Below are 224429 nucleotides of genomic sequence, written 5' to 3'. Positions count from 1 at the left end.
CTCGAGCACCCGGGTGAGAGCTTCCAGTTTCTGGGATCCGTTCACCACCAGATGGCGCTGGCGGATGGAACTGGATTCAGCGCCTTTCTGCCGAATCGTCACTTCCGCCGGGCTGCGGAGATAGTTCTTCGAAAGCCGCCGGATTTCGGACGGCATGGTGGCGGAGAACAGGATCACCTGCCGCTCGCTCGGCAACTGCCCCAGCACCCACTCCACGTCGTCGATGAAGCCCATGCGCAGCATTTCATCGGCTTCGTCGAGCACGAGGCTGCGCAGGCCGGAAAGATCAAGGGTGCCCTGGCGCATGTGATCCATCACCCGGCCAGGTGTGCCCACCACCACCTGCACGCCACGGCGCAGACGCACGATCTGATCGCGGAAATCGGCTCCGCCGTAGATGGGAAGCACCCGCACCTGCGGGAGCTTGGTGGCATAGCTGTTGAAGGATTCCGCCACCTGCAGCGCCAGCTCGCGGGTGGGCGTGAGCACCAGCACCTGGGGGGTGCGTTGGGCCGGATCAAGGCGGGCCAGCAGGGGCAGGGCGAAGGCGGCTGTCTTGCCGGTGCCGGTCTGCGCCTGTCCGACCAGATCACGGCCGAGCAGCAGCTCAGGAATGGCGGCTTTCTGGATCGGGGAAGGCTCGGTGTAGCCGCAGCCTTCGACGGCCTCCAGCAGCTCGGCGGAGAAACCAAAGCTGGCGAAGCCGTTCTTCGCTTCGGCAGGTGCTGCGGTGGTGGTGAGCGGACCGATCAGGGTGCTGGCCTCGGTTGTGGCGTCCGTCACGGCGGGGCTGGTGGCTTCCAGGGCGGTGAGATCGACGCTCGTCAGCGGCAGGGCTGGGGTTGCGGCGGAATCCGTGGCGATCGGGTCGGCGGAGAGAGAAAGGGTGGTGATGGGATGGCTCGTCGAGGTGGAATTGGAGGCGGGGAGGGACGCGTCGGTGTCAACAGAGCACGCGAAGCTCTCGCAAGCAGAAGGCTGGGTCACGAATCTGGGTGGGTGGCTGGGGCCTGAGGAGTTCCTTCAACACAGGCCGGCAGCAACCCGAAGCTCATGGCCTTGATGGCCTGTAGCACGCCTGCCTTGCCCTTCATCAAAGGGTGAGCGCACAATGTAACACCTGAACGGCCGGAATCCCCGTCATGTGCTGCTGACGGCCCGGCCGTAATCGTCCTGCCAACGCTCGATATCACTTTCTTCGAGACGGTCGCCCCGCTGCACCTCAATCAGGACCAGATCGCTGGAGCCGGCGGTGAGCCGATGCATCGCGCCCACAGGGATGAACAAGGTGACACCCGGCCGGGCCGGGATGGATTCCCCCTCCAGTTCAAGCCGACCGTTGCCGGCCACCACGACCCAGTGCTCACAGCGGTGGCGATGACGTTGGAGGCTGATGCGCTGGTGGGCCAGGACCAGCAGCCGTTTCACCCGGTAGGACTCACCATCGGCAAGGGTCTCGAACCATCCCCAGGGGCGTTGGCATCGCCCTGATCCGGCGTCAACCTGGGCCTCGGGGCCGGGCGGTAACTCGCGGCCGGGTTCAGGCAAAGGCTGAGGGTTGCCAGGCCTGAGCGCGCTCCAGGCTGATTTCGGCGATCTTGTCGTGGGCGTGCAGCCGGCGCTGAATCTGATTCGTGCAGTTCTGCCAGCCCGGGGGTGTGGTGGTGGCGTCGAAGCAGGCTTCGGAGCGGTCGTCGAGCATGCGCCCGAGCGTGGCCTCGGCTCCGGCCTTCGGATCCGGCAGCAGGAGGTAGTAGCGAACCATCGACGCTGCAGCGGAATGCAGGTTCAGTCTGTCGCATGACGTGGTCAGTGAAGGGCGCCGCGGGCCTGACACAGCGCGCGCGGCTCTTGCCGCTCGTTGCTGGTTCGATGCTGCGCAGGATCCGACTGGGAATGCCCGAGGCTTGAGCGATTCGCAACCGGGGAAGGGCCCACCAATTGATCTGTAGCAACGGCGTCATCTGGTGGCAAGGCTGAGGGGTTGGATGCTGGGCGGATCTTTTCTGCCCCCCATGCCCAGTTCGCAGCGTCTCGCGGCCATCCAGTGCATCCAGGAACGGCCATCCCCGGAGTTTCCTCCCATTGCGCCCCTCTCGGAGTTGTGGGCGTCTGACGTTTTCGATCTGGCCAAGATGAAGTCGTCCTTGCCGAAGGACATCTTCAAATCGGTTCAGAAAACCATCAAGGAAGGCGGCAAACTTGATGTTTCCGTGGCCAATGTTGTAGCCCAGGCGATGAAAGACTGGGCGGTGGGCCGTGGCGCCCTCTACTACGCCCACGTGTTCTATCCGCTCACCAACTCCACGGCGGAGAAGCACGACGGCTTCATCTCCACCCAGAGCGATGGTTCGGCCATCTGTGAATTCACCGGCAAGGTGCTGGTGCAGGGCGAGCCTGATGGTTCCTCCTTCCCCAATGGCGGCATCCGCTCCACCTTCGAAGCCCGCGGTTACACGGCCTGGGACATCACCAGCCCGGCTTTCCTGATGGAGACGCCCAACGGCATCACCCTCTGCATCCCCACGGTGTTTGTGTCGTGGACGGGTGAAGCCCTCGACAAGAAGACACCGCTGCTGCGCTCCAACGCAGCGATGAACAAACAGGCCCAGCGGCTGCTCAAGTTGCTCGGCAACACCGAGATCGCCCCGGTCAATTCCAGCTGCGGTGCTGAACAGGAATACTTCCTGGTCGACAGCGCCTTCGTGACCCTCCGCCCCGACCTGCTGCTGGCGGGCCGCACCCTGTTCGGCCATCCTTCCGCCAAGGGCCAGCAGTTCGACGACCACTACTTCGGTGCGATCCCCCAGCGGGTGCAGGTGTTCATGCAGGATGTGGAACGCCAGATGTACAAGCTGGGCATTCCCGCCAAAACCCGCCACAACGAAGTGGCACCGGGCCAGTTCGAGATCGCTCCGTTCTTTGAGGCGGCCAACGTAGCCACCGACCACCAGCAGCTCACCATGACGCTGCTGAAGAACACGGCCCGCCGGCACGGCATGAACTGCCTGCTGCACGAGAAGCCCTTCGCTGGCATCAACGGCTCCGGCAAGCACGTGAACTGGTCGGTGGGCAACGGCACCCAAGGCAACCTGCTGGATCCCGGCAGCAGCCCCGAGGAGAACATGCAGTTCCTGTTGTTCTGCGGTGCTGTGATTCGTGGCGTGCATCTCTACGGCCCGCTGCTGCGTGCTGTGGTGGCCACGGCTGGTAATGATCACCGCCTCGGTGCCAACGAAGCGCCGCCGGCGATCATCTCGATGTACCTCGGCAGCCAGCTGGAAGAGGTGTTCACGATGATCAAGAACGGCAACCTTGGCAGTACCGACCACGGTGGATTGATGCAGCTCGGTGTCGACACCCTGCCCGAGTTCCCCAAGGATCCGGGCGATCGCAACCGCACCTCCCCGTTCGCCTTCACCGGCAACCGCTTCGAGTTCCGCGCCGTGGGCTCGAATCAATCCGTGGCCGGCCCGCTGGTGGCCATGAACACGATCCTGGCCGACTCGCTCAAGTACGTGGCCGACGAACTGGAGGCCAAGATGGGTGCCGGTGCGTCGCTGGAGTCGGCAGCCGCTGGAGTGCTGCAGGCGATCATGCAGCAGCACGGCAATGTGGTGTTCGGCGGTGACGGCTACTCCAGTGAGTGGCATGAAAAGGCCGTGACCGAACGGGGCCTGGAGAACCTCCCCACCACCGCCGATGCGCTGCTCGTGCTGGAGCGGGACGACATCAAGGCCCTGTTCGAGCGCACCGGTGTGCTCACCCCGGTGGAGCTGCACAGCCGCTTCGAGGTGTATGCCGAGCAGTACGTGCTGGCGGTGGAAGTGGAGGCCAAGTTGGTGCTGCAGATGGCCCGCACCCAGGTGTACCCCGCCGTGATGACCTATCTCGGTCAGCTGGCCAACTCCCTCCACTACCAGGAAACCCTGGGTCTGCCGCCCGATCGGGCCATGGCCGGCCGGATCGCCACGCTCAACCAGGAGCTGCTGGCCAACTGCGTGGCCCTGGAGTCCGCTCTGGCCAGCCCGCCCCACGGCGAGGTTGCCCACATGCGCCACTGCGCCGACACCCTGCTGCCGCTGATGTACAAGATCCGCGAAGCCGTCGACGGGCTCGAAACCCTGGTGGACGACAACGCCTGGCCGCTGCCCACCTACCAGGAGATGCTGTTCATCAAGTAGTCAGGTAGTCAGAACGTTGGGGGGCGGGTGCCGTCCTGCCCCCTTTTCTGTTCTGTGTGCAGCTCCGACGGTTGCTCTGAAACCTTGCTCAGAGGCTTGATCTGAATGCTCCACCACCGGGGTCCTGGCCGCTTCACCGCGTGCCGAGGCCCCGCTTTTTTGCCGAGAGCTGTTGCGCTGAATGGTTAGCGCTCCAGTGCCGGGTCGAGCCGTAACCAGCCGGTGAGCAGTGCGCCGATCACCGAACTGACCGCCAGGCCAGCCAACACCGCACCCGTTCCCCAGCGGTGCAGCAACCCCGGCAGTGTGAGCGCGGCGAGCACCGCGCCGGCTTTGCCGGCAGCGGCCGCGAGGCCCGCCCCCTGGCCGCGCTGGGCGATCGGGAACACCTCTCCTGCAAGGAGATAGGTGGTGGCATTGGGGCCGGCGTTGGTCATGAACAGAAACAGGCCCACCCCGGCGATCACCAGGCCGGGCTCCTGAACAGCCCCGCTGCAGCCCCACGCCGCCAGCGCCAGCCCGGCGGCGCAGCCCCCGAAGCCGGCCACCTGCAGCCCGATCCGGCCCAGCCGATCGACCAGCACGATCGCCAGGCCGATTCCGGCCACGAACAGCCCATCGGCCGCTGTGGCCCAGCCCAGGCTGTGCTGTTGCACGCCGCCCTGCACCAGCAGTTGCGGCAGGAAGATTCCCACCCCGTAGGTGCTGAGGTCCTGCACAAACCACGGCAGCCCGGCCAGCAGCAGTGGGCGCAGTGAAGGAGGCGCCAGCGGGCTGGGTGCGCGAGGTGGCAACGGGTTGGGCAGAGGATGCGCCGTCTCGGTCTGGCCAGTGGCTGGCGCCGACCCCCCTTCTCCAGCGGCCTGGGGCTGGGCAACACCCGGCGGCCGCCAGCCAGGGCTTTCCGGCACCCCCAGCCGCGCCCCGGTGAGCAGCAGCACCGGCAGCACCGGCAGGAGATAGAGGCTGCGCCAGCCCAGTGGCCCCAGGCTGCCATGAGCAGCCAGCAGCCAGCCCAGCAGGCTGCCGCTCAGTGCCCCCACGGCCTGGCAGCCGAAGGCGCCCAGCACCAGCGGGCCGCGCCAGGCCGCCGGCAACTGTTCGGAGATCACCAGATGGCCGGTGGGGTAGTCGGCGCCGAGCGCCAGGCCGATCAGCAGCAGTGCGGCCACCAGGCAGGTGACGTTCGGACTGGCGGCGGCCCCCAGCAGCCCCGCCAGCAGCAGCACCAGCTCGGCTAAGAACACCGGCCGGCGGCCCCAGCGGTCGGCCAGCGTGCCCAGCAGCGGCGCGCCCACGAGGATGCCGATCAGCGGCGCGGCCGCCAGCAGACCCACGGCTGCCCTGGCCGGCGCCAGCTCCGCCTGCACCAGCGGCAGGGCGATGCCCCCCATGAACACCACCAGCCCCTCCAGGTATTTGCCTGCGGCGGTGAGGCCCCAGATCCGCCAGTCTGACGCTGTGAGGGTGGGCCTGCCGGCAGGGATCACGGGCCCGGCGCCGGCGCCCAGGGCGGCAGCGGTGGGGTGACCAGCCAGGCCTCCCGGCGCGCACGGGTGAGAGCGGTATAGAGCAGCCGCCCCTCCCAGCGCTCACTCCTGGGCAGCAGCACCACCACCTCCTGGTACTGGCTGCCCTGCGACTTGTGGATCGTGAGAGCAAGCGCCGGTTCCGCCCCTGGCAGGCGGGCGGGATGGAGCAACCGGGGCCCGGCTGTGTCGTCACTGAACAGCAGCAGCGTCTCGCGCCCCGGCCGCACCACCACGCCCACATCGCCATTGGCCAGGTTCTGTTCCGCCAGGTTGCGGCTGCACAGCACCGGCGTGCCCAGCGGCCAGGCTGCCGCGCCGCGTTCGGCGGCCTCCCCCAACAGGCGGCGGTGCAGGGCCTCCACCCCCCAGCTGCCACTGCGCACGGGCGTGAGCAGCACGCAGGCTTCCAGTTCGTTCAGCAGCGCCTGGGCCGCGGAAAGCTGGCTGGGATCAAAGGCCATCGCCAGTTCCCGCAGCCGTTCCTGATGGGCGCGCAGCCGCTCCAGCGGTGCTTCAGGCAGCCGCGGCGGCTCGCAGCGCAGCCAGTGAAGGTTGTCGCGCGGTTGGAGTGCGGCAAGGCTTCGCTCCAGCCGGGCGCCGCCGCCGTTGCGCACCTGGGCGGCCACGGCGGCGATCGCCCCTTCGTAGCGGTAAGGCGTGGCGAGTTGCACCATCGCTTCCCCCAGCGAGGCGCGGCGGTGGTCGTCTTCGATGGCGATCAGCACGGCGCCGGGGCTCACCGGCGGCAACTGGGCCGGATCGCCCACCAGCAGCAGCTGGGCCTGCTGCGGCAGGGCGTCGAGAACGGCTGCCATCAACGCCAGATCCAGCATCGACACCTCATCGATCACCAGCAGATCGAGGGCGAGCGGGTGGCGGCGGTCGCGGGCGAAACCATCGCCGCGGCTTTCCAGCAGGCGGTGCAGGGTGGTGCAGGGCAGGGCCATGCAGCGTTCGGCCAGGTCGTCGGGCAGGCGGTCCCCGCGTTCCCGGATCGCCTGCCGCAGGCGCGTGGCGGCCTTGCCGGTGGGGGCCGCCAGGTGCACCCGCAGGTCGGGGCGGGCCTCCAGCGCCGCGGCCAGCATCTGCACCACCGTGGTGGTCTTGCCGGTGCCCGGACCACCGCCGAGCAGCACCAGCCGCTGAGACAGCAGGGCGTCCACCGCCCGCACCTGCTGAGAATCGAGGGCGCCGCGGCGGCAGGCCGTATCGCGCAGGCGCCGGCGATGCTCCGGCGGCAGCGCTGGCTCCAGCGGGCTCAGGGCCCGCTGCCGCAACTGGGCCAGTACGTCGTCGAGCTGGTCGCGCCAACGCCGCCAGGCCAGGCCACCCGCTGCCGTGCGCACCAGCGGGGCCGGGCCGGCCGGCGACGCTTCCCGGCCAGCGTCCAGCAGGGGGGAGCGCTCCAGCGCTGCCCGGTGGCCCTCCGGCCAGAGGCCGGCGGCCACGCTTTCCGCCCCGATCCCTTCCGGCGCCGTTCCAGCCAGCGGCAGCTCCAGCTCGCCGCGTTGCACCGCCAGCGCCAGCGCCAGGATCAGCTCCTCCACCAGCGGATCGCGCTTCACCCCGTAGAGGCGCGGCAGGGCTTCGGCCAGGGCCATCCCCAGCGTCCAGCCAGGCGCTGCGACCGCGCCTGTGGCCGCTGCGGTGAGAGCCCCGAACGGCGCGGGTGCCTGTGCTTCTTGCGAGGCTTCCGTCATGGCTGCCCCTCCCGCAGGGCGGCATCGAGGGCCAGCAGCCGATCGGGATCGACCGCTTCCACGAACATTCCCGGTACGGCCGCTCCGGGCCCGGCCGCCTGTGCCCGCTCCCCCGGCACGCCGCGCAGAAACACGTAGACGTAGCCGCCCAGATCGCGCTCGGGGGTGTAGCCCGGCAGGCGCCAGCGCAGGTAGCGATGCAGCGCCACCAGATAGAGGTGAGCCTGCAGTGGGTAGTGATTCGCCGCCATCAGCGCCGCCATCGCCGGCGGGCCGTAATGCAGGGGTCCGCAGGCCAGCGGTTGGCCGTTCTCGCCGCGCTCACCCAGCCAGTTGCTCTTCCAGTCGGCCACCCACCAGCGCAGCTCGCCAGCGGCGGCGGGAGCGGTGAACACCAGATCGATCGAGCCGGTGAGAAAGCCGCGGCTGGCCACCGGCAGCTGCTCCAGCTGGCTGGCGTAGGTGGCGCCGAAGGCCCCGCTGGGATGGTCGCGGAACGGGGCTGCCAGCCCGGCGGCGCGCACCAGCGGCGAGCTCTGTCGGGATGCTGCGGGCTCAGAGGCCAGGGGCAGGTCGAAGTTCATTTCGTTCAGCCGCTGCGTCAGCGGCAGCTCGGCGAGGCGGAAGCTGCCCAGCGGGCCGCCCATCGGGGTGAGGCGCAGCTGCTCGAGGCCGGCCAGCACGGCATCCCGCTGCTCCAGGTCGATGCCGGCCCGCCCCAGCTCCACCTCCACCAGGGCGGCGGTGGCGGGATCGGCAACGGCACGGCGTTGATGGTCGACCTGCTCGAGGATGCGGTGCAGGCAATCGCCGGCAGAGGCGCCCCGGGGGAAATCCTGCAGGGGGCCGTGGGCGTCTGGGTCTGAGTTGGCTGAGCCAGAAGTGGCTGCGCTGGAGCCGGCTTGACCAGAGGGGCCCGGCTGGGAGGTGGCTGGCCCCGAGGTGGCGCTGGCTGCCGCTTCGATCATCGGCTCGATCTGCGGGGCGGCGGTGTTCGCATCGGTTTCCCGGCCGTCTTCGAGCGCCGCCGGAGGCAGGGCACCGCCACTGCTGCTGTGCGTCCAGCTGGAGTAACTGCTGCGGCCCCAGTTCCCATCGAGCAGCCGCTGCGGCACCGGGCCTGTGTGCAGCGCCCCGCAGCGGGGCGGCGGCTGCCAGCGCCCCTGGCCGGCAGCTTCCGCCGGCAACTGAATCCAGCTCAGTCCACTCAGCGCGTCGCTCGGGCCCAACACCTGGGTGCTGGAGTCGTCGTCGCCGGGCTCGCTCAGGGGCTGGCCGGGGAACAGCCAGGGCCGCAGCGGATTGGCCTCCTGGTCTTGAGAGGGCCCGTAGACGAGCACGAGCAGCTGCATGGCGCGGGTCAGCGCCACATAGGCCAGCCGCTCCGCTTCCTGCGCCTCCGCCTGATGTTTCTGTTGCCGTGCTTCGCGGCCCACGCCCCAGCGCTGGTTCACGGAGATGTCGAGGCTGGGGCCCGCGGCACCGGGAGGCGTCCAACGCACGCCCGGGTTGCCGGCGGATGTGGCTGCGGGGGGCGCCTGCCAGAGATAGGGACAGATCACCACCGGAAACTCCAGCCCTTTGCTGCGGTGCACCGTCACCACCCGCACCGCTGATTCCACCGCATCACTGTGGGGCTGGTGGCGTTCCGGCGGGTCGTTGGGCGGATGGCGGCGGCGGCGACGCAACCAGTCGGCGGCGGCCACCGCTCCGAGCTGTTCGTTGTGCATCTGCTCCTGCACCAGCTCGGCGCATTGCTGCAGGTCGGCGAGCAGCCTGCCGCTCTGCGACAGGCGCCCCAGCCCCTCGCCCTCCAGCAGTTCGGCCAGCACCCCCAGCAGGCCCCGCAGCCCCAGCCCTTCGGCCAGCCGCGCCAGACGATCGGCCAGGGCATCCCAGTCGGCCGGGCTGGCGGCGGTGAGGCGCCGGGGACTCCAGCCCAGCAGGGGGGAGGCGGCCAGCAGCCGCTGTCGCGGACCGCTGCCGGGTTCCGCCAGGGCATCGAGCAGGCGTTGCAAGGCGCTGGCCCCTTCGCTTTCGAACACATCGCCCTTGCTCACCAGCCGGCTGGCGATGCCCCGTTCCTCCAGGGCGCGGCGCAGGGCGTCGGCCTGGGAGTGGCGGCTCACCAGCAGACAGATGTCGCCCGGTTCAAGCGCCCGCTGCTCGCCGTGCGCATGCACCTCGATGCCGCGCTGCAGCAGGTCCAGCGTCAGCGCACCGATCTGCCGCGGCAGGGTCTGCTCCAGCGCGGTTTTGCTGGGCAGCTTCGCCCCGGCGGCGGCGGAACCAGGCGCCGGCCCCAGCCACAGCAGCTGCAACGGCGCCTGGCCCGGTGGCAGCTGCAGGTGAAGCGCTTGCCGCTGCGGCTGGGCCACCACGGCGGGCACGGGCAGGTCGGTGCGCACCAGCCCGGGGGCCATCAAGTGGTTAAGCGCGGCCACCAGGGGCTCTGAGGCGCGGAAGTTGTGGCGCATGCTGCGGATGGAGGGTTCGCCTGCCGCCGCCGGGGTGCGGGCCGCCAGTTGCCGCGCCGCCAGGTAGGTGTCGAGATCGCCGCCACGGAAGCGGTAGATCGCCTGTTTGGGGTCTCCCACGATCACCAGCAGATGCTGGCCGGCGCCAGCGGCGGGGGCAAAGGCCTGCCGCAGCGTGCGCCACTGGATCGGGTCGGTGTCCTGGAATTCATCGATCAGGGCCGCCCGGTAGCGGCGGCGCAGTGCCTCGATCAGCGCGGGACGCTCTGTGCCGGTCGGGCCGGGATCGAGGCCTCGCAACAGCTCCCCATAGCTGATCCGCCCAGCCCGCTGCCGCCGGCTGCGCAGTTCCCTCACGCCCCAGTGGCAGAAGTGGGCCAGCACCGCTTCAGCGGGGCCGTCCACCAGCGCGGCCACCGCCTCCAGCAGCGTCCGCTCCGGCAACGACACCGGCGGGGTTTCGAACGTCTCGGCGACCTTCGTGAAGACGGCGGGATGGAAGTAGTCGGGTAGCCAGCTGCGTTTGTCGATGCGCAGCTCGGCGTAGGAGCCGGGATCGGGCTGGGTGGCGAGCCAGGCATTGAGCTCCTCGACCCGATTCGTTCTGGGTTTGCCGGCATAGGGCGTTGTGGCGCTGGACCCTGCCGCCTTCCATTGCCTGGCACTGGCACAGAACGTCTGCTCCAGCGCTTCCCCCCGCGCCGCCCATAACGGCTTGAACCGCTCCCACACCTGGCCCCAGAAGGCGGTGAGCTGCTCCTGCAAAGGCGCCTCAGTCCGCCAGCCGGCCGGTAGGGGCGGGGGCGCCAGCGCCGCATCGCCTTCCAGCAGCTGGAGCAGGCCGGTGAGGGTGGCCGGGGTCACCTTGGCCCGTTTCAGCCCTTGCAGCAGGTGGAGCGGCAGGGGCAGCACCTGGCTGTGCCAGTAGTCGTGGACGACCTGCTCGGCGAGCTCGGCCCCTTCCGTTTCCACCTCAAGCTGCGGGCCCAGGCCCGCCTCCAGGGCCTGGCGCCGCAGGTTGCGGTGGCAGAAGCCATGGATCGTGGTGATGTCGGCGGCATCCAGCTCTTCGAGGGCCAGCAGCAGCCGGGCGCGCAGCTGGGGCAGGTTGGTGCCGGTGGGCAGCTGTTCCAGCCAGCCGGCCAGCACCGCGTCCATGGCGGGCCGGGCCGCGACGGGCGGCTGCAGCGTGTTCGGTGCCTCGAGAGCCTGCAGCGCCTCCAACGCCTCGAGGGCCTGCTGAAACCGCCGGCCGATCCGGTCGCGCAGTTCGGCCGCCGCCGCTTCGGTGAAGGTCACCACCAGCAGTTCCCGCAAGGCCAGGGGGCGCTCCATCAGATGGGGCTCTGTCACCAGGCGCAGCACCAGATGGGCCAGGGCGAAAGTTTTGCCGGTGCCTGCACTGGCTTCGAGCAGCCGCAGGCCAGCGCTGAGCGGCAGGGCGTTGGCATCGAACTCCAGCAGCGGCCTATCGGCCGCATTGGCGCGGGGGTCTGGCTGGCTGCTGGCGTGGCTCATGGCTGGCTCACGGCTGCACCTGCGCGTCCAGCAGCGGGGTCCACAGTGCCAGCGCCAGGCCGCAGAGATCGCCGAAGCGTCCGGCCAGCAGGTCGGTGGCGGGCGTGCCCCCACCGAAAGCCAGCGCCAGCGGTGCCTCCTCCCGTTCCGCCATGGCGAACAGCCCCCCTTCCCAGGCGTTGCTGGCGGCGCTGGAACCACTGCCGGGTTTTTTCCGTTCCGCCAGCGCGTAGGCGTAGCCCATGGCCGGTGGCACCGGCCAACAGCGCAGGCGGTGCTCCTGGCGCCAGCGGAGCAGGGCGTTGAGCTGCTCCGCCGCTTCCTCCTGCGTGGGAGCCGCCCAGACGCCCACCACCTTGAAGGCCTCCTTGTCGCGGGCGATCAGGCGGGCTTCCCTGGGGGCGGCACCGGCCGCGGTGGCCAGCAGCAGCTCCAGCCACAGGCCGAGGCGGTCGCAGGGGCGGGGATTTCCGAGCCGCACCTGCACCAGCGTGCTGCCGTGGGCCACCAGCTCGGCGGCCAGGGCTTGCGTAGCCGCGCCCTCCTCGCCTTGCTGCCAGCGCAGCGCCAGGGGTTGTGGCTCGCCCAGGCCTGCCAGCAACTGCTGCAGCGTGACCCAGCGGCCCGTCAGGGTCTGCACTTCCAGGGCTCCGGCACTGAGCGGCGGCAGCACGCCACGCCCCTGCGCCAGGTGGCGCCAGTCGGGGGCGGGCAGGGGGGTGCTCTGCGCGGCCAACAGCCCCGCTTCTGGTGCCGCCGGCCGCGCGGCGGCCTGCCGCTCGTGCTCCTGACGCAGCAGCCAGGCCCGCTGCCGTTCGTCGAGTTCGAGTGCTTCGAGGTCATCGAGCGGCTCCACCCACTCCCTGGGCCGCAGCCCCAGCTCCTTCAGCCACTGGGCCTGGGGCGCCAGCAGCCAGTCGCGCAGGTCGCTCCAGGGATCCAGCTCGGCCTCGCTCACGCCAGCAACGCCGCCGGCCCGCGCCTCCGCCCCAACGCCGAACGCTTGTTCGGCCGGCTCCTGCAGGGCCAACGGCCAGGCCGGCGCCACCGCCGCAGCGCCATCAAGCTGCTGGCGTGCCAGCAGCTGCCGCCGGTCGCAGCTGGCCGGTGGCCGCTCGCCCGTGGCGAGGAAGTTGACCCGCTCCAGCGGGTTGGCGGCATGGCTGACCACCAGCTGCTGCGCCACCGGCTCCCCCAGCTCCGCCTTCAGCAGCTCCAGCCACTGGCGCACGGCGGTGGCCGGTGGCATCTCTTCCCCTTTGCGCTCCTCGCGGCTGGTCCAGGCGATCAGCAGGTGGTCGCGGGCCGACAGCAACGCCTCCATCAACACGTAGCGGTCCTGGTCGGCGGGACTGGGGTCACCAAGCCGCCGTTCCCGTTCCATCAGGTCGAAGCCGGGTCGCTGCCGTTGCCGTGGAAACACATCGGCATCGAGGCCCATCAGCACGATCACCCGGTGGGGAATGGCCCGCATCGGTTCCAGGGCGCTGATTGTGAGGGCGCCGCTGCGATGGCCGAAGCGACCGCTGTCGCTGGAGAGGCGCTCCTCCAGCACGGCGGCCACCACGGGAGCGCTGATCGGCAGCGGGCAGCGGGCGGCGCTGCCTTGCCACTCGGCGATGGCGGCACGAATCGCCTGCAGCTCCCAGGCCCGCTCCCCTCCCTCGCCGAACAGCTCCGGCAGCAGGGCGGCCAGGTGGCTGCCCCAGGCGACGGCGCTGCGCGGCCGGCCCAGCCCTTCGAGCACGCGCTGCAGCTGGGTGAGCAGCCGGATCCAGCGCGCCTGGCGCTCCACGCTGCCCCCCAGCGCCTGCGGGGCGGTCAGCCCCACGGCCACGCCCGGTTGATCGGCCAGCACCTGGCCCAGCAGCAACCGGTCGATGGCCCAGCGCAGGCTGTGGGTGGGATCACCGCCGCGGGCGGTGCCATCGAGGCCCCAGCGGAAGCCTGCGGCCTGCAGCGCGGCATTCAGGGCGGCCGGTTCATCGGCTTCCAGATCGAAGTGGGCCTGCAGGGCGCCGTTCTCCAGCAGCGCCTCCAGCGCTGAGGCGGTGAGCCGCTCTCCCCCCAGGCGCAGCAGCTGCAGCAGGGCCCCGCCGATGCTGGCGTCCCCCTGCTGGCTGCGGTCGGTGAGCCGCCAGGGGAGGGTCACACCGGTGGCGCCGCTGTCGCCGAACACCGAGCCCAGCAACGGCGCCAGCTGCTCCACCTGGGGGGTCATCACCAGGATGTGGCGTGGTTCGAGGCTGGGATCCTCGGCCAGCAGCTGCAGCAACCGGTCGCGCACGATCTGCACCTGGCGCAGCCGCCCCGGACAGGGGTGGAACTCCAGCGAGTGGTCCCCGGGCGCCAGCGTCAGGGTGGGCCAGGCCTCCGCCTCCACCAGCTGCTGCTGCAGCTGCTCCAGCAAGCTGGGCGGCCGCCGCCCCTGGTGCTCGGCCCCACTGGCCGGCAGAACGAAGAGATCGCGGGTTTCCTCGGCGGCCAGCTGGGTGTCGCCGGTGCCCTCCAGCAGTTGCTGGAATTCGCCGCCGAGTCGCCCGAAGCGGGCTTCGAGTCCGGGTGTGCGCGCCAGCCAGTCGAGGTCGTGGGGATCGGCCAGCTCGATCGCCACATCGAGGCTGCGGCGCCGGTCGCTGCAGCGCTGCCAGAGATCGCGGCAGGGGGTGAGCAGGTAGAGATCCACCGGCACCACGGAGGCGAGCGCCTGCAGCAGGTGCACCTGCACCGGAGCGGCACTGCTCAGGCCGAACAGCCGCAGCGGACCCTGGAGCCCATCGAGGCAGGCGGTGCCGTGGCGCAGCCGCTCGATCGCCGTGAGCACCTTGAGGCCGAAGGGCGGCCGGCTCAGCCGCTCATGCAGCTGGCGGAACAGGCGCGGTTGCCAGAGCTGATCGGCCGGCAGCGGTTGGCCGCGGTCGTTGTGGTCATGGCCGCGGCACCAGGCGGCCACCATCGCCGGCCGGTAGAGGCTGAGGTCGTCGAAGCTGTCGGCGATCGCCCGGCCCAGTTGCCACAGGGGCAGATCGAGGGCCGGCCGCTGGCCATGGCCGCGCTGCTCCAGCCAGTGGGCCAGCAGGGAGGCGTCGGGGCCGGCGGCGAGCGCGGGGAGCAGCTCCAGCAGCGGCCAGACCAGCTCGGTGGCCCGCCACGGATCACTGTCTGCGGCGCCTTCGCCCAGCAGACCGTCCACGGTCTGGCGCAGCTCGCTGGTGAGAAAGGGAAAGCGCAGGTTGGCGGCGATACCACCGAGTTCCAGGGCCAGCTGCTCGCCCAGCCAGCGGCTGGTGGGCCAGGTGTTCACCACCACCCGCACGGTTTCGAAAGGACCGGGGGGGTCGTGCAGCAGCTGGAGCGCCAGCAGGGCGGCCAGCTGTTCAGCGCGGTTGCTGCGGAAAACGCTCAGCACGGCGCCGCCGCTGGGCTGGTCAGAAGGAGCCGAGCGCGGCCTGGCCTGCACGAGCCCGCTGCGGATAGCCCGTGCCAGGCACGGAGATGCTGGCGCCGTTCTCGGGGCAATAGGCGGTGAGGGTGCCGCCGTAGCAGGCGCCGGTGTCGATCATCACGATGCGGTTGAGGCGACGCACCGTTGGGGCCGGCGTGTGACCGATCACCACATCGCCGAAGCGGCCGTCGTAGGCCTGCCAGAAGGGCAGGCGGATGCTCAGATCCGGCGCCCAGGTGTGGGGGTTGAAGCCAGCGTGGGCGGCAACCCAGCCCTTGCCTGCATAGGTGAGCGGCAGCACGTCGAGGCGTTCCTGCCACAGGCGGCAGCGGGAATCCCCCAGCTGGCGGTAGGTTTCACAGCCGGCCAGGGCGGGGTTGCGCAGCCAACTGCCCCGGCGCAGCGAATCGAGCAGCCGCTGCTCGTGGTTGCCGCGCAGCCATACGGCGCGGCCTTCCTGCACGAGACTCCAGGCCAGCTGCATGGCCCGCTCGATGTGGGGGCCGCGGTTGATCACATCGCCGCACAGCACGAGGCGATCGCCGGTGGGCAGCCGTTCCAGCAGCGACTGCAGGGCATCGGCGCAGCCATGCACGTCACCGATCACCCAGTGACGGGAAGGCTGCGAAGGGGGAAGCATGCAAAGAATGCGTTAACGACAGTCTCGCCCGGCGCGCGTGAATCTGTCAGCCCCCTCGGCAGCAACCGCCTGCTGGCGCTGATACGGTCCGGCAGGCGTCGTTGCGGGCCCATGAATCCAGCCTCCCTCCCCCCGTCTCAGAAGGTGAAGGCGCTGGTGAAGGCGCTGAATGGCGCCAAACGCACCAACGAGGCCCTGGCGCGCTGCCAGGACGGGGACGAAATGATCGAGGTGTTGCTGGGAGCCTCCGCCAAGCTCGGCCTCGGCCTCACCCGCGAGGAGCTGCTCTCCACCCCGCCGATCCGGGACTGGATCTGGTGGAAGAACAAGGAGGCTTTGCTCACGATCGGCGACAACCGCCCGCGGTACCAGCAGGATGTGCGGCCCACCCCGCAGGCGCCGTCGCCAAAGCCGCCCACCCCGGAGGGCGCCGAGGGCGAGAAGCGCAAGCGCTTCTTCGGCCTGTTCTGAGGGTGGTGCCGGCGCGGCCATGGGCCTCCTTTGCCGCACCGGCACCTCCGCCGCGAACACCTCCACTGCGGACACATTTGCTACACATTTCGCGCCAATGGGGTCCGCCGCGCGCACGATCCGCGCTGAAGTTCCGCACCAAGCGATCAACGCTCCACAGGATCTACCGATTCTTTACAGGAGATCGGCTTCATTTTTCGGCCGTTGCCACCACTTCAGCTGACAAAGTGGGCAGCCAAGCCATGACAGCGATCCAACACTTGACTCCCACCAACCTCCACTGGCAGGAGAACGGAGAACTCCATCCCGACGATCTGGAGTGCCTCCGGGATCGTTGGCTTGCCGACGCTGCCCTGGATTCCCGCCAGCACCACCACCTTGCCGGTTGGGTTCAGCACAAGACCAAAGCCCCACTGCGCCGCAGCTGAGCAGGAAGGTCCCGCGCTGTCGGGGCTGAGCCCCTGCTGCCCCGCACCAGCGGGGCTCAACACAAACACACCACAACAATCACTGCACGTCGCCCAGGCTGATCCGCCCGGGCTGTGGCAAGTGCCTGCGCCCTGCTCAGGTGGTGGCCAACGGGTCGGAGATGGTGGCCGAAGGAGCCAGGAAGCTGCCCTTCGCCACGAATTCCAGCCTCAATTTGAGGAATTCGATGAATTTCGGGTCGGTGGACACCACCGCGGCCGCCGGTCTGGGCACGCTGCTGGCCACGGTCTGCAGTTCAGCGGCCTCCAGAAAGACAGGCCGCAGCACGAGCCAGAAGTCGATCGGCTGGTTGCGCTCGGCGTAGTGGCGACGGCGCTCGCGCAGCACTTCCTCCAGCGGCTCCTCCACGGTCAGAAACGCTTCGCTGGCGGCAACGAAGTGATAGGTGAGGGGCGCAGGCAGGGTCATGGATCGATCGAGCCGAACAGGGGATCGCGGCGTGGATTCTGAACCAGCGCCTTCATCTGGCGGACCGCTTCCTGCAGGCCCACCGCCAGGGCGCGGGCCACGATCGTGTGGCCGATGTTCAGCTCCTCCATCCCTTCGATGGCCGCTACCGGCTCCACGTTCTGATAAGTGAGCCCGTGCCCGGCATTCACCCGCAGCCCCAGGCTGCGGGCCACGTGGCTGCCTTCGGTGAGGCGTGCCAGCTCCAGGGGCTGTTCGCTCCAGCTGGCCTCGGCGTAGGCGCCGGTGTGAAGTTCCACCCAACGGGCGCCACTGGCGGCACTGGCCTCCAGCTGGCCGTTGTCGGGGTCGACGAACAGGCTCACGGGAATCCCCGCCGCCTGCAACCGGCCCACCAGAGGCCCCAGGCTGGCGGCCTGGGCCCGCACATCGAGTCCGCCCTCGGTGGTCACTTCCTCCCGTTTTTCGGGTACCAGCGTCACCATGTCCGGACGGATGCGCAGGGCGATCGCCTCCATCTCCGCCGTGGCGGCCATCTCCAGGTTGAGGCGTGAGCGCACGGTGGCGCGCAGCAGTTCCAGATCCCGCGGCTGGATGTGCCGCTGGTCTTCCCGCAGGTGCACGGTGATGCCGTCGGCGCCACCCAGCTCCGCCAGCAGGGCCATGGTCACGGGATCGGGTTCCAGCGCACGGCGGGCCTGGCGCACATTGGCGATGTGATCGATGTTGACGCCAAGGCTGGCCATGGCAAAACCGGGAGGTTCCTGGATCCTATGGATCGCCCCCAGGCCACTGTTCTCTGGCCGCAGCGGCAACTGCCCGTGCCCTTCGGCGCTGCGCAGCTGTGACTCTTAGCTTGCAGGCACCTTCAGCGGTGGGCGGTGACAGCGCAGTCGCAGCAGCAGATCGAGCCGGAGAGCGCGGCCTGCCCGCCAGCCCCTGCAGCGCCCACGCCTGATGGCGCCACACCTGTGGCTGTGACTCCAGCGTTGATCCGCCGCGAGCGGCGACTCTGCAACGGCATCAGCCCCTGGCTGGCGCCCCTGGCCATGGCTGTCACCCAGGATCTGGCCTTGCCCTTCCAGTTTCGCCGCATTCACGTGCTGGGCCGCCAGCACCTGCCCGGAGAGGGCGCCGTGCTGCTGGCTCCCACGCACCGGGCCCGCTGGGATGCCCTGGTGCTGCCCCATGCGGCCGGCCGGCGCGTCACCGGCCGCGACTGCCGTTTCATGGTGACCCGCACGGAAATGCAGGGCTTGCAGGGTTGGTTCCTGCACCGCCTCGGTTGTTTCCCGGTGGACCAGAGCCGTCCTGGCACCACGCCGCTGCGGTACGCGGTGGATCTGCTGGCGGCCGGCCAGCAACTGGTGGTGTTTCCCGAGGGGCACATCCGCCGTGAGGACGGCCCGATCCGTCTTCATCAGGGACTGGCCCGGCTGGCGGGGCTGGCGGCAGGGCAAGGGGTGGCCGTGAACGTCGTGCCGGTGGGAATCGCCTACGGGCATGGCCGGGGGCTGCGTCGGGATGAGGCAGCGGTGTGTTTCGAGGCCCCGCTCACGGTGCAGAACCAGAGCCGTGCTTCCGTCAAGGGCCTCAATGCCCAGCTGGCGGTGGCGATGCAATCAGCTGAGGAAGCGGCCCGCGTTGCAGTGGGTCGGCCGATGCCAGGCGCCTAGAGTTCGGCCGCCTTTTGTGAAGCAGCCGTGCGTCGGCCCCACGTCGCCCTTGGGCTTGCCCTGGCACTTGCTCTTCTGCCCCTCGGTGCCACCCAGCCCGTTCAGGCCCAGACGCAGGAAGAACCCCCGAAAGTGCTGGAAGGATCCGGATCCGGCTTCAATCTCGCGGCAGTGAAGGGATTTCTCACCCGTGGCGATGCCGCCGTGGCCCGTGGGGATCTCACCAGCGCCCGCAAGGACTATGACCTTGCCCGTGATGCCAGCCGCCGCCTGCTTGGTTTCTACCGCGATCTGAGCGGCTCCTTCCGCGGCCTTGATGCCCGTATCCCGCGCGAGATGGATCAGAAGGCCCGGGAGGCCCTTGAGATCTACGCCCAGTCCAACCTGCGGCTGGCGGCGCTGTTGCGCCGTCAGGGCCAGCCGGAAGTGGCCGTGCCCCTGCTGGTGGAAGTGGTGAAGGTGATGACCCCGGCGCGCGAAGAGGGCCGCAAGGCCTATCAGAGCCTGCTTGAGCTCGGTTTCGCCGTCACTCCGTATGCGGCGGGCGCTGAAGCCCCTGCAGCTCCGCGCTGAAGTCGGCGGATCCGCTGCTCCCACTTCTAGATTTCCGCCACAGGCCACGACCGACTCTTCATGGTGTTACCGGATCAGGTCAGAGCAGCGATCCAGGGATCCCTCCCGGACGCTGATGTGGAAGTGGAAGATCTCACCGGCGGTGGCGACCACCTGCAGGTGAAGGTGGTTTCTGCAGCCTTCGAGGGGCTCAGCCGCATCCGCCAGCACCAGCTGGTGTACGGAGCCCTGCGCAGCGAGCTGGCCAGTGAAGCCATTCACGCCCTGGCTCTGCAGACCTCCGCGCCGGCCTGACCGCACCTGGCCGGGCGCCGCTGCTCTCAGCCGCCCTGGGCCTGCCTGATCGGCGTTGGCCCCGACATCCACAGAGCGTTACGCCAGATCCCCGCTCCACTGTCTCCTTTCTTTTCAACCCCCAGCACTTCCATGGAAACCGCCACGCAGCAACGCCTTGAAGCCCTCGTCAGCAGCGCACCCGTGGTGGTGTTCATGAAGGGCAACAAGCTCATGCCCCAATGCGGCTTCTCCAACAACGTGGTCCAGATCCTCAATGCACTCGGGATTTCGTTTGAAACCTTCGATGTGCTCTCTGATCCCGAGGTGCGCCAAGGCATCAAGGAATTCTCTGATTGGCCCACCATTCCTCAGGTGTACGTGAACGGGGAATTCATCGGCGGCTCCGACATCCTCATCGAGATGTACAACTCCGGCGAACTGCGCGAAAAACTCGCCGTGGCGCTGGCGTCCTGAGCCTGAGCCTGCAAGCGGGCCCATCGAAGCCATGAGCCGAGGTGTTGGCTTCGCGCAGGCTGCGTGAGTTGCACGTTCTGGCTGGAGCGCCGACTGGATCCCACGCGGGTGACAGCGGGCCTGGCCAGTGCCAGCATTGAGGGTGCGCCCCGCTCCCTGTCAAGAGACTTGCTGCCGCAGCGGCTTATTTGCAGGCCCAGAGAAGCGCTCAGTTGCGGCTGTTTTTGAACAGCGTGCTCATGTCACCGTTGGGCCCCACGAAAGCGGAGGGGTCCATGATCCAGCGGTCAGTGAGCTCCTCCAGGCGCCGCTGCGAGAGCGGATCGAGGATGGCGGTGCGCCGCAGGGCGTGCAGGTAGCCGTCGGCGTAAAGCCGCAGCTCACTCTGGCTATGGAAACGGCTGGCCAGGTCTTGGCAGGCGTCGCAGAGTGACTGAAAGTGACGGATGGCTTCGGGGTTCTGGAGCGCGGTCATGGGGAGAGCGGAGGCGGGAGCCGGTCGCCAGCACAGCCAGTGTCACCAGTGACCTTCTCCCTCTCCAGTTAGCCTAGGCGCGCATACGCGGTCGCGAGTGGAACTCACGCCCAATCAGAATCCAAACCCAGCAAAGGCTGAGGGATCGGTTGGCGTTGATCGCCGCGGACCCGCAACCAGTGCTCTGAAACGCATCCTGGTGGTGGACCCCCACCCCACCCTGCGCACGGTGCTGGCCCAGCGCCTTCGCCAGGACGGCCACCTGGCCGCCGCGGTGGCCACGGCCAGCGAGGCGCTGCAGCTCTGCGAAGACCAGATGCCCGATCTGCTGGTGAGCGCCGAACTGCTGGAGGAAAGCTCGGCCCTGCGCCTGGCGGCCCACCTGCGCTGTCCGGTGATGGTGCTCACAGCCCGCACCGGCGCCGATCCGGTGGTGTCCCTGCTGGATGCCGGCGCCGACGACGTCCTGCGCAAGCCCTTCGGCCTCGAGGAGCTGGCGGCCCGCAGCCGCAGCCTGCTCAGGCGCAGTGGCAACGGCCTGCAGGAGCGGGTGTGCGTGGGACCGCTGGAGGTGCATCTGCTGCTTCGTCAGGTCACCCTTCACGACCAACCGGTGGAGCTGAGCCCGCGCGAGTTCGCCCTGCTCTGCGCCCTTCTGATGCCACCCGGCATGGTGCGCAGCCGCCAGGAGCTGCTGCGGATGGCCTGGCCCCCGTTCAGCGGTGGCCCCCGCTCGGTGGACACCCAGGTGCTCACCCTGCGCCGCAAGCTGGAGCTGGCCGGCCTTGGCGAAGGCGGTGGCATTGAAACTGTGCGTCAGCAGGGCTATCGCTTCAGCCTGGAAACCCTGCCGGAAGCCAACGACATGCCGCAGGCTCCCACCACACCACTGCGCCAACCCACCAGCGCCAACTGAGCGCTCAGGGCACGGGCGTTCAGGCTGGAGCTCCAGCTTGGCGTGCTCAGATCCTGATGCTGAGCGCGAAGGCTGCGGCTTCACCGAGCAGCATGGCCACGCTCAGCCCCGCCAGGGTCCAGTAGGTCCAGGGAGGGGTGATCCTGCCCACGCCGGCCAGCTTGAGGCCGGTGGCCTGCTGCACCTGCTCGAGGAACTCCGGGAACCGGGCCACCCGCTGGGGCAGGAGGTAGCGGCTGGTGCCGGGCCCCTTGAGGTAGTACACAGTGCCGCCCTGGCTGGTGCCGATCGGCATCAGGCCGTGGATCTGCTCCCAGCGCAGACTCCAGCCACGACGCAGCCACCAGCGGCACCAGGCGGGATAGGTGACGCGCACCCCCTCGCCATCGAGCTGCACCTGTTCGCTCAGCAGTGCACTCACCAGCAGAAAGCCCAGCGGCACGGCCACCAGGCAGAAGGGGCGCAGGCCTGGCGGTGCCATCACCGGCAGGGGCAACACCAGGGCGAGGTAAAGCGCCAGCAGGGTGAAACGGATCAGCGGCGCCAGCGGATAGCAGTGCAGCGTGCTGCCGGCAGGCGCGGCGGGGGGTTGCATCGAAGGGCGATGTGGGGAGCGGTTCAACAGCTGTCGTCCTGAGGGCGATCAGGCCGCCTGGCCGCCGCCGGCGCCGAACACCTGCCGCTCCTGGCCCTTCCAGAAGGCGCCGATCCGCATCAGATCGGTGTGGGCGTCCTGCACCCGTTGGATGTACTCGTCGGTGGTCATGGAGTCTTTTTCCTCCCTGAGCTTGCTGAGCCGCAGCTGCATGAGCAGCCACGGTTTGGTGAGCATGCCCTGCTGCTCCAGGTAGCGCGCCAGCTCCTCGGAGCTGGGGTTGGGCCTGGCTGACATCAAGAGTTGTTGTGAATTGAAACAATCTTAGGCAGCGGGGCGCGGGCCTGTGGCGTCAGTCCGGCAGTGCCCAGGGGTTGAGGCCCAGATCGGCGCCGACCCGGTGCGCGCAGGCGAAGCCGCTGAAGGCCACGGCGTTGAGCCCCTGGCCGGGGAAGCAGGAATCCCCCACGCAATAGAGCCCCGGAATACCGGTGCGGTTGAACGGCATCGGCAGCAGACCTGGCAGCCGCAGCGCCGGAATCGGGCCATAGCTGCCCTGATGCCGGCCCAGGAAGCGGCGGTGGCTGCGGGGTGTGCCCACCTCTCGGTGGGTGATGGCTGCGCCAAGGCCTGGCAGGAAGGTTTCCAGGCGGCGGATGAGGCGATCGGCGGCGGCCTGCTTGGCCTGCGCGTAGGCCGTGGGCCCCAGCTCTTTCCAGGTGTCAATCGCCGATGGGGTGAAGGCGTGGACGATGTGGTAGCCAGGCGGCGCCAGGGCCGGATCCAGCAGGGTGGGAATCGAGACGAACACCGTGCCCTGCTCCGCCTCCATCTCCTCCCAGCGCTCCAGCAGCAGGTGGTGGCAATGGCTGCCCGCCGGAATCACCTCCGCCTTCACGCCCAGGTGAAGCGAGAGGAACGACGCCGAGGGTTTGTAGCGCCGCCGCCAGACCGTTTCCGCAGCCGGTGTGTGGGCGGCGTCGACCAGGCTGCCGAAGGTGTCCCAGCGGGTGGCATTGGAGATCACCCGCCGGGCGCGGATCGTTTCACCGCCGGCCAGCTCCACCCCCACCGCCTCGCCGTCCTCCAGCACCACCCTGGTGACCCTGCTGCGGTAGCGGATGGCGCCGCCGTGACGCTCCAGCCCGCGCACCAGGTGCTCGGCGATCGTGCCGACACCACCGCGGGGGTAGTTGATGCCGCCGGCATGGCGATCGGAGAACACCATGCCGGCATTGATCATCGGCGTGCGATCGGCCGGCATCACCGACCAGCAGAAGCACTCCATGTCGATGAACTTGAGCAGGGCCGGATCGCTGATGTGCCGGCGCGCCACATCGCCCACGTTCACCGGCAGCCAGCGGGCCAGGCCCAGGCAGGCCAGGGGCGCTCTGAAGAACACCTTGGCCAGATAGGCCGGATCCTCCAGGGAGAGGAGCGGCATGGCATCGAGGCAGCGGAACACCTGCCAGCAGGTGTCGTAGAAGGCGCGGATGCCGGTGGCTTCGTGCGGAAACAGGGCCGTGAGCCGGGCGATGAAGCTGTCGTAGTCGCGATCGACGGCCACGTTGAGACCGCCGGGCAGGTGGTACTCGAGCTGGGCAGGATCGGGGATGGTGTCCTGTCGTTCGCCCACATCCGCCAGAGCGCGGGTCAGCAGGTTGGTGTGCCCCTTCTCGCCGAAGCCGAAGATCATCGAGGCGCCCACATCGAAGGTGTAGCCCTCGCGCCGAAAGCTGCCGCCGGAGCCCCCCGGGATCAGGTAGCGCTCCAGCACCAGCACCTTCGCCCCCTTGGCCGCCAGCTGGCTGGCCGTCACCAGCCCGCCGATGCCGGAGCCGATCACCACCGCATCCAAGGCCTCGCCGCCCGCCACCGGGGAGGTGTTGACGCTCGTCTGCTGCACGGGGATGTTGCCGGTGCGCCGAGGCTAGGCAAGCGCCAGGTCGGCCCCGGGAGTGACGGCCGGATCTGCCATGCACGCCGCTGAGGATGGTGCCGTGAAGGGGGCGAGATCCGCCAGAGCGCGGTCGCGGTAAGCGCCGTAGCGGCGGCGTTTGTCGCGGATGCGCTCCGGCAGCTCCGGCATCAGACCGAAATTGGGCGGCATCGGCTGGAAGCGCTCGCTGGGCGCGGTGGCGATGAAGTGGGTGAGGGCGCCGGCCATGGTGGTGGCGGGAAGGCAGATCGGTGCCTGGCCCAAGGCCAGCCGAGCGGCGTTGGTGCCGGCGAGCCAGCCGCCGGCCACCGCCGCCGCATAGCCTTCGGTGCCGGTGATCTGCCCGGCCGCCAGCAGGCTGGGACGCTGGCGGAACTGCAGGGTGGCATCAAGCAGCTGGGGCGCTTCCAGGAAGGTGTTGCGGTGCATCACGCCGAAGCGCACGAAGCTGGCGTTTTCCAGGCCCGGGATCATGCGCAGCACCCGCTTCTGCTCGCCCCACTTGAGATTGGTCTGAAAGCCCACCAGGTTCCAGAGCTGGCCGTCCCGGTCTTCCTGGCGCAGCTGCACCACGGCGTAGGCCCGCCTGGCTCGACGCACATCGGCGTCGTAGAGGTCGCCCCAGCGGGGATCCCACAGGCCGATCGGCTTGAGCGGCCCGTAGCGCATGGTGTCTTCGCCGCGGCGGGCCAGCTCCTCGATCGGCAGGCAGCCTTCAAAGAAGTGGGCGCTTTCCTGCTCGAAATCCTTCAGTTCGGCCTGCTCGGCGCTCAGCAGTGCCTCACGGAAAGCGAGGTACTGCTCCTTGTTCATCGGGCAGTTGATGTAGTCAGCGTCGCCTTTGTCGTAGCGGCTGGCGCGGAAGGCCACGGCCATGTCAATGCCCTCGCCCTCCACGATCGGGCTGGCGGCATCGAAGAAGTGACAGGAGGCGCGGCCGGTGAAGCGCAGCAGATCCTCTGCCAGCGGTTCACTGGTGAGCGGACCGGTGGCCAGCACGGCGATCTCCCCGGGCGGCGGCAACACCAGCTGCTCGCTGCGCTCCAGGGTGATCAGGGGATGGGCTTCCAGCGCTGCGGTGAGTGCGCCGCTGAAGCGGCCGCGGTCGACCGCCAGGGCCCCACCGGCGGGCACGGCATGGCTGTCGGCGGTGCCGATCACCAAGGAACCGAGCTGGCGCAACTCCTGCTGCAGCAGGCCCGCAGCCCGGTCGGCTGAGAGGGCGCCGAAGCTGTTGCTGCACACCAGCTCACCGCACTCGGCGCTGTGGTGGGCCGGCGAGCGGCGCACCGGCCGCATTTCAATGACCCGCACGGGAACCCCCGCACGGGCGATCTGCCAGGCCGCTTCAGTACCGGCCAGGCCGGCACCGATCACCCAGACCATCAGGCGCGGGAACGCTTGAGCATGAGTTGCAGCTGGCCGACTGCCGCACGGCCGATGTTGAACACGGCCCAGCCCACGGCCAGCAGGATCGGGGTAGCAACCAGCAGGAGCCGAGCGTCCATCGGGAAGGGGCGAAGTGTGGGTGAATCTTACGGAGCTCAGGCGCCGGCTTCGTTCGGATCGGGGTGGTTGAGCCATTTCTCAGCAATCGGCCCGCGCCCGGCATGGGCCTCGGCGAGGCTGCGGTAACGGCGGGCGTGCTGACGCTGTTCGGCAGCTTCGGCGTCGCTCAGCGTGCGGCGCGCCTGGGCCGGCACCCCTGCCATCAGGGTGCGCGGCGGCACATCTTTGGTGACCACCGCCCCGGCGGCCACCAGGGCTCCCTCCCCCACCGTGACCCCGTTCAGCACCACGGCGCCGATGCCTACCAGGCAGCCGTCTTTGAGCGTGGCGCCATGCACCACCGCCCGGTGGCCCACAGTCACCTCCTCGCCGATCCAGACCCCCTGGCCCGGATCGCCGTGCAGGACGGCACCGTCCTGCACGTTGCTGTTCTCTCCCACCCGGATCGGGGCAAGATCTGCTCGCAGCACGGCCATCGGCCACACGCTCGCGCCGGCCGCCAGTTGCACATCCCCGATCACCACCGCCTCCGGCGCCACCCAGGCTTCGGGGTGCACGGAGGGCTCAGGCCAGGGGGCTTGGGGCACGGAACGGGGCGCCAACAGCGCTCATTCTCCCTGTGATACGTTCCCTTGGTGCCCAGTTGGGCGGGTCGCTAGCTCAGCGGTAGAGCACTCGGCTTTTAACCGATTGGTCCTGAGTTCGAATCTCAGGCGACCCATACCCTTTCAAGACGGGCCCCAGGCTTCTTCAAGGCCGGCCTCAGGCTTCCTGTCATGGAGGTGCTTCCTCCGTCAGGGTCTGGAACATCACCAGGGCGTCCACATCGCCCAGCCGCTTGTGGCGAAAGGCCCCGGGCAGGGTGCCGACGACATGGAAGCCGTTGGTCTGCCAACAGCTGATCCCAGCGAGGTTCGTGCTCACCACCAGGTTGAACTGCATGGCCCGGTAGCCCAGGCGCCGGGCCGTCTGCAGCGAGTGCTGGCAGAGGTGCGTGCCCACGCCCTGGCGGCGGCAGCGCTGCGCCACCACATAGCCGGCATTGGCCACATGGGCGCCGAGGCAGAGGGCGTTGGGCTTCAGGTAGTAGGTGCCCACCAACGACCCAGCCGCCTCTGCGGCCACCATCACGGACTGGGTCTGATCCAGCCAGGACGCGCGGGCCTGTGCCTCTGTGATGGCCGGGTCATGGGGGAAGGTGTCACCGGCGCGGAACACCGGCTCCAGCAGCTCCCAAACCGCTGGCCAGTCGGGTGCTTCAAACGGGCGGATCTGCAGCGGGAACGCCACCGGGAGCAGCTGCACGGAAGAGGCAATGCATCCTGGCGCTGGCCGCTTGGCGCTGCTCGCCACCGCCCATGGGATCGGACATCAGCGACACCAATCGCGTGGGGATCAGCAATACCCATCGCCCGATGGTCAGCCAGCTGGCAGGACGTCCCAGCGTGCCTGTCCAGAGGCAGGGTCTGATCACGCACCACAATCCGGGTCGTCACCGACGGGCAAGCTACCCGTGGATTGGTGCAAAGCAGAGCTTGCGCACAGCGTGGCGGCGGTTACACCGCTTCGCGGCCTTCACCACAGCGTGCAGGTGTTGCTGCAGGATCACGTTGCTCGATTCAGCATTGAGCCGATCCTCGGAAGAAGCTATAGAGACGCACAGGAATGAGCCAGGGCATGCGCTGCGTTTCCTTTTGGATCAGCAGCCCTATGGGATCGGGGCGTTGTCTCTGCATGCGCCAGGCCGGCGAATCGTTGCCCTCCTTTGCTGACAGGGAACGACCCGCCCTGGCACCCATGGGGCTGACAGTGTGGAGATCCGGCGCTGTTACCTCGCTGGTATCGATCGCCCATCGCTTGAGCTCGCTTCGTGGCGGTCTTGACCTGCCACCGCTTCGTCCTTTCTTCCTCAGTTGCGCTACCTTCGCACCGTTCCCGTCGTGGAAGCAGCCTGTTGGAGTGGATGGTCCCGCGGGACAGGACTGTTGTCAGTTGCCACGGCTCAGCACCCCGCAACCCCTGGCGATTCCGATCGCTCCAGGTCACCGAAGTGGCCCTTTTGCCGTCATGGGCCTGACACACCCATGGAACGTCTGGTCGCCTTCCCTCTGAGTCAAAGCTGCGGCATGCCTGTTGTCTCCATCCCCACCGATGCATCGTTCTGAAAGTGACCTGCCCCTGGCCGAGTCGAGCCAGCAGCGCCTGCTTGATCTGGGCCTTTCCGGTGACAAGAAGACAGAAGATCTGCAGCAGAATCTCTCCGCTCTGGCCTCCTGCAATGGGATCCTCTGGCTGGGCGGAGATGAAGGCCGCAGCCTTTACCGGCTGAAGCGCCTGGATGAGCACCGCTACGGCGAGCTTTGCGAGGTGAAGCTCAAGGATTTTGGCCTGGCTGGTGGTAAAGACAGCGGCGAATCGGACATCGAGGGACTGTCGCTCGATGCGGATCGGCTCTGGCTGGTGGGTTCCCACAGCCTGCGGCGCCGGAAGCACGACGACGACAAGGGTGAACCGCTGGGCCTGCATGACAAGCAGAGCCGCAACGCCCATGTGCTCGGCTGCCTGCGGCTGGATAGCGAGGGCCGGCCTGTGACAGGTCAGCGTTTGGCGTTCGATCCGGCCGCTCCGCGCGATGCCCTCACGTCGGCTCTGGCGACTGATCCGCGGCTCGCCCCGTTTCTGATGATTCCCAGCAAGGACAACGGCCTCGACATCGAAGGCATCGCCGCCCGCGGCGATCGGGTGTTGGTCGGGTTGCGCGGTCCGGTGTTGCGGGGCATCGCCCTGGTGGTTGACCTGCGGCTGGGTGGGCTCGATGGCGACGGCCCCACCCTCAGCCTTGAGCGCTGGCGCTGCCGCCATCTTCAGCTCAGCGGCCTGGCGGTGCGGGATCTGGCCGTGGTGCCCGGCAGTGACGACGTGCTGGTGCTGGCCGGCCCGACCATGACCCTGGCGGGCCCTTGTTACATCTACCGCTGGCGCAACGCCCTCCGCCCCAACGACTCCGCCCCGACCCCTGGCCTGACGGTGGAGCAGCCGGAGCCGCTGCTGTGGATCCGTGATGGCCGCCCAGGTCGGCCGGATCAGGGCAGCGACAAGCCGGAAGGCCTCGACGTGCAACGCCGCGACGGCCATCTGCTCGCCTGGGTGGCCTACGACGACCCCACGGTGGCGCGCGGCGAAGGTCCAGGCCTGTGCACCCGGCTTGAGGGGTTTGTGGTGCCGGAGTGAGGCGAACTGGATGCTGCGTTCGGGCGTCGCTTGAATCTCTTCTCCTTCCTTTTGGATTCTTCCTTACTCACCCAGCGCAGCAGCCACCGCTCGCTGGAATACCTCCTCTTCCGGGGGCAGGCCGGTCCAGCGCTCGAAGATCTGCATAGCGAGCTGCACCAGCATCTCCACGCCATCCACCACCGGGCAGCCCCGCCCACGCGCTGTGGCCAGGAACGGTGTGATGCGGGGGTTGGTGATCACATCCACCACCACGCAGCCGGGATCGACCGTGTCCCATTGCACAGGAACCGGCTCCAGCTCGGGCGCACAACCCAGGTGGGTGGCATTCATCAACAGGGTGGTGCCCGCCGGCACGGCCACCTCTCCCTGCCAGGGCTGCCATACCGCCGGCACCCCGGAGGCGCGGGTGACGGTGTGGGCCACCTCTTCACCCTGCTCCTGCCGCCGCGTGACCAGGGTGAGATGGGAGGCGCCAGCCCAGGCCAGTTCCACCGCCATCGCCCGACCGGCACCACCGGCTCCCAGCATCACCACCCGTTGCCCCGCCAGGGGCGCCACCTTTTCGATCGCCTTCACTACTCCCTTACCGTCGTTGTTGTGGCCGATCAGGCGGCCCTCTTCGATCGTGAGGTAGTTGGCGGCGCCGATGGCCTGCACATCGGCATCGACAGCATCAAGCAACGGCATCACCGCCACCTTGTAGGGCACGGTGATGCCCACGCCGCGGTAACCGAGGGGCACCAGCGCCTTCACCGCCAGGGCCAGATCCAATTCGTTGGCGATGTCGTTCTTCCAGAACTGCCAGTTCAAGCCGTAGTGGGCATACACCGCGTCAAACATCAGATCAATCGGGTTCTCCGCCACCGGGTGGCCGAGCATGCCGGTCATCTGCTTCTGGGGAGGGATCATGGCGGTGGTGCTGCAATCTCCAGCCTCGCAGCGTTGGCCAGAACGGATCCATGCTGGCAACAAGGTGACATCGGCCTGGGAAAACAATCCATTGCTATGACCATGGCAATGGACTGTGGAGGTTGCCCATCGAAGCCCGCGCCACGCTGGATTGGAACTAACCATTTGCCCATCCGTTGCAATCAGGTCGCCCGTTACGTGCTGATCGTTTCCAGTCGTGCATTCGCCGCTGTCGGCGATTGCTGCCGCTTAGGGGGCGGGCGGGGGTGGAGCGTCTTGCTGGTCAATCACTTCAAAGGAGTTCTTTGCATTACCCCTTGCAGTAATGATCCAGCAATTTGATGGCCCATGGCGGATTGGTGCCCACCGTGAAGGCCTCAAGCTCAATGACCTTTGTGGGCACATGGCCTCGGTATAGAGGTGAATTCAGTTGGTCTTTAAACCTCTCTGCTGGAAACACCTGGATTCCCATGGGTTCACTATTTCTGCCAAGACCACCAGCTCTGCAGGACTGCGCAACATGGGCGGATTCGTGGGCAAGGATCTCAACCAGACTGTTGCTTCCCAGTGCAACTGCTGAAGGCTTGATTCTGACTTCTGCCACTCCTGGGTCCCAGACTCCGGCAGCACCATCCGTCACATTGCCGCTGATCAGCACGCGAACTCCTTTGGCTTGAAGGCGAGCAATCAGCTCGCGGATATTGGCGTGAACAGTCGGAGCAACCATCTCCTGATCGCCGGCTTGTGCTTTGCCGATCAGCACCTCCACATCTGCTGGTGTCTGAAGCCACCAGGAATTCCTCGTGGATGGGCTGTAGGGAGCGAGCCATTGGTGAAGTGCTCGTGGGTTTGAAGCCAGATAGGCATAGGATCCAAGCAATGCAGCCACGCCTAACCAGGCCATGAGAGTTTGCGGCGAAGCGTTCCACCTCCATTTCACAGACAAGGCCTGGATGGACTGGGACCGTTGCCGGTTTTGCCTTTGTTGCTCTTGACGCATCGGCACACCACAGACAGCGCAAACAGAGCGCCCGGCAAGGCTTCTGTCCAATCGAACGGATCGACTTCGGCAATTCGGACACTGAAGGGCCATGGAATGGGGGTCAAATGTAGAAATAATATGGCGCGCCTGCAAGAACATTGGCGATGGTATGAGCCAAGCCTTTTCCATCAAAGACATCCACAAGTCAGTACCTCAAGCAGGCTCCAGCTCAGCACGAACGGATAGGTGAGATCCACATGGCATGCACGAATACGGGATCGTTCGTGCAACACGGGATGAGGCACGTGGCAAGCAAGGTGAACTCTGGAACGATCGATCTTGCTGGCGAGCCCCTGCCAGACGTTACCGGCTTGCCAGGGGGTTGGAGCCAGGCCCCAATCGAGGCCTTGGAGTGTCAGCCACTGGAGAGTGCGTCGAAGCTGATTGACGGCTTTGCCTTCAGCTGGCAGGTCTTGATCACTTACAAGCGGCAGTCCCCTGTTGTGCCTAACCAGTTGATTTGTCTACAAGGCAAGGGCACAGTTCGCATCCGCGACACATAGCCCGCCGGCGCCAGATTATCGCCCCTGCGTTGAGCCAGGCTCAGTGGCTTGCTGGCGCATGTTGCTCACCAGCCCGCTGCGTTTCAATTCGCTGATGGATTGATCGATGCGCTCTGCCGTGGCCTCCGGCAGGCCTGGCGCAAAGGCGAAGGCCTGAGATTCCGGGCGGATCCCCTGCAGGGCCAAGCTCGGCACAATGCCTTTCGCCTTCGAATGAACCAGCAAGTAGCTCAGCTGCAGATTGTCGCCAAGCAGGGCATCAATGCGCCGGGTCACGAGTAGATCCAGGCCGGCTCGAATGTTGGTCAGTGGCACGATTGAAATCATGGCTGCGGTGCCGCCTGTATTCAGCTCTTTCAATAGGCTTTCGCTGACAGTGCCCTGCCGCACTCCCACCCGCAGCCCACGCAGATCTTCTTCCGAGCGGATGCTCCCACCGGCGCTTCCCTGTACCTCCTGTGCCACATTCACCGTGAGATAACCCACCAGCAACGACGCCGACACAATGCGCACCATGTAGGCCATCAGCACGACACCATGGCCCCTGGTCGTGCTCACCAGGGTGTTACTCCCCGGCCCGGTGGCAAGAATCTGGAACACCTTGCTGAAGCTGCGCAGGTGTCCGTCGCTGAGCGTCTGAGCTTGCTGGCCGTAGTGCTCAACGCGCCAGGTCAGGAGTGACAGCACACCGATCGCGAGCAGATAACCGCCCAGCAATTGCAGCAGTGTGGGTGTCAGCAAGGCCGTCAGGAAGGAGCGCCCAAGATCCAGCCGGCTCTGCACCACCATCACTGCCAGACCATCTTCCTGGAACGGCAGACTGAAGCGATACCTTTCCAGGCGATCCGGCGACACGTTGATGCAGCCCACCGCCACATCCAGGCTTCCCCGACGGGTGGCTTCCAACATCTCCCGCACGGACGGCCACTCCGACACCACGTAGGGCAATTGTTCACGGGTGGCGATTCGGTTCCACAGATCGATGGCCAGACCCCGCCAGGCGCCTGCATCGCGGTAGCTGCACGGTGGTGCGCCATCCACGACCCCGACCCGCAGCACCGGCTCCACGGCACCTGCCGGCAAGACTGACCCGACCGCCAGCAGGAGGGCTGTTCCCAGCCCCGCCACCGAACCCCTGATGGTTGAGTTTCTGCTGAAGATGTGCTGCCTTGCCATCAGCGCATTATGCCAAGGCTCCTACGCCACACCAGCTCAGGGTGTGGAAGATGCCGCCTCGGCTGGTGTTGAAGGCGTCCTTGATGGGCCGCTCTATTGAGGACGAGTGCAGTGCATCTCTGCAGCTATGTCCATGCCCATCGCAAGCGGGCATTTCCCATCACTTCATGATCACCACATCAACGCCTGGTGTGCGGCTGCGCACCAGCACCCCCACATCATGCTCGCTGCGGTGGAACTGCAGATTGATCTCTTCTTCCCCGAGCCGCAATCCGTTGATGTCCAGTAGATTCAGCCCCTTCGGCAGGCAGGGGTTGCGCAAGCGCACCTGCACCCTGTTGCTGCCGTCTTCACGCTCGATCGACATGCCGGTGACCGCCTCCAGCAGGCCGAACACACTGGCGCTGGCCCAGGCCTGGGGGCTGCACGCCACTGGGTAGAGGGTGGGCCCTTCCTCTTCACGGCGCTGAAATCCGCAGAACAGTTCCGGCAGGCGGAACATCGGCACGGCACTGGCGGTTTCAAACAGGCCGGTGAGGATGCGCAGTGCTTCGGAGCGGTGCCCATAGTGCGCCAGACCCATGCCGATCAGGGCGTTGTCATGGGGCCATACGGACCCGTTGTGATAACTCATCGGGTTGTAGCGCCTCTCCCGTTCATCCAAGGTGCGCACTCCCCAGCCGTTGAAGCTGGTGGGGGCCATCAAGTGCCTCGCCACCGCCGCGGCTGCTTCCGGAGTGGCGATGCCCGTCCATAGGCAGTGGCCGGCATTGGAGGCACGCACCATGCAAGGCCTGCTCTCGCCGTCGAGAGCGAGGGCGTAGGAATCAATCGCTGGCGTCCAGAAAGCGGTATGAAAGCGTTGGCGCAAGGCAGCGGCTTCATCCCTCAGCACTTCCGCTTCACCGCCGCGGCCCAGGCATTGATAGATCCTGGCCAATGCGCGGCGAGCCCCATAGGCATAGGCCTGCACCTCGCAGAGAGCAATGGACCCCTCCGCCAGGTGGCCATCGGCGTGGTGAATGGAATCGTTTGAATCTTTCCAGCCCTGATTGCTCAACCCGCCGGCGGCGGCGCGCAGGTAGCGCAGGAAGCCGTCGCTGCTGCTGGCTTCGGCCCTGTGGATCCAGGCCATGGCCGCTTCCAGTTCAGGTAACAGGCCAGCGATGAAATCGCGATCACCACTGCGGCAGAGGTAATCCCCCGCTAACATCAGAAACAACGGTGTGGAATCCACGGCACCGTAATAACTGGAGAATGGCACTTCACCCAGCGCCGCCATTTCACCCAGCCGCGATTCGTGCAGGATCTTGCCGGGTTCCTCGTCGTGGGCGGGATCCACCACCAGGGCCTGCCGCCGTGCCAGAAAGCCCAGCACACCCCGCGCCAGACGCGGCTCCACCATCAGCATCTGGCGCGCTGTGATCAGGCCATCTCGACCGAACGGACAGCTGAACCAGGGCACGCCGGCATAGGGGTAGAGGCCGTCTTCCACCTGGCTGGCCAACAGGTGCACATCTGAGAACGAGCGCAGTAACCAACTGTTGAAGGCCGGATTGTCGCTGACTACAGAGGCGGCGCTGCGGCGGGCCTCGCGGAAACGCTGAATCGTGGCGGACATCGCGGCGTTGTAATGATCTTCTGCACCCATTGCTTCAGCAGTGGGATGGAAGTCCAGCACCAGGAACAGCCGGAAGCTCTGCCTGGGCTCCAGTGTCAGCACCAGTCCGATGTCTTCGGCATTGACGTTCTCAATCGGCTCGCTCATGCGCAGCACCGTGACCCGATCCTCCCCATCAAGGCCCCTGTAGACGAGCTCCAGAGCACCGTGGCTGCCGCGGCGCACTGTGCGGCCGCGCTGCGGCCGGTGATAGCCCCGCACCTCAAAGATGTCGCGGAAGTCTGCATCCAGCCGCAGGGTGAGCGGCATCTTCACCGGCCGGCCTTCATAGCTGGTGAAGCTGAATTGTTGCAGGCAGGCCGTGGCTGTGAGCACGGTGCTGCGTTCCAGGTGGATGCTCATCGCAGCTGAACCGGTGCTGCCGCCATCGTTGTTGGCGAGATGGCTCACCATCACGCCCATGGCGCCAAGCTCCGTGGAGCTCAGCACCATCGGTGATTGGTTCCACAGCAAGACCTGCAGCCGGCTGATGTGGCGGGTGCCGCGGTGGAAGATGCCGGCATCATGCTGAAGTTCGGGGCAGATCTCGCCGCGTGAATCCAGAACGGCGAAGGTTTCCTCGTTCTTTAGAACGAAGGGAGGGAGCGGTTCAGGCATGCACCGACAGGCGGTGAGCGGGACTCTGGCAGCGCCGGGCTTGGATCAGGTGCCGGTAGAGCTGTTCATAGTCTTCCGCCTGGCGGCTCACCGAGAAGCACACCTCGAAGTGGCTGCGTACCCTCGAGCGATCCAGCTGCTCCACCTGATGCACCGCAGCAATGGCCTCCTCGATAGAATCCACGAGGAAGCCATTCACCCCTTCCCGGATCACTTCAGGTGTTGATCCATTGCGCCAGGCTATCACCGGAGTGCCGCAGGCATTGGCCTCAATCATCACAAGGCCGAAGGGCTCAGGCCAATCGATGGGAAACAGCAAGGCGAAGGCATTTCCCAGCAGATCCTGTTTGCCCGCATCATCCACCTCTCCAACCAGCTCCACCAGGGAATTGTTCCGCAGCAGCGGTTCAATCTGAGCTTGAAAATAGGGTTCATCCACCGGATCGATCTTCGCTGCCACCTTCAGCGGCATGCCCACGGCCGTGGCGATGGCGATGGCACGGTCCAGTCGTTTTTCGGGTGAAATACGGCCCACAAACACCAGATAGGGCTCCGGTGTGGCTTCGTAGCGGTAGAGGTCGTTGGGGAGACCGTGGTACACGGTTCCGAGCCAGTTGGCAGCAGGCACGGGCAGGCGCTGGGTTTCTGAAATCGATACCAACGGCACCTGATTGAAGTGGTTGTAGAGCATCTTCTGCTCCGGTGCATGCAGTGGCCCGTGAATGGTGCTCAAGTGGGGAACACCCAGCAGATCACCGATGGGGAAGTGAAAGTGTCCATTGTGAAAATGAAGCACATCAAAGCTGTCGAGCTGTTCAATCACATGATCGAGCTGGATCATGTTGTGCACGCTGGGATCCCCCATTGGGCCGCCAAGGCGCAAGGCCTTCGGCACACAGGGGCAGAGTTGAGCGCTGGTCAGGGAGTCACCACTGGCAAACAGCACCACCTCATGGCCACGCCTCACCAGCTCTTCGGTGAGATAGTGCACCACCCGTTCGGTGCCCCCGTAACCAATGGGTGGAACTCTTTCGTGGAGGGTTGAAATCTGGGCAATTCGCATATCTGTGCCTGCATCCTTCATTGGTCCGCTCATCCAGACCATACCCACGCCACTCGCACCGCACTGGCTTACCGCATATCTGCTGCAGCCCTGCAGGGGCTCCTACACAATCCCGGTGACGATGAGCAAAGCGACAACAGGATCAGTGCGTCCGGTGTGCTGATTTCATGTTCTTTCCCATCCGTGGAGTTGTGTCATCGGCTACTCCGTCGTTGTGGAAACAAGAGCTGAAAAGCACCGTCATCGATTGTGCTTTCCATCCATCCATCGTTGGTGCTGTTGATCTGAATGCCCGCTGGAGTCCGGGGTGCTCACGCTCCGCAGTGAGCTTCCTGTGTTGGGCAGTGGCTGACATCCGTTGAGCAACCTGATCGAATGTGGAGAGTGCCGCTGCTCGCCACCCTTGCCTGCGAGCCAGCTTCAGGCAACACTTTCCAAGGCCGCAGCTTCCGCCCATGGCAACACGATCACTGTCTGCTGGTGAGGTGCTGCTGATCCGCCACGGCGAAACGGAGTGGAGCCTGTCGGGCCGCCACACCGGCAACACCGACATCCCCCTGACGGCCAATGGCGAGCGGGCAGCTCGTGCTTTGGCGCCGCTGCTGGCTGTTCTGGGTGTGGAGCTGGTGCTGGTGAGTCCGCTGCAGCGGGCCCGGCGCACCTGTGAGTTGGCGGGCCTGGCGGAGCACGCCACAGTTGATCCTGATCTGCGCGAATGGAATTACGGCGACTATGAGGGGATCACCTCCGCTGAGATTCAGTGCATGGCCCCCGGCTGGATGGTGTTCCGGGATGGTTGTCCCGAGGGCGAGAGTCCGGCGCAGATCGGCGCGCGCGCTGATCGGGTGATTGAGCGGGTGCGTGCGCATGGCGGCAAGGTGGCTGTGTTCGCCCATGGCCATCTGTTGCGGGTGCTGGCGGCGCGCTGGATCGGGCTGCCACCGAGCCATGGCAGCCATTTTCTGCTCGACACTGCCACGCTTTCGATCCTCTCCCGGTATGCCGGTGAGCCGGCACTGGGCTGTTGGAACGCCGCAGCGCTGTCACTCACCACGTGAACTCCCCAGGTGCTTCAGGCGCTGCGTTGACAATCAACAGCATCCACGCTCAGGCGTGCACCGCCCTTTCATGATTGAGCCACTGCGCCTGTCTCGGCGTGGCCTCCATTGGTGTCTGACCATGACGCCAGTTCCCCTGCAGCACCTGGCCGTTGCTTCGCTCGGCCTGATGATCACCGGCCTGCTGGGCAGTGTGGTGGTTCCGGCCAGCGCTCAGGTGGGCAGCCGGCCGATCAAGGTGGCGGCGGTGGATTTCATCCCCGCCTGGGGGGATCGCGACGGCAACATCCGCCGACTGGTTCAGGCACTGAGCGGGTGGCTGCTGAAGGTGTGAACTACGCCGTGTTTCCCGAAACGGCGATCAGTGGCTACGACTTCACTGGCCCCGCCCAGTTGGCTCCCTTTGTGGACACCATTCCCGGGCAGGCCACCGCGGCGTTGCTGCCGGTGCTCAATCGCACGGGCCTCTATGTGAGTGTGGGCATTGCCGAGAAAGACAGCACTACCGGGCTCTTCTACAACACCGCTGTGTTGATGGGGCCGGAGGGCATCATCGGCAAGTACCGCAAGAATGGCCTGAACGGCCAGGACGTGCAGTTGTTCGGCCCCGGGGATACCGATGTGGGTGTTTTTGACACGCCGATCGGCCGCATCGCCCTGATCATCTGCTACGACGACACCTACTGGCAGTACGACAGGCTGGCGGCGTTGCGGGGCGCGCAGATCATCGGCTGGCATTCCGTTTCCGATCGGGTGATGCCCGGCACACCGGCCGCCCAGGCGCGCTCGAACCATTCCACGGTGGCCAGCGTGCAGCACATGAGTGCACTGAATGGCGTGTGGGTGGTGGGGGCCACGCGCAGCGGCATCGAGCGCAATCCGATCACCGGCAGCCAGCTCTATTACAACGGCGGCTCCAGCATCTGGTCACCCAGCGGACGCAAGCTGGTGCAAGCGCCGGTGGTGCCGCCCAAGGTGTTGCCGCCTGGCCTGAACGGCATTTTTTCGGCCACGATCACCCCGGCAGACGCCGATGCCGTGCGCGATCAGCGCCTGGCCGCACGCCACCCCTCGCTCTACAACCCCCTGCTGGCGCTGCGCCGGGCGCCGGTCGATGTCACCGCCACCGCCAGCCGCCGTCCGGTGCAACTGGCCGCCGCCCAGTGGAGCAGCGGCCCTTCACTGCTGAGCAGCAGCCAGCCCCAGCCCAACGAGCTGCTGGTGCTGCCGGAGCTCTCGGCCCTGCCCAGCGGCCTGGATGCCACCGAGCTGCGGCGCCGGGCCGAGCGCCGTGGCGGCGCCTTCGAGCAATTGTTGGTGCAGCGGGCTCAGGCCGGCAGCGGTTATCTGGTGGACAGCTACCCCGGGCGTGAGGGCGGCCAGGTGTTTCACACCGTGGCCCTGGCTGGCCCGGCCGGCACGATCCTGGGCCGCTACCGCGCTACCCACCTCACGGCTTCCGAGCGGGCCTGGGCCAGCGCCGGTGACGCTCCGGTGGTGGTGGCCACGCCGCTGGGCCGGGTGGGCCTGGCCACGGTGGGCGATCTGGCGGTCACGGAGGTGACCGGGCTCTACCAGAGCCTGCGCGCCGACCTGCTGGCCGCCCCGGCCGGTGCCCCTGCCGCCCTCAAGGTGGAGATCGACCCCCTGCTGTACGCGGTCAGTGATCCCCCCACCGGTCGCGCCGATCTGCATCCCTACCTGGCCGCCAAGCTGGGCCAGCTGTGGGTGGTCAGCGGTGGCCGCCGCGTCGGCACCTCCACGGCCGCCGGCATCTTTGGGCCGGAGCCGGTGGTGTCTACGCCCACCCTCACGGCCGCAGCCGGCGCCGATGCCGTGCGACACCGCACGGTGGTGCCCTACCCCGGCACCTGGATCAACCAGCAGCAACTGATCGACGGGCAGCGCAACGATCTGTTCCGCCCGCTGGTGCTCGAGGCCGAGAACAGCTGCTTCAAGAGCTGGCGCCAGGCTGGCCACGGGATGGTGCGCTGTCCGTAGGGGCCGGCGTTCGGCTGGGCGTGGTGCGCGCGATTGTTTGTGCGTATGGTGCGCGATTGGGGCCTCGCACAATGGCTGCCAGAGCCCGTCGATGATGCCCTGTTGGTTACCCATCGGCTGTCTGATCACTGCCGAAGAGTTGGCTCTGGGCCGTCTGTTGTGGCCAGTGGCCTGCTGAATCTTCAGGTTTTCTCAGTCTTCGGCTTGTCTTTCTGAGGCATAAGTCGGGTATGGTGAAACAGTCATTGCAGATGTGATTGCTATGCAGGTGAAAGCGCTTCATGGCTTTGCTGCATCCCTGCTGAGTGTTGCTGCTCTAGCGGTCACGTCGCCAGCACTGGCAGATACTGTTGATTCCCGCTGCGACGTTTTCCCTGCAGGAGAAGATAAGGCCACCTCTTCTGGGCTGTGCACATTCTCCCAACGGCAAGGCTTCGTTTCTATTCGGCTCAAGGGCGGCCAAACCATTGAGCTCAAGCCCAATGAGAGCATGCCCAATGCGTACTTTGATGAGCGTGGCGAACCTGCCAAGCGTGAGATCCTCGATGGCAAGCGCGGCCAGGTGTACCGGTTGGAGAAGCAATCCATCTTTGTCTTCTGGGATACGGCCCCCTACACGAAAGGTGCGGCAGGCGGTGCTTCCAGTTCCGGTGGCGGGTCATCCACGGGCAATCCCCCTGAGATCGTTCCCCTGTTGCTTGGCATTCATCAGGTGAAGTTTGAGGGTGGTTGCCGCGTCAACTTCAACAAGGCCGGCAAGCGTTTCAGCAAGACCTCAACCTGCGATGCCGCGCAGGTTGAAGTAGCGGAGGATGCGATCCGCCGCTTTTACCGTGAACAGGGTCTCTGATTGGCTTCGGCGCTGGCGCATGGATAGGCGCTCCAACTGCGAGGCATGAATCCTTCGTCTATTGACGGCGAATCGGGCCGGTGGTGCGAGCGTCGGAATTGAACCAGCTGCTCTCATGCTGGAGGCGGGGATCACCTTGAATCGTGTAGGTGATCATGCCTGACGTGAAGACCAAGGCGCCATCGCTGAGCTTGCTCTTCACAGCGATGCCGTTCACCATGACCTTGTTCTTGCCGTCGATACGGATCTTGGAAACGGTACGACCGTCAATGTTTCTCGCGACCCACTGGCCCGCATAGGGAGACACCACGCTGCTGGCGGCACCAAAGCCAGCTTTTGTATTCTTTTCCCTGCTCTTGTTGATGTCGCAGCCTTTCAGCTCCGTGGCCTGGGTGCACCCGGATTTCTCCAGTTGCTTGGCGTAGGCCGGATCAATGGCATGGGAGGCGAGCGGCAGGGCCATGCCAAAAGAGGCCGCTGCGGCCGCTGCGGTGACGATCTGCTTGAGGGTATTCATGCTGAAGGGTGCTTCAAAATGCAGCAATTCACAACAATTCGTTTCAGAGAGTTGCGTTCTGCTCGGCGAATCGCTTGTGGCTAGCACACGTTAATTTTAGCACGTGATCTTTGGTTTGTATCTCTGCGGCGGCTTCCGGCTGTTGCTTGGCCATTGCTTCATTGGAGGCATCGCTGAATCTTGTTGTGCCCTTGGCCATCATTGTTGCCTTGGTGATGCGTCTGAATCCACATGAATCAAGAGATCGTCTGTTTTCAGCGCCATCCGGATGCACCTTGTGAAGGCTTGCGACCACTCTTTTTCTTGCGGCGATCCTTTTCCGTGAGGCCTCCCCGCCCCCTGCAATGTGAACACCCCAGCACCGTTGGCTCGCCGGGTCCCAGGCGGCTCGCAGCTGTGTCTCCCAGCCGATGCACCCATGGGATTCTCCGTGTGAAGTCCCTGGTGGTGTCCCCTGGTGCTGTTTGCCCCATCCACAGCATCACCCTCGGCTGCAGCCTCTCCAGCAGCCTCTCCTGCCACAGTTGCCACGCCCCCTGCTGAATCCTGTGTCGCCGCATCTGTTCCGGCTACTGCTGACACCGGCTGTCTGGGCCTGGGGACGGTGGCGATTCCCGCGGGGGCTGTTGCTGCTGATGGCGGTCCTCGGCACGTCTGCTGCGCTGGCGATTCCGCCACCGCCGGATTCCTTTGATGGCGAGACGATTCGCTGCCAGGTGGCGGGCAGCGCCGCCACGGTGCTGATCTGCCGGGATGCAGAACTCACGGCCCTCGACCGGCAGCTTCGTCAGGCGTTCCGTGCTGCGCTTGCGGATCCTGCGCTTCAGGCAAGCGGGCGTGCGGCTCTGCTGCGCGAGCAGGAGCAATGGGTGGTCGCCATGGACCAGTGCTGGCGCGCAGGGGAGCAGCTGCGGGCCTGTGTGAAGGCCAGCCAGAGCCAACGGCTGCGCCAGTTGCAGGCTCGGCCCGCGACGCGGCAGCCAGCGCCCGTTCAACCTTGAACGGCATCAACACCACGCCACCGCCGCGCGCCACCCTTCTGGTCTGCGCCTGCGCTGGTGCTGCCACCGTGGTTCTCCACGCTGCACGCAGCGGCGGCGTGTGGAGCATGGATCTGCCGGTTCTGGCCCTGCTGGTTGCTCCGTATCTGCTGTTGGCGGTGTTGGCGGCCTGTGTGCGGCGACGCAACGGTGAGGCATGGATGCTGCTGATCGCCAGCGTGGTGCTTGGCGTTGGCGGTGTCGCTCTGCTGGCCTTGAGCGCGCCCCACTCCATTTCGACGCCTGAACCTGGACTGGCGCAGGCTGTGGTCACGATCGGCGTGCCCCTGCTCCAGCTGGTTGCCGCACTCGCCCTCAGCCTGGCTCTGCTTGTGCGCCGCCTTCGAGCCGCTGCACCAGGCGTGAGAGCAGGGCGCGGCGGGCCTCCCCCTGCCGGCCCGCTTCGGTGATCAGCAGGGCGGTGACCTGCAGGCCATCGGCGGTCATGGCATCGACGCCCAGCAGCTGGGGGGGCTTCAGCAGCGTGGCGCTCCAGGCGGGATCGGCCGCGAAGGCGGCCAGCTCGGCGCTGATGGCGGGCAGGGCCACGGCCAGATCGGTGCCATGGGGCAGCAGCAGCGACAGCTCGGCGCCTGAGCGCAGCTTGGTGTGGTTCACGCTCTGCTCACAGCCGCTGTTCGGCACCACCACCACCCGCTGGTCGCGGCAGCGCAGCTCGGTGCTCAGCACCCCCACATCGATCACCTCGCCCAGGCGCCCGCCGATCTCCACGGTGTCGCCGATGGCGTAGCGGTCGTCGAAGAGCAGCACCAGACCAGCCACGAAATCGCGCAGCAAGCCCTGGAACACCAGGGCGAGGGCACCGAGCACGGCGCCACTGGCCAGCAGGGCATTGCTGGAGAGATCGCGCAGCACGGGAATGCCCATCACCGTCCAGGCGCTGAACACCAGCACGCAGGCCAGATCCACCAGGCGCCTGAGCACGCGCAACAGGCTGCGGTAGCGCTGCTCACGGCGCGCCTGGAAGGCCGCCGGCACGAACACGTTGCTGGCCCACTGGCTCAGCAGCAACCCCACCAGCGCCCGCAGCAGGGCAGCCGCCAGCAGCATCGCCAGGGCTTTGAACAGCACCACCAGCGGCTGAAACAGCACATCGATCGCTGGCGCCACCTGGCCGGGGGAGGCCAGCAGCAGCACGGCGCCGATCGCTACGCCCAGCACCAGCACCGCCGCCAGCAGCAGCCGGCTGAGGCTCTGGGCCAGATGGAAGCGGGCAGCGGCGAGCCGGCTGGCGTGCTCGACGCGATGGCGCTGCAGCCGCGGCAACTGGCGTTGCAGGCGCCGCCACAGCCACACGGCCAGCACCAGCACCACCGTGAGGCCGGCGACCACCCACGCCGCCATGCTCATCCGCTCGGAGATCTGCTGCTTCCCGTAGATCTGGCGGGCACGGCGCAGCCGCCGCTCCAGCCGGCTGCGCCAGCGCTCCGCCAGCACCGCCTCGCTGGTGCCGTTGAGCTGGGCGTCGGCAGCGGTGACGGTGAGCAGCGGGAACGGCGTGGCGCGGCCTGGCACCACGGCGGCCAGCTGGTTCAGCCCCCCGGCCTGCCGTTGCACCACCACGCGCAAGGCCTGCGGGGCGCCCTGCAGCCCCAGGTGATCCGGGTCGCACACGGCTTCGAGGGCGTTCACACCGCCGCGCTCCAGCAGCAGCTCGCCGATCCGCTCCCCCGGCGTGCAGGGCTGGGCAGGCCGATAGAGCAGGTCGAGGTTGCCTTCGACCACCTTCGCCCGCTCGGCGGCGTCGGGGCCGGCCTGATCAGGGCCTGCCACCCGCAACGACGCCACGTTGATCACCGGCACGCCGAGGATGCGCACCTGGGAGAGACGAAAGCTGCCCGCCACCGGCTGGCTGTCCGCCGGCGCGGCGGGGCTGGGCGTGTCCACCGCCAGGCCCGGCTGGGCCAGGGCCAGCAGCAGCACCAGCATGGCCAGGGCTTTGCCAAGGGCAGCAGCGAAGGCAGCAGAGAAGGCAGCGGTGCGGCTAGTTGTGGAGTGCCCCACGCTGACTGGCCCAGGAACGGCCAGTCTGGGCATCAGGGCGCACGGCAGCTCGCCGCCACCCTCACGTTCTGACGAAATACACCACCGCCACCGCCACTCCGACCACCACGACGATGGCCCGCAGGGTGGCCGGCGGGACGCGGCCCGCCACCTTGCCGCCCAGGGCACCGCCGACGATGGCACCCACCGCCATCACCGCCGCCAGGCCCCAGGCCACCTGACCGGAGAACAGGAAGAAGGCGGCGGCGGTGAGGTTGGCGGCGAACGACACGGCCTGCTTGAGGCCGTTGAGGCGGGTGAGGGTGTCATCGAGGCTGAGGGCCAGCACCGCCAGCACGATCACGCTCAGCCCGCCGCCGAAGAAGCCGCCGTAGACGGCCGCCAGGAACACCGGCCCCACCGCCCATCGCTCCGAGGGCTTGCGGCCGTGTCGCTCGGAGCGGCGCTGCAGCCAGCGGCGCACGGGCTCCTGCACCGCCAGCAACGCCGAGGCGAACAGGATCAGGAACGGCACCAGCTGGGTGAACAAGCGCTCGCCGGTTTTCAGCAGCAGCCAGCCGCCCAGCAGGCCACCGAGGGCGGCGGCCGGCAGCAGCAAGAGCAGGCGCTGGCGCTGGCCCTTGAGTTCGCGGCGCTGGGCCCTGGTCGCCCCCAGGTAGCCCGGCACCAGGGCCACGGTGTTGGTCACGTTGGCCATCACCGCCGGCAGGCCGATGGCGGTGAGGGCGGGAAAGCTCAGCAGTGAGCCGCCGCCGGCCAGGGCATTGATCGCCCCGGCGGCGACGGCTGCCAGGCCCGCCCAGAAGGCCTGAATCTCGAAGGGCAGAGGTGCGTTCACCATCCCAGCGTCAGGGCGGGGTCAGCCCGTAGGGCTCACCGTCCGCTGGCAGGGTGACCCCCAGCCGCTCCCGCCAGGCCGCCACCGGCAGCTCCCAGCCCTCCTCCCAGCGGGCGGTGGCGAAGGCAGAGGCGGTGAAGCCGATGGTGACGCCGTGGCTGATGGCTCGGCTCAGGTTGGCGTAGTCGTCGAGCCCGAAGCGGAAGCCGGCGATCTGGGCAGCATGGGTGAGGCTCACGTAGGCGGGGAAGCCGATCTGGGTGGCGGTGATCGCCAGCACCCCGTTCTCGCCCGCCGGTGAGGTGCCGAAGCCACTCACCACATGGTGCAGGTCGTGGGTGGTGGCGATCCGCTGGGTGAGCCAGCGGCCTTCGGTGTCGATCGGGCGTGGGCGGAAGAAGGAGGGGTCGTAATTGAGGCGCTGGATCAGGGCGGCGTAGGCGTGGCCGAGGCTCCCCGGCGGTAGGGCCGAGAGCCGATCCAGGTCGGGTTGGAGGGGGGGATAGCGGCTGTCCATCAGCTCTGCCCCACCCGGCAGGGCCCGGAAGCGGGCGATGCAGGCGTCCATCTGGGGCGTGTCCAGGAAGCTGTCCACCAGGTCGGCGATCCTGGCGAGATCCCCCTGACTGCGCCCCACCGCGATCAGCTGACGGGCCTGCCCCAGGGCCTGCAGGGACTGCTGGAAGCGGGTCATGGCCGTCGTGGAGGCGGTGAAGGGAACTTAGGTCCGACGAGTTCAGCCACTGGTGCAGGTGGCGTTCCAGCGCTCCTGCAGGGTCTTGGTCTGGCTTTCATCCCCGTTCCGTTCGGCTGAGCGCAGGCCCGTCTGGATCTGGGTGCAGGTGGTCTGGCGCGCCAGCCGCTCCCGTTGCACTTTGAGGTCCTGGATCTGGGCCTCCAGCCGCTGGCGTTCCTGTGCCCGTTGCTCCGACGCGGCCTGGCTGGCCTGATCGGCTGCCGCCGAGGCGGCGTTCCTGGCCTGCTCCGCATCCAGCGCCTTGAGTTGCAAGGCAAAGTTCGTTTCCTGCTGACGCAGGCGGGCGGCCTCGTCGCTGCGTTCCTTCAGCTCAGCAGCCAGCTGACTCTGCTGGTCAAGGCTCTCGCGTTGGTCGGAGATCTGGGCGCGTTGGTTGATCACCACGACGGAGGCCACCGCGATCGCCACCACGATGCTTCCTGCAAGCCAGAGCTGGGTATCACGGCGCATGGCAGGCAATCTTCGGTACACCTTCAACGTATGAATCGGTAGCGGCTGTGGCAAAGCCTGGGGCTGATCCGCGGCGTTGCTGCGGCTGGTTCAGCCGCCGATGCAGCAGATCACCCCACCTGGCTCCTTTCGCTCACCCCACCAGCAACTTCAACCCCACCAACGCGATCAAGGCGGCCATCCAGCGCTCCAGCACGCGCAGCGAAAGCAGGCGGCTGCCGAGCCGGGAACCCAGCCAGCCGGCGACCGCCACGGTGAGCAGCAGGCGCGTGATCCCCGCGGGCAAGTGCCGCTGGCTCACCAGCACACCGCCGAGGGCGGCCAGTGAGTTGCAGAGGATGAAGGTGATGGAGGTGGCGGCCACCTCCGGTGCCGAGGCCCAGCCCTTGATCAGCATCAGCGGTGAAAGGATCACACCACCGCCGGTGCCACTCAGGCCACCAACCAGGCCGATCACGGCACCACTGCCGAGCGCGCTGCCGAAAGAGGGTGGTGTGGGGATACGGCCTGGGCTGCTGCCGCTCGCCTTGAAGATCAACCGCAGCGAAGAGGCCAGCAGGATCGCTCCCACCAGAAGTTCGAAGGGCCTGGCGCTCAGTTGCAGAAAGCCGCCGAAGGCCGCCAGCGGCAGCGATCCGGCCGCAAACGGCCACACGCGCCGCCAACGCAGATGCCCGGCCTGGGCAAATTGCAGCGTGCCGATCGTGGCGACGGCCACGTTGAGCAGCAGCGCCGTGGCCTTGAGATCCTGCGCCGGCAGCCCCGCCACCACCAGCGCCGCCACATAGCCGCTGGCTCCTGCTTGGCCGACGGCGGAATAGAGAAAGGCAATCACCCCCACGAGCGCGGTGAGCCCAACAGCGCCGGGTTCCATGGCGCCCGTTCCGGCGTTGAAGGCCATTGTGGAGGAAGGCGATGGTGGAGCAGGCCAAGGGAATGTCCGTCTCGCTGTTGCCTGGCCTGAAGCGTCTACGTGCCTACCAACCGTCGTGGCTGCGGGGGGACGTGCTGGCGGGTGTGACCGTGGCCGCCTACCTGGTGCCGCAGTGCATGGCCTACGGGGAGCTGGCCGGCGTGGCGCCGATCGCCGGGCTCTGGGCGATTCTTCCGCCGATGCTGCTGTATGCGCTGATCGGCTCCTCGCCGCAGCTGTCGGTGGGGCCCGAATCCACCACGGCGGTGATGACGGCAGCCGCCATCGCCCCGATCGCCGCCGGCGATCCGCTGGCTTATGCCAGCTTCGCCAGCCTGCTGGCCCTGTTGGTGGGCGTGGTGTGCGTGCTGGGGGGCTGGGCGCGGCTGGGCTTTCTGGCTGATCTGCTCTCGAAGCCAATCCTGGTGGGCTACATGGCTGGGGTGGCGGTGATCATGATCAGCGGCCAGATCGGCAAGATCAGCGGCCTGGAGCTCAAGGCCAAGTCGCTGGCGGGTGAGCTGCTCGAGCTGGCTGGACGCAGCAGCGAGATCCATCCGCCCACGTTGCTGCTGGCGATTGGGGTGCTGGTTTTCCTGCTGCTGATCCAGCGGCGGTTCCCCTCGGCGCCCGGGCCCTTGCTGGCGGTGCTGCTGGCGGTGGCGGCGGTGTCGCTGTTCCACCTGGATCAGGCGGGAGTGGCCGTGATCGGCGCGATCCCGGCCGGCCTGCCCAGCTTTGCGTTGCCCTTCACGGAGCTGAGCCACCTGGCGCCGCCCGGTGGCCTGGCGCTCGACAAGATCCGGTATCTGCTCACGGCGGCCGTGGGCATCGCCCTGGTGGGCTACTCCGACAACGTGCTCACCGCCCGCGCCTTCGCCGCCCGGGGCAGCTACCGCATCGATGCGAACCAGGAGCTGCTGGCGCTGGGGGCCGTGAATCTGGGCAATGGGTTGATGCAGGGCTTTCCGGTGAGCAGCAGCGGCAGCCGCACGGCGATCAGCGAATCGCTGGGCAGCCGTTCGCAGCTGTTCTCACTGGTGGCGTTCGTTGTGGTGCTGGTGGTGCTGCTGTTCCTGCGGCCGCTGCTGGCATTGTTCCCGCAGGCAGCGTTGGGGTCGATCGTGATCTATGCCGCCCTGCGCCTGATCGACATCGGCGAGCTCAAGCGGATGCGCCATTTCAAGCGCAGCGAATTCCAGCTGGCGCTGATCACCTGCGTGGGTGTGCTGTTCACCGACATCCTGATGGGCGTGGGTCTGGCGGTGGCGCTGTCGGTGATCGATCTGTTCGCCCGGTTGGTGCGCCCTCACGACGCGGTGCTGGGCCAGGTGCCCCAGCTGGGCGGCCTGCACGACGTGGACGACTGGGAGGGCGCCAGCACCATCCCCGGCCTGGTGCTGTACCGCTACGACGCCCCCCTCTGCTTCGCCAATGCGGAAGACTTCCGCCGCCGCGCCCTGGCCGCTGTGGCGGCCGAGGCCACGCCGGTGCGCTGGTTCGTACTCAACGCCGAGGCGATCGTGGAGATCGACATCACCGCCGCCGATGTGCTCCAGGACTTCCAGCGCGAACTCACGGCCAACGGCGTCGTCTTCGCCATGGCCCGCACCAAGCAGGACCTCTACCAACAGCTCAGCAGAACCGGTTTCGTGGACCGGGTTGGCCCTGAGCACTTCTACCCCACCTTGCCTGAGGCGATTGCGGCGTTTCGGGGGGAGGTGGGGGCGTGTGTTGGGTGATGGGGATCAGTGGCAAAGAGCGCTTAGTTGTTTACCTCTTTATGCGGCCTGAGATTTATTGCGGCTCTTGTGGGTGTGGGGATGGGCAAACGCCTCTTCGTTGAGTCTCTCTCCGTGGCTGAGAGCATTTCAGGCCGGACAGTGGTTTGCGGATCTGCAAACAGTGGGATGAGCACCCGCTCGGGCTGCAGCCTCGCTGCAGCAGCTAGGGTTTCTCAGGATTGGGTGAGATGCCGGGCGTGTTTGACAGAAAAGTCACGATGGCAGAATGTGGTTTGCAGAACTTTCGAAGAACAAGTTAGGCGAAACCCAAGGTGGGATGCATAGAGCCAGGATGAGCCGCTATTGTGTGGACAAATCATCAGCTTTATTCAATGAGCACAGAATTGAGGCACATAGATGCGTGTGTTGATTTTGGAAGTAATCGGTGCGGCAGATTACTTAACTGGCAGAACCATGGAGATCCATTTTGGCACTATGGCATTGGAATTTCTGATTCACACGTCTTCGATACTGGCCAAGGATTGCGAGTTTTTGAGCGGACCAGCTGTCGGAATGTGATTGGAGTAGATGGTATTCATTATTCGCCTACAATCACAATTGGCCGATTGAAGCACGCCATAGTTGTATTCGAAGATTGGAAGTACTCGCTTCTTGGTTGGAACTGTGAGCATCTCGCTCGCCTTGTTGCAACCAATCGACCGAGATGCTACCAGAGCAAGTTGGCCTGGTGGATGGCAGGGTTAGATCCAAATGGCGATCACAAGATTGCCAAAAGAGTCTTGGAGGATTATCTTCGCCTAAATGCGCCTGAGTTGCTATGAGGGTTCATGCTGTGCATGCTTATGCCCGCAAGAACCCGTGAGCTCCATCGCTACTAACTCATCATCTCTCTACCATAAAGCGGATTATTACGTGCTTGTGGTATTGACGATGCACGCAATAGGCTTAGTGCTTAGCCATGCCCGCTTGAAAGAAGTCTTAGCATATCCCGTTTCTCGTTCATGTATTGGCCGATATTGATTGCCTTGCCTGGGCAACCCTGGTCTTGATGTCTCGCCCGGCTCGAGCATCCCTTTCCCTATGAACTTGCCGCCCTACGCCTTTGTCATCTAGATTAGGATGACAAATATAGTTCGACCTATGCGCTTCTCGGAACAGCTTGTTGTAGGCGATCGAGTCATGCTTACGAAGGAAGGGGCCAAGGCTCATAGGAATCATCAACAAACAGTTGCCGTTGGAGGTGGCGCAGCCGCAGTTGCTGTTGCGCTTCCGGCAGCCCTGCCAGGCGGAATCGCTGCTGGGATTGGGATTGTGTCAGCTGGTACCGGAATTGGAGTAGGAGTAGGCGTTCAGGCAGCGGCAGGGGCCGGCGTAGGAAAAGCAGTCGAAAGCTTCTTTCATTACCCAGAAGCCAGCGAAATTGGAAAGATTGTAGAGAAGAAAGAGCGCTGGTGGGGGGCAGTCTGGGGTTTACTATCTTGTTGAGTGGGATGACAACGGGAAACGCTCTTGTCATCTGTCTAAGCACCTACGAAAGATGCTCCCTGAGCAACACTTGTAGTCGTCATGCTGCCGATTCGCCTAACAAGGCAATTCACCTGACCCGAACCAACCTGTCCATTTAGCATGTGGGGATGCTTGAGGCAATATCTCTCGCGGGCAGGTGATTGCCAGCGTTCGAAGGATCGCGACTTCGTTTCGAGGATGGCGTTCCGGGCCCTTGCAGGGCCGTAGCCACGGGGCTACAATGTCGAAGTGCTTGAAGTCCGCCGTACAGAGGAGTCCGCTCGATGGCTTAGGGGTCTTCGTGATCTGAGGGCCAAGGCGAAGGTTCAGGCCAGGGTTGAGCGCCTCATTGGCGGCAATCCTGGTGATGTCCGGCCTGTAGGGGCAGGCGTGTCGGAGTTGCGGATCGACCATGGCCCTGGTTACAGAATCTACTACCAGCAGAAAGGATCGTTTTTGCTCATTCTTCTTGCCGGTGGTGACAAAAGTACCCAAGCAATGGATATCGAATCAGCTATTGCCCTCGCTCACACCTTCAAAGAGGATGAATGATGCAGACCACAACAGCCCCATATGATGTTGCAGAGTTCCTCGAAACCCCTGAGGAGATGGCTGCCTATCTTGAGGCTTGCATTGAGGAGTCGGAGGGTGATGCTGCCTTCATCGCCAAGGCACTTGGGGATATTGCTCGTGCCAAAGGAATGACACAGATTGCGCGAGAGACTGGTCTCTCCCGTGAAAGTCTGTACAAGGCACTTTCTGGAGATCGAAGCCCTAGTTTTGATACTATCCTCAAGGTGGTTGCTGCTTTAGGCCTCAAGTTCAGCGCGAGTGTTAAGCAGGAAGCAGAGGTTGTATGAATGCTGCTTGAGAAGCGGAAGTCCGCAGAGGTGGGCAGTTGAGAGGCGACTCTTCGAACACACCCCTCGAGTGGACAGGCCACCACAAACTCTCTGCTCACGCCTCCATACACTTCCTGCCTGCCACTCATGGGCAGCGTTCGATTCAGGGCTACTGCCTCCGATTATAAAGGAAAGCAGACTTTCAGCTACCCGTCTTCCTTTAGCTCTTTCAGGATCAACCCACGCGTGTATATGTGGAGCGTGTTACGCAAATCACGCCCTCGCTGTTTGGACTGAACGCCTAGGTACGTGCTTGAAGTGGACATTTCGCTCTACTGCCCCCCGCAACCCGTGAGCCCCCCCGCCCAGCAGAATCTGACCCCATGAGGCCACTCCTGCTCCCCGTGCTGCTCTCCTCTTTCGCCCTTGCGGGCTGCATGGCGCCTGAGACAGACGAGCAGGTGATTCGCCGCCAGTACGGCATTCCAGCGGCGGCCAGAGTGTTGATGGCTCAGGTGTCGCCGGCGGAGGCGGGCTGGTTTGGGCGCGAAGGGCTCAAGATCACGATGGTATTTGGGCTCAGCGAGGGCGACTTCGACGCGTTGACGCGCCGGCTGAAGGCCACCAGCCAGTGGCAACCTCTGCCGATTCCTGAGACGACCTTGGCGCACCTCGCCGGTATTCGTAGGGCCCGAGCGGCGGGGGGCGTGGGCAACTCCACTGATCAGCAGCTGCTGGGGCAGTTCCGTCAGACGATGCCTCCCCATCCGCCCATCGGTTGGTACCAGATCAGAACCGCAGGCACCAACATCCTGCACGCGCCCAAGACCGTGCGAGACACGCTCGACACGGACGTGAACGACTTCATGCTCGCCGTGCTTGATCCTCAGCAGCACACAGTGATGGTGAGAGTGAGCACCAACTACTGATTCACAACGGTTCTTTGCTTGAATTCAGCAGAACGTTGGCCCCGATGCAGCTTCCTCCTTCCCGCCCTCCAGCACGCACCGTTCGCCTGGCGCAGCGGGCATTGTCTCGTGTCGGCCCCTTCACGCTCTTTGCCGTGGCGTGTGTGGCCGCCGGCAATGGTGGGGTGAGCCATGCCGCTGCCGATCGAGCCCGGTTTGGCGCGGCATGGGCCCGTGTCGACTGCACAACCTTTGACGTGCCTCCCGCGATCGCCTCCCAGTCGGATTGTGGCTACGTCACCGTCCCTGAACTGCACGCGCAACCCCATGGGCGCACGATCCAGCTCGGTGTGGTGCGCACCCGCAGCAGCGGCCGTGCCCCTGCTGCTGATCCCTTGGTGGTGGAACAGGGCGGCCCGGGGGATTCCACCATCGGTGACATCGTCAATGGTGGCCTGCCGAAGTTTCCGGAACTCCCGGCGTTGTTGAAGGGCCGTGATCTGATCTTTGTGGAGGAGCGCGGCACGCGCTTTGCCAAACCCTTCCTCTTCTGCCCTGAGCACCATGCGCACAACATTGCGGTGGCGAAGGGGCAGATCCCCTATACCGATGCCAGCTGGATCCAGGCCTGCAATCAGCGCCTCAAGGCCCAGGGCATCAACCCCAGTGCCTTCAACACCCGTGAAAATGCCGCCGATATCTATACGGTGGTGGAGACGCTGCGCTACCCGCAGTTCAACTACTACGGCGTTTCCTATGGCACCTTGCTGGGGCAATATGTGATCGCCCAGGCGGATCAGCACAAGGCCAAGCTCCGCAGCGTGATCCTTGATGGCGTGGTGCGGCCTGATGTGGATTTCAATCTGGCCTCCAGCCACACGTTCAGCTACGCCCTGCGGAACGTGTTCCAGGCCTGCGCCCAGAATCCCGCCTGCAACGCCGCCTATCCCAGGCTTGAGCAGACGTTTCTCGCCATCGTTGATGAGCTCAACCGCAAGCCGCTGCCCCTCACGCTGACCATCCCCTCCAGCAAGCAGCCATTCGTCACCAAGCTCGATGGCAATGCCTTCGTGACGGCCATGGTTCCCTATCTGGCGCGGCCCTATTCCGGTGAGTCCACCCGCGGCAGTTCTTTGCCCCGATTCATCAAAGCGGCCAGCCAGGGCAACTTCGCCTGGGTGGCTGAGGCGCTCTCCGATCTGGAGCCTCCTGGCGCGAAGGAGATGTATCACACCGTTCTCTGCGCGCGGGCGCGCTCGATTCGGGTGGATCCGGCCCAGGTGCTGCCGCCCGCCTATCCGCAGCTGGTTCCCCTCGGCCTGCGCGAAGCCGAAACTGTCAACCGGGCTTGTGAGGTGCTGCAGGTGGAGCAGAAGCCGCCCTTCGTCTACAGAAACCGCCAGATCCCCACACTGGTGCTCAATGGCAGCTACGACCCCGTCACGCCTGCTCCTTACGGCGAAGCTGTGGCGAAGAATCTCACCACCGCCACTGTGGTCACCTTCCCGGGTGTGGGCCATGGGGCACTGTTCGCGCCGGGGGGCACGCCGGCCGCAGCCTGCGTCACCCAGATCGCCGCAGATTTTCTGGCACGTCCCACCACCACTCCCGACAGCCGCTGTGTCGATCAGGTGAAGCCTGCGTTTGTTGTGGAGTAGGGGCTCCCATCAGACCTGCGCCCGGAGCTGGAGATCCAGGGGCGACGGGGTCTTGAAGGCTGTCATCAGCTCCCAGTAGCGGCGCGCTTCAGCGTGGCGGTCGGCGCCGGCGAGGGCGGTGAGGTACGCGAGGCGGAACAGATCGTCCTGGGCGTCGCTTCCGCCGATGGCGGTCACGGCCGGCACCACGGGATCAAGCAGCGCCGCGCTGGTGGCGTAGTCACCGGCGCCGTGGGCGATGCAGGCCTCGACCACCGCCTGTCCGACCGGTTGCCAGACCCGCGTCGACTCGCCGTCACCGCGGTCGGTGCGGGCCTGCACAGACTCCCGCAGCCTCGCCAGAGCATCGCCGCACCCGGCGCGGGCCAGCGCGTAGCCGTGATGGGCGCTCAGGAACGGGAACACGCACTCGTGAACCCTGGCCTCCACGTGGTCGGCCACGTCGGCCCAGGTCGCGTCGGGCACGGTCGCGCCGGCCATCTCGGCGCGCCACAGGTAGGAGATGGCGTCGATCTGCTCGCCGGGGCTGTCAGGGGTGAGGCCCCAGATGTGGTCGCGGAACACGGCGTCGGCGCCGTCACGGTCGAGCTGGTCGAGATGCGCGACCGCCAGATGCCAGGCGTTGTGGCAGTAGATGAGCCTGCTGCTGGTTTGCCAGACGGGGAGGAAGCCGGCCAGGCGGTCGATGGCGCCGGGCGGGTCGCCGTGGGTGATGAACACGTGGGCGAGTGTGTGTTGAGCCCATGGGGTGTGAGCGTCAAGGGCGAGGGCCTGCTCAGCCAGCTGAGCTGCGGCCTCGGCGTTGCCGGCGAGTTCGGTGGCGAAGGACCACACGGCCAGGAAGTCCGGGTCGTCGCGATTGGGTTCGGCGATGCGCTCGATCTGGTCGAGGAACCGTGGCCCCATGTGCTGCTGGCCGAGCAAGTAGTAAAGGAACTCGAGGGCCTTGACCGCCAGTAGATCGGTGGGCCAGCGTGTAACCAGCGCCTCAAGCCGCTCGACCGCGAGCAGGAAATCGCCGCTGTCCCACCGCCGCAGCGCCGCAAGCGTGGCGGCCTCCCGTTCGTTCAGCGCGGATTCGAGCGTTGTCAGCCGAGCGAGGTGGCCGGCGGCCAGCGCGGAGGCCTCAGTGGTCTGGCCGTAGAGCCCGACCATCGCTGCGCCGAGCTGCAGGCTGGCCACGTCGGCGAACGTGGCGGCGGCGTCGAGCACGCTCTCGGCACCGAGGTCAAGACCGCAGAGGCGGTCGGTGAAGGTGTCGATGGCGGCGATGGCGCCTACGTCGTCGGTGCTGACGTCGAGCCCGCGTTGTGTCGTGCCCATGCGTCCAATCGTCCCGAACTGGTCGATCGCTAGCCAGGCCGATCCTAGGCGGCTGCTGAACAACAAACCGAGCCGCTGGAGATGTGTCCAACGGCACTCAGCGGCAGCGCGGCCAGCAGGAACGGACCGGCCCTCTGCTCGCTTCCGTCTCTACCGAGGACCCAATCCCCAAGGGCGGCAGGCCATCCATACCCTCTCAGCAGCGACACGCTCAGCTGCAAGCAGGAACAACCTGGTGGGTAAGCACACCGAAGACCATCACAATCGCCTAGGTATTCACCTTCCTGGGTGTCGGCCATGGGCGCTGTTCGTGCCTGGTTGATGCCTGCCGCAGCCGACAGCCGCTGTATCGATCAGGTGAAGCCTGCGTTTGTTGTGGAGTAGGGGCAGCGTTCGTCCTGATCGCCGTTGGCTGAGGATGGACGGGGCCAGGCCATTGTCAGCGGAGGCGGTGGGTGCAGGTTGATCGATCCAATGGCTGGGAAGCCGTAGCGGCCCGTTTTGTGGCCGAGCGCTCCTCGATTGGTGCCGCCACCGTGCGCAGCTGGTGCCGGGCCTTGCCGGCAGGTGCTTCGGTTCTTGATCTGGGCTGCGGTTGTGGCGTGCCGATTTCTGCTGCCCTGATGGCCGAAGGCTGCAATGTGTCAGCCGTGGATGCCTCTCCCTCCATGGTGGCTGCGTTTCGGCAGCGCTTTCCCCTGGGGAGGGTGGCGTGCGAGCCCGTGGAAGATTCCAGTTTCTTCAACAACGCATTCCACGGAGTTGTGGCCGTTGGCCTGTTGTTTCTGCTGCCAGCTGATGGGCAGCGCTCACTGATCCGTCGCGTCTCTGCTGCTCTGCGGCCTGGTGGCCGCTTTCTGTTCACCGCTCCTGTGCAGGCGGTGGCCTGGACAGACACGATGATGGGCGGTCACTGCGTCTCCCTCGGGGATGAGGCGTACCGTCGCGCCCTTGCCGCCGCTGGCCTGCAGGTTGTTGGTGAGTTTGTGGATGAAGGAGAGAACCACTACTACGACGTCTGCCGCATGGGCTGATCGGCAGGGTTGCTCCTGCGCCGCCAGTTGTACCGCTGAAGACTCTCCTTCTCCTTCACCCTGGCGCGGTTTATGGGGAGCACGTCAGGCGGCTACCCACCAGCAGTTCCCTGCTGTCGCCTCTGTGCTTATGGTCCAACAGTCTTCAATGACCGCCTTGATTGGGCTTCCCTTTCCCCTGGCGGCCGCCGCCGGCGGTGCGCCGCTGCTGCTGCGGCAGCTCTTTGATGCCGAGACGGGCACCTTCACCTACCTGCTGGCGGAGGTGGCCTCCCGGCAGGGGGTGCTGATCGATTCGGTGTATGAGCAGCACCCCCGCGATCTTTCGTTGATCCGCGAACTGGGGATCGATCTGGTCGCCAGCCTCGACACCCACGTGCACGCCGACCACGTCACCGGCAGCTGGCGGCTGCAGCGGGCCACCGGCTGCGCCATCGCTCTGGCCGCCGTCGCCGGGGCTGAGAACGTGACCCGTCCCCTGCGCCACGGTGATTTGGTGAGCTTCGGCGGCCGCCACCTGGAGGTGCGCGCCACCCCCGGCCACACCGATGGCTGCCTCAGCTTCGTGCTCGATGACCACAGCCTGGCCTTCACCGGCGATGCCCTGCTGGTGCGCGGCTGCGGCCGCTGCGACTTTCAGCAGGGAGATGCCTCCACCCTCTACCACTCGATCACCGGGCAGCTCCTCTCCCTGCCCGATCACTGCCTGCTCTACCCGGCCCACGATTACAGCGGCAGGGCGGTGAGTTCGGTGGCCGAGGAGAAGGCCTACAACGCCCGGCTCGGTGGTGAGGCCGACGAGCGTGACTTCGTGGGCTACATGGAGAACCTGCACCTTCCCCACCCCAACCGAATCGCCGTGGCCCTGCCGGCCAACCTCCGCTGCGGCAGGCCCGCGGACGGTGGCCTGGAGGAAGCGGAGGACTGGGCACCGATTGAGCGCAGCTATGCCGGCCTGCCGGAGCTCACGGCCGGCTGGGTGGCCGAACACCGCCAGACCTTGACGCTGGTGGATGTGCGTTCCGAAGCGGAGGTGCAGGGCCCGGACGGTCGCATCCCAGGCAGCCTGCTGATTCCCCTGCCCGACTTGCAGACGCGAGCTGACGAGATTCCCGCGGATCGCCCCACGGTGCTGCTCTGCCACTCCGGCAGCCGCTCCGCCCTGGCCACTCAACAGCTGCTGAAGAAAGGGCTCACACGCGTGGCCAACCTGCACGGCGGCCTGCGGGCCTGGAAGGCGCAGGGGTTGCCGTTGGAGCATCCTGCATGAGTCAAGCCATTCCGCTCTGCTGTAGCAGTGGTCACAAGTGGTTCACGGACCCGTTAACCACGGCTGGGGTGGGTGTTCTTGATTAGAGTGTCCTTGCGTGCCACGGTTTAAGAGACTGTCCGCTGTGAACTCAGTTGACTTATCTGGAATGGACCTACCGGCTGGGGGTGGTTCGCGGAACCGTCTAATTAAGAGTTAGACAGGCGGCCAACCAACAACCAGATATCTTCTGCAGATGGTAATCGCACTAAACTCACATTTCCATACTATGGTTTCTGCCAAATCATCATCACACTGACGACTCGCTGGATGGATCCTGCAATCATTATTGCCTTATTCGCCCTTGGTGGAACGGGTATCCAGGCACTTACATCACATCGCTCAAGCAGGGAGTCTAACTGGCATAATCGTGCCATCGAACTTACGAAGGACGACATTAATAAGTTTGACAAGGCATTTTTTAGTGGACTCCAGTATTACTCAAAGCTTCAAGACCTGGCCTCCAGCCTTGGCGCGTTGGCTAAGCAGATGAGAGCCGATGGCATTAACTTTAGTCAGCTTGCTGAGGGAGACAAGGCAATATTTGGGGTTAAGCTGTTAAAAGACCACTCTAATGATCCAGAAGCAATTCGTGACCTCAAGAATACCGCTTTTTCAGTCTTTACGCTTCTTGGGTCTGATCGTGTGAACGCGGTGCTTTCAGACGAGCCAGACCATGCTTACCAACACATGCAGGAACAGTTCTTCGCTCAGAGAAAACTGCCAAGCCTTGAAGAGATCGAGGCGTTTAACGATCTTCTCGATAAAAAGCTAGCTTGCTATTCGGCGGCAGCTAAGTTGGACAGAGAGTCCCTACGGAATGCCTTTTGGAGAGAGCGGAGCAGATCCTTTGATCTAATAGATTTCACAAGAATCTTCAGGGGACCTATGAATACCTTGAAGAGCCGTGGAAGGAAGTGAATTCATATCAAATACGCTGTCTAACAAGCCCCTCGAGTGGACAGGCCCCCACCGATTCCCAGTCAGAGCTGTCGGGTTCTTGCCTGCCACTCAGGGGCAACGTTAGAAGTACCAAGAAAACATCATGACTCAGTTCATTTATGCCAAGATTGACACAGCCAATCGAAGTGCTGCTCGCTACCTGACAGGTAACGGCGAGATTGGGTCACCATGTATTCCCATTTACTTTGATGGCTCTGCGGACAATGAAGAGGAGTTCTTGTCAGGGGGTGGAGCTAGGAAACAAGGCCAGTTGTTTTTTGAATGCGGCAGGAATCCAGCAAACAAGTTTATCGTAGTTATATACGGCGGAGAAGTAGTTGTGTTGGAACCTGCTGGGCCGATCCGGTTTGTTAAGTCAGAAGTTCAACCTGGATACGATGGCTTCGTTAAGCTTCTGCCAGTTCGAGAGGTAATTCGTGAGCCCGTCAAAGACGTTCCTGCAATTCTTGCAGGTATCAACGCAAATAGATACTATTCATCTGGCACTTTCCGCGAGATCTCAGATAATGGCAATAAAACTGCATTGCAATGCATTCTCGACAAGTCGAAGGTTCAGTTGCCGCTCCAATGTACAGTCATCCATGCATTAGAATGCTTGAGCAGTGTTGAACTCGAAACCCTAGTTGCCAAACTATTCGAAGAACTAGGATGCTTCGTCCCGGCTTACAGAGGAGGGATGATTAAAGATGTCGATATCTTTGTCCACAATAACAGTAGCGTCGATTTATCGTTGTGCGGGATTACGCTACTCCCCAAGAGTAGATGTGCGCTTCAGGTAAAGCTAAAGCTACGAGCAAACAGAAAGAAGGCTCCCAGTGGCGTTGATTATCTGATAACAGGGAGTGAAGTGAGTGATCCTTCAATCCTGGGGGCCTCATGGTTGTCCGCGGCCATCAAGTGTTCGCCCGTAACACGCGATTGGCTTTTTACGTCTTTGTCGTGGCTGCCTGATGCGTACTTATATTCACTACAGGCGGCCTTCTAACATTGCCATTCACCTGAGCCGCCTCCCAAGGCTACCCTCCATAGCATTGTCTCGTTGCGGCCAGGTGATGGCAAGCGTTCAACGCACTTTCTGAGTCTATGAACGACTACTGGATTATCTTCAAGTTCGGGAACCCCGGACTATTTGGCCTGCCCGACGGCGATACGACAGTAATGAAGTCAACAAATAGCGCTGAAAGCCATAGTGATGCGATTGACATGCGAAGTGGTCATATAATCGCTTACGGAGCATTCTCAAGATATCGCGAGCCAATCGATGCGCTTACGGTGACGTGTGAGCTGGGAACTGGAGTTCTGTCTGTGAACGACAACTTCTTTCGTGTTTCAATTCCGGCAAGCGATAAGAAAAGCGCTCTTCGGCAGGCGGTAACATTGATAGATGAGATATCAAGATTTCTCTGCGTAGAGTATGGATGTCTTTTCCCGTACCAAATCTTACAAGTTGATTGTCCAGACGGAGAAGTCGATTCACAGTTGACCCCAAGTAGCCTGCCACTTCTTCGAGTAACTTTCTATGATCTCGATAAGCTAAAGACATCAATTCTGCAAGCCGCAAATCGCTCAGGATTGGACGACGAAAAGCTTTCAAAGGCTTTGCTTTATCATGAGCACGCAGTGCTGCTTTACTCTTTGCAGTCTCAGCTCCCGTACGGGTCCCCTCACCAGTCCTACGTGATTACCTCTGCATATATGCACATATGGAAATCTATTACTGTACTTCTTGGCGATCCAGCAAACGCCAACGACCGCAGAGACTATCAAAGCCGCTCTAAGAAGTATGGCCTAAAAGGGGGGTATTGGGAGGAAAAGGTAAAGCCAATTCTAAATATTAGAAACTCAGACGATGTGGCTCACTATACACTTAATGACGAAGCACATGAAAGAGTTAAGAGTTCTATAGGATCTGCGATAGAAGTAAGCAAGGAAGTTATACATGCTTACTCGGCCTTTCTTAGGAGGTCTATGGATGACTAGCTTAGTCAGGGGTCGTATAACATCCAGATACAGAAGACGGGAGCAAAAGCTTCCTTGTCATACTGGTGCAACCCAGCCCGCTTCTGATCTGGAGCGTTAGCCCCGGTGATACCGCACCTTCTGCCCCTCCCGCTCACTCTCAAACCGCTGCAGCCGGTGGGTCAGTGCCCGTAGCCGTTTCATGTCGCGCGAGTTCACCGGATCGAACAGATCCCCCCGCGCGGCTTCGAAGAACACCAGCACGTCTTTAGGGCTGCAGGCGCCGCTCTTCCAGCCATGGAATTCCCGGTGCAGGTCGGGCACCAGCACCAGGATGTTCTCCGGCACCCCGGCCAGCGTCAGCGTCTTGCTTCGGGCGGCCACAGGCCAGTGCTGGAAAGGGGTTTCATGCTGGCCAGTGGCTTCCGGGCTTGCCTGGTGGCTTAGGAAACTGTCTTGTTTCGTTGGCCCGGCACCCGGGGGTGGTGTCATTAGGCGGTGCGGCGCAGGTCGTCGATCACCGGGATCAAGGCCAGCGCTACCACCACCAGAGCCAGAGGAACCGTGGCGGCGAAGCCGATGGCACGAAAGCCGGCCGCGCCCACCACGCCCCCGCTGAAGAAGCCGGAGAAGAGCAGCAGCAGCAGCTGCAGGCGTTCACGGTCTACCACCACAGGCGGCTGAACTGCGTGTGTGGGCCGATTCACCAGCAGCAGCTTGCCCACTTCGATGCCGATATCCGTCACCAGCCCGGTGACATGGGTGGTGCGGATCTCAGCATGCGAAATCTTGGTGATCACCGCATTCTGCAGGCCCATGATGAAGCAGAGCAACACCACAGTGAGTGGCACGAACAGCTCATGCATCTCATTGAGGCGAGCGCCAATCGTGCCGAACAGCAGCAGCAACAGCGCCTCCAGCAGCAGCGGCAGTGCATAGGCGCTGCTCAGATTGTGCTGCCGCGCCGCATTCACCAGGATGGCCGTTGTTGCGGCACCGATGAGGAACGCAGCCAGGGCGACGCCGCCTGTGCTCAACACAAACCAGTCGCCACCAATGGCCGCCTCCGCCATCGACGACACGATCCCTGTCATGTGGGACGTGTATTGCTGCACGGCAAGAAACCCACCGGCATTGGTGGCGCCGGCCACGAACGCCAGGCCGATGCCGAGGTGGGTATTGCTGCGCCTTGTGCGAACCGTGGCCGTGAGCCCGCGCACATAGTTAACTGGCATGCCTCACATCTGCGTGTGGCCTCGGCTCCCTGGCCGAACGGAATGGCCTGGGTCAGTTGACCGCTTTGTTCACCATCTTGTTGTCGTTGGCAACGAGTTCCTTGGTGTTGCGGTCCACGGTCTTACCGGCGGCCTTGGCTTTCGCCTCGCTTTGCTTCCCCTTCTGGCCCCCTTCTCCAGTGATGGAGCCGATCGTGTCCTGGGCCTTGTCGTCGCCCTGCTGAGAGACGGTCTCCACCTGGCTCGTTGCTGCGCCACGCTCACCTGAGTCCGGTGAGGATGACGACGCCAGGGCCATAGCGGGTGACTGGAACAGCAGGGTTGTCATCAGAATCACAGCCGAAATCAATGAGGCGATAAATCTTTTCATGTCTGTTCTCGCATGTGTTTTGTGCGTTGGCACCACCCACCTCTAGCCACGATCACAGCGGCGCACCACCTGCAACGTTGCGCCTGGGTTTATTCGTTGCAGCCGTAATCAGCAGAGCGCAGCAGAATGAACCCATCCGTGCCACACCCACAACGCCATGCCCTCGATGCCTTCGGATTCAGCCGGCCCGCAGGGCCTGCGCCGCCGTGATCTGCTGCTGGGCACTCTGGCGGCTGGCTTCGCGGCAGCGGTGCGGCCGATCGCGGCGTCCACGATCACCACGGCTGCAGAGGGCCTTACCGCCGGCTTCGTGTCGATTCCGGTGCAGGGCCGCTCCATCCCGGCCTACCGGGCCCGGCCGGCCGCAGGCACGAATCTGCCGGTGGTGCTGGTGGTGCAGGAGATCTTCGGGGTGCATGCCTATCTCCAGGACGTGTGCCGCCGCCTGGCGCGTCTGGGCTATCTGGCCATTGCCCCCAGCCTGTTCGAGCGCCAGGGGGATGTCACCAAGCTGCCCGATATCGCCGCGATCCTGCCGGTGGTGGCCACCGTGCCGGATGCCCAGGTGATGGCCGACCTCGATGCCAGCGTGGCCTGGGCAGCCAGCAGCGGCGGCGGCAACATCAGCAAGCTCGGCATCACCGGCTTCTGCTGGGGGGGGCGCATCACCTGGCTCTACGCCGCCCACAACCCGAAGCTCGCCGCCGGCGTGGCCTGGTATGGCCGCCTGGAGGGAACCCGCACTCCGGAGCAGCCCTTCTATCCCCTGGATGTGGCGGCCAAGCTCAAGGCGCCGGTGCTGGGTCTGTACGGCGGCAAGGATGACGGCATCCCGCTGGAATCTGTGGAGCGCATGCAAGCCGCCCTCAAGGCTGCCGGCAGCCGCAGCGAAATCATCGTGTTTCCCGACGCTCCCCATGGCTTCCATGCCGATTTCCGCCCCACTTACCGAGCGGCAGACGCAGCGGATGGCTGGAAGCGGCTGCTGAGCTGGTTCAAGGCCAACGGCGTGGCCTGATGGACGGCGGAGAGGGTGCTGCTGGGTTGGTTCGTCAGTGGAAGAGGAAGGCACTGGGATCGATGCCGCTCATCTGAGCTACCACCCAAGCCTGACCCCAATGACTGCTCCAGCTCTCCTGAACACTCACAAGGTTGGACAGGCAGCTCTTTAGCTTGCGCCAATGCTAAATGCCCTGCCCTGGCGTTTCCGTGGCAGGGACACGGCTCCTCATACGCTTGTCATTGCAGGTGAGTTGATTGCTCAGTTGGTGCGGCACTGCCCTGCGCTGCTCATCAAGCTGGATGTTGATTGTGATTACGGCGTATGGAGAGATCCCGACTTTCCAGGTAGACGGATGAAGGGAGGCCAATGTGTCGCGCAATACACAACTGCTTTTTCCTGGCATCGCCGACACATCAACATCACGATGAGTGACGGAGTATTGACCCAAAGCGAAGATCGTCATTAACTAAATTTTGATATATACTTCAAGATTTCAAAATGACTGTTCTATCAACTTTTGAGATTCTTCTTAAGCCTCAATTGCCAAAGGACTTGACAGAAAAAATTCCAGCGTTGGGGAAAGTCACCCGAGTCATTCTTCAGGGATATTTTCTTACAGTATCCAACTTGAGCGACAAAGGAGTCGGACTCTCGGTTACATTTGTGACGATCACGCCAGGGCTTGATCCAAGCAAGATTCTGGCTAGATTTGATGTTATCGGTCAAAACGGTCCTGCATCGTTGACACAAGATCCCCCACCTGCGAATCAGCCCAGCCCTAAAAAAGGGGATGTAGTAAGAACAAAGTTTAGCATTTTCCTAAACCCACATGACACGGGGCTGCTGATTGTTCAGCCAGATGCTTCCAAGCCTAATGTTCTAAAGGCTGTTGATTTTGAGCTCAGAGGCTATGTGGAGCTCTCGCTGAGCGCCTCAAACATGCAGCAGGCGTCTGATGTCCTGGTGACTGCTGAGCACCGAGGAACTTTCTTTGATGGCTCTAACCTAGACAACACAGCAGCTCTCGGCGAATTATCCTATGCACTTCCTTTGGCAAATGGTGGCTCACTGATAAGCCTCACGCGTAGCTAATCGATCAATAGTGATGCCAAAATGCATAGCCATTACCCATGAAGTTTCACCCTCTCCATTTTGGCTGGGCCGCTCTTCCGGCTCACCCCCATGCGATCGTGATTTTCTTGGGCGGGGCATTCTTCGGCTCCTTCCCTACTGTGTTTTACCGCGCCTATCTTCGGGATATCTACGAAGCTGGCTACGGAATTGTTGCTCTTCCATTCCGGTTTTCCCTTCGCCATTGGGATATTTCCCTGTCCCTCGCCAGTTACCAGTCTGAGCTTAGAGCGGAAGTGGCAGCTCTACTTATGGCAGATGGCCTGCAGAATGAACCAGTCTGTTCGGTTGACTACCTCTGGATTGCCCATAGTCTTGGCTGTAAGTATGTGGCACTGCTTGAGCTTCTTAGTGACAGCGAAGAGATCTCCAAGTCGGACAATATCATTTCGGCATTGAAGCTGGAAGTTCCAGAGCAGGCTGACGAACTCTTGAATAAGCTAAGCCAGCTCGATGCCCATATTATTTCTCTACGCGATCAGCAGCAGATCCTGGTTGATCCTGTTATTGCTGATCTAGAGGCAGCAATCCCTTTGCCTTTCCTGAGGAGTATCTTCGATTCTGTATTGAAGGTCCATCCATCTCAAGCAATGACTATAGAGCTTATCAAATCATCGGCTTTGTTTTCCATTACGTCCGTTCTTTCTTTGGCCAGTCGCACTGCAGAGTTAACCTTGAATCAACTTGCCAAGATTAGCAAGATCCAGAGTGATAGAATGAGGCCTCCAATCCAATTAATTCCGATAAAGCTCAGTAGATCTGCGCCATTGTTCGGTCGTCATTTATCTATCTTGGGATACAAGAGAACAGATCAGGGAATTCGAGATGAAACTCTCTCTATTCTTGAAAAGTCTCGAGTAGCTTCAGCTTCCCGCGCATGTTCTGAATCAAGAGACTGTGGAGCTCTCACGGGAGGTTGAGGGGGCGGATAGTGCCATGGCCACAGCAGATCTCATGAAATGATCTCCAGCTGTTGCTGGTCGCGGTCATTGAGCAAGGCATCGCTCGCATTCCACAGAAATCGTCCATGCCCAAAACCGGGCTCGCCTCCACCGTGCGTTCCTCGACAAGCATCTAGGTTAAAGAGCCGGGCGTACCTGTGGCAAGGCAGCGAAATCTGTTCTTGACCATGATTCTGCCTTGTCTAGAGCCATTTGTAAGTGCCAGTCGTGCCGAGGCGTTTGTAAAGGCAGGATCAAGAGTTCACTTGCGAACGTTCGCTGCCGATGCCTGAACGTCTCACTCTCCGAACTTCCTGTCGAGCCATTGCGTTGCAACAAACACGCCGATGAACATTGGCAGGTAGGCGATCCACATATTGGGCAGATCCAGCTCCGCGTTGTTGATCACAACAAGCCCGGCATAGCTGATGAGGCCATAGATCAAAGCCCTGCGTACAGGCCCGACAAGCTCTTTCACGTGTGCTGCAACAGCTGACCCATCCTATGGCAGCTGTGGTTGCCACGCTGGCAGCGCCAACCAGGTGCGGCAACGCTCACCAGCCTCGGTAAGTTGATGCTGGCGGCGAACCTCGATCCATGCTCCGCGATCTGTTGCTGGCGATCGGCATCCCAACGGCTCTGCTGCTTCTGTTCACCGTGCTTCTGCAACGCGGCACGCCGCTGCCCACCTGGCTGCAACGGCTAACCGACCGCTCTGATTGGATCTGGACTGTGGGCGTGGGTCTGTTGATCACGCTCTCGTTCCTGCGCTGGCTGCTGCAACGCTGAGGGACGCGGAGTTTTCACTCGTTCATGCACCGCTAGCGCATCACCCACCAGCAGCGCAGCTCACACCCGGTCACACATACGCCCGCTGGGGTCATCCCACAGTGATCGGGGTGAACGATGGTTGAGGAGAACCCGCCAGGATCCCCGCGACACCCCTCGGACTGCTGCAGACCGTCATTCGCCGCAGCGACGCACGGCACCCGCCCGCCCCTGCTGAGCCTGAGCCTTCCCGGCCCCAGGCTTCGCACGTACCGCCGCGGCGGACCCTGATCGTCGTGGGAACGGGAATCGCCCTCTGTGTGGCCGCGGTCGGTTGGCTGCTGATGCAGCAGCGTCAGACGCAGGCCAGGCAAGTCGCACTGGCACAGCAGACAGCGCCCGTGGAGCGCAGTGATCTGGTGTTGAAGGTCACGGCCGCTGGCTCGATCCGACCCACCACACCGGTGAACATCAGCCCGAAGCAGCCGGGTCGGGTCACCTTCCTGGCCGTGGATCAGGGCGATCGGGTGAGCGCTGGTCAGATCCTGGCGCGTATGGACAACAGCAACCTTCGCGGCACCTGGCTGCGGGCGAAGGGAGTGGTGGCGGCTGCAGAGGCGAACCTGAACAGGCTGCAAGCCGGCAACAGACCTCAGGAGATTGAGGCGGCCAGACGCAATCTGCAGGCGGCGCTGGCCGATCAGATCGCGATCAGCTCCAGCTATCGCAGCAACCAGCAGCTGTATGGCTCCGGCGCGATTGCGACCGTGACCTTCGACGCCAGCCGCTCAGCGTTTCTTGCCGGTGAGGCACGGGTGGGGGCATTGCGGGCGCAGCTGAACCTGGTGCAGGCCGGCGCCCGCCGTGAAGACATCGCAGCCGCCCAAGCACAGCTGCTGCAGGCACAGGGAGATCTTGTTTCGGTGCAGGCGCAGTTGGAGGACACCGTGATCCGTGCGCCCTTCACCGGGGTGATCACCCAGAAGTACGCAGATGTGGGGGCGTTTGTGACGCCCACCACCTCTGCCAGTGCCACCAGCTCGGCCACCTCTTCATCGATCCTGGCGCTGGCCAGTGAGCTGGAGGCGGTGGCCAATGTGGCGGAGATGGATGTGGGGGAGATCCAGCCAGGCCAGCAGGTGGAGCTGCAGGTGGATGCGTTTCCCGGTGAGCTGTTTCGCGGCACGGTCAGGTTGGTGGCGCCAGAAGCGGTTGTGGAGGCCAACGTCACCAGCTTTCAGGTGCGGATTGCCCTGAGCCCGGAAGCCGCCAGCAAGCTGCGCTCAGGAATGAACCTCACCGCCAATGTGCTGGTGGGCAATCGAGCCAACGCCCTGTTGATCCCTACCCCGTCGATCGTGAGCGAGAGCGGTGGCTCTGGGGTGATGGTGTTGGGGGGCGACAAGCAGCCTGTGTTCCGTCCGGTGACGGTGGGAGCCACGTTGGGCGCCAGAACGGAGGTGCTCAAGGGCCTCAAGGAAGGCGATCGGGTATATGTGTCGGCCCCGGGCCAACGCCAGCCCAACAGCCGCCCGGTGTCGAGCGTGTCGCCACTGCAGCAGCCGCGTGGCCCGGGAAGGTTGCCGCGCTGATGGCATCCACTGGTCGGCAACGGCGGCCCAGCCGGCAGCGCGGCGATCTGGGCGAGAGCCTCGCCATGGCCTGGTCTTCGCTGCTGGCCAATCGGATGCGCTCCGCCCTCACGATGCTGGGAGTGATCATCGGCATCGGTGCCGTGATCAGCATGGTGACGATCGGCCGTGGCGCCCAGCAGCAAACAGAAGCCCAGTTGAAATCACTGGGCTCGAACCTGATCTTTGTACAGAGCGGTGTGGCCACGGGCCGAGGGCCGGTTTCCCCTGGGGCAGGCTCCGCCACCACGTTGATCTGGGACGATGCCAGGGCGATCGCTGAATCGTGCGGGGCTGTTGTCGCTGTTGCCCCCAACCTTTCCCAACGCAGCCAGGTGGTGCTGGCTGAGCGCAACACAAACACCACCATCCTGGGCAGTACGCCTGATTATGTCGTCGTCCGTGATTTTCTGCCACTCACCGGTCGCTTCTTCAACACGGCTGAACTTGATCAATCGGCCAGGGTGGCTGTGCTTGGCCAGACTGTGGTGGACAGCCTTGGCCTGACGGCCGCCTCTGCCCCCAACAGCATGATCCGCATCCGTGGGGAAACATTCACGGTGATCGGAACGCTGGAATTCAAGGGCAGCACCGGTTTCCGCGATCAGGATGATCAGGTGCTGATCCCTCTCACCACGATGGCCTCGCGCATCGTGGGGGTCAATACCACGGCTGGAGTGTCCGTTGACAGCATTGCCGTATCGGCGCGATCGGCGGAAAGCATGGCTGATGCTGAGTATCAGATCACCAACCTGCTGCGTCTTCGGCACCGGATCGTGCCGCCTCTGGTGGACGACTTCTCCATCCGTAACCAGGCAGACCTGGTGAATGCCTCGAACGCCGTGGCCAATGTGTTCACCGGATTGCTGGGTGGATCAGCAGCCATCTCCCTGCTGGTGGGTGGCATCGGCATCATGAACATCATGCTGGTGTCCGTCACCGAACGCACCAGGGAGATCGGCATTCGTCGCGCCATCGGGGCGCGCTGCAGCGACATCCTGCGTCAATTCCTGATCGAGTCGACCGTGTTGTCGTTGGTGGGCGGAGTGCTGGGTGTTCTGCTGGGTGTGGTGGCCTCACTAGCCATCAATGCGGCGTTTGGCTGGAGCAGCGGCATTGCCCTGGATGCGGTGGGATGGTCGCTGGCCTTCTGCCTGGTGATTGGTGTGTTCTTCGGGGCCTATCCCGCCAACAAGGCGGCCCAGCTGGATCCGATCACAGCCCTGCGGAGCGATTGAGCCATGCTGCAACTTCGCAGTATTTCCAAGGCCTATCAACTGGGTGAGCAGGAGCTGACGATCCTTCATGACATCAACCTCACAGTGCTCCGCGGTGAATACACAGCGATTGTGGGCACCTCCGGTTCAGGCAAATCGACACTGATGAACATCCTCGGTTGCCTGGAGCAACCGAGCACGGGGGAGTACTACTTCGACGCCCGTGCGATCAGCAAGCTCAGCGACAACGACCGCACAGATCTACGTAACCTGCAGATCGGCTTCGTGTTCCAGCAATTCAATCTTCTTCCTCGCCTCAGCGCCCTGCAGAATGTGATGCTGCCGATGGTCTATGCAGGGTATTCACCCCTGGAGCGACGTGAGCGTGCGGAAACACTGCTGGAGCGCGTGGGGCTGGCTGATCGCCTGGCCAACCGGCCCAATCAACTCTCCGGCGGCCAGCAGCAGCGAGTGGCGATCGCCCGCGCGCTTGTGAACCAGCCGCAGGTGCTTCTGGCCGATGAACCAACCGGCGCACTCGATTCACGCACGGGCGGGGAGGTGATCGAATTGATCTCAGGGCTGCATGCCGGCGGCCTCACGATCGTGCTGGTGACGCACGACGCCTCCGTGGCCCAGAACAGTGAACGCATCATCCAGATTCAGGATGGCCGCATCACTGCAGACCAGGCAACACGCAACGCTGCGTAGTGAGTGGCCAGTGGCCACCAAGCGCACAACCACGTACTGATCTCAGCCAGGGTGACAGCACATCGGTGGAGACGACCTTCATGGACGACAGAACAACGAACTTCAGCACGCCGTTCGGCGTTGAGGCCAACGCCCTGCATTTCTTTGGTCCGCACCGATGCCGCCACGCTGGATTCTGGAAGTCTTCAGTTCCGCCAGCTCGCCTTGAACGTGAGCTTTGCGGCCATTTGGTGCCAGCCGCTGGCTCGGTCCCCACCACCTGCACCGCTCGCCTCGTTTCACTGTGCAGTTGGCAGCCCCGGCACTTCGTGCGGGAGGGTCATGGGCAAGCGGGGCGCTGACCTTCACGCCAGCTGCCGCCTGCCATCTGCCTCAACGCTTGGCCAGAGGCATCACCTGTTGCTCCTTGTACGATCCCTGCTGGTTGCTCCTGACGTGCGCTGTGCAAAGCGGGCACTCCGGCATTCACACACCTCTGACGGTGCTGGAGTCGCAGGCTGTGGCCCTCGACGACCCGGCCGCCCTGCTGGAACGTGTGGCGCAGACCATGCCACTTCTGGGCTTCCTGGAAGGTCCACAGTGTTCAGGCTTCTACCACCGCAGTGGAGTGATGCAGCTGGGAGAGGCAACGGTCTCCTGCAGCCGCCACGCACCGATTGAAATCGGCTTCGGCGACTGTGCCTTCTCCACCCTGATCCTGCCGTTGTCTGGCAATGCTCAGGTGCGCACGGATGGGCAGCGGCTCTCGCTCCAGGGTGGGTCGATGGCGGCTTACCTGCCTGGAGCCGCCTTCACCGCCAGCACCGACACCTTCGAGGAGGTGATGATCTGCCTGGACCGCCGGCGACTGGCTGAGACCGCCTCTGCCCTGGTGGGACAGCTTGGCAACACCAGCAGCTTTGTGCCTCAGTTCCAGAACACGCTGCTGGTGGATGGCAGCGGCATCTCCCCGCAGGCGGATCTCCTCAACCACCTGCACCTGGCCTTGCGCCTGGTGGAGGCCCCATTGCTTCAGTCGGTGGGTGGCATCAAGGCGGCGCAGCTGGAAGATCTGGTGTACCGATTGGTTGCCGCCATCCTGTGCCCAGCCGCCGCCCAAGGGACTGAGCAATCTCTCCCCCACGCCAGCGGAGATCAGATCTTTGCAGAACTGCTGGAGTGGATCGAAGCCCATCTGCACACCGCGATCACGCCCACCGAACTCAGCCGCCGTAGTTGCTATTCCGTGCGCAATCTCCAGTATCTGTTTCAAGACAGATTTTGCTGCAGCCCCATGCAATGGGTGAAGCAGCGGCGGTTGCATGCCGTGCACCGCGAGCTGCTCCACAACCAGTCGGCAGACACGGTGGCCACCATTGCCCGCCGCTATGGCTTCATTCACCTCTCCTCCTTTGCAGCCAGCTTCAAACGCACCTTTGGTGTGTCGCCGTCGTCCGTTCTGCGCCATTCCCGTAGCGCCGCCTATCCTCCTGTTGACGCAGGCATGATGATCCCTAAGCCGTAAGTCTTACGAGGCTGGCCCTTGCGGTGTTGATTGCCTCCTCACCGCATGTCTGCTCACCGAATGTCCGCTCACCGCAGGCCAGCACGTTTGGCGTTACTCGTTGACCACCGAAGCCTGCACTTCCATGGAGCCGTCGCCGCATTGCACAAGCCTGCCGCTGGGATTCGGCATTAAGGTGCCCAGCACGAGCTGTGGATCCGCCGGACGGATCTGGCCTGGTTGAAGGTTTCTGCAGATGATCGTGGTGATCATGGGATTCTGATTGGGTGTGAGAAAAGCTGCTCCCACATAGGCATTGAGCTGTCCCACTGTTGAACCCTGGGCGGGTATCACATAGCTATAGGCGGCTTCCGTGGTGGTGCGCACGGCATAGTCGAAGCTGGCGGGAAGCGTGATGCCGAAATCCTGCTGGATAGAGGAAACGGTGGCCCGGAAGGCTCCGTTCTTCTGGAAGTAAGTGCGCTGCCCTTCCGTCATCCTGGCGGCCGCATTGAGTGCGGCGTTCTGGTCGGGATTGGGCTGTGCCTGCGCCTCTGCTGCTTGTGGGGCTGCTATGCAGCCCATGGCCACGCACGTGATCATCAACTGGCGATTCATGGTCATGATTGGCATGGCCTTCCTTGTATCAGAGCAAAGGCAGTGAGCCACACAGCCTGAGGGATGACTGCGTTTCTGCGGCAGGATTGCCGTTTGGCGTCCATGCTCAGATCGGTGCGGCGCCTCAGGGTGGAATCCATGTGAACAATGTGATCATTCACACCCTGATTTGATCCCTCGCTACGGAACAATGCTCCCTGAGCGCATGGCCACTGAAGCGAACCTCTCGTTGTCCTATCTCCGTGCCGATGCCTCGTTTTCGGAGGGTTTGCTGGTCGTGGTTGTGCTGGTGCTCAGCCTGGCCCTGCTCCTGTTGCGGGCTTTGCCCGCCCAGGCCGCCATCAGCTGCCCGGCCGGGATGCAGCCCATCGCCGGCGGCCGCTTCCTGATCGGGGCCGCCGGGCTCCTGCCAGAGGAATCCGAGGCCGCGGTGCAGGTCCGCCCCTTCTGCCTGGGCCGCACTGAAGTGAGCAACCACGACTTCGCCGCCTTTGTGGCCGCCACCGGCTACCGCACGCAGGCCGAAGGTCCGCTGCCCGCGGAGCAGTTCCCGGCTCTATCTGCAGCGGAGCGCGCCCCTGGTTCGGTGGTGTTCAAGCCGCCTTCCATGCACGCCCAGCTTCAGGAATGGAGTGGCTGGGAGTGGGTTCCGGGCGCCGACTGGCGCCATCCCCAGGGCCCCGGCAGTTCCATCGACACCCTTGGCGATCACCCCGTCGTGCAGGTGTCGGTGGCAGATGCGGAGGCTTATGCCGCCTGGGCTGGTGCGGCGCTTCCATCGGAAGCTCAGTGGGAGTTCGCTGCTCGCGGCGGCCTCAAGGATCGTGTCTTCAGCTGGGGGAACACCTGGCGTCCTGGCCAGGCCAACACCTGGCAGGGGGAGTTTCCCCTCTCCAATTCCGGCGAGGATGGCTATCTGGGTACTGCTCCGGTGGCCAGCTTCCCCGCGAATGGCTACGGCCTGTACGACATGATCGGCAACGTCTGGGAATGGACCAGCGACTGGTACCAACCAGACCATGCCGCCGTCGACGGCGGCCTCGACCCCCGTGTGGTCGATGAAGCCGCCAGCCTCGATCCGCGCGAGCCTGGTGTGGCCAAGCATGTGATCAAGGGCGGCTCGTTCCTCTGCGCCCCCAACTTCTGCAGCCGTTTCCGCCCGGCGGCCAGGGAGGCCGAAAGCCCTGACACCGGCACCTCCCATATCGGCTTCCGTCTTGTTTCCCCGCCGCTTCCCGTCTCCCATGGATAAGGGCCTGTTCGCTGTGCTGCTGCAGATGTCCCGTCGGCTGGGCCGCTTCCTCAGAGCGGATGGCCTGGCCGGTGCGGCGCGCCGGCTGTTTCTGGTGGCAGCGGCTCTGTTGCTGGCCGGCTGGCAACTGGGTGGCATGCCCGCCCTGGCCCAGCGCATCTCCGGCACGCCGGGAGCCCCCAATGCCACCACCACCATCTCCGGCACGCAATTGCCGGCCCCAGCGCCACCCTTCGGCGGCGTGATCAAAGACGGCGCCCAGCAATCGAAGCCCTGGTGGGCGCCGCGGATCACGCCGCCCCAGAGCGCCCCGAACGTGCTGCTGATCCTCACGGACGACGCTGGATTCGGGGTGCCCAGCACCTTCGGCGGGGTGATTCCCACGCCGGCGATGGATCGCATCGCCAAGGCGGGCCTGCGGTACAACCGCATGTTCTCCACGGCCCTGTGCTCTCCCACCCGCGCGGCGCTGATCACCGGCCGCAACCACCACTCGGCAGGGTTTGGGGTGATCTCGGAGCAGTCCACCGGCTTCCCCGGCTACAACAGCCTCATTGAGCGCGACAAGGCCACGATCGGTCGCCTGCTCAAGGACAACGGCTATTCCACCGCCTGGTTCGGCAAGGACCACAACGTGCCCGCCTTCCAGGCCAGCCAGAGCGGGCCGTTTGATCAATGGCCCACGGGAATGGGCTTCGAATACTTCTACGGCTTCGTGGGTGGGGACGCCAACCAGTGGCAGCCCAACCTGTTCCGCAATACCACCCAGATCTATCCCTTTGAGGGCGCGGAGCCCGGCAGCTGGAACCTGGTGACAGAGATGGCCGATGACGCCATCGACTACATGGCGCGGATGCACCAGATCAATCCCAGCAAGCCGCTGTTCATCAAGTACGCCCCCGGGGCCACCCATGCGCCCCACCACCCCACCAAGGAGTGGGTGGACAGAATTCACGCCATGCATCTCTTTGATGATGGCTACGAGAAACTGAGGGAGCGCATCTTCGCCAACCAGAAGAAACTCGGCGTGATCCCCAAGGACGCCAAGCTCGATCCCTGGCCCGCCGATGTGATCACCCCCTGGGACCAGCTGAGCCCAGACGCCCAGAAGCTGTTCATCCGCCAGGTGGAGGTGTTCGCCGCCTACGCCGCCTATAGCGACTACGAAATCGGCCGGGTGATCCAGCAGTTCGACGATCTCGGCAAGCTCGACAACACGCTGATCATCTACATCAACGGCGATAACGGCACCAGTGCAGAAGGCGGGCCGCTCGGTACCCCCAACGAGGTGGCCTTCTTCAACGGCCTCAACAAGCTGCCCGTCGATGTGCAGATGAAGTTCTACGACGTGTGGGGCACCGATCTCACCTACAACCACATGTCAGCAGGCTGGAGCTGGGCGTTTGACACCCCGTTCAGCTGGTTCAAGCAGAACGCTTCCCGTCTCGGTGGGGTGAACCAGAACATGGTGGTGTCGTGGCCGGCGCGCATCAAGGACAAAGGGGCCCTGCGCGAGCAGTTCGTGCATGTGATCGACGTGGTGCCCACGATCCTTGAGGCGGCTGGGTTGAACGCGCCCGAGGTGGTGGATGGCATCCCCCAGAAGCCGATCGAGGGTACGAGCTTCGTTTACACCTTCGACGCGAAGAATGCCAAGGCGCCCTCCAGGCACGAGCGGCAATACTTCGAGATGTTCGGCCAGTGGGCGCTTTATGACAAGGGCTGGCTGCTGAGCACCAAGGTGAACCGCGCTCCCTGGGACGCCTTCGGCCCGGCCAACCCGGATCCGCTCAACAACCAGACGCTGGAGCTCTACAACCTCAACAACGATTTCAGCCAGACCACCGACCTGGCGGCCCAGAACCCCGGCAAGGTGAAGGAGATGAAGGAGGCCTTCATCAGCGAGGCTCGCAAGTATCAGGTGTTCCCGCTCGATGCTTCGGTGGCGGGGCGCATCGTGGCGCCACGGCCGAACATCACCGCTGGGCGCAACCAGTTCGTGTACACCCATCCAATGGTGGGGCTGCCCCAGGGGGATTCGCCTGTGCTGCTCAACACCTCCTACACCGTCACCGCCGACATCGAGGTGCCGGCCGGCGGTGCCGAGGGCATGCTGCTCACCTCCGGCGGCCGCTTCGGCGGCTACGGCTTCTACCTCAAGAACGGCAAGCCGGTGTGGGTGTGGAACATGGTGGATCTGGAGCGGCTGAAGTGGGAGGGCACTGATCCGCTCTCCCCCGGCAAGCACAAGGTTGAGTTCGATTTTGTCTACGACGGCAAGGGGGCCGGCACGCTGGCCTTCAACGACTTCAGCGGCGTCGGCCGCCCGGGTACAGGCACCCTCAAGGTGGACGGCAAGGTGGTGGCCACCAGAACCATGCCCAAAACCCTGCCGATGATCCTGCAGTGGGATGAAAGCTTTGACGTGGGCTCCGATACCCTCACCGGCGTCAACGACGCCGACTACCAGCCGCCGTTCCGCTTCACCGGCACCCTCGACAAGCTCACCATCAAGCTGGATCGGCCCAAGCTGTCGCCGCAGGAGATCAAAAGCCTGGAGGCGGCGATGCGCGCCAAGGCCGTGAGTGAGTGAGCGTCACCGCCGATCTCACGGGCGAGAGCACGAGCCATGGCATGGCTCTCGCAGCACGGAAAGGCTCTCGCCTCACAGAAACGCTCTCGTGTGAGCCGCAGCCATCCGCTTGGCCTGGCTGAATGGTCAGGTCGGCGGGAAACAAGCGGTGACGTTCGAACGCCTGGAGAAGCTGTTCACATCGCCGTTGCTGCCGCTGGGGCGCCAGAGCTTCTCCCTGCTCTGGATTCTGCAGGTGCTGCTGTTGCTGCTGGCCGTGAGCCTGGCGGCGCGGGAGCTGAAGCGGCTGCTGGCCGGTCGCGTGCTGCTCTGGTTTTCCCTGCCGGAGGGCCGTCGCGAGGCGGTGGCCACGCTGGTTTCTCTGGGGCTGGCCGCCCTGGGGTATGTGGTGGTGGCCCAGGGGATGGGGCTCGACATCGGCGCCCTTGCTGTGGTGTTCGGCGCTCTGGGGGTGGGGATCGGCTTCGGCCTGCAGGAGCTCACCCGCAATCTCACCAGTGGCCTCACCCTGCTGATGGAGGGGAAGCTGAAGGTGGGCGACCAGATTGAATTCGGCGACACCACCGGCTTCATCCGCGAGATCTCGATCCGCTCCACCGTGATCCGCACCTTCCAGGGCGCCGAGATCGTGGTGCCCAATTCGTCCATCACCAACGCGCCGGTGAAGAACCTCAGTTATCAGAGCCCCGACGGGCGAGTGGATGTGGCGGTCACGGTGGCCCATGGCAGCGACCCGCTGGCCGTGACCGAGGTGCTGCTGGATGCCGCCCTCGCCGAGCCCACGGTGTTGACCGATCCGCCGCCGAAGGTGCTGCTGCACGGCCTCCAGGGCCAGGGGATGGCGTTCGAGCTCTGGGCCTGGACCTCGGCGATCCAAGCCGGCCTCAGCCTGCGCAGTTCACTCAACTACGCGATCGAGCAGGGGCTGCGCGAACGGCACATCGAACTGGCCGGAGCCCGACAGCAGGTCCAGCTGCTGTCCTCCAGGCGCGCGGTGGAAGAGGACGGAGCAGGCCCGGACTGGAGCCCCTTGCGGGCGTCACTGCCCGACCATCCCTGCTTCAGCAGCATGGATGATCGACGCCTGCGGGAACTCGTGGGCAGCGGCGCCCGCCGCTCGCTGCCCGCCGGCACGGTGCTGGTCCACCAGGGTGACGAGGGCCGCTCCTTCCACCTGGTGCTGAGTGGCGCGGTGGATGCGATCCATGAAACGGACCGGGTGAGCCGCAAGCTGTTCACCTTCACCGCAGGTGAGTTCTTCGGTGAACTGCCGCTGCTGCTCCAGGTGCCCTATCCCACGTCGATGGTGACGTCCCAGGAGACGATGCTGTTCGTGGTTCCCAGCGGCAGCTTTCGCGCCCTGCTGGCCTCCAGGCCCGACTTCGCCGACACAGTCGCCCAGGAGGTGGCCCGTCGCAGCGACGTGCTGCGCAGCTATCAAGACTGCCTGCGCCAGCGCGGACTGCTCGACGACGCTGATGTTCACCAACCCCTGCAGTGGTTCCGTGAGCGCCTGCGCCGCGTGCTCGCCGTTCGCAGCCCGATCGCCACGGCTGAGACGCAGACAGTGGCCACCCGCGCAAGCCCTTGACGGGTCTGGCCACAGACCCGAAAGGCGCAGCGATGATCGCCTTGCCCACCGGGCACGTGACCAACAGCCTCCGGTATCAGCAGGTCGGCCTGGCCCTCAAAGGCGTGATGCGGCGTGATGCCAGGCCGACGCGCTGATCCTGGGTCAGCCCCTTGCGGCCTTGTCCTTGATGTCTTCGACAGTATTGCGAACCTTGGCTTCGGCCTGTTTCGCCTTGCCGGCCAGACGATCACCCTTGTTGCCAGTGACGTTGCCGATGGATTCCTGGGTCTTGCCCTCGAATTCCTTGGCACCCGCTTTGATGCGGCCGGTGGTGGCGGCCAGCGGCAAGGTGGAGGTGCTGCTGACGAAGACATCTGAGGCATGGGCGGGAGCGCTCATGGCAGGCGTGGCGATCAACACCAAAAGGCTGAAGGCCAGCCCAAGGCAGGCGGCAACCAGCTGGCGCAGTGAACGAGCTTGGTGATTCATGGTGACGATGACGATGGGAAAAGGAGGTGATGCGATCAGGTGGATGTGATCTGAACAGCGTTGTTCTCGCGGGTATTCACAGCACGTTGCGCCGGCCGGTGAAGAAGGAGAGCAGGGCAAGCACGAGGAAGACAAGGAACAGGATCTGGGCGATGCCTGCAGCTGATCCGGCGATACCACCGAAGCCGAGAACGGCGGCGATGATTGCAATGACTAGGAAAGTGATGGCATAGTTCAGCATGATGCGACCTTCAGGGTGTGTTTACCAGTTGGGCAAGTTCTTCCTGGGTCTTGCCAAGCTTCTTCTGGAGATGACCAAGCAACTCCTCTTCTTGGCCCTCGGCGTAATCCACGTCGTCATCGGTGAGTTCGGCAAACTTCTGCCGGAGCTTTCCTTTGAGCTCGTGCCATTCACCTTTGAACTGGAGCTTGTTCATGAGCAGGTCCGCGAGGGCTGGGGTTGGAGGAGCGATGCAAGCGACCATGGAGCGGGCGGATTGCTGCCGGAGCAATTCGTTTGGCTTGTCATGTCAATGCATCTCTCCCTTCACTATGGGAAACATGCAGGTTGTTGGCTGCTGTAGATGTGCGTCATATCCACGGCGCCATCAACATCCAACGATGAAAGCTGGCTCGGCTGTATAGATTTGTCCTTGAAAGTTCTGCTGTGTATCCTTAGCTCAACGGGCTTGCTTCGTCGCCGTGGATTCCATTGAAGATTAAGCGAGGCGTCTGTAGCGCATCGCTCGCGGCTTTTTACTGCACCGATGTCCGTGAATCTGTCCAGACCCATGGGACTGCAAGGGATCTGGACGAGTGCATGGGAATGGGCAAGCCCAGGTGATTCTGCCTTTGGCAGGTGGATCCTCCGGTCATGCGATGGCCAAGGCGCTCTCCACTCATCCAGTCAGTTCTGACCTGCGTGATGGGGGCATTCGTCTCGCGCGTTGCCCAGTGCGCTGTCCAGCGCCAGGAGCCAGGTCTTTTAACTCCCGCTAGGATGATGGAAAAGACGCCGTTCAGACGGACCCGGCGTTTGAGGCAGTCTCTGAAGTAGTCGGATTCTGATCAGATTGATTCGATGGGTTTGTTGAATCACCTGCACACCGCTATGTCGGCAGTAGTGATCACCTCAAGTGTTGCTTAGTGCATCACACGCGGAAATACCAGCAACGTTCCATGACTTCCATCACTCCTCATTCCAGCCAAGAAGCAACGAATCCAACCCTTACCACAAGCGAGCGACTTCGGATCATGCAACGTCAACCACGCCGCATCTCCATCACCATCAGCTATCAGGTGTTTCAAACACTCCTGAACCGTTCGGAAGAGGAAGGGCGTTCCATGTCCAACCTCTGTGCCTTCCTGCTGGAGGAAGTGCTCCACCAGCAGAAGCCCGCTGCCGCCCCTGCCGAGGCCCCTGTTGTGCAGCCTGGCGTGCTGAACAGAAGCCACATGCGCTTCAGCCCGTACACCCCTGAGGCCGCGCCCACACACAACGGCAGCTTTCTCTGAACCTCGCTCCTTCGGCAGTGGAGCGCCCTGAGCCTCAGGCCATCGCTTGGCGCTGTTGATGGGGAAGATCCAGGCAGTAGCCCACGCCATAGATCGTCTTCAGAAACTGGGGTCGGCCGGGATCCGGCTCGATCTTGGTTCTGAGGTGGCGGATATGGGTGCGGATGCACTCGATGTCATCGCCAGGGGAGTAGCCCCACACCTCCTTGAGCATCACCCCCCATGACACAGCCTGGCCGTGGCGCTGCAACAGGCAATGCAGCAGCTCAAACTCCTTGCGGGTAAGGCAAACAACCTGATCGAACCAGAGCGCCTCCAGCTGTTCAGGACAGAGCCTGAGCGGCCCGTAGGACAGGATCTCCGGGGTGGCCAAGGCCAGCGGCGTTTCCAGCTGGTGGCGCAGCAGGGATCGGATGCGCACGAACACCTCCTCCACCTCGAAGGGCTTGAGGACGTAGTCGTCGGCGCCGCAGTTGAAGGCCTTGAGCCTGTCTTCCTTGCTGGCCAGCGCCGTGAGCACCATCACCGGCACCCGCGCGGTGCGCCGATCGCGCCGCAGGCGCTGCAGCACCGAGAGGCCATCCAGCTTGGGCAGCAGCAGGTCGAGCACGATCAGATGGGGCTGGTGCTGCAAGGCCATGGCCTGGCCGTGATGTCCATCATCGGCGTGAAGAACGCGCCAGCCCACCTGCTCCAGTAACGGGGCCAGCACCTCAAGAACGTGAGGCTCGTGGTCGATGATTTGGATCAGGGGCTGAACACGCAACAGGGAACATCAGCAAGACTTGTCATATGGTGCTGAATTTCAGCATCATGTGAACGGAATGTCCTGATAAAGAAATACTGAAACTTCTGATTTGCTTATGTATGCAGCATGGACGATTAAGACGGTAAATGCCTGCGGGGATCATCCGTGCCATCCGGTTGGTCAGTCGACGAAGGCGAAGGCGTAGGAAGTCGGTGGGCATGAGTGAACACCCTGGCCAGCGCCGAGGTGAAGGCGTTCCTCACCCACATTGGGTGCTGGAGGGGCTGTGCTGGCCCGATGCCGCATCCCCACGCGCTGGGGAGGAAGGAGCCCAACGCTCCGGTGGAGTGGGGCCAGGACATTCGCCGATCCAGGAATTGCTGGGGAATAAGGATGTGCAGACAACCATGATCTACACGCATGTGCTGAACCGCGGGCCCCTGGGCGTCAGCAGTCCTGCCGACCTTCTGTAACGCGTCGAACTGTCTTAGACGGGTCCGCCGAAAACCTTGGCCCCTGGCAGGATGAGCCTGGGATCTTTGGCCTGCCCTGGGTTTGTGTTGCTCTGGCTTCAATCCCTACCTCGCTTAGGCTTCACTGGGTAGGCGCAGCGCGTTTTCACCGGGTACGCCCAATCAGCGTTAGGCGGCAAGACCACAACGGAGGCAATCAAGTGATCATCGGCCCCATTCAAGCGCATGAGAGAGAGGTATTGCTTGGACTAGCCGTGAGCACCGGACTATTCACTGCCGAGGATGCGGAAGCCCTTTTGGGTGGAGTTCTGGATTCCCTTGCTGCTGGGGAGCTGCCCGAGGGGCATACTGCTGTGGCTTGTCGCGAGTTTCAAGACGGCCCAGTCATTGGGTGGTCGTACTATTCTCCAGACGCCTATTCCGAGCGGGTGTGGAACGTGTGGTGGATTGGCGTAAGACCCGGTCATCATGGCGGCGGTGTCGGCCAAGCCATTCTTTCTAACATCGAGCGAGATGCGGCAGCATTGGGTGCGCGCGTGATTGTTATTGAGACTAGTGACCAGGAAGCGTTGGCGCGAGCTCGAAACTTTTACCTGAAGCGCGGGTATGAAGTGCGAGGACGTATCCCCGATTTCTATGCTGAAGGGGACTCGAAGGTGATTTTTTCACGATCTCTCGCCGGTGCAGCTTAACAACGGCTGGCCCGCCGTTCTTGCTAAAATCCACCCAACAAACACCATTCCATCGTGTCCATAACGAGCCCGAAGCGCTTGTTTAAGGTCACAGACTTTCTACAACCAGCGGACGGTGAGCCCATTCGCTCAGTCATCACCGAGTCGGCTGACGCAACGGTCGTTGCTTGGCATATCAAGCCTGGCCAGCATATCTCGGCTCATGTGCATCCTGATGGCCAAGATACATGGACCATCCTTTCAGGTTGCGGCGAGTACAGCCTTGGGTCTAAGGGGGAGTCGATTGCCATCGCTCAGGGAGATGTGCTTGTAGCCCATCGCCGAGAAGTCCACGGTGTTCTTAACACCGGGCAAGAACCACTTGTCTTTGTTTCCGTCGTCTCTCCTTCAGCATCGGGCTTCGAGCCGGTGTAGTTCATCAAGAGCGAGATACCTAGCACCAAGATCCAGCCGCCGAAACCAGAGACGCCTTGTCAGCGCATTTGGCTCCTGCCCGCCACTGATCTTGAGCGTTGGCTGGGCCGTAGCTGAACGAGCAGTTAAAGTTGATCACTGACTCAACTCCGTGAAGCTCAACCTCTTTCGGAAGTCGCTGATCGCCTCCCTGGCCAGTATCAGCTTCTTCAGTGGCGTGCAAGCCAAGCAGCCTGCAGCAGCTGATGTCCGACAGACAAGGTTTGGGGCTCTTCAACTGGAGAATGGCTACCCCAGCAAGGCCACCGCTGCCAGGCTCTACGACGAGCTCGACTTCCAGCGCGCCACCCAGGCCTATCTCTGGGCCCTGCCGGCCGTCGGTTTCAAGGCGCTCTACGACGCCCAGGCCAAAACCTTCGGCGCCCGCAACGGCGATGTGGTGCTCTACCAGACCCTGAAGGACAAGGCGGGGATGCTCACCCCCAACATCACCACCCTCTACGCCTTCAGCTTCTGGGACCTTGCCAAGCAGGGACCATTGGTGATCGAGGTGCCCGCCGGGCTCACCGCCGGCGGGGTGCTGGACATCTGGCAACAGCCGATCACCGACATGGGCCAGACGGGACCCGACAAGGGTGCCGGTGGCAAGTTTCTGATCCTTCCCCCCGGCAGTCCCGAGCCGGTGGCCCCGGGCTACCTCATCGTCCGCTCCCCAAGCAATCAGATCTGGTTCGCCACCCGAGGCCTTGATCCCGACAAGGCCGTGGCCGAAGCCACCGTGCGCCGCCACCGGCTCTACGGCTGGAGCCAGCGGGATAACCCGCCCACGAACGCCTATGTGCCGGTGGCTGGTCGCCCCTGGCAGTCGGCCCAGCCCGCCGACCTGAACTACTGGCGCCTGCTGAGCGAGCTCTATGCCAACGAGCCGGTGGCCCCCGGCGACCGCATGCTGTTCGGGATGCTCGCTCCTCTGGGGATCACCCCTGGCCAGCCCTTCCAACCGGATGCCCGCCAGGCCAAGGTGCTCACGGAGGCCGCCCAGGTGGGCGATCTGATGGCCCGCACCATCGCCTACGACAAGCGAATCCCCGGAGCAACGGTGTACCCCGGCAAGCAATGGGAGTACGCCGTGTTGTTCGACCTTGATCAGGAAACCCCGGACAAACGGCGCGTGCAGATCGACGAGCGCAGTTCCTGGTTCTACGAGGCGATCGGCATGTCAGCAGGCATGCAGGGGCGGATCGTGGGCTTTGGCCAGGTATACCTGGAGGCCTCCAAAGACAAGGGAGGACGTTGGCTTGATGGCGGCCGCACCTACCGGATGCGCGTGCCGGCTGGCGCGCCGGTGAAGCAGTTCTGGTCGATCACCCTGTACGACAACCTCAGCCGTGGCCCGCTGATCACCGACCAGGGTGCCGCCGACCTCAGCTCCCGCAAGCCGGATCTTGTCACCAACACCGATGGCTCGTTGGATGTGTCCTTTGGCCCGGTACGGCCGGCCGGCGCCGCCAACTGGATCAAGACCACCCCGGGCAAGGGCTGGTTCGCCTACTTCCGCTTCTACGGCCCCACCGAGGCCTACTTCAGCAAGGCCTGGCAGCTGAACGACATCGAAGCGCTCAAGCCCTGAGGCAACCCTTCGCCTGACACCCGCCCTCCGTACCCACAGCGTTCCCCACCAACACGATGGTCCCGACCCCCAGCCGACCAGCGGTCGCCTTGATCGCCGCCCTCATCGCCGCTCTGCCGCTGACTCCCCTGGGTTCCCTGGCCGCGACACCGGCTTCGGCACAAGTTTCCAGCTCAGCGAGCCAGGCCCCAGCCCCCAGCCCCGCAGAAGCCCGCGCCATCGCCAAAGAGGCCTGGCTCTACGCCTATGCCCCCCTGCAGGGCTACCAGACCCTCTGGAACCAGACCCAGAACAAGGCGTTCCCGGGCTACGTGGGTGGCTTCGACCGCTTCCGGCACTACAGCCGCTCCGCCACCCCGGCCGACAAGGACATCGTCACCCCCAACAACGACACGCCCTACTCCTGGGCCTGGCTGGATCTGCGGACCGAGCCGATCGTGCTGTCGCTGCCCGCAGTGCCGGCACCCCGCTACTACGTCAACCAGTGGTTCGATCTCTACACCCACAACTTCGCCTACACCGGCGTGCGTTCCAACGGCCGCGGGGCCGGCACCTATCTGTTCGCCGGTCCCCACTGGAAGGGCACGGTGCCGAAGGGCATCACCAAGGTGTTCCGCGCCGAAACCGACTTCGTCGGCACCCTCACCCGCACCCAGTTGAACGGGCCCGATGACATCCCAGCACTGAAGGCGATCCAGGCCCAATACGTGCTCACGCCCCTGTCGCGCTTCACAGGCCAACCGGCGCCACCGCCCGCCCCAGCGGTGGCCTGGCCCGCCTGGAACGCCTCCAAGGCCGAGGGGATCGGCTTCATCACCTACCTCAACGCCCTGTTGCCGTTCATGCCCGCCGTGCCATCGGAGCGGGAGATGCGGGCCCGGTTCGCCCGCATCGGCATCGGCCCCGGCCTGCCCTTTGATCCGGCCCGGCTGGATCCGAAGCTCCGCACCGCCCTGGAGGAAGGGGTGGCCGAGGCCAGCCAGGAGCTCAAGGCCAAGGCCCAACAACAGACCAGCTCCCAGGGATTCTTCGGCAGCAGACAGCAACTGGGGTCTGATTACCTCACGTTCCGCTCGATGGGAGCGATGCTGGGGATTTATGGCAACAGCAGTGAAGAGGCCTTCTATGCCACCCAGCAGACCGGGCCCGACGGCCAAGTGCTTGATGGGCGCAAGCGATGGGTGCTGCGATTCGAACCGGGCCAGCTGCCACCGGTGACGGAGTTCTGGTCGGTGACGATGTACACGTTGCCGGAACGCCTGCTTGTGGAGAATCCTATTCAACGCTATTCGATCGGTGATCGCACATCAGGCCTGAAGCTGGGAACTGATGGATCCCTGGAGATCTATATCCAGAGCGAGAATCCAGGAACGGACAAAGTCTCGAATTGGCTGCCTGCGCCAGCTGGTCCCTTTTTCTTCGTGGCGCGTTTGTATGGTCCTAAGGATCCAGTCTTGAAGGGAACATGGACGCTGCCACGCTTGACAGAAGTCAAGTGAAGCAAAGTCCAGGAGCCATTGCCTCAACTCTCTGCCACTCTGGGAAGGCAAGCCAACAATCAACTTCAGCAGAAGGGGGCACGAATGAGTTGCACCCAAGAGCGGCTGAACTCTTTGACTTATACCCGCTGCTGAGTGGAGGCGTTCGAAGGCTGCGGAGCAAGGAGGGGTGATCAGGGGCTGATCTCCGGTGTTGCCGGGCTGAGGATCAACGACTGGCCCTGCTTGGCATTCGGGATCGCAAGAACCAGCGGTCGTTCGCTGGGTTCGGAGGTGTCGGGCAACGTGCGGATCAGGTAGAGCCAGCCGAGGGTTTCGTTGGCCAGAAGCCGCCACACATGCTGACTGTCGGGGTCGGAAAGGCTGGAGTCGCGGATCTGGCGGGCGAGGACCCGGTCACCGATGAACACGTTGTTCGCCAGCGGTGGATCGGGAATCGCCTCAGTGGAGTCGTCGAGGTAGCGCAGATCCTGACCCAGAACTCCCTCCGCCTGCGGCAGGACCAAGGTGACCACCGGGAGGGTGGAGCTGCTCTCCAGGGCATCCCGGCGGGCATCGACCTGCCCCTGGTGCTGGGACAGCCAGAACAGCAGGACCAGCACCCAGCCGACGACCACCAGCTCATCGAGCAGGGAGGCCCCAAAGCGCCTGACCGCCGGTTGCGGGCCTGAGGCCTGCCGCGCTATTGGCCGCAGGGAGCGGATCCAGGGCAGCCGGCGGATCGCCATCGCCAGGAGGGCCGGCAGCCGGTGCAGCAACCAAAGGGTGCCGACGATCAGCAGCGGCAGCGCCGACAGGACAATCAGGGTTTTAAAGAAATTAGCGACACTGCCGACAAAGACCTGAATCGGAACGATCAGGAACGACTGGGCGGGATAGGACTGCGCATTGACGTCCAGATTGAAGTAGGCGAAGTAGGCCCAGCGATAGATCCAGCCAGAGAAGAACAGGGTGATCCCCAGCAGACTGAGGATGCTGGCGAATCCACCCAGGAAGGGAAGCTTCTCGTTGCCTGCCTCATTGGCCATGGGAAGACTCTTGCTGGGTGAGAGGGGCGTATGACGATTCGTGGAGTTGGCGGGCCCACAGTCGCCTGCCCTTAAGCTCTTTCCAGTCGGCCATGCTAGTTGGCGGATCCATGCTTAGCAGAAGTCGAAAATGTCTCGTAGCCATCGCTACGGCTGCGACTGCTCTTCTTTCTGTCGTCTCCCACCAGCTTTCTGCCATGGCCGCAGAGCCGGTGCGCCTTCAGCTGCCGCCGATCGTCACCATACGCGGGCTGGCCAAAGGCGGATCCTATTCGGGGGTGCGGCTGATCGCTGTCGGACCCACGGATGTGGTCTTCACGAAGGGGGGTGTGCGAACGGTGCCCCTGGCCCAGGTGGCCAGCATCACCTTTCAGGGGGCGGTGAAGCCGAGGGAGGATCGCAATCCTGAAATGCGCGGAGAGCCCCTGAAGGATTGCCTTCCACAACCGGAGGTGCGGCTGGCCTCCGCGGCCCTCGCGATCCAATCCGATGGTTCCACCCTTGCCCTGAAGCCCGACGCTTTGCAGGACCTTGTGCGGAAGGACTTGCGCCAGGTCGGGAGCCTCCGCACCCTCGTGGTTGATTCCATGCGCTTTGCTCCAGGCGGCTTGGTGAACTTGGCCTACAAAGCCTGCGCCCCAGGAGGGTCTCGATGAAGCGGAGCAGATTGAGCTGATGGGTCGCTGGCTGGCCACTGGACTGGCCCTCAGCCTGGGCCTGCTGCCGGTGGGGGGGCTGGTGGTGCCGGCGGTGATGGCGGCGGAGGTATCGAATCCAAAACGTCTTGTGGACGTGGTTCAACTGGCCAATCGACAGAGGGAGAAAAGTGAGAGAGAGGCGGCTCTGATCAACTACACGAATGCCCTGAGAATTGCACGAGAATTGATTGAACGCAAGCTAGAAGGAGGCATTCACGGACCCATGGGATGGATTTACAAGCTAGAAGGAGGTATTCACAGATACATGGGATGGATTTACAAAGATCTTGGTAATCTCGCAGAGGCGCTAAAGTCCTACCAGCAAGCACTCTTAATCTATCGCAGCCTTGATTTGCCCGAGGGAGTGGGAAATGTACTCCATGACATAGGATCTGCCTATACCTCCTTGAATGAATACGAGAAGGCTCTTTCCGCCTACGAAGAAGCCCTGAAAATCATGCGCAAGGAGAACAATCGCAAAAGAGAGGGTCTTGTCCTCAATGATATAGGTTTTTTAGTCAGCACTCGCGGCAATATGGACGAAGCGCTCAAGATCTACAAACAGGCACTGTTAATCCGTCAACAGGAAAATGATCTTGTCGGAGAAGGAGTCACCACCAACAACATAGCCTTGGTCTATAGAAGTCAAGGTGATTTGGGGAAGGCCTTGGAGAACTACGAAAAAGCATTGAAGATACTGCGCAAGACGGATGACCACGAGTCAGCCCGAAAGGTGGTCAATAACATCGGTGATGTGTATGGCCAGCTAGGCTCATCAATGATGGCTCTTGTCTATTTTTACCAGGCGCTTTCGATGGCCAAGGATTGGGGCGACAGCAGGCTAGAGGCTGTCATTCTCAACAATATCGGAAAGATCTATAGCGATCAAAAAGACCTGGATAGGGCGCTGAATACCCTCCAGCGGGCAGCGGACATGCCGCAAAAGATGAAGGACCCCGACGTAGATGCAGCCATTCTTAATAATATCGCCCACGTTTACAGCGCTCAGGGCAATCCTCAAGCGGCGTTGAAGACCTACCAGCAAGCGCTTGTCATCAATCGCAAGATAGGTGACCGCAGATCAGAGGCAGCAACTCTCGGCAACATGGCCACGATCTCTGCCGGGCTTGGCGATTTTGATCAGGCGCTTACAGCCTACAAGTTAACGATGGTGATTTTGCGAGAAGTGAAGGACTCACTAGGTGAGGCCATCACTCTCATCAATCTGGCAATTTTGCAGAGGGATCGCCAGCAGCCCAATCTAGCTATTGAGAGCCTGGAAAAGGGGCTGGCGATCCAATTGGAGATCAGGCGTGGCCTTCAACGCAGCAATCGGCAGAGCTTCATTGGCCAGAGCCAAGGCGCAGCCGCCTCCTTGGTGGAGCTGTTGATTGAGAAGAAGATGGCAGCGAAAGCCTTCACCTGGGTCAATCTCTTCGCCACAGCTGATCTGGCCGATTACAGCCGGCTGATCGAGGCCCGGGTGAGCAATCCTGAGGCGCAGCGGGCGCTTGAAGGGTGGCAGCTGCGGCAGGTGGAGCTTCTGGTGAAGCGGCAGCGGTTGGAGCGGGAGCCGAATCAGTGGATGATGCAGCAACTGGTGGAACAGGAGGCGTCACAATTCCTCATTGCGGAGGATTTGATCGGGCGGTACCCGGAGATTGCCGAGTTGCTGGAAACCCGGCCGGCGGATCTGCAGCGGCTGCAGGCGGGAATCCCGGCGGGCACGGTGGTGATTCAGCCGGCGCCGCTCACCGGCGTACCCAAACGGGCCGACACTATGGCGTTGTTTGCGCTGAGTCGCACTGATCTGCAGGTGGTGACGGTGCCCCTACCGCAGGATTTCCCTGCACTGGTGGAGACCTACAGGCGGCAGTTGGAGAAGGCGGAATCCTATCTGGAGCGGAGCCAGCAGCTGTACGACCTGTTGATCCGACCCCTGGAGGACCGGGGGCTGCTGCCGTCGGGAAGTCGGCTGGCGGTGATCGCCACCGGCAAGCTTCGGGAGATCCCTCTGGAAACGCTCTACGACGGCCGCACGAAGCAGTACCTGTTGGAGAAGTACCCGATCCACTACCTGACACGGCTGAGCCGCAACAGCGCCCCAGCCGCCCAGCCCGCTGGTGGCGGCAGCGCTCAGCGGGCCCTGGTGCTGGCCAATCCCACCCCCACCGCCAAGGAGCTGCCGGGTACGGAAGCGGAGGCTGACTATCTGGTGGGTGCTTATCCAGGCAGCCGTGATCTGCGCCGCGGACAGGCGACGCTGGAGCGGTTTCAGCAGCAGGCGAGCCGCTATCCGATCCTGCACCTCGGCACCCACGGCTGCTTCGTGGCAACGGGCTGCCCGGATCTGGGGATGAAGGCGAACACCCTGCTGTTCGCCAACAGCCAGCAATACCCGATCGCCGACGCGGCCCAGCTGGGTCTGTCGAACACCGAGCTGCTGGTGCTGGGGGCTTGCCAGACGGCTCAGATCACCAGCGACAACGACGTGGGGCTGAGCGGCCTGGCCTACGTATGGGAACGGGCCGGCGCCAGAGCAGTGGTGGCGAGCCTGTGGAGCGCGGTGGATGCGGAGAGCGCCCAGATCACCAAGGCGTTCTACGGGAACCTCAAGGCAGGGATGGACAAGGCCGAAGCGATGCGGCAGGCAAAGCTGGCGCTGCTGCGGCGCGATCCGGATGGCCTGCACCCCTTTGTCTGGGCCCCGTTGATCGTGATCGGCGATGCGGCGCCCCTGGCGAGGTGAAGAGAGCCATGAGGATGGATCGCCTTGCGCTGCTTTGATGTAGAGCGCATGCTCAAACTGGTTGAGTATGTGGCGAGAGCAATGAGCAAGAAGTTTCCACTCAGGGGGCCAAGGCGACTCCAAAAATCGATCAGCGTTTCCACGCGGCTTGTTGAGAAGCTGCACCTTCGAACAGGCCCCCTTGAGTGGTCAGGCCACCACCAACTCTCTGCTGACGCCCCCGTATGCTCCTTCCCGGCCAATCAGGGGCACGTTCAAGCCAGCTTTCGCAATAGGGTTATCGAGGGGTTGGGAAGTTGAAGAGCCTGGAGCTTCAACGGTATCGGTGAGGGTGATCGCCTAAGTCTCCAGTCCCACGGCTTTGGTGTCTCAGCGATCGCTCCAGTGCTATAGTTAAGCACGTTACATCGGCTAGAATGCGCTCTTCCAGGCGACTAAGGGAATGAGCAACAACACCCCATTCAAAGAGGCGATCGCCCAGCTGCAGTAGATGAACCACTTCCCTGTTGAGCGAGCCATCCAGCGATAGCGAACCAACAGCCAAACGAAGATCCACTTCAATAAGCAGCCTCCGACAGCCATAAAACCAAGATAGGTTGCCGCTCGATCGCTGATATCACCGGGATAGAGCTCAGGGTTGGCAATAAAGAAACTGCAAATAGCAATCATGCCAGTGGTTAGCACCAGAATGAACAGGCTCAGTAGGCTGAGGCAGATAAACAGAATAGTTTTGATCAGAGGTGATCGCACGAATGAACAATCGTGAGACATGGTTGGCTAAAGAGCGAAGGCAGAATCCATTTGCTAAACATGAGGACTTAGACGCGCTATGGTGATCACAGAAAGCTATATCTGTGTGGTGATAGATGGTGTTCCAATAGGCGATCGCCAAAGAGCGCAAGCTAACACGTCGCTGCAACGGGCTGTTTGTATGTGCTGGTGACGGGGCAAAGGTTACTTGCAACCGTAGGGCTGTGCTGTTAGACGGTTCAGGAGTGGCGAAGAAGCAGTGCGAAGCTGCTGGCTTCAATCGCCTTGGGCTCCTTCTGCAAGCCCAGGCTGCTGATCATGCAGCTGAGGAATCTTCATCAGTCAGATCATTGGAATGGCCTCCCTGGCCAGCCAAGTCGTTATCGATTGCCTCATGCGAACTCCGATACCGGCAATCCCTCTTCTGCGATGGTTGATAACAGGCAACCCATGAATGTGGCGGATATCCTGGCTGGCCTTGGTCAGGTGAGGATTCACACCAACCTGCTCCATAGGCGCTCAACAAGTCGCTGAACAGGAATTCTGGATTCAGAACTAGACCTTATAGCTAATCACTGTGTATTCCTGTTCTGCATCAATACGCCTGCCAGAGCCATCACCAGCACTGCAGGAACTCTCGGCTTGCCAGGCTGAGACCAACCCACCTCAACGAAAGCCTAGAAGAAGTTCTCCTGCAAACAGTTAAAACAGACATTGATGATTCGGCATTCCGGTAGTCACTGCCATGGGCCAGGACAACCGAGCTGCACTGAATCATGCAGAGGGTCTTCAGGGAGGACAAGATCGCTGGTCCTCCCCGCCACGAGTCTCACGGTCAGCAGCCTGGGCGAACGGGTGGGGGCGCGAACTCTCAGCAACGCCGGGATGCTCAGCATCAGCATCAGCACCGGCCTGGTCGGCCTGCCCTGGCTAGGTCCTGACGCCTCCACCACCGCCATCGTGTGGCCCCTGGTGCTGCTGGGCGTGGGCGGCGTGCCCTTTCATCCGCCCAGCAACAGCGCCACCCTCAACACCATTCCACCCGAGCACCTCAGTGTGGCCAACGGGTGCCACTCGATGGCGCGTGCTTGAGCGGACAGCCCCTGGGTGCCTTTCTGGGGGCCCAGCAGTTGTGGCCTATCGACTGGCGGCAACCACGGGACTGTTCGGCGCGGTGGTGTCTGTTTTGCGCGGGGCGGAGCTTCCCGGGAGCGCACCGATGGGGCCCAAGCCTGTCGCAACGGTCAACGACAGCTGTCGGCGCTGAGGCCCACGCCTGCGGTGCCAACCTCCGCGGCGCCGCGTTGCTCACCAAGCTCCGGCTTAACCTGAACACCGTTTTCAGCCGCGCGGAGCACCGGGCCCTTGGCCTGGAGGCCATGCTGCCCCTGGGAGGTTGTGCCCCAGATGAAGACCGCAGCCACTGCCTGGAATCTGGCCAATCATCTCAGCATTTGTGAAGTCATGGCTGCCTATTGCAAAGCCTCTCTAGGTGATAGTGCTCGTGCCAAAGGCATGACACAGATGGCAAGGGAAGCTGGACTGGGTCGCGAAAGTCTCTATACGGCGCTCTCCTCTAGCGGTAATCCCGAACGTGGAACTGTCTTGAAGGTTGGTTCGGCACTCGGGCTTCAACTGCATGCCAGTCCTGCTGTTGAAGCAGAGACGGCTGTTAAACAATGCCACTCACCCGCCCGCCTCCACATCACTCTTTGCCGACGCCCGAGATCACTGCGGCCAGGTGAAGGCAATCGTTCTCCCGATGGAGCGTTAGCGCCATGAAAGTGATCCTTCTGGGAAACGCTGGAGCAGGGAAGACTACCTTGTCGAGGCTGTTGCTTGCGAAGCGACCAGCCGCTCGACTATCGCTGGATGAGGTGGCGTTCCTCGGCGGCACTGAAAGACGGCCACTTCAAGATAGTATCGAAGATGTAAGGTGTTGGATTTTACGGCATTCCAGCTGGATCATCGAAGGCTGCTATGCGGACATTATTGAGCCTATATTGGTCTACTGCGATGAACTGATCTTCCTGAATCCTGGGGTAGATGTATGTGTGGCCAACTGCCGCTCGAGACCTTGGGAGCCGGACAAGTTTCGTTCCCGAAAGGAGCAAGATGAGAACTTGGACAACCTGATCCAATGGGTTCGTACCTATGAGAAGCGTTCTGATGAGTACGGCCTTCCCAGGCATCGAGCCCTCTACGACTCTTTTGATGGCAAGAAGTCTGAGTTTACGCAGCTATGCCAGTATGAAACGGTATGGCAAGACCATTCATCCAGGCAGCTGTAGCAGGGTGGCTGCCTGGATCCTCACAGTTCTTGCGGTTTGGTGATGCCCGCCGTTTGGCCGCATCCTTTGCCAGAAGATGTTGGGATAGGCTTCTGGCATTCCCTTTCCCAGTGCACGGAGTCGTCGAGATGAGGTCATCAAGCCAACACTATCTGGGACTTGCCGTTGCCGCTCTTGTTGCGAATGCGGCCACCACTGCATCGGCTCAGACCTTCCAGATGACCACGCCAATACCACCTGGAGTGGCCACTCCTGACCGGTTGGAGACGTCGATCGGCCCGTTGAACCTTATCGATGGTTTCCCGCAGCCAGATACCATCGAGAAGATCTACGACAATCTGGATCGCTCCCGCGCTTTACAGGCCTACCTGCTGGCCATTCCGATTGTGAATCAGGCCGGTATGCGTGAATCGTTGCGCAAGTTTGGCCCCGAGAACACCACCAACGTGATCTGGGAGAACCTGGTGGATCCCAGAACGATAGAACTCACGGCCAACGACAACACGGTATACAGCTTTATCTGGCTCGACACGAAGAAAGGGCCCTTGGTGGTCGAAGTGCCTCCCAAGGTGCTGGGTGCTGTCAATGACTTCTGGTATCGCTGGGTGGCCGACATCGGCATCACGGGGGCCGACAAGGGCGCGGGCGGCAAGTACCTGTTCCTGCCACCGGGGTATCAGGGCGCCATCCCGCAAGGTTATGTCGTGGTCAAACCCAAAACCTTCGGCAACTGGCTGTTCTTCCGCTCCTTTCTGGTGGATGGTTCCACCAAGCCAGGGGTGGAGTCGGTGAAAGCGAACCTGAAGATCTACCAACTCTCCGATGCTGCCAACCCTCCGGCGATCAAGTTTGCCAATGCCTCAGGCGTGCCAGCCAATTTCGTCGCCCCTGGCGACTACTCCTTCTGGGCGCTGCTCAACCAGGTGATTCAGGAGGAACCTCCCACCGGCGCTGACCCCACCACGTTGGGACTGTTCGCCTCGATCGGCATTGTCAAAGGCAAGCCCTTCAAACCCAACGAGCGCTGGAAAGCCATCCTCGCCGACGCCGCCAACATCGGTGCCGTGACGGCACGAACCCTGGCTCTCAAGATTCGCGAGCCGGAAGCCTATTTCTATCCCAACAGTTCCTGGCGGTTGCCCTTCTTCGGTGGATACAGGTTCGAAGTATCCCCAGGTGTGGCCAACCTTGATGGTGCGATTTTCTATTACTACTTCGCCACCGGTGTGACGCCGGCCATGGAAGAAAAGATTGTCGGCAAGGGCTCCCAGTATCCCTGGGCCGCGTTGGATTCCAAGGGCGATCGCTTCGATGGCGGCAAAACCTATCGGTTGCGCCTGCCGCCCAACACTCCCGTTGCCGATTTCTGGTCAGTGATCGTGTACGACACGCAGACCCGTTCCATGCTGCAGACAGACCAGAAAGCACCGAGCGTCAGCAGCCAGGACAAGGGCATCAAAACCAATGCCGACGGTTCTGTCGATGTCTGGTTTGGTCCACAGCCACCGGCTGGATTCGAGAAGAACTGGGTGCAGACGATTCCTGGCAAGGGCTGGTTCACGCTTCTGCGCCTCTATGGTCCGTTGGAGCCCTGGTTCAACAAAACCTGGCGGCCAGGTCCGATCGAATTGCAGAAGTGATTCAGCGATCAACGTCATCGACTCGTCGTGATCATCTTTGGCTCGGGTTGCTTGAATGGCAGTTCGGGAGTGTGAACCCTCCCGAACGACACTGCTGTGGAATGTGTCGTGTCTGTCCTTCATGCAGGCCACAGGCCCGGAATGAATGGACAGCTACTGTTGAACGACCTGATCCGATCGAATGGAGCGGTGGCTGGTGATGATCCCGGCCAGCAGGAAGATCACTCTTGACACTGTGGCCAAGTCGAGTGGTTCTCCCAACAGCACAGACGCGCTGACGATGGCCACCACGATCGTCAGTGATCCCCAGATTGATACGGTCGCCACACTGTATTGCCGATAGGCCATTCCCAGAGCCACAGTGCTACCCAGGGACAGAGTGATGCCGTAGATCAAGATCACTCCGACGACCCAGCGCACGTTCAGCAGGTGGAAGTGCCCGGGACCGAAGAGCACCAGAGCGATGATGCCAAACAGCAGTGCTGACATCGTTGAGGGGATCCCGATCGTGACCACGGCAGGCCAATGCCGCGTGGCGATGCTGCGACCGGTCACGGCGGTGGAACCGAAGGCCAGCACTCCCACCAAAGCCCAGCCGTAACCGATCAGTTGATCACCCTGTCCCGCCGCCTTCATCATGGCCGCCCCTGGCAGCATCAGGCCGATGGCGATCAGGCTCAGACTGAGCCAGAAGCGGCGAGGCAGGCTTTCTGCAAGGAACTGGCGAGCCAGAAGGGCTGAGACTGGCAACACGAGGGCGAATAACAGGGTCAGGCTGATCACCGACAGGGATTCGAGGGTGAAGTAGTAAGCGATCGGGCCGATGAACAGACCCAGGCCAGCATCGATGATCAGCAACCATCGGTCCGTCGGGTTCAGTTGCGCAAGAGCAGGTCGGATGGCCCCAGGGTTCGGCATCAGGAAGGTCAGTCCGATCACCAGCTGAGCCACGAAGAAAACGTTGCAGAAGCTGATCGGGTTTTCCCCATGCACCGGGTGGGTGGTGCCATAGGTCTGCAGGGCTTTGAGAACTGTGGCATCCAGCCCTTTGAGCAGCACGTACAGGCTGAGTGGCAGAACGCGCCGCCAATCCAGATCCTTCAGTTCCAATCCGCTCGGAACGCTCATCGGTACATGAGGAGTCTGAGGTCCATGCCGCATCGGTTCATGGCCTTAGCTTCCCACTCGGTCTGCATTCGTCATGACGGCTCTGAAGACAACTCTGATCGGTGCCCTGGTCCTGGCACTGCTCGGCAGCTCCGCGGCTCCTGGGCAAGCCGAAACCTTGCAGGGCCCTGCCTCCATGGTGATCGCCCAGGCAACTCCCATGGCCATGCAGAGCTTCCGCATGGCCGAAGCTCCTGTTACTGGCAGCTTCACCATCATCAAGAAAGCCGGCAAGCAGTTGCTTGTGATAAGCAGCGACTTCAAGACCAAGGAGACAGCCCCCGACCTGAAAGTGGTCTTCAGCCCATCAGCAACCCCATTGGCAAGCACCAAGGCCCCCAGCTTTCCGCTCAAAGCCGGCAGCTACACAATCCTCGCCCCGCTTAAATCCGCCTCCGGCGCCCAGAGCTATGTGATCCCCTCCTCCATCGACCTCAGCCAGCAGGGGTCGCTGCTGATCTGGTGCGAGGCCTTCAACGCCACAATGGCCTGGGCACCCCTGAAGCCCTGAGCCATTCAGGCCCTCGACTGCCTCTGGTTGCTTCAATCGGTCCTGGCCGTTGCCCTTGCTGGGCATGGGGCTCGTGGGCCTGACGCTGTTCTCTGTGGCCTGCCGCCCTGAGATCCACAACCACCTGCGCTGGCGCCGGTTGCATGTCAGTGCCAACGTGCTGGCCACCCTGATCGTTCTGGCCCAAGGGCTTCTTCTCGTGAGCTCAATCACAAAGCCACTCCCCTTTGCGATGTCACGAGATAACGCTGCATCTTCATCATCTAGGCGGGGCTGGACACCTGAAGTTGCCGCGGCACCTCATAGTGGAGCTCAGCAAAGGCCTCGCCCAAGGCCCGCGCCGAGGTGAGCCTCAGGGGTGGGAAGGCGATCTGCCGCGGTAGGAGCGGCGAGCCCTGCCCCAGGGTCACCGAGGCCACCTGAATGATCAGTTCATCAAGCAGGCCAGCATCGAAGAACTGCGCGGCCAACTCGCCGCCTCCGGCAACCCAGATGTTCTTCCCCGCAGCTGTGGCCACCATCTGTTCGTGCACGTGAGAGACAGTGCCAGACACGAAGCGCAGATCGGCATCCCGCACGGCGGGTAGCTTGCGGCTCGAGAAGACCCACGTGGGCTGTTGATAAGGCCAGGACTTTTCTTCTGGTGTTCCCGCTTTGATGTGATGATCCAACAGCCACTCATAGGTGGATGACCCCATCGTGATCGCACCAACCTCAGCAAGGAAATCTTCGTAGCCTGTGCCTTCGGCTTCTCCGAACTGAAGCAGCCAGTCCAGGGAGTTGTCCTTGGTGGCAATGAAGCCATCCAGGCTGGAGGCGGAATAGTACTGAGTCTTCACTGACGGGTTGACGATGTTGATGATCAAACTCATAGCCGAGGTCAAGCGAGCTTGATCACATCGGTTGCCTTCCGTTGCACCATGCTGGTTCTAGAGGGCTGAGCGTATTGCTCTGAGGGCCACATGTGCTATGGGTCAGAGTCTTGATTGCGTCTTGAGCAACCAGGGGAAAGCCTTCGGGCGGCTTCTTCATCTCTAGGCGATCAAAGACCCTGGTCAAGTTGACTAATTCTGGCATTGCCCGATTAGGTCGATAGTCCTGCCGGGGAAGTCGCTGCCAACCTCACGCCAGATGAGATCAAAGATTCCCATGACCTACTTACATGCTGGGCTAGGGTTATGCGGAAGCTATCACTTATACCCACCAGCCCGAGGGGCTCGCCCACGCTGATATCACTCTGCCGACAGAACTCGATTCGATCGAAGGTGGCGACATGAGCTGAGGTCAACGTCTTCCTTCAGTCCAAGAGGACTGATCAGCGTGTCCCCAGCTTGTGTCGCAAGAGTTAGGGGGGGCTCAATCAGCCACGCCAAGTCGGAATTCCTCCCTCTAACAGGGTGCCACGCTGACGCCAGATGGCCTCAGGAGTGACAGAAATCCCGTGCTCAAAGGCTAGATGGGCCGCTTCCTCTGTGGTGGTGTTCCCAGACAGCGCATTGGCAAAGCTTTGATCTTGTTGCAATAGCGTCTTGAGTTGATGCAGGGCGTCTTCGTTCGGAGCAGTGGCAGAGGTGGTCGGTAGGTCGCAGGTGGCCATTGGGCCCCTATCTCGAAGTAATTCCACCCTAGGAACTTTGACTCTGGGATGCATCACCTGATGTGGTGAGGTTTTGGGCGAACAGCTACGGCGGTCGGCTGACCTTGCAGCTTTGCTGACCATCAGTGGTAGCAAGGGGTTTGAAGCCCAATGACTCAGCTGCGCGTACCGGCTCAGCACAGTCAGACCATGCCCGCCTCCAGTTTTCTGAGAGCTGGTGGGTAGGCAGGCCGCTCTCCACTGCTGGAGGATCTCCAGGTGCGTTCGCCCCTAGCTGCGTTTCCCCACCAGGTTGTTCATGCCTGCTGCTGAGCAGGCAGCTGCAGAGTGGCCTCCTCCCCCAGTAGCTGCTCGATCAGAAGAAGAACTTCACACCGGCTTCGACGCCATTTTGATTGATGTTGAAGGCATTTTCGGGATCCTCTCCATTACTTCCCCCCAGGTGCAGATACCGCCAGGAGATGTTGAGCTGGGTGGAGTTGCCGATGGCATAGCCCACCCCCAGCTGCGTGTTCCAGGAGTAATCATCGGCGTTGTTCAGCCCGAATCCGCCGATGTCGGCGCGGGCGAACAGCCTGAGGCGCGGGGAGAGAAACAGCATGGCCTGGGTGCCCAGCAGGGGCTGAGCCACAGTGCTCCCGAACGACTGTTGTGGTTGAAGGTTCAAGCCCTCAAGGGTTCTGGATCCCTCCAGGCGCGGCCCTCTGAAGGTGAGGGTTCGGCCGGGACCGCTGCTCTGCACGGCCAGGTTGTACTGCATGTTCACGAACCGCACGCCCGCGTAGGGGATGACAGCGAAGCTGCCGGCGCGGGCCACGGCTGATTCCCGATCGCCGAAGCGATAGCGCAGGGCCAGGTCGTAGAGGCCTTGAATGTTGCTGATGCTGGCAGCGACGCTGCGTTGGCTGTCAGGGGTGAGGGTGAGGCTGCGGCGGCCGAGCGGGCCTTCAATCGAGCGTGTTGTGATGTCCTGCAGCCTGCCTTCTTCCCCGGCGACGGAGACGTAGCTGATGTCGGTGAGGAGGCCGATGCGGCCGTACTCCACACTGCCGCGGATGGAGGCCACGCCGGTGAGCGCCTTCAGCACCTGGCCGAGGTTGAGATCCAGTTCGGTGTCGAAGCCTTTGACGGTGGTGGACCCGGTGGTGCGCAGCGGCGCGAATCCATAGAGCTCCACACTGCCGGCCCACGGCGATGGTGCGCCTTCGCTGGCCGCCGGGTCAACGGAGCCTGGTTCAAGCTGGGCCGTCTCACTCAGACCCGTATCACCCTGAGCTGCTTCGGCCTGAACGGATGCCCTCAGGATCGGCCCCATCAAGCTGGAGGCCGCCGTAGCCGGCTCAGCAGCTTTCGCCACAGAGGCCTCGAGGGCGCCACCCAGAGCAGCGATCAGCCACACAGCGCTGATCCGCTGGAGCGGAAGCGCTGAACGACCAGCGTGAGAGCGAGGCAGGCACCAGACCATCGGCTGAAGGGAAGGGAGTGACATCACTTGTTCGAGGCCGGTGTCAGAAGGCTTTGAACACGCCGAGCATCCCACAAGGGGCCTGGCCGGTATCGACGGGAGGCGCGATTCGAAGGGGCGGAGGCTGTGGCCGTTGCGGCGGGTTGCGCTCATCGGCCACCCAATCCGCCGGCGATCAGCAGCACCAGGGCCAGCAGGCCGATCAGGGTGAGGGCCAGGGCCGTCGCCGTGGCGATCGAGGCCTTTTCGATGTAAATGAAATCGTCATGCTTCAAGCGCCGCACCACCCTGCGGTGCTGACGCGTGGCCGCTGCCATGGCCACGATCCCCGTGACCACAAACCCGATCGAGATCAAGCGCACGCTGAGATGGGCATGGGAGCTGCCCTCAAAGCGGCTGGCCTCGATCGCTCCGATGATCTTGTCGAGACCGAAGCCGAAGCTGATCAGCGACAGGCAGGTGCGGATCCAGGCCATCAGCGTGCGCTCCGCCGCCTCCCGGTTGCGCTCCTTGGCCAGTTCATTGGTGAGGTTCATGGGGTGTCAGATGGCGAGGATGGTGTGATCAGGATCCAGGCGGCTGCGGCTGGTCTTGCTCCAGCCGCCGTTCAGCCTCCAGTTCCTTGGCGAGGAACACATTGAGGAAGGTGCGGATCACGGCCACCGTCGCCAGTTGGATCAGGTTGCTGTCCGTGGGAGCTGTGGTGGTGGCGACGATGTCGGCACCAAGCTGAAACTCCAGCGCCATCGATAGCCAGCTGCCGAAACAGAGGCGAACCGCGCTGGGGGGGCGGCGCCCGCGATGGGTCAGCACGGGCAGGAACGGCAGGGCCAGGCGAAAGGTGGCGATCATGCCGGCCACCACACAGAGCACCGACAGGGCTTCCAGGCTGAGGCGAACGACAGTCGCCAGACCCTGCAGCAGGGCCTCGGAGGATTCAAGCCAGGGCATCTACAGGGCGGCGAAGGGCACCGACTGCCTCTGGCGTTGCCAGCGCAGAAAGGGAATCGACAGCAGCACGGTGACCACGAGGTAGGCCAGCACCGCGAGTTTCAGGCCGGGAATGTCGCTGCCGTAGGTCGTCGCGAACAGCAGGGCCAGGCCCGGGTTCCGCATGGAGGTGACCAGGGCGATCGTGACGCGTTCCCGGGGCTCAGGGCCAGCGATCCCGTAGCCGATGGTCAGGGACGCCAGCACCATCACCGCCATGAAGGGCAGAGCCAGCAGGTTGGCGCCCACGAACGCGACCAGCAGGGGCAACGACTTGACCAGCACCAGCACGATCAGCAGCAGCAGCAGGCCATTGGCCAGCTTGTCGAGAGGACCGGAGAGCCGCTCTGCCAAGCCAGGTCGCCAGCGCCTCAGCGTCAGGCCCGCCAGCAGGGGCAGCACCTGGGTCTTGCCCACCTGTAGGGCTACCGTCCTCGCCGTGATGTCCCAGCCGGATACCCCGAAGGAGGACTGGTACAGATCGGCGATCAGCGGAATCGACACGATCGCCGCCACGGCCACACAGGCCTGCAGGACAGCGGCCAGCTCACGGTCGCCGCCGACCTTGCCCGCCTTGCGCAGGGTGAGCGGAGCGCTTGGGGAGGCCGCCATCAGGGCGATGCCGATGCGGGCCGGTTGGGTCAGGGCCAAGCTCAGCGGCAGCTTCATCAGCAGCAGGGCGACCAGGGGCACCAGCACACAGGAGCCGATCAATACCCGGATCACCAGGGCGGGTCTTCGGCTCAGGCGAACGATCGCCTCTCCAGTCAGACCCACTCCCAGAGCGAACATGATCGTGAACAGGGCGGCGCTGACGATCAACAGGGAGGGCTGGCCCATGGCATCAGATGGCAGGAGAAACAGATGGAGCTGGCTGGATGGAGAGAAATCGAGCTAGCTGGATGGAAACTGAGCGATTCAGAGGCAAGTGACTGAGGTTCAACCGCTCGGATCCAGGCTGGTTCCAGTGAGATCGGCCTCCTGGAACACAGCGCCGGTGAGGATGGCGCCGCGGAGATCGGCCTTGGTGAGGATGGCGCGGGTGAAGTTGGCCTGGCTGAGGTCCGCCCCGGCCAGATTGGCCTCGCTGAGATCGGCCTCCGTGAAGTTGGCCCCTTGCAGATCCGAACCCTGGAGATTCGCCTTGCGCAACACCGTTGCGCTGAAGTTGCCGCCTCGCCAACGGCTGAACGGAATCTTGATCCCCTCCAGATTCGTGGCCTGCAGATCGAAATCGTCCTGCCAGATGCCATCAGAGCACAGATCTTCAAGGGCGCGGATGCGTGCCAGGCTGAATCTGATGCCAGCCTCTTGCTGCGCCAACAACAGCGAGAGTTGCTCGTGATGTTCTCTCTCCTTGCGACGACCCGCCTCCAGGATGTAAACAAGACCCGCTGTAACGATGCTGAACGACTCCACATTGTCAATGCTGATGACGTCCAGGAAATTGCTGGTCAGGCAGTTCTCGCTGGGTTCGGCTCCATGGCAGTTGTCGAAACGATTGACGACGGACAGCAACACAAAGGACAGGGTTGCTGCCATCAACAGCCTGAATCTGAAGGAGCGATCCAGCAGCAGGAAGAACGGTGACTCGCGGCGGAGCTGCTGACGGGTCAGCCAGGTGGATCGTTTGGGCAGTGTCATCGGAGGAGTGATCACCTTGCGGCAGGCGTCAGCCAAGGGGTGGAAATCAGCTGACTGAAAGGGATGGTGGCGCCATGGCTTCAGGGCCGCACGATGCAGCGAAAGCCCATGTGGCCGGTGGAGGTGTCAATGCCCTGGGCCATGCGCGCCGCCGGCCGGTAGCGACGGCAATAGCTGGGGGCGCACAGAAACGAGCCGCCCTTCACCACCTTGCGGGGCATCGTTCCGTGCTGGCTGGTGGGATCGATGCTGGCCTCACGGGCGGCAGCCGCTTCGGCGCAGCAGCCGCTGCTCCCCTCAGCCGGTAACGCCCCATCGGCTTGGTGCGGGTGGGGGCCGTACCAGCTATCGGTCCACTCCCACACGTTGCCGATGCAATCGAGCAGCCCGAAGCCGTTGGCAGGAAAGGCGCCCACCGGCGAGGTGCCGGCATAGCCGTCGAGCAGGCTGTTGTGGTGGGGGAAGTCGCCCTGGAAAGTGTTCGCCACCGGGCGGCCCTCCGGGTGCAGCGCATCCCCCCAGGCGAACTCGCAGCCTTCACGGCCGCCCCAGGCGGCCCGCTCCCATTCCGCTTCGCTCGGCAGCTGCTTGCCGCACCAGGCGGCATAGGCGGTCGCATCCTCATGGGCCACGTGCACCACCGGATGCTGCGGGCGGTTCCTGATTGAGCTGCCGGGGCCCTCCGGGTGACGCCAGTCGGCGCCGGGGATGTACTGCCACCAGCGGTAGGGATCGTCCGTTCCCAACGGGCCGGGCGGGGGCACGAACACGATCGAGGCGGGTGCCAGCCGCTCTGGTGGCGCCTCGGGGTAGAGGGCCGGATCGGCCGGCCGCTCGGCCAGGGTGCGGTGGCCCGTGGCCTTCACGAACTTGAGGAACTGGGCGTTGGTGACCGGGGCACGGTCGATCCAGAAGCCCTCCAGCGCCACCCGGTGGGCCGGAGCCTCCTCCGGGTAGTGGTGGTTGGAGCCCATCAGGAACGTGCCCGCGGGGATCCAGGCCATGTCTCGCGCCGGCGGTCGCCCCGGCCGGAGAGCCGGGGCAAGGGAACGGTTCGAGGCCATGGCGACTCCGCGGAACGCTGCGTTGTTCAGTGGCCGCCGCTCGCTGCGGAGGTCATCTTCGCGATCACCTCCTCCAGTGAGAAGCTCGCCGCCTTCTGGCGGGGCGGATAGGCCTGGAAGGTGGCCAGGAACCGCCCGACGATCACCTGGGCGGGCACCAGCGCAAAGGCATGGTCCAGCATCCAGTCCCAGTAGGTGTTGGAGGTGATGTCGGCCCGCTCATAGGGATCGGTGAGCAGGTTGAAGATCTTCGGCAGGCGCAGGACAACGAACGGCTCTGCCCAGATCTGGCAGGTGCCAGGCTGGCGTTGCTCCATGAACACAAACTTCCAGTTGTCGTAGCGCAAGCCTGTGAGGTCGCCGTCGTCGGAGAAGTAGAAGAACTCAACCCGGGGGCTCTTATCGCTCTGGCCCGTCCAGTAGTCGAGCATGTTGTAGCCGTCCAGGTGGATCTTGAAGGTTTTCGATCCCACCTGATGGCCTGTGAGCAGCTTCTGCTTGATCTCCGGTTCCCCTGCCGCTGCTACCAGAGTGGGTAGCCAGTCGAGGTGGCTGACGATGCCGGTGAACAGGGTGCCGGGGGCGATTTTGCCGGGCCAGCGCACCAGGGCGGGCACCCGGTACGCACCCTCCCAGTTGGAGTTCTTCTCGTTGCGGAACGGGGTCATGCCGGCATCGGGCCAGCTGTTCATGTGGGGCCCGTTGTCGGTGCTGTACATCACGATCGTGTCATCGGCGATGCCCAGCTCATCGAGCAGGTCGAGCATCTCGCCGATGCAGTTGTCGTGATAGATCATCACGTCGTGGTATTCCGATTGCCACCGCCCTGACTGGCCCAGATCCTGGGGCCGTGCGTGGGTGCGGAAGTGCATGTGAGTGGTGTTGAACCAGACGAAGAACGGTTCACCGGAGGCCACCGCCTCACGGATGAAACGCTTGGCTTCGGCCATGAACTCCTCGTCGCAGTTCTCCATCCGCTTCTTGGTAAGCGGCCCGGTGTTCTCGATGCGCTGGGTGCCATCACCGTTGGCCCAGCAGTGCAACACACCGCGGGGGCCGAAGTTCTTCTGGAAATCGGGGAAGTCTTCCGGCTTTGGATAATCGCGCAGCTCCGGTTCTTCCTCAGCATTGAGGTGGTAAAGGTTGCCGAAGAACTCATCGAAGCCGTGCATCGTCGGCAGATGCTCATCCCGGTCGCCGAAGTGGTTCTTGCCGAACTGGCCGGTGCGGTAGCCCAGGGGCTGGAGCAGTTCGGCGATGGTGGGGTCCTCGGCGCGATAGCCCTGTTCGGCGCCCGGTAGGCCCACCTTGCTCAGGCCGGTGCGGAACACGCTCTGGCCGGAGATGAAGGCGGCCCGCCCTGCGGTGCAGCTCTGCTCGGCGTAGTAGTGGATGAAGCGCCCGCCCTCCTTGGCGACACGGTCGATGTTGGGGGTCTGATAACCCATCAGCCCATCGCTGTAGCAACTGAGGTTGCTCTGGCCGATGTCATCGCCCCAGAGGATCAGGATGTTGGGTTGTCCGTTGGGCATGGCAGGTGGAGGCTGGGGGTGAGGGGGCGGGCAGGGGCTGGAGAAGGATGCAGCCCCGGCACGCTGATGAACTCAGCTACAACCTGCTGCCCATGGCAGGGTGGGGCCACTCAAAAAGTGCAGGCTTCGATGGCTCCGCTCCACAGGTTCGAGGCTGTTGAAGAGCTCGAAACCCAGCTGCGAGCGGTGGGCCTGGATCTGCGCCTGCTCCAGCTCTCCAACGGCAACCTCAGCGGCCGCCTGGTCACCCGCCAGCTCGGGCCGCTGCGGTTGCTGCGGCTTCAGGTCAACCGTTGTCTGCACGTGGCTGGCGGCAAGCCACGCGACCAACGGCTGATGGCACTGAACCTGGTGTCCGACCGCAACGCGCCGCCCCTGCGGGCCCACGGCACCGCCGTCGGCGCCGATGCGTTGTTCGGACTGGATCCCCAGGCGGACGTCCATCTCTCCACGCCTGAGCGGATGGATCTGGCCGTGGTGATGGTCAACCCCGGCACGCTGACGCGTTGGAGCAGCGGCAAGGGGAGCCTCGATCTGGGATCGGCGCCCTTCCGCTTCAATGTGTTGCCCATTGACGCCGCCAGCCGAACGCCGCTCCAGCGCTGGTTGCTCAATCTGCTGCCCCTCCATTCGAAGACACCCTCTGTTCCAGCGCCGTCAGAACCTGAAGGAAGTGCAGAGGGTCTCCTCCCACTGCTCGTTGACGCTCTGGAGCAGGGCCTCAGGCAACAGGGCTGGCCCGACCGCCCGCCGGCGCGGATCGAACTTGTCAAGCAAGTGCAGCGCTGGACGGAGGAGCATCCGCTCGAGCCGATCAGCCTGGAGGCGCTCTGCCGTGAGATGTATGTGGGGCGACGCACCCTGATCCAGGGGTTCCGGGAGCACCTGGGCATGGGCCCGATGGCTTACTTCAAGCTGCAGCGGCTGCATGGTGTGCGCCGCGGGCTGCTGGAGGCCCAGCCGGGCAGCGCAACGATCTCAGGGCTGGCGGCCTCCTGGGGCTTCCTCAATGCGGGGCATTTCGCCCGGGATTACCGCCGGCTGTTCGGAGAGCTTCCCAGTGCCACGCTCTCCAGCCGGCGCGGGTTGGCTCGCGGGGGGCACGGCACAGCGCTCGACCACTCCCCCTCCTGACCCCGTTGCCGCTGGTGGGGCCGCGAACACGCTGGCCCAGTCGTTGCGCATGCTCACCACCGTCCAGCCCCGCCGGGGCGCCTCGTTCAAGGCCCGATCGAGACGGCCGAAGGCCGACTCCCGGTCGTAGGCCACCTCCCGCTCGGCGTCGTCGTGGTGAACGATCACTCCCAGCCGTTGCCCCGGCTGGCTGGTGACCCACTCGAGCATCTCCAGATCGCCGTCGGAGTTGCCGAAAGCGGCGACCGGCCTGCGGCCAATCAGTTGCTCGATCAGGACCGGCTTCATGGCCCGATCGGCGATGGTCTGCATCTTGCTCTGGCGCTGGATCACCGGCAAACCGCCCTCGCGGGCATAGGTGGTGACGACGCTGGAGCCGATCACCTGCTCCGGAGGGATGCCGTAGACCTGCTCGGCGAACACCCGCATGAACTCCACGCCGCCGGCCGACACGATGTAGGTGCGGAATCCATTGGCACGCAGGTGCTGCAGCAGCTCCTGCATCGGCTGGTAGGTGAGGTCGGTGTAAGGCCGCTGCAGGGTCGGGTGGCAGGCGCTGTCCAGCCACGCGCGCACCTGATGGCGGAACGCCTCCGTGCTCATGCCGGCATGGGTGATCCCCACGAGTTCCAGCAGGCCCTTGATGCCCATGGGGAGCACGGCCTCCCCGTTGCCGGTAGCGGTTGCGGCGGCGATGACCGGGTTGGTGGCGAGCCCGGGCTGTTGGGCCACCAGGGCGCGGGCCCGCTCGATCGCGAAGGCCAGCTGCACGTACATCGGCTGCTCAGGCCAAAGCGTGCCGTCGTTGTCGAAGACGGCGATGCGCTCCTCGGGTGGCAAATAGCTCTCTCCCCCCGGCTGGCTGACGCTGGCGACGAAGGCCAGGATTCGCGATCGGGTGGCACCGTCCCGCCAGGACGGGAGCGGCTGTGTGGACCCCGCGGGGCTGGCCTGGTTCGCCATGGCGGGCGCCAAAGGGGCCATCATCGCCACAGCGAGCAGGCTTGCCGCCGCCGTGGTCAGGACGCTCATCAGCACACTGTTCCCTCCCCAGCCGAGCCAGCGAACAGCCGCTGCAGGGGCGGCAGCAGGGCCTCCAGGGCACGCCGCGATGGCCCAGGCGCCGCATGGGCCCGGCCGACCTCTGGGCGAAGTTCAGCCCTGTCACCAGCACCAGGAACCCCGGGCTGTGGCCGAATCCCCTCTGCCCGGGCCACCGCCAAGCTCCGCAGGTTCAGGAATTCATTTGCCACCAGCATCGCTCCCCGAAACTCCTTCCCTGCCAACCACTCTGGGGTGTTGCTGGGGGCGTACGGTCTGGTCGGATCCACCACCCCGGTGTTCCAGGCTTGAAGGGGCAGGCTTGCTCTCAAGCGGCGTTGAGGAGAACCGCGGCCGCTTCCCTGGCGTGGATGGCAGCTCTGGAATCGCGCTCCAGGAAGCACAGCACCAGGGCACCCTCCAGTAAGAGGTGAAGGTGTGAGGCGAGGCGCTCTGGATCAGCGACGCCCAGGTCGCGGCATTGCCCTGTCAGCAGCTCCCGGCAGCCGGCCTTGAAGGCTTCCGCGGCCTGGCGTGGACGATCACCTGCGTCGGGGTATTCGCTGGCCGCTTTGATGAACAGGCAGCCGTGGAAGGTGGGTGAGCGGACCCAATCGGCCAGCCAGTCGAACACCGCCAGAACCCGGCCATGGCTTCCCCCCTGTGCCTGCGTGAGGCGGGTGGTGAGGCTGCTGGTGATCTGGCCGGCCAGGCGCTCGAGCACGGCGGCGATCAGCTCTTCCTTCGAGCCGAACTGCTTGTACAGGGTCATCTTGGCTACGCCAGCTTCGGCGAGCAGCGTGTCGATCCCCACGGCCCGGTAGCCCTGGCGGGCAAACAGCTCCTGGGCCGTGTTCAACAGGTCTTCGCGCTTGGCCGAGGCCCTGGCCGTACGGGTTCTGTCTGGTGCTGGCTTGGTGCTGGCGGCCCTCTCAGCCATGGCGGTCACGATCTGAGCCAACCCTAGGCGATAGACAGAACAGTCTGCTAACTTTCTGGTGTTCAGACAGGTCGGTCTACTTCCGGTGGACCGGGTTTCGGTTCTGTTCCGGGGCCTTGCCTCTCCCCTGCTTCTGCGCGCGCCTCCACCCCACTGCTCACTTCACCATGCTTCGTCTCCACGGCCATGAACTCTCCGGCAACAGCGCCAAGGTGCGCCTCCTGCTCGACCTTCTTGGCGTGCCCTACGAGTGGGTGCGTGTCGATCTGATGAAGGGAGAACACAAGCAGCCGCCCTTCCTGGCGCTCAACCCCTTCGGCCAGGTACCCGTTCTGGAAGAGGGGGCCAGCGTCCTTTCCGACGCCCAGGCGATCCTTTACTACCTGGCAGTCCGACAAGGGGATGGTCAGTGGCTTCCCGTCGACCCTTACGAGCAGGCCAAGGTGGTGCGCTGGCTCTCCACGGCCGCCGGTGAGGTACGGCAAGGCCCAGAAAACGCCCGCCTGTTTCACCGCTTCGGGGTGAAAAGCCTTTCGATCGAGCGCGCCCGGGAGAAGTCCAGCTTCATCCTCGGACAACTCGACCGGCACCTGAGCGATCGCCAGTGGCTGGAGCTGGAACGGCCGACGATCGCGGACATCGCTGTGTTCCCCTACATCGCTTTGGCAGGAGAGGGGGGGATCGGTCTCACGCCCTATCCCGATGTCCTGGCCTGGATCCGGCGGATTCAGGCGCTGCCGGGCTACGCCCCGATCGCGGGCCTTGATGCAGAGCTGAGCCTGTAGCCATGACCGAGCACTACCTGCATCGCCATCTCACTCCCGCGGTGGCTGCGGCGCAGTTCCAGGCCTACGGGCAGAGCCAGGCTGGCCCGATGGCACCGCAACCGGATCGGCTGGGGGCACGGGAGGTCGCTTTCATCAGTGCCCGCGACAGTTTCTATCTCGCCAGCCTCACCGAATCAGGCGCCCCCTATATCCAGCACCGAGGTGGGCCGGTGGGCTTCCTGCGGGTGATTGATGAGCGCACCCTGGGATTTGCCGATTACGCCGGCAACAGGCAACTGCTCTCCACCGGTCATGTGCGAGCCGATCCACGGGTGGCCCTGTTCCTGATGCATTACCGCGCCAGGCGACGGCTCAAAATCGATGCTGAGGCTGAAGAGGTTCCGCTTCACGTGAATCCAGCGCCAAACCAGGCGACGTGGCTGCGGCCGCAGGATGCTGAGGCCGGTGCAGTGGAGCGCCTGTTTCGCCTCAAGGTGGTGGCCTTCGACTGGAACTGCCCCCAATTCATCACGCCCCGCTTCACGGCAACAGACGTGGAGGAGCGGGAACGGGCTCTGCGCGAGCGCATCGCCACCCTTGAGCAGCAACTGCTTGAACGTCAACGCCCCGCAAGGGATCAAAGCCAGCAAGGAGAGGAACTCCGGGATGGCTGATGGCGCCATGATGACTGCCGGCAACAAGGCCGTCCAGCCACTGGCCTCTCGGTGAGCGGTGCTTCTCGCTCACTCAACAACGTCACGGACGGCGGCCTCTGCAGTGCCACTTCACCTCAATCGACCTTGCGTTGTGCCGGTTGCTCAGAAGCCAAACACCCAGCTGGAGCAGCCCAGGATGGCTTGCCCCTTGAGCTGCTCGGTACCAACCCGCGCCACGGGCGGGAGCATCAACCTGGGCGCGCTGCAGAGCTAGACGACCAGGCTTCAGGCAGGGCGGTGCAGGAAGTGCTGGCTGATCTGGATCAGTTCCCCCGCGATCACCACCACCAACAGGCGAAACACCCAGACCCGGGCGGCCGGCAACAGGGCGAGGCGAGCAGCCAGCATGCCGCCGCCGATGCTGCCGAATGCCATGGCGCCGCCGGGCAGCCAGGCCACATGGCCATCGCGGGCAAACACCAGCAGAGACACCAGGGTGGTTGGAATCAGTACCAGGTTCTTGACGGCGTTGGCCGCCGTGAGGGGGAGGCGCACCACCAGCACGAGAGCCAGGAGAAGGTAAGTGGCGCCGTCGAGCACGATGAACCCCACCCAGGTGCCGATGCCGAAGAAGATCAGCGCTTCCTTGAGACTGAACCGGGCCGATTCCTGGGGCGGCTGGTTCAGGGCGGCCTTCAGTTTGGTGAACAGCAGGATCAGGGCCACCAGTACGGCAGCCGTGATCGCCAGCCCCAGATTCCGCGCCGGTATCGCATCGGCCAGCAAGGCACCAGCCACACTGCCGAGCGTCGCCGGGCCGGCCACCCGCAGGGCCATCCGCCAGGGCAGGGCACCGGCTTGCGCGAAGGTGGCAACGGCCGTGGTGCAGCCCACGATCACCGGCAGGCGGTTGGTGGCGTTGGCCATCTCCGGATCCATGCCCAGGGAGATCAGCATCGGCAGGCTCACCGCAGACCCGCTGGAGGCCAGGGTGTTCAGAAAGGCGCAGACGGCCCCGGCCAGGCTGACGAGGCTGTAGTCCATCCAACCAGTCATTCGCCGAGGTCAGCAATCGCTGCCTGGAGTCTGGCTCCTGTTGGCTGGGAGGCTCTCGCATCCCGTGGCCGGGTCCGTCAAGGGAGCCGCTTGTCCATGCAAAACCCTTGGCGGACCTGGCTGCAGATCCAGAGGTGCAGCCAACGAACACCCTGCCTACCGCGTGACGGCCTGCGGTATCGGGCGCAGCGGCCATGGAACCGTAGCTTTAACCAACGCGTTGGCTTGATCCTCAGTTGAGCTCGTAGGCGTCAAAGCCCGGCAGTTCCTCGACTTGCTCCAGCAAGAATCAAGGGAACATGTAGCTGAGAGTACAGAATCAATAATCTGCTAAAATTAGAAAGTATTAATAAGGAGAAGGTTTGGAACTGAGGAAGTCCGTTGTTCTCCTCGCCATGGCGCTCGGCCTGCTTCATGCAACCGCCAAGGCCGAACCGATCACCTTCTTCGTCGGTGCGGATCCACAGTACAGTTTTGGTGATGATGCCCTAGCCACTGAAACAGGCTTGCGCGCAGCCCGTATCTTGAATCATTGCACGGACTGTAGCAAGGTCCTCGTTGTTGCTGGTGATCTGTCCCACGACAAACCCGACAAAGCCCGAAAATACGGCGAAGTATTCCATCTCCCAATCGAGAAACTCGGCATCAAGGTATTTGATGGCCTTGGCAATCATGATAACGATAACTTCGCTGATGACTGGGTGAGTTTCGACAGTCCACGAGGTTTGTACCATATGGGCTCCCTTGCTTCCGACGACCGGGCCAAGCCAATGAGCTTGCAGGAGATTGAGGAGCATAACTTTGTTGCCCCTAGATTTTTAGGCTGGCGTGTCTACGATCTATTCCTTAGTCAGATTGACAATGAAGAAAAACCTTCTCAGGATGACATTATCTGGAGAGCCGCTACTTCTCTTAAGGATAGCAGATATAACAATATGCTGACGAGTTGCGGCTCCTTCGGATACGGTGATGCTTGGTACTGCATGAATGAGGATGCCTATTACTACGCGATTGAGCTCAATAAGCCAACATATAACTTCTCATTCAACTTGAATTTCTGGAGTACACCAAATCCGAAACCGGGTGTTCTCTTGGTCCAGCTGCACAACGAGCTTTACTCGACGACCTCTACGAGATACCTCAAAAGAATTCGAGATAAGCTATCCAGTGAAGGACGCCTGGACCTACCGGTAATCCTCTTTTCCCACAGGTTAGATGGCACAATGTCACCAGAGTTTGAGCAAGTTGCAGCAGACATGAACATCGCTGCTGTTATCCATGGGCACTACGGATGTGACAACCGCAGCTCACCCGAGAAGCTCAACGGGCACTGTGACGCCAGTAACACATGGGATGACCTTAGAAACTGGAAACAGGAGATCTACAATCGCAACAGAGTTAATGTACCCATCATTGATGTCAATGCGCTGCTGTACGGCATCTTTTGGGCAGTCCAGATTGATCCCAGCAAGGGAACGATTGGCTTTGTCCGATTTAACTCGAAAGAAATGATGGTGGAAAGCGGACGTGGTGGGAAGAGCTTCATTTCGTTGGAAACTGGTACGTTCGCGGATCTCATGACTCAGGTATTTCGAAACAATCCTAGTGCAATCAACATCCCGCGAAGGAAGAACGCCATCATGAAATGTGACTATGAAGCAGGTAGGGCGAATGCCAGCAATAATAAATACTCAGTTGCCAATTGCAGTTACTAATCATCTTTCCACGTTAATTCTGTCACCGTCTCTCTATTGGTCAGGCTCATTTTAGTAATGGACATGTAAGCTCTCGAGAATTGTTATTGTCAAGCCAAGATTGGCGCTACAAGACTGGCGCTAGTGGGCCCCGCAGGCGCGGGTCTCCAGCAGGCCCCCTCATCAAGGGGTTCCGCCAGAGGTCGCTAGGGCAGCTTCCAGTTGCCTTCGCAGCGGCGCAGTTCCAGCTCGATGGCGAGCCGGCGAGGAAAGGATTGCGGGGGCCAGGTCAATGCCACCAACCAGCGCAGGTGACGCGTGTGGCGGTAGGGCCACTTCCAGCAGGAGATCTAGAACGAGCGGCTATTCATGGCTGAGGCGCCAAAGAACACACCCTGCCCACCGGGTTACGGTCAGCGGTGTCTGGCGCAGCAGCTACGGAACTGCCGGTGCAAAAAATGCACTGAAGAAATGCACTGACAGCTCCGTCAGATGAAGCTCTTGTTGACCACCTCAGACCCTAGTGGCTGGAATCATTTCGGGCTTGGAATGCTTGAGGCGCTTGCGGAGTTTCCGGCTCCAAAAGAAGGCAGCACCAGCGCCGAGAACAGGGAGCGGGCCTGGGACGATGTAGCTGTAGTGGCCGACCACCGTTGCTGTGGTGTTGCCATTAATATCGCTTACGAGGATATTTCCTGTGCGATCTGTGGTGGCAATGGGAAAAGGCGTCAGGTTGAACGTCGATAGTCCGGAGAATGCAGTTTGCCCTGCGATGAAGGTCTGGGTTTGATTGCCACAACAGGTAAGGCGCAGACCGCCATCAGGCGAAACAGCATTAGGCTGAGCAGCGGAAAGAATGCCGTATCGATAATTAGATTGATTGGCTGCGAAACTGCCGGGAGTTAATGAGGCAAATCGTAAGCTGCCTAAGAGTGTTCCCTCGAACACCACGGCAAAACCCTGGCCGGTGGAATTAGCCAAGGCCGGAGCAAGGGTTCCAGAGAACGTAACGGCTGCTGGATTAGAAGCGTCGATGATGACCTGGAACTGCGATGGCGAGGCTTCAGCCCTTCCAGATGCCAGTAAGATGGCAAGCGAATAAACCCCAAAGGAAGCGTTGCGGGTAAAGCGCTGGAGATCCAAAGATTTAGATAAAGTCAACACCACACCATCTTAACTGTATTCATCTTTTTTTCAGAACCGCCGCGCCAGCCCGGTGACGGCAGATCTCCACAGAATCACCGTTGTGGCGCTGATGGGGTGTCACGAATGTGATCCCCGTGTGGCGGGTGCCGGTGGTTGTACCAGTCCACAAACGAGGTCACCCACTGGCAGGCGGCCTCCTTGCTGGTGAATGGCCGGCTGGGGTAGTCAGGCCGGTATTTGGCCGTGCGGAACAGGGATTCGGAGTAGGGGTTGTCGTTGGATACCCGTGGCCTGGAGAAGGATCTGAGCACTCCCAGCTCCTCCAGCCGGCTCTCCAGCGTGGCGGCATGTATGGCATTGCCGTTACTGGCATGTAGGGTCAGTCTCTGCTGGCGTCCCTTGCTTATCCCCTCTCTGAAGTAGAACCAGCTCCACCGCACGCCTCACCTCTCCGAGCACCTGGTACAGCAACTGCGGAGTCTCCTTAAGCAACTCAACCCAGTGGTCGAGGTAGGCCGCGTGGTTTTCGATCGCGCTGCCAATCTCCAGCTGGTCCCCCAGCAGCACTGAACCAAGTTCCGCCACCAGTTCCTCTCGGGCATAGGCCTTCGAGCCGAACCGCCCGCTCAGGTCCCGCTGGAGGCGGCTGGCGTGCCCGGTGGAGTGGATCACCTCATGCGCCCAGGTGGCGTAGAACCCAGCAGCAGAACGAACGGCAGCCCGCTCCGGTAGCTGGATCCGATCGATCTGGGGTAGGTAACAGGCCCGCTCGCCGCCATAGCTGACGGGAACCGGCCAGGCACCCAGCACCGCTTCTGCTGCAGCCAGGCGTTCCGGTTGACTGCACTCCGCCCCAGCAGCTTCTGCTTGCCTCTGCGCCACCCAACCAGCCAGAGCGTCACCTTCATGGTCGATCCGGCCGCCCTGCGGTTCAGCAGCAACGGTCTGGTGATCGATGGCGGCACGGTGGTGCTGGCCAGCGCGGGCACGCTGCTGCGGCGCTGCCTGGTGATTGCCCTGCCCCTGGGGCTGGTGCGGCTGGGGCGTTACGCCGGCCCTGACGGCGGCCTGGCGGAGAGCGCCGCCTGTGAACCCGATCCGCTGCTGTAGCGGGCCAGGACGCCCTCGACCGAGAGGGGACTGCAGTAAAGGAAGCCTTGAAAGAAGCGCAGGCCGAGGTTCTGCAGCAACACCAGGGTGTCGGGGTTGTCGACCCCTTCCGCCACCAGATCAAGCTCCATGCGGCTGGCCAGGCCAGCGATCATGGTGACGATCTGATTGGCGAAGGGGTTGACGTGCATCGCCGTCACGAATGATTTGTCGATCTTGAGGCCGTTGGGCTTGAGGGTGATGAGCAGGTTGAGCGAGGAATACCCGATGCCGAAGTCGTCGAGGGCCAGGCGCACCCCCTGGTCCTGAAGCAGGCGGATGTTGCCAGCCACGGTGTCGGTGGACTCCAGCACCGAGCGTTCGGTGATCTCCAAAGTGAGGAGGTGGAAGGGGATCCCCTCCCAGGCGAGCAGGCCCAGCAGCCGATCCACAATGTTGGGGTGCGAGAGTTGCGACGGGGTGACGTTGACGGCGAGCTGGAGCTCCGGGCCGAGCTGCTGGCGCAGGCGCACGAAGCCCTCGATCGCAAGGCGCACCAGTTCCTCGCCGAGGATGTCCATTTGGCGGTAGCGCTCCGCCAGGGCGATGAACACCTCCGGTGAAACATCGCCCTGCTGGGGGTGGTGCCAGCGGGCCAAGGCTTCCACGCCGTGGATGGTGTCGGAGCCATCGACGATCGGCTGGAACAGCATGCGCAGCTCACCCTGGCGCAGGGCCCGCATCAGGTCGGAATAGAGGCTGTAGTCGTCGAGCTCGGTGGTGGCGGCGTTGGCTTCGAAGATGGAGATGCGGCTGTGCTTGTGCTGCTTCGCCTGGTACATGGCGATGTCGGAGCGCTTGATGCACGCCTCGATGTCGGTTTCGTCGGGCTCCACCGTGGCGATGCCGATGCTGAGGCTGATCTCGATCGAGACCCCTGCCACCTGAAAGCTGTCTTCGAAGGCCTTGGCCACCCGCTGGGCCAACTGGCGGGCCTGGCTGCGCAGGTCGCCGCCAGAGCGGTCGGGACCGGCGTACGGGGCCATGAGGATGGCGAACTCGTCACCGCCGTAGCGGGCGAGGAAATCACCGCCGCGGATCTGATCCTGGAGCCGCTGGGCGGTGATCACCAGGGCGGCATCGCCGGCATCGTGGCCGTAGGTGTCGTTGATGTTCTTGAACTTGTCGACATCCACGAACAGGATCGCGGAGGCCTGGCGGCTGCGGTGGGCCCGCTGCACTTCGATCTGAAGCTGCTCGATGAAGTAGCGACGATTGGGCAGCTGGGTGAGCGAATCGAACAGAGCGAGCGAGCGGGCCGACCGCAGAAAATGCTGAAAGCGGTCCGCCACCTCGGCGAGCCTGGACTCCATGGTGGCCGCCTCATGCTCGGGTAACAGGAGCGGATCGCTGTCTGGGGCGGTTTCTATTCCGCTGTGGATCAGCCGGGCCAGCACGTGCGTTTCGGAGGGCCCATCGGGGAGGCCCTCGGGCCCCTTCCCCACCCCCTCCAGCAGGGCGTCGAGGTCGCGGCAGGCCCGGCGGATGCGCTGGGCGGCGCGGCGCTCCACCTTGCACCGCAGTACCTTCTGCCGCCGCCGCTCCAGCACCAGGAGGATGCGGAAGACGAGCAGGCCGGCGACAATGGCAAGGATCAGCAGAAGATCGTCGGCCAGGGAGCGGGCCACAATGGGCAGCACCGGTTGGCGGCGCAGGCCGAGCCGCTGGCGATCGTTGGAGTGGATTGGCGGTTCCACCAGTTCGACACCGGCGCGGGCGGCCGCGGCGTCGTCGTCCGTAGCCATGAACTGCACGGCCTCCCCGAGCTGGCTGAGGCTGCCGCTGAGGTTGGGGCCGTAGTCGGATTTGAGCAGCGGTTCGAACAACACCAGGGCGCCGCGGGCGGGCCGCAGGCTGGCGTTATCGGTGAGAGGCGTGATCACACCCATGTAGAGCTGGCCGTCGTCGCTGGGGCAAGCGAGGCGGCGGAAGCTGTTCAGCGTGACGAGGGCGGGCAGCTGATCGCGGGCGCAGCGGATCAGCTCCTGCGGCATACCGCCACCGACTCCATGGCTGTTGGTGGTGGCCGCATGGCGGCGGCGGATGCCGCGGCTGTAGGTGAGCAGGGTCTTGCCGCCGGGGCCGAAGATCACCATGCGGGCCTCGCCATCGAACAGCGAGGTGCTGGCCACGTCGAGGCTGACGAAGCCGGGATTGCGGCCGGCGGCGAACTCGTAGGCGTCGTCCCAGTGGCCCCAGTCGAAGACGGTGCGCTTGACGCTCAGCAGCGCCGCCATCACCACCTCCAGCTGTTCACGGCGCTGGGTGTCTTTTTCAATCCTGATGTTGTCACTGCGCCGGGCGATCTCTAGGCCGAGCAGCGGGGTGAGCAGCAGCAGGGCGGCCAGGCCGGGCAGGCGGGCTTTGGCCCGGTTCAGCGAGTGCCGCTCGTCTTTCCACCAGGAGTGCAGCAGAGACCACGGGCGCTGCCGCTGCCACAGAGAGGGAAGTCGCCGTGGCTTGAGAAGTGCCCCGAGCAGAGGATGCATCCATGCCTTGCCCCGGAGCCAAGCCTAAGGAGGTCGGACGGTTCGGGCCCGGCCGCCTTAGGCCTGCGGGTCGAGCCAACCGGAGCGTGGGAACACCGACGGGCATACATCCGCGCAGGAGCCGGACGGGATGGCAGGTTCGAGGTGAGGACAGTGGCCGGCACGGTTCTGCAGAAACTTCTGCATCATCGCCAACATCGACCACGGCAAATCGACCCTGGCCGACCGCCTGTTGCAGGACAACGGCACCGTGGCGGCAAGGGCGTTCTACAGCCCCTCTGAGAGGGCGACAAACCTTTCACCGCCGTGGATGACCTGGCCGTAGGCCAGCCGCTCCAGGCTAGGCGGTAGTGGAACAGCAGGTGCGGAAACGGCTTTCCCCGCCGGGTGATCTCCACACGTTTGACCTTGGTGAAGTCGCAGAACCCGATCTCGCCGGGCTGGTAGGCCAGCGGGAACATCACCTCGGGTGTTGGGCCATGGAGGGCCTTCCAGTGCTGCACCCGTCGCTGCAGGGTGCGGTTGAGTGAACTCCAGTCCTGATCTGGCTTTACTCCTGCAGGTGTTCCAACACGGTGGTGGGTGTCAGGGCAGGGTGGCGTTCCAGCAGCGGGAGTAGCAGCGGATCCCAGACCTCGGCCAACGGGTCTGGACGTCGACGTCCAGGGGGTTTGGCGGCTTTGGGTTGCAGCCGGCCTGAATCAATCCGGTGGGCACTGCTCACCCAAATGCCCGCCGGAGCGGCGGCCACCTCTTGGCGGCGGCCGGCTCGTCGTTTGGACACGTACAGCGCAATCTGTTAGGTGGTGAGGGGAGCAGGCATGACCCGGTGCCCTGCGCATGGCAACCGGATTCAGCTGAACCACTCCAGAGCGGTCAACCTGTTTGGCGCGAACCCTCAACCAGATTGTCGTCGGACAGACGTTGATCAATGCAGAGCACGAAGGAAGTGCCGCTGGCGTGCTCCAGCCTCATGGCCAGGGTGCGGCAGGGCTGGCCGGTGGCCAAGCTGATGTAAGTGTCAGTGATGTACTGATGGAGACCGGTGTCAATCAAGCTGAAGAAGTACTCCTTGTTGGCGTGGTCGGTGCCCCGCGTGGCGGGCGTGAACAGGCGGTTCCCGGACGGGCGTAGCCCCCTGCCCAGGTGTGTGTTGCTGATCTGCAGGCCGTCCCCGTCGAGCAGGTAGGCCGCTTCGATGGCGGTGTTGCTACTCACCCAGTTGGCAAGGCCGCTGTCGAACGCGCTGGCAGCGCTGTGGCGTAGGCGTTCACATCCTGCGAGGGCCAGAGTGATCAAATCGAAGCTCTCCTTGTGCCGGGCCTGGATGGTGGCCACGGCCTTGGCCCGCTGGCGGCAGGCGGCTTCCATCAGCGCTGGCTGCAGGACCGCCAAGTGCAGATCCGCCGATGGCTTGGCGCGCGCAAAGTGATAACCCTGAAAGAACTCCGCTCCGAGGGCGGCGCATGTGTCCAGTTCTGCCTGGGTTTCCACCCCTTCGGCCACCACCAGGGTGCCGATGGTCTTTCCGAGTAGGACCAGTGACTTCATGGTTTCCTGTTTGAAGAAGTCGCTTTCGACTCCGGCGATGAGACTGCGGTCGATCTTGATGATGTGGGGCCGCAATTCGGCGATGCGGGGCAGGTTGCTGTGGCCGGTTCCCATGTCGTCGATAGCGATCAGGAAACCGAGTTCACGATGGCGCTCCACGAAGCGCTTCAGGGTCACCGTGTTTTGCACTTTGGTTTCGTTGAGCTCGATCACGATGTCACTGGGTTCCAGACCCGTGGCCAGGGTGGCCTCAAGCAGAGCTCCAGAGCCCTCCACCCCCTCGTCGATCAATGAGCTTTCGAAGTTGAGAAACAGAAAGGGTCGCAGGGACCGGGGCAGGTTGAGATCCCGGTAACGCTCCATGGCAAGGGTGCGGCAGCGGCGATCGAGTGCCAGCAGCCTGCCTTCCTTGCGGGCCTGGGCGAACAGCTGTCCGACACCCATGTGCTTCGGTCGCGCGAGGGCCTCGAGGCCCACGACAGCGGTTTGCTTGAGGGAGATGATTGGTTGAAAGTGAATGTCCAGCTGATCCGATCGAGGGTCCATATTCCCTTCGATCGATGTTTGCAAAGGCTCAGCATGATCCATGGAGTGCGCATGATGGCTGACTGCGGTGGTAGCCATCAGCAATGAACCCTAGCGGTTTTCCTGCAACATCGCTATCAGCCTTGCCGAAGGAGGATTCGCCGATGGCTATTCCTTCCGTGGTTTGAGGGTACCTATCTCTGATCTGACTTCTCCACGATTTGCCCCAGCAGGCGACTTCAGCGACGGCCCTGTCCCCCTCGAGTGACACGAGCCTGACTCGGTTCCGATGGGCTCGAGATCCAAGCAGTTGAATGGACCCTGGCTATCGGTCCAAGGACGAAACCCTTCCGGTGCTATGGCGATGGGTGCTCTCCCTGGATAAGACCTGGGAGGTCGCCCGGTTTCAGGAAAGATGTCACCCTTCTCATTCGTACACCCGGGGGCTTGAGGATATGACCAATGCAGCTGAGGTTGTGAACCCACTGGATCTGCATGGGCACGAATCAGCTCCCTTCACGGGCCTGCTCGCTAGCCGAATATCTCGGGCAGGAGACAGTCCGGCGGGGTTATCTTGATACGACTGGACGCTCGATCGGGGTGGTCGATGATGGGGCCAATTGTGAACCAACGTTTGCTCTGGATGACTGCGAGGTCAGTTTGCTCTTCCCCAGCCCAAACCCAGTCGGGAAACGCGGATGACAACAAGTCGTGAGGGGCGTCCGCTGCAACAGGGTCAAGAATGAATACTGGGTCTGGAATTCATTGATCCCCTCAACCCACCAAGGCAGTACCTTGTCTGTTGAAGCTAGGAGGCTGCTGAATACCTCTACAGAAGCCGGGTGATTCTGGGTGAACGCGGTCAATCGATGTTTTCCTGCGCCCCGGAATGAAACCGCCAGCCGATATACGGCTGGAACTGTCTCCTTGTTGATCGTTACAAGGTGCCGATAGGAGGTCCGAAACGCGTTTCTTCAGCCTCCTAGATGCAATGCCAAGCCTTGTTGTGCTTGAAGAGGTGCCAATCATGGCGGCTACCGCTTCAAGTGCACGAATCATTGCTGGTTGAGGTGGGTGCCTCTTACTGGACAGATCTGGCCCCTGACATCGTTAACTCCGGGCGGGAGGAACAGGGTTCGATCTCAGCGTAGACCTCATGGGGAGTTCTGCCTCCCAGGGAGCTGTGTGGCCTTACATGGCAGTACCTCCACAGGAATCGGGCCAGGCTGATTTCAGCCTCCCAGCCATCGCTGTAGGCGTGCAGGTGCACCTCTACTCGGCTTCGCCGAGAAGCCTGCGGCCACGTACTTGACCGTCCGCCACAGCCTCTCCACCAGGATGTTGTCGTAGCAGCGCTTCCCTCCTCACCAGCTGATCTGAATGGCTTCAGCCTGCAGCCTGACCACGAAGTCACCAGAGGTGAACTGAAAGCCCTGGTCGGAGTGGAAGATCTCTGGCTTGCGATCACCGTCAAGCGCCATCTCCAAGGCATCCAGGCAGAACTCCGTGTCAAGGCTGTACCGCATTCGCGGAAGCCAAAGGCTACGAGAGCTTCCAGCTGCGTACGTCTCTGGAGAAAAGGTCCACGATTGCCACCAGGTAGAGGAATCCCTTCTGCAGCGGGATGTAGGTGATGTCGGTCGCCCAGACCTGATCCACCCGGGTGACCTGCTTGAGATCCACCAGGCAGGGAAACCGCTCCGATGGCTTGCCGGGCACGGTGGTGCGGGGCTTCTGGTAGATCGCCCGTAAACCCGTGCGACGCATGAGGTTTCGCACCCGGTCACGGCTGATCGGGATCCCCTCTCTGGCCAGGTAGTCCACCAACCGGCGGCTGCCGCTGCAGGGATCCTCCAGGTAGAGGGCGTCAATCCTGGCCATGATCCGCAGGGTCGATTCCCGCACCGCAGTTGGCTGGTAGTAGAGCGTGGACCTGGGGAGGCTCAGCAGCGCACATTGCCTGCCGATGTTGAACTCTGGATGGTCGTGATCGACCAGCTTGCGCAGTTCACGGGCATCAGAGCAGCTGAGACTTTTTTTGAGCCACTCCAGCTCCATCTGCAGCTTGCCGTAGCCGTCAGGCTTCTGCGCAGCAGTACTGCTGGAAGAGCTCCGCCTCCTTGACCTGGCTCTCGTCCTTGTCCATGGCCTTCTTGCCCCGGGTGAACAGCTCACTTGCACCATCCAGCAGCTGTCTCTTCCACTGACTCACCTGGATCGGGTGGATGGCGTGACCTCCTGGATCGTCTTGCGGCCACTGATCGCCTCCATGGCGACTCTGGCCTTGAACTCGGGGCTGTGGGTGCGGCGCTTGCTCATTGGTGAGAGCCCCCTTTCAAGGGTGGTGCCACCCCTCAGAGGTTAACGATGGGCGCTGTCCAGAAAAACCAGTCCACCTCAGACGTCTTTGCCTGCCAAAGGCACCGTGCCAAAAACCGTGCCTAGCTCGCTCCCTTTTGGGTGTTTTCGTGCCTAACCAGTGCCTAGTGGGTCCCGACCCCTGCGGACAGGCTATTTCGTAAATGCCAGTTACCGGAAGGGATCTGACCGATGGGGGCAGGGGGACTTGAACCCCCACAGCCTTGCGGCCTGCGGATTTTAAGTCCGCTGCGTCTACCGGTTCCGCCATGCCCCCGCGTACTGATCCTAGATTTGCCGCACCCTGCCTCTTCCTCCGTGCCGTTGCCCGGGTTTCTCAGCACCCTGCCGCTTGACACCCTGCTGGTGCTCGGTGCCTACCTGCTGCTTGGCGGGGCCTATCTGGTGGTGGTGCCGCTGGTCCTCTTCTTCTGGATGAACAAGCGCTGGATGGTGATGGGCAAGATCGAGCGCACGGCCGTCTACGGCCTGGTGTTCCTGTTCTTCCCGGGCATGATCGTGTTTTCGCCCTTCCTCAACTTCAGGCTTGCCGGCCAGGGCGAATGACGCGCGGCCAGGCACTGCTGCTTGGGCTTGGCGTGTTCGGCCTCGGTGGCCTTGGCTACTGGGGGTTCAAGGCGGCCGGCTTCGAGGGCTTTTCGGCCGGCATCGCCGCCGAGGCTGTTCTGATCTTGATCGTGCTCGGCTGGACGGGCAGTTACCTGCTGCGGGTGGTCACCGGCAAGATGACCTTCATGGAGCAGCGCCGCCAGTACCGCGCCGGCTACGACGCCATCACCGCCGAGCAGCTCCAGAAGGAGTTCGACGCCCTCAGCCCTGCCGAGCAGGAACGCCTGCTGCGTGAGATCGGCCAGCTCAAGGACGACGCCAGTCTTTGAGCCAGCGCGGCTGAGGCATTGGGCCCAGGGCTTGCTGGGACGTCCTGCCAGCGACCCCATAGGCTCACGGCCAGAGCGTGCAGGATCCGGCTCCGAATGAGCGCCACCCCGTCCAGCAATGTCGCCGCCAGCGGCACCACGGCCATCCAGGCACGGTTCAGCCAGCTGCAGGCGCAGGGCCGTTGCGCCTTGATGCCGTTCCTGATGGCTGGTGATCCGGATCTGGCCACCACCGCCGCCACCCTGCTCGCCCTTCAGGAGGCCGGCGCCGACCTGATCGAGCTGGGCATCCCCTACAGCGATCCGCTGGCCGATGGCCCGGTGATCCAGGCGGCCGCCAGCCGCGCCCTCGCCGCCGGCACCACGCCGGGCAAGGTGCTCGACATGCTCACCGGCCTGCGCGGTCAGCTCACCACTCCCCTGGTGCTGTTCACCTACAGCAACCCGCTGCTCAACCGCGGCATGGACACCTTCTGCCGTGAGGCCGCCGCTGCCGGCGCCGCCGGCCTGGTGGTGCCGGATCTGCCGTTGGAGGAAGCGGAGCGGCTCTCGCCGATCGCCGCGGCGGAGGGGCTTGATCTGGTGCTGCTGGTGGCCCCCACCACCCCATCCGAGCGCATGGGGCGCATCGCCGCCGCCAGCCGGGGCTTCACCTATCTGGTCAGCGTCACCGGGGTCACCGGTGTGCGTGCGGCGATGGAACTGCGCGTGGGCGGCCTGGTGCAGCAACTCAAGGCCATGGGGCCCACGCCGGTGGCCGTGGGCTTCGGCATCTCCGGGCCGGAGCAGGCCCGCCAGGTGCGCGATTGGGGCGCCGATGGCGCGATCGTGGGCAGCGCGCTGGTGAAGGTGATGGCAGCGGCAGCGTCCGCTGCGGAGTCGGTGCCGGCGGCGGCAGGTGCCTATCTGACCGGCCTGCGCCAGGCCCTCGACAGCTGAGCGCCCTGCCCATGCCCCCCCAGCCGCTCGATCTACCCTTTTCCGAAGCCTGCGAGCGCAACAAGCAGCCGTTGCTGGAGGCGCTGCGTACGTGGCTGCCCCAGCCCCCCGACCGGCCGGCACTGGTGCTGGAGGTGGGCTCGGGCACCGGCCAGCACGGCGTGCATTTCAGCCAGCACCTGCCCGTACGCTGGCAACTCAGCGACCGGCCTGAGCACCTGCCGGGGCTGCGGCGGCGCCAGGCGCACGCCAGCGCCGACGGCGCGCTGGCCGTCGGCCAGCTGCTGCCGCCGCTGCAGCTGGATGTGACCCAGCCTGACTGGCCGGCCGGTCCGTTCGATGCGGTGTTCAGCGCCAACACCGCCCACATCATGCCGGCGGCGGCCGTGCCCGCTCTGTTCGCCGGCAGTGCCCGGGTGCTGGCTGCGGGTGGGCTGTTTCTGCTTTACGGCCCCTTCCACGACGGCGGTGTGCACACCAGCGCCAGCAATGCCGCCTTTGACGCCCACCTGCGCGCGATCGATCCCGCCATGGGGGTGCGCGACAGCCTGAAGCTGATCGCCATCGCACGTGCTCAGGGGCTGGTGCCGGAAGCGGATCTTCCGCTGCCGGCCAACAACCGCCTGCTGGTGTTCCGCCGCTCTCCCGCCGGCGGCTGACGCACCGGCACCTGAGGCGCTGGCGTCCGGCTCAGGCCGGTCCGTCGAGCACGAAGCGGTAGCGCACATCGCCGCTGCGCAGCCGGGCGATGGCGGTGTTGATCTCGTGCATGGGCAGGCTTTCCACCTGGGGTTGGATGCCGTGCCGCGCGCAGAACTCCATCATCTTCAGCAGGCTGGCGGGTGAGGAGGTGGGGCTGCCGGTGAACTGGCGCCGTCCGGCGATGAACGGGAACACATTGAAGGGGATGGGCTCCAGCGTCACACCGAGCTGGTGCAGCCGGCCCTTCGGTGCCAGGGCGTTCACCACCGCGTCCCAATCCAGCGGTTGGTTGGTGGTGTTGATGATCAGGTCGTAGCGGTTCGGCGTGGCGGCCAGATCGCCCAGCAGCTGGATCTCATGGGCCCCGAAGCCGCGCGCCTCCTCCGCCTTGGCGGGGTTGGTGGTGATGGCGGTCACCTGGCAGCCCCAGGCGCGGGCGAACTGCAGCGCCATGTGGCCCAACCCGCCGATGCCGATCACGCCCACATGGGCGGTGGGGGAGACGGCCTCGTCGATCAGGGGCGCGAACACGGTGATGCCGCCGCAGAACAGGGGGCCCGCCAGGGCTGGATCGAGGCTGTCGGGGATGGGGATCAGCCAGTCCTGCTGGGCTTTCACATGGCTGGCGAAGCCGCCGCTGCGGCCTACCACGCTCGCCTCCAGGTCGGCGCAGAGGTTCTGATCCCCCCCGAGGCACAGGGCGCAGTGGCTGCAGCTTCCGGCGATCCAGCCCAGGCCGCGCAGCTGGCCGATCAGCGTTTCCGGCACCCCTTCGCCCACCGCCACCACCCGGCCCACCGCCTCATGGCCGGCCACCAGCGGATAGCTGCTGATCCCCCAGTGGTTGTCGAGCATCGACAGATCGCTGTGGCACAGGCCGCAGTGCAGCACCTCCAGCAGCGCTTCGCCGGGGCCTGGAGGCAACAGCTCGGCGCTGCTGCGCTGCAGCGGGGCTCCGGCAGCATCAGCCTGCCAGGTGGTGATCTGCATGGAGCGTCCGTTGGCGTTGTTGACCCCAGCATGGCGATCTGCGCGGGCCTGGGAGCGGCCGTGGCCGGATCGCCATCAGGTTCGCCTCTTGGCGTGCTGATCGCTGGCCGCCTGGATCGCTGGTGGATGGGCCGTGCGGGTCATCCGGGTTGCTTTTGGATCGCCAGCTGAGGCGCGATGGTCTGGTTGGCGCCTACCTCCGCGCGCTGAGGGCTGCGCCTTGTTTTCTGCTCCTAACGTGAGGGGATGCCTGCGATCACCCAGGGTTGCCATACGTCCGGCTCGGCGGCGGCGCTGCCGGGCGGGGTGCGCCAGGTGGCCTTGATCGGCATGCCCAACACCGGCAAATCCACCCTCTACAACAAGCTCACCGGCGGCCGCGCCCATGTGGCCAACTGGCCGGGCCTCACCGTAGATCTGCTGCGCGGTGAACTGCCCAGCGATGCCTTCGGCAACGACTACCAACTGGTGGATCTGCCCGGCATCCATGACCTCAAGGGCAGCAGCGAAGACGAGGCGATCGTGCGCCGCTATCTGGCCACAGCCCCGCCGGATCTGATCGTGCTGGTGATCAACACCAGCCGCGCCGCCACCCAGCTGCGCCTCGCCCTGGAGCTGCGCGCCACCGGCCTGCCGTTCATCGTGGCGCTCAACATGAGCGACGAAGCCGCGCGCTTCGGCGTGAAGGTGAACGCGGTCCGCCTCAGTGAAGACCTGCAGGTGCCGGTGGTGCCGATCAGCGCCCGCAGCGGTCGCGGGGTGCCGGATCTCCTCGATCAGATTCATCGCCTGGAGGCGACCACCTTCCCGCCCCCGGCCCGGCTCGAGCCCGATGCACTCGACGCGCGCCTGCAGGCGTTGTCAGCAGCCTGTGTGCAGGCACCACACGGCCTGATCGACCGGCTCAGCCACCGCATCGACCGCTTCCTGCTGCATCCGGCGGTGGGGGTGCTGGCGTTCCTGGTCGTGATGTTGGCCATGTTCCAGGCGATCTACGCGATCGGCACGCCACTGCAGGAGCTGCTCGGCACTGCCGCCGATGCACTGGAAACCCGGCTGCTGCTACCGCTGCTGCAGTCGCTGCGGCTTTCGCCCTTCCTCGTGCACCTGGCCACCGATGGGCTCTGGCTCGGGCTCACCACGGTGGTGAGCTTCATGCCGATCATCTTCCTCTTCTATCTGATGATCTCCCTGATCGAAGACTCGGGCTATCTGGCCCGCTCCGCCTTCCTGATGGACGGCTTCATGCACTGGCTCGGCATGGATGGCCGCAGCTTCGTGCTGCAGATCATGGGCTTCGGCTGCAACGTGCCGGCGATCATGGGCACCCGGGTGATCCGCGACCGTCCCCGGCGGCTGCTGTCGATGCTGGTGATCCCGTTCTCGCTCTGCCAGGCGCGGCTGGCGGTGTTCGTGTTCATGGCCGGCGCCTTTTTTGTTCGCCCCTGGTGGGCGGCGGGGCTGGTGGTGTTCGGCTTCTACGTGATGAGCTTCGTGGCGGCGGTGCTCACGGCACTGCTGTTCAAGCACGTGTACCGCGGCCGCGAGGGATTCGTGCTCGAGCTGCCCCCTTACCGCACCCCCAGTCTCGACACCATGCTGCAGCGCGCCTGGCAGCAGATGGTGAATTTCTTCTTCACCACCCGCCAGTTCATCGTGATCGGCGTGATCGCCGTGTGGCTGCTCAACAACCTGCCGCCCGGTGTCGACCCCCTTTCCGGCCTCTCGCTGTCCGGAATGATCGGACGCACCTTCCAGCCGCTGCTCGGGCCGATCGGCATGAACCCCTCCCTCACGGTGTCGCTGATCTTCGGGTTCGTGGCCAAGGAAATCCTGCTGGGGGCGATGGCGGTGATCTATGCCACCAGCCAGGCGGGCCTGGGCGGAGCGTTGGTGCAGGCGATCACGCCGCTGCAGGCCGTCAGTTTCATGATGTTCACGCTGCTCTACACCCCGTGCCTGTCCACGGTGGCGGTGCAGTGGCAGGAATCGCGCAGCCGCGTGTTCGTGTTGGTGTCGCTGGCCTGGTCGTTCACGCTGGCCTGGGTGATGGCCCTGCTCACCTATCAGGGCGGCCTGCTGCTTGGTCTGGGCTGAGCGGATCAAGCAGCCAGCGGTCGGATCGCCATCTCCGCAGCATCACTGCGCCGCAGCATGAATTCAACCTGCCCGCAACGCACATGCAGCAGACCGCCGGGGAAGCCACGGCGCAGCACCTGCACTTCGGAGCCCGGCCGCAATCCCATCGCCCGCAGGCGGTCGTGGAGGGAGGGGAGCTGGGGCAGCGTGACCAGCACGACGACCTGACCGATCGGCGCGGTTGCCAGCGTCATGGTGGTGGACTGGAAGCGTTGTTCAACGTAGGAGGTGGGATGGCAGCACAACAGCCTGCCAACCGGCCGTCGCGGCGTGGTGACCGCCCCACCAAGATCTGCCCGGTGTGCGGCAGGCCGTTCCAATGGCGCCGCCGCTGGAGCGCCGTGTGGGAGGAGGTGCGGTATTGCTCCGAGCGTTGCCGGCGGCGGCGGGGCGGCACAGTGGAGCCTGCAACCCGCTGACCACGGCGATGGCGAAATTCGTGCTCTGGGGCACCTACTGCGAGGACGCCCTCACGCGGCGCACCCCCTTTCGGCAGGAGCACCTTGACGGCCTGCACCGCCAACATGCGGAGGGTGTGCTGCTCACGCTCGGACCCACCGAAGGCAGCACCCATGTGTTCGGCCTCTATGAGGCGGACGCCCTGGAGCAGGTGGAAGCGCTGGTGCACGCCGATGTGTATGCCCGCGAGGGCATCTGGACCGAGGTGCAGGTGTACCCGTGGATCCAGGCGATCGGATGACGTTGCGACCGTGAAGCGCGGAGGGGTTGCGTTCGCCGCCTGAGCGCGCTGTTCCTTCAGCCCACGGGAGGGGCCGGTTTCCAGTCGCGCAGGGCCTGCTCCCACACCCAGGCCGCCACCAGCTGGTCGCCGCCGTCGCCGAGCACCTTGGCGTAGCCGCTCATCTGGCCCTGGCCGGCGGCGGCGATCCTGGCGATGGCGTCGGGGCCGTCGATGCCCTGGCGCTGCAGCGCGGCCAGCTTCAGGGTTTTGCCGCGCCGCAGGATGTTGCCGCCGTTGATGTGACACCCCACGCAGTGGTTCTCGAACAGCTGGGCGCCGCTGGCCTGCAGGGTGGGGGTGTCTCCCCAGGCCGGACGGGGCCACCAGGCCAGCAGGATCACGGCGAAAACCACCAGCCAGGCCACCAGCCGGAGCCGCCTGAGGGCGGCGGGGCCGGGGTCAGAGGGGTGGGCGCAGGGAAGTGGCATGGGTGGCGGCGCCAGGGTCGGGTGGATCAGTCGTCGGCCTCGACATCTTCGCTGCCGGCGGGGATCAGCCGGATCTGCTTGCGGCCCAGCTTGATCTCGAATTCGTCGCCGGGTTTGAGATCCAGCATCGCGGTGTAGGCCTTGCCGATCAGCAGGTTCCCATTGCCTTGCACAGTGGCGATGTAGCTGAGCTTGCGGCCACCTTTGCCCATCTTGCTGGTGGCACCCAGATCCACACCCTTGGCCTCCAGCAGCGCCTCATAGAAGGCTGTGAAGTTGAGGCGGTCGGAGCCATCCTTCTTGGTGGAAACATAGCCACAGGCGCGAACGATTTCGGATTTCCCGACGTCGCCCATCTCCTTGACCTTGGCCAGCAAATCTGCTCCTTTGATCATGAGATCTTCTCCGTTGTACGTGCCTTGCGCTCTACAACTTACACGATGGATCGATCGCATGCGATCACCATCGCCTCACTCTGCGATTTCACGCTGGCCAGATCGTGCTTAAAGATCAGCGCCTCGAAACGCCTCGGGAGTACGCCCCGGTCCGTCAACAGTGGCCATGTGATGCCGATGGAGGCCCGCCACTTTGTGCTGAGGTGTCCATCGGCCGGCTGCGGATCCGGCACCAACCCACAGCCTCAGCATGGCAGCTTCGTCCTCTTCTCCTCGTCAACACTCAGGCATGGGTGAATAACTGGGAAGATAACGAAACCCATGGCTGCAGCGAATGTACACTTCGTTCCCCCTCGCTTTAAGGCACGGCGCTTTTGCCAGGCTGCAGCCGTGCTGATCCGTCGTCTCACTCCCGACGATCACACCGCCGTCATCGAGGTGTATCGCGATGCCGTGCACACCCAGGCCCCTGCGCTTTACAGCCCGCAACAAGTGGCGGCCTGGGCAGGTCTGCCGCTCAACCGCCCGGACTTCAGGCTCACTCTGGAGCGGGGATTCGGCTTGGTGAGTGAGGGTGAACCCTCCGGCACCGATCCCGTGCCGCCCATCGAGGCGTTCGCCGTGCTGGAGCCGCTGGATCGCGTTTCGCTGTTGTACTGCCGGGGCCGTTCCTGCCGCCAGGGCCGGGCCGGCGTCCTGCTGCAGGCCCTCGAAGCCCTGGCCCGCACCGCTGGGGTGGCCTCCCTGCGCACGGAGGCCAGCTTCATCTCCCGTCCGCTGTTTGAGCGCCAGGGCTGGCAGGTGATGGCGATGGAGGATCTGGAACTGGGAGGGGTGTCGTTCCGGCGCTCGCTGATGCACAAAACCCTCGATTCCGCCCCGCCGGGATGATGGACAGGTTCAGCATCAGGGTCCATGGCCGAAAGCGATCTGCAGCAGTTCCGCGCCAAGGTGAGCCAATTGGTGGCCTTCGTGGCCCTCAGCGACGCCGACCCCGACGTGGAGCAGGCCCTGCGCGATTGCAGCAGCCATCACGAGGTGGTGGCACTGGCCCGCCGCCACGGCTTTGAGATCGGCCGCCGCTGGGGCGAACACCTGGCGCCTGCCGCTCCGGGTGCCGACAATCTGCTGGCCAGCACCTGTCCGCCGCCGGGTGAAGAGCGGCTGGATCTGCTGCTCGACACCCCCGATCTACGGCTGGAGCGGATCCATTCCTGCGCCTGGTCCACCCCTGCCGGGCAATGGCAGAGCCAGGCGCTGGAGGAGTGGGTGCTGGTGCTGCGCGGTGGCGCCCGCCTGGCCTTCGCCGATGAAACCACCAGCCGGGAGCTGGTGGCGGGCGACACGCTGCGGATCGCCCCCGGACGGGCGCACCGGGTGGAGACTACGGATCCTGCTCCGGGAACGCTCTGGCTGGCGCTGCACTGGCGTTTACGTTCGTGATCTCGGCGCGGCGCACCAGCCAGTAGCCCCCGGACAGCGACAGCACGGCCAAGCCGAGACCCACCAGCAGCAGCGGTTTGTCTTCCGAACCCGGAGGGAGCACGATCACCTTCCGCGCCACGGCCGTGAGCGCCGTGATCAGCACCAGCTCGATCTGCACCACGTGATGGCGCAGGTAGGCGGTGACGTTCTGCAGCACCTCGAGGGCGATCAGCAGCGTGAGCAGATCGCCGAGCAGGCGGATCAGGTCGTCGCCCAGCCAGCCGGTGTTGGGATCAAGGAATTGCTGACCCACCGCACCGACGAACTGGACGCCGGCCGCCACCAGCACAATGCAGAGCATCACCGAGAGCACCTTGGCGAGTGCGCGCTCGAATCGGTCAACGAGATGGAGGAAGGCCTCGTCTCCCGCTTTGCCACGGCTCCAGCGCATCAGTTACCGAAGGGGGTGTACTGGGGTTTGGCGCGGGTGTCGCCAGGAGGGTTCTCGATCTTGGTGTCACAGGTAACTGAGCCATCGGCCGCCGTGACGCAGTTGGTGGGCACGATGCGGGTGGCGGGACCCACGTTGCTGCCCGGACCCAGCAGGTAGCCCTCGCGCTGGGCGAAGGCCGGGACAGCGCCCAGGCTGCCGAAGCTGATCAGGGAGCCGCTGACGAGCAACATCAGCGATCGGCCCATGGCTGGGCCGGTTGGTGGACGACGGGGGGGCAGCATCGGAGGGAGGTGAATGCTCCCACTCTGCCTGCGGGGATCAGTTCTCGCCGTCCTGCAGGATTTCCTGCAGCAACAGATCCAGCTGTCCATCGAGCTGCTCATCCGGACGGCCTTCCAGCTGCTCACCCAGCCACTGCTCCTCAATGGCGCAGAGCTGGGCGGCGAGCCGGGCCAAGCCCTCCTCCTGCTCCAGCCGCTGCAGTTCTTCGAGCAGCACGGGCATGCGGATGGAACCGGCCCGCAACGCCCGGCGCAGATCCGACTGGGTGCGGCCATGGTGACGCATCCATTCCTTCAGGAAGGTCTGCAGATCCTCCAGTTGCGGGGAGGTGAAGGAGGCCATCAACGGGTGGGCGGGAACCAGCGATCCAGTTTGCGGCGTGCCCGTGACCGGATATCCGGGGTGAGGTGGCTACCGGTGAGCCCCAGCAGGGCGGTGAGCGCCACCAGATCATCGCTGAAGCCGGCCACTGGCACGAAGTCAGGGATGAGGTCGAGGGGCAGCAGCAGGTAGGTGAGTGCCGCCAGCATCGTGAGGCGCACCTGCGGCGGGGTCTGGCCATCGAGCAGCAATTCCAGACATTCCAGTGCGGGCAGAGCGATCGCTCGGCCGGCGCGCCGCAGAAGCCGCTGCAGCAGCCCCTCATCCACCACGCTGCTTTCCAGCACCTGTGCATCCACGGTGCGGTCGGCATCGCCGGAACCATCGGCATTGAAGCCGGAAGATTCAAAACCAGCGTCGCCTGGGGTGGCTTCTCCTGGCGTCATCACTCACTCCCAAGCACCGAATCTGTTCATCATCGCGGCCACGCTTCCAGAGTTCCAGGGCGGACTTCTTGCTGGAGAGGACGGTGATCACGGCCTAGGCCACGCCCGCCAAGCCTGCTTGTGTGCCGGCCTTGCGCAGTTTGCGCAGGGCGCGTTGCACCACCTGGCGGCAGTATTCGCGGCTGCAGCCCAGTTGGCGTGCCACTTCGGCAAGGGTGCGCCACTCGTGCTGTGCGTCCAGGCCGAAGCGCAGGATCACCACCGTGCGCTCCCGTTCTGTCAGCTGGGCCACTTCGAGCAGGTTCCAGGCGATGGCGGCCCGCTCCTCCTGCTCGGCCCGCTCCATCGGTGGCACTTCATTGCTGGGCAGCACATCCACCAGCTCGGAGGGATCCGCCTTTGATTTCACAATGCCCTGCAGGCTCACGGTGACACTGCGCAGTTCGCAGCCCAGCAGCTCTTCCACATCGGCAACGGGAACGTTCATGCAGGCGGCCAGCTCACGCGATGTGGGCGTCAGGCCATTGAGCTGCAGCAGCTGCGCCTTGGCGGCCCGCAGCCGTGTGAGTTTCTCGTTGACATTCACCGGAATCCGGATCATGCGGCTCTGGGTGGAGAGGGCCCGGTTCAGGCCCTGACGAATCCACCAATAGGCATAAGTGCTGAAGCGGTGGCCGCGGGTGGGGTCGTACTTCTCCACCGCCCGCGCCAGGCCGATCGTGCCCTCCTGGATCAGGTCGAGCAGGTCAAGGCCCTTGCCCTGGTAGCGCTTGGCCAGGTTCACCACCAGGCGCAGGTTGGCGACGATCATCTGCTCCTTGGCGCGCATTCCATAGCGGACCGTGCGTGTTTCGATGCTCGTGAGCGGGGTGGGTTCGCCGTTGCGTCGGCTTGCGCCGCAACGTTCTTCGATCTCCACCATGGCCTGAACCTTGCGGCCCAGCATGAGTTCCTGCGCGGGGCTGAGCAGTTGATGTCTGCCGATCTCGCCAAGAAAGGCACTGAGTGAGCTAGCCATATGTTCCTGATATCTGTTCCGACCCTACGGTGCTTTTGAAGATAAAAGAGGAGCTATAGAAAGACTTCCAGTTTCTCAGGTTCCAGTGGCAATTATGGGGCTATTCCGTTCCGTTATCCCTACCTGAATCTGCCTCTAAATGATGGTGAAACACAGCAAGGTGCGGCGGATCTGCTGCGTCTTGAGTTGTCGTTGCGTCCGCTTGCCCTGGCGTTGCGGGCGATCGGCGGCGTCGGGCCGCTACCGTCCCCGCAGATTTGATCCCACTGGCGATGCTCGCCTTCGCACCGCTCCTCTCTGCGCACCTCGCCCCGCTGCCCGCCTTCGTGTTTCCCACCGGCGTGCTGCCCAGTGCCGGTGTGGCCTATCTGCACTACATCAGCGTGATGCTGTGCTTCGGCGCGCTGGTGCTGGAGCGGCGCCTGATCCGGGCGAACCCCAGCAAGGAGGTGGCCACCACCCTGGTGATCACCGACATCGTTTACGGCATTGCGGCGCTCACCCTGCTGCTCAGCGGCATCCTGCGGGTGCTGCATTACGGCCAGGGGGCCGATTTCTACACCGAAAACCCGGTGTTCTGGTGGAAGGTGGGCCTTTACCTCGCGGTGGGTGGCCTTTCCCTGTACCCCACCATTACCTATATCCTCTGGGCCCTGCCTCTGCGCAAGGGGGAGTTGCCCGAGGTGAGTGAGGCCCTGGCAGGCCGTCTGCGTTGGATCCTCAATATCGAGCTGGTGGGCTTCGCGCTGATTCCACTGCTGGCCACCCTCATGGCCCGCGGCGTGGGCCTGGCGGCCTGAGCTGGGGCGTCCCGTGCGGCTTCGGCCCTGCCGGCTGCGGCGCTTCCTGGTCCAGGCGCTCGCTGCTTGCCTGGTCTGGCCAGCCGGCCAGGTCACCGCTCTTCCCCTCCCGGATTCGGGGTCGTGGAGGGCAGCGCGGGTGTATCTCCCTCCAGTTCAAGTGGGCGAGGTTTCAGGCCGGGGCCCGGCGCCTGCTGCCCTGGATCCCAGCACCGATTGCCCACCGGCGCTAGCCGCACGGCCATGGCGGACCGGCCCAGCCGCCACTGGCGGTATGGACACAGCCGCCGGCCTGCAGGCCGTTCAGCCCCCACCTGATCCAGCAGCTTCCTCCCTCTCCGCGCAGCCCCCAGTGGGCTACAGCCACCGGCTGACGCCCACGCCCGCCGGTTGGGCGCGCCTGGCGCGCTGGTGCGTCTGGGTGGAGCCTGCCGCTGCCTCTGGAGCGATTGCCCCCGCTGCGGCGGCGTCCCTGGAGAGTCGCTGGCAGCAGGCGGTGAACGCGGCGCTGGCCAGCTGGGCGGAGGAGCTGGTGATTGTGCGGGTGACGGATCCGGCGCAGGCGCAGGTGCTGGTGCGGCGTCAGCGGCCGCCGCTGCGGGAGCTGGGCGGGCGCCTGCGTGCCAGCCACGGGCGCGCCTCGCTGCAGGTGCTGGAGGTGCAGCGGGCCGGTCGCTGGCGGCTGGAGCCGCGGGTGGAGGTGCTGATCAGCCCGGGGCAGCGTCAGCTGGCCATTCAGGCCACCGCCCTGCACGAGCTGGGCCATGCCTTCGGCCTCTGGGGTCACAGCGACGATCCGGCCGATGCCCTGGCGGCGGTGCCCGGCCGCCAGCCAGTGGTGGCGCTCACGGCCCGGGATCGGGACACCCTGCGCTGGCTGCAGGCCCAGCCCAGCCGTTTCGGCCAGCCGCTGCCTGCACCGGCTGCCGCGCCGGTCCCCGTTCAGCCGTGACGCCGGGGCGCCCCCCGCCGTTCGGCCAGCACCTCCAGCACCCGGCGCCATTCGACCCCGTGATGGGCCAGCGCCACCTGCAGGTGAAAGATCAGGTCGGCGGCTTCGCCGGCGATGCCGGCGGCATCGTCGTCCTTGCAGGCCATCACGAATTCAGCGCTTTCCTCGCCGATCTTCTTGAGGATGCGGTTATCGCCCCCCTCCAGCAGCTTGTTGGTGTAGCTGCCCGCTTCCGGCTGCTCGCGCCGCGCCACGATCACCCGTGCCAGCTCGGTGCAGGCATCGGCCGGCGGCGGCAGCGCCACAGCCGGCGCCGCCGCCTGCGCGTGCGGCTCGCCGTCGGCAAAGAAGCAGCTGCGCGCCCCGGTGTGGCACGCCACCCCGCCCTTCTGCTCGATCGTCAGCAGCAGCACGTCGGCGTCGCAGTCGTAGCGGAGGCCGCGCAGTGTCTGGAAGTGGCCGCTGGTGGCTCCCTTGTGCCACAGCTCCTGGCGGGAACGGCTCCAGTAGTGCACCTCGCCGCTGGCCAGGCTGCGCGTGATCGCTTCCCGGTTCATCCAGGCCACCATCAGCACCGCCCCATCCAGCCAGTCCTGGGCCACGGCCGGAATCAGGCCGGCGGCATCGAAACGCAGCTGATCGATCCAGGCCGGCTCCACCAGGGGCGCTTCGATCTGAGTGGCTGGCCCGCCACCGGCCGCTGTGGGCGGCGCAGCGGCAGCATGGCGTTCCTCCATGGTGGTGTCCGCGCTAGACCTCGCGGCGGGGCGAAAGGATCCCCCAAGACTGACACCCCCCGAGAGGCGGCGATCCACGCTCCCCTGCCATGACCGCGGCCCACACCTGCTCCAAACGGTTCAGCGGCTACCCCTGCTGCCATCGCCAGTGGCGCCATCCCGGCCACTGCCGTTTCGTGCACGGCTACAGCCGCAGCTTCACCGTGTGGTTCCGGGCCACCCAGCTGGATGCCAACGGTTTCGTGGTGGATTTCTCCTCCCTGCAGCCGCTTGAGGCGAGGCTGGCCGTTCAGTTCGATCACACCTTCCTGGTGAATGCCGACGACCCACTGCTGCCCCAGTGGCAGGCGCTGCACAGCCAGGGCGCCCTCGACCTGCGTGTGATGGACAACGTGGGCATGGAAAGCAGCGCCGAGCTGGTGTGGGGGTGGGCGAACGAGCTGCTGCTGGCGCGCGATGGCGGCCGCGCCTGTTGCTGGAAGGTTGAGGCCCGCGAGAACGAAAAGAACGCCGCCTGCTATGAGGCCGTTCCCACCTGGTTTCAGCCGGTCCTGTGAGCCCCGAACGTCTGGCCACGGCCTGGGCCCTGTTTCAGGCCCTGCTGATCGAGGCGATGCCGTTTCTGTTGATCGGGGTCACCATCTCCACCCTGGCCCGCTGGCTCAGCCCGGGCGGGCAATGGGTGCGGCGCCTGCCAGCCCATCCATTGCTGGGGCCGCTCACCGGTGCCGCGCTCGGCTTTGCCCTGCCTGCCTGTGAATGCGGCAATGTGCCGGTGGCGCGTCAGCTGCTGGCCACCGGGGCGCCGCTGGCCACGGCGCTCGGTTTCCTGTTCGCGGCACCGGTGCTCAACCCGATCGTGGTGGCCAGCACCTGGGCCGCCTTCCCCAACCAGCCCTGGCTGCTGGTGGCCCGGCCCGTGGGGGCGGTGCTGATCGCGCTCGTGCTCGCCACCCTGCTGGCCCGCCTGCCGGAGGCGGCGCTGCTGCAGCCGGCGCTGCTGGAGGAACGGCAGCTGGTCCTGCCGCTCAGCCAGGTCAGCCTGCTGGAGCGCCGCAGCGGGGTGATCGGTGCTGACCCGCTGGCGGCCCAGGCCCTGGCGGCTGCTCCACGCCGCACGCCCCGCGCTCCGCTGGCGGAAATCCTGGGCCATGGCAGCCGGGAGTTCATCGAGCTGGCGGCCCTGCTGGTGTTCGGCTGCGTGATCGCCGCCCTCGTGCAGACGCTGGTGCCGCGGCCCTGGCTGCTGGCGGTGGGTGGGGCCCCCACCCTCTCGATCCTGGCCCTGATGCTGCTGAGCCTGGTGGTGTCGGTGTGCTCCAGCGTGGATGCCTTCCTGGCCCTGGGCTTCGCGGCCCAGGTCACCCCGGGTGCCCTGCTGGCTTTCCTGTTGCTTGGGCCCGTGATCGATATCAAGCTGGTGGGGCTGTTCGGCGTGTTGCTGCGTCCGCGCGCCATCCTGCTCACGGCCGTCAGCGCCGTGCTGGTCGTGCTGCTGATCGGTCAGTGGGTGAACCTGTGGCTGCTGTGACACTCCCCCGACGTCTGCGCGGCGGCCGCTGGTTGCGGCCCCTCGGCCTGGGGCTGTGGGGGGCCGTGCTGCTCCAGAGCGGCATCAGCGGCCGGCTGGATCTGCTGCTGAGGGCCGTGTTCCATCCGTTGGTGTGGATCAGCGGCGTGGTGCTGGTGGTCGTGGCGCTGCTGGAGCTGGTGGGAGGGGGTGGCGCCGCCCCCACGCCGCGGCAACGCACCGTGCTGCTGGTGGGCGTGGTGGTGGCGATCGCGGTCCTGCTGGTGCCACCGCGGCCCTCGTTCGCCGATCTCGCCGCCAACCGCGACCGCGAACTGCTCGATGAGCCGGGCCTGAATTTCGTGGTGCCGCCGGGCCAGCGCAGCCTCACCGAGTGGGTGCGCCTGCTGCGCAGCCAGCCCGACCCGAAGCTGCATGCGGGTGATCCGGTGCGGATCAGCGGCTTCGTGCTGCCCGTGCCCGGGGACCGTCCCCAGCTGGCTCGCCTGCTGGTGCGCTGCTGCCTGGTGGATGCCACGCCGGTGGGGCTGCCGGTGCTGTGGCCCCCGGGCCGGCCGCTGCCAAAGGCCGATCAGTGGCTGGAGCTGCGCGGCGTGATGGACACCGAACGCTTTGACGGCCAGACCCGCAGCGTGATCCGCGCGGAGTCGGTGCGACCGATCCCCCGGCCGGCGCGGCCGCTCGAACCATGAGGGCCCTGCGCCTGGCCCTGCTGGCTGGTGTGCTGCTGGCCGTCGCCCAGCAGCAGGTGCTGCTCCATCGGCCGCCGCGGCTGCTGGCGCTGGAGCAGGCGGCGGCCAGCTCCGGCCCGGCGGCCCTGAACCTGCGCTTCAGCCGGCCGATGAATCCCGGCAGCGTGGCGGCCCGCACCCGCCTGGAGCCGCCGCTGCGCTTCGATCTGCAGGGCGGTGGCAACCCGTTGCTGCTGCTGCCGGGCCAAGGGCAGCGGCTGGTCACCCCGTTGCGGCTGCAGCTGCAGGGCGACGACCGTCGTGGCCTGCCGATGCGTCCGGCCCTCTGGCAATGGGATCCGCGCGCCCATCTGCTGGCGGTGGTGCCGGTGGGCAGCGGTGAGCAGGTGCAGGTGCGGCAGCACGATGGTGGTTGGACGGCACTGTCTCCGGTGTGGAGCTCGATTACCGAGATCGAGCCGCTGGGCGATGGCTCCGGCTTGGGGATCGTGAGCCGGGACGACCAGGGGCGTCACCAGGTGTGGCGCCTCAACCTGCAGGAGCGCAACCTGGCGCGGGTGGCCGCCATGGACGCACCGCTGCGGCCCGATCTGGGCCGGGTGCGACAGACGGGCATCGATCGCTTCACACGCGAGGCGCTGCAGTACGCCCAGCTGAGCAGCAACCGGCAGGGCGATCTGCTGGTGCAATCCACGGCCATGACCCAGGGGCCGGAAGATCTGGTGCAGTGGTTCCGCGGCGGCGGCCGGCGACGTCTCGAGATCGAGGCCAGTGGACCGGTGGCGCTGCTGCCCGGCGGCGGTGAGCTGATCGTGCCGGAGCGGGAGGGGCTGTCGCTGCGCACCCTGCCGCCGCGGGAACCACGCCGCCAGATCCTGCCCGGCAGCCGCGACCTCAGCAGCTTCTGCCCGGTGGCGGGGCGGGCGCTGCTGGTGCGGCACTGGCCCGATTTCCGGCGCTCGCTGGAGCTGGTGGAGCCGGGGCAGGCACCGCGGCCGCTCTGGATCGGCAGCGCCGGGCTGGTGGCCAGCGCCTGCTCCCGTGGCGGCGAACGGGTGTGGGCGCTGCTGATCGAGGGCATCGCTGAGCCGCGGCTGATCCTGCTGGCCCTCGATCGCAACGGCGCGGTGCTGCAACGCCGAGTGCTGAGCGGCTGGGAGCTGGAGCCGGGCACCGGCCTCCACTACGACCCCACCGGCGAACGGTTGCTGCTCACCCTGCGCCGCCTGGAGCTCGACACCCCTGCCGGCGGCCCGCTCCAGCGCCGTGAGGCCCAGCCCGCCCTGATCGATCCGTTCAGCCTCGAGCTCACCTTGATCGACAAGCCGGTGCGCCAGGCCCAGTGGCTGCCAGCCGGCTGAGGGGCGCCCGCTCCCGCTCAGGCCAGCCGTTGCCGTGGGGCCAGCGCCAGGGCCATCAGGAAGCCCACCAGCTGCATCAGCACCACGCAGGGACCTGACGGCAGGTTCAGGCTGCCGGAGAGCAGCAGGCCCAGCACGGCGCAGATGGCGCCAAGGCCAGCGGCCAGCGCCACGTAGACATTGAACTGAACACTCACCAGCCGGGAGGCACAGGCGGGGATCACCACGAAGGCGCTGATCAGCAGCACCCCCACCGCCTTGATCGAGATCGCCACCACCACCGCCAGCAGCACGATGAAAAGGAGCCGGTGCAGCGGTACTGCCACCCCACGCGAGAGCGCCAGCGGCTCATCGAGCGTGAGCAGGATTTGGTCGCGGCGGGTGAGGCCCAGGTAGCCCACGGCAGTCAGCAGCAGGGCCACGATCAGCCCCAGGTCGAGCCAGGAGATGCCGAGGATGTCGCCGAAGAGCAGCTGATGGATGCCGCCCTTGTAGCTGCGCACGAAACTGAGCGCCACCACGGCGATCGCCAGTGACGACGAATAAACGATGTTGAGCAGGGCATCGGTGGGCAGCTGGCTGCGTTCCACCAGGCGGCTCACCACCAGGGCGAACAGCACCGCGAAGGGAATCAGCACCAAGGTGGGGTTGAGGCCCAGCAGGATGCCGAGGGTGATGCCGAGCAGGGCCGAATGGCCGAGCGCATCGCTGAAGAAGGAGAGCTGACGCAGCACCGCGAAACTGCCCAGCAGGCCGCCCAGGGCGCCGGTGAGCAGGCCGCCGATCAGGGCACGCTGCATGAAGGGCAGGGCCAGCAGCTCGGCCAGGGCCACGCCGTCGTTCATCGGTGGTGATGGTGGTAGGGCACATACCCCCGGCCGTAGACCCGCTCCAGCTGGGCGGGACTGAGGGCGTGATCGGGGGGGCCGGAGCAGCGCAGGCTGCGGTTCAGGCACAGCACGCCATCGCAGGTGCGCCGCACCATCTCAAGGTCGTGCGACACCTGCAGGATCGTCCAGCCTTCGCTGCGGCGCAGGTCGAACAGCAGGCCGTAGAACTGCTCCGCCGCCTGGCTGTCGAGGCCGGCCTGGGCCTCATCAAGCACCAGCAGGCGCCGGGGCCGCACCACGCAGAAGGCCAGCAGCACGCGCTTGGTCTGGCCGCCGGAGAGCTCGCTGATCAGTCGGTCGGCCAGGTCGCCGCAGCCGGTTTTCGCCAGCGCCTGGCGCACCGCCTGCCGCCGCCGCTCACCGCCGCGCCAGGGCAACTGCAGCCCGGGCGGATCCCAGCCGAGGCCCACGAAGTCGGCCACGCTGAGGGGGCAGCGGTAGCGGACGGTGAAGGACTGGGGCAGATAAGCCACCTGGGCCCGCACCGAAGCGGGCAGCTGGCCCTGGGGGCCCATCGGCCGACCCAGTAGCCGCACCTGGCCGCTCTGGCGCGGCAGGATGCCCAGCAGCGCCTGCACCAGGGTGCTCTTGCCGGCCCCGTTGGGACCCACCAGCGCCGTGTCGGTTTCCGCCGCCAGGGTGAAGCTCACCCCCTCCACGGCTGTCGTGCCCTCGCGCCGCACCGTGAGGTCGCTGACTTCGAGAACCATTTCCGCCATGGCTTCAGCCTACCGGCCGTGCGGGGGGATCCATCGCCCGGGAGATCGCTGCAGGTGGAAGCGCCGCCAGGTGGTGGGCTGCTGCCGCCAGTGCCGCTGGTCCGGGCCGGCTCACTTGCCGAAGGCCTTGACCAGATCCGACACGTTGCGGCGCATCTGCACGGTGTAGTAGCCGGGGTTTTCGCCCTCGGCCGGACCGGTTTCGAGCGGATCGAACACGCTCACCCGCACACCGAGGTCGCCGGCGAGGGCGTTGAACGAGCGGCTGCCTTCCTGCGGCTCGGAGAGCAGGGCCTTGAGATCGGACTGCTTCACCTGCTCGGCCACCCGTTGCAGATCGGCCGGGGTGGGGTTCTGCTCGGGCGCCTCCACCACGAAGGCGGTCTTGAGCTTGTAGCGCTCGGCGAAGTAGGGGGCGAAGTCGTGGAAGGCCACGAAGGTCTTGCCGGCGAAGGGCTTGAGCTGGGCGGCGAGCTCGGCATTCAGTGCCTGCAGCTCGGCGGTGAAGCTGGTGGCGTTGGCCCTGAACTGCTCCTTGCAGGCGGGCTTGGCGGCGATCAGGCCATCCCGGATCGTTTCCACCTGCTGGACGGCCCGCAGCGGATCGAGCCAGATGTGGGGGTTGATCGGGCCGTGCTCGTGGCCGTGATCATGCCCCTGGTCGTGCTCTTTGGCCGCCTCCTGGCTTTTCCCCGCCTCGCCAGCGGGATCACTTCCATGGTCGTGGCCATGGTCATGCCCGTGCTCACCACCGCCTTTCTCCGCGGCCTTCTCGTCCGCATTGGCCAGGGTCGCCACGCCGCTGCTGGTGTCGATCACGCGCAGCGTGGGGTTGTCGGCGCTGGCGATCAGCTTGTCGAGGAACGACTCCAGACCCAGGCCGTTCTTCACCAGCACGTCGGCCTTCTGCAGTTTCACCAGATCCGATGGGGTGGCCTGGAAGTCGTGGGGTCCAACACTGGTGGGAACCAGTGCCTGCACCGTGGCGCAGTCGCCCGCCACCGCCTTGGTGAATCCGGTGATCGGCAGGAAGGTGGTGACCACCTGCAGGTCGGTGCCGTTGCTGGCCGCCGGATTCTGGGCGGTCTGGCCGCAGGCGACCAGCAGGGCCGCAGAAGCCAGTACCGCCGCACGGCGCAGAAGGAGACGCATGGCAGGCAGAGGAGAGCGGGGATCCCGGCACCGAAGCGGCGAGGGGTCGAATTGAGAATCGTACTCATTTAGGTATGGCCTTCGCCTGTGCCTCGGCCTCTGCATCGCCGCCGCGCAGGCGCCGCCCTCTCACGGCGCTCCATAGGATCGGCGTTGACCCGCTGTCGTCCTGGCCATGGCTTCCGAGGCAGCCGTTCCTGTTTCGCAGAACGAGAGCCCGCTGAAGCAGAGCCCGCTCAACGCCAAACAGAGCCATCTGCTCGATCAGCTGCAGGCCGCCGGCCACGAGCTTTCCGGCCAGGACCTGCATGCCCGGCTGCGCGGCACGCCCCATGGCATGGGCCTGGCCACGGTGTACCGGCACCTGCGCCAGCTGCAGCAGCGCGGGCTGGTTCGTTGCCGCCATCTGCCCAGTGGCGAAGCCCTCTACGCCCCCACCGAACGGGACGAGCACCATCTCACCTGCGTCGATTGCGGCCGCACCCTGCCGCTGCGGGCCTGCCCCATGCACGACGTCCACCTGCAACCCCAGCAGCTGGACGGCTTCCGGCTGCTGTTCCACACCCTGGAGTTCTTCGGCATCTGCCCCAGCTGCCAGGCCCGCCACGACGCTTCCTGATCACCGCGCGGAAGGCCCGGCATGAAAGGCGGCTCTGCCACACCGTCACAGCGCCGCCTTGCCAAACCCAGGGTTCACAACTGCGCCAACCAGGCCAGCAGTTCTCGGCGAGCCTGCACGGACAGCTGTTCGTAGCGCAACCGCGAGGTTTCTGCTTCCCCTCCATGCCACAGGATCGCTTCTTCAAGCGTGCGGGCCCGACCGTCGTGGAGGAAACCGGCCGAGGCGTTCACCCGCTGCGTCAGGCCCAACCCCCAGAGCGGCGCGGTGCGCCATTCGCTCCCTGCCGCCCCCTGCTCCGCTACCCCGTCATCAAGGCCGGGGCCCAGGTCGTGGAGCAGTAGATCCGTATAGGGCCAGATCGTCTGGCCTTGCAGCACCTGCGCCACCGCCTGCGGAGAGCGGCCGGTGATCAGCTGGGGCACGTGGCAGCTGGCGCATTGCAGCGAGTCGAACAGCTCCTGCCCCCGCCGCACCACTCGGCTGGAGGCCGGCAGGGCGGTGCGAGGCGCTCCCAGGGTCTGGCTGTAGAAGGTCACCAGGGTCAGCTCCTTGTCGCTGATATCAGCCGCTTGCCCAGCGGCAGCCTTGCCGGAGCCAGGCGCGACCGCTGTGGTCAGGCCCATGTCATTGAGAAAGGCGGCGGTGGTCTGCTCGCGCACGGAAGCTGCCAGGGCCTTCCAGCCGAAGCGTCCCAGCCGCCGCTGACCGGAGTCAGCCACCAACCAGTGGGGACGGCCGGAAATGCCGTCGCCATCGTCGTCGTCGGCATCGGCGCGGCCCAGGATCACCGTCTCCGGCACTGCCTCCAGCAGACCCATGCCGATCAGCGGCGGCGCCACACGTAAGGAGCGGGCCACGCTGGCGGCCGCCAGATCAACGCCTTCCGGCCCTTTGAGGTGCACCAACGGCCGCCGCAGGCCCCCCTGCGCTTGCCATTCCACCTGTACAGCCGCATCGGGCCGCCAGCCCAACACCGCCCGGTCCCTCACCTGATGACCGAGGCCCGGCACGGGCCGGCCATCCGGAAGGGCCACCCGCACCAACGCTTCTCCCATCAGCGGTCGGCCGCGGCCGTTGCGCACATGGCAGGCGATGCAGGAGGCGGCATTGAACCGGGGGCCCAGGCCAGCACCGGGGGATCCGGCCAGAGGCACATGGGTGCGATCGAACAGCACATCGGAGATCAGATGGCGGTCGAGTTCGGCGGGGCTGAGGCCGGCGGCCGGTTGCTCAAAGGAAGCCGATGTGCGGTTGGCCACCGTCATCACTCCGGCGGCCCGCTGCGGATCAGTCGCCGCCACCTTGGGTTGCAGCCGGATGGCCAGCACCACCAGCAAGGCCAGCAGGCCCAGCATCATTGGCAGCACCAACCGCCACATCGGCGGCCTCTTGCAACAGTGGCGAGCCATCAGGACAGTAGGTGTGCCGACCGTTCCAGCAGTTTTGCGGTGCTGTGCAGCTGGGTGATCAGCTGCTGCATCGCCTGACGGGAGGAGGGATCAGCGAGGGCGTCGTTGAGCGGCTGGGGCAGGGCCTTGGCCATCGCCACCGCGGCGGCGCTCTGGGCGTCGATCTGGCTGGCCAGCTCCAGATCGCGCCCGCGGATCAGGCCAAGCAGCCCTGTAGCCAGTAGCACCCGCCGGGCTCCTTCCACGTTGGCCACCAGATCCGCTCGGGTGTTGCCGCTGGCGGCACTTTCCAGGGTGTGGGGATCGCGTGTGTTGAGTGGTTGGCCAAGCTTTTCATCGCCCCCCTCCTGGAGCAGGCCGATCACTCCCTGCAGCATCTCCTGCACCGCTGCGCCGGCTTCGCCAGGACTGCTGATCCGTGCCCCGAAGCCCTGCGGCTCCGACCAGCTGGCCAGCAGTCCTTCCGCCTGGTTGTGAAGATCAGCGGCCGCCAGACCCAGGTAGACGAGTTCGTTGGCGCTCAGTTGCTCTGCACTGGGAGGGCTGCCGGTTCGCCCGCCGTAGATCACCCATTCGATGCCGTGGAACCCCTTGGCGGTTTCACTGAGCGTGGCGAAGGTTTCGGGGCTGAAGCGTCCACTGCTCAGAGCAGTCGCGAGGTCCTTGCGGTTCACCGGCCAGTCGTCCATGGCCCCGTCGAAACCCTCCGTGGCGGCGGGGCCGAATGCCCAGCTCTCGCTGGTTTCCCAGGTCTGGCGGGCCGCCAGCCAGGCCTGGCGGGTCGACTGGAGATGGGCCTCGGTGGGTTTGTCCGTGAGGAGCCGGATGGCGTCCTGCAGAGCAGCTGTCTGCTTCACGAGCTGCGCATAGTTGGGCGTGACCACCGTCTCCACGAAGGACGTCACCACTGCCTGTTCTGTCGGAACCGCCTGATCCGTCGGCACAGCTGTGACGGAGTTGGTGCTGGGAATGCTGCAGGCACTCAGGGTGAGGCCCAGCCAAAGCGGCAGGCTCAGAGCGAGGCGGCGACACCGGAGCTGGATGTGCGTCATGGTCTGCGGCTGACAGCTGTCGGCACTGTCCCCCGGCTGCCTTGCAGCGCAGGGCCCATTGGCCACCCACCGGTGTGATGGTTGGCACCGGGTTCCGCATCCAGCACAAAGGGCCAGTGGCCGCAGGCCTGCCGGTCTTGGCACTGACGCCAGCGGAGCCTGTCACCAAAGACACCCGGCTCTGTGCCCGGGGGATGCCATCCGCTCCTCAGCCCGCACAATCTGTCTCCATTGGCCCTGATGCCCCATGCCCGGATCCCGCCTCAGCCTTTCATTCATCGCCGGGGTGCTAATCGCCGCGTCCACGGGTTGTGGATTCATCCCTGGCTTTCTGGTGCCTCAGAACCCGGGCCGCGACGACGCCAGCGAAGAGCGAGACAGCCGCGATGACAGCGACGACGACCGTGATGGGGGCGAGAAACGCAAAGGAAACGATGACGACGATGGCGATGACTGAGACAGCAGTCGCTGATTCGCACAGTGGTTGCGGGGACGGAATCAGCAGCGGATACCCCAAGGCTGGACTGGTCGGCAGGGCAACCGGCCACGATCAGTCCTGAGATCTTTGATAACGATTATCTTTTTCGCATCATTCACCTTGCCCCCAGCCCTCCATGACCCAGCCTCTGCTTCGCCTGATCGTTCCTGGCGCCCTCTCTCTGCTGGCGCCGCTGGCCCCCGTTGGCGCCAGCGCGGCGGAGCTCAACCTGGAGGGCATCCAGCGCTATGCCGCTGGCCAGGCCGCCGATGGCCTCAGCGCCGATCAGGTCACCAGCATCAATCAGTTTTCTGATGTTCAGCCCACCGAGTGGGCCTACCAGGCGCTCTCCAACCTGATCGAGCGCTACGGCTGCGTCGCCGGCTACCCCGACGGCACTTTTCGCGGCAAGCAGGCCCTCAGCCGCTGGGAAGCCGCCGCCCTGCTCAATGCCTGCCTCGATCGCATCACCGAGGTGACCGACGAGCTGCGCCGCCTGCTCAAGGAATTCGATGCTGAACTGGCCGTGCTCAAGGGCCGGGTTGATGGCCTCGAAGCCAAAGTCGGCGAGCTGGAAGCCAGCCAGTTCTCCACCACCACCAAGCTGAGCGGCCAGGCCACCTTCGTGCTCGGGGCGAATGCCTTCGGCGGCAGTGCTCCAAGAGGGGCGGTCCGCCAGGAGGTGGGCGCCACCACCTTCAACTACGACCTCCAGCTCAGCTTCGACACCAGCTTCAGCGGCAAGGATCTGTTGCGCACGATCCTGCGGGCCGGCAATTTCGCCGACAGCGCCTTCGGCGGCGCCGGCCCCACCGGCGGCCTCTCCACCCTGGAAGTGGCGTTCCAGGAGGATTGCGGCGACAACGCCGACTGCGGCGATGTGGTGGCGATCGACAAGCTCTTCTATCAATTCCCGCTCGGCAGCGGCTTCACCGCCACCCTCGGTGGCCGCGTCGGTCAGGAAGACATGCTCGCTCTGTGGCCGAGCGTGTACCCCAGCGACACGATCCTGAACGTGCTCACCCTCAACGGTGCACCGGCGGCTTACAACAAGAACCTCGGCCCCGGCGCCGGCCTCTGGTGGCAGAACGATGGCTTCAGTGTGAGCGCCAACTACGTGGCCGCCAACGGCAACGGCGGCAATCCGAGCGAGGGCGGCATCGGCACCAGCGCCAGCGCCGGTACCGGCACCGTGCAGATCGGTTACGCGCAGGAGCAATGGGCCGTGGCTGCGATCTACAGCTATATCCAGTCAGGGGTGGGGGTGCCCGGCACCACGCCCATCACCGCCCTCGCCTTCGAGAACCCCAGCAGCAGCACCAATGCCATCGGCCTCAGCGGCTACTGGCAACCCGCCGGCTCCGGCTGGCTGCCCTCGATCAGTGCCGGCTGGGGCATCAACTCCACGTCGTACGACGGCCAGGAGGTGGATGGCGATGTGCGCACCAGTCAGTCGTGGATGGTGGGGCTGGAGTGGAGCGATGTGTTCGTGAAAGGGAACGCCCTCGGCATGGCCGTGGGCCAGCCGGTCTTCGCCACGGCCCTCGAAGGCAGCGATTACCCCAACGACGGCAATGTCGTGTGGGAGTGGTGGTACAAGTTCCAGGTGAGCGACAACATCTCCGTGACGCCCGCCCTCTTCTATCTCAGCCGGCCCCTGGGCCAGGACACCCCCTCCGGCGAGACCTTCAACCAATTGGGTGGCCTGGTGAAAACCACCTTCCGGTTCTGATCCGGGGGTTTGGAGGCTGTGAGCTGACTCTGTGTTCAGGATGGCCGTTCTGGTCTGATGCACTGGCTAGCGACGCGCGCCATGGAGTGGCTGCAGCGGCCCCATCTCAGCGCGGCAGCTGGCACTCCAGTTCCCGCAGCCGCGCTTCCAGTGCCTCGATGCGTTCGAGGTAGGTGAGGGCCAGGGCCATGCCGGGCACGTTGAGGCCGAAGTCGTCGCGCAGGCGGGCGGCGCGGCGGGCCAGCGTGAGGGTGCGGGCGTGGAAGCACCAGGACGTGCCCGTGCCGGTGAGTTGGAACACGCCGAACTGGACCAGTTCACTCACCTCTTCATGGGCAAGGCCAGAGGCCGCCAGCAACTCCTCGAGCGCCACCGGGCTGTCGTCGTCGGCGGGAATCAGCGGATCGTCAGCCATGGGTGGCGGCTCCTTCGAACGATGGACGGGGGTTGAACGCGGAGGCTTCGGCCAGCTCGCGGTAGAGCTCCCGTTCGCGATCACCGATCTGCTCCGGCATCACGATCTGGATCACACCGTAAAGATCGCCGGCGCCCTCCTTGCGCCGTGGCAGACCCTTGCCCGCCAGCCGCAGCTTCTGGCCGTTGCGCATGCCCGGCCGCACGGTCACCCGCGCTGTGCCAGCGAGCGTGGGCAGCTCGATCTCAGCGCCCAGTGCTGCCTCCCAGGGGGCGATCGGCAGCTCCAGGTAGAGGTCGTGGCCCACGGGGCGAAACCGGGGGTGTGGCTTGAGCCGGATCTCCAGAAACAGATCACCGGCCGGGCCGCCGCCGTGGCCGGGGCCCCCACGGCCCGGCACCCGCAGGCGCTCGCCATCGGCCACACCGCGTGGAACCCGGATCGTGCCGGAGCGGGGCTCCCGCGCCATGCCGCCGTCGGCGCGGCGGCTGGGAACGCTGAGCGTGAACGCCACCTCGGTGCCCTGGGCCGCCTGCTCCAGCGTCAGTTCCGTGGTCACCTCCAGGTCCTGGCCGCGGACCGGGAAGCCGCCAGCCTGTTGGCCGAAACCGCCGGAGCTACCGAAACCGCCACCGAACCCACCGGCGCCGCCAGAAACGCCAAAGCCCATCTGCTCGAACAGATCGGCCAGATCCACGTCCTGACCGGCCGGCTGGCCGCCCTCCCGCCGGAAGCGGCTCTCCCAGTCGGGCGGTGGGCTGAAGTCCTCCCCGCTGCCATGGCGGCCCAGGTCGTCGTAGGCCTGGCGCTTCTCGGGATCGGAAAGGGTCTGGTAGGCCTCGCTGATCTCCTTGAAGCGCTCCTCGGCACCGGGCTCCTTGGCCACGTCCGGGTGGGTGCGGCGGGCCAGCCGCCGGTAGGCCTTCTTGATCGCGTCGCCATCGGCGTCGCGCTCCAGCTCCAGGGCGGCGTAGTAGTCCTTGAACTTCATCGTCGCCGGGCCTCCGAACAGAGCTGCGCCTGGAGGGTGGCCGCCTGTGGGGGCGGCCCGCACGGGGCTCCTCCCAACCCTGCCACGCCCAGCCGTGATCGCGCCGCGTCAGGCGTAGAAGCGGCAGCCTCCTGGCCGCGCCCTGGCCGCTTGCCAGCCTGCAAACGGCCGCATCAGCGAGCCAGCTCGCAGAGGCCAGGCGCCAGACTGGCGGGATCAGCTCCGCCCTGGCCGCCATCGCCATGACCAGCACCGCCAGTGATCTCCACGCCACCGATCTCCGCGCCGACGGCCCTGCGACGGTGCCCATCCCCGCCATGGCGGAGGCCGGCATCACCAGCCTGCCGGTGACGATCCTCACCGGCTTTCTCGGCGCCGGCAAAACCACCCTGCTGAATCACATCCTCAGCAACCAGGACGGCATCAAGACCGCCGTCCTGGTGAATGAGTTCGGTGAGATCGGCATCGACAACGACCTGATCATCGCCACCGGCGACGACATGGTGGAGCTGAGCAACGGTTGCATCTGCTGCTCGATCAACGGCGAACTGCTGGAGGCGGTGGAGCGCATCCTCGATCGCCCCGATCCGGTCGACTACCTGGTGGTGGAAACCACCGGCCTCGCCGATCCGCTGCCGGTGGCGATGACCTTCCTCGGCAGCGAGCTGCGCGACACCACCCGGCTCGATTCGATCATCACCTTGATCGATGCGGAGAACTTTGACGAGTCCACCATGGCGAGCGAGGTGGGGCGCGCCCAGGTGATTTATGGCGACATCCTGCTGCTCAACAAGACCGATCTGGTGGCGGAGGAGCGGCTGGTGGAGGTGGAATCACGTTTGCGCGAGCTGAAGAAGGACGCGCGCATCCTGCGCTCGGTCAGCGGGCAGGTGCCGCTGCCGTTGCTGCTGAGCGTGGGGCTGTTCGAGTCCGATCGGGTGGTGGCGGACCAGGCCGGCGAGGCCAAGGCGCACAGCCACGACCACGGCCATGACCACGATCACGATCACGGCCACAGCCATGCCCACAGCGCCGGCGCGGCCGAGGGTGCCGCCGCAACCCACGCCACTGCCGCTGACCACACCGCTGACCACAGCGCCTGCGACCACGACCATGGCCAGTGCGTCCACGACCACGTCCACGACCACAGCAGCCATGGCCATGACCACAGCCACGATCACGATCACGCCCATGGCGACGGCGTCCATGCCGCCGACCATCTGGCGATCGAAGGCTTCACCTCGCTCTCCTTCGCTGCCGAGGGGCCGTTCTCGTTGCGCAAGTTCCAGAACTTCCTCGACAACCAGATGCCGGCCGGGGTGTTCCGGGCCAAGGGAATCCTCTGGTTCAGCGAAAGCGAGCGGCGCCATGTGTTCCACCTGGCGGGCAAGCGCTTCTCGATCGACGACACCGACTGGAAAGGACCGCGCAAGAACCAGCTGGTGCTGATCGGCAAGGAGCTCGATCACGACAAGCTGCGCCGTCAGCTGCGGGCCTGCGTCGCCAGCGGTGCGGCCGGCAAGGGCTTTTCCTGACGCTCTTCGCCAGACAGCCCTTCAACCTGAGGCCCCGCATCCAAAGGTTGCCGTTGAACTCCCGGGCGGCAGGGCTGGCTTCATACTGACCCCGCAGTGGTTTGCCGGTGCGCACCCCGGTGAGGCAACGAGGAAAGTCCGGTGCCAGCATCACCCTTGTCCGAAGGCGTGGTGGTCACTCCGGCGCTGTCCCGCAGCTGTGATGGGCCCCATCAACAGGTGGGCCCTCAGCCAGAACGCTCGCCCCTGCTCCTCCCCCTTCAATCCCCGGCGCGGACCGGAGTTCACCATGCCCTTCGCTTCCCTCAAGTCCTCGTCAGGCCGAGATCTGGTGCTGGCCGGCTGCGCCGGTCTTGGCCTCAGCCTGCTGGGCACCCTGCCCGCCTCCGCCCACGGCCTGGCCGGAGCCGGCCTGGCGGGTGGCTTCAGCCATCCCCTCACCGGCCTCGACCACCTCTTCCTGCTGGTGGGCGTGGGTGCGGCCTCGTCGTTCGTGAGTGCCCAGCTCCTGCTGTTCGCCCTGGCCGGTGCCGTGATCGGGGCGTTCTTCGGTGTCAGCGGCGGCGGCCTGCCCGTGGCTGAGCTGCTGGCGGCACTGGCGGTTTCGGGTCTGGGTGTGCTGATCCTGATGAGCCGCCGCTCTGGCCACCCTCCTTCCATTCCTGCGGCCGGCACCGTGGTGACGGTGGCGGTGGCGATCCACGCGATGCTGCACGGCCATGAAGCCAGCGGTGCCAGCAGCTGGTGGGCGGGAGCCCTGCTGGCCTCCGGCCTCACCGTGGGGGTCACGTTCCTGTTGCTGCGCCGGCTCGGCACCGCCTGGACCGTGCGTCTTGCCGTTCTGCTCACCGTGGTGGGTGCGCTGCTGGCCCTGGGGCCGATCGGTCTGCTCGCCGGCGCCGGCGCCGCCTGAGCTGAGCACCAATCGCAGTCATCGACACAGTCAGCCCTCAGGTTCTGGCTAACGTTGCTGGATACCGGTTGGGTGCCATGGTCGAACTTCTGCTTTTCACCGGCGTCATCGCCCTGTTCGGCCTGGCCTTCTGGCTCACCACCGACTCCGACGACGACAATTCCGGCGGCGGTCTGATGCAGCCGGCTCTCGTTCCAGTCCGGGTCCGCCCCAGCCGCTGAACGCTTCCCTCTATCTCGCCCTCAGCGATCGTCAGCCCTGCTGATGGTCGCTTTTTCTTTGGGTTGCCTTGCCTGCGGGGAATCTGTCTGGCTTGCCATTCCACAGGGCAGAGCCCGCTTCTCATGCCCCAGCCACGACAGACAAGCGGCCTGAGCGGTTCTCGTTCCTGGTTGTTTCCCCCATCCACTGATCCAACGGTCTTTCTTCGGGTCACATTTGTTACTTCCGGTCGCACCCTTTCGACGTGGGTAGCTAAACCCTGATTCCTACGCTCCAGATGTTGCATTCGCGCCATCGGGCGCTCCATCTCCTGGATGAAACGGATCTCTTCCGCCACCGTGAGGCTGGCTGCTGCCGGTCTCACGGTTGTTTCGATCGCCACCGCCGTTGGTGCCGGCCTGGCGCAACAGGCGCCCAACCGCAAACCCGTTGAAATCGGGGTGTACTCGGGCCGCCACTACAACACGGACAAAGAGCTCTACCGCCAGTTCACCGCCCGCACAGGCATCAAGGTGAACGTGCTGGAAGCCAAGGACGACGCCATCATCGAGCGCCTCAAGAGTGAAGGTCGCAACAGCCCGGCCGATGTGCTCGTGCTGGTGGATGCCGCCCGCCTCGACACCGCCACCGACCAAGGCCTGTTCCAGCCCAGCCGCTCCGCAGCCCTGCAGCGCGATGTGCCCGCCAACCTGCGCGACTCCCAGGGGCGCTGGTACGGCCTCACCCGCCGGGTGCGCGCGGTGGTGGTCAACCCGAAGCTGGTGAATCCCGCCACGATTCGCACCTACGCCGATCTGGCCAAGCCAGCCCTGAAAGGCAAGCTCTGCCTGCGCGACCGCAAGAGCCCCTACAACCAGTCGTTGGTGGCCAGCCAGATGATCCTGCGCGGCGACGCGACCGCACGCAACTGGGTGCGCGGCATGGTGGCCAACGTGAAGCAGCCGTTTTTCACCTCGGATACCCCCCTGGCCCGTGCCGTCGCCCGGGGTGAGTGCGCGGTTGGCGTCGTCAACTCGTACTACGTGGCCCGCATGCTTTCGGGCGAAGGTGGCGCCGAGGACAAGCGCCTGGCTGAGCAGCTCCGGGTGGTCTACGTGAATCCCTCCCACGTCAACATCAGTGGTGCCGGCGTCACGCGCCATGCCAAGAATCCCCAGGCTGCGCTCAGGCTGATCGAGTTTCTGGCCTCCCCCACCGGTGGCCGCGGCTACGCCGAAGCCAACAACGAGTACCCGCTCAAGGGCGTGGGTGACAATCCCATCCTCAAGCGCTTCGGTACCTTCAGGGCGGATGGCGTCTCGGTCGAGCAGATCGGAGCACGGAGCAGGGCCGCTACCCGGATGATGGAAACCAACGGCTGGAAGTAGGACACCGAATGGCGGCACTGGCAACAGCCGAACGCGCACCAGCTGTCAAGGGCGCACCGCCGATGCGGCGCGCCTCCCTCACGGCAGCGGTTGTGCTGGTCTCAGCCCTGGCCCTGTTGCCGGTGCTGGTGCTGGTGGGCTATGCCCTGCTGGCCCCCGGCTCCAGCACCCTCCAGCTGGGTGCCGAGGGCGTTGAGCAGGTGGTCAACACTGTGGGGCTTGTGATCGGTGTCGGCATGATCGGCGCCCTGGTGGGCACGGCCAACGGCTGGCTCACGGCCTGTTGCCTCTTCCCCGGCCGGCGCTGGCTGCGCCTGGCGCAGGTGCTTCCTCTGGCGGCCCCTGCGTTTGTGCTGGCTGCCGTGCTCGTCGATCTCGGCAGCCGCTGGGGCTTCCGCTTTCACGGCATCGGCTGGGCGGTGCTGCTGCTCAGCCTCACCACTTACACCTATGTGTTCCTGCTCTCCACCGAGAGCTTCTCGATGAGCGGCCACCGCCAGCTGGAGGCCTGCCGCAGCCTGGGAGTTGGTCCGTGGGGCAGCTTTCGGCGGGTGGCGCTGCCACTGGCCCTGCCCTCGATCGGTGCCGGCGTTGCCCTCAGCGGCATGGAGGTGGTGAATGAACTGGGCGCGGTCGAACTGCTCGGCGTGCCCACCCTGTCGCGCGGGATCCTGCAGCGCTGGCAGGGTGAAGGGGATCTGCAGGGAGCCGTGGGGCTGGCCCTGATCGCCCTGGTGATGGTGAGTCTGCTGGTGGGAGCCGAACGCTGGTTACGCCAGCGCAGCCGCCGCTGGAACATGGGCCATGACGGCACCAGCTCCCTGCAGTGGCACCTGAGCGGTTGGCGGTCCTGTGCGGCCCAGCTGCTCACCCTGGTCCCGCCGCTGATCAGCCTGGCGATTCCGCTCACCTGGCTGGTGATGAGCCGCGACCACCTGCAGAGCGATTCACCCGAGGAGCTGGTGGCGCTCACATTGCGCAGCCTTGGCCTGGCCCTTGCCGCTGCCCTGGTGACGGTGGTGGCGGCGGTGGTGCTGGCGATCGCCCGCCGCTGGATCCCCCAGCCCTTCCTGCGTCAGCTCACCTTCACGGCGGGCATGGGCTACGCGATCCCCGGCACGGTGCTGGCCCTGGCCCTGATGCTGATCGGCGGCCCGCTCGGCCTCAGCCCGCTGCTCCTGTTGCTCTGGGGCTACAGCGATCGTTTTCTGGCCGTCTCCAAGGGGGGCCTTGATGCTGCTCTGGAGCGGATTCCGCCCAGCGTGGATGAAGCGGCCACCGGCCTCGGCTGCAGCTGGACCCAGGTGCTGCGGCGTGTGCATCTGCCCCTGCTGAAAGGCCCGCTGCTGGTCGGTGCGCTGCTGGTTTTCGTCGATACGGTCAAGGAGCTGCCGCTCACCTTCTCCCTGCGCCCCTTCGATTTCGACACCCTGGCAGTGCGCGTTTATCAGTACGCCGGTGATGAACGGGTGTCGTCCGCGCTGGTGCCGGCGCTGCTGATCGTGGCTCTGGGCCTGGTGGCGGCGGTGGCGCTGATGCCCAGCCTCGAACGGCTCGGTTCCGGTCAAGACCGGGGCTGAAACGCCAGTCCAGAGCTGGGCTCACGCTGGGGGTCCTGGATCAGGGACGCGCCGGACAGCGGGGGGCGATCCGGGCGATCCGGTTCGCCTGCATCACATTGAAGTTGTCGTCGCTGGCCAGCAGCAGCGTGGGGCGTCCATCGGCCAGGGCCGGGCCCACGGCGAGGGCCTCCCAGTTGTCGGGGCTGAGCCCGGCCGCCAGCAGATCCCACTGCCGCACCGGTGCGAGTGGTGGGGCGTGCTCACCTGCGGGCCGACTTGCCGGCAGGGGGAAGGCCACCAGCCGCGCCCACCAGCGGTTCGGCGCGGCATAGCCCCGCACCAGCCCCAGCAGCAGCCCGGAGCTCGGCGGGGCCAGCAGCTCGGTGAGGCCCCACTGGGGACCCTCCAGCGCCACCTCCAGACGCCCAGCCGGCAGAAAGGCAGGTTGCGGGGCTGCGGTCTGAGGGGTGGTTGGGGAGGCGTTGCCGGCCAGGCTCCTGGCCAGCGGGCCGAAATGCAGCAGGCGCAGCGATCCCTCCGGGTCCTGCAGCAGGGGCCGCTCGGCCGCCAGCAGTAGAGAAGGGGGCCGGCCTGAACCGCCCGGCGCCGCTGGCGACACCGGCAGCAAGGTCAGCGCTTCCGGCCCTTGGTTCGAGCCCAGGCCCCGCCCCGGCGCCGCCTGCCAGTCCGCCGGCAGGTCAAACGCCTCCTGCAGGCGCCCCGTGGCCCGCTGAAAGCGCAGCAACCGCGGCGGCTGCTCCAGCGTGCGGCGCCCCTCGCTCACGATCCAGAACGATCCGCCCTTGATCACCAGCCCTTCACCGTCGAGGGGGTGGGCAAATGGCTGGCCGTTGGCATCGGTGAGCCTCAGCCGCCGGCCGACCACCGGCGGGATGCCCCCGTTCTCCCCGAGACGCGCGATGCCATGCAGCGGCACCAGGAAGGGTGCGGGGGCGTCGCTGAGCAGCCACAGGCTGCGGCCCTCCGGGTCCATGGCAGTGGCTGAGAAGCCACCGAGCGGTTGGCCGTCGGTGCCCTCCCGGGGCAGCTTCACCTCGGCCAGCAGCTGCCAGCTCACCTCTCCCGGGCAGGGCAGCACCCAGGCTGGCTCCGCGGGAGGCTGGAGCGGCACGGTCAGGGGTGCTACGGGAATCACAGCGAGCAGAGACGGCTCCAAGGCCCACGATGGCGCTGCTCCAGCTGCAGTGGTGCCTCACGAAGGCCTGGTCGTCCGCAACTGGCTCCGTGGTCAATCTGCGGAAGAGGAATGACAGTGCAGATCAGGACTTGTGGCCCAACGAAGACGTGCCCTAGATGCGTCGACGATGGATCAGGCAAGGATCCTGTGACAACGACAGTTGATCGCCCTTGATGCGCGGCATGCCGCCGGAGCGCACGGGATGGGGGGACCTTGAATCCTGAACGCATCGCGCTTGATGAACATCCTGCAGAGGCAGTCAAGCCACAGGCCTTGGATCAAGGACCGATTGCACAGTTGACCCAGGCTGTGTGGTGATCCAGGATCAGCCTGAGCAGGATCAGCCAAACCTGGATCAACTAAGCCCGGATCAGTCAAGTCCGGATCAGTCTTCTCAAGATCGACGAGTCATGATCCCCTTCGTCATAATCAACCTTCTCGGGAGGACATGGAGAATGATGAGCCAGGACGTCGTTGGTTTATTTGCTACGCCCGTGCGTCGCATTTCCAAGGCAAGGCACAGCACACCCCATGATGATGATCTCATCGCACTGCCATGGCGTGATCGTGATGGACGAGTCTCAGATGCACTCAAGCGAAGAGAACGAGATCCTCAATCGCATCCTGCAGCTCACCAGCCTCAGGGATTGGTGCATGGAACGCCTTTCACTGCTGTCGTTGCGATCCGATCTGGAAGATGACCGCTGCCTGACCAGTGAGCATCTTGAGATGCTGGTGGAAACCAATGCCTGGAACATCCTCTGGCTTCCCTCCTGTTGGAGACCCCGGAACGACGAAGGCTGACGCAATCACTACCCAGAGGATTGGCTCCAGAGTGTCAGAACATCCCGGGAGCTTCTGATTGCAGCTGCTTCACCCACTGCGCAAGTCGTTCATCAGTGACATCGGGTTCACTGTCTTCATCGAGAGGCAGGCCGCAGAACAGCCCATTCACCACACTCTTTGATTCTGAAAAGTCGTAGCTAGCGGGTGATACCTTGCCGACCATTCTGGCCCCAGACTGGATGAATGCCGTGTAGAGCTCTTCCATGGCATCGCAGAAGTAATCGGAGTAGGAGGAAGAATCTCCCAGGCCCACAATCGCCACCGTTCGACCGCTCATCTGCAGGTCAGGGATGCTTTCCACGTGGCTGTCCCAGGCGGTTCCGGAGCGCATCGAATCTGCTCCGGTGTTCCAGGTGGGCACGCAACAGATCAGGTCGCCCGAAGCTTCCAACTCCTCGGTAGCGTCGAGATCACCCACATCCTGCACGCTGGCAGAGGGTCCGATCAGCTCAGCGAGGCGGGTGGCAACGCCCTCCGTTTTTCCGGTGGTGGTGGCAAACAAGATGCGAACGGGCATTGTGCTGAATCAGAACGTTGATGTTCTAATCACCAGCAGTCCTTGTGGAGCTGTGTGGAACGACATCGACAGGTGACATTGCCGACATAAGGTCAGCATCAATGGATTCAGGCGATCAAGTCATCAACGTTACGTTGATCCTGTTGCCTTGTATTCCATGCCCAACACGCTCAGTTTCACAGCCATCTCCTCCTGGCCCTCCTGTGCCTTTACACCCCACCACTGCAACACGCCAGCCGTCCATGGGCCGGCTTTGCTGGGCAAGATCCGCCAGCATCAGCCCATCCAGAAGCTCAGCCTGGAGTATCCGGGTCTCACCCAGGAGCAGCTTGCCCTGGTGCAGGGCATCCAGGTGCAGGAACAGACATTGGCTCAGCTTTATCAGGAGTTGCAGGCGGTTGAGGTGATCAAGGCTGAGCTTGAACGGGAGCTGATTGATTCTCTCAGTCCTGTGTCGCTATTCTGACTTTCAGCGTGCAGCCGCCCGCAGCAGAAAGCCCTGGCCGGAAGGCCAGGGCAAGTTGTGAATCTCACAGTCGTGGTTCTGACAGCTGGGCTTCCCCTGGTTGCGGTAAACGCAGACGAGTTTCCACACTGTTTCACCTGTGGAGGTTCAGCAGCGGTGTTCACTCAACGTTGGAGTTTCAGGCAGTCTCCATCATTTCAAGTGCCTTGCCTACCCGGCGGAAATCAAAGCCGAGAGCCCGCAGAGCGTGCCAGAGATGGCCCTGCAGGAAGAAGAAGGCCAGAAAGAAGTGGGCATTCGCCAGCCAGGCACGAGCGGTGTGAACCCCCAACGGCAGATCCACGCTGTCGGCGAAGTAGGGAGAGAAGGAAAATTTCAGCGTGAGCGCAGGCCCAAAGTATTCCACCGGATACACGGTGGTGTTCGAGGCACACCAGAGGCTGGCCACAAATCCCATCAAGGCCACCGATCCAATGGAGTACGACAGAATCGATTCGGCCGATTGAAGAACCAGCTTGCGTGCGAAGGGCAACGGTGGCACCAGGATGTGCCATACCCCGCCCACGGTGAGCATGAAGGCGATCACCACATGGCCACCGATCACATCTTCCAGGCTGGAGATCGAGAGGAAGCTGGTCTGATAGCCCCAGATTGTGGCCAGATCCACGTGCGGTTGCACGGTTCGAACCGCTTGGAGGGCAGGGTCGTAGATGCCCACCCGCTTGGCCAGTTCAACAAACGCAATGGCTCCCAAGCCCAGGAAGATCAGGTGATGGCCCAGGATCACCCCCAGCTTGGCAGGGTCTTCCCAGTCGAAGTTGAAGCGCTTGGCGCCGCCCTGCGTGGTGCCAAGGTCGGTGGGGGCACGGAAGAGGTGCCACATCCCTCCGGCGGCCAGTACGGCGGCGCTCACCAGGTGGAAGGCGGCGATGGCGATGATCGGCTCCGCGTGGGCGATCACACCACCTTCCCCAACGCCAAGACCAAGGCGCGCCAGGTTTGGCAGAAGAATCAGGCCTTGCTCACCCATCGGCTGGGCAGGGTCGTAACGGCTGAGCTCGTAGATGGTGAACGAGCCCGCCCAGAACATGATCAAGCCGGCATGAGCAGCATGCGCTGAAATGAATGTGCCGGCTTCATTGGTCACCAGTGAATTGCCTGCCCACCAGTCAAAATTGACCTTTGGGTTTCCGTACGATTGCATCTAGCTTGCGCGAGGCAGCGCCAATGTAAGTTGAAGCTCAAGCGACTGATGCGTGTGAAATGACTATCTGGCAGCTGATTGCGTACGGGATTGTGTATCAATGAAGCGTTCGTGTCGTGCCTTTGCGGACAATGACCGAGGCCATGCGCTTGGTTGGAGTTGGCGGGGCAGTGGCTGAAACCTCACCAGAACGGCTTCCTTCAGGAACAGGCCACTCGTCACAACGCCCCAGAAGCCCCTCACCACGGGCAATGGCGACTCTCAGGCGGCGCCACCACCACCGCCACCCCGATAGCGGCTGGCCGCACGCTTCACGCTGGCGAGAGCGGTGCCATCAAGGAACTGCTGATCCAGGAGCAACAAGGCGGCGGAGTTGTCCCCTGCCAAGCGCAGACGCTGCAGCACAAAGCGGGCTTCCGCCTCTTCCTGGATCTGTTCTTCGACAAACCAATCCAACATGGCGGAAGCGCTTCGCTCCCCATCCGCTTCCGCCAAGGTGTACAGACGGTTGATGGAGGCTGTGACGGCTTTCTCCATCACGAGCACCTGATCGAACAACGCCTGGGTGGAGTCCCAGGAGCGTTGCGGCGACTGAATGGTGGGCAGAATCACCTGTTCGTCACAGTCGAGCAGATAATCGATCATGCGGGAGGCATGACCTCGCTCCTCATTGCTTTTGTTGAGCATGTATTCGGCGAAGCCGGCAAGATCCTTCTCCCGCAGCCAGATCGACATCGACAGGTAGCTATGGCTGGCGTGAAACTCAGCCTCCAGGTGGGTGTTGATCGCTTGCGTCAACTCTTTCATGTGGTTCGTTCAGTGATGTCTCTCTTGATCTAGCAACCTGAGTGCTCCCCGTGAGCCAGAGTTCACAGGTTGTCGTGTCTGCCCGGAGAGGGTATGAGCGATTGCACACGACTGCCCTTCGAACCATCGATCACCACCGCTCGTGACTTTCATCGCGTTGATCGGCTGCTGCTTCAGAGAGAATCTGCCGACAACAATCTGCAATCCCTGAACCTCCTGATGCCATCAGCTGTGGTTGCGACTTGCGCCATGAGCTGTGGTTCCGACTTGCGCCATGCGTTGTGGTTGCGATCTGCAGTCCACGATTTGCATCACGATCACCAAGTCTTTCCGTCCATGTGTGACAGAACCAGGCTCTTCCAACCATCACCAAGCCCTTCGATCCATGACCAGGCCCTTTGATTCATGGCCGACCCGGTGACGTTCTGAAACCCATGATCTGCTGGTTGTCATCCCTTCCCGACTCCACTGAGTTCTCCCTGACCCCCAAACGGATCCGCCCATGCCCAATGATTTTTCCGGTGAACTTCCCCGCCTGCCCGTGGAGCAGCGCACCAGGAAGCGCACCGATGAGCTCTGTGCCATTCAGCAATGGTGCTTGGAGCGTATGGCCCAGCTGGAGAGGCAAGGCAACAGTGCCGCTGCACGCTGCCTTAAGTGTGAGCATCTCGAATTGCTCAGGCAACCAGACAGCCATCGCACGTTATGGATGCGCATTGAATATGACCCTGAGGGCTGATCCGGCGCTGAGTGGCATTCCTGTTCGCTGGAGGTGCCATTGGCCACAGGATGAGGCGCTGAAGATGACAGCACCTCTGACTGATTGCGCCCACAGTGATGGCGGAGACGGACTCCCTCACCAGGTGGGCTGAGGGAGTTTTTTCTCAGCTCGGAACCAGCGTGGGTTGAGGGCTGTACGTGGCTGGAAAGGTTTTCACCACGGCAGAAGGACGCAGACGCAAGGCGCAGTGCTGGCCGATCTGCAGCGGCATGTCCATGGGTCTGCGTACACGCAGGCGCACATCCCCCTGCTCCACCTGATAGAGCCAGCTGCGGCCCAGAAACTCGCGGCCCATCACTTTGCCGGCGCCGGAATCGTCCGCCTCCAGCTCAATGTCGTCGGGGCTCACCAGCACCTCCACGGCTGCTTCCTGAACACTCAGGCGCGGGAGGGAGGGACCGCTGAGCGGCTGCACCGGCCCCAGCAGTGTGTGCAGATCCGAGCCCTGCCACCAGGCCGGCAGCACATTGCCTTGCAGCACGAAACGCCCCACGAAGGAGGTGGCGGGTTGGTGGACCAGTTGCTGAGGGCTGGCGCATTGGTGCAGACGACCGTCATGAAGCACCGCCACCCGATCACAGATCGCAAGCGCCTCTTCGGGGTCGTGGGTGACGATCAGTCCGCTCGTGCCGCACTGCGCCAGCACGGTGGGCAATTCGCTGCGCAGCCGCAGCCGCACTTCCACATCCAGGTTGGAAAAGGGCTCATCGAGAAGCACCACCGCCGGTTCCGGCGCCAGAGCGCGCGCCAGGGCGAGCCGCTGACGCTGGCCACCGGAGAGCTCGTGCGGGTAGCGCTCCGCCAGTTCACTCAGACCCAGCAGGTTGACCAGCCAGGCGGCACGGCCCTTGTTCTGCCGTTGTCTGAGGCCGAAACAGACATTGCCCCAGGCCGTGAGGTGGGGGAACAGGGCGTAATCCTGAAAGACCATGCCCACGCCGCGGCGCTCGGGAGCAAGGCAGCAGTTCGGACCGGACACCTCGCGGCCCGCCAGGCGGATCACGCCCCGCTGCGGCCATTCGAAGCCGGCGATCAGGCGCAGCAAGGTGGTTTTGCCGCAGCCGGATGGGCCCAGCAAGCCCACCAGTTCGCCCCGCTCAAGACGCAGATCAATGCCTTGCAGGGTCCATTCCGAACCGCCGCAGCCACCGGGAAACCGGTGCCACAGACCTTGCAGTTCGATCGCGTGGAGAGAAGCAGGATTGGGCGCGTGGAGAACAGTGGGATCGGGAGATGGTCGGTCAGATTGATGCGACTGCAGCATGAATCAGACCTCCCCTGTGCTGACGACGGCCTGAAGGGTGATCCCCATCAGATGCTGGCGGCACCGGAAACGAGGCCTCCAAGGTGCCGGCAGCGGGCGGCCCAGAGTGGCGACTACGAACCGCAAATCGGATTGCAATTGATGCTGCTGCGTGATCAACGGCCGCAGCGGCAGGAGCCGCCTTTCCAGTTCGAACACTTTGAACGCTTGCACCCTTTTTTCTTGGCGATTCGGATGCGATCGCGACGTTGCCGTGTGGCTGTGGGTTGGGTGGCAGTGAGTTGTTCAGAGTGAGAGGCCGCTCCGGCCATGGCATTCAGACAGACTCCATCAACTCTAGGTGGTTGAGCTGGCGACTTTCCTATTGTGATCACCTCAGGGTGTGACAAATCGAACATGCCGCTGTGCTGGATCGAGCCGCTGAACTGTTTGCCCTTCCGCCTCTCTAAGCTGAGTCGGCATCAAGCGGATTGCACCCATGGTTCTTGGCACTCAGCACGCCACTGGCACCCTCCTGAGCGGCGGGCGGCCGGTGGCCCAGCCCATGCAGGAGGTGCTGCTTGAGGCGCTTCAGCAGCATCTGGCGATGGAATTGAACGCCAGCTCCGCCTATTGGGCCCTGGCCGTCTGGTTCGCCGAGCGCGATCTGCGTGGCTTCTCCCGCACGTTCAAGGCGGAATCGGATCAGGAACGCAATCACGCCGGCCTGTTCGCCGATTACCTGATCGCCCGTGGCCAGCCTGTGGTTCTGGGCGGTATCAATGCGCCCAAGCAGGTGTGGAACGACATCGAGGACGTGCTTCTGTCTGTTTTTCAGATGGAAGTGGATGTCACCACCTCTTTGCATCAGTTGTATGCATTGGCAGAGCAATCCGGCGATGTGCGCACCACTGTGTTTCTGGATCCCTTGATTGATCAGCAGACGGCCTCTGAAGATGAGGCGGCCCACCGGCTCGGTCGTTGGCGCCTGGCTGGGGGCGAATCTGCGGCGCTGCTGATCCTTGATGCCGAGCTCGAGGGTGGCAAAGCAACACCGTCCAAACTGGCGGCATGATTCCGGCCTGAAGGTGCCTGGAGATCGGCGGTGTCTCTTTGGTCTTGAGCATCATTTCCACCGCTTGTTCAGCCTGAGGCCTATCCGCTATGTCCAGGCCATGGCTCTGGTTGTTTGCTTCAGGCCCGCTTGTTCTTTGAACGGCTTAGTCCACGGTTCATCAGGCCAGGCTGTGGCGGCGGCTGAGTTCCACCAGAAAGGCCACACTGAAGGGATCCAGTCCTGGGGCACGGCGTAGTGCCAGACCGACAGCGTGCACTTCGGCCTGCCGCACCGCCATGCGCTGCAATTCACCCTGCAGTCTGCGGATCAGGCCGGCATCACGGCAGCGCGTCAATTGCGTGGCGATCTGGCGCCGCCGGCTGAGCAGCTTGCCCATTTCACGGCACAGGCTGCCCAGCAGGCTGTCGGCGGGGCCGTCGTTCAATGGGGACAAGGGCGATGGGGCCTCTCTGCAGGGGGGCAGGAGTGAGGAAGAGCACACCACGATCTGCGCTCCGCTCAAGCCGCCGCCAGCGGTGCGGACTCCACCAGGGAAGGGGCCACGCGCATGCCCGTCTGGCCGCTGGGCGCTTCCATCAGTTCTGCCTGCCGGATCCGCGAGATCAGCCGGGTGGTGGTGACGCGGGTGGTGCCGATCAGTTCACCGATGCGTTCGTGGGTGAGGCGGAAGGGAAGGTCGCACCAGGGACCGCAGCGGCGCCCCAGGCGGCGCACCAGCAGACCGAACAGGGCATGGAGCCGTTGCTCGGCACTGCCGAGGTGGCGGATGCGCAGCAGTTGCAGCGTCCATTCATTGACGGGGTCAAAGCCATCACCCGTGCCCGCTTCGCCGTCACTGCGGAAACACAGGGGCGTGAGCGCCTCCACGCAGACCCCTTCACTGCAGAGGCGGTCGGTGCGCAGTTGATCGCCGGGTTGGAGAAAGGCGAGGGTCATGCCCTCGGTTTCCTCGCAGGGGCAGTACACCCGGGCGATGCCTTCCAGCACCTCGATGCAGCTGCCACTGGGACGGTGCAGGGGATCGAGGAGCACCGTCTGGCCGGTGGGCATGCGTACAGCAGCCGCGGGCTGATCGGGCAGAAAGCGGAAACTCACGGATGGGGCTTATTGAGAATGACTCGCACTCTAAACAGCTGTGCCGCCTTTTTGCAAGTGGTTCTCAATAGCAACTGGTAGTTGCAAGCCCTGGACGCCGGCGGGGGGTTCCTGGCGTCGGATCGCCTGTGGACGATCGGCCACCTGGTACTTGCAGGTAAGGACTGGGGCTCTGCTGGCCTGGGCTTTGGCAACGGCGTCTGGTGCTATTTGGGCGCTTCGCATGTGGTGACGGTGCTGGCCTTTGTGCGGCGTCGACGCAACCTGATCCCATTCCCACTTCGTTCCCCATGCTTCGCATTCGCGGTGATCGTGCTTCCCTGCTGGCCGCGCTGGCCACCAACTGGGCCCATCAACAGCTCGGCCTCACGGCTCCGGAGCTGGGCTTCCCTGGAGCCGCGCTGGTCACGGCTGTGGACCAGGACCAGAGGGGGGCGGCTGCAGTGGCGCCGCTCAGCGTGGGGCGGCAGCAGCACAGCGGGGACACAGCGCCCGCACGGTGAGCACACACTCCAGCAGGCGGAAGCCGTGGGTCTGGGCGGCCGTTTCTCCTGCTGCCATCACCTGCGCGCTGTCGAACTCCTCGGTGCGGCCGCAGCTCACGCACACGAGGTGGTGGTGATCGCGGTGGCTGTCGCTGGCCAGCTCAAAGCGCCGTCCGCCTTCCGGCAGCTCCAGTTCCCGCAGCAGCTCCAGGGCACTGAGCAGGCGCAACGTGCGGTACACAGTGGCCAGTGACACGCGCGTCTGCTCCCCCAGCAGCCGTTGGTGCACTTCTTCGGCACTCAGGTGGCTGCCTTCACCGATGCGGCGGAACAGATCGAGCACCCGCTGGCGCTGGGGCGTCAGCCGCTGCCCGCGGCCGTGGAGGCTGTTGCGCAGGCCTTCAGGAATCGCGGGAACCTGGCCCCTACCAGTGGCTGAACGGGTGGGCACCAGGTGGGCGGCTGTGCTTCTCAACAATAGATGCTGTTGCGAATCCTGGACAGACCATGGCGTTGTCGTGATTGTTCCGTTCTCGACCGCCTGTGCACCGATCAGGCGCGTTCACTGGCCAGCTGTTCGTCCAGGCGGGCCGTGAGTGCCCCGAACAGGTCGGCCACGGTGACAACCACGCGGTAGCTGAGGGCCACCGCCAGCAACGGCGCCTCCGGCACCTGGCCGCCGAGCCGGAGCACCAGCACCGCTTCGAACACCCCGAGGCCCCCGGGAGCACCCGGCACCACCAGCCCGGCCGTCCAGGCCAGGGCGAAGCCCGCCAGCCAGACCGGCCAGCTGAGTGACAGCTGCTGATCGAAGGCGATCACGGCGCAGGCAAAGCCGGCGAAGCGAAGTAGCACGAACGGGACCTGGGCCAGCAGGGGCAGCAGCGGGTAGCCGGGCAGAGACACCGGCGGCAGTTTGTCAGTGGCGTCATCGAGCGAGAGCTGGCGCGCCCGCTGCCGCTGCAGCCGGTTCAGAACACGGTTCGACCAACCCGGCATCAGGCCGATCAACGGCAGCGGCGCCACCAGTGCCAGCCCGTCTTGCCAGCCGCCGATCGGCACCATTGCCAGGGCGACACTCGCCGCCAGCAGGGGATCGAGCAGCACGGCCACCAGAGCCAGTGCCGTGCCCACGGGCTCGCGGCTGGCCAGCGGATGGGGCGCCTGAGGCGTGGGGCAATCGGCGGCTGGCGCTTCCGGCCCCGTCCGCAGCGACTGCACGCGTGAGGCCAGGTGCCAGAACCCGCCGGGCAGGTACTTGAGCAGGTTGCTGCGCAGGTAGAGCCGCACGCAGGTGTCCCAGCGGGGTCGTGCCCCCAGCCACTGCAGCCCCACGCTCCAGGCCAGCCCGTTGACCACCAGGCTCAGCAGGCTTACCCCCGTGCCGACCACCAGCCACAGCCAGCCCTGTGGATCCAGTCGCAGTGCCAGCAGTTGCGGCGCATTGGCCAGCAGGGCGGCGAACAGAAAGCCGAAGCTGAGCAGGCTCGCCCAGAGCCGCACGCCGCCGGGCAGGGAGGTCACCAGGTGGCGCAGGTTGGGCATCAGTCCTGGTCCGGCATCGCCGCCGCATTGTGCTCGGCCAGGGCGGCCGGGTCGGCGAGCGCCTGCTGCACCGCCGCGCGCACCTGCCGCAGGCTGAGCTGCTCGCGCCTGGCCAAGGCGATCAGGTCGTCGTGCTCGGCCTTGAGCTGGCGCTGGCCATCGGGCAGCAGCGACACCTTCACCCGCACCGGCCCCCAGGGGGTGGCCAGCTGGGCCTGGTGGCGCGGCAGGCACCAGCGCTGCTGCAGCTGCTCCCGCACCCCGAGGCTGGTGCCATGCCGCCACCAGATCGCCCGCAGCGCTGGCGCCGCCTGGGGGTGTGCCACCACGCTGAGCAGCACGCCGCTGCGTCCCTTCTTCATCAACGCCGGCTGGCTGAACACCTCCAGGGCACCGGCTCGGCGTAGTTCGTCGGCCAGGAAGGCCAGATCTTCGGCGCTGGCGTCATCGATCTGCGCCTGCTGGAGCAGCACCGTTTCCAGCAGCGCGTGCCCGGCCATCGGGGGGGCGCTGGCCTCGCCCAGCCAGAGCCGCAGCAGGTTGGGGCGATCGAGCACGCGGTGACCCAGGCCGATGCCCACGGCGCTGGGCACCATCGAGGGCTGGGCGCCGAAGGCCGTGGCCCATTCACTCAGCAGCGCCATGCCGGTGGGGGTGGTGAGCTCCCCGGCCGGCAGCTCAGCGGCGCCGGCCAGGGGCACCTGCCGCGCGCGCGCGAGCTCCAGCACCGCCGGGGCCGGCAGCGGCAGCAGGCCATGGGCGGAGCGCACCGTGCCGTGGCCGGCCGGCGGCGGCGCACAGATCAGCGGCTCCACCTGGAAGTGCAGCAGCCCGGCGCACACGCCCACCACGTCGACCAAGGCATCGACGGCCCCCACCTCATGGAAGTGCACCTGCTCAGGGGCATGGCCGTGCACCCGGCCCTCGGCTTCGGCCAGGCGGGTGAACACCGCCAGCACCCGCTGCTTCAGGGCCGGCTCCAGCGGCGCCGCGCCGATCTGCTCGCGCAGCTCCAGCCAGTGGCGGTGCGGCGGATGCGGCTCCAGTCCCTCCACCGAGACGCGGGCGCCGCGCTGGCCACCGCTGCGGGCCTCGGTGACGGTGAGGCGGTAGGCGCCGGCCAGACCGAGTTGCGCCAGGGGGACCTCCACCACGGAGCGCGGCAGGCCCAGATCGAAGAGGGCGGCCAGCAGCATGTCGCCCGCCACCCCGGTCGGACAATCCAGATAGGCCAGCGCCATGGCGGTCAGCCGGGGGTGGGTGCCGCCTGGGGCTCCGTGCTGCGCAGCAGACGCGGGGCGGCGGCCACCAGGGCCTCGGCGCGCCCTTCCAGCTCGTTTTGCCGTGCCCGCAGCAGCTGCTCTACCTCGCGGCGGGCGCGGCGTTGCTCCAGCTGGGCGGTGGCCACATCAAAGCCGGAGAGACCCCAGAGACGCCCGAGCAGGGCCTTGTCGTCGGAGCCGCCGCGCGAGTTGCCGTAGAGAAGCTGTTCGGCCACCATGCCCGCCTGCAGCACCCGGCTCCAGCGGCGCAGCTCCTCGGCCGGCAACTTGGCGTGGGCCGGCAGCTCGAATTCGGTGCTGCCGTTGGCGCTCAGTCCTTCGCGCAGGCAGGCCAGGCTGCCCACCAGCACCCGCCGCACCGGCAGCTGGTCGTGGTCGGCGACGAGGGCATGGCCGGCCTCGTGCACCGCGATCCGGTGCAGCCGCCCCGCACCACCCGGCAGTGCTTCAGCCAGCAGGTGGCCGCCGCGTCCCCCGAAACGCAACGCATCGAGGCTGAGCGCGGTGAGGGCGCTGCCTGCGGCCAGGGCGATGATCCAGGGCGAGAGACCCAGCACCGGGCCGAGCACCGCCAGCAGCGTGATCGTCGCCACGGCGATGCCGGCGTTGAGCGCGGCGGTGGACCCATCCCCCACCGGCTTTGCGGGACCAGGCGTGGCCATGGCCTCAGCTCCCCGGGCGCCGGATGGCGGTGCGTTGAGGGTCGCGGACAGGGCTGCCCGCTGCTGCTCCGCTGGCCGGCGCCCCGCTGGCGCCCGATCCCACCGGAGCACCGGCCCGGCGGTCACCGCCGCGGGGGGCGCCACGGCCGGCACCATCCCGCCCGTTGCCACGCCCTTTGCCACCGCGATTGCCCCGTTGGGCCACCGGACCGATCACCTCATACGACTCCACCTGCAGCGCCTGGCCATCGCGGCGCAGGTGCAGGGCCACGAAGTGACGCAGATGCTCCAGCGGGATCTCGCCGCGCAGCTGCAACTTGAACGGCTGCGGGCGGGTTTCCTCGCCCCGGGCCTGCTGGCGCACCTTCACCACCAGCTCACCGCTCTCCGGCCGGGTGAATACCAGCTCACCCCGCACGGAAAAGTAGCCATCGCCTTCCGGCAGCTGGTCCACCGTGGGATCGGCAGCAGCATCCGCATCGGGAGCATCTGCTTCGGCGGCCAGCAGGGTGCTCGGTTCCCACACGCCCACGATCTGCAGGTGCAGGGTGCCGGTATCGCGGCAGCGGGGGTACACCACCCACAGGTGGGGCCTGTCCGGATCGAGGCGACGTCGCACCAGGCTCAGTACCCGGCCCAGCAGCACCGCTTCCAGCTCGGTGCCGTCTGCCGTGCGGATCAAGCCGCGGGTGTCGTGCTCCGGATCGGTGGCCACGTACTGACCCTGCACCACGCCGATGGCCCGGTACTGCATCGGCTCGGTGACCGGGGAAATCGGATGGAGGCGCATTGGAGCGGGCGCTGGCAGAGAGGGCTGGCGGGGGATCCTGCGGGAGCGAACTCCTGACGGGATCAGGGTGTTGGGGGCGTGATCAGGGGTGATCCGCCGTTCCGCGGCCCGGAGCGGAATCTAGCTGTGCCTTCAGGCGTCAGACTTGCCGCAGCCACCCCTGCACATGTCGCCCCGTTCGTCCGTCGGCTCAGCCCTCTCCAGGCGCTCCGGGCTGCTGGCGGGCTTCGGCGTGGCCCTGCTGGTGCTGGCCTCGCTCATCGGCGGCTGGTGGCTTGGCCGGCAAGGCCCCAGCACCAGTGCCGAACTCCGTTCCCGCCAGGTGTTGCAGCAGGAGATGCTGCGGTTGCGGCAGCAACAGGCCGATGGCCAGGCCAGTGATGTGGAGCAGCGGCGCCTGCTGCAGTTGTTGCTGGCGCTGGAGCAACCGGCGGAGGCCACCCAGCTGCTGGAGGCGATGGCGGATCAACAGCCCGATCGCTGGTCGTTGCGGTTGCTGTTGGCGGAGCTGCGCCGCGACCAGAACGATCGGGCCGGCGCCGAACGGGAAGTGCGTCAGCTGCTCAACCTCAAGTCCGACCGCATCGAGGCCCTGCAGCTGATGGCGCTGCTGCAGCTGGAACAGGGGCGCGGCGCCCAGGCCCAGACGCACCTCACCAGCGCCTATGTGGCGGCCACCAAGCCGCAGCTCCAGCCCCAGGCCCTGCCGATCGGCCTGATCCTCGCCGACCTGATGCTGCAGCGCGGCCAGCTGGAGCAGGCCGATGGCCTCTACCGCAGCCTTGCCGCCAGCTTCCCCGGCGATGTGCGGCCTGTGCTGGCCCGTGCCCTGCTCAAACAACAGCAGGGGAACAGCAAGCTGGCGCTGGAATTGATCGCCAAGGCCCGGGCGATGAAACCCGAGCAATGGGATGCACGGGTGGATCAGGTGGCCGCCAGCTGGGGCCTGAAACCCCTGCAGCGGCCAACGAAGGGAACAGCCACCAAGAACCCGGCCCCCACCAGCGATCCGCCGGCGCCGTCCATCAGCAGCCCGGATGGGGCCACAGGCGCTGGGGCTCCTACGGCCCCTTCACTCCCGCAGAACCCGGCGTCGGCTGCGCCTCCATCTCTCTGAGCGCCCGGTCGATGGCGTCGCCCGGCGGTGTGGCGTTGTCCATGGCACTGCTGCGGCGCAGCTGGTTCATCAGCTCCAGCGGGTTGGTGGCATCGAGCACGCTCTTGGGCCGCTCGCCCGGGCCGTCGAACACGTTCTGCTGCTTGGTGGGCGGCGCGTAGGGGTTGTCAGCGCGTGCCTCAGGCATCGCCAGCGGCATGGCGAGCACGGCAAGGGCCGCAAGAGCCACGGGACGGACCATGACGGGTGACCTGAGGTGACGGAGCGTGAGTCAATGCTAGGGGTCTTCGACTGACGCCTCCGCCCATGCGCATCGCCACCTGGAATGTGAACTCCATCAGGATGCGACTGGAACAGGTGACCGCCTGGCTGCAGCGGGAGCGGCCCGATGTGCTGTGCCTGCAGGAAACCAAGGTGGAGGATGGCAAGTTCCCCGCCGAAGCCTTCACCGCCCTGGGCTACGCAGTGGTGATCAGCGGCCAGAAGGCCTACAACGGCGTGGCGATTCTCAGCCTGTTGCCGCTCGAGCAGGTGTGCGTCGGTTTTGAGGCCCTGCTGCCCGGCGACCCCGAAGCCGTGGCGCTGGGGGAACAGAAGCGGGTGATCAGCGCCCTGGTGGACGGCGTGCGGATCCTCAACCTGTACGTGCCGAACGGCTCGGCGCTGACGTCGGAGAAGTATGCGTACAAGTTGGCCTGGCTCAGCTGCCTGCGCCGTTATCTGGCGGCCCAGGAGCAGGAAGGCGATCCGCTCTGCATGGTGGGCGACTTCAACATCGCCCTTGACGACCGCGACATCCACGATCCTGAGCGCCTCAGCGGCGGCATCATGGCCAGCGCGGCGGAGCGCGAGGCGCTCACGGCGGCGCTGGGGGAGCGGCTGGTGGATGTGTTCCGCGTGTTCGAGCCCGACAGCGGCCACTGGAGCTGGTGGGATTACCGCACCGGTGCCTGGGACCGCGACCGGGGCTGGCGGATCGATCACATCTATCTAAGTGCGGAGCTGCTCGCCTGCTCCACCGGCTGCGTGATCGACAAGGGGGAGCGGGGCCACGACCAGCCCAGCGACCATGCGCCGGTGGTGGTCAATCTGGAGCTGCAGCAGGACGGTGACGCTGACGAGGACGGGGAAGCTGACGACGCTGCGAGCTGAGTCACTGGTGATCACCTAGCCCCTGAGCCCGACAGCCGCCTTGCTCTCTGCTGGGCCGCCGCCGTGGATGGGGCCGACGGCCGAGGGGGGATTTGTGAGCGTGTTCTCAGGCCATGGAGGGAAAACGTTCTCAACGTTTCAGCAGCGCCTTACGATCGCCGCCACTCGCATGCCACTCATGCTCTCCCGCCTGCTTCCTCTGCTGGCTGTGCCGCTGCTGATCGGTTCGACTGGCGTCGCCTCCACAGCGCAGACGTGCCGGTTTCTGCAGCCGATTGGTGGTACGGGCAGTCCGATCGTGGCCAAGTCGGTGGGTGCGGGCCGGATCTTCGGCAAAACCAACTGGAACACCGATTTCATCGTTGATCAGCCCTACAGCAGCTTCAAGTTCTTTTTCACCGCCAATTCTTCCGACGCCAATGCCACCTATCCGGTGGAGGCCTTCATGAAGTTCACCGATGGCTCCAACCTTCAGGTGGTGAATGAATCGATGAACCCGCCGATCGGCCGAGGCCGCATGTTCGGTCCGTTCCCTGCCATTCCGGGCAAACAGGCCAGCCAGATGAATTTCAAGGTGGGAGCCAGCAACGACCCGGGCGCCCTGGGCTTCAGCTATCGCATCTCCGTGCAGGGCTGCAACTGATCACGGCGGGGCCCCAGGCTGATCCGATCTCTCTCCTTTCCTTCTGGAGGCTTCAGCCTGAGGTACAACGGGCCTTGATCAGAGCCGGAACAGGGGGTCGTAGCGGTAGTACTCAGGCTTGCGCAGGCCCTCCACAGCCAGCATCCGGCGCAGCTCCATGATTTCGGCGCGCTGCGCCACGATCACCCCGCGGGCAAACCGACGGATCGTGGGGTTGGTGCTCTTGGCCAGAGCATCGTGCGCCATCACCAGTGCGCCGCCGTGGTGCTCGAGCATGCCTTCGAGGAACCACACCACCCGGTTCTGCGGTGTAGGGAGCGCGCCCATCATGCGCATGCCGTCGATCTGGGCCTGGCTCATGCGGGTGAGGCCGCTGAGGCTGTTGGGATCCCCACCGCTGGCCAGCGCCACGGGATAGACGGGCGCTTGGGGGTACCAGGCCCGGCGCCAGAGGCCCATCGCCCGGATCTCATTGGCCTGATCGCGCCAGATCGCCTTGCCCAGCGCCCCCACGCCCGGCTGGCCGATGCCGAAGACGATTTCACTCATCCGCAGCGCCCCGGTGTGGTGCTGAACCATGCCGTCGATGAAGCGCAGGTCGTAGGTGGCGCCTGCAGGGCCCACGTCATGGGCGTGGCTGCTGTGGTCGTGGTGGCTATGGTCATGGCCGGCATCGCCTGGGGCTGGCCTGGCCGCGGGAGGGTTGCCCGGTGTGCCGGTCATTCCGGGTACGGCGTGATGGTCGCCGTGCTGCCCGTGGTTGTCTGCGTGGCGCTGCAGGTCCGGGGGAGTTTGGGCCAGGCCGGGGGCTGCCAGCGCGAGGGCGGTGGCCAGGCCCATCAATGCGGCGGGAGCAGGGAAGGTGCGCATGGGGTCGGGCTGGATTGACCTCACCGTATGGTCTCCCCCCTACTGGAGAGTCAAGTGGGCTGCGGGCTGCCGTGTGGCTCCAGGTTTGCGGCACCTGCCAGGCACGCTGTGGCGTTGCCCTTCAACCCCTCAGCAGCATCCACAGCCCCATGGCCACCATCGCCCCGTTTTCCAGCACGCTCACCAGGCCCAGTGGGGTGCGGCTGTTGCCGCCCACGCAGGCGCAATCAAGGTCGAGCTTGTCGACATAGACCGCCTTGATCACCGACACCCCACCTTCCAGGCCCATGGCAAGCGCCAGCAGGGCGATCGGCGCGGCCTCGAGGCGAGCCAGCAGCGCCAGACCCAGCAGCAGTTCGAGGTAGGGGAACACGCTGGCGTAACCCCCCAGCCACCGGGTCAGCACGTTGTACTTGCGGAAGGAACGGCTGAACGCCGGTGGATCCATCAGTTTCAGGCAGGCCAGCAGCGCCAGCGCCATCCCCATGAAGCCCCCCGCGCCGTTGCCGAGCGCCAGCGCGATCAGCGCCGCGATGGCAAACACGGTGATGACTGGCCTGTAGCTGCGACCCCCCGGCTGGCGTGGTTTGACCCCGAGCCGCCGGGCCAGCTCTGAATAGCCGCCGATGCGTTCGCCCGCGGCGAACACCTGCGGGGTGGTGCTCACCCCATGGGCCGCCTTGAAGCGCTCCACCTCCTCCTGGCTGAGCAGCAGATGGTCGTCGTAGGGAATGCCCAGCTCCTGCAGCAGGCCTACCGCCAGCTCGCCATAGGGGCAGACGTGGCCGGAGATGGCGATGCGATGCAGCCGCACAGGTGGTGGCAGGCGGGCGGGTGTCATGGCTGATCAGGCAGTGAGCCTCACCGTATGGTCTCCTCTCAGCTGGAGAGTCAAGAGGTCGTCTGGAGAGTTTGCCGCGTGGTGAGCCGGCGCAGGCCGCCTCTGCCAGGGGGCGCCGACACCTTGCGCAACAGACACGACCGGGGCAATGCGTCGGTCCCCTCGATCCACAGCCCCTTGACCCGCCTGGCGCGGTGATCCGTAGCACAAGCCGGCGGGATTCAGCGCATGGCCTGCTGCAGGGCGAACAGGCCGAAGGCCAGGAACAGACCGCCACTGAGCCGGTAGAGCATCTGCTCGCTGATCTTCTGGCCGATCCACTTGCCGGCTCCCACCGCCAGCCCGGTGACCAGGGCATGGCCGCCCAGGGTGCCCGCCAGCAGCGCGCCGAAGGGGAAAGAGGGCGCCGTGGCGAGAAAGATGGTGGCGAACTGGGTGCGATCTCCCAGCTCGGCGATGAACACCAGCGCGAAGGATTCCCAGATCACTGCCAGCGGCGTGGTGATCCGGTAGCGGCGCTCGGCCGCCTCAACGGCCTCTTCCGCATCTCCGGCCTCAGCCGCGGCAGCCCCCGGTGCCATGGCCTGGGCGTCGATCAGCAGCTTGATGCCGAAGCCGAGAAACAACGCAGCTGCCAGCCACGGCACCACGCTGGCTGGCAGCAGTTCCCGCAGGCCATAGCCCATGCCCAGCGAGATGAGCGTGACGGCCGTGAGGGCCGCAAAGGAACCGATGAACACCCAGCGGGCCCGATGGCGGGCCGCCAGGATCAGGGCCATGAAGAAGGTCTTGTCGCCCAGCTCGGCCAGGGTGATGGCCGTGAAGCTGGAGCCGAAGGCAGCGGCCCCATGGCCGGTGAGGAAGGGAAACGCCATGCGCTCAACGACACCCTGAACGGATCAGAACCAAGGCGTCGGGGGCGGTCACTGTCAAGTCAGGTCCATGCATGGCTACTATGCATGAACATTCCCGCATGAACCATCCCCGCTACTGCCACAGATCCGATGGTGTGGCGACCCCTAGGTTTACCGACGGGCAGGCTTGACCGACCCAAGTCCCAGAATACAATAAGAACACAGTAAAAAAGAACACAGTAAAACACAGCACCGTCCCTGATCATTCTTTTGTGATCTCATCACTTGGCTGTGGTTTTGGCCGACAAGCTGCCGAGAGGCGGCAATGACGAGGAATCCATGGCCAAGTCACGCAACCCGTGAGAAGTTTCTCGCTGAGATGAACAAGCCGGGGCTCTGAGATGCACTGGTCGACTTAGCGAGTCTTTCAACTCCTAAAGCAGCTCCAATGCAGGACGACTGTCCAATGCGCTGGGTACCGTGCTGCTGATCCACCTGTTGCAGCAGCGGAAATCACTGAGCGATCCTGCGATGGAGGAGCCGCTGCCTTGATTGAACTGCTCACCATGCGGCGCCTTCCCGTCATCGCCAGCTGATTCTGCTCACCTGGTAGCAGACCCAGCGAGCCGCGCTGCGGGCAGCACTGCCACAGCGACGTCAGGTTTGTGCCCCCCACCAGCGCCAGAGACCCCCTGCTGTCGACATCGGCTGACATCACACCCATGTCTACGAGAAGGCCCGGCACTAACACCCGCTGCAATGGCGCCGATCCAGCCTCTGCTGGCGCGAGCCAGAAGTGGTGTGGATCAAGAAGCCGCCAGAAGAGCCGATCCGGATTCTGGCAGCACCCTTGCCCTGGGAAGCTTGGAGAGCAGCCCGGGAGTGACAGTTGTCATGACGTTATCGTCAAGGCTGGCGGCACATTGTTCAGTTTCTAACCACGCCCCACAAAGAAAGTCAATACTGGTAGTGAACGTGGATTGAGGAGGAGTTGTTCGTGGTGAAAGTGACCGCAATGTGTCTGTCGTGGCGGAGCTGTGACCAAGACCAACCGAAAACCAGAACCGTATCAGCCATTGTGGATCCTTCTGCAGCTGTCGTTGCCTGAAAGTGACTGCGAGAGAAGGTGTCAGGGTTGAAGATCAAGGGTTGAGGCAGATCTCCACACGCATCGATCGGATGACTCATCGATGCCACTTCCATGGTGCATTTCGCCAAGCCCTGTAGGATGCTCAGGATGTCCGAGTTCGCATTGAACACCGTAATGGCGCACATCAAGGGTGATCACATGGAAGATTTAGTTATGACAAGTTCTGACCATTCACGTATTGAGGCACACCCATACATGGCCCCACAGTCGAGCTCTTTCAATGCCGTTGCTGCCAATCAACCTTCTGTATTGCCCGCAGTTTCTTCTGGTAAGTCACCAAGAAAGCTGAGGTTCCATCTTTTGATGCTGACAGCGTTTCTTCTGATGGATACGATGCTCTCAAGTTGTGCCATGGCACGGCCATTCAAGCGTCGCGTTGAGGGACAAAGGCAATCAGCAGCATCCAAACCAGTCAATGTGTCGACGAGTGGAACTGCTTACTCTCCATTGATCTCGGGCGCTCCAATTGGCAGTAACAAGCTTGATATCTATCCATGCAAGCAAGCTTCCGGACGTCCATGCCCGACACTAGTCTATGTTCACGGAGGTTCTCTGATGAGAGGAGATAAGAGGAGCGTCGGCTCTATGCCGGAACTCTTTAATCGTAATGGCTTTTGCCTTGTCTCACTCAATTATCCAGTCTACGGGCGTCCCATCCCAGGTCTGATCGAGCAGCAAATGTCTGCACTGTCTTCTGCCACTGCATGGCTCAAGGGCAATCTTGGAAGGGTCAACCCATCATGCTCGATGAATGATGCTGCCATCATGGGACATTCAGCAGGTGCATACCTGGCATCGCTTCTTGCCACTAGTCCACAGTATGGAACGTCAGCAGATGCTTATCAGAAGTTTATTCTGAATGACTCGAACTGGTACACGGGTAAAGTTGGAAGATACAAGGACAGTCTGGCGATTATCTTTGGTAAGAATGCCGTAAGCGGGTCAGGTAAGAACTCTACTATCGCCAAATGGGTTCCCGCTCAGCTGGTTAAATCATCATGCCCGAAAGAGTCATCACCCACCGATGTGATGATCATGTATTCAACGCAACGTCCCAAGAGTCAGCAAGCTGAAATCAGGTCATTCGCCAATACGCTGAATGGATGTTCCGCTTTCAATGCATCCCTTTCGGCTCATGGGTATGATCATAAGGCAATGCATACCAGCATCGGAAAGCCTGGCAGTACGACGGGAGCGGCCATCCTTGCATTTCTCAAGCGATGAGATAACGCCGATAACTGATAGATAACTGATAGGTAAAGGACAGCAGCTGGAAAGGGTCTTTCCTATCAGTCTACATCGAAGTAACATCATTCTCGGTGTTGTCTCCCTACTCGACTTGATGAGTCTTTCACGGGCTTGAGATTACAATGACGAAAGGTCAATCGAACGGTCTGGTGGAGTCACTGGTTATCTGCACCACCCTGCATCTTCTCCTAGGTACCTCCTACGCCGCAGTATCTGTGGCAAGGTCACAGATCATCTGGTCCATGGGCTCAACCAACCCAGGCTGAACTGACCCAGACATCATAGAGATGGCCTGGGTTGAGGCGATGGCTCTGACCACTTGTCAGATCATGTTGGCCAGCGAAGGCATCAGCATGCTCCTGTGATTATTGAGGTTTATCGGCATGAGCCCTGTGATTGTGCTTGGCCTAGCACGGTTGAATCGATGCCAGTCAACAACATGATTTCAATGATTGGTAACCAAGATGACTTTCACATTTTAGTGATTCTGCTAGGAATACCTGTTGGCTTGCTGTATCGCGATGAATTGACTACCGAGAGCATTAACCAGGTCACTCCTCGTGTAAACGCATCGCTGGGCCTGGCTATCCCCTCCTGCCACGAATGGAGACGGAGAAGTCATGGTTGCGTCAGGGTTCCTGCTCTCATTCGGACCATTCAGTACGTCTTGCGGTAAGACCTACGCTATCTGCCCCCCGCCATGTTGTCTCCGTGTTTTGGCGGTGTTCCCACAGTCCCGTCTGGACATACTCATGCTAGCCTGATATGAGTCACAAGGTTTCTATGCAGGGCTACGCAATTGTAGGCATGGCTTGCAGATATCCGGGAATCAAAGACACTTCATCATACTGGGATGCACTCGTCAGGGGTGAATCACTTCTGACAGAAATGAGCGATTCTTGGTCTAGGGCTTACTATAACCAATTCCAAGATAGATCTAATCCGCGCGAATCATACTCTACGATCTATACAAAGAAGTATGGATCTATCGCTAATAACAGCTGGATTGATTCCATTCGGTTTGCGTTCCCTCCTAACCTAGTTGAAGGAGACCCATCTCAGTATCTCTGCCTGCAAGTGGCCGCCGAGGCCATGGCTGATGGGTTGCGCGGACGTGCGCCGGATTGGATTCCTCATGAGCGTACAGGTGTGGTGGTTGGGATGGGAGACCATCCTCATCGAGGCATCGTAGGGGCGTTGATGAACGGCATGATCATGGAGCATTTTATTGATGTTCTTGCTGATTCTGTCGGTGCTGTTCTGAAAGGTGAGCGCAGAAAGCAGCTACGCTCATTCCTTTCATCGACCTATGAGTTGGTTGCTGATCCGGCTATAACACCAAACCTGATATCTAACGTAGTCTCTGGAACAATCGCCAACAGGCTTGGCCTCCTTGGCCCTAATTACCTTGTGGATGGCGCTTGTACGTCTGGCATGATTGCAATTGATCATGCAATCAAGCAATTGGACGCTGGCGATGCCGACTTGATGTTGGTCGGTGGTGTCCAGGCAACAATGAACTTTCCTATCTACCAGTTATTTTGCACGATTAATGCTTTGTCTGAAGAGGGTATTTTCCCGATGTCAAAATCCGCATCCGGAACGCTTCTTTCCGAAGGTGTGGGCTTTGTCGCAGTAAAACGCCTTGAGGATGCGGTGCAGTCTGGAGATACGATTTATTCCATTATTCGTTCAGTTGCACTGGCCAGTGATGGAAAGGGCGAAGGGCTGTTGGCTCCAAACCGCCAAGGACAAGTCGTCGCGATGAAACGGGCCTACGAAAAATGTAGCCTTGAGCCGTCGGATGTTTCCTTGGTGGAGGTTCATGCAACAGGAATCCCCCATGGTGACAACACAGAACTCTCCTCAATGCTTGAGGTCTTTGGTGATTGTCATCGTGGTCTTTCAACCATTGCCATTGGATCAATCAAGTCATTGATCGGCCATACGATACCCGCATCGGGGGTGGCTAGCATTATCAAAATCTCTCTTGCTTTGCAGAACAGGCTAATTCCTCCTTCGATCTGCCCGGATCCGTTAGAGGCTGTTGCTGACCATTCAACTCCATTCTATATCAATCGCACATTGCGGCGTTGGGTGCATTCACCATCCAAGCCACGTGTGGCGGCCATCAATTCGTTTGGCTTTGGTGGGATTAACGGCCACTTGCTTCTTCAGGAGTTTACCGCCCCTGATCAACGAAATTCGTCCCCAGTGGTTCTGTTCCCATACCAAATCTCCAACACTCCCGATACCGCTGAGAATTCAGGGGCCCCCCTTGCAACTGATCTGTCTGGAAGAACGTACCGTGGGTTGCTTCAGTACAAGCAGTATGGTTATACAACGATTGGTCGAGCAGCCTTTCTGGAGGCAAGCTCCCGTTCCGAGTTGCAGTCATTGATCGCTGACATTGATGTTGATGAGATCCAGCAGGCGGTTCTCATCCGCAGATCACCTGCCAAGGAGCAGACCGCAGAGGCTTCGCTCAGGCTCGTTGTCTTTGCGCCGTCACTCATGAAACTCAGTGAAGGGTTGCAGGATGCATCTGCTTGGCTAGGTAGCAACCCATCTTCTCAGGCACATCGTGGACGTAACTTTATCTATTCGGAGTCGACAAGCTCAAAGGGTAAGGTTGCATTTCTGGTTCCTGGAGAAGGTGTTCAGTCTCCAGAAATGCTTAGTGATCTCACAAAGAGTATTGATCTCTTTTCCTATTGGTACAGCTTCATGGACGGAGCCTTGGATCGGGATATTTCACTAGGCTTGGTTACTAGTATGCCGAACGCAGATCTTGATTGTGCTAAATCGGCCAATGCAAAGCGATTGGAACTTCTTTTTGCCCAAGACTCGGCCACGCAAATCATAGCTGCTTGCCTGATGTCTTTCTACGAGATTGCCTCTCGGATTGGACTCAAGCCTGACCAGCTTATTGGTCATAGCCAAGGAGAATCGAATGCAGTGATGCTTTCAGGCAGTCTTACCACAATGAAAAACGAAGACGACCTTCGGACGAGAGTAAGGCAGATTCATGATTTCTTTTCTCAGGCAGATTCAATCGATGAGTTCCCCGAAGGATCTACGTTCGCCATTTCCGGTCTTGAATCTACCCAGCTAAAGGAGATCCTTGAACGTCGTAGAGAATGGTCACTCATTTCAGATAATTGTCGCTCGCAGCGTATTGTCTTTTCTGAAGCTGCCTTCAGCAAGGAGCTTGAAGAGAATGTGCTCGCCGCAGGTGGATCTCTGTTGCCAACTCCTCTAACACGGCCTTATCATACTCGCTATTTTCAGCAAGGAGCTGAAACACACAGAAGGCTCTACCGCCAATTCCCTCATTCTATAAGGATTGAGCCTCAGCATGCAACTGTGTACAGCTGCCTGACCACTCAGCCTTATCCCAATGACTACGAAGAGGGCACACGCATCTTCATTGACCAGTGGGTTAATCCTGTTAGATACGAGGAGACAATTCGGAATATGTATGCCGATGGAGCCAGGTACTTTGTTGAGTTGGGTCCTAATACAACGTTGACTAGTTACACTAAAGAAGCTCTTTCTGAATGCTCTGATATCGTCGCCGTCTCGCTCGGCACTTCTCGTAAAGACAGCACCACTGCCTTCCTGCAATCGATAGCAACCTTATGGACGTCTGGTCTAGACCTAGACCTTGATGCTCTCGATGGCCTCTTTATTGAGCGCTATAGGACTGGCTTGACGATGGTGACGAGACCTGCAGCTGCTGTTTCAGTTCTCTCCGAGATCCCTCAGTACAACTCCGCAGGTCTCAAGGAGTTTCTTGCTTCCCTGTCTACGGATTCCCCGACTGCTGCCAACACAGATCGGCAGGAGTCAACAGCCCAATGGATACCCATCCAGGAGGAGAAGCCCATTCCTTCTCCTGTTGAATCGAATTCACCTGGCATCCGGGCTTCTGCCCTTCACTCCCACTCTTCTGAATTGGTTGGCTCACAGGAGGATCCAGCTTTGCAGCAGCAGCTGCTGCTGGAGCACAGCCGAACCATCATGGCGATTCTGGCTAGCGCTGATGCCACCTCAAAGCAAATCTTCAGTCAGGTTGATTGATCAGTGCAACTAATGCTTGTACGGGCAGTTGACCCATTCTTGAGCAAACAACTCTCACACAAGTATCTATCTTCTTGCGAGCAGGGATATCTTTCGGCATGTAATCACCCCTCAAGAGTTTCTGATTATGTTACTAGCCGGCTTGCCGCTAAGTTATTGCTATGGAGATGGCTTCAGTTGTCCCCTGTTGCCGCTAAAGAGCTTGCCCTCTATGGTCTTCCAGCTCGTCCACCAAAACTCTATCTGCATCAGGCGATTCTCAACGAGTTACATGTTTCTGTTTCCCATTCCAAAGGCCTGGTTCTCGTTGGCATTACTGATAGTCAGCCATTTGGTGTCGATATTGAACACATCTCTGGACATGATTGGACAGCCATCTTCGCCTTTATGCGCTGGCCGCTCCCCATCCCGCCACATCATTGGCAGATGGATCAGTATTGTTGTTGTGTCTGGGCAATCTACGAAGCCGGATTCAAGCTTTTTGGTGGAGCAGTTGCACAGGCGGATTTCCGCTTGCTTTCCATCGACATTCCTGCAGACTGCACCGTGATTAGCGGTCTTCCATATTCTTTTACTGCCTCCTTCTCAACGCTGAGCTTCGCCGGAGAGGGACTTGTCTGCAGCGATTGGGTGATCGCTGTGGCTATGGAGCCTTTGCGTTCCACTGATGATTCTTTGTTTGATGGAATCACCGAGGCTGATGTTAGCTCCGCGACAGTTCACCCACATGAACTATCCATTTCCCCTAAACGCAAAAGATCCATGCCATCCGAATCTCTCATGCATTGAATCGCATCCCATCGATTGAGTGCATCATTGACACCCAGCTTATAGCATCAATGACAAGATTGGCAGATTTGCTGGTTCACAGGATGGAACACGTTTCTGCCGCGGACGTGGTAGCGGCAATCAGTGCCTGGTCGCTATGCCACTGATGGGGTGGTACGAACTTGAGCGTGTTGTGGTGCCGCCCATCTTCGCGAGAAGCCTGCGGCAAGGCGTTGCTGTGGTCAGTGTGCAGAACCAGCGGCTCCAGACGTCGATCACCAGGTAGAGAAACAGCCACACCCCGCACCGTGGTAGGCAGACAGGTGATGTCTCACGACCACACAGCAATGGATCGATACGCTCGCAGGCGCGGCACCGGGCCGTGGCTCCTATGGCTGTTGTGTACGGCTCAGCGATGGGCCCGACCATGCGCGTGCAGCGCCCATGTAACAGCTGGACTCGGAGCCGAAGACGAAGTCTTCTCCGGAGGAGTTGAACAGGTCCTGATCCGCGCCAGTGCGGGCATGATTTGTCCTGGTGGCAGCGAGTCGTATTCGGGCTGATTGGAAGTGAGCAGGTTCTGCCGGTGTTCCTCCTTGCTCATGCGGTGAGCGCTATCGCGGGGGCTGCTTTTGTGGTGGTCCTGACCGTCCCCACCACCCAGGACGGCACGCCGCCAGCGCTTGAGCGTGCGCAGGGAACTGCCGACCTCCCGGCAGTAGGCGCCGGGCTCGATGTCGTTGAGACCAGCGGTTTCGAGCACAACGTGAACTGTCGACAGCGCCCTAGCCTTCTGCCTCCTTCTCGGAGGCTGGCACCATCTCCTCCTGACATCAGCACCCTGCTGCGCAGAAGACTGCAGCTAGACGGCCTCGCTGTAATGACACATTGGTCTTGTCCCTCACCCCCGGGAGTGAGATTGTGGGGGGCGCCATCATTCCTGAAAGTGGGGGCTTCAGGAATAGATGCGGGAGTATCCTAACGCGACTAGCTCTTTGATCTCCAAGGTAAATGAGTCGCAGCTGATCAGAAGTCTATGAAATAGACTTCTGATCTGTCAAGACGAGAAGAGAAGATGAGAGTTTGCGAATCATCCAAGTGATGAATTAACGTTGGAACAAGGTCACTATTGCGATGGACCATGCTTCCGCTAAGGGTGAATGTAGATCCAAAGTCGGCGGAGAAGTAGAGTGTTGAAGTCGTGTAATTGATTGAGGAGACATTGAAAGTAGGCGCAGCCTCCTTTGGTGGCGTGGTTGAGATGCTGGAGGGTGATGCCAGCACCAGGCCCAATGAAGGGTAAATCAGATTTGACGATTCAGGAGATATTGATAGTCTGTTGTCGATTGAGAAGATAGGGCGTCCAAGTACAAGACTGGGAGTGGGTGAGCCATTGCATATGAATAGCCGGGACTCGACGCCACAACTGAGTGTTCTGATCGAAGAGTCGTTTGCAACAACTGCAACAACGTCACTTCCAATCTCGACAGCATCCACAACTGTGAGATTGGGATACATGGCCCTGACTGTTTTAATGGCAGTCAATAGTGCCGGTTTGGACGTGAGTTCAAACGCTCCCTGCTGAAGGACGGCTTTGACGAGGAGAACATCACGTAGGCTATGGTAGGGTACAAATAGGCTTGGATAGGTTGACTCGTTTAGGACGTTGTCATGCAGCAACGGAGAGTCATGAAGCGTCGAATCGGTAGATCCTGGTTTATGCGATTGGCAGATCTCAAATAGTCTGGCCCATTGGTCATGATCAAGATGCAGATCCGTCTTGGTTACGGCGATCCCAGAATTAGGTTGGTAGCTGATAACATACAGGATTGGAGCGGCAGATTCAGTGCCATCAGCAAGAAAAAAGAGCTGACCATTTGAGGATGAACCTAAGTATAGGAAGTTATAGGGGAGAACAAAGTAGGAGTCTGAATGTGAAGGTGTACAGTAGACAAGCTTGCGGGAAGAGTCTGAGGAAAGGATAATCCAAAGTCCCACCCCATTGGGGGAATGATGGCCAGCCAGAATTTGGCACGTCTCATGACTTCCAATAGGAAGCGAAACGGAAAGTAGGTTTAACTGTTTAAGCGTATCCAAGCTGTGCCTCCATGTCCATAACCAGTTCAAGCATGGAGAAGTCCCATGACTTTAAGCGAGCAATAGCATCGTCATCCTCAAGCTTGTTCAAATAGTAGCTAGTAAAGGCAGGCTTACCATTTGATGCGAGAAACTCTCGAACAACCTCACGAGAATATTTCTTACGTTTCATTTGCCTAAATTCCGGATTAGTAATGAACTTAGGATCATTGCCACAAGGTGCCATGCGTGGACCATAAAAGGCATAGGGTGATTCTTCAGGCTTGAGCATCGCATCAATACATGAGCTATCGCTTGAAACACCAAGCCAGCGACAGATTTGAGGAAGAACTACTCTTGGATCAGACAGAATTGCTTCACCACTAACTGTAAGGAAGTTTGACGGTGGAACAATGGAGCGAAACTTCAGGATGTTTCGATGCATTGCATACCACATTAATGCATAGTTCTCCTTGACCATTGGATGTCCTGCGGCAGGACTATGAACTGTGCGTCGAAATTCGAAGAACTCTTTCAAGGACTTTGAAGCTCCAACAACACTTCGTGTCAAGTGAATGAATCTGGCATTTGGATAAAACTTGAATAACCTGACCATGCGATCAATTGTCTTGGTATTCGGAGGAGACTTTTCGATGCAAGCCTTAGGATAAAATGGTTGGCAGAGATACTCAAAAAGTTCCTTGCTAGTCATTGACTGATTGTTAACAAGCCACATCCAAGCGCGGCTGCAGGCAGCACTATCTTGCTTGCCTTCATGAACTTGAGCGATGGCTCTCAAAAGTCCACTTGGTGCAAATCTAGCATACTTAATATTTGACTTATTGGATAGTAGATGCCCGATGTCATCTCGATAAAGCAGGTGTAGCTCGGGGAAGCAATAGAGTTCTGGATGCTGTCCGAGAATAGATGAAACGACCGAAGAGAAAGACCGAGGAGGACTCAGCAAAAAAATAGGTTCAACCATGACCATTTACACTGCTAAAGAGATTACGCCGAATCACATTGTAGCGATGCTGCATCCTATCTTTTAGATTTTGGAGATCCTCGACCAGGTCATCAGAAAGGACCAATTCTGTTGATTCGCAGTCCTGTGAAGATTCACTGGGTTCAAATAGAAAGCTGAACAATGCCTTGTGAGCATTTTCAGATTCCATTTCGGTAAACGGTTCTGTTACGAGTTCAGAGCTTGCTGGCTGTGGGGCGACGTCGTGCTCACCGTCATCGCCTTCCGATACATCAATAATAGGTTCTGCCGTGTCCTTGTGCGTGAGTGAAACAATCTGAGTAAATGTATTGTATTCGAGACTGTTTTCACGGCCTGCAACTGTGCTATCAAGATTTACAAGCTCCATGAGGGTCTCCAGTTGGGAAGTGACCTCGTCGCCATCCAAGCCAGGCAAAAGGGTTAGTTCTTGATTAACGTTAGAATCGCGTTGGATAGACGACATAGAGGAGGCTGAACTGGTTGGAATCAGATCAATCATAACGAAGCAGCCGGTAAGGAGTCAACACGAGAGAGCTCAAGCCTGGAACTTACTGAACGAAGATACGCCTGATAATGCCTAATAACGCCTGTGAGGTAGAGGCTGTTGAGGTCATCTCTCATTTCCGTATCTAATGTAAGACAATCATGGGACTTTAACGGGGGGAGTGGCCTTGTGTCAATTACAACCTGACTAAGCAGGATGTCCTCTAGTGAGGTCGAAGAAGTAAGCACATCAACTCTCTTCAAACCCAACATCGTCGCATGATGCAAGCACATCCTTGCATGCCTGTCTTCAGCATGGAGAAACATTCGGAGTCGACTGCTAGGAGTGGTAACCTTCATCCCCGTCCATTCAGATGGAAACTGCTGATAGGAATCAGCGGGCCCGGCGATAAGCAGAACACCGCAGAGTTCGAAGTCAATAGCCATCACTGCTGCATGACCGGCTCCCTGGCTATGGCCTACGACCAGTGTTTGAAGAAGGATGTCTCGCTCGGATAGATGGAAGCCGTGATGCTGCCTTACTTGAGTAAGAAACGTTCCCATGATCGAGTCTTCATAGGCGATGCCAAGCTTTGAGTTCGGCTGGGAAGCGCTGCCATAGATGAACTCACGCCGTACCTGAAGAAGCGAGTCAGAATCAAAGAACTCGGAATTCAGCTTTGCTACAGTGGAAGATAATGGATAGTCAACAAAGTAGTAGTCGCCACTATCAGCTAAGCACGTACTCAACCAGAGGTAGTCTGAGCTGCGGCGAAAGCTACCTGGCAGGAAAAGGATGAACATGAAGCTGATGTTGAATGGCTTAGGACTTTTGAGTGCCTTCTGAATCCTAGTATGGAATACTGGCAGGTTATGATCAAGATCTTGAACATCAGACAAGCATCCTGGCTTCAAGGGATACACATCCAATCATTCTAAATTCGCATAACCTTCCCAAGATCACATTACTGTAGTTCAAGAAATTGTACAGTGCCAAGCATTCATTGATTGAGTTCCAACTCTGGGCTGATTGTTGTCAGAAACCATGCACCCATTCCCCAGGCGATTTGGCAACCACTCAGGAAAGCTTGTGTACCGAACATCTGTGTTTGAAGGAGAAGAGGACCGCGCGAAAGAAGATCCTCAACTCATAGCCATTCAGGACATTACTGACCCACATCAGTTCCCCATGTGCTGTCGGATACTCTTTTCGATAGCATTTGGCCTAAACTGGTGGAGCTTGTAAGTCATACCAAAGAGTCCAGTCTAGGACGTTTAAGGTAAATCTCTTGACGTTTTGCATCGTTTAATGATGTTGCAATGGTTTGGATCTTTGCTGAATGAACGTCCCTGTTGGTGGCGCTTTGCTTGATCAGATGCACCTGTTAATGCATAACGTTGTGACCACGGCATAGAAGCTTCGAAGAGATCCATCAGCATCAAGAGTAGGTCGCCTGCGTTTGGCTTGTATCTAGTCACGTCAATACGATTGCCGAGAGGAAACCTATTACTGATAACTCTTGATGTTTAATTATGCTATTATGTGTTGGGATCTCGAGGAGAATCTATAAGTCCTTTGTCCACTCAGAATCATATCATTCAGTGATTGTCGTCGTACAGCTGCATCGAAACCTCCGGTGTGTGCATGTTGCTTTGCCTTGGGATGGGCTTGATTCAATGGCCAAGGCACTATCGCAGGGGGATGGATATGACATGACGTTGGCAACAATACAGGCGACTCGTCAGCCTATGCATACACATCGTTGCTGCTAACCATTTGAGCGAGGTGTATGGAAACTGCGAATCACGTCACTGCTTTAGCTTGATAGGTGAGGGCGCGCTCATACGCAGTTGACCTCAGCATGAAAATCATGCTACTGTGCAATTGCTCATGGTTTTTATTATGGCTCTTGTGCTTCCAGGCCACTTGAAGTCGACCTTCAAGCAAGTTCGCTCTTTGATTCTCAAAGAAAAGAACTTCCCTGAAGCCAGGCGAATCTTGGCCGGCGTACCTGATGGTGAGCTCTATTCGCCTTACCACGTTGCCATGGCCGCAATTGCACGGTCAGAAAGTGATACTGCCGTAGCTATGGCTCACCTTGAGAAGGCTCTTTCACTTGCACCTGATGATATTCGGTTGATTTCTCGTATTGGTAAGCTTAGGCTTCAAGAAGGCAATACAACTCTTGCTCAAGAATATGCGAACAGAGCTCTTCAGCAGAAGTCTTCCAAAAAGTCGGACGTTACTGCACTAGCATCTTTTCTCCAACAGCTTGGCGATTATACTAATGCTGCCAGTATCTTGCGTCACGCAGTTCTTGAGAATCCAAACGATACCAAGCTTCGTAGAATGCTTGCCTTGGCTCAGCTCCAACTAGGACAACTAGATGACTGTGAGCGTAATCTTAACAACTGCTTGAGGCTTGATCCAAAGAACCATTATTCACAGATTTTGTTGGGAGAAATCCTTATTGCTCAGGGAAATAAAGTCCGTGGTCTCGCGGTTCTTCGTACGGCAGATAATGATGAATGCCCATCGAAGCTTAAGGAGCGTCTCTCTATTGATGCTGCAGAATGCTACATTGATCTTGCCGAATATAGTGCGGCTAAGGATGAGCTTACAAGGGTACAGAACAGCAACAGTCCCCGATTCAATTACTGCTGGGGCAAAGTTCAGTACCAAGAGGGAGATTACGAATTCGCCCTTACTAGTTTGATGGCAGCATCAAAGTCAGTTGCTCATGAGGATTCTACTTCAGTACCACCTATTGATCCATCAAGTCTGACAGTAGAAGATCAGAAGACTCGTTGTCAGAAACTGATTCAAGATCTGTCAAGCAAACTTGAAAAGCTTAGGGTTTCAGGTATCCAAGCAGATGATACCAGCTTCAATCAATCTACTGTGCTCGATTCAGTTGATGAGGATTTCTAGATCCTCCATTCATACCTCCCCATCTTCCCACTCCAATGATCGTTGTTGATAATAACTGTTATCGTGTGAATCCTTCGATACGAACTTCTCCATTGGTTGAAGGACAGTATCGATTGTATTTCGGGGACCGAACAACCTCGCTAAAGTTATCAGCCTCTGAGTGGGAAGCTATTTCTGATTTTAATTCAAGAGATGGCTTGTTTGACGATCTATATGAGAAGTGTTCAGAGTTCTTTGGAGCAACTCGTGCTGGAATTACTAGAGATGACTATCTCAACTGGTTGTGCACTCACGGAATCTTGCTTTCCGTTGAAGCTCCAACCCTTTCAGCACAAGTCTCCACGAATGTTCTGCACGCCAGCGAACTTAATGGTCATTCAAATCAGCTGAATGGGTCAGCGAATGATCTCCATCAGCCACCATCCCAACTCCAGGATCGAAAGATCTTGCTTGTTAGCTTTGGCTGGATTACGTCACGAGGGCTGTTAAGGCCCCCGCGGGTTCTGATCCGGCTTCAAGCTTGGCTTTTCCCCCTGGTTGCTCTGCTCTTTATAGGCACAATCCATAGTTTTTATTTTGGGGTCAAGCCTTTAGGTGTATTGATCGCCGAAAGATCAGACCCTTTGACTGGGCTGTCACGGCTATTTATCATGTTAATTGTAATTAACCTGATAAGTGTTATGGTGTCGATCCTGTCGACATACTCCATGCATATAGATGATCAAAAGTTGTATCTTAGGCTTAAGTGGGGATTCTTGCCAAGGCTCGCGAAGGAGCAAAGCGCCAAAGCTATTAAGCAGTCAGCAAGCAAACTTGAAGAACTCATTTTACTCGCCCAGCCACTTCTGACTAGATCATATCTTGTCATTCTCTCGATACTTTTCCTTTATGTTTATACGCCAATACCTGATTCCTCTCCGTTTTCTCGTCTAAATATACTGGTTGCAATCATACAAGGTTCTCTTGCTAGCATGATAATCCTTTTGATTCCTGTACGCAATACTCCAGGCAGAAGGCTCTTGGAATTCTTTGGACTCATGCCAAAGAATTATCTGAAGATATCGGCTAAAAGAACGCTAACTATCTTTTCTCATCTTTTTCATGGGCGGTTTAAGAGTATTTCTATCTCTCGTTCAGATGTCAACAGTATTCTGTTCCTCTGCACGCTTTTACTGGCTTTTATTATCAAGCTTTGCATTCTATACTTTATATTAATTCCAAACATTGCTGCCGAAATACCAACGTTTGCAGGCCACTGGACTTCCCTGATCGTCAGGGTAGCTCTAACGCTTCTTCTTATTCGATTTCTTTACCTTACGGTTATTACCAAGTTAATCATCAAGAGGGTGGAGGGAAGGCCGGACAGATCAATCAATCGAACAACCAATGGTCCAGCATTGCTGCCAAGTTCCAGTCAGCAGCAAACTACAGAATCTATTGTTGTTTCCAGCTCAACCCTTTCGTCTGTTTCAGTTCACAATAGAATTACCAATACTTTTAGAAGTAGGTATTTTCTTCCGTTCATTTTGGTTGTTATATTTCTGTTCCCATTCAGTGCATCAGTGACGGGATCAGCAAACGTAACTGAAGGTGAGGCACTTGACATTCGTGCAACTGAGGCTGCGACAGTAAGGTCTATCTTCCAGGTTGGTCCATCTTCTGCCATTTTGGACAAGGGCTCTAAGATTCTAGAACTCTTTTCTCCAACCCTCAGCACACAGCGCAGCCAACAACTTCAGCTTATTTCAAAGTTAGAATCCGATATACGTACTAGGAAGTCTCTTATCCGTTCCATTAAAACAGGAAGCATCAAACTTGAAGGTGATAATCGTAACGAAGAGCTCTTAAGTGCAAGAGCTATGGTCCAAAAGTCTCAATCTCGGGTTCGTGCTCTTGAGAATCAGATCAGAATACAGGATGATCAAATAGAAAAGCTTAGATCATTGACGAAGTCTGGCGCGATAAGTGAATTTCAGCTCCAAAATCTTTTATCCACGCAAGCTGCTCTAACGGGCGAACTTGAGGGTGCAAGGAGCGAGCTAAAATCAGCGAATGCAGATGTTATAGTTGCTAGACGCAAGCAGAAGATTGATCAAGATATAAACTCTGAGGAACAACTCTCCAACGCAATGGATGAATTGAGTGCTGCCGAGAGCAGCCTGAAAGTCGGTAAAATTGCCTTAGAAGCTATTGACTCACGACTAGCAAAGCTAGTGGTCACAATGCCGTTTGATGGGGTGATTAGTTCTAACACCAGGGCGCTGCTTGGTAGAACTGTCACTCCTGGTGAAACCATCGTGACAGTAAAGGCGCAGCCATTGACTCAGACTATAGTATTAATTCCTGAGTACGACCGTGCACGAGTACGCACTACACTTCCATGCATACTAAGATTATACTCGGTTTCCAATGCAGAGTTCAAGGGGAGTGTGTCGTCGATCAGTCCTACTACAGTTGAAATTGATGGCCTGCAATATGTAGAACTTCAAATTCAGCTTGAGGAAAGTCTTCCTACTAACTTCATTGGTTCGAAAGGGTATGCCAAGATCGACGTAGGATTTACCTGCATTCTATTCAATCTCTTGGCCCCAGTTACCAGATTTGTCAATGTAGACCTTTGGTCCCTTCTTCCTTAGAGTCAATGTCACCCATCATCAACGTGGTGAAAGATGCATCTCATTCCATTGCTGCACCCTCGGACTATCAGCGATTAACCTTCGTAATCAGTGCCCCTAGAGGTGGTGCTCTAACCTTCTGCAGGAAAACTGAAAGACTGGGGCACATTGGACTTCCTCATACGCATCTCCCATTAAGGGGAATGCCTCAACTGTTAAAGTCCCTTCAGTCTCCACTTGATCTTTATAGTATTGATGATGGTCTGCTTCGGGCCCTGTCATGTGTTGTTTATGGTGGGTTGGAACCTTATCAGCTTGAAGCGGCGTACCACGACATTGGTACTATGTATGCTAGGGACACATTCTCCGACACCTACGGACGGTTTCTAGCTAAGACCACAAGTCGCATCTTCGATCCTTCATTCAGTCTGTCTCTGTACCCTGATGCAGTGTTACAGCTTCAGGATAGTTTCCCGCGCTCACAGTTTATCTACATCTTCAGGGATCCATTCTTCTATGCTTCTTCCATTCTGAGTACGATTCATGGTTTAGACTCACTTCTGGTTTGGTGGTCAATCGCTAGACAGTCAGATCCTGACATTGCTATGGATCCACTTGTGATGTGGTGTTGGATCAATGAGAAGCTACTCGAATGCAAGGCTAAACTTAACAAGGAAACCATTGTCAGTGTCCTGAATCACCCTGAATCCGTTGGCCGTTATTCTTTCGAGCGTTTCTCGCATTTCATGCGATCTGACTACTCATCGCTTGTGCCCACACTTGCAGGACCATCCTCTTCTAGGTTCTATAAAGACCATGCTAAATGGAGGTTGTCAATGAGTCGAACTCTTTCGAGCCTGCTTCCAGTTAACTCTCTTGACTATAGTTCGCCAATTCAGGGCAGGTCGTCGTGGTGGTTGGATATCACCTTGGGGGGCGATCCTTCTGCTAGTATCTCACACTGTTCTAATCCAGGCAGCCTTGTCCCAGAGTATTGGGAGCAATTAGTGGAAAATAGTGAACTCATCGATCGTTGTGATCACTTGTGTCATGCTTTATCTTTTGCTCCTATCTCCTCCCGGCTAGCTACAAACTGATACACGTAACTACTGGCTGCCTCTTTCCTGCTGACAGCATCCTTGCCTTGCCTGCACTGCTTCCATTCAGACAGCCATCGTAAAGGTAGCTGGTTTGGCAGTTATGTTCAACGGCAGCGCGCGATCCCCACCATTCCTGATAGAAGTAAGCCACGCGTTGAGTGTGACCACCTGCGTGGAACCCTGTAGTGCGCCTGAAGGGAGACAGCAGCCCGGTGGAGTTTTCTATTGCATCACCGCACCTGTGCTGGCGTGACATCCTGATCTTGTTTCCGCTGTTGCGATGCCGCTACTTGTACAAGTCCTGAAACCACATCACCTTCTGGTCGGCCTCTTTCGCACTGGCGAATAGGCAACTTTGGCCATCAGTTCAACTGAATTGCCTGTTGCTCTCCTTCGTGGGAGCGATGCTTCAGATTGCGTTAGCGGCCTCTTTGGTGATCAAGATCATCACATGTCCTGATTCTTGAGTGAGGTGCTGAGCAGCGCTGCCGCTTCGGCCAGAGCCTTCTGCTTCCACCTGAGATCCTGCTACGCCCTGCCTTGAGCCGCTGGTTTTCCTACTGGTTCCTAGGCACGGAGCCCAGCGGCGTACGTCTACCCCCAGAAGCTTTGCGGGTGCACCCCAGCGGTTTCCAGCACCACCGTGAGTTGGTCAGTGGTTGTGCAGCCCTCAAGCACCTTCTGGGCTGCCATGGCCACCTCTCCTTGCAGGCGCCAGGCCTTCCTCCACGTTGTCGAAGCTGTTCACGTGAAGGCCCAGTTCTGCGGGGATCTGGGACACGTTCTGGGGATGCGCTAGCTCATCACCCTCCTGACCTCAGCCTGTTGCTACGCAGAGCCTGCGGCGAGACGCGCTCGCTTTAACGACGGAACCTCTGCTCCATCAAGCCCCATGGTGGATAAAGTGGCCGAGATGGAGCGGCGTCAACGTTGCTGGACGTTGGCCCATCACCACCTCCAGGAAGGTTGAGATGTGCTGTTGCTGTAACTCATATAGAGGGATTTCTTAACGTAGCCCATGTGTGAAGACAGGTTGAGCCTTTTCCATCACCATGACACATTGTCAGTGAACCTTATCAACTGCTGATGGTGCATCAGCATCAAGTGCTTTGCTCAATAGAATGGTGAGATCCCTCCCAATCTGGCTGTTGGGATCTGCAATTTCTCGTGATATATCTGTATGTCCAAATGGGTATGACTTTACCGTAGCTTCCATCTTCAGCTTTTGCCTAAGCAGGGAGGCCAGAACGAGTGAACTCTCACGGCTAAAACGCTTCATCGTCGTGGCCAAATACGCCCATCCACCATTGATTCTTGTCAAGTCAACCGGCATACTCGTCATGTTATCCACGGGCGAATAGGTTCTGATCAGACTTTCAAGGTCATTTCTGTCGGTCGTTCGATAGCCAACTAAGCGTTCGATCTCCTGCTTTACATTTGGCCTCGCAGCACTATAGCGCTTTGACAAGTCATAAGCTGCAGAGTCTATAAGAATAAAGGATGAGTGTTGATTGAGAAAGAGCCCCTTGGATAGGCCTAGTGCAATCAGATAGGAGCCAGCTGAATGCCCAAAGTAGACAATAGGTGCATTGTCATTGACCGGACATAGGAGCTGTAGCTCAGTCTTCACCCATTGGTCCAACGACTTCAGAGCAAGCAACTGCTCATCAATGACAGAGTCGGTACATTGTGCAACTAAGGGGTAGTTGCAGGAAAGGAAGTTAAAGCCCAAGCTATTGAAGAATAGATCCTTTCCCGCAATATGGCGCTTTGATCCTTTTCTAAGGCCTCCCCCATGCAGAAATATAACCGTGCCCTTGGCAGGGCTTGATACAAGTTGATACGCATCAAGCGTTACCCTTGCATCATGAACTGCGCTTAGCATCGGAGCATAGCATATGTCGCTATGTGACCGAACTGACACGTCAGAAAGGCGTTTTATATCTGAACTCGAACCAGGGCTAGCCAAGAGTAGTTCTTTAATGCGGACCAAGCATTTCCAAGGTCTTAATCTCATGCAGTTACTTCGCCTGTAGGGATGTCATTGGGGCCAGATCAAGTCACAGATGATATCCAAGCTACCCTACCCCTGCCTAGGCGGCTTCATGGGCAGAATCCGAGGTGTCTACGTGATCATTCCGATGGCTGAACTGGGCTGCACCCGAATCGTGATCCTAGCTTCAACCCGCCTCAGTCTACACACACGCGTACATTGCCGGCAGATGTATCGATGTCAATGAATGCTCAAGATGCGCTCACTCTGCTATCGCTCATGTCCAGTTCAGACCCCAGACTTCCGAAGTGAGGAGGTGGAGGTGCCATGCAGACTCTCACCGGTCATGCTGCTAAGCCCAACCAGAAAGGCTGGTACTATTGCCAATCTTCTTATCCCAAAACAAGTGGTTGTCTATTCGTATGAACCTGTGCAAGCACATGTCCAGTTATCTGACCGCATATACCACCTTGTGATGGCATCGACTAATAGGCTCCAACTCTGAGCTTCTCATTGAGCCATGCAACTAGCTCCCTCTGCACAGTACCCCCATTTCTATTCGGCTGAATTGTCAATCTAAGCCCCACTTTCTGTTAGCTTCTGATTAATGGAGCCGTTTGTTGAAGTGCATTCGGCCAGTTTGCCGTGTGAGCTGGAAAGTGCAGTAGGATCACAGTTGAAGTCTGACTACTCTGCATGGAGACGCACGAAGGGGCTGAGGACCAATCATTCCACATTGAAATGGTTCGGCAACTCAATCTCTTGCCCAACAAGTTCCATCAAATATCTGATGAAGATATTGACCACCTAAATGAAATCTCCATTAAAGAAGCCGAGAGGCAGTTGTCTCTTACGTCGGCGGCGATGAAGTTGTTTTCAAACTTTGAGAAGCTGCTTCCAAGTGGACCTATTGCAGCGAAGAAACTCGGCGGTTTCGCTAGCACACCGAATTCCCAGTCGAAGTAACTTCTAGCGTCATTTATTAGAACCGACTACGTCCACTTCTGCTTCAGTATTGCAGGCCACTTGCTGATTGACGTGGCCTCACATTGCCAATGATTCCATTCCAGATATTCACCCCACTGCCAGTAACTCTACAGATCTATAGTGCAATGATCTGACAGCCACCCTTTGGATTATGCTCGTATTGACCTGGATCTGTATCCGATGTTCGTGTTAGAACCTTTGGCCCAAATGGATTTGCAGTGCATACATATGTTTGTCCATTCCATTTTACGATGTTCCTGATTCCAAAGTTGTAGATATTGTTGAACCCATTGTGAGATATGCAGTTCCAGTCCACTCCATCTTCAGAAGACCAAAGCTCTGCCCCTCCGTATGACGAAAGAAACACCTGCATAGATTCCCAATCAAGAAGTCTGCCAAATCTAGTCTTGCGTTCTTCCCTTATTGCCCATAGACCAAATACCGACCAATCCATTGTTCCCAGAAGAAGTCGATCATCTATGCTCACAATCTTCCAGATGTAGGCGTTAAAATAGTTGCCGAAGCCTGGCCCTCTTCCGCTGAGTGGCAACAAGCCATCACGTGGGTTGGCACAAACTAGCTCTAGCTCATCGTTGGGAGCAAGTCGCAATACTTCTGCTGCGGCTGGCCCGACATTGTTGGTTCGATCGTGTCCACCATTCTGAATCCCAGTTCCAATGTATAAGTAGTCGCGATGACTGCATAATGAGATAATCCCCTGATTCAACGCGCCTCTTCCACCGCCATCCTTAACCACTAACTCCCAAGTGAATTCATATTTACCTGAACGCCTGCCCCTCCATAGTTGAAAACCATTGATTCCTCCTGTTCCAGCATAGAGTAATCCCTGATGGATGCAGAGTTCGTATACCACAACAACTTCTGGAAAGGTACCTAGACCCTTGCCGTTGATTGAATGCCATTGTCCAGAAGTTGGGTCATCTGTAGCGAAGATCGTAGTGATCCCAGCCCCGTTCACATTACCGTTGGATGCCCCTGTAATGGTTGTGACCAAGAGCTCTTCATACTGAAGCAGTGATCTAATCGATGTGAGCGTGATCTCGTTTGAAGAAAACTCTGAAATGATGCTTGGCTTTGGTAGTCTTGAAAAGCTTTCTCCGTCGTAGCTCACCATGAGATCAGGACCATCCCCTCTCGACCGGGATGTGGATGCGACATACAGAGCTATATCTCTAGATCCATCTCTATAGGTACACATGCTACGATAACCGTAGTGGCGTCTGAATGAGACTCCATTTTCAAGTTGATACCAATCAGCTTGATGGACACGTTTCGGGCTCGATGAATTCGGGCTAAAACGCCAAATCTCTGCTGCAGAAACATCGTTCTCAAATGCTTGCTCGTAATTCTTGTATTCAATTGGAACCGGCCACATATCTATGTGGACATTTGGCATCCCAAAACGAAGAAAGACAAGATTGGCACGTCCTGTGCCAATGTACATTGAACCCTTGAAGACCGCCGCCGAATACGCATAGGCATTGTATTGATCCCCAAAGCCATTGGCGCATACAGGAAATGGATTTATCCGATTGTGTAAGGCTACTGTCACTGTTGCACCTCATAGCCTGGGATATTACCCATGAGACCTACACTAATCTCTGACAACGAATGTAGAGCTGGAAACGACCTCCAGATATCCGCACGATTATCTACGATTCTGTTTTCCAGGAAAAACTTGAGGTCACCTGCGAATTCATTTGTTTCAATCTGCATACTCTGTTCTGCGCTATAAGGATTAGCACAGCTGGCGTAGAATGGTAGGCCTAAAAATGAAAGCAATTCGTCCATAGACTTATCAGGACTCGTGACAAGGTCTTCATAGTTGAGGTAATGGATGCGACTATTGTCAATGTCCTTCAAGACTGATTGAATATTTTCATGGCACAGAGCCCAAATCATCTCTGGAATCGCTGATGTATCGCCGGTGTAGCGGCGTGCAAATGGAATGATTTCCTGGAGCTGTGAGTCAACAAGTGACTTCACCACTGCCGATGGGTGACGAACAAGATAGATGAACTTAGCATCAGGAAACTGTGCTGTAATACGTTCTAACGTATGTCTGCTGTATGCATAAGAAGGGGTCTTGTCTACAAGGTATTCTTTTGAAAAATTGTCTTCTATTTCCTTGAAAAAACTGATAACAGGCGTTTCACCCTCAACTAGTTCGCCCTCAAGACGAGCTGAATCTTCCAAGCTGATTCCATTGACCTTGGCACGAAGGCGGACAGTTCCTCCCAGCAAATGCTTCGTCTCTGCATGGCTTAGAGCTCTCTGGCGCTGTGCGTATGTATCATAATGGAGCAGATGTAATTCTTCTGGAGATTCGATTTCTGGATGCTGATCTAGCATCCTTTGCAGCAGAGTCGACCCTGATCGTGGAGAAGATAGAATAAACACAAGTTTGTAGCTCGTGTCGATGGTATTGTCGGCTGAAAATGTTGGCGTCTGGATTAAGGACTTGAATTCCTCAAATTGTATGGAGCTGAATGGGGAGCGTTTGTATTTGCTGTCTTCAACATCCTTCGGTTGCTGACCTTGACTACCAGCGTAGCTTTTGGTACTTGTTGGGCCAATCGAAGCAGACTGCTTAATTATATACTCGCTAAGTTCTCCGATGCTCAAGTCTGAAACATATTGCCCTTCTACGGGCATGACTAATTCAATGAATGATAACCTGTCCGGACTAAGTGACTGACACTTCTGAAAGATCGATACAAAGTCGACGGAAGTTAGCCCAAGATCGGCTATAAGCTGAGTATCTGCGGAGAGAGGATCATCATAGAAGATGTCGTTGTTCTCTGAATAATCACCAATGACCTTTATAACTTCTTGTAGCATTGTCTGGAAAACGCTGCTTGAGCTTAACATGGAATCCACGGAACGCGCCACAGGTTTTCTGTCCAGGCGGATCATCTGCTCCAAGGAATCTACTGCCATTCTACCCATTAGGAGAATGATGGCTGAACACTAGCCTTCAGTCAAACCCAATACAATCTTCCACGCCAAGCGTGCGAGTATTCAAGAATTGAACAGAGTATGATTGATGATTTGCTCATAGACCACGCTTTTCCTGTCAACTCACCACCACTTCAACACTGAGCCGACTATTTGAATTGCCTGTTGTCAAGCCAACCCTCTTTCCCGACGACCGAAATACTGACCTTCTGTACATGCCATCCATATGAGTTAGTGGATTAAGCATCTGTTGGTGGGCGCCAGTGATCTGTGCTTGGGGCCGAATCAGACAGAGCCCAAGGATAGCAGCACTACCGACTTTGCAATGAATTTGACGAACATCACTGCTTCTCATCTGCCTGACGGCTACGGCCAGCTCCAGACTGAGTGCAAACGCTCACAGAACTGACCAACGTCGCCGTGATGACAACGAACTACGGAAGCCATAATTCAAGATCATATGCGGCTCAGCGTCACCCACCAGAGTGAGACGACCTTCAAGAGTTGATCCACGAGTTGCTCTCGCCGACACCTGGGTGCAACGCAACGCTGTGGTTCCATGGCCAAGATCGATACGAATGAGCCAGAGCATGCCTACAGTCGAACTTTCCGGATGATGGATTATCTGGCCAACGCCGCCTTGCCAATTGGGTGTCATCCGGTGAGTCTCACGCGCGTCTCATGTGATGGCGCGTAAGTCACCGGAAGCGCGGAATTAGTAGTCTTTGCGGTCCACCTTAGGGTATACCTAGCCTTTTGGCGATACAAGAAGGCACACCAGGCAACCACCATCAGGATGCTTTTCAGAGGCTCTGATGTGGAGTTCTCTCTGGATGTGCTGAAGATCGCTCTGCAACATAGAGGCAATGCATCGATCATCGCCTCTGCTTGTTTCCGTTTAATCCATACAATAGAGATCGCTGCCAGCAGTCTGAATCGCCCAGCATAAGCCAGTATGGCATTTGTGTTTGCTATGCCTACATCTTTCCAGACCGCAATGGCGAGAGTTTAAGCACCCTCTATTGGTGTGCCCGCGAGGACAAGAAACGGTTCTTCTGTAGTTAGGTACTGTTGATTGAATTGAAGCCACTATTCAGCTTCGCCACCTGTAGAGCGAACTCCACGCAATGTCTACCCCCACTAGGATTCAAACCTCTCTATCCCGTCCCTAAAGAACCTGAATCCAGCTCCACTCCTATTCATAATGGTTGACACAGTCAGGATGTTTCATACACCCATAAATCTTTTCAACGGCCTTCCCTCTATGGGTTGAAAATTGTTCCCGTATTAACTTTCAGTATACATACTTTCCGCCGAAATGGATCCCACTACATTCCTGGTCTTTTGCGGATTAAAATGATTGACGTCATGGTCATCACAGGATTGTACGTAATTCTCGGCACGTATTAGGTTGTGTTCGAACGACTGCATCAAGAACACCCACCTAACCTGCTTTTTCTGCATAACCGTGGCACAACCTCTTCTCTTTCGATGACTTACTGCCTACCACTAATACTCTTTATCATGTCATCACTATTGCCTTAGTGCCCTGTGATACATTATCTCAACTTCACCGGCGAAGCACAAAGGGGCCTCCACCCTTGACTCGGCGGGCCTATGTGTGCAACTCCGCATGGTGGCCTACCCGATCGAAAAACGTCGCACATTTTGACTTATGGGTTAAAATGTGATCAGGTGTGCTCAAGGTAATGAATACCACCAATCAGGTTTTGGTGACGGTTCGCCCCTTTGGAGACTGGGTTAGGTCATCGGAGCGTGTATTGTCTGCAGGTGCATCACTCTGTTTGGAAACCTTTGGATTTGAAGATCATATAGAAGAGCTTTGGAATCAAGGGCTTTCACTGCTGATACCCCGCATTTCATTCGTATCTTGCAGAGACTTTTCCGTTGCACAGTCCATACTTTCGCTAGTAGAAGGCCAACAATCGAACGCCGCTCAATCGCCGCGTGTCATCATTCCTTGGAGCAAAGTCACTCATGACCAGCTTGATTCGCTAAAGAGCTTGCAACCCGTCGCAAGACTCGGTTCCATCTTGGAAGTCGAGCAGTTTTCGGCGTCACCTTGGGGTGAGGCTGAAAACAGACTTGTTCTGATTGAAGGCTATGAATCCGGTGGTCTATGCGGGAGCGACTCGCAGTATATTCTATTCCAAAAGGCTATCAGTTCACTTGACAACTGTAGGATCATCGTATCAGGCCCCATTGGCCTTCTTTCTTTTTCTGCCCTGAATAGTCAGGGGATATTTTCTATATTACTAGATGAGCAAACTCTGCTTCTTCAGGATTCGTATCTTCCACCTCGCAACAGACAGCTTCTCAACCGAGTCAACGGAAGGCAATCCATCGTTCTACGTTCAGGCACAGATCCATCCTTCGATGTGAGGTGCATTTGTCTTCCAGGTAAAGATTCTCCTGGCTACCTCTTCGGCAGCACAATTGAAGTCCCTCAGCTTAATGAACTAGCCACATGGAGTTCCGACTGGATCTTTCCTGTCGGTGAGGGTATTGACCTTGCCAAGGACTTCTCGCAACAGTATCGAACTCTCGGCAGACTCATTTCAGCATACCGTTCTATCAAGGTTAATTCTACCTCGGCTACAACCCATCCCAACTCAATTGCAACGCAGTTTGGTGTTAAGTATCCAATCATTCAAGGCCCAATGTCACGGGTTAGTGACACGGCTGAGTTTGCGGCAAGCGTTGCGCGAGGAGGTGCCTTGCCTACCATCGCTGCGGCGATGCTTACTGCAGAAGCACTTGAGAAGATCCTTATACAGACGGCAGACCTGATACCGGACCTTCCTTGGGGTGTTGGCTTACTTGGGTTCATTGACGCAACCCATTTAAAGTCACAGATCTCAGTTCTGAAGCGTTCAAAGGCAAGCTTCTGTATACTTGCCGGTGGAACTCCTGCTCAAGCTAAGGAAATTGCATCCGAGCACCTAAGGGTGTTTATTCATGCACCAACTCCAGAACTGCTTGACCTATTTATCAAGGAAGGTTGGAGAGACTTCATCCTTGAAGGACGCGAATGCGGAGGACATATCGGTCCACTCAGTTCTCTGAATCTGTGGGAGAGGTCAATCAGAGTTGTTCTAGGCCAAAGCAAAGCTGTGAGCCGAGATGTATGTCTGGTTCTAGCTGGAGGTATCCATGATGAGGCTTCGGCTGCTTTTGCTGCCTACATGGTTGAGGATCTAATCAAGACAGGCGCGACATGTGGCTTACTCGTTGGTTCGGCCTATCTTGCTACGCGAGAAATCGTTGAAGATCGGGCCATTACCCGTACATACCAAGAGGTTTCACTCCAATGCTCCAACACTGTCTTTCTTGAGACCTCTCCCGGTCATCAAAGTAGATGTGCCGACACGGCATTTTCCCGCGAGTTCAATTCTATGCGAGATGAACTCGTCAAAGCTCAGGTCCCTGTTCGTGAAATATCCAGCAAGTTAGATCAACTCATTCTCGGACGTCTGAGATTGGCGTCCAAGGGGCTTCAACGAGGAGAGGGGGGGTTGGTTGCCGTTACCGAAGATGACCAACTTCAACTGGGAATGTACATGTTGGGAGAAGCCGTATGCCTGATCAATGATCAGACAACGATTCATCAGCTACATGAAGCTATTCGTAATGGTCTGGAGACTCCTGCCAGACGAGCTCAGCAAGATATCTCTGAGAGGGCGCAGCCAGCTGGTGTTGTCAGTGAATACAGAGGACACCACGACATTGCAATCATTGGGATGTCTTGCAAGCTACCAGGTGCCAATGACCCTGAACAATTCTGGAACTTAGTTCTACAAGCCCGGAACCAGATCAAAGAGATCCCTGAGGACCGCTGGTCTATCACTGACTTCTATTCAGCTGATCCGAAAGAGACTCATAAAATCCATTCCAAGTGGGGTGCTTTTCTTGATGCTGTCCAATTTAATCCGATTGAGTTTGGACTTCCTCCACAGTCTCTCTCTTCAATTGACCCAGCCCAGCTCTTAGCCCTTGTATGTGTCAAAGAGGCACTTCAGAATGCAGGCTATCCAGAGGACTGCCTGTATGATCGTGAATCTACATGCGTTGTTCTTGGCTTCAGCGGCGGTTTAGGAGAACTTGGTCAAGCTTATGTCATGCAAGCTGAGTTGGCTCCTCTCTTGAGCCGTCAGCACAATGTCGAGGATATGTTACCAACCTGGACGAGTGATAGTTTTGCTGGAATTCTTCCTAATGTATCTGCTGGAAGAGTTGCCAACAGATTCAATCTCGGTGGGACCAACTGCACCATTGATGCAGCCTGCGCATCCTCACTTGCCGCTTTGGACCTTGCTGTTCATAAGCTTAGACAGGGTGACGCCAATATGGCTGTTGTTGGCGCTATCGATACACTACAGTCACCTTTTGCGTTTTTCTGCTTTTCAGAAACTCAAGCGCTTTCTCCTACTGGTGAAGCCAAGTCGTTTACCAAAAGTGCTGACGGAATTGTGCTTGGCGAAGGTGCAGGCATCCTTGTCCTCAAACGGCTTGAAGATGCTGAAGCCTCTGGAGATTCAATCCTGGCTGTGATCAAAGGAATTGGTAGCTCGAGTGATGGTCGAGGCCGAACCATGACGGCACCGTCACATCACGGGCAGGTTCAGGCGTTTGCTCGAGCCTATACAGATGCTGGCGTGAATCCAGCCATGCTTGGGTATTATGAGGCTCATGGAACTGGCACACCTGTTGGTGACCGATCTGAAATCCGGGCTTTGACCACATTCCTGGAAACCCAGAACAATCCAACCACCCATTGTGCGGTTGGATCAGTGAAAACACTGATTGGTCATACGAAGAGTACGGCTGGTTTGGCTGGACTTCTGAAGGCTACGCTAGCCCTGAAGCATCAGTCTATTCCACTGCACAGTAGAAAGGAAGAGCCTATTGATGAAGTCAGTTCTTCTAATACTGTCTACCTTCCAGCCGGCACCTTTCCCTGGCTGCAGTCAGATTGCCTTGGCCCTCGGACTGCTGGTGTCAGCGCATTCGGATTTGGTGGTACTAACTTCCATGTTGTTCTGCAAGAGTATATTCCCAAGCGTTTGGCGGACAGACCTTGCACGGACCTAACACCCAGACTCGCGACCAGTTTTAGACTGCTGTACTTCACTCCTGAGCGTGGAACCCTTTCGGAATGTATCCGAACGGCTTTGAAGCACGCACGTCTGATTGAACACGAATGCGCTCTTAATGGCTACACCACATCAGTCAATCATCTGGTGGCTGACACAATTAAAAGCCAGGATGTATCTGCTCACCCACGTGATGCTACTGGTGACTTCCTTATTCTTCTTGTTGATCAGTCTCGTGCTGATATTGGTGACAAGCTTGAAGATGCTCTATCCGTCCTTGAAGGACGGCTTGACTACACCAGCACGATGCGCGACTGGCTTGTACTTCAATCTTCATCAGCAGGGTTGCAGATTGACTATAAAACTGCTGAGCAGACTGCGCTACTTTTCCCTGGGCAAGGATCTGATTACCCCGGAATGGGGGCAACATGCCTGTCTGCATCGTCTCTCCAAACCCACGAGCTACTGCTGACCCTATTTCCAGAACCCCGTTCAAGACACGACGTTCTTGCGAAGTACCTTTTCGGCAACTCTGAGCCCGGCACGGGTCTTACTGCTGATATCAAGCAGTCCCTGCTTGCGATCACCGAGGTTGCTTATCTAGAGATTCTTTCATTCCTCGAGGTACCTTGGTCCCTTGGCCTTGGCCATAGCCTTGGTGACTTTGTCAGTCTGTACGCGACAGGCTGGCTAAGTGCGAGCGACTTAGTAACCCTTCTGCAAAGTCGTGGGAAGGCCATCAACGGATTTGTTGATTCCGGATATGGCATGTTGATACTCTTCTGCTCTCCTCAACAGGCTAACGATTTACTTCTTAAGGCAGCCAAGGCATCATTGACACTGGCAAATATCAATTCACCAACACAAGTTGTTTTGTCAGGTCAGTTGGCTGATTTGGACATCATCGAACAGGCGTGCCTACAGGAAGGCATATCTACACAGAGAATGCAGACATTGTATCCGTTCCATTCAATGTTTATGCAGGATTGCAATGAATCCTTTAAGACAGCTCTCAACTCATTCAACTTTTCTGCAGGGAACTCAAGTTCTAATCATTCAATTCTGAGCACGTCACCACAATCTGGTACTGTTTCTGAGCAGACTATCAGCCACTTGCTCGCCTCCCATATGGTTTCAGGAGTCGACTTCGTACAGTCTGTTAGGCAGGCTGAAGCCCTTGGATCAACCTTCTTCATTGAAGTTGGGCCTAAGAAAGTCCTATCGAAGCTTGTACGATCATCACTCGGCTCTTCAGATTCTATCGCCGTCTCCCTTGATGGACCTCGTGGAACGGAGGACTTTCTGGCCTCCATTATGCGGATAGCAAGCCACGGGGTCACCCTTAATTGGTTCAAACTAAGCGAAATGCTACAGGTTCCTGCTGTACCACCGACAAGCCAAGCTTCTGGAAATGCTGCCACGAAGCCAGGATTTAGCTATTTTATTAATGGTGCCCATGCTTGGAAATCCCAGCATAAGATACAACAGAATATCCAGCACAAGGTTCATCAAGCTCTGTCAGGGAACATCAGTCGCAGCGATGAAGCCATATTGCATGCAGATTTAGCAGAGCCAGTCCTGCTAACATCTATCCAACCGTCTCCTTCTCAACCGCAGTTAACCCCAATGACCCAACCCAACCAGTCGAGCCAGATCAGCAATCTTCGCTTAGAAGCGTTTCGGACTTATCACGAAACTCTGCGTATGATGATCAATTCCCAGACCCAAGTCTTTTCTGCATTCCTTGCTAATTCTTCCCACGGTGTAGCTTCGTTGGATAGTACAGAGACGATTTATACACAGCAGCAAGTGGTTGGATTGGCAGCTCCTCCCGAAACCATCACATCAGCATTTGCACCCCCTGTTCAAAGCATCTCTCAACCCTCTTCTTCCACGATTCTTCAGCAGCCAGTTCAGGCGCTTGCCACCGTTTCACCTCTTATTGGCAACGGAGATATTGGCCACGCTCATGCAGCTACCCCCACCAAAGCTGTACAAGCCCCACTCAATGGTTTGCAGGTCGATACCCCACCGGTACCGCCTTCGAATGGCCATGGAGCGACCACCACTGAGCCCAAGCAGGTACCAGGCGCCACTGATGCATCCTCCATTTTGCTTCAACTAACCTCCCTGCTATCAGAGAAGAGCGGCTACCCAGTTGAGTTGCTTGATCCTGATCAGGATCTAGAGTCTGATCTTGGCATCGACTCCATCAAGAGAATTGAGGTGATGGGAGGTCTGTTGGCTACCTTGCCAAACGTATCTCCTGAGGCTCTTCAGAGCATTCAAACCGGGACCAGAGATCTGAGAACACTCCGTGAGGTGGCTGGCCACATTGCAGAAATCCTGGACGGAAGCATTAACACTGTTGCCGAAGCAGAGGCTACCCAGCCGGGAAAGTAGTTGGCGGGAAGGACGAACCCTCACAGCTTCGTCTTTCCCATTTTGAAAGCACTTCCTTCCGACTAGCTTGCTCTAGGTCTGGACACTGTCTTGAGAGGGCTGACCGACAGTTCATTGTCTTAGTTCCTGACTCAAAGCGTGACTTCTATTCAAATCTATTCGCCAACTCAAGACACGTTTCAGCATTCAATTATTCAGTTACATCTCCAGATCAGACTCTTCCTGTTTCCATCGGAGGCGATCAGAAGATTCCCGAAAGTGCCACGAATGTGGACTCTTCTACTGACTTTACTATCATATTGCACCTTGATGACTTTGGACAGAGGCTGACCAGTCTTGTTGACTTTGAGCCATCCAATGCTGTGTCTTCTTTGTGGACAGCATTTGACAATATCCGGAATCTTCTCTCTTCCTTCCTAATTCCTGGCAATGATTATCGCCTGGTATTGCTCCATCATGGCCAAGGTGACTTTGGCAGGCGATCTGCGAGCAACGCTCCATCTGGCTTCCCAACTTTCTTCCTGACCTATGTTTCGGCTCTGTCCGGAATGCTTAAGTCAATTACGTCCGAATTTCCATCCGTCAAAACAACCGTAGTCGATATCTCCGATTCAGTCCTCCCCTCTGATAGCACCCAATCCTATCTCGACTTCATCCTGTCACTTGATGAACCTGAGAAGGAGTACTCAATCAACGAAGAAGGGCTGCATGTTCATACGATGATTCCTTGCCAACCTTCCAGCGCCACTTCGGAAGGTGCTTTACTCCCCGTATCTTATCCTTCTTGCATCTTGGCGATTGGAGGTGCTCGTGGTATCGCAGTTCCTGTCTTAGAGCAGCTTGGATCAAGGAATGCATCCCTTGTAGTAACTGGCAGATCTGATATAAATCTTCCCCAATGGTATTCTCCCGGTAGTACCGTGCCTCAGATCAGGTCTGAACTGATCAAGATGCATAGAGACTCAGGTGAGACCTTTACTCCAGCCTCCATTGAAAAGGAAGTGAGGAGGATTTCTTCTTCTGTTGAAGCTATTGCAAACCTTGACAGACTGTCCAATCTCTATGCATCAGTTATCTATTTCAAAGTAGACCTGCTTGACCCCAATTCTCATGCGTCGGTTATTTCTGAACTTAACACCAAGCGCTTACGAGTCGATACTATCATTAATGTAGCCGGTATTATTGAAGACTCATTGGTTAGCAAGAAGAAGCTTGATAGTTTTAACCGTGTCCTGTCAACAAAGATGAATTCGCTGAAGCTTGTCTTTCAAGTGTTAGAAGAGCATCCAGTCGCTAACGTAGTGAACTATGCATCGATTGCTGGCAAGACTGGCAACTATGGTCAAGCTGACTATTCTGCTGCCAATGAACTTCTAAACGCAGGTAGCTGGCTCTCTGCTCTCCTTCGCCCTGGGCTCAAGGTTACTTCATTCAATTGGGGACCATGGGCTTCATCGGGCATGGCGACTCAAGAAGTTAATGATGCTTTTGCCGAACGCGGCATCATTCCCATTCCTCTTGACGTTGGCGCACAAAGTGTTGTATCAATCTTAACCAATCAATCTGAGCTTCCCCTTGAGGTTACATCAGGCCTGTATGACTCTACTAGGTTTACCCAATCCAACTTTGACATACAGCGTCTTTCTGAGTCTTACCCATTCTTGGGACAGCATTCTGTTTCGACCACGTCATCTACAGAGCATGGACAGCTCAAGGAGACTTATAAGTTCTATCTTGATCCTCACAGTCTTCCTTATATTTCCTCCCATCGAAAGTTCGGGCAACCTGTTCTGCCAGCTGCGTCTTCCTGTACATTTGCCCTTGAAGCTTATCAGCGCCACCTTGGGTCGAGTGCTCTCTCTTTAGGTCGTTCTGCCTTGCGTGTCACCACTGACGTTCTCTCAGGAATCGTCTTCAGTGACTTTACTCCTCGCCAGCTTCTCTTTGAAGCCAATGTCGCAGATAATCAACCTTTCACCTGCAGCTTAAGGGATCATCGTTCAAAGCGCTATTCTTACCGAACTCAAGTAGAACAAGTACCTCATCCAGACATTAGTAGCAAGCTTTTATCCTCTCTATCCAGGTCCAGCAATGATGGCCAACCTCCTCTCAGTGTCAGTCAGAGTGATGCCTATGATAGGTATCTGTTCCATGATGGTGTGATGACTGTCATTAGTGGTACCTCCTTGATCTTCCAAGATACTGAGGTGATTGTCTCCACTTTGCAGTCTCATGGTACCTGTGGGCTACTAGGCGTAGATTCCGCTGCCGAAGGTTTTCTTGATCCATCTCTGCTTGATGGACTTCTTCAGATGGGTCTCATCATCCTCCGTGATCTCTACCAAACTAGTGCTCTGCCTAATCGCCTAGTTGTCGATGTTTATGCTGCTCCAGTCCACGGCAAGCAGTATTTAGCTACCGGACGCATTGTGGAGGTCAACGCTGTTACTAGCAAAGCCTATTATGAAGGACTTATTACTTCGGAGGATGGTACTCCTCTTCTTTGCCTTTCCTATGCAGAAATGACCCATTCTCCAAGCATGATTGATTAGGCTTTCTGTCTACCCCCCCTCCCCTTCCTTTCGCTCTATTGTGGCGACTCTCCTTTTGTCTTTATCCTCAGGCTCATAGGCTACCTGAATAGCGGTTCTATCTTCTTTGTCGTAGTCTTCAGTCTTCAGCACCTTTCGCATTGAACTTCGAATGTTGCTTTCCCTGTAGTCTTTTGATTTTCCGAGTCGTAACCCAAGTCTTTGTGTCCCTTCTTTCCGTACCCAACCACCTAAGAAGCCTTTTTGTTTCTATAGCTTCGCATCACCTCTGTTCTTTCTGACTGCTTTTTCTTCAGTCGACTATGATCTATGTGTCAGCAGTCAATCTCTTATTGACGCACTGTTCTTGAGCCGTGAGTCTGTCTCCATTGACCTCTGATCATCTCTTGTCGTGTTTGGTCAGTGTCGATTCTTTGGTTCCCTAAGCCAGGCTGGCCTTATGGAACAACTTCCGATTCTTTTCTATTGTTATTCTTGTCATCATCGTTTTCCAAGTCACTGTCGCTTCTACTGACATCAGGCGGTTGCTCAGCCTTTTGTTTGATCCCATCGATGAGTGTATCCACTAGGCTCGCTTGCGGGTTTGCGAGGCTTTGTTTGTTTACTGCATCTCCCCAGTTGTGAGTCGGCCAGGGAGCACTGTTTCTTTTGGCTTATGACTAACCGGCAGTGCTTAGACTTAGCGACTACCTCTAAGCATCTTCTGTGATCTCACCTTTTGCTTTTCCTTTGTACATCTAGACAACAGTACACAGGCCATTAGGGTATTGGCTTGGTGCGTGCTTCCCTCTATCTTGATATCCGGACTCAACGCGTGTAGCCAAAGCTACCAGACAGTCCATCGATGACGAAACCCACCAGAACCGTTCGCCAGGTTCAGCGCACAGTTGATACCAAAGTCCGTGGATTTCTGCCTCCACCTGTGGATTCCTTTCCAGCAACCCCACTGCTCAACTCCTTGGCCTCACCCCAGCAGCCTGCACCGCCGGATACGGCAGGGCCGCATCGCTTGCGGCCACCTGGGCTTGAAACACCACGTTTTGCGTATCAGCGAAGAGCTCGCTGAGTTCACACGGCTACACCTACCAGACCACGAGCTCAGGAGGGAGACGGACTGTTCAGGTTGGCTGAATCGAATCCCAATTTGTCCTACCCCGCAGGGCTTTCACTTGCGCTATGTGCAGTTCCTGCCAACAGTTTTTGCCTGATCGATGAGCTCACTTGGTTTTCTTCAGAGGCAAGGCTCTGCCGGCAGCAAGGGAGGCCCGGCGGACCATCCGACGCCAGGCCGCGACGCTAACCCCTGACATTGATCAAGCGTCTTTCTACGTCGCGTCTGTCTGTTCGCATCCCATGGCCGCACAACCCAGTGGCACCCTGTCCCGCTGGCAGCCTTCGAGCAGCAGATTTTCAGGCGCTGATCCGTGAGCCGCTGCTCCCCTGGCGCCATCTGCTCTGGATCCGCTGTCTGGTCTACAGGCGGCTGAGCCTTGATGGTTGGCACTTCAATCCCAGAGGAGAGCAATGCAACCGGTTTGACTATGGCTGCAGCGCCACCTTTCGCGCTGTCGAGAGCGCCCAAGGTCAGAGGACAGATCAAGGCACGAATGCTGCTGTGTTCCAATCTCCCGCAGCACGTCTGAGAGATTGCTTTTCACTGCGGCCAGAGCCTGGCTGGCCGACTGTTGAATCTTCTGTGCTTGCTGGATGACCAGAGCCTTGTCCGTCTGTCCGTTTATGGCAGCCGACGCTGCAAGTCTGTTGACGTGATTCCTGCGATTGGGAATCGACGACCCCACTTCCTCCTGTCCGGGGTTAACGATATGAGGGGCCGGCACTGACCACTCGAAGGCACCCACTCCAGTCCGGGAGGATGTCGTTGGCTGATGTCAGGCTTCCATCCCGCCATCAGGCCCCTGGTGGTACTACCTTTGCAACGCCCCACAGCTGTCTATGACCAGGCTTCTCCCCGTCAGTCTCTGTGTGACTTTCACCTTGCTTGCAGGCTGCGGTCGTCCAGATGGTCAGGCTCTCCAGAAGCTGGCCTGCGAGCAGGTCGCCAGCTCAATCGACCTGCAATCCGTCGGACAACTCGACGCGCTGCGCAAGGCACTCGGGTTGGCACCCGGCGTTGATCCCCTGCAAACCTGCCGTGACCTTGGGGTGAAGATGGAGCCCACACCCCAGCCTGACAACAGCTCCTCCGAGCAGGGCAACGCCGAAGTAGGCGGCGGCAACGAGAACTGAACTGCGGCCGGCTTTCCTTACCGATCAGCTGTTGGCTGTTGGACGCGTTGTTGACTTGGCGGCAGCTGTTTGGCGCCCTCTCTCTGGTGTGAGATCAGTGGTTTCAGTGCAGATCTGATCCACGTCTTTATTGATGCCTGCTCCCCCTTCGCCCGGGTTGATCCATGGGGCTGCCCAGCTTAGTGGCGGGCTCAATCCTTAGCGCCGTCAATCTGCCACTCAGATAGGCCCCCGTATCAATCCCGATGCGGTGCGGCAGGTGGGTGATCTGGAAATCGTTGCGGAATGTGTGGCCGTGCACCACGGTGTATGGAAGCCCATGGGGCTTGGAGAGAAAGGGCTTGCGGATCCAGATCAGATCTTCGAAGGCCTGGCGCTCCAGCGGCACCCCTGGCCGCACGCCGGCATGCACAAACAGATAGCCGCCGCGAATCGCCGTGACCGGCAACTGTTCGAACCACTCCCGGTGTTCGCTCGCCAGTGGCAGGAGCGCGGGTTCGCCGCCGTTGTAACGCCATCGATCGTAAGCCGGCCCTGCTTTCGATTCCGCTAATGACTCGAGCAGCATCTGCTCATGGTTGCCCCGCAGCACGGTCACACCCGCCAGGCCGTAGGCCGCCGGGTTGTCCTGCAGCTGCCAGACCCGCTCCAGCACCTTGCGATCGCCGTCCGGTTCAGGCGCTCGATCGATCAGATCCCCCAGGAAGATCAGCTCCACGCCGGAGTCCAGGTGTGGGGTGAGTTCCTGCTCGAGCAGGGAGGCGCAGCCATGCACATCTCCGATCGCCACCACATCAGGATTGGTCATCGTCCTCCCCATCGACGTTGGTGCTGGAGCACAGCCACTCTCGGCTTAGGCGCTTGCGGCTGAGCTTGGGATCGTTCAACATCAGTGACAGCTCTTCGTGAACCATCTCCAGTTCGTTGTTGATTTCGTATGAGGCGGGCATCTTCACCTGGCTTGCGCGCAGATTACTCAGACTGAGGGTTGCGGTGCCGTGATCGCCTCGATCGAGTTCCTCGCTTCCCACTCACGGCAGGTGCAGGTGCTCGACCAGGCTCTGGCGCTCGCCGCTGCCGGGCGCCTCCCAGGCCAGCCGCATGCTGAGGATCTCCTGGTTGGGAACCAGCCGGGCAGATTGAGCTGCAGGCCCACGTTGAGCTCCTCCCCGGCGCGCAGGTTGGGGAGTTGGTGATTACCGGCACCGTTGGTTTTGAGGTCGTTGAGCAGATCCACCACCTCAGCACTGATCAGCCACCACTGTCACCTCGTCGTCGAAACTGACGTTGGCGAGACGCTCACGGTTGCTATTCTCCCCGGCCAGCGCCCGCAGCTCGACCCGCTGCTGGTGGCGTCCCACTACGACGGGCCCCTGCACTCGATCGGCGTCGACGTGACCGCCTCTGGGCTGGCGGCCCTGATCGAGCTGGCCATGCACTGGGCCGCTGCGCCGCCCCGGCGAACCGTGTGGGTCGTGACCTTCGATCAGGAGGAATGGGGGAGGCTCGCCACCAGCGTGCTGGAGCTTGAACTCAAGGCCAGAGGCCAGAAACTGCCACTGATGGTGAGACTGGAGATGATCGCTTACACCAGCGCCACTCTGAGGTGGGCTGGGTGGGCCTGCTTCCGGTGCCGGGGGTCACCTCAGCGTTGGGTTCGGGGCGCCGGCCGCTGGGGTGTACTGGCGCTGAGGGGCGCTTTCTGTGGTGCCGTGAGGTGCTGCGGGAGGCTTCGCAGGCCCCGACGATCTGGCAGACACTTCAAGCTGCAGCGAGCGCTGCAGGCGACAAGGAGCCGTCACGTCAGCATGATCGGGGGTAGAGGTGGGCAGCGATGACAGACCCCGGCTGAGGCAGGTTCTGAACAGTGAGTGATCGGCGGCCATGCCATCAGTGCTTCTGTGTTGTTCTTGGAACCCGCTGCGAATGCATCCACTAGGTTGATCAGCCTCTGCCGTTATCAGACTGCTGCTGTTGTGAGACTGATGCTGTGTTCAGATCCGTGCGGCGAACTGGATTCATGGTGTGATCGGATTTTTCTGTCCCTTGTGAGGGATGGGGAGTGTGAAGCCCGTGGGTGGAGCATGCAGCCTCGGGTCACTCTGATGAGTCCTGGCTTCTGTTCATGAATCAAGGAATGGTGCTGTGCCTTGCTTTCATCTTTGCAAGCGTGGCTTGCTCGCCTGATTGTGGCCTGCTGCACATCTGCCTCCTGTTTGCCTCCTATCTGCAGCATCCTCTTGGAGTTGATCTCCTGGCTTCTCGCTTCTTCACCGGCTTCGTTGCCTGAACGGGCAAAGGTATGGCTAGAGATGGACTGGGCATGGTGATGGAGCTGCCAGGAGAGCCGCCTCCGGTTCTTGCAATGCAAGCTCCCTATCGGCTCTGTTCATGACGCTCGTACTCTGGAAAGCTATCCAATGACGCTGATTTCGCTTCTCGTTACACTCATCGTTGTGGGGGTGTTGTTGTGGCTGGTTAACAACTACATTCCGATGGATAGCAAGATCAAGAACATTCTCAACATTGTTGTTGTCATTGCTGTCGTCATCTGGCTGCTCAATCTGCTGGGCCTGACGGACAACCTGCGCGGCATCCGCGTGGGGAGTTAGGCGCTGGCCGGGGTGGGCTTGGTGGCGCACGGGGGTTGCGGAGAGGGGGTTGGCAGCCAGGCGTCTGCCGGGATCCAGCAGAATCAGGCTATGGATCTCCATGCTGATCTGAGCCGGCCCGTGGTGCTCGACACCCACGCCCTCCCCTGGATTCCCTCGCCGATGCCGGGGGTGGAGCGGCGCCTGCTCGACCGGCAGGGTGAGGAAGTGGCGCGGGCCACCTCCTTGGTGCGTTATGCACCAGGCAGCCACTTTCCCCCCATCGCCATGGCGGCGGCGAGGAGATCTTCGTGCTGGAGGGGGTGTTCCAGGACGAGCACGGCACATACCCGGCTGGTAGCTGGTTACGCCACCCCCCAGGCAGTGTGCACAGGCCCTGGAGTGAGACTGGCTGCACGATCTGGGTGAAGACCGGCCATCTGCCAGTCACCTGTGGACCGGATGGTGCGCTGAGCTCAGCCCCCACGACACCCGTGGCATGAGCCACAGGTTGGCTGCAGCACACCCGTGACCGTGCCCGCCTAGCGCGCTGTGCCTAGCCTGAGGCAATTCCGCCAGGTGGCCATGGCTGTGGTGAACCGCTGCGCGGTGGGGGTCTACCCCAGTGAGCAATTGCTGGATTGGGCCCGGAGGCTGGAGCTGGAGGTGGATGCGGCGGGAGCCCGGGAGCCCTGCTTGTACCTGATCCCCGATTACGACACACAGGAGGAGGCTGAGGAAATCCTCGCGGAGGTGTACGAGGCGATCTTTGAAGCGGAGCTGGATTACTGGCACCGCGACATCGGGGCCTGGCCGGCTGAGCGCACCTACCCGGTGTTCCGCAAGTGGTTTGATGTGCGCTTCTACCCCCTGATCCAGGATCTGGTGGCCGATGAACTCACGGCCACCGAACTGGACGACGAGTTGGTGGGCACCATCACCACAGCATTGGAAGGAATGGCGAAGGCGCCTTGAGGGACTGGGCAAGCGTGTGGCTGCCGATGACCTGAAGCGAGCGCTTTGCTGTGAGCATTGCCCTGATGGGAGCACTGCGATCTACAGCATGGGCTGTGTGAAGTTTGCCAGGGGGAAACTTGCTACGGGAAATGTGCTTTAGCTGTCGGTCTGCGGTTGCTTCCAAGGTGGTGCCGATGGCCTGGTAACTTCAACGTGCTGTTGCTGTCTCTCGCTTTACTCGGTCCTCGGCACTGTTGATCATGGGCACTGTTGATCATCATCGGGTGGCTGTCATCGAGTTCGCCTGGATGTCGGGTTCCAGCACGAGACATGCATCCGATTGGTGGTAGAAGCTGCGCAGATCAGCTGGGTTGTTCAGGTGCGGCATCCCTGTGGAATGATCGAACCTGCTCTTCTGCTGCAACCTTCAGTTTCTCTGATCGCGTTGATGATGCGTGATTCTGGTCATACTGGATGCGCCAGGAAGCCATGGCCATCCGGGCAAAGCCATGCACCTATCTGTAGAATCGATCCATCGTGAGCTTTTCCCCCCTGCTTGGCGCTGGAGATTCTGTTCATCCTGTTGCTGATCGTGGCCAACGGGATCTTTTCTGGCTCTGAGATCGCGATTGTTTCGGCGCGCAAGGTGCGGCTGCAGCAACTGGCCGATAAGGGGAGCAGGCCGGCGCGTATCGCCCTGCGGCTGGCGGAAACGCCGAACGATTTTCTTTCCACGGTGCAGATCGGCATCACCCTGATCGGCGTGCTCAGTGGTGCTGTGGCTGGCGCCACGGTGGCGCAGAAGCTCAAACCCTTCGTTGATCAGCTTCCGGCTCTGCGGCCCTACAGCGAAGGGCTGAGCGTCACGCTGGTGGTGGCTTTGATCACCTACCTCTCTCTGGTGATCGGCGAGCTGCTGCCCAAGCGCATCGCCCTCACCCATCCGGAGAGGATCGCCTGCACCATCGCGCCGGCCATGCGAACCCTTTCGCGGTTGAGCGCGCCCGCCGTGCATCTGCTTGGTGCCTCCACCGATGGCCTGCTCAGGGCTCTGCATGTGTCCGCCAGCACCGAGCCCGACATCACCGAGGAGGAGATCAAGGCATTGATTCGCCAGGGGGCAGATTCCGGTGTGTTCGAGCCCACGGAGCACGACATGGTGCAGCGGGTGTTGCGGTTGGGTGATCGCACCATCAAGACGATGATGACCCCACGCACTGACATCCAGTGGCTTGATCTGGAAGCAACGGAGGAGGAGATTCTCGCTGACGTACAGGATTCGAACCACTCCCGCTTTCCGGTGGGCCGTGGCAGCCTTGACGACTGCGCCGGCATTGTGCGCGTGCGCAGTTTGCTCAACGCCCAGCTGGGGCGTGAGCCGCTGGATCTCGAGGCCTTGTGCCAGCCACCGCTCTACATCGCCGAATCGAGCCGTGCTCTGAGTGTGCTGGAGCAGTTCAAGCGCGCGGGCATCCATATCGCCCTGGTTACCGATGAATATGGCGGCGTGGAAGGGCTGGTGACCCTCAACGATCTGATGGAAGGCATCGTGGGCGATCTGCCCGACCTCGACGATAACGAAGATCCTTCCTTTGTGACGCGAGAGGATGGCTCCTGGCTGGTGGATGGCAGCCTGGATATCAACGCCTTTGATGACCGCATCGGCACGGAATTGCTCAGCTCCGATGAGCAGCCCACATATCACACCCTCGCAGGATTTGTGATTCATGCCCTGGAGAGGATTCCCAGATCCTCGGATCACTTCCTCTGGCTGGGCTACCGCTTTGAAGTGGTGGACATGGACGGCAACCGCGTGGACAAGGTGCTCGTGACGCCACCGGTGAAGCCCCCTCCCGGCAGTGATCCATCGGGTGATCTTGACGGCTAAGCGTGGCCATTCCCTCGGCTCTGGTGCTGCGGCGCCCCTGGGCTGTGTGGTGATGGTTGCTGCTGCGATGGCTGCCATTGGGCTGCCAAACTGAATCAGCGATTGACCTGTCAACGTGGCCTGTGAACGCTGCGGTTGCCGCATGATCACCAAAGCGAACCACGCGAAGGGATTGTTGATCTGTGCGGACTGTGGCCACCGTGTGGCTCAGGTCCAGCAACGGCAGACGCTGGGCAGTTGGTTAGCCGCCAGCTTTTTGTTGCTCTTCCTGATGGCGCTGGTGGTGATCACCGCCAGGCTTGAACCCAGCGTCTCCAGCGATCTGGAATTGGAACCCGTCAAGGAGCGCTCAAGGGGAGAGTGATTCAGGCTGTGGCCCCCCGGAACACTCACGCCACTCACTGCGTGATCACTCGCTTCTTGAGGAAAGCCCCTTTGCCTTCCTGCACTGTTCGCAGCGACAGGCTGAGCCTTGCCAAGTCCCCCTGCTATACAACAGCGCGCCAACTCCGTCTATCCGCCTGCTGGCTGCTCTCCCTGAATCAGCCAGCATTCCCTTTAAGAGTTCCGTTGGCAGCTTCGTGATCGGTTGTCTGTGCTCTTTGCTCGTTGGCCTGTGATCGGTGACCCGTGATCAGTGGTTTGCGATCGATGATCTGTGAATGATCACGCGCTGATGAGTGATCACCTGGAGTTTTTTCGCAGCAGTCGGGCCAGCGCCCACACCCCCATGGAGGCCATCAGCACGAGCAGTAGCTGGACCACGAAGCTGCCCATGGGTGCGATCCATAGCAGGATCTGGCGGTAGTTCGCTCCCAGCACCATTCCTGACGTCACCAGAACCAGGATCCAGACCAGGCTGCCCGCACTGGTCCAGAACAGAAACGAACCCTGTGGCATCAGTTCAATGCCGGCCGGTATGGAGACAAAGGGCCGGATTCCAGGGATCATCCGGCCCCAGAAAACCACCGCTGACCCATGGATGGAAAACCAGCGGCGGCTGGCGGCCAGATCCGCTGCCCTGAGCCCGAACCAGCGGCCGTGCCGGCCAATCAGATGTTCCAGCCTCTGCTCGTTCACCAGGCGACCGATCCCGTACCAGAAGCAGGCCCCGAGCAACGTGCCGATCAAGGCGGCAACCACAACGGGAACGAACTCAAGCTTGCCCTGCTGAATCAAAAACCCGCTGAGTGGCATCACCAGCTCGGAGGGGATCGGCGGGATCACGTTCTCCAGCAGCAAGACAAGAGCGATGAGCACATACCCCTGCAGCGGGTTGGTTTCGGCTGTGTCTGCGATCAGTGCCAGAAAGGATTCAGCCCAGCGGTGCAACCCACTGGCGGCAGGTTGCACCATGGCCTGCAACTCAGGCATTGGCATGGGCACGGCGGCGCCAGAGCCGCCACAGCTTCTCAATCTCCAGATAGGAGAAGAAGATCAGGCTGAAGCCAACGCAGATGGCCAGATCCTGCAGGCTGAGCGGAGTGGTTTCGAAGAACTTCGACAGGAACGGCACATACAGCAGGGCCATCTGCAGGGCGGTGGTGAGCAGCACGGCCCAGATCAGCCAGGGATTGGAAAATGGGTTGATCTGCACCAGCGGCAGATCGCTGCGGGCGGCCAGGGCATGGCCCATCTGGGCCAGGCAGAGGGTGGTGAACACCATCGTCTTCCACGGAGATCCCGACCCAGCGGCGTAAACCATCAGCACGATGGTGATCACAGCAAACACCACGCCGATCCGCAGGATGTAGCTGCCGATGCCGCGGGCAAAGATCGACTCACCAGGTTCGGCCGGTGGCCGTTGCATCAGCCCTTCCTCGCCCGGCTCCAGGGCCAGTGCCAGGGCAGGAACGCCATCGGTCACCAGGTTCATCCAGAGGATCTGCAGCGGCGAGAGAGGTACGCCCACCATGCCCAGCAGCGGGGCGGAGGCAATCGTGATCAACTCGCCGACGTTGCTGCCGAGGATGTATTTCACGAAGCGGCGGATGTTGGCGTACACGAGCCTTCCCTCTTCCACCGCATTCACGATGGTGGCGAAGTTGTCGTCGAGCAGCACCATGTCGGAGGCTTCCTTGCTCACCTCCGTGCCGGTGATGCCCATTGCCACGCCGATGTGGGCCTGCTTGAGGGCGGGAGCGTCGTTGACCCCGTCACCGGTCATGGCCACCACCTGGCCATTGGCCTGCAGTGCCTTCACGATCCTCAGCTTCTGCTCGGGAGGAACACGGGCATAGACACTGCAGCGGCTCACCACCTCCTGGAGCCTGGAATCGTTGCACTGCTCAAGCTCCCGGCCCAGCACCACCTCGGCGTTCGCATCCACGAGGCCGATGCCTTGCCCGATCGCCCGGGCGGTGAGCGGGTGGTCTCCCGTGATCATCACCGGCCGGATGCCGGCTTCCCGGCAGCGGGCCACCGCCTCGGCCACTTCCGGGCGGGCTGGATCGAGCTGGGCCATCAACCCCAGCAACACTTGGTGATCCAGCGACTGCTCCGGGCTGGTGTGATGGGGAGCGCAGGCGAAGGCCAGCACCCGCAGGCCTGAAGCCGCCAGATCACGCGCCTGATCCACCCACCACTGCCGCTGCGGCTCGCTCAACACTGCGACCCCAACCCCACCGATCCAGCGGTCGCAGGAGCCAAGAATCACTTCCGGCGCCCCTTTGGTGATCAACAACGTGCTGGACCCCTTGCCCACGTTTCCCAGGGGCTGTTGCAGGGTGCCTGTGGCGTCGTCCACCCACACGGCCATCAGCTGGCGTTCCGAACTGAAGGGAATCTCCGCCTTGCGTTTGTACTGGCTACGCAGCGCAAAGCCATCGAGGCTGGCCTTGCCGGCCGCCACCACCAGCGCTCCCTCGGTGGGATCGCCGAGCACGTCCCAGCCACCGTCTTCGTCTTTCTTGAGTTCTGCGTCGCTGCAGAGCACCCCGGCTGCCAGGAGAAGGTCTCGGGCGCCATCGGTGATGCCGGGCACGGCTCCCTCAGGCGGCACGAGCTCGGCCGCAGTGAAGGAACCGTGAGGGTCGTAGCCCCTGCCGCTGACCGCAATCGATTGGCTGCCGCAGCGCAGCTCCTCCACCACCTGGCGGTTCAAGGTGAGGGTGCCGGTCTTGTCGGTGCAGATCACCGTGACCGATCCCAGCGCTTCCACGGCAGGCAAGCGGCGGATGAGGGCGGCCCGCTGCACCATGCGCTGGGTGCCGATCGCCAGGGTGACCGTGATCACGGCGGGCAGCCCTTCCGGCACGATTGCCACGGCCATGCTCAGCGCCACCTCCAGCAGCCCCAGCAGCGGTTGCCCCAGCAACCAGCCACCCAGCACCACCAGCGCCACCAGCGCCAGCGCGGAACCCACCAGCACATTGGCCAGGCCATCGAGCCGTTCCTGCAGCGGGGTGGTTTCGCCCCCGGCGGAGTTGATCAATTCAGCGATCTGGCCCAACTCCGTGCCCATGCCGGTGGCCGTGACCACCGCCGTGCCCCGACCCCGCACCACCTCCGTGCCCTGGAACAGGCAGTTCTGGCGTTCCAACACCGGCGTGGCGGCCTCCATCACCAAATCCGCCTTTTTGAACACCGCTTCGGCCTCACCGGTGAGGGCCGCCTCGCGCAGGCCCAGCTCGGCCACCTCCACCAGCCGGGCATCGGCAGGCACGCGGTCGCCCGCTTCCAGGCGGATCAGGTCGCCAGGCACCAGTTGCTCGCTTGGGAGCCGTTCCCAATGGCCATCGCGGCGAACCGTGACCAACGGCTGGGCCATCTCGCGCAGCGCCAGCAGCGCGGTCTGGGCGCGGCTTTCCTGCAGGTACCCCAGCAGGGCGTTCAGCCCCACGATCAGCACAATGGCGATCGCGTCCTTCGGAAAGCGCTGGGCCGAGAACGCAATGGCGGCCGACACCGCGGCAACAGCCAGCAGCATGATCAGCATCACGTTGCTGAGCTGATCCCAGAGAATGCGCAGGTTGCTGCGCCCCGGTGCCAGCTCCAGCTTGTTCGCCCCAAGCCTGGCAAGTCGTTCTGCCGTCTGGGCGGTACTCAAACCCTCAGCCGTGGCCTCCAGCTGCTGGAGACAGTCCTCCACGGTGAGGCTGTGCCACGCAGGCGAATTAGTGCGGCTCAAGGGAGACATGAGGGGATCAGCCGAAGACACTAAACGCCTTTCTGCCCGTTCTGCCGATGCCAACCTTGCTCACAACCCTGCTGGTGCTGCTCACGGGCGTGTTGATCGCGCGTGTGTCAGCGGGCCGGCTGGTGGCCTGGGCTGTGCCCGCCATCGTGCTGGAGCTGCTTGTGGGGTTCATCCTCGGCAACACGGTGTTGCCGTTTGAGGCCATCAAGCCACTCAGCGGCATCACCGAGCTGGGGGTGTTGACCCTCTTCTTCCAGGTGGGGCTGGAGGTGCGGGGCGATCTGCTGGCCTCGCGTCGCGGCAGCATCCTGCGCACGGTGGCGATCAGCTTCCTGGCCCCCCTGCTGGCCTACTGGCCCCTGAGCCAGCTGTTCGGCATGGCCACGCCCGCAACCCTGCTCTGCCTGGCGGTGCTCAGCGCCACCGGAACGGGGGTGACCCTGCGGGTGCTGGCCCTGGGGAATGCTCTCCAGACCCCCTCAGGGCGACTCCTGGTGGGCGTCTCGGTGCTCGACGACCTGCCGGCGATCGCGCTCCTTTCAGTGGCGATGGCCAGTGCGGGCTTGCCGATGGGAGGAGCGGGCCTGGCAGGACCTGGACCGCTTCTTGGTCTCGCCTTGGCGGCCCTGATCTCCCTGGCCGTCGGGCTGTGGGCGCGTCACCGGCCCGAGCGGCCCACCACACCCCTGGCGATCCTGATCGTGCTGATCGCCTCGTCGTGGCTGGGGGAAGCCAGTGGTCTCACCTCCCTGCTGGGCGCCCTCTGGGGTGGAATCCTGCTAGGTCGCCTTAGCCCGCCCGAGGCGGACGTCTCCCGCACCCTCTCGGTGCTCTCGGATGTGTTCTTGCCCCTTTTCTTCATCAGCGTAGGGATGCGGATCTCAGCGGACACCCTGCTGGACCCCCAGGCCTGGAGCCTGGCGGCGGCCCTTGTGGTGATGGCTGTGCTCAGCAAGCTGCTCTGCGGCCTGGGGGTCAGGCCGGCCGACCGCGCTGCTGGCGTGGACCGCTGGCTGGTGGTGTTCGGCCTGATCCCCAGGGGTTTGCCCGGACTGGTGTTCGCCACCACGGCGCTCAGCGCTGGCGTGATCAACGGGTCTCAGTTTTCTGCTCTGGTGATCATGGTGACGCTCACCACAGTGCTGGGCCTGCTGCTGCTGGAGCGACGCCTGGCTTTCGTGCGCAAGGCGGCTGAGAATCCAATGTGAGGGGTGATGATCCCTGCGGCGGTGATCTCTCCAGTACGTTGATCGTCGCTTGAATTCCCCTGAGCCGGTGATGGTGCATTCGGTTCATCAGCTATGGGGACGCCTGCTCGCCTGGCGGCACCGTCTCACGGTGCCACAGTTCACGGTGGTGACCGGCGGCTTGGTGATTGCGTTGGGCACAGTGCTGCTGGCCTCGCCGCTCTGCTCCAGCGATGACGTAGGCCTTTGGCAGGCTCTGTTCACCGTGACCTCGGCGATCACGGTGACGGGTCTGTCGATCATCGATGTGGGCAAGGATCTCACGCTCTTCGGCCAGATGACCCTGGCAGGGTTGATCATCACCGGCGGGCTTGGCCTGATGGCGATCACCACCTTCTTGCAAGGGTTTGTGCAGGGCCGCTCCGGCCTGCGCCATCGCCTCGACAAGGGACGCATGCTGGATGAATTCGGGGTGGGCGGAATCGGCCCCACCTTTCACCGGATCCTGATCACCGCCGGCTGTGTGATGGGAGTGGGCACGCTGATCCTGTTCTTCTTTGGCTTCACCGATATCACCAACGTTGGTGAACGCTTCTGGGCCTCAATGTTTCACTGCATCAGTGCCTACAACAACGCAGGTTTTGGGCTGTGGGCCGACAACCTGGTGGGCTACAAGGGAAATCCGGTGGTCAATGGTGTGATCGGCAGCCTGATCGTCGTCGGCGGTATCGGTTGGCGGGTCACCAATGATCTGTGGGAGAACCGCTCCCGCCTCAGGCGCATCCGCCATCTCTCCCTCCATACCCGGCTGGTGCTGCGCAGCACCCTGCTGCTGATCGCCATCGGGGCACTGGGCCTGCTGTTCACAGAACAATTCGCTCCTGATGGTGTGGTGATGACCCTCGGCCTGTGGGAGAAGCTTCAGGTCACCATCTTTCAATCGATCACCACACGCACCGCAGGCTTCAACACCGTGCCGCTGTCGATGGAAACACTTTCGGATGCAGGCTTGCTGCTGATGATCGTGTTGATGTTCATCGGCGCCAGCCCAGGCGGCACGGGTGGGGGCATCAAAACCACCACCTTCGTTCTGCTCATGGGCACCACCCGTTCGATGCTTGAGGGCCGCAAGGATGTGGTCATTGGGCGGCACGAGATCCCCGCGTCGATTGTGTTCAAATGCGTTGGCGTCGCACTGGCTTCCGGCCTGTTCGTGATCCTGATGACCCTGCTTCTTGGGCTCGGGCCAACAACGGCTGGAGAACCAACAGCTCAGTCTTTCAATTTCCTTGAAAAGCTGTTCACCTGCATGTCCGCCTTTTGCACCGTTGGACTGGATGTCGGTGTTACTGCCAATCTCAATCGTTGGGGCCAGTTGGTGCTGATGGTGGGCATGTTTGTGGGTCGATTGGGGATCATGCTGCTGCTTCAGTCCCTCTATGGCAGCAGGCCTCCTTCCCGGGTGGGCTACCCCCAGCAGGAGGTCTTCATTTGACGTTGGAAGCTGTTCCGCACCACTTCGAGCCGCGGTGCCAGTCCGCGCTGCTGATGCTGCTGCTGCTACCGGTGGCATGGCTGGGTGAGCAGCTGGATCCCACCGAGGGACGGCCATGACCGACACCCCCTCCGTGCCGTTGCCCATTGGCTTCCGGGATGTGGATGCCACTGCACCGGAGGCGTGCGTCCGCTGCCTCGATTGCCTGCACCAGTTGCCGGCCGGCCGTGCCTACAAGGCCCGCGCCCTCGCCGCGCTGCAGCTCGTGCCCGGATGTACCGCGCTGGATGTGGCCTGCGGCCTCGGCGACGATGTGGTCCAGATGGTGGCTGCCGGCGCGCGTGCCGTTGGCGCCGACTGCAGCCGCACGCTGCTGGCTGCCGCCCAGACGCGCCACAGCGCCACAGCGGCCAGCTTCCAGCTGGCGGATGCCAAGGCCCTGCCATTTGTCTCCGGCAGCTTTGATGCGGTGCGCATCGACCGGGCACTGCAACACATCGCGCAGCCGGAACTGGTGGTGAAGGAGATGGCCCGCGTCACCCGCCGGGGCGGGGTGGTGCTGTGCGCTGAACCCGATTGGGGCACGTTCCTGCTGGGTGGTCCCCACAGCGGGGTGAGTGAGCGCATCCAGCACGACTGGATCCGTTCGTTCCAGAATCCCTGGATCGGCCGCGCCCTGCCCGACCTGCTGAGCGCTGCCGGTATTGGCGAGCTGCAACGCGAGGAGATCTGGCTGCCCACCCACGGATTCGCGGAATCGGATCTGCTCTTCGGCATTGAGGACAATGCCCGCAAGCTCGCCGCTGAGCAACCTGAGGCGCTGGACTGGCTTGAGCACTACCGCGACGGCGAGGCCTACGCGGGCGTGCTGATGCTGATCAGCTGGGGGCGGAAGCTGTAAGCGGCTGGCGTCAGTCGTCCGCCGTCGAGGTGGGCGCCGGCACAAACACTTCGAGCACGGCGGGGCACAGCTCAAACACGGCAGGGGTTTTGGTGGTGACCTCTCCGTCAGTGTTGACGCGCTTCCGCAATCGCGTGTGCACCTCGAAGGTTCTGCCCTGCCAGCGGTGGATGCCGAAACGGGAGTTGCCACGTCCAGACTTCAACGCCGGCAGCACGAAGAAGAGTTGCCACCAATGGGGGATTTCCAGGCTGTAGAGATCCAGCCGCTGGTCGTCGATGGCGGCATCCTTCACCACGGTGAGCCCACCGCCGTAGAACACTCCGTTGCCTACGGCGATCTGCAGGGTACGGCGACGGAGGATCTGTTCCCCATCGATATGGATCTCGGCATCGAAACGTCGCAGCGTCAGCAACGCCTTCGCCGCCGCGATCCCATAGGCAAGGATTCCCCAGCGCTTCTTGAGGTCTTTGGAGAGCGCATCTGTGATCTTGATGCTCAACCCGCAACTGGCCACGTTGAAGAAATACTTGCCGTTCACCCGGCCAAGGTCGATGGTCTGGCGATGTCCGTTGGCTACCACGCTGCAGGCCTCGGCCAGCGTCAGAGGCAGACTCAGGGTGCGGGCCAGGTCGTTGGCCGTGCCCAGGGGTAGAAGGCCCAGGGGAAGGTTTGTCTCCAGCAGCGCATCGATCGCCAGGTTCAAGGTGCCGTCGCCACCGCCGATGACCACAGCAGACACCTCGTCCTGGTGCCAACGGATGCAGTGCGAAAAATCTTCTGACCGCATCACCTGGCCGATGATGTATCTCACGCCCAGAGAGTTGAAGGCCGCCACCACCTCACCGAACCGTTCAAGCCCCTGCTTGGAGTGAAGATTGATCAACAGGAGGATGGGTTTTCCCGATCTGTCTGCCATGGCGTGGCGTATGGATCAAGTCGCTGATCGACTGTAGGGGTGGCTGAGGAATTGTGTGCCGCCCGGCCAAACAGAACACGACCAGGTTGTATCGAGCAAGTGAGTACTCAGCCAAGACGTGCAACAGCGAGCAACGCAACGACTGAGAAGGCATCACCTGCTGAGTCATCACCTGCTGAGCCATCACCGGCAGCTGACATCAGACATTCAGTGACATCCAGCCCAGCCCGCCCCTATCAAGCCCCAATGTCACAGCTTCCAGACCATCCTCTCAACGATTGCTAGGTAGGCCTTGTCTTCGGTTTGCGTTTGCCTGCCTTCGTTCACACCTTTCGCCTGTGAGCACTAGGGATCACCATGGCCAGCGCCCCTCCAGGATCTGCGCCCGATGCGCCATGCACCGAGCCCTGCTTCCGCCTGCACCTGACCTCGCCGTCAGATGCCGTCACATGCCGTCAGGGACAATGCTGGCAGGTTGGCCTGGGCCCCATGTCGCGCGAACAGCTCAAGGCCTTTCTCCTCCGCATGCAGAACGACGCGGCGTTGAAGCAGCAGGTGCTGGCGGCTTCCACAGCCGACGACGTGGCTCAGATCGCCATCAAGCTGGGTTTTGAGTTCTCAGGGGACGAGCTGCTGCGGGCGTCCGGCCAGAAATTCGACAAGGTGACGGTACGCAAGAACGACGTGCCTGGCGAATACAGCTGAGAGCGGAACACTCCCTCGGGCCTGCATGGAACCCATCCTGCGGCCGCCACAGAGAGCACACCACGGCCGAGCACAACAAGGCCCAGCACAGCAAGGCCCAGCACTGTGAGCCCCTGCATCCAACGTCATCCCTTCCTTCTGAGCCTTCACAGTGCCGTGAAGGTGAGCGGTTCGTAGCGGGCCAGGCTCAGCCGCCAAAGTCCTTCGCCCCGTTGGCGCAGCTGATCGAGCAGCACCGCGGTGTCGCCATCGCGGATCCAGCGGGCCTTGAGTGCTGGCAGCTGCTCCTGCATCACCGCCAGAGGGAGCTGCAGCAGCAGCAGGCTGGCGTCGCCGCCGCAACGGCTCATCGGCTGTGCGTCGCTGCGCTGCCACAAGCGGACCAGCAGCTCCAGGGCCAGGGTCTTGCCCGGCTCGCCCGGGCCTGAGCCTGGGGCGATCGCCTCCTTCTGTGAGAGGCCATTGAGCGGCATGGCCCGCTGACCTCCCTGCTCGAGCAGGGCCAGACAGATCAGATAGGGCGCATCAGCCACGGCAGCATCCACAGACTCCGGGTCCAGCTTGGGCGGTCGCGGTGGGGCCCACGCGGCGAAGGGCGCGCCAGGCTGGAGGGGACTGTTTCGAGCGCCATGGTCGCTGCCCTGCTGATCCTGCTGGTGATGGTGGCGGTGGGGGTGCTGCTCAACCCCGGACGGGACCAGTTCGCCTGGTTCATCCGCCTGCGCCGTCCCGCCTGGCTCACCTTTGAGCGCCTGATTCCGGCGATCTGGGTGGCGATCTACGCCTGCTTCTATGCCTCGGCGCTGCTGGCCTGGGATGCCAGCCGGAGCTGGGGGCTGATGGCGGGCTACTTCGGGCTTCTGGTCTGGGTTCAGAGCTACACCTGGCTGATCTGCCGCACGCGCCGCCTCGCCAACGGCACCGCTGTGGGATTCGCCGGCTGGGTGTGGGGTCTGGCGCTCACCGTGGTGGTGTTGCAGATGTCAGGGCTGGCGGCTCTGCTGCTGGTGCCATATCTGCTCTGGAGCCCGGTGGGCACCTTCGTGACCTGGCAGATGCAGCAGCTCAATAGCGGACGCCCCCAACGCTTTGAGTGACCCCGCGCAGCCCATGGTGATCACGAGCCGCTACAGCCAGGCCCTGACCTGGGCCGATGAACTGCACCGCCCCCAGCGCCGCAAGGGCAAGCCGAACGTGCCCTACATCTCCCACCTGATCGCCGTCAGCTCCCTGGTCTGGGAAGACGGCGGCGATGAAGATCAGGCCATTGCGGCGCTGCTGCACGACGCCATCGAAGATGCGGGCGTCAGCCAGCACCAGATCGCCGCGCCGTTTGGCGAGCGGGTCGGCCGCATGGTGGCGGATTGCACGGACACCAGCGGGGCTGTGGTGGCGGGCGGAGAAAAGGAGCCCTGGATCCTGCGCAAGACACGCTATGTGGAGCACCTGCAGACCGTGTCGCCGGATTCCCTGCTGGTGACCGCCGCCGACAAGGCCCACAACGCCCAGGACATGGTGCTGGATGCCCGCCGCAAGTCCGACAGCTGGACCCGCTTCAACGCCGGTCTCGATGGCACTGTCTGGTATCTGCAGCAGATCCATCACACCCTCAACCAGCGCCTGCCCCACAGCCGCTCGAATGAACGGCTGGGCGAAGCGCTCAAGGAATTGATGGGCAGTGAGGCCTTCCTCCGCCTGGTTCCTGCTGGGGTGGCAGCTGAGGACTGGGCCGTTAGCTATCTGGAACGGCTAACGGCGGACTCTCTCTTCTGAGTGAGCTGGCTGCGGGAATTGGGCTGCGGATTGGGTTGAGGGGCTGGGCCGTGCCGATCCCCATGGCAGAGCGCTGCCGAGGAACGGTTGGACCTGCCGGTTCGATCGGATCGGCGTGATCGGTTCGGTGGCCAGCCGACGGAAACGGGCTGGCCGCCCAACCCCGTCACAATCTGTTACAGTCAATGAAACATTCCGCAACACCCCATGGCTGAATCCTCCCGCTTCGGTTTTGTCGCCTTCGCCGAAACCTGGAATGGCCGCCTGGCCATGCTCGGCTTCGTGATCGGGCTCGGCACCGAGCTGCTCACCGGTCAGGGCATCCTTTCCCAGCTCGGCCTCTCCTGATCGTCATGGACACCGATTACACCGCTTCGATCGCCGCTGTCTTCGCCCTCGTGGTGGTGCTCACCGGCATGGTGACCTTCATGCTGACCCGCCCCAGCGATCTCGCCTCGAAAAGCCAATGACCGCCACCATCGCTCTCGTTCTGTTTGGCACCTGGTTGGTGGGCGCCCTGCTCCAGCCCGCTCCGGCTTCCAACTGACGGCCGGTTTCGGGCTGACCTTTTCTTCCTCGCCAGACCTGCGGCTCCCCGGCTCACGTTCCTTTTTCTCCCGCTCACCCGATCCCCCGCCCCTCCAGCCATGACCAACACCCCCATCAACGCCCGTTACGCCCCTGAGCGGGATGAGCAGCAGCTGCACATGGAGCAGCTCCAGCGCGCCGAGCGCTTCAACGGCCGCGCCGCGATGCTCGGCATCGTGATCGGCATCCTCACCGAGGCCCTCACCGGCGCCGGCATCGCCCACCAAATCGGCCTCGGTCCGCTCGTCGACGGTTACGTCGCCTGCCGCACCCAGTTCCTGCCGTTCTGCTTCTGAGCCCGGCTGCCTGCTCGTGCTCAGGCCTGGGCAGGCTTTCCTACCGGTGAAGTGTCTTTTGCCTGGCACAGTGGAACGTCGGTGACAAGGGCCATGGCGTTCAGCGCGAAAACGGAATACGGCCTGATCGCCCTGATCGATCTGGCCGATGCCCATGGCACCGGTGAACTGCGGCAGACCGGTGACATCTGTCGCCGGCATGGCATTCCGGTGCGCTATCTCGAGCAGATGCTTACGGCCCTGCGCAAGGATGGCTTTCTCACCAGCATCCGGGGACCACGCGGTGGTTTCCAGCTGGCCCGGCCGCCCGGGGACATCACCATCGCCGCGGTGGAGATCTGCCTGGAAGGTGAATCCAGTAACGAGCGCCAGGGCGACCGCGACGACCCGGAATTTCAGGTGCTCAAGGCATTGGATCAGAAGCTGGATGAGGCGCGCGCTTCGTTGCTCTCCAGCACCACCCTGGCCGATCTGCTGGTGGAGCGAAACAAACGGCTCCAGCCCCAGCCGATGTTTTTCATCTGAGCGCTCGCTGCTGACTGGTGGGCTTGCATCAGCAGCCTGAGCTGTGAGCTCACGCACAAACCTTGGGCGCCACGCTCACACCTGAAGGCTCTGCAATTCCTTCCTGCCGGGCTGCAGGCGGCGCC

At 62.0% G+C, this 224429-nt stretch carries 218 protein-coding genes, 2 tRNA genes, 3 pseudogenes and 1 riboswitch (2 of these 224 running past the window's edge); of the genes and pseudogenes, 113 read left to right on the top strand and 110 right to left on the bottom strand.

Annotated elements, in window-relative coordinates:
• The 3 genes from CJZ80_RS05345 to CJZ80_RS05335 all read right to left on the bottom strand — a co-directional run.
• A protein-coding gene (locus CJZ80_RS05345) for a DEAD/DEAH box helicase (RefSeq protein WP_369802995.1) crosses the window boundary here: on the bottom strand, positions 1 to 834 show its start. 999 nt of this gene lie to the left of the window's left edge; 834 of the gene's 1833 nt are visible here — the first part of the coding sequence; it begins with the start codon at positions 832 to 834; its stop codon lies beyond the left edge, outside the window.
• Positions 835 to 1140: 306 nt separating this feature from the next.
• On the bottom strand, positions 1141 to 1548 hold the full coding sequence (locus CJZ80_RS05340; protein ID WP_094511016.1) for a phosphomannose isomerase type II C-terminal cupin domain: 408 nt from the start codon (positions 1546 to 1548) through the stop codon (positions 1141 to 1143).
• A complete protein-coding gene (locus CJZ80_RS05335) occupies positions 1541 to 1765 on the bottom strand; it encodes a hypothetical protein (protein ID WP_094511015.1) in 225 nt (74 codons plus the stop codon). Before CJZ80_RS05335 ends, CJZ80_RS05340 begins: the two co-directional genes overlap by 8 nt.
• Before the next feature lie 250 nt (positions 1766 to 2015).
• Between CJZ80_RS05335 and CJZ80_RS05330 the strand changes: the two genes are divergently transcribed.
• Entirely contained in the window at positions 2016 to 4184 is a 2169-nt protein-coding gene (locus CJZ80_RS05330) for a glutamine synthetase III (RefSeq protein WP_094511088.1), read from the top strand.
• A 185-nt stretch (positions 4185 to 4369) separates the two neighbouring features.
• Here CJZ80_RS05330 and CJZ80_RS05325 read toward each other — a convergent pair whose 3' ends face one another.
• Genes CJZ80_RS05325 through CJZ80_RS05305 form a run of 5 tightly spaced genes read right to left on the bottom strand, consistent with a single transcriptional unit; the run spans position 4370 to position 15496 of the window.
• Positions 4370 to 5674: an MFS transporter gene (locus tag CJZ80_RS05325; RefSeq protein WP_094511014.1), complete on the bottom strand. Its 1305-nt coding sequence runs from the start codon at positions 5672 to 5674 to the stop codon at positions 4370 to 4372.
• On the bottom strand, positions 5671 to 7416 hold the full coding sequence (locus CJZ80_RS05320) for an AAA family ATPase (protein ID WP_094511013.1): 1746 nt from the start codon (positions 7414 to 7416) through the stop codon (positions 5671 to 5673). The genes CJZ80_RS05325 and CJZ80_RS05320 overlap by 4 nt, the downstream gene beginning before the upstream one ends.
• On the bottom strand, positions 7413 to 11411 hold the full coding sequence (locus tag CJZ80_RS05315) for a UvrD-helicase domain-containing protein (protein ID WP_094511012.1): 3999 nt from the start codon (positions 11409 to 11411) through the stop codon (positions 7413 to 7415). Before CJZ80_RS05315 ends, CJZ80_RS05320 begins: the two co-directional genes overlap by 4 nt.
• A gap of 7 nt (positions 11412 to 11418) precedes the next feature.
• Entirely contained in the window at positions 11419 to 14820 is a 3402-nt protein-coding gene (locus CJZ80_RS05310; RefSeq protein ID WP_094511087.1) for an exodeoxyribonuclease V subunit gamma, read from the bottom strand.
• 19 nt (positions 14821 to 14839) lie between these two features.
• Entirely contained in the window at positions 14840 to 15496 is a 657-nt protein-coding gene (locus tag CJZ80_RS05305) for a metallophosphoesterase (RefSeq protein ID WP_094511011.1), read from the bottom strand.
• 111 nt (positions 15497 to 15607) lie between these two features.
• Here CJZ80_RS05305 and CJZ80_RS05300 point away from each other — a divergent pair, with 111 nt between their 5' ends.
• Positions 15608 to 15967 carry a hypothetical protein gene (locus CJZ80_RS05300; protein WP_094511010.1) on the top strand — a complete coding sequence of 120 codons (360 nt, stop codon included), beginning with the start codon at positions 15608 to 15610 and terminating at the stop codon, positions 15965 to 15967.
• Between the two features lie 242 nt (positions 15968 to 16209).
• Positions 16210 to 16395, top strand: a complete 186-nt coding sequence (locus CJZ80_RS14980) for a hypothetical protein (protein WP_144036940.1) — start codon at positions 16210 to 16212, stop codon at positions 16393 to 16395.
• Between the two features lie 136 nt (positions 16396 to 16531).
• Here the strand turns inward: CJZ80_RS14980 and CJZ80_RS05290 are convergent, their stop codons facing one another.
• Positions 16532 to 16864: an MgPME-cyclase complex family protein gene (locus tag CJZ80_RS05290; RefSeq protein WP_094511008.1), complete on the bottom strand. Its 333-nt coding sequence runs from the start codon at positions 16862 to 16864 to the stop codon at positions 16532 to 16534.
• Positions 16861 to 17610: a pyridoxine 5'-phosphate synthase gene (locus tag CJZ80_RS05285; protein ID WP_094511007.1), complete on the bottom strand. Its 750-nt coding sequence runs from the start codon at positions 17608 to 17610 to the stop codon at positions 16861 to 16863. Before CJZ80_RS05285 ends, CJZ80_RS05290 begins: the two co-directional genes overlap by 4 nt.
• Positions 17611 to 17841: 231 nt before the next feature.
• Between CJZ80_RS05285 and CJZ80_RS05280 the strand changes: the two genes are divergently transcribed.
• The 4 genes from CJZ80_RS05280 to grxD all read left to right on the top strand — a co-directional run bounded on the left by CJZ80_RS05280 (position 17842) and on the right by grxD (position 19863).
• Positions 17842 to 18540: a 1-acyl-sn-glycerol-3-phosphate acyltransferase gene (locus CJZ80_RS05280; RefSeq protein WP_233132845.1), complete on the top strand. Its 699-nt coding sequence runs from the start codon at positions 17842 to 17844 to the stop codon at positions 18538 to 18540.
• 27 nt (positions 18541 to 18567) lie between these two features.
• Positions 18568 to 19113: a hypothetical protein gene (locus CJZ80_RS05275; protein WP_094511006.1), complete on the top strand. Its 546-nt coding sequence runs from the start codon at positions 18568 to 18570 to the stop codon at positions 19111 to 19113.
• 60 nt (positions 19114 to 19173) lie between these two features.
• Positions 19174 to 19407, top strand: coding sequence for a BolA family protein (locus CJZ80_RS05270; RefSeq protein ID WP_094511005.1), 234 nt, complete (start codon positions 19174 to 19176; stop codon positions 19405 to 19407).
• Between the two features lie 132 nt (positions 19408 to 19539).
• Complete coding sequence (grxD, locus tag CJZ80_RS05265; RefSeq protein WP_094511004.1) at positions 19540 to 19863, top strand: Grx4 family monothiol glutaredoxin; 324 nt, start codon at positions 19540 to 19542, stop codon at positions 19861 to 19863.
• Positions 19864 to 20071: 208 nt separating this feature from the next.
• On the opposite strand, the gene CJZ80_RS05260 is transcribed toward grxD, so the two are convergent.
• A complete protein-coding gene (locus CJZ80_RS05260) occupies positions 20072 to 20338 on the bottom strand; it encodes a DUF6761 family protein (protein ID WP_094511003.1) in 267 nt (88 codons plus the stop codon).
• Between the two features lie 184 nt (positions 20339 to 20522).
• Here CJZ80_RS05260 and CJZ80_RS05255 point away from each other — a divergent pair, with 184 nt between their 5' ends.
• Positions 20523 to 21254, top strand: a complete 732-nt coding sequence (locus tag CJZ80_RS05255; protein WP_094511085.1) for a response regulator transcription factor — start codon at positions 20523 to 20525, stop codon at positions 21252 to 21254.
• Positions 21255 to 21300: 46 nt separating this feature from the next.
• Here the strand turns inward: CJZ80_RS05255 and CJZ80_RS05250 are convergent, their stop codons facing one another.
• Genes CJZ80_RS05250 through CJZ80_RS05225 form a run of 6 tightly spaced genes read right to left on the bottom strand, consistent with a single transcriptional unit; the run spans position 21301 to position 25884 of the window.
• Positions 21301 to 21876, bottom strand: coding sequence for a hypothetical protein (locus CJZ80_RS05250; RefSeq protein ID WP_369802992.1), 576 nt, complete (start codon positions 21874 to 21876; stop codon positions 21301 to 21303).
• A 21-nt stretch (positions 21877 to 21897) separates the two neighbouring features.
• Positions 21898 to 22146: a hypothetical protein gene (locus CJZ80_RS05245; RefSeq protein ID WP_094511001.1), complete on the bottom strand. Its 249-nt coding sequence runs from the start codon at positions 22144 to 22146 to the stop codon at positions 21898 to 21900.
• A gap of 55 nt (positions 22147 to 22201) precedes the next feature.
• Positions 22202 to 23755 (bottom strand): carotenoid isomerase, encoded by a 1554-nt coding sequence (crtH, locus tag CJZ80_RS05240; protein WP_233132828.1) that lies wholly within the window; start codon positions 23753 to 23755, stop codon positions 22202 to 22204.
• A gap of 24 nt (positions 23756 to 23779) precedes the next feature.
• Entirely contained in the window at positions 23780 to 25174 is a 1395-nt protein-coding gene (trmFO, locus tag CJZ80_RS05235; RefSeq protein WP_094511000.1) for an FADH(2)-oxidizing methylenetetrahydrofolate--tRNA-(uracil(54)-C(5))-methyltransferase TrmFO, read from the bottom strand.
• Positions 25174 to 25296 (bottom strand): photosystem II protein Y, encoded by a 123-nt coding sequence (locus CJZ80_RS05230; RefSeq protein WP_094510999.1) that lies wholly within the window; start codon positions 25294 to 25296, stop codon positions 25174 to 25176. Before CJZ80_RS05230 ends, trmFO begins: the two co-directional genes overlap by 1 nt.
• Positions 25297 to 25332: 36 nt before the next feature.
• A complete protein-coding gene (locus CJZ80_RS05225; RefSeq protein WP_094511083.1) occupies positions 25333 to 25884 on the bottom strand; it encodes a gamma carbonic anhydrase family protein in 552 nt (183 codons plus the stop codon).
• Positions 25885 to 25946: 62 nt separating this feature from the next.
• Between CJZ80_RS05225 and CJZ80_RS05220 the strand changes: the two genes are divergently transcribed.
• A tRNA-Lys gene (locus CJZ80_RS05220) sits at positions 25947 to 26018 on the top strand.
• A gap of 53 nt (positions 26019 to 26071) precedes the next feature.
• On the opposite strand, the gene CJZ80_RS05215 is transcribed toward CJZ80_RS05220, so the two are convergent.
• Positions 26072 to 26602, bottom strand: a complete 531-nt coding sequence (locus CJZ80_RS05215) for a GNAT family N-acetyltransferase (protein WP_233132827.1) — start codon at positions 26600 to 26602, stop codon at positions 26072 to 26074.
• Between the two features lie 846 nt (positions 26603 to 27448).
• Between CJZ80_RS05215 and CJZ80_RS05210 the strand changes: the two genes are divergently transcribed.
• Positions 27449 to 28528, top strand: coding sequence for a DUF3616 domain-containing protein (locus CJZ80_RS05210; RefSeq protein WP_094510998.1), 1080 nt, complete (start codon positions 27449 to 27451; stop codon positions 28526 to 28528).
• 63 nt (positions 28529 to 28591) lie between these two features.
• Here the strand turns inward: CJZ80_RS05210 and CJZ80_RS05205 are convergent, their stop codons facing one another.
• The 3 genes from CJZ80_RS05205 to CJZ80_RS05195 all read right to left on the bottom strand — a co-directional run bounded on the left by CJZ80_RS05205 (position 28592) and on the right by CJZ80_RS05195 (position 32068).
• Positions 28592 to 29440 carry a shikimate dehydrogenase gene (locus tag CJZ80_RS05205; RefSeq protein ID WP_233132826.1) on the bottom strand — a complete coding sequence of 283 codons (849 nt, stop codon included), beginning with the start codon at positions 29438 to 29440 and terminating at the stop codon, positions 28592 to 28594.
• 310 nt (positions 29441 to 29750) lie between these two features.
• Positions 29751 to 30203 (bottom strand): hypothetical protein, encoded by a 453-nt coding sequence (locus CJZ80_RS14975; RefSeq protein WP_144036939.1) that lies wholly within the window; start codon positions 30201 to 30203, stop codon positions 29751 to 29753.
• Between the two features lie 797 nt (positions 30204 to 31000).
• Complete coding sequence (locus CJZ80_RS05195; RefSeq protein WP_233132825.1) at positions 31001 to 32068, bottom strand: ABC transporter substrate-binding protein; 1068 nt, start codon at positions 32066 to 32068, stop codon at positions 31001 to 31003.
• A 55-nt stretch (positions 32069 to 32123) separates the two neighbouring features.
• Here CJZ80_RS05195 and CJZ80_RS15440 point away from each other — a divergent pair, with 55 nt between their 5' ends.
• Complete coding sequence (locus CJZ80_RS15440) at positions 32124 to 32261, top strand: hypothetical protein (RefSeq protein ID WP_198948251.1); 138 nt, start codon at positions 32124 to 32126, stop codon at positions 32259 to 32261.
• A gap of 60 nt (positions 32262 to 32321) precedes the next feature.
• Here CJZ80_RS15440 and CJZ80_RS05190 read toward each other — a convergent pair whose 3' ends face one another.
• Together CJZ80_RS05190 and CJZ80_RS05185 are read right to left on the bottom strand one after the other, a co-directional pair.
• Entirely contained in the window at positions 32322 to 34439 is a 2118-nt protein-coding gene (locus CJZ80_RS05190; protein ID WP_094510995.1) for a glycogen debranching N-terminal domain-containing protein, read from the bottom strand.
• Positions 34432 to 35544, bottom strand: coding sequence for a glycosyltransferase family 4 protein (locus CJZ80_RS05185; protein WP_233132824.1), 1113 nt, complete (start codon positions 35542 to 35544; stop codon positions 34432 to 34434). Before CJZ80_RS05185 ends, CJZ80_RS05190 begins: the two co-directional genes overlap by 8 nt.
• Before the next feature lie 413 nt (positions 35545 to 35957).
• Between CJZ80_RS05185 and CJZ80_RS05180 the strand changes: the two genes are divergently transcribed.
• The 4 genes from CJZ80_RS05180 to CJZ80_RS15430 all read left to right on the top strand — a co-directional run bounded on the left by CJZ80_RS05180 (position 35958) and on the right by CJZ80_RS15430 (position 39411).
• Positions 35958 to 36560: a histidine phosphatase family protein gene (locus CJZ80_RS05180; protein ID WP_094510993.1), complete on the top strand. Its 603-nt coding sequence runs from the start codon at positions 35958 to 35960 to the stop codon at positions 36558 to 36560.
• 121 nt (positions 36561 to 36681) lie between these two features.
• A complete protein-coding gene (locus tag CJZ80_RS15435) occupies positions 36682 to 36894 on the top strand; it encodes a hypothetical protein (RefSeq protein WP_198948241.1) in 213 nt (70 codons plus the stop codon).
• Positions 36876 to 38561, top strand: a complete 1686-nt coding sequence (locus tag CJZ80_RS05175; protein WP_198948240.1) for a nitrilase-related carbon-nitrogen hydrolase — start codon at positions 36876 to 36878, stop codon at positions 38559 to 38561. Before CJZ80_RS15435 ends, CJZ80_RS05175 begins: the two co-directional genes overlap by 19 nt.
• Before the next feature lie 262 nt (positions 38562 to 38823).
• A complete protein-coding gene (locus CJZ80_RS15430) occupies positions 38824 to 39411 on the top strand; it encodes a hypothetical protein (RefSeq protein WP_198948239.1) in 588 nt (195 codons plus the stop codon).
• A gap of 58 nt (positions 39412 to 39469) precedes the next feature.
• On the opposite strand, the gene CJZ80_RS05165 is transcribed toward CJZ80_RS15430, so the two are convergent.
• Both CJZ80_RS05165 and CJZ80_RS14970 read right to left on the bottom strand, forming a co-directional pair.
• Complete coding sequence (locus CJZ80_RS05165; protein WP_094511080.1) at positions 39470 to 39928, bottom strand: hypothetical protein; 459 nt, start codon at positions 39926 to 39928, stop codon at positions 39470 to 39472.
• A gap of 43 nt (positions 39929 to 39971) precedes the next feature.
• On the bottom strand, positions 39972 to 40223 hold the full coding sequence (locus CJZ80_RS14970; RefSeq protein WP_144036938.1) for a hypothetical protein: 252 nt from the start codon (positions 40221 to 40223) through the stop codon (positions 39972 to 39974).
• Positions 40224 to 40563: 340 nt separating this feature from the next.
• Between CJZ80_RS14970 and CJZ80_RS05160 the strand changes: the two genes are divergently transcribed.
• Positions 40564 to 40929 carry a hypothetical protein gene (locus CJZ80_RS05160; RefSeq protein ID WP_144036937.1) on the top strand — a complete coding sequence of 122 codons (366 nt, stop codon included), beginning with the start codon at positions 40564 to 40566 and terminating at the stop codon, positions 40927 to 40929.
• Positions 40926 to 41378, top strand: coding sequence for a hypothetical protein (locus tag CJZ80_RS14965; RefSeq protein ID WP_144036936.1), 453 nt, complete (start codon positions 40926 to 40928; stop codon positions 41376 to 41378). The genes CJZ80_RS05160 and CJZ80_RS14965 overlap by 4 nt, the downstream gene beginning before the upstream one ends.
• Here CJZ80_RS14965 and CJZ80_RS05155 read toward each other — a convergent pair.
• From CJZ80_RS05155 to CJZ80_RS05135, 5 genes are all read right to left on the bottom strand, one after another.
• Positions 41284 to 42993 carry a mechanosensitive ion channel family protein gene (locus tag CJZ80_RS05155; protein WP_158217435.1) on the bottom strand — a complete coding sequence of 570 codons (1710 nt, stop codon included), beginning with the start codon at positions 42991 to 42993 and terminating at the stop codon, positions 41284 to 41286. The genes CJZ80_RS14965 and CJZ80_RS05155 overlap by 95 nt on opposite strands.
• Positions 42994 to 43054: 61 nt before the next feature.
• Complete coding sequence (locus tag CJZ80_RS05150) at positions 43055 to 43834, bottom strand: sulfite exporter TauE/SafE family protein (protein WP_094510990.1); 780 nt, start codon at positions 43832 to 43834, stop codon at positions 43055 to 43057.
• Between the two features lie 7 nt (positions 43835 to 43841).
• Entirely contained in the window at positions 43842 to 44525 is a 684-nt protein-coding gene (locus CJZ80_RS05145) for a Coq4 family protein (protein ID WP_094510989.1), read from the bottom strand.
• 42 nt (positions 44526 to 44567) lie between these two features.
• Positions 44568 to 45038, bottom strand: a complete 471-nt coding sequence (locus CJZ80_RS05140; RefSeq protein WP_094510988.1) for a hypothetical protein — start codon at positions 45036 to 45038, stop codon at positions 44568 to 44570.
• 133 nt (positions 45039 to 45171) lie between these two features.
• Complete coding sequence (locus CJZ80_RS05135) at positions 45172 to 45912, bottom strand: sulfite exporter TauE/SafE family protein (protein WP_158217434.1); 741 nt, start codon at positions 45910 to 45912, stop codon at positions 45172 to 45174.
• Between the two features lie 62 nt (positions 45913 to 45974).
• Between CJZ80_RS05135 and CJZ80_RS05130 the strand changes: the two genes are divergently transcribed.
• The 5 genes from CJZ80_RS05130 to CJZ80_RS05110 all read left to right on the top strand — a co-directional run bounded on the left by CJZ80_RS05130 (position 45975) and on the right by CJZ80_RS05110 (position 52610).
• Complete coding sequence (locus tag CJZ80_RS05130) at positions 45975 to 47693, top strand: SulP family inorganic anion transporter (RefSeq protein ID WP_233132823.1); 1719 nt, start codon at positions 45975 to 45977, stop codon at positions 47691 to 47693.
• Between the two features lie 1758 nt (positions 47694 to 49451).
• Positions 49452 to 49754, top strand: coding sequence for a type II toxin-antitoxin system RelE/ParE family toxin (locus tag CJZ80_RS05125; protein WP_094510985.1), 303 nt, complete (start codon positions 49452 to 49454; stop codon positions 49752 to 49754).
• Positions 49754 to 50062: an addiction module antidote protein gene (locus tag CJZ80_RS05120; RefSeq protein WP_198948238.1), complete on the top strand. Its 309-nt coding sequence runs from the start codon at positions 49754 to 49756 to the stop codon at positions 50060 to 50062. Before CJZ80_RS05125 ends, CJZ80_RS05120 begins: the two co-directional genes overlap by 1 nt.
• 365 nt (positions 50063 to 50427) lie before the next feature.
• Positions 50428 to 50973 (top strand): hypothetical protein, encoded by a 546-nt coding sequence (locus tag CJZ80_RS05115; protein WP_094510983.1) that lies wholly within the window; start codon positions 50428 to 50430, stop codon positions 50971 to 50973.
• 44 nt (positions 50974 to 51017) lie between these two features.
• Positions 51018 to 52610 (top strand): alpha/beta fold hydrolase, encoded by a 1593-nt coding sequence (locus CJZ80_RS05110; protein ID WP_094510982.1) that lies wholly within the window; start codon positions 51018 to 51020, stop codon positions 52608 to 52610.
• A gap of 9 nt (positions 52611 to 52619) precedes the next feature.
• Here the strand turns inward: CJZ80_RS05110 and CJZ80_RS05105 are convergent, their stop codons facing one another.
• Positions 52620 to 53996, bottom strand: a complete 1377-nt coding sequence (locus tag CJZ80_RS05105; RefSeq protein ID WP_144036935.1) for a hypothetical protein — start codon at positions 53994 to 53996, stop codon at positions 52620 to 52622.
• Positions 53997 to 54388: 392 nt separating this feature from the next.
• Here CJZ80_RS05105 and CJZ80_RS05100 point away from each other — a divergent pair, with 392 nt between their 5' ends.
• The 5 genes from CJZ80_RS05100 to CJZ80_RS14955 all read left to right on the top strand — a co-directional run bounded on the left by CJZ80_RS05100 (position 54389) and on the right by CJZ80_RS14955 (position 59219).
• Complete coding sequence (locus CJZ80_RS05100) at positions 54389 to 54967, top strand: bifunctional 2-polyprenyl-6-hydroxyphenol methylase/3-demethylubiquinol 3-O-methyltransferase UbiG (protein ID WP_094510980.1); 579 nt, start codon at positions 54389 to 54391, stop codon at positions 54965 to 54967.
• A 148-nt stretch (positions 54968 to 55115) separates the two neighbouring features.
• A complete protein-coding gene (locus CJZ80_RS05095) occupies positions 55116 to 56237 on the top strand; it encodes an MBL fold metallo-hydrolase (RefSeq protein WP_094510979.1) in 1122 nt (373 codons plus the stop codon).
• Between the two features lie 309 nt (positions 56238 to 56546).
• On the top strand, positions 56547 to 57197 hold the full coding sequence (locus CJZ80_RS05090; RefSeq protein WP_094510978.1) for a hypothetical protein: 651 nt from the start codon (positions 56547 to 56549) through the stop codon (positions 57195 to 57197).
• 124 nt (positions 57198 to 57321) lie between these two features.
• Positions 57322 to 58224 (top strand): hypothetical protein, encoded by a 903-nt coding sequence (locus CJZ80_RS14960; RefSeq protein WP_144036934.1) that lies wholly within the window; start codon positions 57322 to 57324, stop codon positions 58222 to 58224.
• Positions 58225 to 58322: 98 nt separating this feature from the next.
• Complete coding sequence (locus CJZ80_RS14955) at positions 58323 to 59219, top strand: hypothetical protein (RefSeq protein WP_144036933.1); 897 nt, start codon at positions 58323 to 58325, stop codon at positions 59217 to 59219.
• A 96-nt stretch (positions 59220 to 59315) separates the two neighbouring features.
• On the opposite strand, the gene CJZ80_RS05085 is transcribed toward CJZ80_RS14955, so the two are convergent.
• The 3 genes from CJZ80_RS05085 to CJZ80_RS05075 all read right to left on the bottom strand — a co-directional run bounded on the left by CJZ80_RS05085 (position 59316) and on the right by CJZ80_RS05075 (position 60761).
• Complete coding sequence (locus CJZ80_RS05085; RefSeq protein WP_094510977.1) at positions 59316 to 59582, bottom strand: hypothetical protein; 267 nt, start codon at positions 59580 to 59582, stop codon at positions 59316 to 59318.
• 107 nt (positions 59583 to 59689) lie between these two features.
• Entirely contained in the window at positions 59690 to 60433 is a 744-nt protein-coding gene (locus CJZ80_RS05080; protein ID WP_094510976.1) for a YoaK family protein, read from the bottom strand.
• 52 nt (positions 60434 to 60485) lie between these two features.
• Positions 60486 to 60761 carry a hypothetical protein gene (locus CJZ80_RS05075; RefSeq protein WP_144036932.1) on the bottom strand — a complete coding sequence of 92 codons (276 nt, stop codon included), beginning with the start codon at positions 60759 to 60761 and terminating at the stop codon, positions 60486 to 60488.
• Between the two features lie 199 nt (positions 60762 to 60960).
• Between CJZ80_RS05075 and CJZ80_RS05070 the strand changes: the two genes are divergently transcribed.
• The 3 genes from CJZ80_RS05070 to CJZ80_RS05065 all read left to right on the top strand — a co-directional run bounded on the left by CJZ80_RS05070 (position 60961) and on the right by CJZ80_RS05065 (position 63857).
• A complete protein-coding gene (locus CJZ80_RS05070) occupies positions 60961 to 61821 on the top strand; it encodes a dienelactone hydrolase family protein (protein ID WP_233132822.1) in 861 nt (286 codons plus the stop codon).
• A 483-nt stretch (positions 61822 to 62304) separates the two neighbouring features.
• On the top strand, positions 62305 to 62898 hold the full coding sequence (locus tag CJZ80_RS14950; RefSeq protein ID WP_144036931.1) for a hypothetical protein: 594 nt from the start codon (positions 62305 to 62307) through the stop codon (positions 62896 to 62898).
• Positions 62899 to 62936: 38 nt separating this feature from the next.
• Complete coding sequence (locus CJZ80_RS05065) at positions 62937 to 63857, top strand: DUF1350 family protein (protein ID WP_094510974.1); 921 nt, start codon at positions 62937 to 62939, stop codon at positions 63855 to 63857.
• Positions 63858 to 64176: 319 nt separating this feature from the next.
• On the opposite strand, the gene CJZ80_RS05060 is transcribed toward CJZ80_RS05065, so the two are convergent.
• The gene (locus CJZ80_RS05060) at positions 64177 to 64356 is read right to left on the bottom strand and encodes a hypothetical protein (protein WP_094510973.1); all 180 of its coding nucleotides are present in this window, start codon (positions 64354 to 64356) and stop codon (positions 64177 to 64179) included.
• 119 nt (positions 64357 to 64475) lie between these two features.
• On the opposite strand from CJZ80_RS05060, the gene CJZ80_RS05055 reads away from it, so the two are divergent.
• The 5 genes from CJZ80_RS05055 to CJZ80_RS05035 all read left to right on the top strand — a co-directional run bounded on the left by CJZ80_RS05055 (position 64476) and on the right by CJZ80_RS05035 (position 69709).
• The gene (locus CJZ80_RS05055) at positions 64476 to 64667 is read left to right on the top strand and encodes a hypothetical protein (RefSeq protein ID WP_094510972.1); all 192 of its coding nucleotides are present in this window, start codon (positions 64476 to 64478) and stop codon (positions 64665 to 64667) included.
• A 275-nt stretch (positions 64668 to 64942) separates the two neighbouring features.
• Complete coding sequence (locus tag CJZ80_RS05050; RefSeq protein WP_233132821.1) at positions 64943 to 66238, top strand: efflux RND transporter periplasmic adaptor subunit; 1296 nt, start codon at positions 64943 to 64945, stop codon at positions 66236 to 66238.
• Complete coding sequence (locus CJZ80_RS05045) at positions 66238 to 67515, top strand: ABC transporter permease (RefSeq protein WP_094510971.1); 1278 nt, start codon at positions 66238 to 66240, stop codon at positions 67513 to 67515. The genes CJZ80_RS05050 and CJZ80_RS05045 overlap by 1 nt, the downstream gene beginning before the upstream one ends.
• A 3-nt stretch (positions 67516 to 67518) precedes the next feature.
• On the top strand, positions 67519 to 68205 hold the full coding sequence (locus tag CJZ80_RS05040) for an ABC transporter ATP-binding protein (RefSeq protein ID WP_094510970.1): 687 nt from the start codon (positions 67519 to 67521) through the stop codon (positions 68203 to 68205).
• 442 nt (positions 68206 to 68647) lie between these two features.
• A complete protein-coding gene (locus tag CJZ80_RS05035) occupies positions 68648 to 69709 on the top strand; it encodes a helix-turn-helix domain-containing protein (RefSeq protein WP_094510969.1) in 1062 nt (353 codons plus the stop codon).
• 93 nt (positions 69710 to 69802) lie between these two features.
• On the opposite strand, the gene CJZ80_RS05030 is transcribed toward CJZ80_RS05035, so the two are convergent.
• Positions 69803 to 70306, bottom strand: a complete 504-nt coding sequence (locus CJZ80_RS05030; protein ID WP_233132820.1) for a type IV pilin-like G/H family protein — start codon at positions 70304 to 70306, stop codon at positions 69803 to 69805.
• A gap of 205 nt (positions 70307 to 70511) precedes the next feature.
• Here CJZ80_RS05030 and CJZ80_RS05025 point away from each other — a divergent pair, with 205 nt between their 5' ends.
• From CJZ80_RS05025 to CJZ80_RS15625, 4 genes are all read left to right on the top strand, one after another.
• Positions 70512 to 71558 (top strand): formylglycine-generating enzyme family protein, encoded by a 1047-nt coding sequence (locus tag CJZ80_RS05025; RefSeq protein WP_094511077.1) that lies wholly within the window; start codon positions 70512 to 70514, stop codon positions 71556 to 71558.
• On the top strand, positions 71551 to 74151 hold the full coding sequence (locus tag CJZ80_RS05020; RefSeq protein WP_233132819.1) for an arylsulfatase: 2601 nt from the start codon (positions 71551 to 71553) through the stop codon (positions 74149 to 74151). Before CJZ80_RS05025 ends, CJZ80_RS05020 begins: the two co-directional genes overlap by 8 nt.
• A gap of 148 nt (positions 74152 to 74299) precedes the next feature.
• A complete protein-coding gene (locus tag CJZ80_RS05015) occupies positions 74300 to 75742 on the top strand; it encodes a mechanosensitive ion channel domain-containing protein (RefSeq protein ID WP_144036930.1) in 1443 nt (480 codons plus the stop codon).
• A complete protein-coding gene (locus tag CJZ80_RS15625) occupies positions 75739 to 75879 on the top strand; it encodes a hypothetical protein (RefSeq protein WP_233132818.1) in 141 nt (46 codons plus the stop codon). The genes CJZ80_RS05015 and CJZ80_RS15625 overlap by 4 nt, the downstream gene beginning before the upstream one ends.
• 7 nt (positions 75880 to 75886) lie before the next feature.
• Here the strand turns inward: CJZ80_RS15625 and CJZ80_RS15910 are convergent, their stop codons facing one another.
• Genes CJZ80_RS15910 through CJZ80_RS05000 form a run of 3 tightly spaced genes read right to left on the bottom strand, consistent with a single transcriptional unit; the run spans position 75887 to position 76650 of the window.
• Positions 75887 to 76333: a CsbD family protein gene (locus CJZ80_RS15910; RefSeq protein WP_369802991.1), complete on the bottom strand. Its 447-nt coding sequence runs from the start codon at positions 76331 to 76333 to the stop codon at positions 75887 to 75889.
• On the bottom strand, positions 76290 to 76454 hold the full coding sequence (locus CJZ80_RS05005) for a DUF1328 domain-containing protein (protein ID WP_094510965.1): 165 nt from the start codon (positions 76452 to 76454) through the stop codon (positions 76290 to 76292). Before CJZ80_RS05005 ends, CJZ80_RS15910 begins: the two co-directional genes overlap by 44 nt.
• A 10-nt stretch (positions 76455 to 76464) precedes the next feature.
• Complete coding sequence (locus CJZ80_RS05000; protein ID WP_094510964.1) at positions 76465 to 76650, bottom strand: CsbD family protein; 186 nt, start codon at positions 76648 to 76650, stop codon at positions 76465 to 76467.
• A 742-nt stretch (positions 76651 to 77392) separates the two neighbouring features.
• Here CJZ80_RS05000 and CJZ80_RS04995 point away from each other — a divergent pair.
• Complete coding sequence (locus CJZ80_RS04995; protein ID WP_144036929.1) at positions 77393 to 77728, top strand: hypothetical protein; 336 nt, start codon at positions 77393 to 77395, stop codon at positions 77726 to 77728.
• 34 nt (positions 77729 to 77762) lie between these two features.
• Here the strand turns inward: CJZ80_RS04995 and CJZ80_RS04990 are convergent, their stop codons facing one another.
• Entirely contained in the window at positions 77763 to 78494 is a 732-nt protein-coding gene (locus CJZ80_RS04990) for a response regulator transcription factor (RefSeq protein ID WP_094510962.1), read from the bottom strand.
• 655 nt (positions 78495 to 79149) lie between these two features.
• Between CJZ80_RS04990 and CJZ80_RS04980 the strand changes: the two genes are divergently transcribed.
• From CJZ80_RS04980 to CJZ80_RS04965, 4 genes are all read left to right on the top strand, one after another.
• Positions 79150 to 79641, top strand: a complete 492-nt coding sequence (locus CJZ80_RS04980; protein WP_158217433.1) for an N-acetyltransferase — start codon at positions 79150 to 79152, stop codon at positions 79639 to 79641.
• 60 nt (positions 79642 to 79701) lie between these two features.
• Positions 79702 to 80055: a cupin domain-containing protein gene (locus CJZ80_RS04975; protein WP_094511075.1), complete on the top strand. Its 354-nt coding sequence runs from the start codon at positions 79702 to 79704 to the stop codon at positions 80053 to 80055.
• 151 nt (positions 80056 to 80206) lie between these two features.
• Complete coding sequence (locus CJZ80_RS04970; protein WP_094510960.1) at positions 80207 to 81685, top strand: DUF1254 domain-containing protein; 1479 nt, start codon at positions 80207 to 80209, stop codon at positions 81683 to 81685.
• Positions 81686 to 81774: 89 nt separating this feature from the next.
• Entirely contained in the window at positions 81775 to 83184 is a 1410-nt protein-coding gene (locus CJZ80_RS04965; protein ID WP_198948237.1) for a DUF1254 domain-containing protein, read from the top strand.
• A gap of 173 nt (positions 83185 to 83357) precedes the next feature.
• Here CJZ80_RS04965 and CJZ80_RS04960 read toward each other — a convergent pair whose 3' ends face one another.
• Positions 83358 to 84212 (bottom strand): hypothetical protein, encoded by an 855-nt coding sequence (locus CJZ80_RS04960; protein ID WP_094510958.1) that lies wholly within the window; start codon positions 84210 to 84212, stop codon positions 83358 to 83360.
• 197 nt (positions 84213 to 84409) lie between these two features.
• Between CJZ80_RS04960 and CJZ80_RS04955 the strand changes: the two genes are divergently transcribed.
• Complete coding sequence (locus tag CJZ80_RS04955) at positions 84410 to 84868, top strand: hypothetical protein (protein WP_094510957.1); 459 nt, start codon at positions 84410 to 84412, stop codon at positions 84866 to 84868.
• Between the two features lie 19 nt (positions 84869 to 84887).
• Complete coding sequence (locus CJZ80_RS04950) at positions 84888 to 87659, top strand: CHAT domain-containing tetratricopeptide repeat protein (RefSeq protein ID WP_094510956.1); 2772 nt, start codon at positions 84888 to 84890, stop codon at positions 87657 to 87659.
• Positions 87660 to 88070: 411 nt separating this feature from the next.
• On the opposite strand, the gene CJZ80_RS04945 is transcribed toward CJZ80_RS04950, so the two are convergent.
• Complete coding sequence (locus CJZ80_RS04945) at positions 88071 to 88430, bottom strand: hypothetical protein (protein ID WP_144036928.1); 360 nt, start codon at positions 88428 to 88430, stop codon at positions 88071 to 88073.
• Between the two features lie 864 nt (positions 88431 to 89294).
• Here CJZ80_RS04945 and CJZ80_RS04940 point away from each other — a divergent pair.
• The 4 genes from CJZ80_RS04940 to CJZ80_RS04925 all read left to right on the top strand — a co-directional run bounded on the left by CJZ80_RS04940 (position 89295) and on the right by CJZ80_RS04925 (position 92340).
• The gene (locus CJZ80_RS04940) at positions 89295 to 89501 is read left to right on the top strand and encodes a hypothetical protein (RefSeq protein WP_094510954.1); all 207 of its coding nucleotides are present in this window, start codon (positions 89295 to 89297) and stop codon (positions 89499 to 89501) included.
• A gap of 315 nt (positions 89502 to 89816) precedes the next feature.
• Positions 89817 to 90191, top strand: coding sequence for an addiction module antidote protein (locus CJZ80_RS04935; protein WP_094510953.1), 375 nt, complete (start codon positions 89817 to 89819; stop codon positions 90189 to 90191).
• Positions 90188 to 90700, top strand: a complete 513-nt coding sequence (locus CJZ80_RS04930) for a shikimate kinase (RefSeq protein WP_094510952.1) — start codon at positions 90188 to 90190, stop codon at positions 90698 to 90700. Before CJZ80_RS04935 ends, CJZ80_RS04930 begins: the two co-directional genes overlap by 4 nt.
• Positions 90701 to 90942: 242 nt before the next feature.
• Entirely contained in the window at positions 90943 to 92340 is a 1398-nt protein-coding gene (locus CJZ80_RS04925) for a DUF1254 domain-containing protein (RefSeq protein ID WP_198948236.1), read from the top strand.
• A 153-nt stretch (positions 92341 to 92493) separates the two neighbouring features.
• Here the strand turns inward: CJZ80_RS04925 and CJZ80_RS04920 are convergent, their stop codons facing one another.
• Positions 92494 to 93399 (bottom strand): DMT family transporter, encoded by a 906-nt coding sequence (locus CJZ80_RS04920; RefSeq protein WP_158217432.1) that lies wholly within the window; start codon positions 93397 to 93399, stop codon positions 92494 to 92496.
• Between the two features lie 142 nt (positions 93400 to 93541).
• Here CJZ80_RS04920 and CJZ80_RS04915 point away from each other — a divergent pair, with 142 nt between their 5' ends.
• On the top strand, positions 93542 to 94018 hold the full coding sequence (locus CJZ80_RS04915) for a DM13 domain-containing protein (RefSeq protein WP_198948235.1): 477 nt from the start codon (positions 93542 to 93544) through the stop codon (positions 94016 to 94018).
• Positions 94019 to 94281: 263 nt separating this feature from the next.
• Here the strand turns inward: CJZ80_RS04915 and CJZ80_RS04905 are convergent, their stop codons facing one another.
• From CJZ80_RS04905 to CJZ80_RS04870, 9 genes are all read right to left on the bottom strand, one after another.
• A complete protein-coding gene (locus CJZ80_RS04905; protein ID WP_094510949.1) occupies positions 94282 to 94890 on the bottom strand; it encodes a dihydrofolate reductase family protein in 609 nt (202 codons plus the stop codon).
• Positions 94891 to 95378: 488 nt separating this feature from the next.
• On the bottom strand, positions 95379 to 95615 hold the full coding sequence (locus CJZ80_RS14945) for a hypothetical protein (protein ID WP_144036926.1): 237 nt from the start codon (positions 95613 to 95615) through the stop codon (positions 95379 to 95381).
• A gap of 355 nt (positions 95616 to 95970) precedes the next feature.
• Positions 95971 to 97104: a hypothetical protein gene (locus CJZ80_RS04900; RefSeq protein WP_233132817.1), complete on the bottom strand. Its 1134-nt coding sequence runs from the start codon at positions 97102 to 97104 to the stop codon at positions 95971 to 95973.
• A gap of 125 nt (positions 97105 to 97229) precedes the next feature.
• Complete coding sequence (locus tag CJZ80_RS04895) at positions 97230 to 97616, bottom strand: YidH family protein (RefSeq protein ID WP_094510948.1); 387 nt, start codon at positions 97614 to 97616, stop codon at positions 97230 to 97232.
• A gap of 28 nt (positions 97617 to 97644) precedes the next feature.
• Positions 97645 to 98031: a DUF1622 domain-containing protein gene (locus tag CJZ80_RS04890; protein WP_094510947.1), complete on the bottom strand. Its 387-nt coding sequence runs from the start codon at positions 98029 to 98031 to the stop codon at positions 97645 to 97647.
• Positions 98032 to 98910, bottom strand: coding sequence for a bile acid:sodium symporter family protein (locus tag CJZ80_RS04885; protein ID WP_094510946.1), 879 nt, complete (start codon positions 98908 to 98910; stop codon positions 98032 to 98034).
• Between the two features lie 99 nt (positions 98911 to 99009).
• A complete protein-coding gene (locus CJZ80_RS04880) occupies positions 99010 to 99714 on the bottom strand; it encodes a pentapeptide repeat-containing protein (RefSeq protein ID WP_094511072.1) in 705 nt (234 codons plus the stop codon).
• Positions 99715 to 99794: 80 nt separating this feature from the next.
• Positions 99795 to 100718, bottom strand: coding sequence for a formylglycine-generating enzyme family protein (locus tag CJZ80_RS04875; protein WP_094510945.1), 924 nt, complete (start codon positions 100716 to 100718; stop codon positions 99795 to 99797).
• A gap of 86 nt (positions 100719 to 100804) precedes the next feature.
• Entirely contained in the window at positions 100805 to 102310 is a 1506-nt protein-coding gene (locus CJZ80_RS04870) for an arylsulfatase (RefSeq protein WP_094510944.1), read from the bottom strand.
• Between the two features lie 66 nt (positions 102311 to 102376).
• Between CJZ80_RS04870 and CJZ80_RS15905 the strand changes: the two are divergent.
• Positions 102377 to 103321, top strand: a pseudogene (locus tag CJZ80_RS15905) (AraC family transcriptional regulator); the annotation flags it as partial.
• Here CJZ80_RS15905 and CJZ80_RS04860 read toward each other — a convergent pair.
• Together CJZ80_RS04860 and CJZ80_RS04850 are read right to left on the bottom strand one after the other, a co-directional pair.
• Entirely contained in the window at positions 103289 to 104476 is a 1188-nt protein-coding gene (locus tag CJZ80_RS04860; RefSeq protein ID WP_094511071.1) for an HAD family phosphatase, read from the bottom strand. The pseudogene CJZ80_RS15905 and the gene CJZ80_RS04860 sit on opposite strands and share 33 nt — an antisense overlap.
• A gap of 337 nt (positions 104477 to 104813) precedes the next feature.
• Positions 104814 to 105425 (bottom strand): TetR/AcrR family transcriptional regulator, encoded by a 612-nt coding sequence (locus CJZ80_RS04850; protein ID WP_094511070.1) that lies wholly within the window; start codon positions 105423 to 105425, stop codon positions 104814 to 104816.
• Positions 105426 to 105592: 167 nt separating this feature from the next.
• Here CJZ80_RS04850 and CJZ80_RS04845 point away from each other — a divergent pair, with 167 nt between their 5' ends.
• Positions 105593 to 106210 (top strand): glutathione S-transferase family protein, encoded by a 618-nt coding sequence (locus CJZ80_RS04845; protein WP_094510941.1) that lies wholly within the window; start codon positions 105593 to 105595, stop codon positions 106208 to 106210.
• 2 nt (positions 106211 to 106212) lie between these two features.
• Positions 106213 to 106866 carry a pyridoxamine 5'-phosphate oxidase family protein gene (locus CJZ80_RS04840; protein WP_094510940.1) on the top strand — a complete coding sequence of 218 codons (654 nt, stop codon included), beginning with the start codon at positions 106213 to 106215 and terminating at the stop codon, positions 106864 to 106866.
• Positions 106867 to 107133: 267 nt separating this feature from the next.
• On the opposite strand, the gene CJZ80_RS04835 is transcribed toward CJZ80_RS04840, so the two are convergent.
• Positions 107134 to 107904, bottom strand: coding sequence for a sulfite exporter TauE/SafE family protein (locus tag CJZ80_RS04835; protein WP_094510939.1), 771 nt, complete (start codon positions 107902 to 107904; stop codon positions 107134 to 107136).
• 395 nt (positions 107905 to 108299) lie between these two features.
• Between CJZ80_RS04835 and CJZ80_RS14940 the strand changes: the two genes are divergently transcribed.
• Positions 108300 to 109619, top strand: coding sequence for a hypothetical protein (locus tag CJZ80_RS14940; RefSeq protein WP_144036925.1), 1320 nt, complete (start codon positions 108300 to 108302; stop codon positions 109617 to 109619).
• A gap of 492 nt (positions 109620 to 110111) precedes the next feature.
• Here CJZ80_RS14940 and CJZ80_RS14935 read toward each other — a convergent pair whose 3' ends face one another.
• From CJZ80_RS14935 to CJZ80_RS04820, 3 genes are all read right to left on the bottom strand, one after another.
• Positions 110112 to 110759 (bottom strand): hypothetical protein, encoded by a 648-nt coding sequence (locus CJZ80_RS14935; protein ID WP_144036924.1) that lies wholly within the window; start codon positions 110757 to 110759, stop codon positions 110112 to 110114.
• A 77-nt stretch (positions 110760 to 110836) separates the two neighbouring features.
• The gene (locus tag CJZ80_RS15605; RefSeq protein ID WP_233132816.1) at positions 110837 to 111055 is read right to left on the bottom strand and encodes an integrase core domain-containing protein; all 219 of its coding nucleotides are present in this window, start codon (positions 111053 to 111055) and stop codon (positions 110837 to 110839) included.
• A gap of 52 nt (positions 111056 to 111107) precedes the next feature.
• On the bottom strand, positions 111108 to 111554 hold the full coding sequence (locus CJZ80_RS04820; RefSeq protein ID WP_233132815.1) for a zincin-like metallopeptidase domain-containing protein: 447 nt from the start codon (positions 111552 to 111554) through the stop codon (positions 111108 to 111110).
• 57 nt (positions 111555 to 111611) lie between these two features.
• Between CJZ80_RS04820 and CJZ80_RS04815 the strand changes: the two genes are divergently transcribed.
• Positions 111612 to 111854, top strand: coding sequence for a hypothetical protein (locus CJZ80_RS04815; RefSeq protein ID WP_233132814.1), 243 nt, complete (start codon positions 111612 to 111614; stop codon positions 111852 to 111854).
• On the opposite strand, the gene CJZ80_RS04810 is transcribed toward CJZ80_RS04815, so the two are convergent.
• Complete coding sequence (locus CJZ80_RS04810; protein WP_094510937.1) at positions 111791 to 114382, bottom strand: bifunctional diguanylate cyclase/phosphodiesterase; 2592 nt, start codon at positions 114380 to 114382, stop codon at positions 111791 to 111793. The genes CJZ80_RS04815 and CJZ80_RS04810 overlap by 64 nt on opposite strands.
• Before the next feature lie 157 nt (positions 114383 to 114539).
• On the opposite strand from CJZ80_RS04810, the pseudogene CJZ80_RS04805 reads away from it, so the two are divergent.
• Positions 114540 to 114644: pseudogene (locus tag CJZ80_RS04805) on the top strand (GTP-binding protein); the annotation flags it as partial.
• 614 nt (positions 114645 to 115258) lie between these two features.
• Here CJZ80_RS04805 and CJZ80_RS04800 read toward each other — a convergent pair.
• From CJZ80_RS04800 to CJZ80_RS04790, 5 genes are all read right to left on the bottom strand, one after another.
• The gene (locus CJZ80_RS04800; protein WP_233132813.1) at positions 115259 to 116479 is read right to left on the bottom strand and encodes an EAL domain-containing protein; all 1221 of its coding nucleotides are present in this window, start codon (positions 116477 to 116479) and stop codon (positions 115259 to 115261) included.
• A gap of 1060 nt (positions 116480 to 117539) precedes the next feature.
• The gene (locus CJZ80_RS15600; RefSeq protein WP_233132812.1) at positions 117540 to 117728 is read right to left on the bottom strand and encodes a transposase; all 189 of its coding nucleotides are present in this window, start codon (positions 117726 to 117728) and stop codon (positions 117540 to 117542) included.
• A gap of 272 nt (positions 117729 to 118000) precedes the next feature.
• Positions 118001 to 118516 (bottom strand): IS3 family transposase, encoded by a 516-nt coding sequence (locus tag CJZ80_RS15595; RefSeq protein WP_233132811.1) that lies wholly within the window; start codon positions 118514 to 118516, stop codon positions 118001 to 118003.
• A 19-nt stretch (positions 118517 to 118535) separates the two neighbouring features.
• Positions 118536 to 118670 (bottom strand): hypothetical protein, encoded by a 135-nt coding sequence (locus tag CJZ80_RS15785; protein WP_255374110.1) that lies wholly within the window; start codon positions 118668 to 118670, stop codon positions 118536 to 118538.
• 339 nt (positions 118671 to 119009) lie between these two features.
• A tRNA-Leu gene (locus CJZ80_RS04790) sits at positions 119010 to 119093 on the bottom strand.
• 41 nt (positions 119094 to 119134) lie between these two features.
• Between CJZ80_RS04790 and ndhL the strand changes: the two genes are divergently transcribed.
• The 4 genes from ndhL (at position 119135) to CJZ80_RS04770 (ending at position 121313) form a co-directional block, all read left to right on the top strand.
• A complete protein-coding gene (ndhL, locus tag CJZ80_RS04785) occupies positions 119135 to 119383 on the top strand; it encodes an NAD(P)H-quinone oxidoreductase subunit L (protein ID WP_158217430.1) in 249 nt (82 codons plus the stop codon).
• Positions 119380 to 119715 (top strand): DUF3007 family protein, encoded by a 336-nt coding sequence (locus CJZ80_RS04780; protein WP_094510934.1) that lies wholly within the window; start codon positions 119380 to 119382, stop codon positions 119713 to 119715. The genes ndhL and CJZ80_RS04780 overlap by 4 nt, the downstream gene beginning before the upstream one ends.
• A gap of 96 nt (positions 119716 to 119811) precedes the next feature.
• The gene (gene trpA, locus CJZ80_RS04775; RefSeq protein WP_094510933.1) at positions 119812 to 120654 is read left to right on the top strand and encodes a tryptophan synthase subunit alpha; all 843 of its coding nucleotides are present in this window, start codon (positions 119812 to 119814) and stop codon (positions 120652 to 120654) included.
• An 11-nt stretch (positions 120655 to 120665) separates the two neighbouring features.
• Positions 120666 to 121313 carry a DUF938 domain-containing protein gene (locus tag CJZ80_RS04770; protein WP_094510932.1) on the top strand — a complete coding sequence of 216 codons (648 nt, stop codon included), beginning with the start codon at positions 120666 to 120668 and terminating at the stop codon, positions 121311 to 121313.
• 31 nt (positions 121314 to 121344) lie between these two features.
• On the opposite strand, the gene CJZ80_RS04765 is transcribed toward CJZ80_RS04770, so the two are convergent.
• Positions 121345 to 122346, bottom strand: a complete 1002-nt coding sequence (locus tag CJZ80_RS04765; RefSeq protein WP_094510931.1) for an NAD(P)-dependent alcohol dehydrogenase — start codon at positions 122344 to 122346, stop codon at positions 121345 to 121347.
• Between the two features lie 246 nt (positions 122347 to 122592).
• Here CJZ80_RS04765 and feoB point away from each other — a divergent pair, with 246 nt between their 5' ends.
• The gene (gene feoB, locus CJZ80_RS04760) at positions 122593 to 124443 is read left to right on the top strand and encodes a ferrous iron transport protein B (protein ID WP_094510930.1); all 1851 of its coding nucleotides are present in this window, start codon (positions 122593 to 122595) and stop codon (positions 124441 to 124443) included.
• Positions 124444 to 124448: 5 nt separating this feature from the next.
• On the opposite strand, the gene CJZ80_RS04755 is transcribed toward feoB, so the two are convergent.
• Entirely contained in the window at positions 124449 to 124679 is a 231-nt protein-coding gene (locus CJZ80_RS04755) for a FeoA family protein (protein WP_094510929.1), read from the bottom strand.
• A 39-nt stretch (positions 124680 to 124718) separates the two neighbouring features.
• On the opposite strand from CJZ80_RS04755, the gene CJZ80_RS04750 reads away from it, so the two are divergent.
• Positions 124719 to 124904, top strand: coding sequence for a DUF2256 domain-containing protein (locus CJZ80_RS04750; RefSeq protein ID WP_094510928.1), 186 nt, complete (start codon positions 124719 to 124721; stop codon positions 124902 to 124904).
• Positions 124905 to 124912: 8 nt separating this feature from the next.
• Positions 124913 to 125185 carry a YciI family protein gene (locus CJZ80_RS04745; RefSeq protein WP_094510927.1) on the top strand — a complete coding sequence of 91 codons (273 nt, stop codon included), beginning with the start codon at positions 124913 to 124915 and terminating at the stop codon, positions 125183 to 125185.
• A gap of 56 nt (positions 125186 to 125241) precedes the next feature.
• Here the strand turns inward: CJZ80_RS04745 and CJZ80_RS04740 are convergent, their stop codons facing one another.
• The gene (locus CJZ80_RS04740) at positions 125242 to 125655 is read right to left on the bottom strand and encodes a c-type cytochrome (protein WP_094510926.1); all 414 of its coding nucleotides are present in this window, start codon (positions 125653 to 125655) and stop codon (positions 125242 to 125244) included.
• Positions 125656 to 125681: 26 nt separating this feature from the next.
• Positions 125682 to 126050 carry an AbrB family transcriptional regulator gene (locus CJZ80_RS04735; RefSeq protein ID WP_094510925.1) on the bottom strand — a complete coding sequence of 123 codons (369 nt, stop codon included), beginning with the start codon at positions 126048 to 126050 and terminating at the stop codon, positions 125682 to 125684.
• Between the two features lie 390 nt (positions 126051 to 126440).
• On the opposite strand from CJZ80_RS04735, the gene CJZ80_RS04725 reads away from it, so the two are divergent.
• Together CJZ80_RS04725 and CJZ80_RS04720 are read left to right on the top strand one after the other, a co-directional pair.
• The gene (locus CJZ80_RS04725) at positions 126441 to 126941 is read left to right on the top strand and encodes a hypothetical protein (RefSeq protein ID WP_094510923.1); all 501 of its coding nucleotides are present in this window, start codon (positions 126441 to 126443) and stop codon (positions 126939 to 126941) included.
• 24 nt (positions 126942 to 126965) lie between these two features.
• Complete coding sequence (locus CJZ80_RS04720; protein WP_094510922.1) at positions 126966 to 127493, top strand: Nif11 domain/cupin domain-containing protein; 528 nt, start codon at positions 126966 to 126968, stop codon at positions 127491 to 127493.
• Here the strand turns inward: CJZ80_RS04720 and CJZ80_RS04715 are convergent.
• The 5 genes from CJZ80_RS04715 to CJZ80_RS04695 all read right to left on the bottom strand — a co-directional run bounded on the left by CJZ80_RS04715 (position 127435) and on the right by CJZ80_RS04695 (position 129996).
• A complete protein-coding gene (locus CJZ80_RS04715) occupies positions 127435 to 127926 on the bottom strand; it encodes a phosphate-starvation-inducible PsiE family protein (RefSeq protein ID WP_094510921.1) in 492 nt (163 codons plus the stop codon). The two genes, CJZ80_RS04720 and CJZ80_RS04715, sit on opposite strands and share 59 nt — an antisense overlap.
• On the bottom strand, positions 127926 to 128159 hold the full coding sequence (locus tag CJZ80_RS04710) for a hypothetical protein (RefSeq protein WP_094511069.1): 234 nt from the start codon (positions 128157 to 128159) through the stop codon (positions 127926 to 127928). Before CJZ80_RS04710 ends, CJZ80_RS04715 begins: the two co-directional genes overlap by 1 nt.
• Positions 128160 to 128247: 88 nt before the next feature.
• Complete coding sequence (locus CJZ80_RS04705) at positions 128248 to 128553, bottom strand: hypothetical protein (RefSeq protein ID WP_094510920.1); 306 nt, start codon at positions 128551 to 128553, stop codon at positions 128248 to 128250.
• Positions 128553 to 128978, bottom strand: a complete 426-nt coding sequence (locus tag CJZ80_RS04700; RefSeq protein WP_233132810.1) for a YkvA family protein — start codon at positions 128976 to 128978, stop codon at positions 128553 to 128555. Before CJZ80_RS04700 ends, CJZ80_RS04705 begins: the two co-directional genes overlap by 1 nt.
• Before the next feature lie 94 nt (positions 128979 to 129072).
• Complete coding sequence (locus CJZ80_RS04695) at positions 129073 to 129996, bottom strand: RNA polymerase sigma factor RpoD/SigA (RefSeq protein ID WP_094510919.1); 924 nt, start codon at positions 129994 to 129996, stop codon at positions 129073 to 129075.
• 272 nt (positions 129997 to 130268) lie between these two features.
• Here CJZ80_RS04695 and CJZ80_RS04690 point away from each other — a divergent pair, with 272 nt between their 5' ends.
• Both CJZ80_RS04690 and CJZ80_RS04685 read left to right on the top strand, forming a co-directional pair.
• Entirely contained in the window at positions 130269 to 130796 is a 528-nt protein-coding gene (locus tag CJZ80_RS04690; RefSeq protein WP_094511067.1) for a DUF2214 family protein, read from the top strand.
• A 274-nt stretch (positions 130797 to 131070) separates the two neighbouring features.
• The gene (locus CJZ80_RS04685; protein WP_233132809.1) at positions 131071 to 131748 is read left to right on the top strand and encodes a peptidase; all 678 of its coding nucleotides are present in this window, start codon (positions 131071 to 131073) and stop codon (positions 131746 to 131748) included.
• Here the strand turns inward: CJZ80_RS04685 and hisIE are convergent.
• Positions 131739 to 132485, bottom strand: a complete 747-nt coding sequence (hisIE, locus tag CJZ80_RS04680; protein ID WP_094510918.1) for a bifunctional phosphoribosyl-AMP cyclohydrolase/phosphoribosyl-ATP diphosphatase HisIE — start codon at positions 132483 to 132485, stop codon at positions 131739 to 131741. The two genes, CJZ80_RS04685 and hisIE, sit on opposite strands and share 10 nt — an antisense overlap.
• Before the next feature lie 89 nt (positions 132486 to 132574).
• Here hisIE and CJZ80_RS04675 point away from each other — a divergent pair, with 89 nt between their 5' ends.
• The 4 genes from CJZ80_RS04675 to CJZ80_RS04660 are packed head-to-tail and all read left to right on the top strand — an operon-like array spanning position 132575 to position 136069.
• Positions 132575 to 133042: a 6-carboxytetrahydropterin synthase gene (locus CJZ80_RS04675; protein ID WP_094510917.1), complete on the top strand. Its 468-nt coding sequence runs from the start codon at positions 132575 to 132577 to the stop codon at positions 133040 to 133042.
• A complete protein-coding gene (locus CJZ80_RS04670) occupies positions 133039 to 134016 on the top strand; it encodes a permease (RefSeq protein ID WP_094510916.1) in 978 nt (325 codons plus the stop codon). The genes CJZ80_RS04675 and CJZ80_RS04670 overlap by 4 nt, the downstream gene beginning before the upstream one ends.
• The gene (locus CJZ80_RS04665; RefSeq protein ID WP_094510915.1) at positions 134013 to 134708 is read left to right on the top strand and encodes a TIGR03943 family protein; all 696 of its coding nucleotides are present in this window, start codon (positions 134013 to 134015) and stop codon (positions 134706 to 134708) included. Before CJZ80_RS04670 ends, CJZ80_RS04665 begins: the two co-directional genes overlap by 4 nt.
• Positions 134705 to 136069, top strand: coding sequence for a hypothetical protein (locus CJZ80_RS04660; protein WP_094510914.1), 1365 nt, complete (start codon positions 134705 to 134707; stop codon positions 136067 to 136069). The genes CJZ80_RS04665 and CJZ80_RS04660 overlap by 4 nt, the downstream gene beginning before the upstream one ends.
• 17 nt (positions 136070 to 136086) lie before the next feature.
• Here the strand turns inward: CJZ80_RS04660 and CJZ80_RS04655 are convergent, their stop codons facing one another.
• The 3 genes from CJZ80_RS04655 to CJZ80_RS04645 all read right to left on the bottom strand — a co-directional run bounded on the left by CJZ80_RS04655 (position 136087) and on the right by CJZ80_RS04645 (position 138830).
• Complete coding sequence (locus CJZ80_RS04655) at positions 136087 to 136914, bottom strand: metal ABC transporter permease (RefSeq protein WP_094510913.1); 828 nt, start codon at positions 136912 to 136914, stop codon at positions 136087 to 136089.
• Complete coding sequence (locus CJZ80_RS04650) at positions 136911 to 137678, bottom strand: metal ABC transporter ATP-binding protein (protein ID WP_094510912.1); 768 nt, start codon at positions 137676 to 137678, stop codon at positions 136911 to 136913. Before CJZ80_RS04650 ends, CJZ80_RS04655 begins: the two co-directional genes overlap by 4 nt.
• A 111-nt stretch (positions 137679 to 137789) precedes the next feature.
• On the bottom strand, positions 137790 to 138830 hold the full coding sequence (locus CJZ80_RS04645; RefSeq protein ID WP_094510911.1) for a metal ABC transporter solute-binding protein, Zn/Mn family: 1041 nt from the start codon (positions 138828 to 138830) through the stop codon (positions 137790 to 137792).
• A gap of 175 nt (positions 138831 to 139005) precedes the next feature.
• Between CJZ80_RS04645 and CJZ80_RS04640 the strand changes: the two genes are divergently transcribed.
• On the top strand, positions 139006 to 139449 hold the full coding sequence (locus tag CJZ80_RS04640; protein ID WP_094510910.1) for a Fur family transcriptional regulator: 444 nt from the start codon (positions 139006 to 139008) through the stop codon (positions 139447 to 139449).
• A 74-nt stretch (positions 139450 to 139523) separates the two neighbouring features.
• Here the strand turns inward: CJZ80_RS04640 and CJZ80_RS04635 are convergent, their stop codons facing one another.
• Positions 139524 to 140807: a di-heme oxidoredictase family protein gene (locus CJZ80_RS04635; protein WP_233132808.1), complete on the bottom strand. Its 1284-nt coding sequence runs from the start codon at positions 140805 to 140807 to the stop codon at positions 139524 to 139526.
• Between the two features lie 53 nt (positions 140808 to 140860).
• Positions 140861 to 141913, bottom strand: a complete 1053-nt coding sequence (locus CJZ80_RS04630) for an imelysin family protein (RefSeq protein WP_094510908.1) — start codon at positions 141911 to 141913, stop codon at positions 140861 to 140863.
• 247 nt (positions 141914 to 142160) lie between these two features.
• On the opposite strand from CJZ80_RS04630, the gene CJZ80_RS04625 reads away from it, so the two are divergent.
• On the top strand, positions 142161 to 142370 hold the full coding sequence (locus CJZ80_RS04625; protein ID WP_094510907.1) for a hypothetical protein: 210 nt from the start codon (positions 142161 to 142163) through the stop codon (positions 142368 to 142370).
• A 157-nt stretch (positions 142371 to 142527) separates the two neighbouring features.
• Positions 142528 to 144123 carry an iron uptake porin gene (locus CJZ80_RS04620; RefSeq protein WP_094510906.1) on the top strand — a complete coding sequence of 532 codons (1596 nt, stop codon included), beginning with the start codon at positions 142528 to 142530 and terminating at the stop codon, positions 144121 to 144123.
• Between the two features lie 106 nt (positions 144124 to 144229).
• On the opposite strand, the gene CJZ80_RS04615 is transcribed toward CJZ80_RS04620, so the two are convergent.
• A complete protein-coding gene (locus tag CJZ80_RS04615) occupies positions 144230 to 144538 on the bottom strand; it encodes a chaperone modulator CbpM (RefSeq protein WP_094510905.1) in 309 nt (102 codons plus the stop codon).
• Complete coding sequence (locus CJZ80_RS04610) at positions 144531 to 145529, bottom strand: DnaJ C-terminal domain-containing protein (RefSeq protein ID WP_094510904.1); 999 nt, start codon at positions 145527 to 145529, stop codon at positions 144531 to 144533. Before CJZ80_RS04610 ends, CJZ80_RS04615 begins: the two co-directional genes overlap by 8 nt.
• A 242-nt stretch (positions 145530 to 145771) precedes the next feature.
• Between CJZ80_RS04610 and CJZ80_RS04605 the strand changes: the two genes are divergently transcribed.
• The 5 genes from CJZ80_RS04605 (at position 145772) to CJZ80_RS04590 (ending at position 151146) form a co-directional block, all read left to right on the top strand.
• The gene (locus CJZ80_RS04605) at positions 145772 to 147064 is read left to right on the top strand and encodes a GTP-binding protein (RefSeq protein WP_094510903.1); all 1293 of its coding nucleotides are present in this window, start codon (positions 145772 to 145774) and stop codon (positions 147062 to 147064) included.
• Between the two features lie 80 nt (positions 147065 to 147144).
• Positions 147145 to 147327, top strand: a riboswitch (cobalamin riboswitch).
• A 26-nt stretch (positions 147328 to 147353) separates the two neighbouring features.
• Positions 147354 to 147977: a HupE/UreJ family protein gene (locus CJZ80_RS04600; protein WP_094511065.1), complete on the top strand. Its 624-nt coding sequence runs from the start codon at positions 147354 to 147356 to the stop codon at positions 147975 to 147977.
• A gap of 77 nt (positions 147978 to 148054) precedes the next feature.
• Complete coding sequence (locus CJZ80_RS15425; RefSeq protein ID WP_198948234.1) at positions 148055 to 148198, top strand: hypothetical protein; 144 nt, start codon at positions 148055 to 148057, stop codon at positions 148196 to 148198.
• 315 nt (positions 148199 to 148513) lie between these two features.
• Positions 148514 to 149566, top strand: a complete 1053-nt coding sequence (locus tag CJZ80_RS04595) for an extracellular solute-binding protein (RefSeq protein ID WP_094510902.1) — start codon at positions 148514 to 148516, stop codon at positions 149564 to 149566.
• Between the two features lie 62 nt (positions 149567 to 149628).
• Positions 149629 to 151146, top strand: a complete 1518-nt coding sequence (locus CJZ80_RS04590; RefSeq protein WP_094511064.1) for an iron ABC transporter permease — start codon at positions 149629 to 149631, stop codon at positions 151144 to 151146.
• 40 nt (positions 151147 to 151186) lie between these two features.
• Here the strand turns inward: CJZ80_RS04590 and CJZ80_RS04585 are convergent, their stop codons facing one another.
• Positions 151187 to 152227, bottom strand: a complete 1041-nt coding sequence (locus CJZ80_RS04585; protein ID WP_233132807.1) for an esterase-like activity of phytase family protein — start codon at positions 152225 to 152227, stop codon at positions 151187 to 151189.
• A gap of 660 nt (positions 152228 to 152887) precedes the next feature.
• Here CJZ80_RS04585 and CJZ80_RS04580 point away from each other — a divergent pair.
• On the top strand, positions 152888 to 153130 hold the full coding sequence (locus CJZ80_RS04580) for a hypothetical protein (RefSeq protein WP_144036922.1): 243 nt from the start codon (positions 152888 to 152890) through the stop codon (positions 153128 to 153130).
• Positions 153131 to 153164: 34 nt separating this feature from the next.
• On the opposite strand, the gene fldA is transcribed toward CJZ80_RS04580, so the two are convergent.
• Positions 153165 to 153689: a flavodoxin FldA gene (gene fldA, locus CJZ80_RS04575; protein ID WP_094510900.1), complete on the bottom strand. Its 525-nt coding sequence runs from the start codon at positions 153687 to 153689 to the stop codon at positions 153165 to 153167.
• A 157-nt stretch (positions 153690 to 153846) separates the two neighbouring features.
• On the opposite strand from fldA, the gene CJZ80_RS04570 reads away from it, so the two are divergent.
• A complete protein-coding gene (locus CJZ80_RS04570) occupies positions 153847 to 154155 on the top strand; it encodes a hypothetical protein (RefSeq protein ID WP_094510899.1) in 309 nt (102 codons plus the stop codon).
• A 178-nt stretch (positions 154156 to 154333) separates the two neighbouring features.
• On the opposite strand, the gene CJZ80_RS04565 is transcribed toward CJZ80_RS04570, so the two are convergent.
• Both CJZ80_RS04565 and CJZ80_RS04560 read right to left on the bottom strand, forming a co-directional pair.
• A complete protein-coding gene (locus CJZ80_RS04565; RefSeq protein ID WP_094510898.1) occupies positions 154334 to 155359 on the bottom strand; it encodes a chlorophyll a/b binding light-harvesting protein in 1026 nt (341 codons plus the stop codon).
• Positions 155360 to 155620: 261 nt separating this feature from the next.
• Positions 155621 to 156166 carry a ferritin gene (locus tag CJZ80_RS04560; RefSeq protein ID WP_094510897.1) on the bottom strand — a complete coding sequence of 182 codons (546 nt, stop codon included), beginning with the start codon at positions 156164 to 156166 and terminating at the stop codon, positions 155621 to 155623.
• 502 nt (positions 156167 to 156668) lie between these two features.
• Here CJZ80_RS04560 and CJZ80_RS14930 point away from each other — a divergent pair.
• On the top strand, positions 156669 to 156905 hold the full coding sequence (locus CJZ80_RS14930; protein WP_144036921.1) for a hypothetical protein: 237 nt from the start codon (positions 156669 to 156671) through the stop codon (positions 156903 to 156905).
• 145 nt (positions 156906 to 157050) lie between these two features.
• Here CJZ80_RS14930 and CJZ80_RS04550 read toward each other — a convergent pair whose 3' ends face one another.
• Positions 157051 to 158211, bottom strand: coding sequence for an ABC transporter ATP-binding protein (locus CJZ80_RS04550; RefSeq protein ID WP_094510895.1), 1161 nt, complete (start codon positions 158209 to 158211; stop codon positions 157051 to 157053).
• 478 nt (positions 158212 to 158689) lie between these two features.
• Here CJZ80_RS04550 and CJZ80_RS04545 point away from each other — a divergent pair, with 478 nt between their 5' ends.
• Positions 158690 to 159265, top strand: coding sequence for a ferritin (locus tag CJZ80_RS04545; protein ID WP_094510894.1), 576 nt, complete (start codon positions 158690 to 158692; stop codon positions 159263 to 159265).
• Between the two features lie 160 nt (positions 159266 to 159425).
• Here CJZ80_RS04545 and CJZ80_RS04540 read toward each other — a convergent pair whose 3' ends face one another.
• Positions 159426 to 159701 carry a hypothetical protein gene (locus CJZ80_RS04540; RefSeq protein ID WP_144036920.1) on the bottom strand — a complete coding sequence of 92 codons (276 nt, stop codon included), beginning with the start codon at positions 159699 to 159701 and terminating at the stop codon, positions 159426 to 159428.
• Positions 159702 to 159766: 65 nt separating this feature from the next.
• Entirely contained in the window at positions 159767 to 160363 is a 597-nt protein-coding gene (locus tag CJZ80_RS04535) for a Crp/Fnr family transcriptional regulator (protein ID WP_094510892.1), read from the bottom strand.
• Positions 160364 to 160653: 290 nt separating this feature from the next.
• Here CJZ80_RS04535 and CJZ80_RS14925 point away from each other — a divergent pair, with 290 nt between their 5' ends.
• Positions 160654 to 160866 carry a hypothetical protein gene (locus tag CJZ80_RS14925; RefSeq protein ID WP_144036919.1) on the top strand — a complete coding sequence of 71 codons (213 nt, stop codon included), beginning with the start codon at positions 160654 to 160656 and terminating at the stop codon, positions 160864 to 160866.
• On the opposite strand, the gene CJZ80_RS04530 is transcribed toward CJZ80_RS14925, so the two are convergent.
• The 5 genes from CJZ80_RS04530 to CJZ80_RS04510 form a co-directional block, all read right to left on the bottom strand.
• The gene (locus CJZ80_RS04530) at positions 160817 to 161299 is read right to left on the bottom strand and encodes a Fur family transcriptional regulator (protein ID WP_233132806.1); all 483 of its coding nucleotides are present in this window, start codon (positions 161297 to 161299) and stop codon (positions 160817 to 160819) included. The genes CJZ80_RS14925 and CJZ80_RS04530 overlap by 50 nt on opposite strands.
• A gap of 101 nt (positions 161300 to 161400) precedes the next feature.
• Positions 161401 to 162393 carry a lysylphosphatidylglycerol synthase domain-containing protein gene (locus tag CJZ80_RS04525; protein ID WP_094510891.1) on the bottom strand — a complete coding sequence of 331 codons (993 nt, stop codon included), beginning with the start codon at positions 162391 to 162393 and terminating at the stop codon, positions 161401 to 161403.
• Positions 162393 to 163634: a nickel pincer cofactor biosynthesis protein LarC gene (gene larC, locus CJZ80_RS04520; RefSeq protein WP_094510890.1), complete on the bottom strand. Its 1242-nt coding sequence runs from the start codon at positions 163632 to 163634 to the stop codon at positions 162393 to 162395. Before larC ends, CJZ80_RS04525 begins: the two co-directional genes overlap by 1 nt.
• Before the next feature lie 5 nt (positions 163635 to 163639).
• Positions 163640 to 164338 (bottom strand): hypothetical protein, encoded by a 699-nt coding sequence (locus tag CJZ80_RS04515; protein WP_094510889.1) that lies wholly within the window; start codon positions 164336 to 164338, stop codon positions 163640 to 163642.
• 4 nt (positions 164339 to 164342) lie between these two features.
• On the bottom strand, positions 164343 to 165128 hold the full coding sequence (locus tag CJZ80_RS04510) for a hypothetical protein (RefSeq protein ID WP_233132805.1): 786 nt from the start codon (positions 165126 to 165128) through the stop codon (positions 164343 to 164345).
• Positions 165129 to 165294: 166 nt separating this feature from the next.
• Between CJZ80_RS04510 and CJZ80_RS04505 the strand changes: the two genes are divergently transcribed.
• Positions 165295 to 166245: a M48 family metallopeptidase gene (locus tag CJZ80_RS04505; RefSeq protein ID WP_198948233.1), complete on the top strand. Its 951-nt coding sequence runs from the start codon at positions 165295 to 165297 to the stop codon at positions 166243 to 166245.
• Here the strand turns inward: CJZ80_RS04505 and CJZ80_RS04500 are convergent.
• Entirely contained in the window at positions 166190 to 166486 is a 297-nt protein-coding gene (locus tag CJZ80_RS04500; RefSeq protein ID WP_094510888.1) for a hypothetical protein, read from the bottom strand. The two genes, CJZ80_RS04505 and CJZ80_RS04500, sit on opposite strands and share 56 nt — an antisense overlap.
• A 65-nt stretch (positions 166487 to 166551) precedes the next feature.
• Here CJZ80_RS04500 and xth point away from each other — a divergent pair, with 65 nt between their 5' ends.
• Entirely contained in the window at positions 166552 to 167397 is an 846-nt protein-coding gene (xth, locus tag CJZ80_RS04495) for an exodeoxyribonuclease III (RefSeq protein ID WP_094510887.1), read from the top strand.
• Positions 167398 to 167575: 178 nt separating this feature from the next.
• Complete coding sequence (locus CJZ80_RS04490; RefSeq protein WP_233132804.1) at positions 167576 to 168040, top strand: hypothetical protein; 465 nt, start codon at positions 167576 to 167578, stop codon at positions 168038 to 168040.
• Between the two features lie 78 nt (positions 168041 to 168118).
• Here the strand turns inward: CJZ80_RS04490 and CJZ80_RS04485 are convergent, their stop codons facing one another.
• The 3 genes from CJZ80_RS04485 to CJZ80_RS04475 all read right to left on the bottom strand — a co-directional run bounded on the left by CJZ80_RS04485 (position 168119) and on the right by CJZ80_RS04475 (position 170626).
• Entirely contained in the window at positions 168119 to 168910 is a 792-nt protein-coding gene (locus CJZ80_RS04485; RefSeq protein ID WP_094510885.1) for a DUF305 domain-containing protein, read from the bottom strand.
• 121 nt (positions 168911 to 169031) lie between these two features.
• On the bottom strand, positions 169032 to 169751 hold the full coding sequence (locus tag CJZ80_RS04480) for a glutaredoxin (RefSeq protein WP_094510884.1): 720 nt from the start codon (positions 169749 to 169751) through the stop codon (positions 169032 to 169034).
• A gap of 221 nt (positions 169752 to 169972) precedes the next feature.
• Positions 169973 to 170626, bottom strand: coding sequence for a TMEM165/GDT1 family protein (locus CJZ80_RS04475; protein ID WP_094510883.1), 654 nt, complete (start codon positions 170624 to 170626; stop codon positions 169973 to 169975).
• A 1216-nt stretch (positions 170627 to 171842) separates the two neighbouring features.
• On the opposite strand from CJZ80_RS04475, the gene CJZ80_RS14920 reads away from it, so the two are divergent.
• From CJZ80_RS14920 to CJZ80_RS14915, 3 genes are all read left to right on the top strand, one after another.
• Complete coding sequence (locus tag CJZ80_RS14920; RefSeq protein ID WP_144036918.1) at positions 171843 to 172979, top strand: alpha/beta hydrolase; 1137 nt, start codon at positions 171843 to 171845, stop codon at positions 172977 to 172979.
• A gap of 789 nt (positions 172980 to 173768) precedes the next feature.
• Positions 173769 to 177086, top strand: coding sequence for a beta-ketoacyl synthase N-terminal-like domain-containing protein (locus tag CJZ80_RS04465; protein WP_094510881.1), 3318 nt, complete (start codon positions 173769 to 173771; stop codon positions 177084 to 177086).
• A gap of 177 nt (positions 177087 to 177263) precedes the next feature.
• Positions 177264 to 177875 carry a hypothetical protein gene (locus CJZ80_RS14915; RefSeq protein WP_144036917.1) on the top strand — a complete coding sequence of 204 codons (612 nt, stop codon included), beginning with the start codon at positions 177264 to 177266 and terminating at the stop codon, positions 177873 to 177875.
• Between the two features lie 2062 nt (positions 177876 to 179937).
• Here the strand turns inward: CJZ80_RS14915 and CJZ80_RS04460 are convergent.
• Genes CJZ80_RS04460 through CJZ80_RS14905 form a run of 3 tightly spaced genes read right to left on the bottom strand, consistent with a single transcriptional unit; the run spans position 179938 to position 182319 of the window.
• Positions 179938 to 180915, bottom strand: coding sequence for a sulfotransferase (locus CJZ80_RS04460; RefSeq protein WP_158217428.1), 978 nt, complete (start codon positions 180913 to 180915; stop codon positions 179938 to 179940).
• The gene (locus tag CJZ80_RS14910; protein ID WP_144036916.1) at positions 180908 to 181435 is read right to left on the bottom strand and encodes a hypothetical protein; all 528 of its coding nucleotides are present in this window, start codon (positions 181433 to 181435) and stop codon (positions 180908 to 180910) included. Before CJZ80_RS14910 ends, CJZ80_RS04460 begins: the two co-directional genes overlap by 8 nt.
• Entirely contained in the window at positions 181432 to 182319 is an 888-nt protein-coding gene (locus CJZ80_RS14905) for a hypothetical protein (protein ID WP_144036915.1), read from the bottom strand. Before CJZ80_RS14905 ends, CJZ80_RS14910 begins: the two co-directional genes overlap by 4 nt.
• A 1027-nt stretch (positions 182320 to 183346) precedes the next feature.
• On the opposite strand from CJZ80_RS14905, the gene CJZ80_RS04455 reads away from it, so the two are divergent.
• Complete coding sequence (locus tag CJZ80_RS04455; RefSeq protein ID WP_233132803.1) at positions 183347 to 184351, top strand: lipopolysaccharide assembly protein LapB; 1005 nt, start codon at positions 183347 to 183349, stop codon at positions 184349 to 184351.
• Between the two features lie 35 nt (positions 184352 to 184386).
• The gene (locus tag CJZ80_RS04450; RefSeq protein WP_094510878.1) at positions 184387 to 186987 is read left to right on the top strand and encodes an HlyD family secretion protein; all 2601 of its coding nucleotides are present in this window, start codon (positions 184387 to 184389) and stop codon (positions 186985 to 186987) included.
• Positions 186988 to 189129: 2142 nt separating this feature from the next.
• On the opposite strand, the gene CJZ80_RS14900 is transcribed toward CJZ80_RS04450, so the two are convergent.
• Entirely contained in the window at positions 189130 to 189951 is an 822-nt protein-coding gene (locus CJZ80_RS14900) for a hypothetical protein (protein ID WP_144036913.1), read from the bottom strand.
• A gap of 804 nt (positions 189952 to 190755) precedes the next feature.
• Here CJZ80_RS14900 and CJZ80_RS04445 point away from each other — a divergent pair.
• Positions 190756 to 191025, top strand: a complete 270-nt coding sequence (locus CJZ80_RS04445) for a hypothetical protein (protein ID WP_094510877.1) — start codon at positions 190756 to 190758, stop codon at positions 191023 to 191025.
• Positions 191026 to 191161: 136 nt separating this feature from the next.
• On the opposite strand, the gene CJZ80_RS14895 is transcribed toward CJZ80_RS04445, so the two are convergent.
• Both CJZ80_RS14895 and CJZ80_RS04440 read right to left on the bottom strand, forming a co-directional pair.
• Positions 191162 to 192181, bottom strand: coding sequence for a hypothetical protein (locus CJZ80_RS14895; RefSeq protein WP_144036912.1), 1020 nt, complete (start codon positions 192179 to 192181; stop codon positions 191162 to 191164).
• A gap of 434 nt (positions 192182 to 192615) precedes the next feature.
• The gene (locus CJZ80_RS04440; protein ID WP_158217426.1) at positions 192616 to 193983 is read right to left on the bottom strand and encodes a sulfotransferase; all 1368 of its coding nucleotides are present in this window, start codon (positions 193981 to 193983) and stop codon (positions 192616 to 192618) included.
• A 1751-nt stretch (positions 193984 to 195734) separates the two neighbouring features.
• Between CJZ80_RS04440 and CJZ80_RS14890 the strand changes: the two genes are divergently transcribed.
• From CJZ80_RS14890 to CJZ80_RS04415, 3 genes are all read left to right on the top strand, one after another.
• Entirely contained in the window at positions 195735 to 201542 is a 5808-nt protein-coding gene (locus CJZ80_RS14890; RefSeq protein WP_144036911.1) for a type I polyketide synthase, read from the top strand.
• Between the two features lie 269 nt (positions 201543 to 201811).
• The gene (locus tag CJZ80_RS04420) at positions 201812 to 204094 is read left to right on the top strand and encodes an SDR family NAD(P)-dependent oxidoreductase (protein WP_144036910.1); all 2283 of its coding nucleotides are present in this window, start codon (positions 201812 to 201814) and stop codon (positions 204092 to 204094) included.
• 1983 nt (positions 204095 to 206077) lie between these two features.
• Positions 206078 to 206341 (top strand): hypothetical protein, encoded by a 264-nt coding sequence (locus tag CJZ80_RS04415; RefSeq protein ID WP_094510873.1) that lies wholly within the window; start codon positions 206078 to 206080, stop codon positions 206339 to 206341.
• Positions 206342 to 206468: 127 nt separating this feature from the next.
• Here CJZ80_RS04415 and CJZ80_RS04410 read toward each other — a convergent pair whose 3' ends face one another.
• Together CJZ80_RS04410 and CJZ80_RS04405 are read right to left on the bottom strand one after the other, a co-directional pair.
• Positions 206469 to 207149 carry a metallophosphoesterase family protein gene (locus tag CJZ80_RS04410; RefSeq protein WP_094510872.1) on the bottom strand — a complete coding sequence of 227 codons (681 nt, stop codon included), beginning with the start codon at positions 207147 to 207149 and terminating at the stop codon, positions 206469 to 206471.
• Entirely contained in the window at positions 207136 to 207372 is a 237-nt protein-coding gene (locus CJZ80_RS04405; protein ID WP_094510871.1) for a hypothetical protein, read from the bottom strand. The genes CJZ80_RS04410 and CJZ80_RS04405 overlap by 14 nt, the downstream gene beginning before the upstream one ends.
• Before the next feature lie 192 nt (positions 207373 to 207564).
• On the opposite strand from CJZ80_RS04405, the gene CJZ80_RS04400 reads away from it, so the two are divergent.
• The 7 genes and pseudogenes from CJZ80_RS04400 (at position 207565) to CJZ80_RS04375 (ending at position 212141) form a co-directional block, all read left to right on the top strand.
• Positions 207565 to 208179 carry a M28 family peptidase gene (locus CJZ80_RS04400; protein WP_158217424.1) on the top strand — a complete coding sequence of 205 codons (615 nt, stop codon included), beginning with the start codon at positions 207565 to 207567 and terminating at the stop codon, positions 208177 to 208179.
• Between the two features lie 239 nt (positions 208180 to 208418).
• Complete coding sequence (locus tag CJZ80_RS15290; protein ID WP_233132802.1) at positions 208419 to 208631, top strand: hypothetical protein; 213 nt, start codon at positions 208419 to 208421, stop codon at positions 208629 to 208631.
• Positions 208632 to 208761: 130 nt separating this feature from the next.
• Entirely contained in the window at positions 208762 to 208953 is a 192-nt protein-coding gene (locus CJZ80_RS04395) for a Thivi_2564 family membrane protein (RefSeq protein WP_094510869.1), read from the top strand.
• A 90-nt stretch (positions 208954 to 209043) separates the two neighbouring features.
• Positions 209044 to 209435: pseudogene (locus CJZ80_RS04390) on the top strand (cupin domain-containing protein).
• An 82-nt stretch (positions 209436 to 209517) separates the two neighbouring features.
• A complete protein-coding gene (locus CJZ80_RS04385) occupies positions 209518 to 209907 on the top strand; it encodes a hypothetical protein (protein WP_094510868.1) in 390 nt (129 codons plus the stop codon).
• Between the two features lie 538 nt (positions 209908 to 210445).
• Positions 210446 to 211777: a hemolysin family protein gene (locus CJZ80_RS04380; protein WP_094510867.1), complete on the top strand. Its 1332-nt coding sequence runs from the start codon at positions 210446 to 210448 to the stop codon at positions 211775 to 211777.
• 142 nt (positions 211778 to 211919) lie between these two features.
• Entirely contained in the window at positions 211920 to 212141 is a 222-nt protein-coding gene (locus CJZ80_RS04375; protein ID WP_094510866.1) for a hypothetical protein, read from the top strand.
• A gap of 320 nt (positions 212142 to 212461) precedes the next feature.
• Here the strand turns inward: CJZ80_RS04375 and CJZ80_RS04370 are convergent, their stop codons facing one another.
• Both CJZ80_RS04370 and CJZ80_RS04365 read right to left on the bottom strand, forming a co-directional pair.
• Entirely contained in the window at positions 212462 to 213133 is a 672-nt protein-coding gene (locus CJZ80_RS04370; RefSeq protein WP_094511060.1) for a DedA family protein, read from the bottom strand.
• Positions 213134 to 213143: 10 nt separating this feature from the next.
• Positions 213144 to 215915, bottom strand: coding sequence for a cation-transporting P-type ATPase (locus tag CJZ80_RS04365; protein WP_094510865.1), 2772 nt, complete (start codon positions 215913 to 215915; stop codon positions 213144 to 213146).
• Between the two features lie 47 nt (positions 215916 to 215962).
• On the opposite strand from CJZ80_RS04365, the gene CJZ80_RS04360 reads away from it, so the two are divergent.
• The 3 genes from CJZ80_RS04360 (at position 215963) to CJZ80_RS04350 (ending at position 219498) form a co-directional block, all read left to right on the top strand.
• Positions 215963 to 217123, top strand: a complete 1161-nt coding sequence (locus CJZ80_RS04360) for a cation:proton antiporter (RefSeq protein WP_094510864.1) — start codon at positions 215963 to 215965, stop codon at positions 217121 to 217123.
• A gap of 70 nt (positions 217124 to 217193) precedes the next feature.
• The gene (locus CJZ80_RS04355; protein ID WP_094511059.1) at positions 217194 to 218597 is read left to right on the top strand and encodes a TrkH family potassium uptake protein; all 1404 of its coding nucleotides are present in this window, start codon (positions 217194 to 217196) and stop codon (positions 218595 to 218597) included.
• 115 nt (positions 218598 to 218712) lie between these two features.
• Complete coding sequence (locus tag CJZ80_RS04350; RefSeq protein ID WP_094510863.1) at positions 218713 to 219498, top strand: methyltransferase domain-containing protein; 786 nt, start codon at positions 218713 to 218715, stop codon at positions 219496 to 219498.
• A 10-nt stretch (positions 219499 to 219508) separates the two neighbouring features.
• Here CJZ80_RS04350 and CJZ80_RS04345 read toward each other — a convergent pair whose 3' ends face one another.
• On the bottom strand, positions 219509 to 220417 hold the full coding sequence (locus tag CJZ80_RS04345) for a lipid kinase (protein ID WP_094510862.1): 909 nt from the start codon (positions 220415 to 220417) through the stop codon (positions 219509 to 219511).
• Between the two features lie 489 nt (positions 220418 to 220906).
• Here CJZ80_RS04345 and CJZ80_RS04340 point away from each other — a divergent pair, with 489 nt between their 5' ends.
• Positions 220907 to 221122: a Nif11-like leader peptide family natural product precursor gene (locus CJZ80_RS04340; RefSeq protein ID WP_094510861.1), complete on the top strand. Its 216-nt coding sequence runs from the start codon at positions 220907 to 220909 to the stop codon at positions 221120 to 221122.
• Between the two features lie 146 nt (positions 221123 to 221268).
• On the opposite strand, the gene CJZ80_RS04335 is transcribed toward CJZ80_RS04340, so the two are convergent.
• Positions 221269 to 221655 carry a hypothetical protein gene (locus CJZ80_RS04335; protein WP_094511058.1) on the bottom strand — a complete coding sequence of 129 codons (387 nt, stop codon included), beginning with the start codon at positions 221653 to 221655 and terminating at the stop codon, positions 221269 to 221271.
• A gap of 96 nt (positions 221656 to 221751) precedes the next feature.
• Here CJZ80_RS04335 and CJZ80_RS04330 point away from each other — a divergent pair, with 96 nt between their 5' ends.
• The 5 genes from CJZ80_RS04330 to CJZ80_RS04310 all read left to right on the top strand — a co-directional run bounded on the left by CJZ80_RS04330 (position 221752) and on the right by CJZ80_RS04310 (position 224304).
• Positions 221752 to 222219, top strand: coding sequence for a TspO/MBR family protein (locus CJZ80_RS04330; RefSeq protein ID WP_094510860.1), 468 nt, complete (start codon positions 221752 to 221754; stop codon positions 222217 to 222219).
• A 13-nt stretch (positions 222220 to 222232) separates the two neighbouring features.
• Positions 222233 to 222895: an HD domain-containing protein gene (locus CJZ80_RS04325; RefSeq protein WP_094510859.1), complete on the top strand. Its 663-nt coding sequence runs from the start codon at positions 222233 to 222235 to the stop codon at positions 222893 to 222895.
• A 207-nt stretch (positions 222896 to 223102) separates the two neighbouring features.
• Positions 223103 to 223243 (top strand): chlorophyll a/b-binding protein, encoded by a 141-nt coding sequence (locus tag CJZ80_RS04320; protein ID WP_094510858.1) that lies wholly within the window; start codon positions 223103 to 223105, stop codon positions 223241 to 223243.
• 299 nt (positions 223244 to 223542) lie between these two features.
• Positions 223543 to 223779, top strand: a complete 237-nt coding sequence (locus CJZ80_RS04315; protein ID WP_094510857.1) for a chlorophyll a/b-binding protein — start codon at positions 223543 to 223545, stop codon at positions 223777 to 223779.
• 93 nt (positions 223780 to 223872) lie between these two features.
• Positions 223873 to 224304, top strand: a complete 432-nt coding sequence (locus CJZ80_RS04310; protein WP_094510856.1) for an Rrf2 family transcriptional regulator — start codon at positions 223873 to 223875, stop codon at positions 224302 to 224304.
• Between the two features lie 75 nt (positions 224305 to 224379).
• Here CJZ80_RS04310 and CJZ80_RS04305 read toward each other — a convergent pair whose 3' ends face one another.
• Positions 224380 to 224429, bottom strand: the final stretch of a protein-coding gene (locus CJZ80_RS04305) for a class II glutamine amidotransferase (protein WP_094510855.1). The gene runs 760 nt beyond the window's last position; 50 of the gene's 810 nt are visible here — the last part of the coding sequence; its start codon lies beyond the right edge, outside the window; its stop codon occupies positions 224380 to 224382.

Source organism: Synechococcus sp. MW101C3, assembly GCF_002252635.1.
Taxonomy (GTDB): Bacteria; Cyanobacteriota; Cyanobacteriia; order PCC-6307; family Cyanobiaceae; genus MW101C3.
The sequence above is the reverse complement of the archived record's forward strand: the minus strand, read 5'-3'. Positions and strand labels throughout refer to the sequence as shown.

Coding starts and splice junctions, on each gene's coding strand:
- CJZ80_RS04370 (WP_094511060.1), bottom strand. CDS start 213,133: ATGGTGCAACCTGCCGCCAGTGGGTTGCACCGCTGGGCTGAATCCTTT.
- CJZ80_RS04410 (WP_094510872.1), bottom strand. CDS start 207,149: ATGACCAATCCTGATGTGGTGGCGATCGGAGATGTGCATGGCTGCGCC.
- CJZ80_RS04615 (WP_094510905.1), bottom strand. CDS start 144,538: ATGGCTGACGATCCGCTGATTCCCGCCGACGACGACAGCCCGGTGGCG.
- CJZ80_RS15435 (WP_198948241.1), top strand. CDS start 36,682: ATGACGCCAGTTCCCCTGCAGCACCTGGCCGTTGCTTCGCTCGGCCTG.
- CJZ80_RS04570 (WP_094510899.1), top strand. CDS start 153,847: ATGCCCAACACGCTCAGTTTCACAGCCATCTCCTCCTGGCCCTCCTGT.
- CJZ80_RS05260 (WP_094511003.1), bottom strand. CDS start 20,338: ATGACCGCGCTCCAGAACCCCGAAGCCATCCGTCACTTTCAGTCACTC.
- CJZ80_RS05210 (WP_094510998.1), top strand. CDS start 27,449: ATGCATCGTTCTGAAAGTGACCTGCCCCTGGCCGAGTCGAGCCAGCAG.
- CJZ80_RS04720 (WP_094510922.1), top strand. CDS start 126,966: ATGGCCGAAAGCGATCTGCAGCAGTTCCGCGCCAAGGTGAGCCAATTG.
- CJZ80_RS14895 (WP_144036912.1), bottom strand. CDS start 192,181: ATGGTGAGCTACGACGGAGAAAGCTTTTCAAGACTACCAAAGCCAAGC.
- CJZ80_RS05285 (WP_094511007.1), bottom strand. CDS start 17,610: ATGGCCAGCCTTGGCGTCAACATCGATCACATCGCCAATGTGCGCCAG.
- CJZ80_RS04325 (WP_094510859.1), top strand. CDS start 222,233: ATGGTGATCACGAGCCGCTACAGCCAGGCCCTGACCTGGGCCGATGAA.
- CJZ80_RS04350 (WP_094510863.1), top strand. CDS start 218,713: ATGACCGACACCCCCTCCGTGCCGTTGCCCATTGGCTTCCGGGATGTG.
- CJZ80_RS04605 (WP_094510903.1), top strand. CDS start 145,772: ATGACCAGCACCGCCAGTGATCTCCACGCCACCGATCTCCGCGCCGAC.
- CJZ80_RS04640 (WP_094510910.1), top strand. CDS start 139,006: ATGGCTTCCGAGGCAGCCGTTCCTGTTTCGCAGAACGAGAGCCCGCTG.
- CJZ80_RS04870 (WP_094510944.1), bottom strand. CDS start 102,310: ATGCCCAACGGACAACCCAACATCCTGATCCTCTGGGGCGATGACATC.
- CJZ80_RS04465 (WP_094510881.1), top strand. CDS start 173,769: ATGAGTCACAAGGTTTCTATGCAGGGCTACGCAATTGTAGGCATGGCT.
- CJZ80_RS04475 (WP_094510883.1), bottom strand. CDS start 170,626: ATGGCGTTTCCCTTCCTCACCGGCCATGGGGCCGCTGCCTTCGGCTCC.
- CJZ80_RS04645 (WP_094510911.1), bottom strand. CDS start 138,830: ATGCGTCTCCTTCTGCGCCGTGCGGCGGTACTGGCTTCTGCGGCCCTG.
- trpA (WP_094510933.1), top strand. CDS start 119,812: ATGAGCGCCACCCCGTCCAGCAATGTCGCCGCCAGCGGCACCACGGCC.
- CJZ80_RS04885 (WP_094510946.1), bottom strand. CDS start 98,910: ATGGGCCAGCCCTCCCTGTTGATCGTCAGCGCCGCCCTGTTCACGATC.
- CJZ80_RS04935 (WP_094510953.1), top strand. CDS start 89,817: ATGAAGACCGCAGCCACTGCCTGGAATCTGGCCAATCATCTCAGCATT.
- CJZ80_RS05160 (WP_144036937.1), top strand. CDS start 40,564: ATGGCGGTCCTCGGCACGTCTGCTGCGCTGGCGATTCCGCCACCGCCG.
- CJZ80_RS14945 (WP_144036926.1), bottom strand. CDS start 95,615: ATGGCCACCTGCGACCTACCGACCACCTCTGCCACTGCTCCGAACGAA.
- CJZ80_RS05025 (WP_094511077.1), top strand. CDS start 70,512: ATGGCCACTGAAGCGAACCTCTCGTTGTCCTATCTCCGTGCCGATGCC.
- CJZ80_RS04330 (WP_094510860.1), top strand. CDS start 221,752: ATGGTCGCTGCCCTGCTGATCCTGCTGGTGATGGTGGCGGTGGGGGTG.
- CJZ80_RS05045 (WP_094510971.1), top strand. CDS start 66,238: ATGGCATCCACTGGTCGGCAACGGCGGCCCAGCCGGCAGCGCGGCGAT.
- CJZ80_RS05270 (WP_094511005.1), top strand. CDS start 19,174: ATGGTGTTACCGGATCAGGTCAGAGCAGCGATCCAGGGATCCCTCCCG.
- CJZ80_RS04745 (WP_094510927.1), top strand. CDS start 124,913: ATGGCGAAATTCGTGCTCTGGGGCACCTACTGCGAGGACGCCCTCACG.
- CJZ80_RS04635 (WP_233132808.1), bottom strand. CDS start 140,807: ATGCTGGGCCTGCTGGCCTTGCTGGTGGTGCTGGCCATCCGGCTGCAA.
- CJZ80_RS05040 (WP_094510970.1), top strand. CDS start 67,519: ATGCTGCAACTTCGCAGTATTTCCAAGGCCTATCAACTGGGTGAGCAG.
- CJZ80_RS05165 (WP_094511080.1), bottom strand. CDS start 39,928: ATGAATACCCTCAAGCAGATCGTCACCGCAGCGGCCGCAGCGGCCTCT.
- CJZ80_RS04595 (WP_094510902.1), top strand. CDS start 148,514: ATGAAACGGATCTCTTCCGCCACCGTGAGGCTGGCTGCTGCCGGTCTC.
- CJZ80_RS04650 (WP_094510912.1), bottom strand. CDS start 137,678: ATGGCGGAAATGGTTCTCGAAGTCAGCGACCTCACGGTGCGGCGCGAG.
- CJZ80_RS04755 (WP_094510929.1), bottom strand. CDS start 124,679: ATGACGCTGGCAACCGCGCCGATCGGTCAGGTCGTCGTGCTGGTCACG.
- CJZ80_RS14955 (WP_144036933.1), top strand. CDS start 58,323: ATGAACGACTACTGGATTATCTTCAAGTTCGGGAACCCCGGACTATTT.
- CJZ80_RS05070 (WP_233132822.1), top strand. CDS start 60,961: ATGCCCTCGATGCCTTCGGATTCAGCCGGCCCGCAGGGCCTGCGCCGC.
- CJZ80_RS04550 (WP_094510895.1), bottom strand. CDS start 158,211: ATGCTGCAGTCGCATCAATCTGACCGACCATCTCCCGATCCCACTGTT.
- CJZ80_RS05145 (WP_094510989.1), bottom strand. CDS start 44,525: ATGACCCGCTTCCAGCAGTCCCTGCAGGCCCTGGGGCAGGCCCGTCAG.
- CJZ80_RS05075 (WP_144036932.1), bottom strand. CDS start 60,761: ATGACAACCCTGCTGTTCCAGTCACCCGCTATGGCCCTGGCGTCGTCA.
- CJZ80_RS04715 (WP_094510921.1), bottom strand. CDS start 127,926: ATGCGCTGGAGCCGTGGCAAAGCGGGAGACGAGGCCTTCCTCCATCTC.
- CJZ80_RS04835 (WP_094510939.1), bottom strand. CDS start 107,904: ATGACTGGTTGGATGGACTACAGCCTCGTCAGCCTGGCCGGGGCCGTC.
- CJZ80_RS05335 (WP_094511015.1), bottom strand. CDS start 1,765: ATGGTTCGCTACTACCTCCTGCTGCCGGATCCGAAGGCCGGAGCCGAG.
- CJZ80_RS04860 (WP_094511071.1), bottom strand. CDS start 104,476: ATGAGCGTCCTGACCACGGCGGCGGCAAGCCTGCTCGCTGTGGCGATG.
- CJZ80_RS04490 (WP_233132804.1), top strand. CDS start 167,576: ATGCTCTCCCGCCTGCTTCCTCTGCTGGCTGTGCCGCTGCTGATCGGT.
- CJZ80_RS05065 (WP_094510974.1), top strand. CDS start 62,937: ATGAAGTTTCACCCTCTCCATTTTGGCTGGGCCGCTCTTCCGGCTCAC.
- CJZ80_RS04610 (WP_094510904.1), bottom strand. CDS start 145,529: ATGAAGTTCAAGGACTACTACGCCGCCCTGGAGCTGGAGCGCGACGCC.
- hisIE (WP_094510918.1), bottom strand. CDS start 132,485: ATGGAGGAACGCCATGCTGCCGCTGCGCCGCCCACAGCGGCCGGTGGC.
- CJZ80_RS04310 (WP_094510856.1), top strand. CDS start 223,873: ATGGCGTTCAGCGCGAAAACGGAATACGGCCTGATCGCCCTGATCGAT.
- CJZ80_RS04660 (WP_094510914.1), top strand. CDS start 134,705: ATGAGGGCCCTGCGCCTGGCCCTGCTGGCTGGTGTGCTGCTGGCCGTC.
- CJZ80_RS05140 (WP_094510988.1), bottom strand. CDS start 45,038: ATGCGCCGTGATACCCAGCTCTGGCTTGCAGGAAGCATCGTGGTGGCG.
- CJZ80_RS04510 (WP_233132805.1), bottom strand. CDS start 165,128: ATGCGCCTCCATCCGATTTCCCCGGTCACCGAGCCGATGCAGTACCGG.
- CJZ80_RS04770 (WP_094510932.1), top strand. CDS start 120,666: ATGCCCCCCCAGCCGCTCGATCTACCCTTTTCCGAAGCCTGCGAGCGC.
- CJZ80_RS04385 (WP_094510868.1), top strand. CDS start 209,518: ATGGCTGTGGTGAACCGCTGCGCGGTGGGGGTCTACCCCAGTGAGCAA.
- CJZ80_RS05080 (WP_094510976.1), bottom strand. CDS start 60,433: ATGCCAGTTAACTATGTGCGCGGGCTCACGGCCACGGTTCGCACAAGG.
- CJZ80_RS05000 (WP_094510964.1), bottom strand. CDS start 76,650: ATGAACAAGCTCCAGTTCAAAGGTGAATGGCACGAGCTCAAAGGAAAG.
- CJZ80_RS04700 (WP_233132810.1), bottom strand. CDS start 128,978: ATGACGCCAGGAGAAGCCACCCCAGGCGACGCTGGTTTTGAATCTTCC.
- CJZ80_RS04875 (WP_094510945.1), bottom strand. CDS start 100,718: ATGGCCTGGATCCCCGCGGGCACGTTCCTGATGGGCTCCAACCACCAC.
- CJZ80_RS14900 (WP_144036913.1), bottom strand. CDS start 189,951: ATGCTAAGCGCAGTTCATGATGCAAGGGTAACGCTTGATGCGTATCAA.
- CJZ80_RS04800 (WP_233132813.1), bottom strand. CDS start 116,479: ATGGACCCTCGATCGGATCAGCTGGACATTCACTTTCAACCAATCATC.
- CJZ80_RS04625 (WP_094510907.1), top strand. CDS start 142,161: ATGCCCGGATCCCGCCTCAGCCTTTCATTCATCGCCGGGGTGCTAATC.
- CJZ80_RS04890 (WP_094510947.1), bottom strand. CDS start 98,031: ATGCCCTGGCTTGAATCCTCCGAGGCCCTGCTGCAGGGTCTGGCGACT.
- CJZ80_RS04930 (WP_094510952.1), top strand. CDS start 90,188: ATGAAAGTGATCCTTCTGGGAAACGCTGGAGCAGGGAAGACTACCTTG.
- CJZ80_RS04525 (WP_094510891.1), bottom strand. CDS start 162,393: ATGCCCAACCTGCGCCACCTGGTGACCTCCCTGCCCGGCGGCGTGCGG.
- CJZ80_RS05320 (WP_094511013.1), bottom strand. CDS start 7,416: ATGACGGAAGCCTCGCAAGAAGCACAGGCACCCGCGCCGTTCGGGGCT.
- CJZ80_RS04945 (WP_144036928.1), bottom strand. CDS start 88,430: ATGTCTCACGATTGTTCATTCGTGCGATCACCTCTGATCAAAACTATT.
- CJZ80_RS04505 (WP_198948233.1), top strand. CDS start 165,295: ATGTCGCCCCGTTCGTCCGTCGGCTCAGCCCTCTCCAGGCGCTCCGGG.
- CJZ80_RS05180 (WP_094510993.1), top strand. CDS start 35,958: ATGGCAACACGATCACTGTCTGCTGGTGAGGTGCTGCTGATCCGCCAC.
- CJZ80_RS04880 (WP_094511072.1), bottom strand. CDS start 99,714: ATGACACTGCCCAAACGATCCACCTGGCTGACCCGTCAGCAGCTCCGC.
- CJZ80_RS14890 (WP_144036911.1), top strand. CDS start 195,735: ATGAATACCACCAATCAGGTTTTGGTGACGGTTCGCCCCTTTGGAGAC.
- CJZ80_RS04765 (WP_094510931.1), bottom strand. CDS start 122,346: ATGCAGATCACCACCTGGCAGGCTGATGCTGCCGGAGCCCCGCTGCAG.
- CJZ80_RS04500 (WP_094510888.1), bottom strand. CDS start 166,486: ATGGTCCGTCCCGTGGCTCTTGCGGCCCTTGCCGTGCTCGCCATGCCG.
- CJZ80_RS04995 (WP_144036929.1), top strand. CDS start 77,393: ATGACTTCCATCACTCCTCATTCCAGCCAAGAAGCAACGAATCCAACC.
- CJZ80_RS14930 (WP_144036921.1), top strand. CDS start 156,669: ATGCCCAATGATTTTTCCGGTGAACTTCCCCGCCTGCCCGTGGAGCAG.
- CJZ80_RS15440 (WP_198948251.1), top strand. CDS start 32,124: ATGGTTGAGTTTCTGCTGAAGATGTGCTGCCTTGCCATCAGCGCATTA.
- CJZ80_RS04345 (WP_094510862.1), bottom strand. CDS start 220,417: ATGGCAGACAGATCGGGAAAACCCATCCTCCTGTTGATCAATCTTCAC.
- CJZ80_RS04590 (WP_094511064.1), top strand. CDS start 149,629: ATGCGGCGCGCCTCCCTCACGGCAGCGGTTGTGCTGGTCTCAGCCCTG.
- CJZ80_RS04320 (WP_094510858.1), top strand. CDS start 223,103: ATGGCTGAATCCTCCCGCTTCGGTTTTGTCGCCTTCGCCGAAACCTGG.
- CJZ80_RS04440 (WP_158217426.1), bottom strand. CDS start 193,983: ATGATCCGCCTGGACAGAAAACCTGTGGCGCGTTCCGTGGATTCCATG.
- CJZ80_RS14920 (WP_144036918.1), top strand. CDS start 171,843: ATGTCCGAGTTCGCATTGAACACCGTAATGGCGCACATCAAGGGTGAT.
- CJZ80_RS14980 (WP_144036940.1), top strand. CDS start 16,210: ATGACAGCGATCCAACACTTGACTCCCACCAACCTCCACTGGCAGGAG.
- CJZ80_RS04675 (WP_094510917.1), top strand. CDS start 132,575: ATGACCGCGGCCCACACCTGCTCCAAACGGTTCAGCGGCTACCCCTGC.
- CJZ80_RS04560 (WP_094510897.1), bottom strand. CDS start 156,166: ATGAAAGAGTTGACGCAAGCGATCAACACCCACCTGGAGGCTGAGTTT.
- CJZ80_RS04705 (WP_094510920.1), bottom strand. CDS start 128,553: ATGGCCTCCTTCACCTCCCCGCAACTGGAGGATCTGCAGACCTTCCTG.
- CJZ80_RS14925 (WP_144036919.1), top strand. CDS start 160,654: ATGCTTCGCATTCGCGGTGATCGTGCTTCCCTGCTGGCCGCGCTGGCC.
- CJZ80_RS04620 (WP_094510906.1), top strand. CDS start 142,528: ATGACCCAGCCTCTGCTTCGCCTGATCGTTCCTGGCGCCCTCTCTCTG.
- CJZ80_RS05090 (WP_094510978.1), top strand. CDS start 56,547: ATGGATCCTGCAATCATTATTGCCTTATTCGCCCTTGGTGGAACGGGT.
- CJZ80_RS04810 (WP_094510937.1), bottom strand. CDS start 114,382: ATGCATCCTCTGCTCGGGGCACTTCTCAAGCCACGGCGACTTCCCTCT.
- CJZ80_RS04960 (WP_094510958.1), bottom strand. CDS start 84,212: ATGGCCAATGAGGCAGGCAACGAGAAGCTTCCCTTCCTGGGTGGATTC.
- CJZ80_RS04395 (WP_094510869.1), top strand. CDS start 208,762: ATGACGCTGATTTCGCTTCTCGTTACACTCATCGTTGTGGGGGTGTTG.
- CJZ80_RS04685 (WP_233132809.1), top strand. CDS start 131,071: ATGGACACAGCCGCCGGCCTGCAGGCCGTTCAGCCCCCACCTGATCCA.
- CJZ80_RS15595 (WP_233132811.1), bottom strand. CDS start 118,516: ATGGAGCTGGAGTGGCTCAAAAAAAGTCTCAGCTGCTCTGATGCCCGT.
- CJZ80_RS05190 (WP_094510995.1), bottom strand. CDS start 34,439: ATGCCTGAACCGCTCCCTCCCTTCGTTCTAAAGAACGAGGAAACCTTC.
- CJZ80_RS05095 (WP_094510979.1), top strand. CDS start 55,116: ATGACCGCCTTGATTGGGCTTCCCTTTCCCCTGGCGGCCGCCGCCGGC.
- CJZ80_RS04485 (WP_094510885.1), bottom strand. CDS start 168,910: ATGCGCACCTTCCCTGCTCCCGCCGCATTGATGGGCCTGGCCACCGCC.
- CJZ80_RS05205 (WP_233132826.1), bottom strand. CDS start 29,440: ATGATCCCTCCCCAGAAGCAGATGACCGGCATGCTCGGCCACCCGGTG.
- CJZ80_RS14940 (WP_144036925.1), top strand. CDS start 108,300: ATGGCGCTCGGCCTGCTTCATGCAACCGCCAAGGCCGAACCGATCACC.
- grxD (WP_094511004.1), top strand. CDS start 19,540: ATGGAAACCGCCACGCAGCAACGCCTTGAAGCCCTCGTCAGCAGCGCA.
- CJZ80_RS05135 (WP_158217434.1), bottom strand. CDS start 45,912: ATGGAACCCGGCGCTGTTGGGCTCACCGCGCTCGTGGGGGTGATTGCC.
- CJZ80_RS04895 (WP_094510948.1), bottom strand. CDS start 97,616: ATGAACCTCACCAATGAACTGGCCAAGGAGCGCAACCGGGAGGCGGCG.
- CJZ80_RS05245 (WP_094511001.1), bottom strand. CDS start 22,146: ATGTCAGCCAGGCCCAACCCCAGCTCCGAGGAGCTGGCGCGCTACCTG.
- CJZ80_RS05230 (WP_094510999.1), bottom strand. CDS start 25,296: ATGGACGCTCGGCTCCTGCTGGTTGCTACCCCGATCCTGCTGGCCGTG.
- CJZ80_RS04840 (WP_094510940.1), top strand. CDS start 106,213: ATGACCGAGCACTACCTGCATCGCCATCTCACTCCCGCGGTGGCTGCG.
- CJZ80_RS05315 (WP_094511012.1), bottom strand. CDS start 11,411: ATGAGCCACGCCAGCAGCCAGCCAGACCCCCGCGCCAATGCGGCCGAT.
- CJZ80_RS04780 (WP_094510934.1), top strand. CDS start 119,380: ATGACGCGCGGCCAGGCACTGCTGCTTGGGCTTGGCGTGTTCGGCCTC.
- fldA (WP_094510900.1), bottom strand. CDS start 153,689: ATGCCCGTTCGCATCTTGTTTGCCACCACCACCGGAAAAACGGAGGGC.
- CJZ80_RS04375 (WP_094510866.1), top strand. CDS start 211,920: ATGATCACCAAAGCGAACCACGCGAAGGGATTGTTGATCTGTGCGGAC.
- CJZ80_RS05005 (WP_094510965.1), bottom strand. CDS start 76,454: ATGCTGAACTATGCCATCACTTTCCTAGTCATTGCAATCATCGCCGCC.
- CJZ80_RS04750 (WP_094510928.1), top strand. CDS start 124,719: ATGGCAGCACAACAGCCTGCCAACCGGCCGTCGCGGCGTGGTGACCGC.
- CJZ80_RS05055 (WP_094510972.1), top strand. CDS start 64,476: ATGCTCCGCGATCTGTTGCTGGCGATCGGCATCCCAACGGCTCTGCTG.
- CJZ80_RS05115 (WP_094510983.1), top strand. CDS start 50,428: ATGAGGCCACTCCTGCTCCCCGTGCTGCTCTCCTCTTTCGCCCTTGCG.
- trmFO (WP_094511000.1), bottom strand. CDS start 25,174: ATGGTCTGGGTGATCGGTGCCGGCCTGGCCGGTACTGAAGCGGCCTGG.
- CJZ80_RS05020 (WP_233132819.1), top strand. CDS start 71,551: ATGGATAAGGGCCTGTTCGCTGTGCTGCTGCAGATGTCCCGTCGGCTG.
- CJZ80_RS14960 (WP_144036934.1), top strand. CDS start 57,322: ATGACTCAGTTCATTTATGCCAAGATTGACACAGCCAATCGAAGTGCT.
- CJZ80_RS04460 (WP_158217428.1), bottom strand. CDS start 180,915: ATGGTTGAACCTATTTTTTTGCTGAGTCCTCCTCGGTCTTTCTCTTCG.
- CJZ80_RS04360 (WP_094510864.1), top strand. CDS start 215,963: ATGCCAACCTTGCTCACAACCCTGCTGGTGCTGCTCACGGGCGTGTTG.
- CJZ80_RS04955 (WP_094510957.1), top strand. CDS start 84,410: ATGGCCGCAGAGCCGGTGCGCCTTCAGCTGCCGCCGATCGTCACCATA.
- CJZ80_RS04915 (WP_198948235.1), top strand. CDS start 93,542: ATGACGGCTCTGAAGACAACTCTGATCGGTGCCCTGGTCCTGGCACTG.
- larC (WP_094510890.1), bottom strand. CDS start 163,634: ATGGCGCTGGCCTATCTGGATTGTCCGACCGGGGTGGCGGGCGACATG.
- CJZ80_RS04515 (WP_094510889.1), bottom strand. CDS start 164,338: ATGGCCACGCCTGGTCCCGCAAAGCCGGTGGGGGATGGGTCCACCGCC.
- CJZ80_RS15425 (WP_198948234.1), top strand. CDS start 148,055: ATGGTCGAACTTCTGCTTTTCACCGGCGTCATCGCCCTGTTCGGCCTG.
- CJZ80_RS05330 (WP_094511088.1), top strand. CDS start 2,016: ATGCCCAGTTCGCAGCGTCTCGCGGCCATCCAGTGCATCCAGGAACGG.
- CJZ80_RS04950 (WP_094510956.1), top strand. CDS start 84,888: ATGGGTCGCTGGCTGGCCACTGGACTGGCCCTCAGCCTGGGCCTGCTG.
- CJZ80_RS04355 (WP_094511059.1), top strand. CDS start 217,194: ATGGTGCATTCGGTTCATCAGCTATGGGGACGCCTGCTCGCCTGGCGG.
- CJZ80_RS04710 (WP_094511069.1), bottom strand. CDS start 128,159: ATGTTGCTCGTCAGCGGCTCCCTGATCAGCTTCGGCAGCCTGGGCGCT.
- CJZ80_RS15430 (WP_198948239.1), top strand. CDS start 38,824: ATGCAGGTGAAAGCGCTTCATGGCTTTGCTGCATCCCTGCTGAGTGTT.
- CJZ80_RS05110 (WP_094510982.1), top strand. CDS start 51,018: ATGCAGCTTCCTCCTTCCCGCCCTCCAGCACGCACCGTTCGCCTGGCG.
- feoB (WP_094510930.1), top strand. CDS start 122,593: ATGCCTGCGATCACCCAGGGTTGCCATACGTCCGGCTCGGCGGCGGCG.
- CJZ80_RS04445 (WP_094510877.1), top strand. CDS start 190,756: ATGGAGACGCACGAAGGGGCTGAGGACCAATCATTCCACATTGAAATG.
- CJZ80_RS05130 (WP_233132823.1), top strand. CDS start 45,975: ATGTCCGTCTCGCTGTTGCCTGGCCTGAAGCGTCTACGTGCCTACCAA.
- CJZ80_RS04850 (WP_094511070.1), bottom strand. CDS start 105,425: ATGGCTGAGAGGGCCGCCAGCACCAAGCCAGCACCAGACAGAACCCGT.
- CJZ80_RS14910 (WP_144036916.1), bottom strand. CDS start 181,435: ATGATTGATCTGATTCCAACCAGTTCAGCCTCCTCTATGTCGTCTATC.
- CJZ80_RS04545 (WP_094510894.1), top strand. CDS start 158,690: ATGGTTCTTGGCACTCAGCACGCCACTGGCACCCTCCTGAGCGGCGGG.
- CJZ80_RS04340 (WP_094510861.1), top strand. CDS start 220,907: ATGTCGCGCGAACAGCTCAAGGCCTTTCTCCTCCGCATGCAGAACGAC.
- CJZ80_RS04735 (WP_094510925.1), bottom strand. CDS start 126,050: ATGATCAAAGGAGCAGATTTGCTGGCCAAGGTCAAGGAGATGGGCGAC.
- CJZ80_RS05120 (WP_198948238.1), top strand. CDS start 49,754: ATGCAGACCACAACAGCCCCATATGATGTTGCAGAGTTCCTCGAAACC.
- CJZ80_RS04315 (WP_094510857.1), top strand. CDS start 223,543: ATGACCAACACCCCCATCAACGCCCGTTACGCCCCTGAGCGGGATGAG.
- CJZ80_RS04695 (WP_094510919.1), bottom strand. CDS start 129,996: ATGGCTAGCTCACTCAGTGCCTTTCTTGGCGAGATCGGCAGACATCAA.
- CJZ80_RS05185 (WP_233132824.1), bottom strand. CDS start 35,544: ATGGTCTGGATGAGCGGACCAATGAAGGATGCAGGCACAGATATGCGA.
- CJZ80_RS04480 (WP_094510884.1), bottom strand. CDS start 169,751: ATGACACCCGCCCGCCTGCCACCACCTGTGCGGCTGCATCGCATCGCC.
- CJZ80_RS04690 (WP_094511067.1), top strand. CDS start 130,269: ATGCTCGCCTTCGCACCGCTCCTCTCTGCGCACCTCGCCCCGCTGCCC.
- CJZ80_RS14950 (WP_144036931.1), top strand. CDS start 62,305: ATGACTGTTCTATCAACTTTTGAGATTCTTCTTAAGCCTCAATTGCCA.
- CJZ80_RS05300 (WP_094511010.1), top strand. CDS start 15,608: ATGAATCCAGCCTCCCTCCCCCCGTCTCAGAAGGTGAAGGCGCTGGTG.
- xth (WP_094510887.1), top strand. CDS start 166,552: ATGCGCATCGCCACCTGGAATGTGAACTCCATCAGGATGCGACTGGAA.
- CJZ80_RS04655 (WP_094510913.1), bottom strand. CDS start 136,914: ATGAACGACGGCGTGGCCCTGGCCGAGCTGCTGGCCCTGCCCTTCATG.
- CJZ80_RS05290 (WP_094511008.1), bottom strand. CDS start 16,864: ATGACCCTGCCTGCGCCCCTCACCTATCACTTCGTTGCCGCCAGCGAA.
- CJZ80_RS04900 (WP_233132817.1), bottom strand. CDS start 97,104: ATGTCACTCCCTTCCCTTCAGCCGATGGTCTGGTGCCTGCCTCGCTCT.
- CJZ80_RS05030 (WP_233132820.1), bottom strand. CDS start 70,306: ATGAATCGCCAGTTGATGATCACGTGCGTGGCCATGGGCTGCATAGCA.
- CJZ80_RS04845 (WP_094510941.1), top strand. CDS start 105,593: ATGCTTCGTCTCCACGGCCATGAACTCTCCGGCAACAGCGCCAAGGTG.
- CJZ80_RS04740 (WP_094510926.1), bottom strand. CDS start 125,655: ATGCCACTTCCCTGCGCCCACCCCTCTGACCCCGGCCCCGCCGCCCTC.
- CJZ80_RS05305 (WP_094511011.1), bottom strand. CDS start 15,496: ATGCTTCCCCCTTCGCAGCCTTCCCGTCACTGGGTGATCGGTGACGTG.
- CJZ80_RS04600 (WP_094511065.1), top strand. CDS start 147,354: ATGCCCTTCGCTTCCCTCAAGTCCTCGTCAGGCCGAGATCTGGTGCTG.
- CJZ80_RS04365 (WP_094510865.1), bottom strand. CDS start 215,915: ATGTCTCCCTTGAGCCGCACTAATTCGCCTGCGTGGCACAGCCTCACC.
- CJZ80_RS05150 (WP_094510990.1), bottom strand. CDS start 43,834: ATGGTGAACGCACCTCTGCCCTTCGAGATTCAGGCCTTCTGGGCGGGC.
- CJZ80_RS04940 (WP_094510954.1), top strand. CDS start 89,295: ATGCTCAGCATCAGCATCAGCACCGGCCTGGTCGGCCTGCCCTGGCTA.
- CJZ80_RS04630 (WP_094510908.1), bottom strand. CDS start 141,913: ATGACGCACATCCAGCTCCGGTGTCGCCGCCTCGCTCTGAGCCTGCCG.
- CJZ80_RS04905 (WP_094510949.1), bottom strand. CDS start 94,890: ATGAGTTTGATCATCAACATCGTCAACCCGTCAGTGAAGACTCAGTAC.
- CJZ80_RS04565 (WP_094510898.1), bottom strand. CDS start 155,359: ATGCAATCGTACGGAAACCCAAAGGTCAATTTTGACTGGTGGGCAGGC.
- CJZ80_RS04450 (WP_094510878.1), top strand. CDS start 184,387: ATGATCGTTGTTGATAATAACTGTTATCGTGTGAATCCTTCGATACGA.